127 protein-coding genes and 1 tRNA gene (2 of these 128 only partly in view) are annotated in these 230,686 nt (G+C 54.3%); 72 read left to right on the top strand and 56 right to left on the bottom strand.

The annotated features are described in order from the left end of the window. Both SH573x_RS22635 and SH573x_RS22630 read right to left on the bottom strand, forming a co-directional pair. Positions 1–4,315, bottom strand: the 5' portion of a protein-coding gene (locus tag SH573x_RS22635) for a peptidoglycan DD-metalloendopeptidase family protein (RefSeq protein WP_479350082.1). 656 nt of this gene lie to the left of the window's left edge; the window shows 4,315 of its 4,971 coding nt (coding positions 1–4,315); the start codon lies at positions 4,313–4,315; its stop codon lies beyond the left edge, outside the window. Positions 4,316–4,360: 45 nt separating this feature from the next. Continuing rightward, positions 4,361–5,698: a methyltransferase domain-containing protein gene (locus SH573x_RS22630; RefSeq protein ID WP_479350081.1), complete on the bottom strand. Its 1,338-nt coding sequence runs from the start codon at positions 5,696–5,698 to the stop codon at positions 4,361–4,363. Positions 5,699–6,019: 321 nt separating this feature from the next. Between SH573x_RS22630 and SH573x_RS22625 the strand changes: the two genes are divergently transcribed. Further along, positions 6,020–7,369 (top strand): alpha/beta hydrolase, encoded by a 1,350-nt coding sequence (locus tag SH573x_RS22625; protein WP_479350080.1) that lies wholly within the window; start codon positions 6,020–6,022, stop codon positions 7,367–7,369. 236 nt (positions 7,370–7,605) lie between these two features. On the opposite strand, the gene SH573x_RS22620 is transcribed toward SH573x_RS22625, so the two are convergent. From SH573x_RS22620 to SH573x_RS22610, 3 genes are all read right to left on the bottom strand, one after another. After that, complete coding sequence (locus SH573x_RS22620) at positions 7,606–10,746, bottom strand: efflux RND transporter permease subunit (RefSeq protein ID WP_479350079.1); 3,141 nt, start codon at positions 10,744–10,746, stop codon at positions 7,606–7,608. A gap of 50 nt (positions 10,747–10,796) precedes the next feature. Further along, positions 10,797–11,873, bottom strand: a complete 1,077-nt coding sequence (locus SH573x_RS22615) for an efflux RND transporter periplasmic adaptor subunit (protein WP_479350078.1) — start codon at positions 11,871–11,873, stop codon at positions 10,797–10,799. Positions 11,874–11,966: 93 nt separating this feature from the next. After that, positions 11,967–13,736, bottom strand: coding sequence for an MlaD family protein (locus SH573x_RS22610; RefSeq protein ID WP_479350077.1), 1,770 nt, complete (start codon positions 13,734–13,736; stop codon positions 11,967–11,969). 149 nt (positions 13,737–13,885) lie between these two features. On the opposite strand from SH573x_RS22610, the gene SH573x_RS22605 reads away from it, so the two are divergent. After that, a complete protein-coding gene (locus SH573x_RS22605; protein ID WP_479350076.1) occupies positions 13,886–14,404 on the top strand; it encodes an ion channel in 519 nt (172 codons plus the stop codon). 88 nt (positions 14,405–14,492) lie between these two features. On the opposite strand, the gene carA is transcribed toward SH573x_RS22605, so the two are convergent. Further along, positions 14,493–15,620: a glutamine-hydrolyzing carbamoyl-phosphate synthase small subunit gene (gene carA, locus SH573x_RS22600; protein WP_479350075.1), complete on the bottom strand. Its 1,128-nt coding sequence runs from the start codon at positions 15,618–15,620 to the stop codon at positions 14,493–14,495. Positions 15,621–15,895: 275 nt separating this feature from the next. Beyond that, positions 15,896–16,138, bottom strand: coding sequence for a hypothetical protein (locus SH573x_RS22595; RefSeq protein ID WP_479350074.1), 243 nt, complete (start codon positions 16,136–16,138; stop codon positions 15,896–15,898). 442 nt (positions 16,139–16,580) lie between these two features. On the opposite strand from SH573x_RS22595, the gene SH573x_RS22590 reads away from it, so the two are divergent. Then, a complete protein-coding gene (locus SH573x_RS22590) occupies positions 16,581–18,188 on the top strand; it encodes a GumC family protein (RefSeq protein ID WP_479350073.1) in 1,608 nt (535 codons plus the stop codon). 138 nt (positions 18,189–18,326) lie between these two features. Here the strand turns inward: SH573x_RS22590 and SH573x_RS22585 are convergent, their stop codons facing one another. The 5 genes from SH573x_RS22585 to groL (SH573x_RS22565) form a co-directional block, all read right to left on the bottom strand. Next, complete coding sequence (locus SH573x_RS22585; RefSeq protein WP_479350072.1) at positions 18,327–18,902, bottom strand: nucleotide exchange factor GrpE; 576 nt, start codon at positions 18,900–18,902, stop codon at positions 18,327–18,329. A gap of 11 nt (positions 18,903–18,913) precedes the next feature. Further along, the gene (dnaJ, locus tag SH573x_RS22580; protein WP_479350071.1) at positions 18,914–20,065 is read right to left on the bottom strand and encodes a molecular chaperone DnaJ; all 1,152 of its coding nucleotides are present in this window, start codon (positions 20,063–20,065) and stop codon (positions 18,914–18,916) included. Positions 20,066–20,222: 157 nt separating this feature from the next. Next, entirely contained in the window at positions 20,223–21,842 is a 1,620-nt protein-coding gene (gene groL / locus SH573x_RS22575; protein WP_479350070.1) for a chaperonin GroEL, read from the bottom strand. A 161-nt stretch (positions 21,843–22,003) separates the two neighbouring features. After that, positions 22,004–22,303 carry a co-chaperone GroES gene (locus SH573x_RS22570; RefSeq protein WP_479350069.1) on the bottom strand — a complete coding sequence of 100 codons (300 nt, stop codon included), beginning with the start codon at positions 22,301–22,303 and terminating at the stop codon, positions 22,004–22,006. 128 nt (positions 22,304–22,431) lie between these two features. Further along, positions 22,432–24,138: a chaperonin GroEL gene (gene groL, locus SH573x_RS22565; protein ID WP_479350068.1), complete on the bottom strand. Its 1,707-nt coding sequence runs from the start codon at positions 24,136–24,138 to the stop codon at positions 22,432–22,434. 282 nt (positions 24,139–24,420) lie between these two features. Here groL (SH573x_RS22565) and SH573x_RS22560 point away from each other — a divergent pair, with 282 nt between their 5' ends. After that, positions 24,421–24,576, top strand: a complete 156-nt coding sequence (locus SH573x_RS22560) for a hypothetical protein (RefSeq protein WP_479350067.1) — start codon at positions 24,421–24,423, stop codon at positions 24,574–24,576. An 85-nt stretch (positions 24,577–24,661) separates the two neighbouring features. Here the strand turns inward: SH573x_RS22560 and SH573x_RS22555 are convergent, their stop codons facing one another. The 4 genes from SH573x_RS22555 to SH573x_RS22540 form a co-directional block, all read right to left on the bottom strand. Further along, entirely contained in the window at positions 24,662–25,765 is a 1,104-nt protein-coding gene (locus SH573x_RS22555) for a TIGR03009 domain-containing protein (protein ID WP_479350066.1), read from the bottom strand. Between the two features lie 1,414 nt (positions 25,766–27,179). Then, positions 27,180–28,025 (bottom strand): hypothetical protein, encoded by an 846-nt coding sequence (locus SH573x_RS22550; RefSeq protein WP_479350065.1) that lies wholly within the window; start codon positions 28,023–28,025, stop codon positions 27,180–27,182. Positions 28,026–29,001: 976 nt separating this feature from the next. Beyond that, positions 29,002–32,616, bottom strand: coding sequence for a chromosome segregation protein SMC (smc, locus tag SH573x_RS22545; RefSeq protein ID WP_479356794.1), 3,615 nt, complete (start codon positions 32,614–32,616; stop codon positions 29,002–29,004). Between the two features lie 123 nt (positions 32,617–32,739). Further along, complete coding sequence (locus tag SH573x_RS22540; RefSeq protein ID WP_479350064.1) at positions 32,740–34,551, bottom strand: HEAT repeat domain-containing protein; 1,812 nt, start codon at positions 34,549–34,551, stop codon at positions 32,740–32,742. Between the two features lie 543 nt (positions 34,552–35,094). On the opposite strand from SH573x_RS22540, the gene SH573x_RS22535 reads away from it, so the two are divergent. Together SH573x_RS22535 and SH573x_RS22530 are read left to right on the top strand one after the other, a co-directional pair. Next, entirely contained in the window at positions 35,095–44,718 is a 9,624-nt protein-coding gene (locus SH573x_RS22535; protein WP_479350063.1) for an Ig-like domain-containing protein, read from the top strand. Positions 44,719–44,910: 192 nt separating this feature from the next. Further along, positions 44,911–46,302 carry a DUF1501 domain-containing protein gene (locus SH573x_RS22530; protein ID WP_479350062.1) on the top strand — a complete coding sequence of 464 codons (1,392 nt, stop codon included), beginning with the start codon at positions 44,911–44,913 and terminating at the stop codon, positions 46,300–46,302. Between the two features lie 221 nt (positions 46,303–46,523). Here SH573x_RS22530 and SH573x_RS22525 read toward each other — a convergent pair whose 3' ends face one another. Beyond that, on the bottom strand, positions 46,524–48,662 hold the full coding sequence (locus SH573x_RS22525; protein WP_479350061.1) for a S9 family peptidase: 2,139 nt from the start codon (positions 48,660–48,662) through the stop codon (positions 46,524–46,526). A gap of 340 nt (positions 48,663–49,002) precedes the next feature. On the opposite strand from SH573x_RS22525, the gene SH573x_RS22520 reads away from it, so the two are divergent. From SH573x_RS22520 to SH573x_RS22510, 3 genes are all read left to right on the top strand, one after another. Next, positions 49,003–51,270, top strand: a complete 2,268-nt coding sequence (locus tag SH573x_RS22520; protein ID WP_479350060.1) for an efflux RND transporter permease subunit — start codon at positions 49,003–49,005, stop codon at positions 51,268–51,270. 105 nt (positions 51,271–51,375) lie between these two features. Next, complete coding sequence (locus SH573x_RS22515; RefSeq protein WP_479350058.1) at positions 51,376–52,689, top strand: glycosyltransferase family 4 protein; 1,314 nt, start codon at positions 51,376–51,378, stop codon at positions 52,687–52,689. A gap of 139 nt (positions 52,690–52,828) precedes the next feature. Continuing rightward, positions 52,829–55,360 carry a COG1361 family protein gene (locus SH573x_RS22510; RefSeq protein ID WP_479350057.1) on the top strand — a complete coding sequence of 844 codons (2,532 nt, stop codon included), beginning with the start codon at positions 52,829–52,831 and terminating at the stop codon, positions 55,358–55,360. A 113-nt stretch (positions 55,361–55,473) separates the two neighbouring features. Here SH573x_RS22510 and SH573x_RS22505 read toward each other — a convergent pair whose 3' ends face one another. Together SH573x_RS22505 and SH573x_RS22500 are read right to left on the bottom strand one after the other, a co-directional pair. Then, positions 55,474–59,103, bottom strand: a complete 3,630-nt coding sequence (locus SH573x_RS22505) for a protein kinase domain-containing protein (protein ID WP_479350056.1) — start codon at positions 59,101–59,103, stop codon at positions 55,474–55,476. After that, positions 59,100–59,702: an RNA polymerase sigma factor gene (locus SH573x_RS22500; protein ID WP_479356792.1), complete on the bottom strand. Its 603-nt coding sequence runs from the start codon at positions 59,700–59,702 to the stop codon at positions 59,100–59,102. The genes SH573x_RS22505 and SH573x_RS22500 overlap by 4 nt, the downstream gene beginning before the upstream one ends. A gap of 1,087 nt (positions 59,703–60,789) precedes the next feature. Between SH573x_RS22500 and SH573x_RS22495 the strand changes: the two genes are divergently transcribed. Together SH573x_RS22495 and SH573x_RS22490 are read left to right on the top strand one after the other, a co-directional pair. After that, a complete protein-coding gene (locus SH573x_RS22495) occupies positions 60,790–92,808 on the top strand; it encodes a pre-peptidase C-terminal domain-containing protein (protein ID WP_479350055.1) in 32,019 nt (10,672 codons plus the stop codon). A gap of 57 nt (positions 92,809–92,865) precedes the next feature. Further along, positions 92,866–93,492: a hypothetical protein gene (locus SH573x_RS22490; RefSeq protein ID WP_479350054.1), complete on the top strand. Its 627-nt coding sequence runs from the start codon at positions 92,866–92,868 to the stop codon at positions 93,490–93,492. A 257-nt stretch (positions 93,493–93,749) separates the two neighbouring features. Here SH573x_RS22490 and SH573x_RS22485 read toward each other — a convergent pair whose 3' ends face one another. Further along, positions 93,750–94,286, bottom strand: a complete 537-nt coding sequence (locus SH573x_RS22485; RefSeq protein WP_479350053.1) for a hypothetical protein — start codon at positions 94,284–94,286, stop codon at positions 93,750–93,752. Between the two features lie 28 nt (positions 94,287–94,314). After that, on the bottom strand, positions 94,315–95,553 hold the full coding sequence (locus SH573x_RS22480; protein WP_479350052.1) for a lipase family protein: 1,239 nt from the start codon (positions 95,551–95,553) through the stop codon (positions 94,315–94,317). A 258-nt stretch (positions 95,554–95,811) separates the two neighbouring features. On the opposite strand from SH573x_RS22480, the gene SH573x_RS22475 reads away from it, so the two are divergent. From SH573x_RS22475 to SH573x_RS22465, 3 genes are read left to right on the top strand one after another with little or no spacing between them, the layout of a single operon-like run. Next, positions 95,812–96,501, top strand: a complete 690-nt coding sequence (locus SH573x_RS22475; protein ID WP_479350051.1) for a GntR family transcriptional regulator — start codon at positions 95,812–95,814, stop codon at positions 96,499–96,501. Next, entirely contained in the window at positions 96,498–99,500 is a 3,003-nt protein-coding gene (locus tag SH573x_RS22470; protein ID WP_479350050.1) for a PSD1 and planctomycete cytochrome C domain-containing protein, read from the top strand. Before SH573x_RS22475 ends, SH573x_RS22470 begins: the two co-directional genes overlap by 4 nt. After that, the gene (locus SH573x_RS22465; RefSeq protein ID WP_479350048.1) at positions 99,490–100,995 is read left to right on the top strand and encodes a DUF1501 domain-containing protein; all 1,506 of its coding nucleotides are present in this window, start codon (positions 99,490–99,492) and stop codon (positions 100,993–100,995) included. The genes SH573x_RS22470 and SH573x_RS22465 overlap by 11 nt, the downstream gene beginning before the upstream one ends. A gap of 97 nt (positions 100,996–101,092) precedes the next feature. Here SH573x_RS22465 and aroB read toward each other — a convergent pair whose 3' ends face one another. Continuing rightward, on the bottom strand, positions 101,093–102,190 hold the full coding sequence (gene aroB, locus SH573x_RS22460; protein WP_479350047.1) for a 3-dehydroquinate synthase: 1,098 nt from the start codon (positions 102,188–102,190) through the stop codon (positions 101,093–101,095). A 290-nt stretch (positions 102,191–102,480) separates the two neighbouring features. Between aroB and rpsU the strand changes: the two genes are divergently transcribed. Both rpsU and SH573x_RS22450 read left to right on the top strand, forming a co-directional pair. Next, positions 102,481–102,678 (top strand): 30S ribosomal protein S21, encoded by a 198-nt coding sequence (gene rpsU / locus SH573x_RS22455; protein ID WP_479350046.1) that lies wholly within the window; start codon positions 102,481–102,483, stop codon positions 102,676–102,678. 158 nt (positions 102,679–102,836) lie between these two features. Continuing rightward, positions 102,837–102,910 (top strand) — tRNA-Val (locus SH573x_RS22450). Here SH573x_RS22450 and SH573x_RS22445 read toward each other — a convergent pair. The 10 genes from SH573x_RS22445 to SH573x_RS22400 all read right to left on the bottom strand — a co-directional run bounded on the left by SH573x_RS22445 (position 102,870) and on the right by SH573x_RS22400 (position 113,422). Beyond that, positions 102,870–103,577: a site-specific integrase gene (locus SH573x_RS22445; protein WP_479356790.1), complete on the bottom strand. Its 708-nt coding sequence runs from the start codon at positions 103,575–103,577 to the stop codon at positions 102,870–102,872. The two genes, SH573x_RS22450 and SH573x_RS22445, sit on opposite strands and share 41 nt — an antisense overlap. 834 nt (positions 103,578–104,411) lie before the next feature. After that, positions 104,412–104,801, bottom strand: coding sequence for a hypothetical protein (locus tag SH573x_RS22440; RefSeq protein WP_479350045.1), 390 nt, complete (start codon positions 104,799–104,801; stop codon positions 104,412–104,414). After that, positions 104,798–104,974: a helix-turn-helix domain-containing protein gene (locus tag SH573x_RS22435; protein ID WP_479356788.1), complete on the bottom strand. Its 177-nt coding sequence runs from the start codon at positions 104,972–104,974 to the stop codon at positions 104,798–104,800. Before SH573x_RS22435 ends, SH573x_RS22440 begins: the two co-directional genes overlap by 4 nt. A gap of 138 nt (positions 104,975–105,112) precedes the next feature. Continuing rightward, on the bottom strand, positions 105,113–105,799 hold the full coding sequence (locus tag SH573x_RS22430) for a recombinase family protein (RefSeq protein WP_479350044.1): 687 nt from the start codon (positions 105,797–105,799) through the stop codon (positions 105,113–105,115). Between the two features lie 107 nt (positions 105,800–105,906). Beyond that, entirely contained in the window at positions 105,907–106,176 is a 270-nt protein-coding gene (locus SH573x_RS22425) for a hypothetical protein (RefSeq protein ID WP_479350043.1), read from the bottom strand. 85 nt (positions 106,177–106,261) lie between these two features. Continuing rightward, on the bottom strand, positions 106,262–106,783 hold the full coding sequence (locus SH573x_RS22420) for a hypothetical protein (RefSeq protein WP_479350042.1): 522 nt from the start codon (positions 106,781–106,783) through the stop codon (positions 106,262–106,264). Between the two features lie 364 nt (positions 106,784–107,147). Then, on the bottom strand, positions 107,148–109,430 hold the full coding sequence (locus tag SH573x_RS22415) for a phage/plasmid primase, P4 family (protein ID WP_479350041.1): 2,283 nt from the start codon (positions 109,428–109,430) through the stop codon (positions 107,148–107,150). 77 nt (positions 109,431–109,507) lie between these two features. After that, positions 109,508–109,726: an excisionase family DNA-binding protein gene (locus SH573x_RS22410; protein WP_479350039.1), complete on the bottom strand. Its 219-nt coding sequence runs from the start codon at positions 109,724–109,726 to the stop codon at positions 109,508–109,510. Positions 109,727–110,995: 1,269 nt separating this feature from the next. Next, the gene (locus SH573x_RS22405; RefSeq protein WP_479350038.1) at positions 110,996–112,705 is read right to left on the bottom strand and encodes an AIPR family protein; all 1,710 of its coding nucleotides are present in this window, start codon (positions 112,703–112,705) and stop codon (positions 110,996–110,998) included. A 429-nt stretch (positions 112,706–113,134) separates the two neighbouring features. Beyond that, positions 113,135–113,422 carry a hypothetical protein gene (locus tag SH573x_RS22400; protein ID WP_479350037.1) on the bottom strand — a complete coding sequence of 96 codons (288 nt, stop codon included), beginning with the start codon at positions 113,420–113,422 and terminating at the stop codon, positions 113,135–113,137. Positions 113,423–114,236: 814 nt separating this feature from the next. Here SH573x_RS22400 and SH573x_RS22395 point away from each other — a divergent pair. Further along, on the top strand, positions 114,237–114,515 hold the full coding sequence (locus tag SH573x_RS22395; protein WP_479350036.1) for a hypothetical protein: 279 nt from the start codon (positions 114,237–114,239) through the stop codon (positions 114,513–114,515). Positions 114,516–114,567: 52 nt separating this feature from the next. Here SH573x_RS22395 and SH573x_RS22390 read toward each other — a convergent pair whose 3' ends face one another. Continuing rightward, positions 114,568–115,767, bottom strand: coding sequence for a hypothetical protein (locus SH573x_RS22390; protein ID WP_479350035.1), 1,200 nt, complete (start codon positions 115,765–115,767; stop codon positions 114,568–114,570). 346 nt (positions 115,768–116,113) lie between these two features. On the opposite strand from SH573x_RS22390, the gene SH573x_RS22385 reads away from it, so the two are divergent. From SH573x_RS22385 to SH573x_RS22360, 6 genes are all read left to right on the top strand, one after another. Beyond that, a complete protein-coding gene (locus SH573x_RS22385; protein WP_479350034.1) occupies positions 116,114–117,664 on the top strand; it encodes a tetratricopeptide repeat protein in 1,551 nt (516 codons plus the stop codon). Between the two features lie 8 nt (positions 117,665–117,672). Continuing rightward, complete coding sequence (locus tag SH573x_RS22380) at positions 117,673–119,451, top strand: CRTAC1 family protein (protein WP_479350033.1); 1,779 nt, start codon at positions 117,673–117,675, stop codon at positions 119,449–119,451. Between the two features lie 125 nt (positions 119,452–119,576). Next, positions 119,577–122,609 carry a CRTAC1 family protein gene (locus tag SH573x_RS22375; RefSeq protein ID WP_479350032.1) on the top strand — a complete coding sequence of 1,011 codons (3,033 nt, stop codon included), beginning with the start codon at positions 119,577–119,579 and terminating at the stop codon, positions 122,607–122,609. Positions 122,610–122,710: 101 nt separating this feature from the next. Beyond that, positions 122,711–123,859, top strand: a complete 1,149-nt coding sequence (locus SH573x_RS22370) for a tetratricopeptide repeat protein (protein ID WP_479350031.1) — start codon at positions 122,711–122,713, stop codon at positions 123,857–123,859. 241 nt (positions 123,860–124,100) lie between these two features. After that, entirely contained in the window at positions 124,101–125,195 is a 1,095-nt protein-coding gene (locus SH573x_RS22365) for a DUF1559 family PulG-like putative transporter (RefSeq protein WP_479350030.1), read from the top strand. A gap of 121 nt (positions 125,196–125,316) precedes the next feature. Continuing rightward, positions 125,317–125,853 carry a transthyretin-like family protein gene (locus tag SH573x_RS22360; RefSeq protein ID WP_479350029.1) on the top strand — a complete coding sequence of 179 codons (537 nt, stop codon included), beginning with the start codon at positions 125,317–125,319 and terminating at the stop codon, positions 125,851–125,853. A gap of 113 nt (positions 125,854–125,966) precedes the next feature. On the opposite strand, the gene SH573x_RS22355 is transcribed toward SH573x_RS22360, so the two are convergent. Further along, a complete protein-coding gene (locus SH573x_RS22355; protein ID WP_479350028.1) occupies positions 125,967–127,772 on the bottom strand; it encodes a CRTAC1 family protein in 1,806 nt (601 codons plus the stop codon). An 873-nt stretch (positions 127,773–128,645) separates the two neighbouring features. Between SH573x_RS22355 and SH573x_RS22350 the strand changes: the two genes are divergently transcribed. From SH573x_RS22350 to SH573x_RS22330, 5 genes are all read left to right on the top strand, one after another. Next, positions 128,646–129,263, top strand: a complete 618-nt coding sequence (locus SH573x_RS22350) for a DotU family type IV/VI secretion system protein (RefSeq protein WP_479350027.1) — start codon at positions 128,646–128,648, stop codon at positions 129,261–129,263. A 181-nt stretch (positions 129,264–129,444) separates the two neighbouring features. After that, positions 129,445–132,321, top strand: coding sequence for a hypothetical protein (locus tag SH573x_RS22345; RefSeq protein ID WP_479350025.1), 2,877 nt, complete (start codon positions 129,445–129,447; stop codon positions 132,319–132,321). Continuing rightward, the gene (locus tag SH573x_RS22340; protein WP_479350023.1) at positions 132,318–133,787 is read left to right on the top strand and encodes a hypothetical protein; all 1,470 of its coding nucleotides are present in this window, start codon (positions 132,318–132,320) and stop codon (positions 133,785–133,787) included. The genes SH573x_RS22345 and SH573x_RS22340 overlap by 4 nt, the downstream gene beginning before the upstream one ends. 4 nt (positions 133,788–133,791) lie before the next feature. Next, positions 133,792–135,090 (top strand): hypothetical protein, encoded by a 1,299-nt coding sequence (locus SH573x_RS22335; protein ID WP_479350022.1) that lies wholly within the window; start codon positions 133,792–133,794, stop codon positions 135,088–135,090. Further along, positions 135,087–135,587: a hypothetical protein gene (locus tag SH573x_RS22330; RefSeq protein WP_479350021.1), complete on the top strand. Its 501-nt coding sequence runs from the start codon at positions 135,087–135,089 to the stop codon at positions 135,585–135,587. The genes SH573x_RS22335 and SH573x_RS22330 overlap by 4 nt, the downstream gene beginning before the upstream one ends. Positions 135,588–136,134: 547 nt before the next feature. Here the strand turns inward: SH573x_RS22330 and SH573x_RS22325 are convergent. Further along, positions 136,135–136,281 (bottom strand): hypothetical protein, encoded by a 147-nt coding sequence (locus SH573x_RS22325; protein WP_479350020.1) that lies wholly within the window; start codon positions 136,279–136,281, stop codon positions 136,135–136,137. Positions 136,282–136,556: 275 nt separating this feature from the next. Between SH573x_RS22325 and SH573x_RS22320 the strand changes: the two genes are divergently transcribed. Continuing rightward, entirely contained in the window at positions 136,557–138,626 is a 2,070-nt protein-coding gene (locus SH573x_RS22320; protein ID WP_479350019.1) for a dockerin type I domain-containing protein, read from the top strand. Positions 138,627–138,808: 182 nt separating this feature from the next. On the opposite strand, the gene SH573x_RS22315 is transcribed toward SH573x_RS22320, so the two are convergent. From SH573x_RS22315 to SH573x_RS22305, 3 genes are all read right to left on the bottom strand, one after another. Next, positions 138,809–140,143, bottom strand: coding sequence for a hypothetical protein (locus tag SH573x_RS22315; protein WP_479350017.1), 1,335 nt, complete (start codon positions 140,141–140,143; stop codon positions 138,809–138,811). A gap of 213 nt (positions 140,144–140,356) precedes the next feature. Further along, entirely contained in the window at positions 140,357–141,067 is a 711-nt protein-coding gene (locus SH573x_RS22310; protein WP_479350016.1) for a PEP-CTERM sorting domain-containing protein, read from the bottom strand. Positions 141,068–141,750: 683 nt separating this feature from the next. Beyond that, positions 141,751–142,542, bottom strand: a complete 792-nt coding sequence (locus tag SH573x_RS22305; RefSeq protein ID WP_479350015.1) for a PEP-CTERM sorting domain-containing protein — start codon at positions 142,540–142,542, stop codon at positions 141,751–141,753. Positions 142,543–142,760: 218 nt separating this feature from the next. Here SH573x_RS22305 and SH573x_RS22300 point away from each other — a divergent pair, with 218 nt between their 5' ends. The 7 genes from SH573x_RS22300 (at position 142,761) to SH573x_RS22270 (ending at position 151,176) form a co-directional block, all read left to right on the top strand. Next, positions 142,761–143,426: an RNA polymerase sigma factor gene (locus SH573x_RS22300; protein WP_479350014.1), complete on the top strand. Its 666-nt coding sequence runs from the start codon at positions 142,761–142,763 to the stop codon at positions 143,424–143,426. After that, a complete protein-coding gene (locus SH573x_RS22295; RefSeq protein WP_479350013.1) occupies positions 143,423–146,101 on the top strand; it encodes a serine/threonine-protein kinase in 2,679 nt (892 codons plus the stop codon). Before SH573x_RS22300 ends, SH573x_RS22295 begins: the two co-directional genes overlap by 4 nt. Positions 146,102–146,708: 607 nt before the next feature. After that, the gene (locus SH573x_RS22290) at positions 146,709–147,134 is read left to right on the top strand and encodes a hypothetical protein (RefSeq protein WP_479350011.1); all 426 of its coding nucleotides are present in this window, start codon (positions 146,709–146,711) and stop codon (positions 147,132–147,134) included. 196 nt (positions 147,135–147,330) lie between these two features. Continuing rightward, complete coding sequence (locus SH573x_RS22285) at positions 147,331–148,257, top strand: DUF1559 family PulG-like putative transporter (protein WP_479350009.1); 927 nt, start codon at positions 147,331–147,333, stop codon at positions 148,255–148,257. After that, positions 148,250–148,612 carry a hypothetical protein gene (locus SH573x_RS22280; protein ID WP_479350008.1) on the top strand — a complete coding sequence of 121 codons (363 nt, stop codon included), beginning with the start codon at positions 148,250–148,252 and terminating at the stop codon, positions 148,610–148,612. Before SH573x_RS22285 ends, SH573x_RS22280 begins: the two co-directional genes overlap by 8 nt. A 17-nt stretch (positions 148,613–148,629) precedes the next feature. Beyond that, positions 148,630–149,721 (top strand): deiodinase family protein, encoded by a 1,092-nt coding sequence (locus SH573x_RS22275; RefSeq protein ID WP_479350007.1) that lies wholly within the window; start codon positions 148,630–148,632, stop codon positions 149,719–149,721. A 99-nt stretch (positions 149,722–149,820) separates the two neighbouring features. Then, the gene (locus SH573x_RS22270) at positions 149,821–151,176 is read left to right on the top strand and encodes a hypothetical protein (RefSeq protein ID WP_479350006.1); all 1,356 of its coding nucleotides are present in this window, start codon (positions 149,821–149,823) and stop codon (positions 151,174–151,176) included. A gap of 116 nt (positions 151,177–151,292) precedes the next feature. Here the strand turns inward: SH573x_RS22270 and SH573x_RS22265 are convergent, their stop codons facing one another. Next, positions 151,293–151,463, bottom strand: a complete 171-nt coding sequence (locus tag SH573x_RS22265; RefSeq protein ID WP_479350005.1) for a hypothetical protein — start codon at positions 151,461–151,463, stop codon at positions 151,293–151,295. Between the two features lie 806 nt (positions 151,464–152,269). Here SH573x_RS22265 and SH573x_RS22260 point away from each other — a divergent pair. The 5 genes from SH573x_RS22260 (at position 152,270) to SH573x_RS22240 (ending at position 165,544) form a co-directional block, all read left to right on the top strand. Next, the gene (locus tag SH573x_RS22260; RefSeq protein WP_479350004.1) at positions 152,270–152,779 is read left to right on the top strand and encodes a GNAT family N-acetyltransferase; all 510 of its coding nucleotides are present in this window, start codon (positions 152,270–152,272) and stop codon (positions 152,777–152,779) included. A 299-nt stretch (positions 152,780–153,078) separates the two neighbouring features. Next, positions 153,079–163,335: a calcium-binding protein gene (locus SH573x_RS22255; protein WP_479350003.1), complete on the top strand. Its 10,257-nt coding sequence runs from the start codon at positions 153,079–153,081 to the stop codon at positions 163,333–163,335. 146 nt (positions 163,336–163,481) lie between these two features. Continuing rightward, on the top strand, positions 163,482–163,697 hold the full coding sequence (locus SH573x_RS22250; RefSeq protein ID WP_479350001.1) for a hypothetical protein: 216 nt from the start codon (positions 163,482–163,484) through the stop codon (positions 163,695–163,697). Positions 163,698–164,818: 1,121 nt separating this feature from the next. Further along, positions 164,819–165,205, top strand: coding sequence for a hypothetical protein (locus SH573x_RS22245; RefSeq protein WP_479349999.1), 387 nt, complete (start codon positions 164,819–164,821; stop codon positions 165,203–165,205). Between the two features lie 168 nt (positions 165,206–165,373). After that, positions 165,374–165,544, top strand: coding sequence for a hypothetical protein (locus tag SH573x_RS22240; protein ID WP_479349998.1), 171 nt, complete (start codon positions 165,374–165,376; stop codon positions 165,542–165,544). Here the strand turns inward: SH573x_RS22240 and SH573x_RS22235 are convergent. Further along, complete coding sequence (locus SH573x_RS22235; protein ID WP_479349997.1) at positions 165,525–166,028, bottom strand: hypothetical protein; 504 nt, start codon at positions 166,026–166,028, stop codon at positions 165,525–165,527. The genes SH573x_RS22240 and SH573x_RS22235 overlap by 20 nt on opposite strands. Positions 166,029–166,385: 357 nt before the next feature. Between SH573x_RS22235 and SH573x_RS22230 the strand changes: the two genes are divergently transcribed. From SH573x_RS22230 to SH573x_RS22220, 3 genes are read left to right on the top strand one after another with little or no spacing between them, the layout of a single operon-like run. Beyond that, entirely contained in the window at positions 166,386–168,914 is a 2,529-nt protein-coding gene (locus SH573x_RS22230) for a DUF1592 domain-containing protein (RefSeq protein ID WP_479349996.1), read from the top strand. A gap of 11 nt (positions 168,915–168,925) precedes the next feature. Further along, positions 168,926–170,275: a DUF1552 domain-containing protein gene (locus SH573x_RS22225; RefSeq protein ID WP_479349995.1), complete on the top strand. Its 1,350-nt coding sequence runs from the start codon at positions 168,926–168,928 to the stop codon at positions 170,273–170,275. A gap of 57 nt (positions 170,276–170,332) precedes the next feature. Then, a complete protein-coding gene (locus tag SH573x_RS22220) occupies positions 170,333–171,211 on the top strand; it encodes a leucine-rich repeat domain-containing protein (RefSeq protein ID WP_479349994.1) in 879 nt (292 codons plus the stop codon). Positions 171,212–171,248: 37 nt separating this feature from the next. On the opposite strand, the gene SH573x_RS22215 is transcribed toward SH573x_RS22220, so the two are convergent. Next, complete coding sequence (locus tag SH573x_RS22215) at positions 171,249–171,821, bottom strand: chalcone isomerase family protein (RefSeq protein WP_479349993.1); 573 nt, start codon at positions 171,819–171,821, stop codon at positions 171,249–171,251. Between the two features lie 214 nt (positions 171,822–172,035). Between SH573x_RS22215 and SH573x_RS22210 the strand changes: the two genes are divergently transcribed. The 5 genes from SH573x_RS22210 (at position 172,036) to SH573x_RS22190 (ending at position 175,633) form a co-directional block, all read left to right on the top strand. Next, positions 172,036–172,233, top strand: a complete 198-nt coding sequence (locus SH573x_RS22210) for a hypothetical protein (protein WP_479349992.1) — start codon at positions 172,036–172,038, stop codon at positions 172,231–172,233. 33 nt (positions 172,234–172,266) lie between these two features. After that, entirely contained in the window at positions 172,267–173,577 is a 1,311-nt protein-coding gene (locus tag SH573x_RS22205) for a PQQ-dependent sugar dehydrogenase (RefSeq protein WP_479349991.1), read from the top strand. Beyond that, a complete protein-coding gene (locus SH573x_RS22200) occupies positions 173,561–174,565 on the top strand; it encodes a DUF1559 family PulG-like putative transporter (protein WP_479349990.1) in 1,005 nt (334 codons plus the stop codon). The genes SH573x_RS22205 and SH573x_RS22200 overlap by 17 nt, the downstream gene beginning before the upstream one ends. Positions 174,566–174,674: 109 nt before the next feature. Continuing rightward, positions 174,675–174,887: an NAD(P)-dependent oxidoreductase gene (locus SH573x_RS22195; protein ID WP_479349989.1), complete on the top strand. Its 213-nt coding sequence runs from the start codon at positions 174,675–174,677 to the stop codon at positions 174,885–174,887. A gap of 17 nt (positions 174,888–174,904) precedes the next feature. Further along, positions 174,905–175,633 carry an epimerase gene (locus SH573x_RS22190; RefSeq protein ID WP_479349987.1) on the top strand — a complete coding sequence of 243 codons (729 nt, stop codon included), beginning with the start codon at positions 174,905–174,907 and terminating at the stop codon, positions 175,631–175,633. Here SH573x_RS22190 and SH573x_RS22185 read toward each other — a convergent pair. After that, positions 175,619–175,918: a hypothetical protein gene (locus SH573x_RS22185; protein WP_479349986.1), complete on the bottom strand. Its 300-nt coding sequence runs from the start codon at positions 175,916–175,918 to the stop codon at positions 175,619–175,621. The two genes, SH573x_RS22190 and SH573x_RS22185, sit on opposite strands and share 15 nt — an antisense overlap. 413 nt (positions 175,919–176,331) lie before the next feature. Here SH573x_RS22185 and SH573x_RS22180 point away from each other — a divergent pair, with 413 nt between their 5' ends. The 5 genes from SH573x_RS22180 to SH573x_RS22160 all read left to right on the top strand — a co-directional run bounded on the left by SH573x_RS22180 (position 176,332) and on the right by SH573x_RS22160 (position 182,208). Further along, positions 176,332–176,784, top strand: coding sequence for a YybH family protein (locus tag SH573x_RS22180; protein WP_479349985.1), 453 nt, complete (start codon positions 176,332–176,334; stop codon positions 176,782–176,784). 544 nt (positions 176,785–177,328) lie between these two features. After that, positions 177,329–179,134, top strand: a complete 1,806-nt coding sequence (locus tag SH573x_RS22175) for a S8 family serine peptidase (protein ID WP_479349983.1) — start codon at positions 177,329–177,331, stop codon at positions 179,132–179,134. 1 nt (position 179,135) lies between these two features. After that, on the top strand, positions 179,136–181,133 hold the full coding sequence (locus tag SH573x_RS22170) for a RiPP maturation radical SAM C-methyltransferase (RefSeq protein WP_479349982.1): 1,998 nt from the start codon (positions 179,136–179,138) through the stop codon (positions 181,131–181,133). 13 nt (positions 181,134–181,146) lie between these two features. Further along, positions 181,147–181,539 (top strand): hypothetical protein, encoded by a 393-nt coding sequence (locus SH573x_RS22165; RefSeq protein WP_479349981.1) that lies wholly within the window; start codon positions 181,147–181,149, stop codon positions 181,537–181,539. A gap of 6 nt (positions 181,540–181,545) precedes the next feature. Next, positions 181,546–182,208 carry a hypothetical protein gene (locus SH573x_RS22160; protein WP_479349980.1) on the top strand — a complete coding sequence of 221 codons (663 nt, stop codon included), beginning with the start codon at positions 181,546–181,548 and terminating at the stop codon, positions 182,206–182,208. On the opposite strand, the gene SH573x_RS22155 is transcribed toward SH573x_RS22160, so the two are convergent. Together SH573x_RS22155 and SH573x_RS22150 are read right to left on the bottom strand one after the other, a co-directional pair. After that, complete coding sequence (locus SH573x_RS22155) at positions 182,137–185,391, bottom strand: serine/threonine-protein kinase (RefSeq protein ID WP_479349979.1); 3,255 nt, start codon at positions 185,389–185,391, stop codon at positions 182,137–182,139. The genes SH573x_RS22160 and SH573x_RS22155 overlap by 72 nt on opposite strands. A 19-nt stretch (positions 185,392–185,410) precedes the next feature. After that, entirely contained in the window at positions 185,411–186,031 is a 621-nt protein-coding gene (locus SH573x_RS22150; protein WP_479349978.1) for a sigma-70 family RNA polymerase sigma factor, read from the bottom strand. 772 nt (positions 186,032–186,803) lie between these two features. Between SH573x_RS22150 and SH573x_RS22145 the strand changes: the two genes are divergently transcribed. The 7 genes from SH573x_RS22145 to SH573x_RS22115 all read left to right on the top strand — a co-directional run bounded on the left by SH573x_RS22145 (position 186,804) and on the right by SH573x_RS22115 (position 195,047). Further along, positions 186,804–187,061, top strand: a complete 258-nt coding sequence (locus tag SH573x_RS22145) for a hypothetical protein (RefSeq protein ID WP_479349977.1) — start codon at positions 186,804–186,806, stop codon at positions 187,059–187,061. Then, the gene (locus tag SH573x_RS22140) at positions 187,021–187,305 is read left to right on the top strand and encodes a hypothetical protein (protein WP_479349976.1); all 285 of its coding nucleotides are present in this window, start codon (positions 187,021–187,023) and stop codon (positions 187,303–187,305) included. The genes SH573x_RS22145 and SH573x_RS22140 overlap by 41 nt, the downstream gene beginning before the upstream one ends. A gap of 3 nt (positions 187,306–187,308) precedes the next feature. After that, positions 187,309–187,521 carry a hypothetical protein gene (locus tag SH573x_RS22135; protein ID WP_479349975.1) on the top strand — a complete coding sequence of 71 codons (213 nt, stop codon included), beginning with the start codon at positions 187,309–187,311 and terminating at the stop codon, positions 187,519–187,521. Between the two features lie 735 nt (positions 187,522–188,256). Continuing rightward, positions 188,257–188,856: a ferritin-like domain-containing protein gene (locus SH573x_RS22130; protein ID WP_479349974.1), complete on the top strand. Its 600-nt coding sequence runs from the start codon at positions 188,257–188,259 to the stop codon at positions 188,854–188,856. A gap of 75 nt (positions 188,857–188,931) precedes the next feature. Then, positions 188,932–189,849, top strand: coding sequence for a DUF4394 domain-containing protein (locus tag SH573x_RS22125; protein ID WP_479349973.1), 918 nt, complete (start codon positions 188,932–188,934; stop codon positions 189,847–189,849). Between the two features lie 38 nt (positions 189,850–189,887). Further along, positions 189,888–191,405, top strand: a complete 1,518-nt coding sequence (locus SH573x_RS22120) for a tetratricopeptide repeat protein (RefSeq protein WP_479349972.1) — start codon at positions 189,888–189,890, stop codon at positions 191,403–191,405. 444 nt (positions 191,406–191,849) lie between these two features. After that, a complete protein-coding gene (locus SH573x_RS22115) occupies positions 191,850–195,047 on the top strand; it encodes a bifunctional serine/threonine-protein kinase/formylglycine-generating enzyme family protein (RefSeq protein ID WP_479349971.1) in 3,198 nt (1,065 codons plus the stop codon). 63 nt (positions 195,048–195,110) lie between these two features. On the opposite strand, the gene SH573x_RS22110 is transcribed toward SH573x_RS22115, so the two are convergent. From SH573x_RS22110 to secA, 5 genes are all read right to left on the bottom strand, one after another. Beyond that, entirely contained in the window at positions 195,111–196,313 is a 1,203-nt protein-coding gene (locus tag SH573x_RS22110) for a DUF790 family protein (RefSeq protein WP_479349969.1), read from the bottom strand. Then, on the bottom strand, positions 196,279–197,676 hold the full coding sequence (locus tag SH573x_RS22105; protein ID WP_479349968.1) for a DEAD/DEAH box helicase family protein: 1,398 nt from the start codon (positions 197,674–197,676) through the stop codon (positions 196,279–196,281). The genes SH573x_RS22110 and SH573x_RS22105 overlap by 35 nt, the downstream gene beginning before the upstream one ends. Positions 197,677–198,397: 721 nt before the next feature. Further along, entirely contained in the window at positions 198,398–199,204 is an 807-nt protein-coding gene (gene proC, locus SH573x_RS22100) for a pyrroline-5-carboxylate reductase (RefSeq protein WP_479349967.1), read from the bottom strand. Positions 199,205–199,229: 25 nt separating this feature from the next. Then, positions 199,230–200,513, bottom strand: coding sequence for a 3-deoxy-D-manno-octulosonic acid transferase (locus tag SH573x_RS22095; RefSeq protein WP_479349966.1), 1,284 nt, complete (start codon positions 200,511–200,513; stop codon positions 199,230–199,232). Positions 200,514–200,655: 142 nt separating this feature from the next. After that, positions 200,656–204,378, bottom strand: a complete 3,723-nt coding sequence (gene secA, locus SH573x_RS22090; protein WP_479349965.1) for a preprotein translocase subunit SecA — start codon at positions 204,376–204,378, stop codon at positions 200,656–200,658. Positions 204,379–204,784: 406 nt separating this feature from the next. Here secA and SH573x_RS22085 point away from each other — a divergent pair, with 406 nt between their 5' ends. The 3 genes from SH573x_RS22085 (at position 204,785) to SH573x_RS22075 (ending at position 207,638) form a co-directional block, all read left to right on the top strand. Continuing rightward, positions 204,785–205,825: a WD40 repeat domain-containing protein gene (locus SH573x_RS22085; protein WP_479349964.1), complete on the top strand. Its 1,041-nt coding sequence runs from the start codon at positions 204,785–204,787 to the stop codon at positions 205,823–205,825. Positions 205,826–205,982: 157 nt separating this feature from the next. Next, complete coding sequence (gene pdxA / locus SH573x_RS22080) at positions 205,983–206,990, top strand: 4-hydroxythreonine-4-phosphate dehydrogenase PdxA (RefSeq protein WP_479349963.1); 1,008 nt, start codon at positions 205,983–205,985, stop codon at positions 206,988–206,990. A gap of 141 nt (positions 206,991–207,131) precedes the next feature. After that, on the top strand, positions 207,132–207,638 hold the full coding sequence (locus SH573x_RS22075) for a tRNA (cytidine(34)-2'-O)-methyltransferase (protein WP_479349962.1): 507 nt from the start codon (positions 207,132–207,134) through the stop codon (positions 207,636–207,638). A gap of 101 nt (positions 207,639–207,739) precedes the next feature. Here the strand turns inward: SH573x_RS22075 and SH573x_RS22070 are convergent, their stop codons facing one another. The 3 genes from SH573x_RS22070 to SH573x_RS22060 form a co-directional block, all read right to left on the bottom strand. Continuing rightward, entirely contained in the window at positions 207,740–208,996 is a 1,257-nt protein-coding gene (locus tag SH573x_RS22070; RefSeq protein ID WP_479349961.1) for a polysaccharide pyruvyl transferase family protein, read from the bottom strand. An 80-nt stretch (positions 208,997–209,076) separates the two neighbouring features. Beyond that, complete coding sequence (locus tag SH573x_RS22065; protein WP_479349960.1) at positions 209,077–210,129, bottom strand: tetratricopeptide repeat protein; 1,053 nt, start codon at positions 210,127–210,129, stop codon at positions 209,077–209,079. 11 nt (positions 210,130–210,140) lie between these two features. Further along, a complete protein-coding gene (locus SH573x_RS22060; protein WP_479349959.1) occupies positions 210,141–213,194 on the bottom strand; it encodes a hypothetical protein in 3,054 nt (1,017 codons plus the stop codon). 336 nt (positions 213,195–213,530) lie between these two features. Here SH573x_RS22060 and SH573x_RS22055 point away from each other — a divergent pair, with 336 nt between their 5' ends. The 3 genes from SH573x_RS22055 (at position 213,531) to SH573x_RS22045 (ending at position 216,744) form a co-directional block, all read left to right on the top strand. Then, complete coding sequence (locus tag SH573x_RS22055; protein ID WP_479349958.1) at positions 213,531–214,796, top strand: O-antigen ligase family protein; 1,266 nt, start codon at positions 213,531–213,533, stop codon at positions 214,794–214,796. A 184-nt stretch (positions 214,797–214,980) separates the two neighbouring features. After that, a complete protein-coding gene (locus tag SH573x_RS22050; protein ID WP_479349957.1) occupies positions 214,981–216,273 on the top strand; it encodes a GDSL-type esterase/lipase family protein in 1,293 nt (430 codons plus the stop codon). A 213-nt stretch (positions 216,274–216,486) separates the two neighbouring features. Then, on the top strand, positions 216,487–216,744 hold the full coding sequence (locus SH573x_RS22045; RefSeq protein ID WP_479349956.1) for a Trm112 family protein: 258 nt from the start codon (positions 216,487–216,489) through the stop codon (positions 216,742–216,744). Here SH573x_RS22045 and SH573x_RS22040 read toward each other — a convergent pair. After that, positions 216,732–217,661: a methyltransferase domain-containing protein gene (locus tag SH573x_RS22040; protein ID WP_479349955.1), complete on the bottom strand. Its 930-nt coding sequence runs from the start codon at positions 217,659–217,661 to the stop codon at positions 216,732–216,734. The genes SH573x_RS22045 and SH573x_RS22040 overlap by 13 nt on opposite strands. Positions 217,662–217,723: 62 nt before the next feature. Then, a complete protein-coding gene (locus SH573x_RS22035; RefSeq protein ID WP_479349953.1) occupies positions 217,724–218,179 on the bottom strand; it encodes a GNAT family N-acetyltransferase in 456 nt (151 codons plus the stop codon). Between the two features lie 224 nt (positions 218,180–218,403). Between SH573x_RS22035 and SH573x_RS22030 the strand changes: the two genes are divergently transcribed. Next, complete coding sequence (locus tag SH573x_RS22030) at positions 218,404–218,928, top strand: hypothetical protein (RefSeq protein ID WP_479349952.1); 525 nt, start codon at positions 218,404–218,406, stop codon at positions 218,926–218,928. A 47-nt stretch (positions 218,929–218,975) separates the two neighbouring features. Here SH573x_RS22030 and SH573x_RS22025 read toward each other — a convergent pair whose 3' ends face one another. Together SH573x_RS22025 and SH573x_RS22020 are read right to left on the bottom strand one after the other, a co-directional pair. Further along, complete coding sequence (locus SH573x_RS22025; protein ID WP_479349951.1) at positions 218,976–219,497, bottom strand: hypothetical protein; 522 nt, start codon at positions 219,495–219,497, stop codon at positions 218,976–218,978. After that, positions 219,451–219,852, bottom strand: coding sequence for a VOC family protein (locus tag SH573x_RS22020; protein WP_479349950.1), 402 nt, complete (start codon positions 219,850–219,852; stop codon positions 219,451–219,453). Before SH573x_RS22020 ends, SH573x_RS22025 begins: the two co-directional genes overlap by 47 nt. A 468-nt stretch (positions 219,853–220,320) precedes the next feature. Here SH573x_RS22020 and SH573x_RS22015 point away from each other — a divergent pair, with 468 nt between their 5' ends. The 4 genes from SH573x_RS22015 to SH573x_RS22000 all read left to right on the top strand — a co-directional run. Further along, positions 220,321–224,286, top strand: a complete 3,966-nt coding sequence (locus SH573x_RS22015) for an outer membrane protein assembly factor BamB family protein (protein ID WP_479349949.1) — start codon at positions 220,321–220,323, stop codon at positions 224,284–224,286. Between the two features lie 115 nt (positions 224,287–224,401). Continuing rightward, positions 224,402–225,412 (top strand): hypothetical protein, encoded by a 1,011-nt coding sequence (locus SH573x_RS22010; RefSeq protein WP_479349948.1) that lies wholly within the window; start codon positions 224,402–224,404, stop codon positions 225,410–225,412. A 1,078-nt stretch (positions 225,413–226,490) separates the two neighbouring features. Next, positions 226,491–230,651, top strand: coding sequence for a serine/threonine protein kinase (locus SH573x_RS22005; protein ID WP_479349947.1), 4,161 nt, complete (start codon positions 226,491–226,493; stop codon positions 230,649–230,651). Positions 230,652–230,656: 5 nt separating this feature from the next. After that, a protein-coding gene (locus tag SH573x_RS22000) for an ECF-type sigma factor (protein WP_479349946.1) crosses the window boundary here: on the top strand, positions 230,657–230,686 show its start. Its footprint extends 513 nt past the window's final position; only the first 30 of its 543 coding nucleotides appear in the window; it begins with the start codon at positions 230,657–230,659; its stop codon lies beyond the right edge, outside the window.

Here is a 230,686-nt window from a genome sequence, read left to right as displayed (position 1 = left end):
CAGTAACAAACACTAATTGCGATCCATCCAGCAAATCATCATCGACGGCTGTGACATCGAACACAACCGACTCCTGCCCAGCCGGAATGGTCACACTGGTGGGCACGCTGGCTGCCGATGGATCGCTGCTGATGATAGACACCGTCAAGGGCAGATCGATATCGGTGTTGTTGCGCATCACGGTGGCCTTGGCCAGGCCATCTTGCTCGGATATCTCAACTAAATCGATGGCGACCGACAGAGTTTCGTAGTCGGTTACCTGAATCGATTTGGCAGAATCAGGATAGCCGGCCGCTTGGGCTGTCAGCGTCACCGATTGCACTCCATCCAACAGTGAATCGTCGATGGCGCTCAGCTGAAAGTCGAAAGCCGATTGTAGCGCTGGGATCGTGACAGTGGCAGGATACGTCACTTCAGAGTCATCATCGATGATCAGAGTCACTACCAGCGCCTGATCGGTATCGACATTCCCTCGGCTGACCCGCGCCGTGGCCACTCCACCATTCTCTGATATCGATCCGTCAACAATCGACAGGGTCAGTTCTTCTGCATCGGTGACTTGGATCGATGTTGAAGTGGATTGGTATCCGCTGCCGCTGACCGCTATGGAAACCTCTTGTGAACCGTCCAGCAGCGCGTCATCAACAGCGAAGATCGGAAAGGTGGCTGAGGATTGTCCGGCTGCAATGGTCACGCTAACAGGCACATTCGCTTCGGATGTGTCGCCGCTTACTAAATTTAGCACCACCGACTGCGCTAAATCGGTGTTGTTGCGGCGAATGGTGCCCGTCGCAGTGCCGCTTTTTTCGCTCATATTCGCTCGGTCGATCGACAAGCTGAGCGTTTCGACGTCCGTAACCGAGATGGCAGCAGTGGCGGTTGAATAACCTGTGGATTGCGTAGTAATCACGACCGATTGCGTGCCATCGAGTAGGTTGTCATCGACGGCTTCTACTTGAAACTCGACGCTGGGCTGGCCGGCTGGAATAGTGACCTCGGCAGGCACAGTGAGCTCCGACAGATCGCCACTGGTCAGTTGCACAACCAGCGGTAGATCCAAATCGGTATTCAGACGTCGAAGCGTGACTGTGGTGATGCCGTCAAGCTCTGGGATACTGGATAGGGCCATATCCAACTGCAGCTCTTCCGCATCAGCCACGCTCACATTGGCTAAACCATCGGCATATCCGGCAGCCGACGCAGTTAAAGCCACAGTTTGCAATCCATCCAGGATCGCATCATCAACGGCCATGACTTGGAAACTGACTGAGGCCTGATTGGCAGGTATGGTCACTGATTCAGGTACGGTAGCTTCGCTGATGTCCGCGCTTTGAAGACTTACGACTAATGGCTGTGTGTTATTGAAATTGCTGCGTGAAAGTGTGGCCGTAGCGACACCGTTGCGTTCGCTGATCGTCGGGGTATTCAAGATAATACTTAGAGATTCCGCATCGAGCACAGTGATAGTCTGTTGAGCGCTAACATAACCACTGGCGCTGGCGGTGATGCGTACGACTTGGGGATTCTCGAGCAAAAAGTCATCAACTGCCGTGACCGTAAAATTAGCAGAGGATTGGCCCGCAGGAATAGTGACACTCGCTGGCACGGTAGCTTCGGTCAGGTCGTCGCTGAGGAGGTTGACCGTTAAGGCTTGTGTAAGGTTGGTGTTGTTACGCCTGACCGTGGCCGTGGTGGATCCACCTTGCTCGCTTATTTCGCTGACTTGAAAACTCAGGGCGAGTGTTTCGTAGTCGCTGACCAGCAGGCTAGTAGTATTGCTGGCGTAACCAGTCGCCGAAGCAGAGAGCAAAACCGTTTGAGTACCGTCGAGCAGATTATCATCCACGGCCGTGACGCTCGCGGTAGCCACGGCAACTCCGGCCGGAATGACGATACTTGCGGGCACCGTCGCTTCCGTGGTGTCGCTACTGGATAGATTGACCACCAGCGGCTCGTTGATATTGGAATTTGTCCGACGAACAGTGAGCGTAGTTGTGCCGCCGTTTTCGCTGATCGATATGTCTGTCAGTTGCAATTCAAAGCTGCCTGCATCCACAATGTTCAACTCGGCGGTTCCAGTTTTATAGCCTGAAACATTGGCCGATACCGTTACCACAGTGGTTCCTTCCAGGACGGAATCGGGAATGGCTGTGGCCGTGAAGCTGGCAGACATCTGGCCGGCTGGAATAACGATCGAGCTCGGCAAATCTAGCGCGGTCGCATCGGAGCCAGACATGGTCACCGTTAGTGGTAACCAGGTCTCGGTGAAACTACGCGTAACGGTAACAGTCGTCGATCCACCCGCTTCATCGATGGTGTTGGGCGCGAATGATACGGCCAAGGCCGGGGCGTCTTCCACGTCGATCGTGTTAATCGCAGCATCGAAACCTGCCGCTGTTGCCCGCAGAGTTACGATTTGAGTTGGATCCATCAAACCATCATCAATGGTATTGATGAAGAAATTCGTCCAGTCCGATCCAGCGGGAATCGTCACGCTCTGCGGTGTAGTCAGTTCGGTGAGATCGCTGCTGGAGAGATTGACCGTGAGTGCCGACGTCGTGGGCCCAGTGCGACGCACATTGGCGATAACTTGCCGACCCTCGACTGCGTGCCGCAGGCCAATGCCCAGCGACAAATTAGGAGCCGTTGATTGAACGAATCCGTCGACTGAAAAATTGTATTCCGCTTCGTCTACATCGTTGGAGTAGATGCGCACCTGTCCAGCGTGGTAGCCAGCTGTGGTGGTCGTCATACCAACTGTGAATAGTTCGCCGACGCCTGGGGCCAGCGTACTGGATACTCCGCTGACCAGCGTAAAGCCTTCGGGCACCTCTATGCGGTTGACGAGTAAGGGTGCGGTGCCATGGTTGACCAGGCGAAAGGTCTGAGTCGGGACAACTGCGTTGACAGTGACTTTGCCAAAATCGTAGGGCGTTGAGCGCTGGTCCAGCACAATACGTTGCGGGTCCATCTCTTCCACCCGCGCTTCTGGACCTCCCGTAGCACTGACCACAAAGCTAACCGTCTTGAGGACCCGAGTGCCGATACGAAAATCGACGGACCAAGTACCCAGAGCTGCGTTGGCTGGCAGGTTGGTAAAGTAATACCAATAAGAACTGGAGTAGTCAGCCGGAACGGTGAGGTTGATAGTTGAGAAGGTCGAACCATCGGGCCGTTTGTAGTGTGCTTGAATAACATCGTTTCGCCGAGCGCCGGACATAACAATCCACGCATACACACGCTCGCCTGGGCTAAACTCGCCGACGTCCGATGAACGTTCGCCCAAGTGATTCAGGAGGTCATAATTGGTAACGCCCGCATCGGTGATACCCTGCAGGTCCAGCACGTGGGGCAGTGGATCGATCCAATATGCATTGGGATCCAGAAAGGTCTCTACAGCCAGCCCTTGATAATAAACGGCGAAGTGCAAGTGTGTGCCCGTAGAGTTGCCCGAACTGCCTTCCATGCCAATGACTTGACCTCGCTGCACCTGCTGTCCAACTTTTACATGCACTGAGTCTCGACGCATGTGGTAGTAGTAGGTGATCAGTCCGCCGCCGTGATCGACAGCGACAAAGTTGGCTGGTCCACCTGGGACAATGTTGCCGAGCGTACCCCGATTGCGATCAAAGTTGCCATCGACCGCTTGGATGATCGTCCCCGAGGCGGCGGCCACGATCTCGATGCCTTCGTCCATCGCAGCGTTGTTGGAGCCGCCCGTATCAATCGCATCGTGTCCATTGTAGCTGTGAGGTCCGCCGCTGACGTCGCGAACACCGGCCGTGGGATCCAAGTCGTTATAGTTGGTCAAAGTTAAGTCTTCGCCAACCCTTCCGTTTTCAGGCCACACAAACTTTTCCGCCAAGACAATGGATACCGGTGTAAATGTAAATGAGAACGTGTTGTCTGTTTCGTTGGTCTCATTGACGCTGCTCCCCGAATCTACTTGCACTTCGACGGTATGCAGCCCGCCATTTTCGGCATACCAGCCGACATGAATTGCGAACCAAGAACCGAAGGCTAACCCCTGGCCCCAAGTTATGTCGGTATGGGACAGCTCGACACCCTGAACTTTAAACGACAGCGTATAGTTGGCATTACCTGCCAGGGCTTCAGTGTTGAAGTCCATGCGGACGCTAATCTTCTGTCCAATGACAGGCTGGGCAATCGGGTTTCGATTGCCATCGACCAAAGATGCACTGGTGATTTGCAGATTGGCGAGCAGCCGCCGATCTTCGAGCCCTTCCAGGGTAAGCCGTCGCCGATGGTTGCTAAGACGTTTTGGATTACGCCGCCAATTGAGAGGGGATCGCATGACATTACCTTAAAGACTCATCTTTGGCGCGACACCCATTGTGAGTTACTCGCCACGCCGACAATAAATTAACAAACCAATCACGGGCCGATCGGCTTCTTGCCGCAATACTTCTGGCTGGATTTGAATCTCTTTAAATCCAGCCGCGGACAACCAGCTGATAACTTGCTCACTACTGTGGGCATAGCGCCCACTGGGACAAAGCCGATACGGAGTGCTTGTCCGTTTGTCACTGTCTTCTTCCAGCGTGAAGACGAATTGTCCACCAGGCTTGAGGGCTTGCCATATACAACCAAAGACGGGCGACAAGTCACCAAAGTAGTTTAAAGTATCAGCCGAAACAACCCAGTCGAACTGCCTAGAACAAGTTGTGAGGTAATTGGTGAGTTCCATATGAACTAGTTTGTCATACACATTTAACAGTTTGGCTCGTTCGAGCATTCCTGCGGAAAGATCCACGCCTACTAAACATTTAGATATGGCGCGCAAGGCAGGGCCACATAAACCGGTTCCACAACCGGCATCGAGCACCTGGAGGTTGTTTCTGGTTTCATGCCAAACGACCTGGGCAATTAGCTGCGGCGCACGATACTCCAAGCGGGCCAGGTCTTCATCGAATTGCTGGGCAAACTGATCGAAAACTTGGGCAACATATTGATCGCTCGCGCGGCCGGGAGCCGTCTCTTGACCTAGCGCCGCCGCGATATGTTGGGCAGTTGGGTTATCCGGCTGTGCCAGTAACCAGGCGCGGGCCGCCTCGGCTGCCTCGCCCAGGCGACCAGTACGACGGAGAATGGCGACACGTTGGCGATGCAGTTGGGGGGCGCACTGAGTACGGGCCAGTCCGCGCTCTAAAACGGTGAGGGCCTGTGCACTGCGTTCAAGTTTCTGATAACTGCGAGCCAACGCGGCGTACAGTCGACTATCGTCTGGGTCGATGTCGATCGCTTGCTGAAAACAGACGACCGAAATTTCGTAACGTTCCATGGCCTGTAGCACGGTGCCCAGCAGTCCGAAAACTGAACTGTCAGTGGGCTGCAGCGCCCGGTAAGTGCGCAACGCGGTCTCGGATTCACTGAGCCGCTGGGCATTGAAGCATAAGCTGCCCAAGTCTTTCCATGCGGCCGCATAATTCACGTTGAGCTGAGTGCATTGTTGCAGGCGAGTGATCGCCTCATCGATCCGTTTCTGCTTCGACGCCGCCACCGCCGCCAAGTGCAAGGCCTCGACCCGCTTGGGCTGCGCCGAGAACAATTCCAACGCGATCGTTTCAGCTGTGTGAAAGTCGTAGGACACGAGATGCTGCACAGCCTGGGCCCAGAGCGACTCGGCGGAGTCAGGTGGATTGGGGCGCTGCCTGCGCCGACGAGGAGGACCTGGCATGATCGAGTTTCTATTTGAAAAAGGGAACCTAAAGTTTACCCTTGGCCTGAGAGGTTACACTATAGGCTGTTTGACTCGGCCGAGCACGTAGACGCACCCGCGTGCTTAGAGAGATCGTACAGCTTTTTAACCCGTTGCAGCGAAACTATTTGTGTGGTGCATTCTGCTGCAGACACTTCCACTTCGGTAACGAGCCCCCCTCCCGGAGCCTAGCTTAAAGCTGGCTCCGACCTCCCCCAAGCAAAGCTTGGGAGAGGTGACATAAAGCCCTCCGTACAACTGACTTAAAAGCTGTACGATCTCTAGACAAATGAGGTAACCATGAACCCACTCCGTTTTTGCTCAACCTGGATGCTCTTGGCAGGCTGGTGTTGCATAGCAACCGCGCAAGATCCGCAGCGCGTCACCAAACTTTCCGAGCAGGCCAGCTCCATTACCCAAGCCCTGGACCAAGCCAAGTGGGATGAGGTCCTCGAGCACTTCGATAAGACCATGAAGTCGGCGCTGCCGAAAGATGCCCTCGTTAAGACTTGGGGCGGGATTAACAAACAGTTCGGTTCGCTCAAATCGATTGCCGGTACGCGGCATGCGAAAGCCGACAAGTATGACGTGGTTTTGGTGACGTGTGAATTCGAACGTGGCCGAATGGATCTGAAACTGGTGTTCGATGCCGACGATCATGTGGCCGGGTTGTTCTTGTTACCTGCAGGCAAATACACGCCTCCGGCGTACGCCAAGACCAAAGAAGTCTCCACGCGCGAAGTATCGATCGGTCGCGGACTACTAAACTTACCTGGCACAGTCATGTTGCCCGCGGGCGCCAGTAGCGAACAACCAGTAGCGGCGGTCGTGCTGGTGCATGGCTCGGGTCCGCAGGATCGAGACGAAACGATTGGACCCAACAAACCGTTTCTCGACTTGGCGTATGGCCTGGCTTCACAGGGTGTCGCCGTGTTGCGTTACGAAAAACGCACCAAACAATTCGCCACCGTGATGGCCATGCAAGCCAAGAAGTTGACTGTCAAGGAAGAGACGATCGATGATGCGGTGGCCGCGTTTGAACTATTGAGACAGCAGAAAGCGATTGATCCCAAGCGAGTCTATATTTTGGGTCACAGTCTGGGCGGTAACTTACTGCCGCGCATCGCTGCCCTCACTCCACAGGCAGCCGGTTACATCGGTCTGGCCGCATCGGCTCGCCCGCTTGAAGACCTGGTCTTGCAACAAACTGAAGAAATTCTGGCTAGCAGTCAACCCAGCGCGGAAGAGCAAGCGGAACTGGAGAAGCTGAGGGCTCAAGTGGCTAAAGTCAAATCCAACGAGTTAACCGCCGACACTCCTGCCAGTGAATTGCCACTTGGTATCCCAGCCGCCTACTGGCTCGACCTACGCGATTACCAGCCGGCAGAACAAGCCAAGCAGATGACCGCTCCACTCTTTTTGGCGCAAGGTGGTCGCGACTATCAAGTCACCGACGACGATTGGAAACTTTGGCAAGCCGCGCTCAAAGACAAATCCAATTGCACTTTGAAGTTGTATGAAAACTTGAACCACCTCTTCATGCCCGGCCAAGGCCGCAGCCAGCCGTCTGAGTACACCCGCGAAGGCCACGTCGATGAACAGCTAATCAAGGACCTGGCAGCCTGGATCGTTAATCCCTCCAAGGCTTAGCACTTTGGAGTGCGGTACTTTAGAGTGCGGTGCCAACTGGCGGTACGGTTGGGTTATCACATCAAAGCTACGGCTACGCCGCAGCACTCCAAAGCGCAGTCCAATGGTTTGCAGATACTTGATTAAAGGGTGCTGAGCGGCTGGGGACAGCCGCTCTACACCAAGGCTGCCGCCTTTGGAGTGCGGTGCCATCTGGCACCGCTTTGATGTAAGTAGAGTCTCCCGCGCGAAGCTGGCTACGCGCGATTCGAACTCTCCAAGGCGAACTCTTGAATAGGTGATGTGTCCATCTCTTCACTGCTCAACCCATCAATTGGCAGGTCGAGATCTGCCTCTTCATGATCAGCCAAGGTGGCTCGATGCTGCGCAGCTAAGATCAAGTACAGAGCTGGTACTACAAACAGCGTAAAGATAGTTCCGATCGCCATTCCGGCCACTAGCACAATGCCGATACTATTGCGAGCTTCGGCACCCGGACCAGTGACCAACACCAGCGGGTAGTGACCACAGACAGTTGCAACCGAAGTCATCAGAACCGGTCGCAAGCGCGTTTGTGAGGCTTCGCGGATCGCTGCCAGTTTGTTGTAACCGGATTCCTGAAGGTGATTGGCAAACTCAACGATCAGGATACCGTTCTTGGCAACCAGACCGACCAACGTGATTAGTCCTACTTGCGAATAGATATTGATCGTGGTCAAGCCCAAGAACGTCAATACTAAGGCACCGGAAATTGCTAATGGCACCGAACCCAAGAGCACAATCAAGGGATCGCGGAACGAATGAAACTGGGCTGCCAGGACCAGATAGATCATGACCAGTGCAAACCCAAGAGTCACAGTCAGGGCTGAGCTTTCTTGGCGAATCTGACGCGACTCCCCGCCATAGTCCAACGTGGCTGAAGGACCAAGCACGTCGCGGGCAATCTCCTCCATCGCGTCGATGCCTTTTTCTTTGGTCACACCCGGGAGCACACCGGCAAAGACACGCAGCGAACTCTGCTGCTGAAACTTGGTCAACGTACGCGGAGCCGTCACGGGCTCAATCGTGGCAAAGTTGGAGACAGGAATCAGTTCACCGGCAGGCGTCCGAATCTTTAGATCCATCAACGAGCCGGCCGACTGTCGATCGACTTCAGCCAGTTGCGGTATCACCTGGTATGAACGATTGAAGTAGTTGAAGCGATTGACATAACCACCGCCCAGCAACACGCCCAACTCCTGGGCTACTGCGGCCAGGTCCATATTCAAATCGGCCACACGCTCGCGATCGACCGTCACGCGGGCTTGAGGTAAGTCCAACTTCAAATCGGTATCGGAGAACATAAACAGGCCAGTCGTTCTGGCTCTGGCAGTGATCTCCGCGGCCAGGTCAGCCAATTGCTCTGGAGGCTGATCACTCTTGACGATTAGCTCGACGTCGTACTGACCTGCTCCAGGCAGTGGGGGAATCAGGATCGGAAAGGGTTCAATGCCTGGAACTTTGGAAACGATACCGAACACTTCGGGAAACATTTCGGTAGTGCTACGCGTACGTTCACGAAAATCTTTGGTGATGATGCCGCCAAAACCTGAGTTGGCACTTACCAGTGCCCACATGTATTTCGATTCAGGCAACTCGGTCAAGCGCCCCGAGACATCTTGAGCCCACTTGGTAGTTGATTTGAGCGTAGCATCCGGTGCTGCCGACATGAATACAGCGATCGCACTTTGATCTTCGACCGGGGCCAATTCTTTGCCACTGAACATATACAGCGGAGCAGCAGCCAAGGTGATCAACAAAGTGGCCACAACTATGGCCCAGCGAAGCTCGAGGGCTATGCCCAGACAATACGTGTAGAGGCGACGAACCGTTTCAAATCTTGCATTGACGAAACGCGTCAACCAACTTTCTTTGCCCGAAGGATGGACCATTTTGGCACTCATCACCGGCGACAAAGTTACGGCCACCACGCCGGAGACGACGACTGCGGCTGCCAATGTAAAGGCAAACTCACGGAAGAGCATGCCGGTCAGTCCACCTTGGAATCCAATCGGCGCATAGACCACTGCCAGCGTGACTGTCATGGCAATGATCGGACCGACCAGTTCACGAGCCCCCACCAGCGCAGCTCTGGTGCGTGTCATACCCGATTGCACGTGACGCTGAATGTTTTCGACGACGACGATGGCATCGTCGACAACCAAACCCACGGCCAACACAATCGCCAATATTGTTAACAGGTTCAAGGAGAATCCCATCAACATCATCAGTACGGTTGCGCCGATAAGCGAAACGGGCATGGCAATCAGTGGCACCAGGGCAGTTCGCAACGATCCCATAAACAAAAAGACCACCAGCCCCACGATACCGATCGTTTCAGCCAGGGTGTGCGAGATCTCGGTCAGCGCGTCTTCCATGAATTTGGTGGCATCAAAGGCCAACTGCATATCGATATGCGCGGGCAGAGTGGGCCGTAATTTCTCCAGCTCCAATCGCAGTTTGTGGGCCACGTCGATTTCGTTGCTGCCGGGCAGTGGCCATACCGAAACATAGACCGCTTCCTTGCCACCATACATGGCCGTGGCCATCGGCTCTTCCGAACCCAGTTCGATACTGGCCACATCGCGCAGGCGAGTGATCGCGCCGTCGCGCTGCGAGACGATCAGGTCCTTGAACTCGTCGACTGTTTTCAAGTCGGTGTTGGTCAGCAGATCAATTTGCACAGCATCATTACGCACGCGACCGATGGCGGCCAGGTAGTTGTTACGCTGCAGTGCCGTGTAAACATCGCCAGGCGTGAGATTCAGTTCGCTCAGCCGATAGGGTGAAATCCAGATGCGCATCGCAGGGGCCTGGCCCGCTTCAATGCCCACGCGTTGCACGCCCGGCAAGATAGACAACTGCGGTTGAATGTTGCGGTTGAGCCAATCGGTTAGGGCGGAGATATTCAGTTTGTCGGAGGTGAAACTGATATAGAACGAAGCGTACGGTCGGTCGGCACGCTGCAGTTCGATCTGCGGCGGTTCAGCTTCGGTCGGTAACTGGCGCCGCACTTGTTGCAAACGCGCGTTGACTTCGGCCAGCGCTTGCGTGCTGTCATGATTGAGTTTCAAGCGGACCGTGATGACGCTAGCGCCGGCGGTCGAGGCAGACTCGATGTAATCGATGCCCGCAATCGACGACACCGCTTGCTCGATAGGCGTCGTCAAGAAACCACGTACTGCTTCGGCGCTGGCACCGATGTAATACGTGGTGATCAGGATCGAAGTGCTCTCCAGCTTGGGATACTGCTGGATCGGCAACATGAACATGGCCCGAAAACCAATCAGCACGATGGCTAGATTGACCACGATGGCCAGAACGGGCCGACGGATGAATATATCGGTAATGCTTCGCACGCAGCGTTTTCCTGAGATAGATGTATAGTTCGATCAGCAGCAGCCGCGCACTACGGAGCGAACTCCACCAATGCACCTTCGCGCAACTTAAACGAGCCTTCGGCCACGACCTGGTCGTCGGGCTGCAGGCCATCGAGGATACTTACTCGCTGGCCTACACTCTGGCCTACGTTAACAGTTCGAGCTTGAGCTCGTGGTTTATTCTCTTGGTCGTTTTCGGCCACGTACACAAAGGTGTTCATCGGTGCGCGACGAATGGCTTCGGCAGGCACCGACATCGTCTTTAGTTCGGGTCCATAGTCAACAACGACGCGCACCGAGTCGCCCGGCCGCAGTTGAGGTGGAATCGGTTTGAGCAGAGCGCGGCCCATGAGATTGCGCGACAGTCGATCCGCCCGGGCGTCCAAGGCAATGATCGTCGCCGGGTAGTCTGCAGCTTCATCGACCAACTTGACTTGATGACCAACACGCACAGTATCTGCGACGTGCTGGGGAATCATAAAATCGATGTGCACAAAGTCATCGGCGCTTTGCAGGGTGGCGATCTGAAAACCACTGGGCAAAAATTGACCTAGATGCGTATTGCTCAGGCCAACGCGACTTTTGAAAGGTGCCGTGAGCGTCTTGCGGGCAATGACCGCTTTCAGCTGTTCGACTTGGGCATTGGCTTGATCATAAAGCGCTTGAGCTTCTTCAACCTCGGCGGCAGTCACCGCATCAGACGAAGCGGCTTTCAGCATGCGACTCAAGGTCGACTTGGTCAGCCGCACGCGTGCCTCCGATGCCAGCAGCTCGGCCTGTTCAACGCTGGTGTCCAATTCAACCAACACTTGACCTGCTTCGACCATTTCGCCTGATTCAAAACCCAAGCGACGCACCGTGCCCGCCACTTCGTTGCTCAGCGTAATCGATTGCGGCGCTAGCACTGTACCGATGACAGTCGTTTGCAAGCGATAAGCCACCTCGGTGATGTCCGCCCTACGGACGACGATGGAAGGTTCCGGCGGTGGTGGTAGCGCAGCGGCCGCTTGATTCATTGCGTATTTGGTATAGGCAATCGCGGCCCCCACTCCAATAACGGCGGCTACCAAGACAATTGAGCCTACTATTTGATCGCGAGTTCTCATGGAACTTGGAAAGCCTTTGGCTGATTATGGAGATACTGGACAATCGTCCATCTATGGTAACTGCCTGGGTAGAAAGTCTCTAGATGAAAGTGCTTACTTGCCGCCGGCCACAATCCAACGATTGTTAAGACTGATTAATAAACCCAGAAGTTCACCTGAAGCTGTATCAATCACTGCCGAACCTTCAAGCGACTTGTGTAAAGGCATCGCTTCATTAATCTCAATCACACCTGCGGAAGAAACCGCAGCTCTGGATGCGTTTAAGGGCAAGGGCTCGCTCATCTCAGGATTGACCACCAGGAGCGGGCTCTTGCCACTCCAACTTTGCTTGGCAATTCTTTGGCGCGGCCATAGCGGCAAACTCAAACCAGCGGGAATGGCCACGGTGGCAATCGGACCTTGAGGGTTACTTTCAGGCGGCGTAAACGGTTCGGAACGACCACCGATCTCTAGATTGAAAGGCACCTTGGCATCTGCTGCCGATTTCAGAAAGCTAGCGGGCACCCAAGCTTGATTGCCTTCCAGCGGCAGGCACCAGCTCTGTACACTTCTGCGTCGACTGAATCCCAAAAACGAAGCTTGCCAACTGGCTGCCATCCGCACGACGCGCGGCAGTGGCTGCCGGTCCGATTGTGCTGACCAGGGCCCCGTGGCAATGTGCGGTTCCCATGACAACCAATCCGCATCTGCTTTATCGGCTAGTCCAAAGCGATAACCAGTGACCACTTTATCGCCCGGTGGATCGGGTGTCGCGAACGATACGCCACCACGCAGCCAAGAGGTAAACGAATCGACCGATAAGTTTACGCCCGCCAAGTTAGCATCGACCTTGATTCCACCGGTCGACCACCACACGCTGTTGTTGCGTACCAGGTCGGCATACTCGGGCTCGATAATGATCTGCACACTCACGCTCGCGCCATCAGAGGCTAAAGAAACATCGGCCACGCGTCCGACTTCCAGACCGCGATATGTAATTGGGGCTCCTCGAACCAGACCATGGCGCTGCCGCGCCTCCAGTTCCAACTCCAACGAACCTTCGCGGCGTGTCAGCGGTGGTGCTTCGGCCAGTCCTACAAACTCAGTGGCCGCTTCGGACTTACCCAGGGGTGGTTCGATAGCGATGTACCTGCCAGCGATGAGTGTATCGAGTCCGCGAACTTCGCTGATGTCCAGTCGCGGCCGTTCGATCCAGAACTGAGAACCACTGCGGGCCAGTTCTTGAGCGGTTCCGACCAGGCGGATACCAACCCACACCGACTCGAGTTGTTCCGATAAATCCACAAAGGTGACTTCGCCTACATCGATCCCCAAGTAACGCACAGGATCGCCGGCCGACAGACCTTCGCCGGCTGGGAAACGCACGCGGACATCGACCGAGTCGCGCTCCGACATGCCCAGTGGATTTTCTTGACCTTCAAACTCCGATTGGTGCTTGCCCTGAGGATCACCGGGAATGGCGCCCACATATTTCGCACCAATGACTGTATCGAGTCCCGTGACCTGGCCAAGTCTCAAACGCGGACGTTCGATCCAGAATCGACTGCCTTCAACTGCGATGCGCCGATGTTCAGGCATCAACTCAATTTGCACATCGATGCCTTGCATGTTCTCGGTCAGATGGACAGCTTTCACAGCCCCCACGTCGATGCCGCGATACCGCAAGGTATCCCCCGGTTTGATTCCATGACCTTCGCGAAAGTGCACCACAATCTTCTCGCCCGGTGCACGAAGAGCACTGAGCGATACACCGAGGGCCAGCAGCGCACATAACCCGGTCAGCCACCAAAGTCGCGTCCGCCAACGTCTGGCGGCAACTTGCCCGCTAGGCCGCACTGCGGCTTGAGGTATATCGATTGTCATAATATCCGTTTCGGGCGTATTGAGTGCTGAAGAATAATTTGCGATAAGTTGGCACGGCGATGTATTATTGTCTCCTTTCGCTCCGCGAAAGGCAAAGCGGTACAGCGGGGAAGCCAAAGCTTGCCTTTCGCGGAGCGAAAGGAGACTATATGCATATTCGCGAACCGCTGGAAATTCTTTTTATTGTGGGGGCCGCCGTCGCGATTCAGTGGGCTCACAATTACTTGGGCTCTAGCCACGCCTGGTGGCTGATTTGGGCTGTCGTGGCCGTGGCCGCTTTCAAGACCGGCTACTATTTCGCCGAAACCTTGTGGCATTTGGTGCAAGCCACTGCCAGCGATTTGCCCTATCATCGCTTTTTGTTGCTCATGGCCTACAACATGGCCGAAGTTACGCTTTCGTTCTCGGTCGACTTCTATTGCCTCAAGCAACTCGATGCGGAGAGTTTCTCGGGGATGGCAAAGGGCTTAGACGGAGCCGAACTGCTGTTCGAGTGCTTCTATTTCAGCGTGCTGAATTTTTCGTTCTTTGGCTACGGCGATATAATTCCGGCCCATATTCCGGCCAAGCTGGTCATGCTGATGGAAGTCATCACCGCGTTTTCGACCGTGATCTTCTTGCTGTCGGACTTTGTCAGCATGAAAGAATCCATGCGCAAGTCCAAGTAGCGGAATGCGTCAAGCATTTCGAACGCTCCGCATCGCGGCGTGAACAGATCAAGACGAAAGCCTTGACGGCTTCCGCTACGGACGGTGATTAATTGAGCTGCGATTGAAACTGATCGAAGAGATACTGGCTGTCGTGCGGACCAGCAGAGGCTTCGGGGTGATACTGGACGCTGAAGGCTTTCAGTTCCTTGTGGGTTACGCCGGCAATTGTGTTGTCATTCAAGTTGCGATGGGTGATACGCAACGTTGAGGGCAGCGAAGCTTCATCGACAGCAAAGCCGTGATTCTGCGAAGTGATTTCGACTTTGCCACTATCGACGTTCAGCACCGGTTGGTTGCTACCGCGATGGCCGAACTTGAGTTTGAAAGTCTTGGCTCCGCATGCCAGGCTGAGCAGTTGATGACCCAAGCAAATACCGAAGACGGGTTTCTTGCCTAGCAGCTCTCGAATGGTTCCGATCGCATACTCCAGCGGCTCTGGGTCGCCAGGGCCGTTGGACAAAAAGATTCCATCCGGATTCAGCTTGAGTACGTCCGCCGCGGTAGCTGTGCCAGGCAGAATGGTGACCTTATTACCACGCTCTGCCAGATGACGCGCGATATTCCACTTCATGCCATAGTCGAGGCACACGATATGTGGATGCTGACCAGTGGAAGCAGTCGGTGGTGTGATGGCTTCTAACTGAAAGAGCCCTTGATCCCAACTGCGTACGCGCTCGGGGATCACTTCACGCACCAAGTCGCGGCCGACCAGGCTGGGGCTTTCGACCGCTTTTTCAATCAGCGAAGCATCATCCAAATCGATCGACGAGATCACGCCTTTGAGCGCACCCTTGCTGCGAATATGACGCACCAAGGCGCGAGTATCGATACCCGCTAGTCCGACGATATTGTTTTGTTTCAGGTAATCTTGCAAGCCGCACTGCGAGCGAAAATTGCTGTGAATGCGACAGCCTTCGCGGACAATAAAACCCGCCACCTGCGGTTTGCCACTCTCAACGTCTACAGGGTTGGTACCGTAGTTCCCAATTTCGGTATACGTCATGGTCACGATCTGACCACGATAGCTGGGATCGGTGAGAATTTCTTGATAGCCGGTCATCGAAGTATTGAAAACAACTTCACCCGACGTTTCGCCTCGAGCTCCGAAAGCTATGCCTTCAAAAATCGTCCCATCTTCCAAAGCCAACTTGGCAACTTCACCGAATTGTGGCAACGTTCAAGACCTCCCAGCCCGTCTGCAAGCGTGTCGTAGATAAACTTGCAAGATTATAGAGGCAGAGGAAGTTTTGCGGAAGGAGCATCGCTCCTCCGTAGCCGAAGTCGCCAGACTTTGGACCCTGTAGCCGAAGTCGCCAGACTTTGGACTCGTAGCGCTAGCGATCAAAGATCCAATCTCTGGCGAGATCGGCTACGAAAATTTGATCCAATCTCTGGCGAGATCGGCTACGAAGACTTGTTCCAATCTCTGGCGAGATCGGCTACGAAAACTTACTTAAATGCGTTTTCGTCGAATTCGGCGAACTCGGCAGGCTGGCCGAAGCCGTCATCGAATCCACCTGCGTCAGCGGGCGCCATTTCTGCGCCCACGCCAGCCATGGCTTGCTGGCTAGCCAACGCTTCTTTGGCAGCTTTCTTGCGAGCCTTGCTTTCTTTCATGGCCACGACGCCAAATGCGACCCACAGGCCAACCATAAACAGAATCCACATCACGGGCCAAAGGATCGCTGGCATGGGTCGTCTATTAAAAAGAAGGTAATTGGGACGTGGAGGTTACTGCTGACAAAGGCACAGGCTGAAAGCCGGAGGCAAAAGCATACCGATCCCTAGCCGTAGCCGAAGTCGCCAGACTTTGGAATCGACAAGCGTGATTCAACCAATCTCTGGCGAGATCGGCTACAAAGTTACACAGGCTGGAAGCCTATGCCACATGCCGCAGCCTTTACACTAGTCGCCTGGGGGCTGTTTCGTCAAGTTTTGTAGCCAAAAGTCGCTGAAACGTTACAATGTGACCGACTTTTCAGATTTCCGACGCCCGAGGTGAGTGCTGCTGAGACTTGACCCTGTGCCCTGATTAAGCTGGACAGAGGTTAGCCGGTAGTGCCAGAAACCACCTCACCACCCCTGAAGAGACTGGTTTCGGCTGCATTCATTACGTCAGTGCACAGGTGAATCCGTGGTTCAAGACAATAACGTGGAATGGTTCGCTTCGCTGAGTATTGGCGAACTGCTGCGTGCAATCTGGCAGCAACGAACGAGCGTAGTTGCCGTAACTCTCGCCATGGCTTTACTATTGGCAGTTGTCGTGTGGCTCTTGCCGGTCAAATACGATTCCGACGCGCAGTTGCTCGTTCGCTTGGGACGCAACACACTTTCCAGCGATCCAACCAGCAGCATCACTCCAACCGTCTCAGTCCAAGAAACCCGCGTTTCTCAAGTCAACTCCGTTAAGGAAATGTTGCAGAGCCGCGCTCTGGCCGAACAAATCGTCGACCAGATTGGGGCGGAAAGAATTCTCGAACCCCATGGCATCGTCGAAACGGCCATGCAAGGTTTGCTGGGGCTGATTCCTTCCGGCGGCGGTGGCGGCAGCGATGATGTCGAAGGTGAATTGACCGGCGAAGAAACCGAAGCTCATCTGCAAAAAGAAGAAGCGATCGCCAAGCTGCAGGACAACATCGAATTCACCACCGCTAAAAACGCGTATACAATCCATGTCCGCGTCCGTTCCGGCTCGCCTTACTTGTCGCAGGATCTTCTGAGCGCTCTGATCGAACAGTACCAGATCTATCACGTTAACGCGTATCGCAACGGCGGCGCGCTGGGCTTCTTTGAAACGCAAACCGACAAAGCGTATACCGAAGCTGTAGCGGCCAAGGAAATGGTGCGCCAAGCCAAAGACGATATGGGCTTGATCGAAATCGAATCTGCTCGAGCCGCCTTGCGGGAACAATTGTCTCAAGCCCAACGGGAGCTCGATCAAGTCGAAGTCGATCTGGCAGCCACCTCTTCTGAAGTCAATCGCTATCAGGTCGAGATGAAGGCCACGCCTGAACGCATTAAACTGGAAACGATCACCGGTATCACGGCCAACACCGGCGATGGCATGCGGCAACAACTCTACGCGCTGGAGGTTCAAGCCAAAGAACTGTCAGCTCGCCTGCGCGAAGATCATCCTCAGCTCCGCGCCGTCCGCGAGCAGCTAGAAGCGGTCACTGCGATCGCCAGCAGCGAACGCAAAGAACAGCCGCAGAATCGCGAAGCCATCAATCCAGTGTATCAGCAACTGGAAATTGCCTACCGGTCAGCTTTAGTACGCAAAGATGGACTGGAAGCTCGTCGCGGTTCCCTCAAGCAACACCTGGTCAACTTGGATGAGAAGATCTTCAAGCTGAACAAGAACGAATTGGATCTGACGAAACTCACCTGGCAAGCCACGTTGGCCGAGAACGTTTATTTACAGAATGCTCAAAGCCGCGACAAAGCTAAGCTGCTCGAGAGTCTCGATAGCGAAGGTCTCAGCGAAATAGCCGTGGTCCAACCCGCCTCGCTGCAACTAAAGAAGGCTAGTCCCAAGCGGTTGATTCTCTTAGTCGCTTCGCTGGTGCTAGCCGGAGGCATGGGCATTATGCAAGCGCTAGTGCGAACACTCATGATCCGCCTGCCTCAACCGCCAGCAGGCCCGATGCATGACGATATTGACCTAACGCCACGCCTGGTTGCTGAATCCACCGGCGAAGAAGTTTCGAACTTCAAATTTCAGATTTCCAACTCTCAAGTCTAAATAGCTACACGTAGCAGCGTCTCTCCGAGACGCTGATTGGTTCACGTAGCAGCGTCTCTCCGAGACGCTGATTTGCCAGTCTCGGAGAGGCTGGCCTACGTGACGAGACGCTGATTTGCCAGCCTCGGAGAGACTGGCCTACGTGAGTTGCGGACCGGTGCTGACGATCACCGAGGCAGGCCGCACGACGCGATCGTGTAACGTGTAGCCAACGGCCACTTCCTGCAATACATGCCCGGCTGGTACATCGGCACTAGGCATTTGCGAAATGGCTTCGTGGAAGTTGGGGTCAAACGGTTGACCGGTCGATTCGATCGGCTTGCAAGCAAACTTGGCCAGCGTGCCAGTCAACTGCTGAACGACCAACTGCACGCCTCCCAGCAACGCGCCGCTGGCGGCTTCGGAGCCCGCTGACTCGGTGGCCCGCTTGAGATTGTCGACGACGTCTAACAAGTCGCGTACCAGCGGCATGTTGGCATATCGCAATTGCTGCTCGGCATCGCGTTGCAGCCGCTTGCGAAAATTCTCCGCCTCAGCATGACTCTTCAGAACCTCGTTCTCGGCTGCTCTCAGTCTGGCAGCCATGTCGATTAAGCGTTCATCGTTGCTGAAGAACTCGTCGACTCCCGAGCCGCTGTCGCCAGCTTCATCGGGTGCTCCACTAGCGGCAGCATTTTCGTCGATGGGATGTTCGGTGGGTTCGGGACGGCTCATGCCTGGCACTCCTACGAAGTCTTAGTCTTGTCCGGGGTATCAGTGGAGGGACGGAAGTGGTTCCACATCCGCTCCAGAAAAGTTTGGCGATGCGGCGTAACGTGTTCGTGTTCGATTTCGGCGAGCTCGCGGAGCAGTTCGGCCTGTCGCGGGTTGAGCTTCTTCGGTACTTCAATAAAGGTCTGGATCAACAGATCGCCTTTGGCACCGGAGTGCGGATCGGGCATACCCAGCCCGCGCATCTGAAACACAGCGCCGCTTTCCGTGCCCGCGGGAATCTCCAAGTTCTTGCGACCATCGAGCGTGGGTATTTCAAATTGTGTGCCAAGCGCCGCCTGGCTATAGCTGAGCGGGACCTGCAAAATCAAGTCGCTGCCATCGCGGCGAAAGATCTTGTGCTGCCTGACGTGGATGAAGCAATATGCATCGCCCGATGGACCGCCATCTGGACTGGGTTGGCCTTCGCCGGGAATACGCACGCGCATGCCATCATCGACACCCGGTGGTATCGCTACTTCCAGCAAGACTTCGCGTGGTTGTAGCCCCGAGCCATCACACTTCTTACAAGGCTTGGAAATGATCCGCTTGCTCCCACGGCATTGTGGGCAAGTCGTTTGCACGCGCAAGATACCGGTAGCCTGGACAACCTGGCCTTGACCGCGACAACGAGGACAGATCTGTGGTTCCGAACCAGCCTCAGCTCCACTGCCACTGCAGGTTTGACATTTGTCGTAACGTGTCAACGACACTTGCTTGCGGGCGCCCTTGGCGGCCTCTTCTAGATCGAGCGTTACGTCGCAACGAATATCGGCCCCGCGGCGCACGCGCGAGCCGCGCGACGAGCCTCCGAAGAAACCTTCAAAGATCGTGCCACTGAACACGTCGCCAAAGGCTTCGAAGATATCGCCCACGTCTTGAAAACCACCGCGGCCATCGACACCGGCATGACCATATTGATCGTAGCGTGCCCGTTTCTCTTGATCGCTCAAGACCTCGTACGCTTCGGCAGCTTCTTTAAACTTGCCAATTGCATCGGCGTCATCGCGATTGGAATCGGGATGGTACTTTAGCGCCAACTTGCGATACGCTTTGGCCAATTCATCCGGCGAAGCCGAACGGCTGACTCCCAATACCTCGTAATAGTCTCGTTTGGTTGCAGCCATATCCTTCGTCCATCGAATCGGTTGATGCAGTCGACATCAACACCAGTGTTTTGCCTATTTGAAAAAAGCCACTTCCGTGAAGAAGTGGCCTTTCGGTAGATCTCAACTAAGCAGATATGAGTAGATCAACTGGGGCACGTTGGACAACGTGCGCACATTAGTTGATCGCGCCTTCTGCACGTCGCTTCTTCTTGTCATCCTTGTCAAAAGTCGTGACCAGGGCTTCGGTGGTCAGTAGCAGACCAGCGATACTGCTGGCGTTGGCCAGAGCCGTGCGTACAACTTTGACTGGGTCGATGATGCCGCTCTTGAGCATGTCAACATACTCGCCCTTGTTGGCATCGTAACCATGGGTCACCGGCTTTTGGCTGACTTCGTCAGCAACTACCGAGCCATCGATACCAGCGTTATCGGCGATTTGACGCAGCGGAGCCGACAGCGATTGCAGAATGATCTGGCAACCGATCTTCTCATCACCCTTGGCGTCGGACAGTGCCTTCTCGACTGCTTCTCGGCAACGCAGCAGAGCTACACCACCACCAGGCAAAATGCCTTCTTCCATCGCAGCGCGAGTTGCATGCAAAGCGTCTTCAACGCGAGCCTTCTTCTGCTTCATGTCGGCTTCGGTTTCAGCACCGACGCTGATCACAGCCACGCCACCGGCCAACTTGGCCAGGCGTTCTTGCAGTTTCTCGCGATCGTATTCGCTATCGGTTTGCTCGATTTGCGTACGGATCTGAGCCACGCGTGAATCGATCGTCTTGCGATCGCCAGCGCCTTCGACGATCGTCGTGTTATTCTTGTCAATCACGACCTTCTTGGCGCGGCCCAGGTGTTCCAGCGTGATCTTCTCTAGCTGAATACCCAGGTCATCGCTGATGAACGTGCCACCGGTCAAAGTGGCGATGTCAGCCATCATCGCTTTGCGACGATCGCCAAAGCCAGGAGCTTTAACCGCACAGACGTTCAACGTGCCACGCAGTTTGTTAACCACGAGCAATGTCAGCGCTTCTGCATCGACATCTTCAGCGATGATCAGCAGAGCACGACCGCTTTGGCTGGTCTTTTCCAGAATTGGAACCAGGTCGCGAATGTTGCTGACCTTCTTTTCATATAGCAAGATCAGCGCGTTATCAAACGTGCAGCTCATATCGGCTGGCGTGTTGATGAAGTACGGCGAGACGAAGCCTTTGTCGAACTGCATACCGTCGACATATTCAACGGTCGTGTCGGCTGTTTTGCCTTCTTCGACAGTGATGACGCCGTCTTTGCCGACCTTTTCGAGGGCTTCGGCCAGCAGCTTGCCAATCTTCATGTCGTTATTGGCGCTGATTGCGCCGACATGAGCCACTTGCTGTGCGTCGCTAACTGGCTTGCCCATGGCATGCAGTTGTTCAACCGCTGCGGCCACAGCCTTGTCGATACCACGGCGAATCGCAGTGGGATTGCTGCCGGCGACAATGTTGCGCAGACCCTCTTTGAAAATCGCACGCGCCAAAACGGTAGCGGTGGTGGTACCGTCACCGGCCAGGTCGCTGGTCTTCTGAGCGACTTCGACCACGAGCTTAGCGCCCATGTTTTCGAAGCGATCTTCTAGTTCGATTTCTTTGGCGACGGTTACACCGTCTTTGGTCACTGTCGGACCGCCAAAGCTCTTATCGATGATCACGTTGCGGCCGGTCGGACCCATGGTCACAGCCACGGCATCAGCCAGCTTCTCCACGCCTTGCAGCATGCGGGCGCGGGCGTGATCCTCAAACATCAATTGCTTTGCCACGCTTGTATTCCTTAACTGTTGTTTGTTGTGCTTGATTGTCTGGTGGTGCAGGCGGGCGACGCTTGTGGGTCACACGCCTGCGGCGTACGGGTAAATAATGGCTGGGCAACACAGGCTGGAAGCCTATGCCACATGCAGGCTGGAAGCCTATGCCACAGCGCTTAGGCTAGGACTTTGGCCAAGACGTCGCTTTCGCGGAGGATCTTGACATCTTGACCGTCGACTTCGACTTCGCTTCCGCCGTACTTGCCGTAGATCACTACGTCACCGACCGCGACGCTCAGCGTGCCGCGATTGCCGTTATCCAGCAGCTTGCCAGGACCGACAGCCAGGACGGTACCACGTTGTGGCTTTTCGCGAGCCGAATCGGGCAGCACGATACCGCCAGCGGTGGTCGATTCAGCATCAACAGGTTGAACAACAATACGATCATCGAGCGGACGAATCTTGATCTTAGCCATTGGTGTGAGTTCCTTATTAACTTTTTTGATTTGTTTTGTTTTGAACTGAATTGTGTATTTACGATTTCAAAATTGCGATTCCTAATTCGCGACTTGAAGATCGCGGTTTCAGAATCGCAACTTGCGAGTTACATCATGCCGCCCATGCCACCCATGCCGCCCATTCCTCCCATGCCGCCCATGTCCATGCCACCCATACCGCCACCGCCCATGCCGTGGTCGTGATGGTCATGTCCGCCGCCTTCTTCCTCTTCTTTAGGAATGTCGGCGATTAGCGATTCGGTGGTCAGCAGCAGGGAAGCCACGCTGGCTGCGTTTTGCAGAGCCGTGCGAACTACCTTGGCTGGGTCGATAATGCCGGCCTTGACCAGGTCGGTGTACTTGTCCGTGTTGGCATCGTAGCCTTCGGTCTTGACCTTTTGCTGACGAACGCGATTGACGACCACGGCGCCGTCGACGCCGGCGTTATTGGCAATGGCCCGCAGCGGATAATCCAGCACGTTGCGAATGATGTTGATGCCCATTTGCTCGTCGCCTTCCGACTTGAGCTTCTTGAGGGCATCTTCGCAGCGGAGCAGCGCTACACCACCACCGGGCACGATACCTTCTTGCAAGGCGGCTTGCGTTGCAGCCTTGGCATCGTCCAGCAGAGCTTTACGCTCTTTCATTTCGGTTTCAGTCGCAGCGCCGACGCTGATTTGAGCTACGCCACCGGCCAGTTTGGCCAGGCGTTCTTGCAGCTTTTCACGATCGTAATCGCTATCGGTGTTATCGATTTCGCGGCGAATCTGTTCGGCTCGACCAGCGATTGCATCTTTTTTACCAGCGCCACCGACAATGATCGTCTCTTCGCTGGTGATGCTGATCTTCTTGGCGCGACCCAGGTCGCTCAGCTTGACGCTTTCCAGATCGATGCCGAGATCCTTGAAGATCGCTTGACCGCCGGTCAGCGTAGCGATGTCACCCATGATGGCTTTGCGGCGATCGCCGTAGCCCGGTGCCTTCACCGCGGCCACGCTCAGAATGCCGCGCATCTTGTTGACCACCAACGTGGCCAGAGCTTCACCTTCGATATCTTCAGCTATTACCAGCAGAGGCTTCTTGGACTTGCTGATGGCTTCCAACAGCGGAATCATCTTCTTGTTGGTGCTGATCTTTTCTTCGTACAGCAGAATGTAGCAATCTTCCAGCTCAACCGACACGTTATCGGCATTGGTGACGAAGTGGGGCGAGAGGAAGCCGCGATCGAACTGCATGCCTTCTACCACATCGACCGTGGTTTCGCTGCTGCGACCTTCTTCGATCGTGATCACGCCGTCTTTGCCAACTTCCAAAAAGGCATTGGCCAGCACTTCACCGATTTCGGGATCGTTGTTGCCGGCGATCGTGGCAACTTGCTTGATTTCCTTCTTGTTCTTTTCGTCGATCTTGATCGACATTTTGACGATCTCTTGACCGACGGTATCCACGGCTTTGGCGATACCACGCGAGAGGGCCATCGGATCGGCACCGGCGGCGATCATTTTCAGACCTTCGCGGAAGATGGCTTCGGCCAAGACGGTTGCGGTTGTGGTGCCGTCGCCGGCGACGTCATTGGTCTTGCTGGCCGCTTCCTTGACGAGTTGAGCGCCAAGATTTTCGAACGGATCGTCCAGTTCGATGTCTTCAGCGACTGTTACGCCGTCCTTGGTGACTTTGGGCGAACCCCAGCCTTTATCCAGGACTGCATTGCGACCGCGGGGACCGAGCGTGCTGCGAACTGCACGCGCCAGCTTCGAGACGCCAGCCAACAACGGTTGGCGTGCCTCGTCATCAAACACCATTTGCTTTGCCACGTTTGAAGCTCCTCCAAGTTTCCCTTGTTTTCAGGTATCACTGTGCTTGATTAACACTGCGTTTGATCAACACTGTGCGGCGCCAGGGGTGGCACCGTGGGGAAACAACCAACCGCGGGAGACGGACTGGTTGTTTCCAAATGAATCACTAATGTGCGAACGGTTGGTTGGTGTAGGGTAGGTTCACAGGCCAAGCGGCCCGTGCCACACACAGGCCCAAAAGCCTATGCCACTTGTGCAACGCGCCCTTTATGGCAGGACGACTGCGGTGGCGGGCACGCTATGCAAGAGTTGTGCCATCATGTGGTCCGAACGACGCAAATGGAGACGCAAGTCTTTCGCAGCATTGAACTTGCGACGTTGAGAAATATGAGCACGCGCGTTGTGGTTCGCGTTATGACCGCAGGTGCCAAATTGGCGGAGACGCCGGCCAGCTGACCGGCCGCTGCGATGGGACTGGGCTAAAACGCAGAGAGCAGAGGTGTACCCCTGTGCTCTCCGTGCTGGCGATTTTGGAGTGGATCTACTTCAACACCGGTTGAGCCGCCGGAGGTGCTGCCACGCGTGGCTGTTTTGGATCAGGCTCGCCGTCAGCTTGATAAGGTTCGATGATGACTTTCCAGTCCTTCGGTGGATCGGCGGGGATAAACTCCTTCTGGAACAGGGCCGGCAGGATGTTCTTGGCATTTACCACGCGATTGGTGAAGTAATACACTTCGCGATGATCTGCCTCCGGTCGCCAATTCGGCAAGAAGACGAACATGGCCGCCGGCAGCCAGTCTCGCAGATCGATGACCACTTGGACCCGCTGATAGTTGGATGCGTCATCGGCTCGACGTGGATAAACCTCCAAGCGAATGAAGTTTGGCTCATTAGGTTGCGACGCCAAGGGCTTGATCCAATAGCGGGCCTCCATCTCGGCTTTCTTAACGCCGAAGACGAACGGTAGCGGGCTGAGGTGAATCGCGTTGCCGCGCATGTGAGGTGGCAACTGTTGCTTGGTGCACTTCTTTTCGTTTTGGTCCAGGATGTGAATGTACTGACCGTCGCAGATCCAGTATTCGCCAAACTGCTTCTGGGGGTTGGCGCCGTACTGCGGGTTTCCTTTGTCGTCGGCACCCTTGTAGTGCACGAGCTCCGTAACTTTGAAGAGGCCCTTATCGGGCTTCATGTATTTCAGCTCGCCTTTGGCTTGCGAGTTGGCGTGTTTAGCAACCAAAGCCGGTTCGAATTGGTGGCGAATGAAGTTGCATTGGAATTTCTCGATCTTGGCACTTTCGACTTCCCACCGGGTGAGCACTTCATTGATCCAGGCTTGCCACTGTGGATCCAGCGGTGGGAAAGGAGCGACCGGATTAACTCCGCCTCCGCCAAGGGCTTGCTGCTGCTGAGCCGCTTGTAGATTGGCCGCTTGCTCTGGCGTCAGCTGAACTTGTTGTGGCGCAGCGGCTTGAGCTCCACCCTGAGGTGCCGCAGTTTGTTGGGTTGCAGCTGGGTTTTGCCCTTGGCCGACTTGTGGTCGTTGAAGCTGAACCTGTTGAGCGCTGGCGATTTGCGCGACTGAAACGAGAGCCAGTGTGGCGCCGGCCCAGCGCAAAGGCTGGCAGTTGCGAACTGTTGATAGCATTGTGCATCTTCCTTGACGCGAAGTCGTGTCCGATCGACGGACCGAAAGTGTAGCAAGGGCGAGCAAATTACTGTAGGTCGATTTCTGGGAAATCACACTGAACCGCGTCCGAGGCTCTGGTTCCTACTCGTAGGAGTAGGAGTAGGAGTAGGAGTAGGAGAGTACGGTGTGTGTCCCCGGTTATGGATCCTCAACGTAATGCTAGCAACCACCCAGCCGTCGATTGGGGACAGACCATCGGTGATTGAACGTCGGTAATGATAGCTTTGGTCTCACCCTGGATCCGACGTGTGTCCCGTGTGTCCCCCCGGCCGCACCTGGGGACAGAGCACGGACGTTGGGTTCGTACTTCTGACAATTTCGAGTAGGAGTAGGAGTACGAGTAGGAGTACGAGAAGGAGTACGAGAAGGAGTACGAGAAGGAGTACGAGAAGGAGTACGAGAAGGAGTACGAGAAGGAGTACGAGAAGGAGTACGAGTAGGAGAGTACGAGAACTGGCGGTGTCTGTCCCCGGTTATGGATCCTCAACGTAATGCTAGCAACCACCCAGCCGTCGATTGGGGACAGACCATCGGTGATTGAACGTCGGTAATGATGGCTTTGGTCTCACCCTGGATCCGACGTGTGTCCCGTGTGTCCCCCCGGCCGCGCCTGGGGACAGAGCACGGACGGTGGGTTGGTACTCGTACTCGTGACACTTTCGAGTACGAGTAGGAGTACGAGTAGGAGTACGAGTACGAGCTTGCTGAGCGGCTGCGACAGTCTCGCTACTGTTGGCGCGGTGTCTGTCCCCGGCCATGACTACTTGTCCAATGCCGGCAACACGCCCAGCCGGCCAATTGGGGGACAGACCACCGGTATGTTCCTGGCAATCGTCTCCACCCCAGATCCGAGGTGTGTCCCCCGACAGCGCCCGGGGACAGAGCACGGGTAGGAGTGCGAGTAGGAGTACGAGTAGGAGTACGAGTACGAGCTTGCTGAGCGGCCGCGACATTCTCGCCACCGCTGCGCGGTGTGTGTCCCCGGCCATCACTCCTTGTCCAATGCCACCAACGCCAGCCGGCCAATTGGGGACAGACCACCGGTATGTTTCTGGTGATCGTCACCACCCGGATCCGATGTGTGTCCCCCGTCCGCACCTGGGGACAGAGCACGTGTAAGCCATCATCACTGCCCCCGAACCTACGTCCGTACTGCAAAACGGTGTTCGGCTCAGCAGGAGCATTCGCCCTCCTGAAGGCGAGCCCCCCGGGCAGGTGACAAACGAAGAAACAAAAAAAGGCGCCCTCTCGAAGTGAGAAGACGCCCGTGGTGGGGAGTCGCAGAATAACAATTGCGGTGAAGAAAAATCGCTCCTGACAAACCCCCGCCAAAAATCTCCAGTTGAACGCTCGTGAACTACTCGACGGCCACTTACTTGACCACTGCAGGGGCACTGGGTGCACCCGCGGTCGCCGTGGGCTCGGCTGCCACTGGGGCAGGAGCAGGCGGAGCTGGCGGAACCGGAGTCGCCGAGGCATCTCCGGAGGGCACAGTCGCCGCAGGGGCGTCTTGAGCTACCGGAGCGGCTTTGGGCAAACCAGTCGTATCGCCAGGCATCAACATGCCTTCGTAGTCCAAACACACTAGGAACCAGCGGGCTCGTGCATACTGCTGAGCCGTCACGGTATCAATGTTCTGCTTGAGTAGTCGTCGAGTATTCTCGACCATCTGATGCAGTTCGCGTTGCCAAGGGCTACCATCACCACTGTTCTCAGGTGTGCGGTTTGCCATCAGCTGGTCTATTCGCTTGCGAAACGGGGCATACGCTTCATCGCGAAGAATATGCGGCCACACTAGCTTGCCGGTAACCGGGTCGTATTCGTCAGCGCTTAATCGATCGGGCATGGCTGCCTTGTTGACGCGCTCAATCTGTTCTTTGGTTGGTGGATGGTCACCGTATCGCTCGAGGTACTGGCGAACCATTTCTTTGCGTTCCAGGAACACTTGCACATACAAGCGGCTGTTTTCCAACTGTCGACGGTAAGCTTCTTGAAAGTTCACCGCAGCCAACGAGTTGGTGTAGTTCATCTGCCCTTCCGCTTGAATGATGCTGGCAGCACCTCGCAGATAACCTTCTTCCAACGTGCTCGACTGGTGCTGATAACTCCAGTTGCTAATCGGCGCTACTGCCACACCATTCTGTTGAGCGGAACTGGTCTGGGCCGCAGCACTCACGGCCAGTGCGGCAATGGCTAAAGCTCTGTACCTCATCATCATGTCACTCCCCACATCCACTACGGCCAAGAACCCCAAGTCACTCGGCGGCTGCGTCGTTTCTCTTGTTGATGATGCCTTCCATATTCATCTTCTGTGCCAAAGCCGCCAGGAGCTGGATAAAATTTTGAAAACACTCATTTCTTGAGAGAAACTGAGCGCTTTCCCATTTCCTTTAAACACTTATTCGACAGAATCCGACCGAAATTGTTCGCTCAATTGAGACGAAGTGTCTCAATATTAGACGCGATCGTGTGCCAGATTTCTCTGTTTGGTCAGCCGGGCTAGGTTTTCGTTTAACCCGTAGCCGCCAGGCGAGGCGAACGAAGGCGTGCAGCTGATGGTGGCAAGTGATCGAATTAAGCACGCAGAAGTTCGACGCTAGCAGGATTGGGTTAGAGGGTGCTCCTCGCCTGACGACAAATCGTTTAACCCGTAGCCGCCAGGCGAGGTGAACGAAGGCGTGCAGCTGATGGTGGCAAGTGAGCGCTTTAAGCGCGCAGAAGTTCGACGCTAGCAGGCTTGGGTTAGAGGGTGCTCCTCACCTGACGACAAATCGTTTAACCCGTAGCCGCCAGGCAAGGCGAACGAAGGCGTGCAGCTGATGGTGGCAAGTGATCGCTTTAAGCACGCAGAAGTTCGACGCTAGCAGGATTGGGTTAGAGGGTGCTCCTCGCCTGACGACAAATCGTTTAACCCGTAGCCGCCAGGCGAGGCGAACGAAGGCGTGCAACTGATGGTGGCAAGTGATCGCTTTAAGCACGCAGAAGTTCGACGCTAGCAGGATTGGGTTAGAGGGTGCTCCTCGCCTGACGACAAATCGTTTAACACGTAGCCGCCAGGCGAGGTGAACCGGCTAACCAAACTCTCCATCCGAGCCGAACGGTTTAAGGTCGGTAGCGGAAGTGGTTAGAGGGTGCTCCTCGCCTGCGGCTACGGGTTAAACGAGGTCGCCAGGCAGCGGACTAAAAAACCCGTTTTAGGCGGCGCGGCGGGTTTCGGTGGAGAGAATCTTGCCGTCGTCGCTGACGTCTTCGAAACGCACTGAAACTTGTTTACTCACGCCCGATTCTTGCATGGTGACTCCGTACAGAGTGTCACCTGCGGTCATGGTCTTCTTGGAATGCGTCACCACGATGAACTTGGTAAAGTCCAAAAATTCGCTCAGTACGTTCACAAAGCGACCGATGTTGGCTTCATCAAACGGAGCATCCACTTCGTCCAGCACGCAGAATGGACTGGGACGAAATTCGAAGATCGCCAGCAGCAACGCAACGGCGGTCAGTGCCTTTTCACCACCGCTCAATAGCGAGTTGCTCAGTGCAGTCTTTCCGGGAGGCGTGGCGATAATGTCGACGCCGCACTCGAGCACATCTTCACCGGCCTCCAGCACGATATCGGCGCTACCTCCGCCGAACGATTTGCGATATAGCTTTTGAAAATTCGTGCGAATGACTTCTAGCGTTTCCAGGAACAAGCGACGACTATCGGCGTTGATCTTGTGAATGATGCGCTGCAACGATTCTTTGGCCGAGTTCAAATCTTCGTACTGGCCGTGCAAATGATCGTAGCGCGTTTGTAGTTCATCCAACTCAGCCAGGGCGGTCAAGTTCACTGCGCCCACCGAAGCGATGTCCTGTCGCAGTTGAGTCAACTCGGCGGCTAACTCTTTACGCTGCGCAGCGTCTTCGATCGTGCTGGCTGTTTGCAGTTCTTCCAAGCCGACCTGATAATCTTCCTGCAATCGCTTGAGCAAAGTAGCGATGGCTTCGGTGTTGCGCGTGAGCTCGGATTCGACATTTTGAAACTTGCCGATCAGTTTATCCAGCCCACGCTGTTCCGACTCGAACTGCTTGTGCAGGCTGGTCCGTTGGCTGCGCAAACTGGCCGCTTCCAAAGCTAACTGATCCAGGCTCGCTTGTTGCGACTCGCTAGCCAGGTAAGCCTCGGCTAGCTTACTGGTGATAGTCAGGATCTCCAGTTCGAACTGAACACGTCGTTGATGTAGTCGCTCGATTTCGCGACGAGCTTCTTCGACTGCTTGTTGTCGTTCTTGCTGATTGCGACGCAATTGATCCAAGGCAGCGCGACTGGCGTCATAACGCTGTTCAACGCGGGCCAGTTGAATGCGTCCGCTGGTCAGTTCTTCGGACAATGCTTGTAGACGAGCTTGTTCTTGACCATGGGTCCCGCGATCGCTCAGCAGCGTCGACTCGACCGAGGCGATTCTGGCTCCCAGCTGCGCCACTTCGGCTTGCCAGCGCAGCAGTTCAGGCTCGATCTCACCGCGGCGCTGAAGAGCCGCTTGCAGTTCTTGCGTGTGCCGACCGGTTTGCTGTTCCAGTTCATCCAACCGTCCGACTGCTTGTTGAGCTCGCACTTGTTGACGAGCAAAATCCTTGGTTAGTTCACGAACTTTCATTTCCAGTTCTTGAACCGCCGGCGCTAGCTGGCTAACTCGCAACTGCAGGCGCTGCACTTCCGCATGAGCCTGCGTGTGTTGATAAGTGTAGGTTTCAATCTCTTGTCGCGCGGCCACCATCTCACTGCGCCGCGAAACCACACCCGGCAAAGTTTGTGTGGCACCCAACGTCAATGAGATGTCGCCTTCGATCAGCTGGCAATCAGCTGTCACAAAACGCAAGCCGGCTCCGCGAAAGTGACCGAGTTCCAAGGCTGTACCCAAACTATCGACCAGCCACGTGGTTGCCAGCAAGTATCGATAGAGGCCACCCAGTTCATCTGAGAATTTGATCAAACGATCGGCGCGCCCGATGATGCCAGCCACACCATCCAACTGAATTCGTTCACCAAAGCGACGCTGAGGTAAGCGATCCAAACGCATGAGCGTAACGCGACCATCGATCTTCAGCACGTCGTCGCGAATCGCATCGACGATGGCGCCGTCGCTTAAGACGATAGCCTGTCCGGTTGGACCCAGCGCGGCATCGATCAAAGGGGCTAGATGCACGTCACACTCGAGCAACTCACCTACCAGGCCGCGCACCGAGTTCCACATGGGAGCGCCGGAATTGTCTTTGGCCAGTTGCAATAATTGCCGAGCTCCCGCATCGATACCTTCTTGATGTGCAACCAACGCTTCCAGGACCGAGAGGCGTTCGCGTGCACCTTCCAGACGTCCATTCAGCAAGGCTGCATCCTCTTGCCGTTTGGCCAGCAGGCTGCGGTTTTCTTCCAACTGCAATTGCTGAGCAGTTAACGATTCGGTGGCGGAGTTGGTATCGAGATGAATTTGCTTGAGCTGTGTGGCGGCTTGTTCGGCATGTCGCCGCGCTTGTTGTTCTGACCTGGACAGCGTCTGCAACTGGCTTTCATGTTCGGCGATACTCTTGGCCAATTCAGCCAATTGGTTTTCGACATGCGACTTCGAACTGCTGGCCTGGCTGACCTGTCGCAAGAGCACAATGTGCTCTTTGCGTAAGCGTTCGAGATTCTCTTCGCGATCGCGAACCGTGTCGCTTAGCGTTTGATGTTCGGCTAGAACTTTAGCAACTTGGGTCTTGGCAGCTTCGACGACGCTGGCGGAGGCAGCCACTTCGCTTTCCACCGACTCCAGTTCGTCCACTAGCGATTCGACTCGATTGCGCAGCGCAGCCAAACGCGAAGTCGCCCGCGTGACTTCGGCTTCGGTCTCGCTTAAGCGATCGCTCAGGTTGGCTTGATTGGATTGCATCACCGCGATTTCTTGCAGGATGCTCTGCAACTTTTCGTCGACGTCCTGACATTGTTGAGCTACGCGGTGCAATTGCACGTCCGCCGCTTGGGCTGACTGTTTGGCAGTTTCGACCGCTTGTTCTTTTTGCTCGCGCTGGCTGGTCAGCTGCGCTAGCTCCGTGGCCGCATCGTCTTTGCGTTGGATCAGTTCGCAGTACTCGGTCCAGCCCAACTGCAGACGCAATTGATGCACGCGTTCGGTCATCTCGCGATATGCCTGGGCCTTGCTGGCTTGACGCTTGAGCGATTCCAAACGTCCTTTGACTTCATCCACAATATCGCGCAAGCGTAACAGGTTCTGTTCGACGCGTTGGAGTCGGCGGAGAGCTTCAGTCTTTTTAACTTTGAAGCGACTGATACCGGCGGCTTCTTCGAAGATGATGCGCCGATCTTTGGGTGAGGCTTGCAGCATGCGATCGACTTTGCCTTGTTCGATCAAACTGTAAGCGTCGACCCCCACCCCGGTGCCGCGAAATAAATCTTTAATGTCTTTCAAGCGGCAGGGTTGGCCGTTGATCAGGTATTCACCTTCGCCACTACGATAGACGCGCCGCGTAACTTGCACTTCATCGGCGTCGCTGGGCAGTTTGCGAGTTTTATTGTCGAAGACCAACGTAGCTTCGGCCGAATTGGCCGGCTTGCGCCCGGTCGAAGCGGAGCCCTTGAAGATGACGTCGATCATGTCTTTGCCGCGCAGCGCCTTGGCGCTCTGGGCACCCAGTACCCATTTAATTGCGTCAACGACGTTCGACTTGCCAGAACCGTTAGGCCCGACCACGACGGTGATGCCGTCTGGGAAGTCGAATCGAGTTTTATCAGCAAAGCTTTTGAAGCCCTGCAGTTCAAGCGCTACAAGCATCGCGGGATTGGGGAGTTCAATAAAGTAGAGTTCGTAGCCGATCTCGCCAGAGATTGGATGATTTACGCTAACCGCAGCCGATCTCGCTAGAGATTGGATGAACAAACAATTTTTTACGGTTCCTTACTTGCTGCTAAACCAGGTCAGGGGGTTGACCCAACTGCGTTCGTTTTGAGCTTTCATCATTTCAGGTGGTGGAGAAATTTCGTTGGTTTGACTCAGTTTGTCGGTCTCTTCCAGATTCTGAGCATTCATATCGATGCCATCGCGATTGAATTTTCGGCCCGAAGTTGGGATCGGGTTCATAGCCACTTCGGCAGCCATGCATTTCTCAGCCCCGCACAAGCGAACGAAGTTCACCCAATCGCCGTAGGCCCCGCCAACTTGAGCGATGGCCTGCAAGAGGCTTCGCAAATCTGAGGGGCATTCGACGATACGATCCTCTTGATCGGGAGCCATATGGCTAACGGAAACCATGTTGGGACCGATCGATCGAAGCATGAGTCGGGGATTGATGTACAAATAAGCATCGATCTTGACTGGTGGGTTAGGGCCCAGGATCACGATCTCAGGAGAATTGTTTAGACCGACGACCACTGCGTTGGTACCGGTAGTGGGAATCTCGAGAATCGATCCCACTTTATCGACTTGCTCGCCTTGCAGAATCGGCAGTTGACGATCGTATTGACGCAGTGCCAATAGAGCTCCATAGCGAGTTTCCAAATCGGGTGCGTTTAGCAATTCTTGCAGCGCATCGCCCGAATGAAAACTCTCGATAATGGTCAAGGCATTCAAGCACATCGCTCGGAACGCAGGTTCGATCGAGGCTAAGTCTTTCAAGACCGGAATCGCCCTGGGATCGTTCAGGTAGCCCAGCGCGTGGGCAGCATAGAAGCGAACTTCTTTGTCTGGATGATTCAGTCCAGCGGCCAGCAGCGGGATCGCTTCTTTGCCGACGGCCTCCAGTTGATAAGCGGCGCGCCGGGCAGTGGTTGGCTCCAACAATTCCAGGCGGCATTGTTCCAACCTGGCTGTTCGTTCTTCGGCCGATTCGGCCACGCCGATATGCTGCACTACGTTGGCAAAGTGATCTGGATCTTGTCGATAGCGTGGCGGGACGGTCAGCTCGATATGAGTTTTAACGCGAGGTTTGGCCACTCCAACTTGACCGGTGCCATCAAAGACGGTGAAGCGTTTATTGATGGGTGGCAAGACGGTGGCCATCGTCACAGCGTGCGCAAACTTTTCGTCGATCGCCAATTCGATGGTGCGCGAGATGATCAGTTCCGCTCCACCAACCACCATGGCGCGCGTTTGGGCTTCGACGGTTTCTTCGCCAGTGATTTGTTGTTGAGTAACCAATGGTCCTTGGGCCATAGCCACGCCAAAGCTTTCGCGAATAGCCCCACCCAGCGGACTCATCTCGACCAGTTCGGTGGCCATCAGCCAACCGCTTTGCAGATTAGTGGCCTCGGCATGTTTGGAGAGTGTAACCAGCACGTTCAGCCGATCGCGTGTGCGACCAGCTGGCGGAACTACAACTTGAGCCACGACCATGGCTGTGCCCGGATCATCCATGATCTGGTTGGGATTGGGTACCCCTTTGCGGCGCATCAAGTCTAACAGTCGATCGCGTTGACCACTGTTTTCAGCCGTTCCACCAGTCCCTGGCAGCCCGGTGACCAAAGCCACGTTTTCCACTCTCAGCAAAGTGATGATTTTACGCGAGATTTCCTGCAACGTGCGCGGACGTTCGGCGCTATTCCAGAGCTTCTTGATATCGTCGCGTTCTTTTTGGTACTGCGGATCGAGGTCCTGGTCCTCTTCGTTGCGAAACGAAGCGCAGCCTCCAATGGAGATTGCCAACATTGCGGCTAGCAGGCGGCGCATATGGGCGCGCCGGCTCAAGTTCGTGTATTTGTCGCCCGTTGCCATCCCAGCATCCTTGCTTGTCAGCAGCCAAAGCCTACGAAGTTCCGTGGAGGACAGTAGCGTTTCCACCGTCCGCGGGTCAATAGCGACCGTCAGCTCCCTCAAGGTTGTAGAGCGGCTGTCCCCAGCCGCTCAGCACCCTCTAACTGAATTCTCTACCGACCACGTGCCCCCGGGAGGGCGAACGCCCTCCCTGCCAAACACCGCCCTGAGGTACGGACAAAGTCCCGGGGACCCAAGCGCCCGGCACCATCCAACGTTGATTCTTCCATCACCACCTCCCCCGGATCTATGTCCGTCCTGCATGGCGGTGTTTGGCTCAGCAGGAGCCTTCGCCCTCCCTACACCGCCCTGATGTACGGACAAAGTCCCGGGGACCCACTCGGCGGGCGCAATCGCTATCACGGAAATGCGGTGAGCAGCTGCGGACAGCTGCTCTACAACGCGAAGGCTTGAGAGAGGTGACTTGCCGCAACTCGCTCCGTGGGCTGGCGCATGGTAAACTTGCTGCCCACTTGATTGCTGGCACTTCTTGGAGAGACTTCTGTGACGTCATTTCGCTTGCCTCGGCGGCGCCGCCGGTCCAAATTCAGCCGTCGCCTTTTAGTCGAGCAACTTGACTGCCGCCGCATGCTGGATGGCAATTCATTGACGGCCGAAGCTTCGCCGACCAACTTTTTCGAAAACGCTGGCAGGCAAGCTGCTGTGGTGTGGATCAATTGGGAATCCAACCCGGGTCGAATCTTCTTTGAGTCCAGTGATCCCACGGAACTAGAGGTTCAGGATTTTGTATTTGCCAATCCAGGCGAGCATCGCGCCGGGATTTATGTGGGCGCCGTTGACGATGCGCTCATCGATGGGTCGCAAACTGTGGTCCTAACCATCACAGCCGAAGGATTTGTAGGGACCTCAGTAACCTTTCGCGTAGATGATGATGAATCGCCACCCTCAGAATTATTGCGATGGCACAATCCTCTCTCGGAACTGGATGTCAACGACGATTTATTTACTACGCCACTCGATGCATTACTCATCATTAATTCGATCAATCGGGATGGTTCACGCAAACTTGACACGCCTTACGACAACAATGCCGCAACTGCTACCTACTTCGATACCAACGACGATGAGTCGATTTCTCCCATCGATGCGCTGCTGGTTATCAATCGCTTGAACACACCGCAGCCTGAACCGCTATTGGATGTGCGATTGGCTAACGACACTGGGGCTAGCTCTACCGACCGATTGACCAATGAGCCGGGGTTGAGCTTCAACACGATTGCCGATGCTGATCGTGTTCGCGTGCGATTCAATCGTGGTCCGGTCGCGACGCTGACTCCCAACGAGCAAGGCACCTACTTTGTATCCCCTTCATCAACGTTGGGGTTGTCGGACGGCCCAGTGCGCGGTGCAGTCGCTGTCACCGCCTTGGATGGGCGTACGGTGGTACGACAAGTGTTGTTTACGCTTGATCGTACAGCTCCTGAGATTACCTTGGATCTGGCGCAATCATCCGATACGGGTGCGTCGGGTGACTACGCGACTTCCTATGGTACGGTCACATTGGTCGGCCAGACCGAAGGTCTGGCAAACGTAAGCGTATTCGATCAAGCGATCGAGCATCTGGCTTCTCAGGTCGGATTGGTCCATATACCCAGTGTCAAATTGAGTGTCGGTGGCAATTCGCTGCCGGTGACGGTGACCGACAGGGCGGGAAATCGCCGCTCTACGACACTGGATGTCACTCGACTGACGACGGCGACGGAAGTAAATCCAGCACTCTATTGGAATGCTCAGACGTTGGAAGCAATTCGCAAGGATGCGACACCTGCTCCCGTGGCATCCAGTATCCTAGCGCTCACTCACCTGGCGATGGTCGATGTTGTCAATGCTCTAGAAGGGATCTCGACCTGGCAGGTGCCTCGGCAGACTCTTGAGACACCGCTGCCAAGCGCTGCCCTGCCCACAGTGGCCGTAGCCGCTGCAGTGCATCGAGTGTTGAGCACGCTTCTGCCGGCACAAGCTAGTTGGCTGGATGTTCGTCTGAATGAAGTGCTCGCCGCATTCGACGATAGCGCCGTCAAAACACAGAATATTCAATATGGTCGGGGGGTGGCCAGTAGCATCGTCGCGCTCGCCGATATTGATGCCTGGAACGCCATGACCGTTTATGAATCTGGCGCTAGCGTCGGGCAATGGCAAGCCACTGCGCCAACTTTCGAGGTCGCGGTTTTGCCGGATTGGGGCAATCAAACAACTTTCAGTGGCATTGAGCTGGAGACTGATGCGCTGGCGCCGGTACCACCGGCGCTTGATAGCGCAGCGTATGCGGCGGCCTATAACGAGGTGAAGTCATTGGGCAGTGGCACTAGCACTGCCCGCACCGCAGACCAGACTCAAATTGCGAGATTCTGGGCCGACGGTGCGGGATCGTCGACCCCCGCCGGACATTGGAATGAAATCGCGGCTTCGATTGCTGAAGTGCAAGAGTTGAGCCTAACTGAAGCAGCGCGATTGTTCGCAACGCTGAACGTCACGCTGGCGGATATTGCGGTGGCCACTTGGAAGGTTAAGTATGCCTACGATACCTGGCGTCCGATCACGGCGATCGCCAATGCCAGCGACGACAACAACTCAGCGACGACGGCCGAAAGCAATTGGACGCCGCTGCTGATAACACCAGCCCATCCGGAATACGTTTCAGGGCACAGCGCTTACAGTGGTGGGGCTGCCAATGTCCTGGCCGATTACTTTGGCGATTCGACTTCGTTTACCACCACGAGCGAAGGTTTGCCAGGAGTCCAGAGATCTTATACATCGTTCAGCCAGGCGGCCCAGGAAGCTGGGCAAAGTCGTATCTTTGGTGGCATCCATTTCCAGTTCTCTAATGAGCAGGGACGGCAATTGGGGCAGTCCACTGCAGATTTGATCGGTGCGCAGCTAAGTTCTAATGTCGATGTGCGCGGGCCTCGAATATTCTTACCAGAACGCGGAAAGGTGTTTGCCAGTACGGATAAAGTTCTAAGTGGATGGGTTCTGGATGATTTGGTGGGCGTGGCGAGTCTGGCAGCCACGCTTGACGGCGGCGATCCGCAACCCATTTCGATGGACGCAAATGGTGCTTTTAATTTTACGCTCCATTCGTTAGCCAGCGATTCGGGAATAATTCTGTCCGACGGCGCACATGCCATTGAGTTAACAGCCAAGGATTATTTGGGGCAATCTTCTGCGTCGACGGTTTTCCGTTGGCTTCTGGATAGCGTAGCGCCAACACTGACACTGGTATCACCCGTGCCCGATGCGGCAATTACCACTGGCGATTTGCTTAGTGGCTATGTTGATGCTACGGGAACGTCGATTGTTAGTTTGGAATACAGTTGGGGAAATGCTCCTGGACAATCTTTGCCGATCAATCGCGACTCAGGTCGCTTTGAATTGGAGCTTGATCTTTCGAATTTACCCTCAGGCCCACAAGTGTTGACGGTTCGGACAACGGATCAGTCAGGTCGTACCACTGCGTTGACCCGTAACGTGGTGATCGGAAACCAAACGCTAAAGCTGGCGGCTCACAGCCCGCTTGACGGTGACACCGACGTAGGCATTACCTTTCGTCCACAAGTAGTTTTTTCTCGTCCGGTGCGGCCTGAGTCGATAAGCAGTGCTAATTTTTATGCATTGGATGCCAGTGGCACCGTGATTCCAGCAACGGTAGTGGCGGCTCCTGAAGGTCGTATGGCTTGGCTGTTCTTCTCTGAGCCACTTCCCAGTGGTTCGATCATCACGATCGTTGTCAAAGGAGACACGATTCTGGCTGCGGACGGCCTGCAACTGGATGTCGACAACGATGGGCAAATGGGAGGGAGTTATAGGTTTAGCTTCTCAACTGTCAGTGCGGACGCTGTGCCCGGTACTTCGATTCGCGGACGTGTCTTTGATCCAGGTGCGGATCTAAGGCCGATGACCTACGATGATTTTCGCGCTGGACCTGACGGGATCGTTTTTACTCCCGACGATTTGTTTCAGCTTCCGATAGCTGGGGTGAAGGTCTTCGTTTTGGGCATGGAGCATCAATCGGTCACCACGGATGCGGCGGGCAACTTTTATCTGCCTGAAGTTCCGTCCGGCAATGTCAAGTTGGCTATCGATGGCCGCACAGCCACAACTGCGCCCGCAGGTGTGTACTTCCCTGAAATGGTCATGGACTTAGATATATTGCCCGGCCAAGAGAATACGGTTATGGGCAGCATGTCCGAACGCGCGCAGCGCGAAGTCTACCAGGCACGCACCGAGGTTTACCTGCCGCGCGTGGCAACCAGTATCCTCAAACCAGTGAGCGATTCGGTCGCCACTAAGATTACAGCGGATGCCAGCAGTGCACCGAATCTGACTCCTAATCAACGTGATACCGTTCAATTAAATGTGCCGGCTGGTAGCGCGATAGGTGAAGATGGCAGACCACTGTCAAACGCGCAAGTCGGGCTCAGTACGGTGCCAGCCGAGCTGGTTCGCGATATGCTTCCCCCCGGCGTTTTACAGCATACATTGGACGTGACGATTCAATCTCCCGGCACGGCTGTGTTCGCCCGTCCATTGCAGTTGACTTTACCTAATGTGTTCAATGCGGCACCAGGTACAAAACTCAACTTCTTGAGCTTTGATCATACGACAGGCCGCTTAGTGATCGAAGGAACTGCGACGGTCTCCGCCGATGGGCGCTCGGTCACCACGGATAACGGTACAGGTATTACGAAGCCCGGCTGGCATGGTATGACTAGTGCGGGCAGTCCCGGTGGTGGACGGATAGGTAAACCGTGCGATCAGGCCGACGGCATACCGCAATCGAAGAAGATTTTGGACGCAGCGGCCGACGCGACCTTCGCATCCTTTGGTGTCGCCAACACGATAAAAGACGCTATTGTAGACTTTGGAGAGTTTGTTGGTGCGAACCTGGATGATGTCACTACCGGCGGTTTCCTCGGTAAGCTGGGTAGCGCGTTTGGTACGATCTTCGATATTGTCGGCATCTATGACATCGTCAGTAACGTCAAAAAAGCCTTTGACCCAAGTAAGCCGAAAGACCAAGCCAAAGCAATTGTATCACTGGCAACCGACCTGATACCTTTCAAGCGCATCGCCATGCTGGGCAAAGTACTCTTGGCGATCAGTGACTTCAACGAAGGTCGCGAGGACCTCGAAAAAGCCAGAGATGCGCTGCGTGCAGCTCGCGAGTCCAAGCCGTGCCGGCCGAACTATCCACCTGACATCACTGGCTTGTTCGATCGAGCCGCCGATAGTATCGACAATCTTGTCAACGAAACCTCACGCATCGAAAGCCCACTGCGGCAATTGCTGCGAGACTTTGAACGTTTGGCTGGGCCTCAAAGCAAACTCGATCCCGATGCGCCGAATTTTGGTTTGACGCCCGAGGAAAAAGCAGAGCTGATCGACGCGGCCGATGACATGAATCAGTCGGCCACCGAAATTACGCAGACACCCTCTAACGATACCGGTTTTGATGGTGTGGCCGATGACATCAACGACGTAGTCGAAGCCGTGACACAGCCTTCGCCACCAATGGGTCGTGCACCCGATGAAGGCTCAAATGATCCAGATGGATCTGATCCCAATTCACCTGCGACCTGTCCACTGTACTGGGCGGCCGAGATAGGTGGAACGGTGCTGCGTGGCCGCGTGGCTCGATCGGACACGATCGAAATATTCTCGGCGGCGCGAAGCTTTATTCGGGTGTTCGTCTACGATCCAGTTACGAACCAGGTTGGACAAAAGACCGCGCTCTCATCTGCTGCCGGCGCACGCACGGACATTGGCGTCATACCCCTCAGGTCCGTCGAAGGTCTGTTTGATGGCGATGGTGATCGATTGGTCGATGTGGCGGAATTCGCAGTGGGCACTTCTGCGCGCTTGACCGATACAGACAAGGATGGCCTGAGCGACTTTACAGAACTGAGCCTCTGTCAAGATCCGCTCAGCGGTATCGTCGCCACCACTGGTATTGTGGCTCGCGCGTCGATGTCAGGTACCGCGGAAGCAATTGAACTCGGTACGTTGGGTAATCGCACATTGGCGGCAGTTGCGACGGGCTCGTATGGTCTGGCGTTGCTGGATGTTTCCGATCCTCTGCGTCCCATTACTTTGAGCCAATTGAATCTGAATGGAAATGCCGTCGACATTGCTCTGGATAGCCCCACGAGTACCGTTCTAGTTGCAACCGAGGCCGGTGGGCTGCAGTGGGTCGACGTTAGTTCCCCAACCAAGCCTAAACTCATTCGAACTATAGCAGGGGCAGCGTCTGAGGTCGAAGTCGGCGCGGGCATCGTTTACGCAGCCTTCGGCAACCAACTTCGCAGCTATGAACTGCGCACTGGAGAGTTGATCGACAGTCTCGCTATGACGACCGACATCGCCGGTTTGGGGCGCGTCGATGACCTCGTGGTAACAACGACTACTTCGCAGCTCTTGCAGGTAACCAAGTCGGACTATGGCTCGTTGAGCACAACGGGATCGCTAAACCTTCCTGCTTATGGCAGTTTGTTTGTGGCCGATGATCTGGTCTATGTCGCGACTGAGGGAAGTCAGCCAGGCGGCTTTATGACTGTCAATATCTCAAGTCCCAATGCACCAACGTTGGTAAGTGGTATCGATGCCAACAGCCTGGCCGGCAGGCAATTGGTTCTGGCAAGTTCGCGCTTGGCTGTGTCTGTGGGCAGCCCCGCTGACCTAGGTAATATGCTGCAGACCATCAATGTTGCGGACCCAACCGATACGTCAAAGTTTGTTTCTCAAGTCAACTTGCCTGCGGACCCACGTGGGGTAGCCATTGGTAATGGTTTGGCCTTCGTGGCCGATGGCGTGCGAGGACTGGTGACAGTCAATTTCGCTGCACGCGATCTCGGAGTAACTGCCCCCACCATTCTTATGACCGATGCCATTACGGATTTGCTTCCCAGCGTAAATGGAATTCAGATCGCGGCTGGTCAACCCTTGCACGTTCGACCCAGCGTACGTGACGATGTGCAGGTTCGTCGCGTGGAACTGATCGTCGATGGTCAATCACTACATACGAGCCTCGCGTATCCCTTTGAGTTGAGTGCCAGTTTGCCTGTCACTACGACTTCAGCCAACGTGCAGGTTCGCGCCACGGACATGTCTGGAAATCAGAGCATTACTCCGGTGACAAGTGTGAGTGTCGTCGCCGACAATCAAGCACCAATAATTACTCGAATTACTCCTTCCTCCGCCTCGATACTGTACGCAGTTTCTGGAGTAACGACTGTTCGAGTCGAGTTTTCCGAACCGATGGCTGAGTCCTCCTGGCAATCCGGCTTTTTCGGACTGGTCAATCAAAGTGGTGGACAGATCTTGAGGCCAACGTCAGTGACGCCGAAAGAACTTCAACGTACAGTCGAGCTGACCTTTGCGACACCTCCTGCCGGTCAGTACAACGTGACGATCGATGGCGCTGGGGTAACGGATTCTGCGGGCGTTGCCTTAGCGGGAACCAATCCTCGGACCAGCCTGACCTTCGGCACTTCGCGTGATCCTGGTAGTACCTATGCCACCGCGCTACCGCTGGGAAGATTGGATGGCAGTTATGTTTGGAGCGATTCATTGACATCGTCGACGGACGTTACCGATGTACTGAGCTTCAGTTTGGATTCACCTCGATTATTGACTGCTGCCGTTTCTGGATTGACGCGGGGCGTGACCTACGAATTGATTCGAGACTTGAATGGCAACGGTCAACGAGACAACAACGAAGTCTATTTCGCCCGGTTTACAGGGAGTGGAGGTTCCGATTCGGAAGAGTTGTTGCCCGGCAGTTACTTCCTGGTACTCACGCTCGATGGCAACGGAGTAAGCACTAACTATAAACTGGAGCTCAGCGTGGGCGACGTGCTTCCTAGCAACGTTTCAGACCCTGGTCCATCGCTGGCCACCGCCCATGCCTTCGGCAATTTGAACGTTTCGAAGACCGCTTCGGATATCGTCATGGCCGGTGTTGATGAAATCGATACTTATTCCTTTACGCTTGAAGCGACACGCGACGTAGCGTTCAGTCTATCGGGGCTGACAGCATTCACTTCTTATGAAGTCATCCGCGATCTCGATGGCGACGGGCAGCGTGATGGCAATGAAGTCTACAGTGGTCGAGGCGGAGGTGGCACGCTAACTTCGTCGAAAAAGCTGACACCTGGCACCTACTTCGTTATCGTCAATCTCTCCGATGCTGGTGACAGCAGCCCGTACACGCTGTCGATTACCCCCGGCGCTTTAGTCCCGCTATTGAGCACAGATCCCGGTAACACGTTGGCCACCGCAACGAGTCTAGGCGCTTTGACGCAAACACGCACGGCGACCGACTTCCTGATGGCGGGTATTGATAACGTCGATACGTTTTCCTTTACGCTGGGTGAAACACGCGAAGTAACCTTTAGTCTATCGGGACTGGAGACATTCACGAACTATGAAGTGATTCGTGATCTGGATAATGATGGGCAGCGTGACGGTAACGAAGTCTACAGTGGTCGCGGAGGAGGTGGCACGCTGACCAGTGTCAAGAAGCTAACGCCGGGTACCTACTTTGTGAAGATCGACTTCTCAGACTCGGGTGTGAGCACACCTTATACACTGTCGATTACCCCGGGCACTTTGGTTCCGCTATTGAGCACCGATCCCGGTAGCACGTTGGCCACCGCGACGAGTCTGGGGGCTTTGACGCAACCACGCACAGCCGCCGACTTCCTGATGGCGGGCATTGATAACGTAGATACATTTTCATTTACGCTGGGTGAGACGCGCGAAGTGACTTTTAGTCTATCGGGACTGGAGACGTTCACGAACTATGAAGTGATTCGTGATCTGGATAATGATGGGCAGCGTGACGGTAACGAAGTCTACAGTGGTCGCGGAGGAGGTGGCACGCTGACCAGTGTCAAGAAGCTAACGCCGGGTACCTACTTTGTGAAGATCGACTTCTCAGACTCGGGTGTGAGCACACCTTATACACTGTCGATTACCCCGGGCACTTTGGTTCCGCTATTGAGCACAGATCCCGGTAGCACGTTGGCCACCGCGACTAGTTTGGGCGGCCTGACACAGACACGCACGGCGACCGACTTCCTGATGGCGGGTATTGATAACGTCGATACATTTTCATTTACGCTGGGCGAGACGCGCGAAGTGACCTTTAGTCTATCGGGACTGGAGACATTCACGAACTATGAAGTGATTCGCGATCTAGATAATGATGGGCAGCGCGACGGTAACGAAGTCTACAGTGGTCGCGGGGGAGGTGGCACGCTGACCAGTGTCAAGAAGCTAACTCCCGGTACCTACTTTGTAAAAATCGACTTCTCAGACTCGGGTGTGAGCACACCTTATACGCTGTCGATTACCCCGGGCGCTCTAGTCCCGCTATTGAGCACAGATCCTGGTAACACTTTGGCCACTGCAACGAGTCTGGGCGCTTTGACGCAAACACGCACAGCCGCCGACTTTCTGATGGCGGGCATTGATAACATAGATACATTTTCCTTTACACTGGGTGAGACTCGCGAAGTAACCTTTAGTCTATCGGGACTGGAGACGTTCACTGCTTTTGAGGTCATTCGCGATATCGACGGCGATGGGGTGCGGGACGGAGACGAAGTTTACGCTAGTCGTGGAGGAGGCGGTACGCAGACGACGTCCAAAGCACTTTTGCCAGGCACCTATTTCGTCATAGTCAACTTTTCCGATCAGGGAGTTAGCACGTCTTATGAACTGAGCGTGGTGCCTGGAACCTTGATTGAAGTTCAAAGCCCAGATCCTGGAAGTACCATGTCAACAGCGAGAAGTCTTGGCGTTTTGACTACGCCAAGTATATCTTCTGATATTTTGATGAGCCGATTGGATCAAACAGATGTCTATAGTTTCCAGCTGCAGACACAGCGAACTGTCAATGTGAAGGTTGACGGATTGAGCGCTGGTGTGTCAGTCGAGCTGATCCACGACGCCAACGGCAATGGAATAAAGGATGCAGGCGAAGTCGTGCACAATGTCTTTGGTGGGCTTATTGAGTTTAGTCGAGAACTGGCCAACGGCGTGTATTTCGTCTTCATAACGCTCGACGGCAATGGTAACTCGACTCCGTATCGCCTAACACTTTAGCCCCCAATTGTCGACCGGTTAGCGGTTTCATTTTCACAACGCGGAGACCCTCACGGCTGGCACGATCGCCATCACGGACATGCGGTCGGAAGAAACTCTGGTTAGAGGGTGCTGAGCAGCTGAGGACAGCTGCTCGACAGGTCGGGAGGGCGAAGGCCCATCCTGCAGAACAACCGGCTATACTATCGAATTATGACCCACGACCACACCCATCTTCCGCGTCGGGAAGCGTTGCGCGTTGGCGGCTTGTCCGCTTTCGGATTGTCGCTTCCTCAATTGTTGCAAGCCGCTGAGCGAAACGCGGCGTCGGGCGCTGAGCGTCCAGCTTCGTTTGGCAAAGCAAAAGCGTGTATCGTGCTCTTTATGCTGGGCGGTCCACCTCAACATGAGACCTGGGATCCCAAACCTCAAGCACCTGCGGAAATTCGTGGAGACTTAGGCAGCTTGCCGACAGCGACTCCTGGTTTGCACGTGGGCGAGTTGATGCCACTTACAGCTCGACTGACCAATCACATTGCCGTGCTGCGAGCCATGGCGACCGACGACAACGCGCACTCCTCCAGTGGTTACTGGATGTTGACTGGCTATCCACATGCGCCCAAAAACACCGAGAACGCGACACCTGGCGCTCCTAATGATTGGCCCTGTGTGGCTGCAGTCACTCGCAAACTGCGCGGCGATCACGGCAGTCTGCCGGGCGCGATCCGTTTGCCCGAAGAAATTTTCAATACCGGCCGCATTGTTTGGCCCGGTCAAGATGCAGGTTGGCTGGGCGACACGGCCGATCCATGGCTGTTAACCTGCGATCCCAATCAGTCAAACTTTCAAGTCCCTGATATCGCGCTGCCTGGTGATGTATCACTGGAACGCCTGGCTCAGCGCCGCCAATTGTTAGCTACGTTCAACGTCGATCTGCGACAGCGCTTGGCTACGGCTGGTGCCACCGATCGTTGGTCGCGTTATCAAGACAAAGCCATCGAGCTGCTGCAGACTGAGAAGGCTCGTCATGCTTTTGCTCTCGATCAAGAATCATCCGCCACGCGTGAGCGATATGGTCGTCATCGTTTTGGTCAAAGTGTGCTGTTGGCACGACGCCTGGTCGAAGCCGGTGTTTTGCTAGTGCAAGTCAACTGGACGCGCGGTGAGAATGACCCGACCGAAGCCCCGGCTTGGGACACGCACACGCACAACTCGCAGCGACTGAAGCAAAACCTGATGCCACCGATGGACCAAGCCTACTCCGCTTTGTTAGAAGATTTGCGCCAGCGCGGCATGCTGGAAGATACGTTGGTTGTGTGGATGGGCGAGTTCGGCCGTTCACCTCGCCTCAATCCCAGCGCCGGCAGAGATCATTGGGGCCACGTCTTCTCAGCCGCCCTGGCCGGTGGTGGCATTCAAGGCGGCGCAATCTACGGTCAGTCCGATCGCCAAGGTGGATACCCGATCGAAGGTCGAGTTGAACCGCAGGATCTAACAGCCACCATCTTTCACTGCCTGGGCTATGCCCCTGAAACCACCTTGCGCGATCGTTTCGATCGACCACTGGCCATCAGCACCGGAAAACCCATCGAAGCGATCCTCTAGTTGATCGATCGTAGAGCGGCTGTCCCCAGCCGCTCAGCACCCGGCAAGTCGCTCACCTGAGCCCAACACCGCATCGGACCACGGGCAACGTCCCGGGGACCCACACCGCTGGCACGATCCAATGCGAATCATTCCACCTCCACCTTCCCCCGAATCTATGTCCGTTGTTCGTAACGGTGTTGGGCTCAGGAGCATTCGCCCTCCCTTGCGTCGCTGCTCTACTACTTGCAGTACTTATCCAACCATTCAAAGAACACGCGATTCCACAAGACGGCGTTCTGAGGCGAACTGACCCAGTGACCTTCGCCGGGGAAGTACAGGAATCGACTGGGTACTCCCTGCAACTGGGCGGCAGTAAACGCTTCCATGCCTTGCGTTATAGGTACGCGGAAATCTTTCTCGCCGTGAATGACCAGCAGCGGAGTCTTCCAGTTGCCCACGAATTGATGCGGCGAGAACTTCTTGTACAGTTCGGCCGCTTGTTCGCTGCTCCAGTACGCTCCACCCAGGTCCCAGTTCACAAAGAACAATTCTTCAGTCGAACCATACATCGATTCCAAATTGAACACGCCGCAGTGGGCGACCATGGTGCAGAATCGGTCCGCGTGATTACCCATCAACCAATACACTGTGTAACCACCAAAGCTGGCGCCAACGGCGGCCACGCGTTTGCGATCGATGTGTGCATCGGCCATCAAGGCATCGGTGGACGCCAGGATATCCTGCATGGCCTGGCCGCCCCAATCGCCACTGATTTTGTCGTTCCATTCTTGACCAAAGCCTGGCATGCCGCGACGATTGACTGCCAAGACTACATAGCCTTGCGAAGCCATTAGATGAAAATTCCAGCGATAGGAAAACCACTGTCCGATTTGACCTTGAGGACCACCTTGGCAGTAAGTCAACATGGGCCATTGCTTGGTTGACTCGGGATCGAAGTCAGGCGGATAGATCACCCAATTGTGAATATCGGCGCCGTCGGTTGCCTTAACAATTCGCTCTTCGATCTTGGGCAACTCCAACTCTGCATAGATCTTGCGGTTGACGTCCGTGACCGTAGTGACTTCATGCGTTTCGATATCGATCAGTGCGATTTCCACTGGTCGCAACATCGACTGCTGCGTGACCAGCAAGTAAGGTTGCTCGCCGACTGAGTCCAAGAGTGCAAAGTCGAAACGACCTTCAGAAAGTTGACTAACTTGTTTGGTATCCAAATCAATCTTGAAGACTTGATTGGTACCGCGAGTTTCGCTGTCAAAGTAGACGGCGCTCGAATCGCTCTTCCAAGTGAAGTGATGGGCCGTTTGATCGAGTCCTTGGCTAAGCTCCTCGACTTCGCCGCTGGCGCGATCGTACAGCATGATGCGATCTCGATCCGCTTCAAAGCCCGGTCGTTCCATCGAGCCGAAAGCAATATAGCGACCATCGGGCGAATAGTTGGCTTCCCAGTCGTAACCGGGCATGCCAGGTGTTACGTTCTTGAGCGGGCCGCCGGTCGTACTGACCAAAAAGATCGAGCTATCGGTACTGACGGCTGGGTTATTGACCAGCTTGATCGTCAGCGCCATTTCATGACCATCGGGCGAGAACGTGAAATGCTCGGTGCCGCCAAAGGGAGGCAGTGGGCAATCGGCCCGCAAGCCCTTCATCAAATCCAGTCCCTCATCGGCCATGCCATCTGGTTTCAGGCTGGCCACGCACACATGGCTATAAGCATAGTCATGCCAGGCATTCCAATGGCGGTACATCAACGAGTCGATTATCCGCGCGTCGGCTTTGGGCAAATCCTTGTAGATCTCGTTAGCCGTTTCATCCAGCTTGACATCAATAGTGTAGGCAATCTTGTCGCCGGCGGGTGAGACTTTCAGATTGCTGATTCCATCAGGCACGTGGGTGATCTGGACGGGGTCACCGGCATTGGGATCGATCAACCAGGCTTGCGACGTGGGCTGTTCGTCTTTAGTCGGCGCGATGAATGCCAGTTTCCAACCTTCGGGGCGTTTGATCCACTGAATAGAGTTGAGCCCTTTGATGCCGGCTTGCAGAACTTTGGGTTTATTCAGTTTAGCCAGCGGTGTTTCAAAAGCAGTTACTTCTTCGGTTGCTTCATCACATGCATCACCCAACCACTCAGGTAATTCTTGCAAAACCAAATCAGTCTTGCCCCCGTTCTCTGCCAGGTCGTAATGGGTAACGGTCATGGCCAGGAATCGACCATCGGGAGATAGCTGCGTCTCGCCAATGCGGCCCAGCTTCCACAACATTTCCGGTGTCATGCGATTCTGAGCATGTACTACCTGGTTAGAGATCAACAACGCGCAAACGACAAGCGTAAGTCGGCCAACAAGCTGCATAGTCATAGCTGTCAATAAACCAAAGAAAGTGAAACGATACTGCGGCCTTCGATTATAACAAGCAGCCTTGGCCCCGGGGGTCAACGGGAGGGCGAATGCTCCTGCTGAGCCCAACACCGCTATGAACAACGGACAACGTACCGGGGAGAAACGTAGAGCGGCTGTCCTCAGCCGCTCAGCACCGCTCTAAATGCCTGCATGGTGGAACGGGAGGGCCTTCGCCCTCCCGGACCAATGGTCGGTCGAAGATTGGATTAGAGGGTGCTGAGCGGCTGAGGACAGCCGCTCTACGTTTTTGGCGCTTGCCGCTATAATCAGCGGTTTGGCGATCGACTAAGGAGCGGGAATGCGCGGTAGGAACCTGGCATTGTTAGTGGCGGCGGTGTTGTTCGCGGTGAGCTTTCCGATCGCCCAGCGATTTACGCTCGATTGGCAGCTGGATCGCATGTTTCCGCCGGGTGACCAACTGGTGGCGTCGTACCATCGCTTGCAAGATCGCTTTGGCGGCAATGAAATCGTACTGGCCGTTTACCAAGATCCCCAACTCTGGACAGCTGACGGTAGCGGACTGGAACGTTTGACCTCGGTCAGTGAACGCTTGGCAAAAGTACAAGGGGTCCAAGGCGTTCTCAGCCTTTCAGAACTGCATCGCATTTTGGAGACCCTGCAATCTCCGATGGAGCTGTTGAAACCCAAGAGCACCACCCCGCTGCTGTTGGATAAAGAGAATCAACTCGCTCAGGCCTTTGCGAACGTCTTTGAAGGCTACACACATCTGCCCGGTGAACCAACTGTCGCCATCGCATGTATGCTCGAGCCATTGGGCGGCCAGCAGTCTACGCATCGCGATACCATCCTGGCTTTACGCAGCGTCATGAATGATCTGCCTGCCCCAGCCTTCGATGGCCTCATAACCGGTGAACCGGTGATGGTGACCGACGGCTTTGAAATGGTTGAGCAAGATGGTTGGCGGCTGGGGATTGTGTCCACCATTTTATTGGCAGTCGTATTGTTGATTGTGTTTCGCTCGCTGCGCTGGGCGCTTATTCCACTAGCGGTGGTGCATTGGTCGATTGTGGTGACGCAAGCCATCTTGGCACTAGCCAATCTCGAACTGACGATGGTCAGTTCGATGTTGACGGCGATCATCACCGTGATTGGCGTGGCCACGACCATGCATTTATTGCTGGGCTATCAGCAGGCGCGCACCCTAGGGCTGCCCGGTCCCGAGGCGATGCAAAAAACGATGACGGAGTTGCGGGCGCCGATCGTTTGGGCGTGTGTTACCGATGCAGTGGGCTTTATTTCTTTAACTGCCGCCGAGGTCGGACCGGTGCGTGACTTTGGCATCATGATGGCCATCGGTTCCCTGGTCGTGCTGCTGTCGATCATGCTGATGGTGCCTGGACTGGCATTGCTGGGACCGTGGGATCGCGATCCCCATGTTCCTCCGTTTGATTTCTACCTGCGTGTGCTGCTGCGCAAGTTGCTATTCGAAGTGTTGGAACGCCGCCGAGCGGGTTTGATCGTGCTCGTGGTCGTGGCTGTGCTGGGCATCTGGGGCAGTCTGAGAATGAAAGTCGAAACCGACTTTACCAAAAACTTCCGCCGCTCAAGCGAATTGGTGAAAGGCTATCAAGTGGTCGAGAGTCGACTGGGCGGGGCTGGCGTATGGGATGTGATGTTACCGGCCCCCAAGACTATCACCGATGCTTACCTGGCCACTGTCTTAAAGCTGGAGGACGAACTGCGGGGCCTGCAAACATCGGACGGACCATCGGAATTGCGCTTGACCAAAGTGCTCAGCATCGCCGACGCTGATGCTGCAGCTCGCACCGGCCCTTGGTTGGCCAAGCTGCCGGTCCTGGCGCGACTGGAAGGTATGCGTCAAGCTATGCCGGTATTCACCGCAGCGCTATTGACCAGCGGCTCAACTGATCAACCCACGCGATGGCTGCGCATCATGCTCCGCAGTCGTGAACAGTCCAGCGCACATGACAAAAGCAAGCTGATCGAATTGGTCAAAGAACGCGTGGCCAGTTTTTCAGCGTCCGAACAATGGACACAACATTTTCAACAGCCGCCGCCGCCAGCCGAGGTCACTGGGTACTACGTCATGCTCGGTCGACTGGTCAGCAATGTGCTCAGCGATCAATGGCTGTGCTTCCTGATGGCCACACTGGGCATTCTGTGCATCATGCTGTTCGTGACGCGCTCATTTTCGTGGGCGTTGGCTGCGGTGGTTCCTAACGCACTCCCAGTATTTATGGTGCTGGGCGCTATGGGCTGGTTGGGTATGAGTGTTAATATGGGCGCTGCCATGATTTCAGCCGTATCGATGGGTCTGTCGATCGACAGTTCGATTCACTATCTAATGCACATCCAGCGACAAACCTCGGGTGGTCGCCCGCTGGTCAAAGCCATGCGTTCGGCGCAAGAAAATGTGGGGCTGGCTTTAGTTCTGGCGACGCTAGCACTGATGGCAGGCTTCTTGAGTTTGTGCGTTAGCCAGTTTGTGCCCACGATTGTCTTCGGATTGCTAGTAACTTTGACCATGTTAGGCGGACTGATTGGCAACCTGGTGGTGCTGCCACTGTTAATTGCCAAGAAGTGAACTGTTTCTGGATGCCTTAAATCGCTCTTGACCCATTGGCCGGACAGTTAATAAAAACCCCATCAGTGGAAATTTTCTGGGCGCTCGAATGCCACAGGGGTTGTGATGATGCGGATCGGCATTTGGTGCGATTATGGCTTTACGCTTGGGCCGAGCGAAGGAATTGGCGTTTTCGTTGACAATTTAGCCCGCGGTCTGGTGCGCGCCGATGCGCATTGCCACGTGTTGTTAAAAGCGCATCAAGGTCAGGCTCGCATTTTGGATTCAACGGTCGCCGGGGGGCTTGGTCGTATTGAAGTGACCACTGGTCCCTACATGTCGCGCATGCGTCGACGAGTCCTGAGAAGCTGTAAGAAGATTCGACGCACACTCAATCGACCATCCGCCAGTCGTCCTGTGGCGCAGCGGATCGATGCGTTGGCTGAGCGAGTTATCGCGAAACTGGATCGGCCGATTGCGGCTGGTCTGCGAGAGCACATTGCCCGCTGCGATGTCTGGCTGCTGCCCTATGTAGGACTGGATCAAGATATCGACGGTCCCACCGTGGTGGCCATTCACGACTTGGTGAGTTACCACTTCCCGGAAATGATGGCCCCTTGCAAACTCGATGCGCTCAAGCGCTTGGTCGAGCGAGTATCGAATCGGTCAACGTTGGCTGTGTGTATGTCGAACTTTATTTGTCAACACGATTTGCTCGATACGCTGCACTTGCCACCCAGTCGCGTGCGCGTGCTCAAATCGGCGGTTCCCGATGATTTGGGAATTGTGGCAAGCGATGATAGTGCCAATGACCACGCCTGGTCGCTGTTGCCTTTTGCCCGCGGTACTCCATACCTGTTTTATCCGGCTGCTTTTCGCACCTATAAGAATCACCAGTATTTGGTCGAAGCCTTGCACCTGTTCAAGCAGCAGAGCCGTCAAGCGATGAAGCTGGTCTTCACCGGGATCCATCGCTGCCCCAAGCCCATCGAACAGCGAATCAATGAACTCGGACTACAAGATGACGTAGTCGTACTCAAAAAGGTCTCGCGAGAGATCCTGCAGCAGCTCTACGCTAGTGCTTTCGCGACCGTTGTTCCGTCGCTGTACGAGCAAGGTTCGTTTCCTTTGATGGAAGCGCTGCATTGTGGTTGTCCCGTGGCATCGGCGGATATTCCATCGCTGCGCGAGCAGTTTGCTGGCATGGGCGATAGTTTGTTTTACTTCGATCCGCATCAACCTGCCCAGTTAGTTCCCATCCTGCAGCAGATTCAAGATAATCGCGCGCAAATCATTGCCGCACAAAGTCGCGGCTTCGAAACGATGCGCAGAGCCACTTGGGCCGAGGCTGCACAAGGTTGGCTGCAGGTCTTCCGCGAAGCCGTCGCGCTGAACAGCAGCATCGAACAAGCTCGGCAGGCCACGCGCGCGGCTGCCTGAGATTTCCAGTTTTCGGATGTGCATTCCGAAACTCCTCTTCCGACGACCTGATCATTTTGCTACGACTGTTCCGGGTGTTCATATCGTTCAGCCGGACTTTCCGGCCGGTGCACTCGTGCGACATGGATGTCGAGCAATCATGAAGAAGACAACTGTGCGGTTCGTTGCCGTGGGTGCCGTGTTATTGCTGGGTGCCTTGGCTATTGTCTTGGCTCAGCATGATGCACGTCAGCGGACTCGTGAGACGGCCGTTGTTAGCAAGCCGCCTGCGCAGGCTCCGCAACCAATCCCTATGGACGAAAGTCCCTTGTGGAGCAACGGTGGCATCAGCGGTTCACTGCCCTCGGTCGTGCGCGCGAACGATGATCGCTCGATCGAAGCTCCACCCGCTCTCGATTTCAATCCATCGGCCATACCCAGCAGTATGGACGAACCACTCGGCCTCCAGGCGAGCCAAGTCGGTCCAGCCGAGCTACCGCCTTCGCTGAGCAATCCGCTACGTGCCCAAGCTATGCCGGAAGATAATGACGGTAACTCTGGCGCTGCGGACGGGAACCAGCTCAATGCGGCCGATGACGATATCGCAGCCAGGCTGGGCGAAGTGTTAGATAATTCGCGTGTTCAGCCAGCCGGCGGTGAAGGACCTCCAGCGCTGCCCTCTGCGATGGCAGCAGCACCCCAAGGTTTGCTCGCGCCACCAATACCATCAACTGGTCTACCGGTACCACAACTACCGGCCACTCCGCCTGGACAAGAGGCGGTGATCAAGAGCCCACCACCGGGTTGGTTGCAGACGGCACCATCATTGCCACCCTCGACGACACCTGGTTCAACTCCTGCTGGCCTGCCCCCGGCAATCAAACCGTCAACGCAATCGTTATCGGATACGCAGCGACCAGCCATGGCCGCCACTAACTTGAGCAACCCCGGCATAGGTGGTACTCAACCAGGTCCGCTCGCTCCGCCAGCGCTCTCATTGCCACGCGGCGGGGATCCAAATTGGATTCAAGCGCCAATTGCAGGTACACCAGACGCCACGAGCACTGGACCAGGATCGCTTGGTCCTCCCCCAGCCATGCCCTCGGCCACTTTGGGAACTCCGCGACCAACTGCTGCTAATGACCGGAGTGGTTCGGTCACTGGTTCCATGGCCAGTGGTTCAGCCGCATTGCCGCGCGCCACAACTAGTTCGCTCAATACAACGTCAAGTTCACTGGGCGATTCAAGCGGTGGAGCACCATTTGCAGGTACGCTGCTAGGTCGACTGATCAGCAATCAACCGGGCAATCGCCACTTAGATGGTTCGCAGAACCCCATCATGCTGATTCAAAAACGTATGGCTGGTGAATGCCAAGTTGGCAAACGCACCACGGTGGTCATCACCGTTCGCAATGCCGGTAACTCTGCGGCTCAAGATGTCGAAGTCATTGATAGCGTGCCCAATGGGGCGACCTTTGCCGAGTCTATTCCTGCAATTACTCCGACTGCCGAAGGAGTCTTAGTGTGGAAACTAGGCGAAATGGGACCCGGTGATGAACGTACAATCAATCTGCAAATCACTCCCGAACGTCAAGGCGAATTGGGCAGCACAGCCGTCGTGCGTTTCGCAGCCCAAGCTTCCGTGCGTACCTTGGCTACTCTGCCGAAGCTCGAACTGTCCTACAATGCTCAGCCGGAAGTCTTGATCGGTAGCGTGCATGCGATCGATGTTACGGTTAAGAACACAGGCACCGGCGTAGCTCGGGCCGTAAAGTTAGAAGCCGACTTGCCGACTCATTTGCGACATGATTCGGGCGACGCGATTTTGGAAGCGGTCTTCGGCGATATAGCGCCTGGTGAAAACAAACATATTCGCCTCGACGCCATCGCAGCGGAACCGGGAGCTGCCATTATTGCACTGCGAGCCTTGACCGAAGATGGCGTGCAAGAGGAGCAGAAGGTTGACTTGCGAGTTTTGGCACCCACACTGGAAGCGGTCATCACTGGCCCCAGTCGGCGTTACTTGGATCGTCAAGCAACCTTTTCGATCATGCTGAAGAATCCGGGTACGGCCGCGGCTACCAATTGTGAATTTGTGTTGCGATTGCCATCGGGTTTGAACTTCAATACGGCCAACAAAGAGGGTCGCTATGATTCAGCCCAACATGCCGTTTTGTGGAGTGTGCCCGAGTTTCCGGCTGGTCATGCTGAACCAATTGAATTCACTGTATTGCCAGTTGAGATTGGCGCTCAACAAATGACCTTCCAAGGATTCGCGGACTTAGGGGTTAAGACCGAAACGCGTGGAAGCGTGACCGTAGAAGAGCAGGGTGAGCTGAGCTTCAGCATTAACCAGGATGCCGATCCAATCGAACTCTCCGCCTCGACCACCTACACAGTCGAAGTACGTAACATCGGTCGCCCGGACCGCGAGGTGGAACTGAGTCTACAACTGCCCGCAGGCAGTGAAGTCCTGAAAGTCGATGCGCCGGTTCAAGCCCGAGTGGATGGAGACGTACTGCGATTCGCAGCCGTACCTCAGATGGATGGGCGAACTTCCATGAAGTTCCGCATCGAAGTTCGCCACGGCAAAGTTGGTACGCAGATCGTAAGAGCGCAACTGAAGAGCCAGAATCGGCCTACCCTGGTCATCAAAGAAGAGGCAACCGAGGTCTATAACGATCACGAGTAAACCATAGGCGTTAGCCTCGGTTGAATCACAAACTAAACCGCGGGCATTAGCCCCGGTTCCTTTGTCAACTGATCGTGAACGTTTAATAACCGAGGCTAACGCCTACGGTTTAGTTAGGGTTGGCAATTGAAAACGACGAGGCGGTATTCAGATCCGCGTTTGCGTCGGCAGACCAGTTGTGTATCCGAGGTGAATTCCAGCTGATCGAGGCTGTCTTGAGTTTGCAGGATCGGAAACAGTTCTTGACCGCTGCGTACATCCCAGAGAAACAAGCCCTCACCATTTACCCAGGCGGCCAAAGTTAATCCGTCGGGCGATAAGGCCAGGCGTTGGACGCCGCGGCGCAGACGAAAATGATTGCTGTCGGTCGTGTTGGTCGCGAAATCATAGATGTGGATACCGTCAATATCAGCCAGGTAGAGTTTGGAGTAGTTGGGATCCGCTACGATGGATCTGGCAATGTGGTCAACTCCTACTGCCTTGGTCCGCTGTCCATCGCGAACGCTGACAATTTCATAGTCATTGGGGAACTCGTCCGGGAACTTTCTGACCAGCAGGAACTTGCCGTCAGGCGATACTACATGAGTGACCGCTGTATAGTTTCGATCAGCTCGACTTTGGACCAGAATCGACGCTTGTCGGACATCGTATAATGCCCAATCTTCGATCGGACTGCTGACATACAATCGCTCGCCATCAGCAGATAGTTCCATCTGAGCAATATTGAATTCGGGCTTAGGTAGCGTTGCAGTCAGCCTCGCGGTTTGCAGATCCCAAACTTCGATCTTGTCGGCCAGCTCGCGCGCCAGAATGTTTGCCTGAGAATTCAGGTCAGCGCAGAGGCTGGCGCCAGGCAGTTCCAACTGCGGCTCAGGTCTCTGCCCGCGGAAGACATTTGTAGTTTCGCTGCCGGTGATGTAAACAATATCCCCAGCGCTGGCAGCCCATGTGAGCGGTTGGCTCGGCGGCACTAACTCACTATAGCCAAGTGCAGGCGGAACGTCCCATAGTGCCAGGGCGTTTGAGTCGCCGTTGGCCGACACAAGTCTACGGCCATTCTTCGAGAGCTTCGCGATGCGCGCAGATGTGCGTTCCAAAGTAGCTTCTTCTTTAAGCAATTCACTGGACCAGATGCGCGGCCCACCGAGCGATACGGCCGCAACTATATGACGACCGTCTGCTGACCAGTCCACGTCGCGAATATGACCATTGGACTCGACAGACGTGACATGGTCTAAGTTTTTCAGATCGACGAAAATCAGCTTCTGAGAGAAACCAGCTGCTACCAAATTGGCGGAATCAGGTGAGATCGCTACACCGTATAAGTCTTGATCGCTTTCCGTCACTTCCTTGAGAAATTCCCAATTCTCAGCATTCCAGATCGCGATGTGGCGACCCGAAACAGCGGCGATCGTTTTACCGTCTGCCGACCAGGTGACAGCACGCACCGTGTCTGCAACCGGTGCCAAGCGAGTTACACGGCTGGCCGTGGCGATATCCCAGACACTCACGCGCGTTTGACGACTGCCACACACGATACGCGTGCTGTCAGGACTCCATGCTACGCCAGTTATCGTGCCATGAAATTCATTCAAGACACAGACTTGTTCCCAGGTTGATACTCGCCACACATGGATCTGCGAACCTTGACCGGCGGTCGCCAGTAGCTGACCATCAGGAGAAAATTTGACGGCACAAATCTCTTTGGTTGAGTAGTTAAGCGACTTGACCAGCTCACCTTGCATCGTCCAAATGCGAATGGCGCCCGATCGATCTCCGCCGACCACCCATTTACCATCGGGCGAAAGATCCGCACACAATGCTTCGGCTGGTAGATCCACAAAGCTCTGCGGTCGGCAATTGGCTCGATGGTTCAAATAGTGCCATGAAAAACTACGCATGTCCTCACTCTCCAGCCCAGCACTCGCGGCACTGAGATGTTGGAGTGTCTCTGAGGGCTTGCCTAGCCTTAATCCATCGAGACCTTTACGCAAATAGAATGCATACTGCACATCTTGTGCAGATCGATCGCGCGAAGTTGAAGACCCGCTCGCTGCAGTCATGTCGGCTTGGGTAATGTGCCCGCGTGAATACAGCACACTTATGGTCACAGCCAATAGTCCCAGCATCAGAGCCAAGGTGGGCATCACCGCGCGATAAAACAGTTTGCTTGGTCTTGGTGGAGTTAGCGTTAATGATCGACGAAAAGCCATCGCGTGCCACGCGACTGCGCAGCTCAGGGTGTGTACGAACCAGAACGCAGTGACAATGGCGATGGCCCAGCGAATGCCCCCATCCTCCAGTAGACTCGATGATTCAAGGCTTGTTTCCTGCACCAGCCAGGCCGAGCTTGAGCTTGCCACTACAATACCGCTCAGCCAACCTGCAATGGCTGCCCAGCGCCGGCGGCGGGCTACCGCACCTCCCATCGCCAGTAGCGGCAAATTCACCAGCAGAGCGACTCCGACACAAACCGGCATCGACCAACCTGGTAACTGGATGCTCGGACTCATGCGCACATAAGCTGCCACTACGAACATCATGGCGGCCATGACGAAATTTGCAGCCATGATTAGACTGCCTGCTGCAATTACGCTCTGAGTGCGGGCCAAGGATCGTTCGAGCTGCTGCAAAGCTGATAGTCGGCGCGCACGAATTGCCCCGCCGCTTTGAAACGCTCGCAAGTCATTCAAGAGCTGGGATGCGTCTGGATATCGATCTGGTACCTGTTTGGCCAAGCACTTCAGACAAATAGTTTCCAGGTCAATTGGGACTGTTCTATTCAGCTCGCGCGGTTGTAGCGGCGATTGCGTTCGAATCTGGTCCAGAACTTCGGCCACTGTTCCATTAAACGGAGGACGAGCCGTGAGTAACTCATACAGAATCGCGCCCAGTCCATAAACATCCGTCGCTGGACCAACTCGATCGAACTGCGAACTCACTTGTTCAGGTGACATGTATAAGGGCGTTCCCAGCATCGCGCTATTGGCTGTTTCCGAAAGCGTTGACTCGAGAACTTTTGCCAATCCGAAGTCATTGATCCTCGGCAAGAAATTCAACGTTCCAAAGGGCACTGGAAACAACAGCACGTTGGCCGGTTTGAGATCGCGATGCAACACACCACTTGCGTGGCAATACGCCATCGCGTCACAGATGCCGATCATCAGTTCGACGATCTGGGCATGGCTCAATTCGCCTGGATGTTCCGTCAGCCACTGGGCCAAGTTTGTACCAGGACAATATAAAGAGACGATATAGATCCCGTCACCGGTCTGTCCCACTTCGAAGACGGGCACGATGTGGAAATGGTCCAGCCTGGCTGCAATCTCGGCTTCTTTAGCAAAACGTTGCTGTAACGTCTTCGACGCCAGCGTTTCGATACGTGGGATCTTGAGAGCCACTTGGCGATTGAGCAGCGGGTCATGGGCCAGGTAAACGACACCAAAGCCACCGCGGCCGAGCTCGCGAATAATCTTGAATCGGCCCAGCGTGATTGGCTGGCTCAATAGATGCTTGAAAGAGATATCGGCAGGCGTGTCGGTAGTGCTCTCAGAGAGTCGCCGAGTCAAAAAAGAATCGAGTTGCTTCAAGGCTGTGTGAGCATTCTGAACACGCAGTTTCAACTCGGGAGCGCATGGATGGGTCGACCAAAAGTTCGCAGCCATGTTGGCCCGATGCGCCCAGTCGTATTCATCGAGCAACTGGGCGAACCGGTCGTCGTCGCTGGGAAGGGACTGGTTCATGCATCGAGCCTATCGATCTCGGCCTTGAGAGCTTCGATAGCGCGCGCCCAGAGTTTCCGCGCGGCATCTTCCGAGCGTCCCATGAGCTGACCAATCTCTTGAAAGGTCAACTTGCGCTCATTTCGATAGGCAATTACCTGCTGGTAATCGCTGCTTAGCCCGGCCAGGGCGGTCGACACATCGGCCAGGAATTCTTCCTGGCATATTTCGTCGCTGCGCGACGGGTCCGAATGCGCGAAAGTATCCAAGCGCAAGATGGTAGAACTCTCACCGCCTTGCATACGAACCTCACGATCCAGGTTGCGTTTCTTCGTGCGAAAATGCCGCCGTTGATTGGCGATATTGTTCAGCAGAATACGACGCAGCCACGTCAAAAAGGCATCGGAGGAGCCTTCGAACGTGGCCAGGGATTGGCCCGCTTCCATCAGAGTTTGTTGGACCAGGTCCGAGCCACTGGTCTTCTGGCGCAGTTTTGGATCAAGCTCCTCGTTGGCCAGTTGCAGCAAGAACGGAGTCAGTCGCTGAAACGCAATGCCCAGCGCTTCACGATCGCCCTCTTTGGCGCGCTGCAGTAGTGATTGTAGTTCCTCGCCCGCCATCGACACTTGCCCGCCATACTCAACGTTGTCGGTTAGTACCTCATGGTACCTTCCCGTAGCCGAAGTCGCCAGACTTTGGACGCGTCACTCCACCCAGACCCCTCCCGAATCTCGCAGAGCCTCGATTCGACCTCCCCATGCTGCGCATGGAGAGGTGACTGTCACCTCCCCCGGCGCAGCTGGGGGAGGTCGCAGACGAGGCGTTCAGCCTTCGTCTGCGGGAGGGGGCAATGCGCTACGTAAGACTCTTGCGGTACTAACCACCTCCACTGCCAAGACCCCTCCCGAATCTCGCAGAGCCTCGATTCGACCTCCCCATGCTGCGCATGGAGAGGTGACTGTCACCTCCCCCGGCGCAGAGGCAATGCCTTGGAGAGGTGACTGAAATCTCGACACTTCTTTCGTTTTGTCGCGTCCGCTTTTACAGAAATGCGTGATGGTCGAATGCCTTTAGTTTCTGCCACAAAAAAGTTTGGAAAACTCCAAATAGTTTGTCCGGTCGCAACATCTTTCGTGCCTATGAGACTGACGGGATCGTTCCAGAGCAGCGGCGATATAAATTCTTTCGTTAAAATCCGCAAAGCTCTGCGCAGGTCCGGTTGCATCTTCGTCTTGAAGATAGTTGGTTTGGTTTTTTGAGAAGCGTCAGCACGAGGCTGGCACTGTGAAATTCAACTCTGCCGCATGGATGCATTTGGCCAGCACCTAAATAAACGGCGTCATTAGTATGTCATCCCCTCATGCCATCAGGCCAGTTGGTCAATTCGACCGACCCTCACACACTCTATCTCTATCGCTTGCTTCGAGGGTGCATCGGCTGCATGTTGCAGCCTAACCAATAGCGGCTCCAATCGATGGTTACTGCCAAGCGCAGCCAGTTGCTGTGGCTAGCAGTCAATCGCCGAAGGTCGAGCTGCTGAACTTCACCCGTTTGAACTCCCCTCGTTCAGCTTACTGCTGCCAATGAATCTGAGTTACTTGCCACCAATAGGTGATCAAGCAGGTACCAGGCCAATTCTTGGACGTCGATTTATTCCGCGAGGGGGATACCTACCTGAATGCATTTCCTCCCTGACGGATCAACACCATGCGTGATAGCTCGGTTATTTTCTCTGGCAAGTCTTGGACCAGCACCTCGTGGCGCCTGACTAACAAGCGTCGTAAGTCCCGGGAGTTTCGCCGGGCTCTACTGGAAGACTTGGAAGTACGCCGCTTGCTCGCATCTGATATGCGCAGCGTCGAGTCGGTCTCGAGTTTGATTGCGCCGTATAGCACGCAGATCCAGGGCGTCACGGTCATCACGCACGGGTTCCAGTTAGGGGACGAAGATGGCGACAGCTTGATGCCCTTGGCCAACGCAATTCGCAGTCGGGCTGATGCATTCAACGGCAGTCAGCATACTGCGTGGCTGCTGGATTACGATCTGCTGCAAGAAGGTGGCACTGGGCAGTTCGACTTTGATACCAAGTTTAGTGGCACCACCGTTCTGAATGGTTCGTATGCCACGGGCAGTCCCAGCGAAATTGTATTGATGTTCGATTGGTCACCCGAATCTCAGGAAATCTCAACCGGCTGGGCCGAAGGTGCAGGCGATGCGCTCTACAACACGCTTACAGGTCTGGGCCTGATCAATCCCAACTCGCCTCACACCAATCCGCAACTCCATTTTATCGGTCACAGCTTCGGCGCGGCGGTTACCAGTGAAACGGTCGAACGCCTGGCCTTCTACGACGTCCCAGTCGACCAGGTGACGTATCTCGATCCCCATGACTTTGATCAAGGACTAGGCGTCGATGGCGCACAAAGCTTGTCGTCGTTGGGTAAGCCAACTGGCTACGGGGCAGTTGCCTGGCAGAATGTCAATTTCACGGATGTTTACTATCAGACTCGCGGCATCAATGGCAGTTTCGCCCCTAACGCGGCCGTACCCAATGGCCGGCCGATACCAGGTGCTTACAACGTTCAACTGCGTGACGGAGTTGAATTGCCCAAGTCAGACTTTAGCCTTTACGACCTGTTCGATTTCGCCGGCGATCATTCGTATGTCTGGAACACATCCTATCTAGGGTCAGTGCTGGGGACGCACCCTGCTGGCATGCCGCAACCGCAAGTTTCAAGCTCAGTCAATTATGTTGTCAACGGTTACAATTACAGTCGCATTGCCGGTGGCGTCGATGGTCGTCCCGCAGCCGACAACTTCTACTCAGTTGATCAAGATCATCAATACACTCCGATCGCGCTTCAGCCACAGACAAAAACACCTACGGAAAAGCTCTCGATCGCTTCAGCCAAACAAGCGCCGTTGTGGAACAGTTCCAGTGTGCTGTTCAATGGAGACTTTCAACATCCTGGCGATGAATTTGACATACTCTCTTCGGTGGCTGGCGACAACTTAGTTCCCGGTTGGTCGCACCATGGCGGCGGTGGCGCTGGTCGCATTCAAGAGCAGTCGGGCAACTACTATCTCGAACTGAACGCCAGTGGGCCGGATCGTACTCACAACTCGTTTTACTTGCCGCAGCAGGCTGCGATTCTGACCTTCAGCGCTTTTCAAACGGCCGCCGCAATTGGAGACGATCTAAAGATCTTCATTGGTGATGAACTGATTCACCAAATCGAAGCTACAGACTTGTCTACCTCTGCCAAGAACTATTCCATTGCGATTCCCACCGAGTTGCGTGGGCAAAATCAAACGCTGCGTTTTCGGCTGAGTGCACCGCAAGGTGCGGCGATCGAATCGACCCTGCGCATTGATAACATTTCCCTCGGTGCCGGTGGACGGACCGGAGATATCATCTCGGTTGAACTCGCCGCTACCGCGCCCACGCTCAGCAACTTCGACATCGTGGGTTGGGACATCATCAGCAGTTTGGGCAGCAGTATACCTCTGGAAGTCGAGCGTCATGCTGTACGAGCCGATTACGCGCTGAACTACAATGGCAACCCGATTGCATTTGCGATTCTGAGCGACCGTGTCAACTCAGTCAGTTTCGCCAGCACCGGTCAATTGTACCTGGCGCCACCAACTGCCGATCTAGGTGTATTGGATTCTGGTAGCCAATACGGTTTTCAAGGTGGAATGAAACTATGGTATCGTTCGGGCATTGAGTTGGCAGTGGTCACCAACACGACCGGACTGGCCAGTTACCTCAATGGCTCGGCCACTGACAAGATTCAGTACCTGCAAGCGCGGCTGATCGATACGCTCAACGGTAGCCAGGTGCCAACTTTGCCTTCTTCGGCAACCGTGCAGGCTCGCTCTATCCAGCTGGCCGAACCACAAGTGATCGAGCAGTGGTTGATCCGCGATGCAGCCTCCGGCAAAGCCTGGGTACTGGTTGACAGTGGCGATAGTTACTCACTTTTCCAAGCGGCTGAATATCAACTAACCGTGGTGCCTGGCGCTGGCACGATTAACGACTACGCTGAAAAAGTGCCCAGTCAGGGTACCAGCATTTTAGAAGTCGCGCAGATGCAACAGCGTCTGCGTTATTGGAATTACCCAGACGAAAATGGCAACCTGCTGATCGTCGACGGTATTGTCGGACCACATACGCGCCACGCGGCTGGACTGTTCCAAGCCAGCGTGAATAACACCAGCTTCAGCGAGGCCAGTTATGTCACTGGCAATTCCTTCAACTACATCAACGCCTTTAATGGTCCGCGTTGGACTTATCTGGATGATTTACCCGGCGATTATATTGAAACCGAAGTTGGTCCGTATCCTGAAAACGCGCCACCACTGCGCTTTGCGACCGACTGGGTCATCGGCACGATACTCGCGACCGCAGCAACGCTCAAGACCAGCAGCAATCCGCTGCAACTGCCCATCGTGGTGGGCTCGTTGAGCGCCCAGAGTGGCCCTAGCACGATCAATCATGCTGGCCATGACGCAGGTATGGCTGTCGATTTTGTCTTGGCACCCAGCACCGGCGTGCCCGATACAGGCAATGGTACGCTTTCGGCAGCCGAGGCCGAAGTAGTGCGGCTGGTCAATGGCCTCGAAGAATATTCACCGGCTGGGGTCACACTTAAAGAAGTCATCTCGTCCAATTCCGATATCGTCACTGCATTGAATGCTGGCCGCATTAGTCCGATCGCAATTTTGGATCCCGCCTTTGCCGGTGGCATTCATGTGGCTTTCAATCCACCCGAAGTTTCGTTCTTTCCGCCGCTGGCCGATCCGGTTATCAGCGATGATGTGAACAGCGGCCTGCAAGATGTCTTGGATTGGTTGGACAAGCTGATCAATACCGAACTGGACAAGCAACTGCCTGCCTTGGTCGAGGTGACCGACGAAACAGAAGAGAGTGAAGAAGCCGAACCAGCGACTATCTCCGATTCTCTGGGGCTGACCTATGTCTTAACCGGCGACGGTTCGATTCTGGATGAAATCAAGAGTCAAGTTGGACTGGGGCCATCGCCTGCGGTGCTCGCTGAACAACTCAGCCAGACCCGCACCTCGCTGTTCTTGAATTTGCCTAAGCTGACTGCACCGACTTTGGGCGGTCCGTTTTCGCCGACCAATCCAGCCAGTTACAGTTTCTCGCATGCGCTGACGGTATTCGACTCGGTCGGCCAGGCACATGATGCGACGATGTATTTCATTAAATCGGCTGTGGCCAATACGTGGCAAGCGATGATGACGGTGGACAACGTGCTGCAGCCCAAGGTGCACACGCTAGAGTTCTCGAGCGCCAACGAAAAGATTTTGCCGAGCTCGGCCAAGTTCGTTATCAGTGATTACACGCCCGGCGGTTCAATCGAACCGGTTAACCTGGTCATCGACTTGTCGCAAGCCACGCAGCGCAATGATCAGTTCAAGTTCGGTTGGTCGACGTGGTCGGTGGCCGTGCAAGCTCAGTATGAAAAGAGCACGGGCAAGTCGGCCATGCACTTCTCGCTCAACGGTCGCGCCTCGACCGGTGATCGACAATTTGATTTTGCAGAGGCGCTAGCCAACATCGGTGTCTCGTTAGCTGGCGACATCAGCGCGCAGGCTCAAGTCAACGGACGCCTGGACTTCACCATTACATGGGATAACAAAACTTCCAAGCCCAAGTCGGAGACGTTGGCTATTCAGTTGCACGACTTTTCGGCCGATGTCAACATTTTGGTCGATACGATTCTGGTCGATGCCAAGGCCGGCTTGCTGGGCGGCAGCATCATTGATTCGGGCACGCAGGCCAATCCCGGCCCGACCAACAGCTTTATCACTGCGTCCGCGGCCTTTGATGCCACGCTCAACGGCGGCGAGTCGATCTTGATCGCTCAACTCGACACGTTAGAAGTGGGCGAAGATTACTCCATCGATATGTCGTGCGACTTTGGTGGCGTGTTGTACTTTACTTCGACGCTAGCCGGCGCGCCGATCCCTGGCGAGCTGAAGGTCCTGCTAGGTCTGACCGGCAGTGGCGCGCCTACCGCCACTCCCGCCGGTGATCTCGCATCGATTATCAACCAACTGAATAATCTCAGCCCCAAATCCCTCGCCGACACGGCTACGCAATTAGCCGACTGGTTCTCGGGCATGGGCAACTTTGGGCAATTCAAAAACAAGCTGCCGCTAGGTGGTGGTTCGTTTGGACAGGTGAGCGACCTGGGTGAAGAGCTCAGCCAAGCCCTCTTCAGCAAGTTTCAAGAAGTGCGGCTGGTTGCCGAGTCCGCTCCGCAGAGCACGGGCAAGTTCAGCAACGATACAAGTTTTGAAGTCACGGTTAGCGATAACCTGACCAAGACCGTAGTCATCAATGCCAACATCACTCAGAACAATACGACGATTGCTGACTTAGCTTCGGACCTGTCCAGTGCTTTGGCTGCCGCCTTTGAAGGCACGGACTTTGCGGGCATGCTGCAGGCAACCGCGGTCGATGGCAAACTGGCTATCTACTCCACCGATAGCAGTGTCAGCGGAATCCGCGTAGCCAATACCGATGGTCAAACGGTGCCTGGCGTCGAGCGACTTGGGTTTGGGAACAACCAGGCTGTCGATCAATTGCGTTTCCAAACGTTGCAAGATTTGGAGCAGCTGATTCGCGAAGCTCTCGATTTGACGCCGCAGGAATTTGGTTTGGTTTACGACCGCAATCTCGGTACTGTGACTGGCAACATCAATTTCCTCAGCGAGTCCATACTTGAATCATCCAAGTTATCGATGGGCGATTCATGGGGCGGCTTGGCAGGCATTCAGACCAATAGTTCTGTCGATCTGTGGCGTCGAGCTGAAGGCAGCTTTACGTTTGGCATAGATCTGTCAGACATTGGGACCGGGTTTACAATCACCAATTCCACGCCACTGTCCACGTTGCCAACGTGGGGTACCGGAATCGAAAGCGGTATCCGTTCTTCGCTGGGCGCAACTTCCGCATTTTCATTCAGCAAAGATCTACGCTTCGCGCTGACCATTGATGGTACGGATTTCGATGTCCATATTCCGGCGGCGGCCACCAGCGGCAATGCATCGCTGGCCGACCTGACCTCTGATGTTAACGCAGCCATTCAATCTGCCATCGCCACCAGTCCCTTCGCTGGTGGTGTCAGTGCGGTGGTCGACTCCAGTTCGGGCACGGCGGTCATGATGATTCGCATTCAAGGCTCGACGATCGGCTCGATATGGCTATCCGACAGCGAATTGGCCGGCGACTACTACGGACTGCGTCGACTCGGGATCCAAACCGGCGCTCGGTATGGCCAGCATCTAAAGATCACGCTCTCGGATGACACCAGTTTTACGGTCAGTTTGCGTGGTGTAACAACCATTGGAGATGTGATCAACCGCATTGAAGTGGCCTCGCGCACCGTCCCCACCGATGCTAACACGCGGCGTGTATCAGTGAGTATTGATCCACTGGATCCCGATCACTTGAACATCCGAGATTTGAATCATGTCATCGACGGCGATTCGAGCGCTGGGCGATTTTCCATCGAATCTGCCGATGGTTCGCTGGCTGGGCTGATCCTGGGCCTGCGCGGCACGGACAACGATGACGATGGCAAAGCCAACAATGGTGTAGACGATGTTGATGATGGCGTAATCAATGGTCGAGCGCTCAACGGGCAGTCGTTAGCCAATCGATTTTATCTGAACAACTTCGATGTTGACTTGTCTGTGCAGGCGACAGCCAACGACATTGACGCTATCGCCAGCTTTGGTCCGGCCAGCGTCGGCATTGTCAACGGTAAAGGCGAAGCCAGTGCCAAGCTGTCGCTAAGCCTGACGGATCCCAATAGCGATGGTCGACTGTACCTGAGCGAGATGATCGAAGCAGGGGTCGTCAGTATCATTGGCGATCCGGTATTGGAATGCGATTTGAATCTTGAATTGCCAGTGGTTTTAGCGGGTTCGATCCCGGGCCTTTCTTTGCCGGGCAATGCCGCGGTTATCGTCTCGTGGACCGACATCCACGAAGGCACAGAACCGACCATTCATTTGCGCGGCTTGGATAACCTGAAAGGCTTTGAAAACTTTTCAGCCTTCGGCTTAAGTGGTGACCTGTCCATTGAGCGAGTTCTGGACGGTGCTCTGGACCTGCGGGCTAACTTGCCGGAGTTCCGAGTTCAGTTGCGAGGTGAAGCTGCCCCCATCAATCTTGACCTAAGCTTTATCGATCCGACAGCCACGGGACCGGCTCTGAAACCGATCGCGACTTTCCAAGACCTGATCGATGCCATCCGCATTCAAACCGGTGGCAAGTTGACGTTGAACTTTACGCGCGATGGCCGGGGACTGGAGTTGTACGACAACACGACGGGCAATATGCCCTTCTCGCTTGTGTCGCTGAACACTTCAAACCTATTGAGTCAACTTGGCTTGTCAGGCATCCCTGCTATCGACAACGTCATTTCTGGCGAACCGATTTACCAGCCCAGCATCTTGGATGCGCTGCGCCAAGTCGTGGAATTGCTGCGGTCGTTTGAAGAGCTCGATGCGCTCAACGAAAAACTCCCGGGAACAGATGTCTCCATCAACGATATCCTGGATTTTGCAGACAAGCTGGATGCCACGCTGAATGATTTGCAGAACCGACCCAAAGCCGCGCTGCATGAGTTAGAAGTCGCGCTTGAGCAAGGTTTGGATATACCTGGTTCGAATCTGGCTTTGAAGCTGGATGGCCAGGCGTTGAAGGTAGTAGTCCGAATCGCCGATTCGGCCGCGCGCTCGCTGCCACTGAACTTCAACATGCTCGATGGCAATCAGGATCTGGGCAAGTTTGTGAGCCTGAAGGGCGATGGACGGGTCAGCGCCAGCATCGGCGCGGACTTCGTGCTGGCCATGGGCATCGACCTGGCCGATCCAGATGACTTACGTCCCTTCTTGTACGCCGTGACTCCACAAAATGAAAACGCCACGACCCTGATTGATATGGGCACAAGTCTGGGTGTAACTGCCAAACTCAGTACGCCCACACCGATCAATTTGAAGGCATCCGTTGGCCCGCTGAGTGCGAGTATCGTCAATGGATTTGTGCGGTTGGACGATGGCTCGGCGCAAGCCAATCCTGCCCGTTTCACGGCCAAGTTACGTAACGTCAATGCTTCCGGGCGTCGTTACCTGGATGGATTGTCGCTCAGCTCGCTGCAAACCGAAATCGTGGGCCAGATGCAGGCCGTGTTACCGGTGCACGTTACGCCGTCCGGATTCATCGGCAACATTGGTCTGTCGGCCAATATGCAGAATCCGATAGACAGCTTCGACGTTACCCTGCCCGACTTTTCCCAGCTAATAGACGATCTGGATTTCACGACAGATATGTCCGTCTTTTTGGACGGATGGGATTCGTTACTGGGTTTGTTCGAAGAGAAGCTACTGGACAAACTGGATGGTATCAAGCTGCCGGTTATTGGCAATCAATTGGGCGATCTGTCCCGCTTTATTCTGGATCTGCGCAGCGAAGTCGGTGACATCGACCCTGGTAGTTTGGTGGGCAACGGTGCCATTGAAATTTTGCGCAGCCAGTTGTTTCAGAAGCTGACGGGCATCAATGTTCTCAAAGATAAAGACGGTCAATCTGGAATCACTCAGAGCGACATTGTGGTTACTCAGACGGCATCGGCAGTGGAGTTTGAAGTGTCGATGGGCGGCACCATTGTCGCTAATGACCTCAAGTTCGACTTGAATCTGCCGGGCTTGGGATTGAAGACCGGCGATATGTCGTTGAGTCTCACGGGCAACTGGCAGATCGATGTCGGGATTGGAATTGATAAGAATACCGGGGTCTACCTGAAGCTAGCCCGCAATAACCCTGATGGCAGCCGCAAACTCGACGACCTGCATATTGACTTCAAGGCCGAACTGATCGGTCCACCGCCAAACACCAAGTTCAAGCTGGGATTCTTGGATTTGGAAGTGGCCAACAATCGGACCGAAGCTGCGGCAGAGTTCGATATTGATCTTGATCCAGGTCTCGATGGTCGGATTGGTTTGGGCGAGATCTTCTCGGTACCGTTGTCTACATCCTTTACTGGCAACGTTCTTGAAAACGGCGTCGACAATAACAAAGCGGCCATTGTCGATTGGACGCTGACTGCAGCCATCAACGGTGTAGCAGGGTTACCTCAATTGCGCACCGGGTTCGATTTGAACTGGACCGTCAATTCATTTGCTGAATTGGCATCAGCGCCGCAGATCGAGTTCGGTGATGTGCAGATGAACCTGGGTTCGTTCTTGAGTGACTTCTTGGGACCGATCGTCAAGAACGTCAACGATGCACTGGAGCCAGTGCGTCCGATCCTGGATGTGCTGACGGCTCCGATTCCGGTAATTAGCGATTTAGCCGGTCCGACGACGCTGTTGGATTTGGCAGATTTCTTTGGCTATGGCGACTACAACGACTTCATCTATGCAGTACAAGATATCTCGGACCTGGCCGAGAAACTGGAAGGCGCTATCGGGGCCGAGAACTGGATCAACCTGGGCAGCTTTAGTGTCGATGGTTCGCTGGCCTCGCTGGCCAGAGGTCGCGGCAATCTCGCACCGCGAACCAATCCCCTGAACAACGTCGACTTCGACAGCATCAAGAATCAGATCGATACCAGCGGCGGTCAACAAGCCGATGCTTTCTCGAGTTCCACGTCGGCCACAGGCGGTGGTTTCCGCTTCCCCATTCTCGAAAACCCTGCTTCGGCATTTGGATTGTTGCTCGGACAAGATGTGACCTTGTTCGGTTACGACATGCCGCGTTTGGAAGCTCAGTTCGAGTACAGCCAGTTCTATCCGATCTGGGGACCAGTCGGTGCACGCATTACCGGTACCGTGGGCGCGGTGGCGGATTTTGCGTTTGGATTCGATACGTATGGCGCAAGGCAATTTGTGGCCAGTGGCTACAGCGATGCCTCCAAGATCTTCGACGGCTTCTTCATCAGCGACACCGCCAGCGTCGATGGTACAGGCCCCGACGTTCCCGAATTGACATTGTCGGGTGCCTTGAAAGTTGCGGCCGAAGTAAACGTGGTGGTGGCGCGCGTCGGTGCAGGCGGCGGTATTTACTTGGATGTCTTCTTTGACCTGCACGATAATAACAATGATGGCAAGATCCGCTTTCAAGAACTAAAAGACAACTTCGAGCTGGGCCCCATCCATGTGTTCGATGTTACCGGTCAGCTGGCAGCCAAAGCGTTTGCCTATTATGAAATTGGCTTCCGCGCCTTCGGCAAATGGGTCAAGATTGCTGGAGACGAATACGAACTGGCCGAAGTCGTGCTGTTGGACTTCTCGTTGCCGCGACCGGACGATGCTGTCGAGACATTTTCGTATATCGAAGGCGGTGTATTGAAGTTCCATGCAACGGAAGGCAACGATCAATTCACCCTTAGCGCGGGCACCGGCGACGACGCAGGCAAGGTAATCGTGACCTCGCCACTCCTGCGCGATCCCGAGAAACATCCCCTGGCTGAATTTACCCAAATTCAGTTTGACGGTCTGGGCGGCGATGATCGCTTTACGGTGCTCGAAGGTCTCTCCAAACCTGTGACGGTGTATGGTCGCAGCGGTAACGACATCATTCGCACCGGTGATGGCGCAGCGACTGTTTATGGCGATGGCCCCACGGAGTTGAGCAGCGATGGCCGCGACAAGATCTTCCTGGGTAGTGGTGGAGGCACGGTCCATGGGGGTGGAGGTGATGATGAGATCACCGGTTCGGCTGCAGCTGATGTGTTGCACGGTGGATCCGGGCGCGACTTGATCAAGGGTCTCGATGGCGACGATGAGATTCACGGTGATGCAGGTGCCGATCGCATTGAAGGTGGTGCGGGCAACGATGACATCTACGGTGGAGCCGACGGTGACGTTATCGACGCCGGCCGCGGCGATGACTATGTCGAAGGTCAAGGTGGTGATGACAACATCTTGGGCGGTTTCGACAATGACATCCTGATCGGTGGACTAGGCAACGATCAGATCAATGGCGATCGCGGCGACGACTTGATTATCGGGGACAATGCCACCGTGAATCGTTCCGGCGCATTCCCGTTTAGCGTTAGCGGCTTCTCTGGCGCCGGCGCCGATACGCTGGTTGGCGATCGCGGTGCGGATTACATCTACGGTGGTGGCGGCAATGACAAGATCGATGCCGGCACGGGAACTGACTATGTGTGGGGGCATGAAGGCGACGACTCGATCAATCTCGGCCCCGGAGCGGATTGGGCAGATGGTGGAGCAAATGATGATGAAATCATCGGCGGTACTGGCAGTGATCATCTGATCGGCAATACAGGACGCGACAAAATCTATGGTGGTACCAACGCACAAGGTGGTGGTTCGACCGATGATGAGAACACCATCTATGGCGATACCGAAACAACGGGAGTCGGCAACAATGATGAAACGCAAGCCGATACCATCTACGGTGATGTTGGCCGCGATGTGATCTACGCCGGCAGTGGCTCCGACACGGTTCATGCCCTGGGAGGTGACAATGAAACATCGCTCGGTATGGGCAACAATGTTTATCGATCGGGTGACGGCCATGACCTGGTGACCGCTGAGTCGGGCAATGATGATATTCGCGCTGGCAACGGCAACAACACGGTGCATGCTGGCGAAGGCAACAATACTGTAGTTACCGGCAGCGGCTACGATACGGTCACCGCTGGCAGCGGCCACGATACGATCGAAGCTGGTTCAGGTGGAACAGTCGTTAATCCACAAGTTATTCTGGGCGGTGCAGGTGATAACCGCATCATCACCGGAGATGGTGTGGAACAGATCACCACCCTAGGCGGCCGCGATTCGATCACCTCTGGCCACGGCGCAAAAACAATCAATGCTGGTGAAGGTTGGAACGTAGTCACTGCCGGTAACGTGGGCAGTGGCACCACCACAGTCACCGTCGGTAGTGGTGCTGACCAGGTTACTGTCGGCGATGGTACCAAAGTCATTCACGGTGGTGCTGGCAAGAACGTCATTAACTTGGGCAATGGTAAAGCCGATGTCGATACGCTGGATGATGATGACACCATCACCATCGGCACTGGCGATAAAGTAGTTTTGGCCGGTGGCGGCAACAACACGATTCAACTGGGTAATGGTCCCTCCACTGTAGTGACTCTAACGGGTAACGACTCGATCACGACCGGTGACGGCCAAGACATCATTATCAGCACCGGTGGCAATAACACGATTGAAGCTGGCGGCGGTCGCGACTTTGTGCAGACCGGAAGTGGCACCGATACGATTCGCGGTGGGGCTGGCAATGATCTTATCTTGGGTGGTGCAGGTGATGATCAACTCAGTGGCGGCGCTGATCATGATTTGATCATCGGTGATGCAGGCGATGACAACTTGTCTGGTGAGCAAGGTCGTGATTTGCTCTGGGGCGGTTTGCCCGACCAGATTCAAGCTATTTGGGGCATGGGGACATTCACAGTGTCGATGCCTCCAACGTGGTCGGAGATCGATAACCAGCAAACTGGCCTGGGTTGGTTCGCATCCAAGTTTGACTTGACGGCAGCGACCGTCACCGGATCGGCCCAGTTTGCAGTGCCAACCGAGTTAGCTGCGGCTAGTGCAGAGTCGCAGGCGAATCGTGCCCTGAGCTATTCGACCACGCTGCAGAAGATCGTGCCGATTGATGTATTGAACTTCAGCGTCGCCGGTACGATGGCGTCCAACTTGGGAGCCGGCAATGGCGATGGCCTGGATACACTCAACGGCGGCGATGATACCGACTGGATTTTTGGTGGTGGCGACACGGACTTCATCGACGGTGGCGCAGGCGGCGACTATATCGACGGTGGCGCCGGCAATGATCGCTTACTAGGTGGAATCGGCGAGGCCTTGGGCGATGGCGGTCACGATGTCATACGCGGCGGTTTGAACAACGACATCCTCCGCGGTGGCGACGGCTTGGACCTGCTCTTTGGCGACGAAGGCGATGACTTGGTCTTTGGCGATACCGGCTCTCCTGATGGAAACGGCATCGGTCAACTGGGGCAGGTTCTGTTTGGTGGTCCAGGCAAAGATACGTTGTATGCCTTCGCCGGCTATGACGCGGCGATCGAGGCTACGCAAATCGGCGATCATTTGATCGGCGGATCGGGTGAAGATTTGTTATACGGCAACTTGCGCCAAGATCTGCTTTCTGGTCAGCAAGAGGCCGACTTCTTGCACGGCGATTACTTGGACGGACCGATGTACGCGCGCAACGTCCGCGCCGCCACCGTTGGTGGAAGCGACATCCTGCTGGGTGGCTTCGGTCAAGATCAACTCTTTGGTGGCGGTGGCAATGACATCCTGCGCGGCAACGAAGATGGCGACTGGCTGGAAGGCAATGACGGCAACGATGCATTGATCGGCGGCATGGGCATCGACATTCTGACGCTCGATGTGGCTAACACTTACACAGTCACCGGTGGTGACAAGTTGTTTGGTCATGAAGTAAACGGATCGACCTACGCAACTTTCGTCGACAACGCCGCTACGGACGCCTGGGCTGACATCGTACTGTTGCAGGGTGATGCCCAGTCGGATGCCAATGGCAATCCACTCTTCCATGATGACATTTTCTTGTCCGGCGATTTCTCCACCGGCAACTTGAATGTGACCTATCGGTCTGGCAGTTCACGCAATGCGATTACCGGCCAACTGATCAATCCCATCAGCAATCCGCGTCCGATCTTGGCGGGCATTATGCCCAGCGTCGAGCAGATTCAGATTGCGGGCCTGATGGGTGATGACGTGCTCTCGGTTCAAGGCTTGACAGGTACACAAGCTGCGGTGGGTGAAAGTAGCGTGTCCTATACAGCCATGGTCGGCGGTGGTCCAGGTAATGACATTTTGCTCGGTTCACCTGGCGACGATCGCTTGGACGGCGGTCCAGGCAGTGATCGTATTTATGGCTTTGCCGGTAACGATCGACTGTGGGGTGACTACTTCAACGGCAATGCATCCTTTGACTCGGATCAGTTGTACGCAGGTGGTGGCTACGACGACCTGGTTGGTGGACGTGGGGATAACGTTCTCAGCGCTTGGTCGTTTAATCCAACCTTGAATTATGCCTTTAGCGGCAACTACACCGATGTCCAACTGCGCGAGGCACTGATGCGCAGCGATACCGCGCCCAAGGCAAACTTGTCAGCTGCAAACTTTGGGGTCTACCGCAACGCAGAAGGCAAACCCGTATCTAGTCCAGCCACTGGCAATCGCGAAGATACTGGATTGAACCGCATGTTGGGTAACAATTCAGCTAATTCCGAGCAGTTGTATGGTGGAACGGGTCTAGACTTCTTGTATGGCAACGGTGGCGGCGGCGCTAACGGGGACACGTTGTATACCTATAGCGGTGAGGTTTTCGGCGCTGGTGATATGCCTTGGGAAAATGATGATGCGTGGAAAGAGTACGCCAAGCAAACCGATGCGGTGTGGTACGTGGGGGCTGGTACCGGATTAAGTGATACCGACGATACGGTACAGATCGACTACGTGACGGATCCAACCAGCCCGATGTATGGCCGACATATTGTGACCATTCGTCAGTCAGGGTCCTTCAATCTCAAGTTGTCGTATCAAATCGGTCAGTCGCTATTTGCACCGGTCACTGACAACAACAACGTCAATGATCCTTCGGCCAATGCCAATGGCAATCAAGAGCAGTTCTTTGATGTCGAGAACGCAGGTTATCGTTGGGATCCAGTGACCGGTCGCCTGTTCCGGCTATCACCCGAAGAGCGTCGAGACAATGGCTTAGACGCACTGGGCGAGACCGATCTTGGAGTAACGGTGCTGCCACCGGAAGGTGACTTCCTGGCAATCCTGGTCGATACCTTGGGTGGTAATGACACGGTCCTAGTTGGGGAAACTGTACAGAAATCCGTGTGGGTAGATGCGGGCAGCGGCAACGACTTGGTTCGTATGGAACCTCGCTTGGCATATCTGCCTGACCAGACCGATAAATTTGGCGTGCGCAACGATATTCCCGCGAAGGCCAAAGACCTGGGATCGCTGGATGCAGTCGCCGGTGGCGTGCGATCTGACCAAGAGTTTACGGGTCTCACGATTGACAGCGCTACCGATGTCAATCTACATGAGAGCTCTGAAGTCGACTGGTATTCGTTCTCACTGGACTCAGCGCCGTTAGCGGGCGACGTACTGCAGTTGATCGCCGGCGGAGTGGGAGCCGAGCAGGCTTCCAACTCACAAACGGCGTATGCCGCCAAACCACAGCAGCTGCAGATCGACATCTATGCTGGCATCGCCCCAGCGTGGAGTACGTTGACCGACTATACAGGTGTAAATAATGTTGCGTTCTCGCTGACCATTCCGCAAGAAGTGGGACCGGACTTTAAGACCGCCGCCGATGTTATCCTGACCAAGGGACGAACCTATAACTTGGTCTATGCGGCGGATCGATTGGCAGCGGACTCGGCCGTTCGCCCGACTGTCGCTGAAGTTGCCTTGATGAACCTGGTCGGTGGCCCAATCGAAGAAGTTTCATCCGGTTATCGCTTGGCTACCGCGCTGACCCAGAACCAAATCGCAGCCATCGATCTGTCGACATTGGTTGCTGGCGTAAAGTATTACGTTCGTATTCAGGATATCGATGGCGTCACAGGCGAATACGCGCTCAACTACGCCAGCGCGGCCACTCCAGATATCTACGAAAGCTCGACCACTCCCAATACCAGTGCCAGCAATGCGTACCTGTTGGGCTCGCCAGCTTCTATTGAGCAAATCGCGAACTTGACCTTGCCGAGTCTGCAACGAGCACAAGTGGAAGGTGATTGGTTTAAGTTGGCACTTGGTGGAGCGACAGGCACTATCACCGCTAGTTCGCACGTAGCTGCTCGTACCGTTACGCTTGAATTGATCGATGCCGACACGCTGGTCAGCGTGGCCAGCAGCAGCAACTCGCCACTTGTCTTGCCAGCCAATTTAGCTGGTGATTACCTCTTGAAGGTAACGGCCGATGGCCCCGTGCGCTACGACCTGGAGTTTGATGTTGCACAAGCGCTTGAGGGCAGTGGCTCCAAAACTGCCCCCTATCAGATCAACGATATCGATCGATTGGTTTCGGACATCTACACCATCAGTCCGGGCGCAGGACCAACCGGGACTGATGCCGATGGGGCTGCAATCTTCTACGAATTCAGTTTGGCTGAAACTGGTGAGTTGGGTGACGCATTCGGTCTGCGTGTATTGAACGAATACGTGGCGGGCAAGTTTGTGGCTTCGCCCACGAATCGCTTGCGACTGCAATTGCTCAGCAGTACCGGTGCGGTGCTTCAAGAAGTTGCGTCGACCGACGCTGATCCTCAAGCCACGTTGGACCTGGCTGGTCTGACACGTGGTACCTATCGCGTGCGCGTCGACTCGGCCTGGCGTCGCGATGGAAACACCGATGTGCCGCTGGCCCTAGCCAATACCAAGTTCGAGTTCTATTCGTCGACAGGCGTGCGCACTGCCAGCAACCGCGCTGCGTTGCAAGCTCGCAACTCAGTAGAGACCAAGTTTGATGCGCCGCAAACCCTTCGTCGCGATGTGATTCTGGGTGGCTCGGGAAATGACCACTTGTTAGGTGGCAGCGGCGAAGATTGGATCTTTGGCGGCCAAGGCGATGACTACCTATCCGGTGGTTACGACCAGCAAGCCGAAGACTTGATCGTTGGTGGAACAGGCAACAACTACTTTATTCTGGTACCCGACGACTTGGCCACTCGCAACGGATTGTCATTCGACAACGGCAACAGCGACTTGTTTATCGGCAGTGAAGATCCTAATGACGTTGATCAGGTGTACTACGTCGGTGGCGGAGTTGGTATTCGCGATTTCGTAACCTTGGGTTTCGATCGTTTCTTGGGCCGCCACAAGGTATCAACGCTGGTGTGGGATACCACCAATTTTGGATTTGCTGCGGCCGATGGTGAATACTTGCAGCGATATGCATTCTTCCGCGCTATCGACATTGAGCGAACGGTGATCGATGGTGGTGATGATATCGACGTGATTCACGCTGACCCCGGTTATCTACTGGGAGGTGAGAGTTGGGGTATTAGTGGCGGTGATTTAGCTGCGGGCGCAACTGCCTTTAATCGACTCGTGTTGATGGGCGGCCTGGGTCCCGACCTGGTACTGGGCGGCGCAGGCTCGGAGTCGATTGTGGGTGGTCGGTTCGACGCCAGCGATTCGGATAGGAACTTCCTCAGCGGCGGCCTGGGCGACGATTTCCTACTCGGTGGCATCGCTCGCGATGTTATCTACGGCGGACGCTTCCCGTTTGAAGATGGGACTCTGCTAGCCGAAATGGATGACTTGAACATTCGGTTCGGCACGCCCGATAGCGGTCAGATCCCCGTCAACACGCCTCCTGCTGTCACACCATACGACGCAGCCGGTGATGCGTTTGATCGGGATGCTGATGATCGACTGACTTTCATTAACTTGCTCTCTTACCTGAACAACACGGCCGGTGTCAGCATTCCGAAGCCGGATCAACCTGTCAACATGGCCGATGCCTTCGCGTTTGAAGGTGTATCGGCAGGCGACGCCCTCTCCACCATCGCCAGTATCGGTGACTTTAACGGTGATGGCCTGGAGGACTTTATCGTCGCCGGTAATTCGCAGAGCGCGCAGAGCTATGTACTGTTTGGACCAGTGACCTCGAGCACCTTGTCGAGAATTAACACCACGCAGCCGGGCAACAAAGTCGCCATTCGCGGTGAGGACTGGGTCGTCAATCGCAATATATCTTCCAACGCCGATTTGACCGCTTCGTCTCCGTACCTGCGCGCAGAGGGCCGCGCCGACGAAGTCGTCGGGGATCGAATTAACTCGGTCTATCTGGGTAAGTATGTCGCATCCGGTGACCTGTTGGGCAATTCGTTGCAGGATCTGGTATACGCCGAAATCGTCGGCACCAACTTGATCGTGCGCATCTTGGCCGGTAACTCGTCGGCGGAACGCCGTTTGGCAACCGCGCAGAAGACGATTACGATTCCAACCGCCGGCTTTTCGAATGCACTGGATGATTTCAGTTTTGCAGTGCTGAACTGGAATGGTCAAGGACAAGATGAACTGGTGGTCATGGGCAAACCGCTGGCCGGGGCTACCGCTGATGCAGTTCGTCCCGCCGGATACTTGTTTGAAGGTGCTCTGCGCAATGCTAATGCCAACATCAATGCGACCAATGATGCAGCCTTCACATTCCAGACCGATGCGACCAGTCGCAATGATCTCCTGGCGGTTGGTCCATGGACAGCCGTGGCTACGGCCAGTCAGCTGACCGCGGTGGCTGTGGGTGACATTAATCAAGATGGCTACGAGGATTTGTTGATTGGCGATGCACAGTACGCCGCTTATGGTGCAGGTACTGCCAGCGAGAGCATTGGCCGCACTTACTTGGTCTTGGGACGTGGACAACTGCCAGCGGGTAACGTGCCAATTTTGGCAGGCTCGAGCGGTGCCTATAGCGGTCTGGCTCACTACGTCTGGCAAGGGCGAGGCTTGGGCAAATCGGTATTGGCAACTAGCGATACCAATCGTGACGGCGCTGCCGACTTCGGTTTTACTCGCAACTACGAGTCCGCCAGCCCAGTGGTGACGACGGCTGGAAGCCCGCTCAACGAAACTGGCTCACTCTTCATTTTGGGAGGCACACCGAACTACAAAGCCAGTTTTGCGCAGTTGAATGCAACTGGACCGTTCAATCCCAACCAGGGCGCTGACTCCGCTCAGCGAAACAGAGTGTTGGGAACTATGACCCACACCGCTAGCGTCGATGGTGAAGCCATTCCCCGCCAATCCGTGGTCACAGGTGATTTTGATGGCGATGGCCGCAACGACGTGATCGTATCGTCTGACAATTCTAACCAATCGCGTGTGTTCTACAGCTTTGCTGCCGATCCTCTATTGGCCTCACCGTCTGCTTTCCGCGCATTCAGCAGTCACAATGCGGTGCTAGGTGGCGAAACTGCCAACGGCGCTGATCAGTTCGGTCAGTTATCTCCGTCACCTTACTTGGACTTGGATAGTAACGGAATTTCGGATGTTATCATCGGCGCGCCTTGGGCAGATGTGAATACCGCCAAACCAGTGAATTTGCCAAACGATCTGGATGCTGGTCGGGTGTACGTGATCTTTGGTAGTGGACGCAGCACAAATCTTCCACCAAACCGACTGGAAACTACTCTCGCCAATCGCGAGATACCGCGAGCTGGGCTGTACCTGGTAGAACGTTCCGATGGTCAGCCATTCCGATACTACAATGCCCAAGATACGATTGTCGACGCCGAAGTTGCGGTGGAGATCGGCAATGTGCGTGCTGGTATCGCCCTGCATGCGGCTGCGACCGGCAGTGGCTACATCCTGCATAGCGTCGAAAGCGTTCATACACGCTTCCAAAATGAAGACGATGAAAACGATCAACTCCCACAAGACAGCAGCGATCACTTCTTGATCGTGCGTTTCAACGGAACTGGTTGGGAATACAGCAATGGAACCGACTGGCGACCGTTCAGCTACGAACTTTCGGATTCGCTGGTAGCTTCCGTCGCCTTTGATACTCATGCGGTCACAGCGTTGACTTATGGCCCGCGAGTCAATGGCATTGCGCAGGGTGTGGTTGATAGCGACCTGGTCTTCTATGCCGATAACGACTCCATCAATCCTCAGTGGGGACGATATTCAGTCGGCGGCCAATCTATGGCGTTACCAGGTATCGAGCGCTGGTATACCTTCTCGTTCCAGGGCGACGGTCAGATCGGTGATTCGATTAAACTGCGCGTTGTCAATGAGAACAATCAACCGATCAGCCGCCCGGCTCCCGCTCGGAGCTTCTCCAATCAAAGCTTCGAGGAGTCTAGCGCGCAAACAGCGGCTCATGCTTCGAGCGGCCCCATCTCGTATCGTGCACCCGATGCAACATTCCCAGATGGACTTTCAGGAACTCATCCGGGCGGAACAAATATCGTCGGGGTGGGTGGCAGTGGCGGAGTATCCGATCCAGAAAGTGCTCGCCGACAGTACAGCTATGTAATGTTCTTCCAGCTACCGGAGCCAGGTGATTCGCAGACGCTGACCGCTGCACAACTGGAGGTCCAAATCGGTGACAAGGTTGAAAGCCCCGTGTTTGGTTTCGACCTGGACCTTTACGGATTGGGCTTTGTTCAGACTCCTGAACTATCCACAGCCTGGCAGTATGCGGGCGCCAACGACACTCGTACCGGCTCCGACCTTGGAACTGGCATCGGCAACAGCGCGGTAACCAAACTGGCTGATCCACTTGTCAGCGAATCCACAGAACTGACCAGGCTGTCCTATCGCGGCAGTGCCCTGGTTCAATTCCTGCAGTCCCTGTATGCAGCTGGCGCTCAAGGTGGTGATTACGCGGTGTTCCGGATCAACATGAGCGCAGATGTGCCACCGGAAGTTAATGGGACTCCCTATTGGTTCTTGGGTAACGATAACGAACACAGTCTGCGAACCGTGTTCCGTCATGACGACCAGTCCGCAGGTGATCAACAAACCGCAGTGGAACTTGAACAAATCATCGACCCATTGCAGAGTGTTCTGCCGCTGAAGGTCGCCTCCGTTCTCCAATCAACCAATACGCTGCAGACAGCTCCCGACAACCAAGGTGTCTGGTCGGTGGGTGGTACGGATCCATCGACAATTCTACTGGATTTGGATCTATCGAAGATCTTTGACTTAGTCGAATCGCCGGAAGACTTGATCAGTGCAGCGTCATTCGGCTTTGACTACAGCCATCTTGGATCCGAACTGAATGGTTCGATCAAGATTGAAGTGCTTGACGAAGAGAGCTTTGGTGGTCTTAACACTGCGGACACCGCCGCCCCAGCGACACGATTCCGTAACGCTGCAGGCGAAAGCAATCTCATTACAAACGCATCATTCCCAAGCGTTGGTGGATCCGCCACATTCAATTTGCGTCAAGAGATTGTGGATGCAGTTGCAGCCGGCAAGACTCGACTGAAGCTGCGAATGACGTCGGACTTGGCCACTCCGCTCCGCGTTTATGCCAGCTCGATGCGTTTCGATTTGCAAACCAACCGACGCTTAGGCGTGGTAGGCGATCTATATGATTCGCAGGGACGCCGGATCGCCGGTGGTTTTGCGGCTTCATCGATTATCGACTTACGTTCGGTTCCGGCAGGTATATATCACCTGCGCGTCTACGATCCCTTTGCGGCGGCCCCGACAACCAATGATGAAGGCCATCGCCTGTTCGATCCGACCTACGATCCAGTGGCCAATCGCGGCAACCTATCGATTGGTTTAGAAATTGAAGCACCGAAAGTTGGCGATGCAGACGCACGCACCGACCGCGATGAACTGCGCGGCAGTAGCGGCACCGACTACTTGGAAGGCGGAGCCTATTACGATCGCATCTTTGGTGAATCCGACTTGGATACTTACAAGGCTGAGCCACTGGAGATTCGTGATCGCGGCTTAGGAGGTACGGAAACCCGCAATGACGTCGCCCCGGGTGAGTTGGGCTACCTGGTGGCTACACCTGATGACTTCGCCATCGTGACCTTCGTTGATCCGGTGCTACAACTGGCAGTTGCCAAGGAACTCGGCCTGGCAGTGCCCAGTGCCGCGGGTGGTCTGAGGTTGAGTCGACCATTGCAAGCCACGGACGTGACATCGCTGGTCCAGGTGAACCTGGATCCAGCCTCACTGGGTAGACTTTCGCCGCGGTACACAGTAAATAGCTCCACCGCAGGTCAGTTCGTCGACAGCAGCTTGATTGCTTCCAGTTCAATGGCAGTGGGCAAACGCTTGACGATTTACCCAGCCAACTCCAATAACGGCGTGCCTGTCGTGGTGACCAGCTTTAACTCGAGCAATGGCACAGTCGGCTATCGGATCGAAAACGGCAGCTTTACACCCGGCTCACAGGATACCTACCAGTACGCCGAGTACACGCTGACCAACCTCAAGGGCTTGGAATACGCAGTCAATCTCGAATATGTCGGCTTGTCCAATCAACGTGTTTCATCTTTGTCGGCAGTTGAGCCCGGCATTCGTTTGAATCGCGAAGAGCAAGGCGAATTGGGTTGGCGCAGTTTGAGGTTTGTTGATCTGGATGGAAATCCTCTGCAAGCCGACATGAACGAAGCTTATCCCCCGACGCCGATCGGACCGCTGCATGTGCTTAGTCGCTTGAGCCGGCTGGAGTATGTCAGTATCGATTCGCTCTCCGGTGGCGTAATCGAAAGCCTCAACGATGCAGATACTCTGCTCAGCAACGATCAGAATACATACTACGATTTGTCGTTTGCTGATCAGCTTGATCAGCTGCGTTGGCTCAGTGGACGTTACAACCAAATTGCGACTCATCAAGATGTGTTCCTCGCCTCGAGCTACGCCAGTGGTCAGACACCATTTGGTTGGTATCCGCTGGATGAGATCAGTGGGGAATATGCCAACAACCAGCGAACCTCGGGAGCGCCTTCGGCTGTTGTCTTTGGTGGAGTGTCGCAATCGGTCGTTGCGTCACCAGCACCCGGCGTCGAGAACAGCAATGTCGGCTCGTACTTGTTCGATGGCGTCGATGGCCACGTTGCCATTCCGATGCGCGTTGGTACCAACTTGTGGAAGAACTCCAGCGATAGTTTTGCCGTCTCGTTCTGGTTCAAGACCGACGATCAAAGCAGCGGCCTGTTTGCGCTAACTTCCGAAGCAGCCGTGCCCACTGCGTTTGGGGGTAGCCAAGCACTGCGAGTCTACCTGGAAAATGGTAAGGTCAATGCGAAGTTTGCCAATGAAGCAACGGCCGTTCTGAGCACCACTTATAACTCGCTGACATCCACTACAGATTTTGGGGACAACGATTGGCATCATGTCCTGTTGTCCTTTACCCGTACGACTGCAACTGCAGGTAATTTGCGGATGTATGTCGATGGCCTGGTGATGAATGCCAATGGTGCGCCATCTAACACCAGTCCGGCGGTCAGCGGACTGCCAACCAATCTGCAGTTCGCTCAACTTGGCTGGTCCAACGGTGATTTCTTGAATGGCCAGATCGACGAAGTCCGCATTTATCGCGGGCCCGCCAGCAATCTGCCTGATGATCAAATCGCCATTCTGGCCTCGGGCAATGAACGTTCATCGCAGAGTTGGAAGACCCATCAAAGCGGCCTGGCGACGCTGGCTGACAAGCGATTCTTGCAGGTGGTGGACCTCTCGCACAACCAGATCTCGGATGTGACACCGCTGACGACAACCAGTTATGCATACGACGACGACGGAGAGGTCGTAGCTTCCAATCCTTTGCGTTGGCTCGACCTGTCGCACAACTCGATCGCCTCGATCGATGCGCTGGCGGGCCAGTGGATCATCGACAATGGCGACGTTGGCTACAGCGAGACCGGACCTGCGTGGACTGGCGCCAGCGCCAATGGTGCGTTTGCCAGCGACTATCGCATGGTGCCAGCCGCTGGCGGTGAAGTTGCCGCAGTCTATACCTTTACCGACTTGCCAACGGTTGATGCTTATGGTCAACCGATCGATTACGAATTAAGCGTCACGTGGCCAGCCCATGTCAGTCGCACTTCGGCAGCCCAGTGGCAAGTGTCTGGAATTCTAAATCGCTATACGCAGCCGGCGTTAGAACAGTCTGTCATTACGCAACTAAACAATGAAACGTTGCCAGCTGCACTGCGGACGCAACTGAGCAGTCTGGGTTTAGTCTTTGATACGTTCGAGGAAGATGTTGTAGAGGTTGAAGCTGGCAAAGTATGGACGATTAGTGATGGGCTGAAGACCGTTGAATTGCGATCGAGCGAAGTTCAGCTGGTCATTACGCAGACGTCGGGAGTTCAGGTTCGGAATCAACAGACCAGCCCGCTAGACAGTATGTTTGCCGGTCGGCCCTGGGAATCGCTGGGGTACGTGGCCCCTAATGCTGCCGGATCATTGATTATTCGCTTGACCGATCAAGACGGGAACTTGATCCAAGGCAACCTGGCTGCCGACGCAGTCCGACTGTCGCGCCGAGCGTTGCCCAACCTGCGGGTCGCCAACTTGAATGCCAATCCGCTGGATGAGTCCGCGCAGACTCTCATCGCCAGTGGGTTGACCACGACTTACTCAGACGCCGAGGGCACCGGTCTGGTCGAAGGATTCAACTATGTGTCTGATTCTAATGGACCAGCTGTAGGACCGATTGACCTGCTAAGCTTCAATTCCAGCGTGTTCCTCAATAGCAAGGTCAATGCGACCTCCGTTGGATTTGACATCCTACGACCCTATAGCCAACCCACAGCGTCGACTCCATTAGCTGGTGGCCGCACCATCAATGTCTATCCTTTTGCGGATCGAATTGAAATCACCGCCGCCTATCCTTACACCAATGGCGGCGCTGATATTGGAGACAGCCTTTCAGCTGCGTTCTCGACAGGATTCAACGCGTCAAGCAGTGTCTTTGCACGCTCGTATGCTCTCGGTGATGGCACTTATTCGGCAAATGACGTTGATATCTTCTCGTTCACTGTGGCTGCTGGCCAAACGGTGACAATTGAAACGGCGCCTGTCAATTGGGTGAACGTCGATACGATCCTGAGACTGTTTGACTCCAGCGGTCAGCAGTTGGCGGTTAGCGACGATGAGGGATGGAACAATCTATCCAAGATAACCTATACGTTCTCGGCTGCTGGCACCTATTACGCCGGTGTCTCTGGTTATTCGAATGATGGCTACGACCCCAGCGTCCCCAATAGCGGTACGGGTGGTGCGGTTGGCTCGTATGTCATGACGATTGCCAATGGCTTGAGCGCGAGCGTCAATTGGTCGACCGGTGGCGGAGTTTTCTACGACCAACCGTTCCGCTTCGCCAACGTCGGTGGCGTGGCGACCATGTATGTTGAAGGCAACGTGCGCATCGGCGCGGATACCATTCGCATCTATGGCAACGTACCGTTGTCGATCGTCGTTGGCGGTGACACCTACTTAGACCCAAACACTGTAATTAACGCGTCGGCAGAAGCATCACAAGGCTTTGCTGGTGGTGGCAGTGGTGGGGGCGGTGGAAGTGGCGGCATTGTAACTGGGGTTACAGGGAGTTTAGGTGCCGGGGGACTTTATCAAAACAATGGTCGAACCGGGGGAGGTGGCGGCTTTTGGCAGGGAAATCGCGGAATTGATTACGCCCTATACATAGCAAATTCGAGTATTGATAGCGCGCATGACATCGGATCGACATTTAATACCATTAATTCTCAAGGTACCAGAAGTCAGTTCGGACTTTCGCATACTGGAACATACTTTGGCTATCAACAGTACGCATTTGTGCAGATAGACACCCCCGGCACGTACACCTTCTACACAACTTCGGACGATGGATCAAACTTGTGGATCTACAACAATCAGTGGACTCAGGTGGTTAATAACGATGGGAACCACGGAGCAAGAGAACGCTTTGGAACGATGAACTTCTCCAGCGCGGGCTACTATGCAATTTGGGTGTACTACTACGAATACGAAAGCGATGAAACTCTATCCGTATCGTACTCGGGACCTGGTGTATCAAAGCAACAGATTCCTCAAAGCAAGCTCTACCGTAGTGAATATGATTTTGCCACAGGGTATTCTGCACGATCTGGAGATTCGGGAAATTCTGGTAGCAGCGGATTTGGAGGCAATTCTGGCGTTAGTGGACCAAACGGCATCGCGGGATCCCCTGGCAATACTGGCTTTAATAACAGTGGTGTCGGAGGCGGAGGAGATCGCGGAACTGGGGGCACCAGACTCACAGGCGAGACGTTTGGCAATGGAGGCACCGTAGGCGGTGGTGGAACGTTTGGAGCAGGTGGCTTTACCTACACCAACGGTACACGAGTTGGAGACTACAGTGTCGCTCGCAATGGCGACAACGGATTGCCAGGTGGCCCTGGGCGCGACGGTAAAGGAGGCAACAATGGCCTGCATGGTTTGGGTGCAAACAATCTAGTCTCTGGACTGAGCCTCTCTGGAGGAGCAGGCGGTGGCGGAGGTGGTGGTGCCGGAGGCGGCCAAGGCGGTGGAGGTGGTGGTGCCGGAGGCGGTGGCGGTGGCGGTGGCCAGGGTGGCGGTAATCCAGGGTTGTGGGGATGGAGCGGCGGCGCAGGAGGAAAAGGAGGCTTTGGCGGCCATGGTGGAATTGGTGGCAGTGGCGGTAATGGAAAAGCTGGCGGCGGCGGCGGCGGCGCATTTGAGATCATTTCCCTAGGCTATTCATCGATTCAAGGAAATCTCCGGGCACGCGGTGGAAATGCAGATCTCACTCGAGACACGGGCGATGGGCAAACCAACCCATATGTTTACGACGACAAAAACGGGAACGGACAACAAGATGCTGATGAACCCAATTTAGGGCGCGGAGGGGGTGGGGGACGTCCAGGCACTCCAGGAGCAAGCGGCACTGGCTTCAACAGCGGCGGTAATGGTGGGAACGGTGGATCCGGAGGCACGGGTGGCCTTGGTGGTACTGGCGGGGACGGTGGTTTGGGAGGCGGGGGCTCCGGTGGCACGGTTAAACTGGCGGCAAGCGTCTTGAATTCATCGACAGTAACCGTCGACTCTTCTGGTGGCACTGGCAGCAACTCCGGAGGTGTTGGCAGGTATGTATATGCTTCCAATGTGTCGATAGGCACTCCTGGGAATCGAGCAAACACACGTTTTGAGGACTACCTAGGAAGTGTCGCGGCTGACCGTTTAGAGTTGTCAAGCGAAGAGATTTACGGCTCTAACCCATATGTAGCTCAATACACTCCTAACATCGCCGGCTTGGCTGGTGGTGGTGAAGCCTTTGGACTGCTGCCAGATTCCATCAGCAAAGTCTTCAATGATCAAGCCATATTTGGTTCAGCCCCTGATAACGCAGCTTTCGCAGCCATTCGTTTAGAAGGCGCTTGGGGATTGGAAGGCGCCTTGGCTAGCCAAGGTTATGCCGGCTATGACATGGTACTGCTGGCCAACTTGTCCGATGTGGGCTGGAACAATACCAGCCTGGGTGTCGGCAACCGCACAGTACGACCACTGCTGGTCGGCGGTTGGCAGACGGATCCACGCTTTGGCTACACCGGCGATAACATTGTTAGCGCTGACACACGCGTCCTAGGCAGCTTCGCCTCCGGCGCCATCTACGCAGTATTAGTTCCCGAAGCCGAAACGACTCTTACCGTCGGCGCTAATATCGTTAACGGTTCCTACAAACAAACTACGTTCTCGATCGCAGACAACGACGTTGTCTACATCACCAACTCACTCGTCGTGCCCTTCACGGCCAGTGATGCTGATAACGATAGCCTGGTATTTACGGCTGATGCTTCAGAAGCCAGCGTGCATATCGCTATTGCTGGTAATCAGATGACTATTACGCCGGAACCCGGTTACCAAGGCATCTTCGAAGTTGAGTTGACGGCCAACGACCGTTCGGCTGCAGGACAAGTCGATTCAGGCCGGTCGTATACCGAACGCTTTGAAGTCACCGTGGGTAAAGCTGTCGTCCAGGCTACTCAGTACGAAGATCTAGACGGTAGCCTGAGCTTTGATACGGGCGAAGAAATCGAAGGTGCAGTGCTGCATGCCGATATCAATGGCAATGGCATCATCGAACCTGGCGAAGTTTTCGTCACCAACAATCAAGGGGTAGTGTCAGCCGTTAATCTACCTGCCTTTATCAATGACGTGCCGATCTCGAACACGCTTAGCTCCGATGCAGGGGATACGCTGTCAACGGCTTACGCCTCCGGCTTCACCTCCAACTCGTCGGAACATCGTTTCAGCGCACAACTAGGCGACGGCGCGTTCACTACCAGAGACGTCGACCTCTATGCATTTACCGTTACGGCAGGCGCAAGCGTGGTCTTTGAGACCAGTCGTACCTCCGCAGCCGGCTCTATGGATACCATGCTGCGGCTGTTTAATGCCAGCGGCCAAGCCTTGCAACTGGATGACGACAGCGGTGAAGGCTACTTCTCTAAAATAACCTACACGTTCGCGACTGCTGGTACTTACTTCATCGGCGTATCCGGTTACCCGAATTACAGCTACAACCCAAACAGCGGCGGTAGCGGCGCGCCCGGGGCGGCTGGTAGCTATACATTGTCCATGAAGCGGCTGGGCATCGGCACTGGTTTGAATATGCAATGGGTCAACACCAGCTCTGGTGATCCACCCGCAATACCAAACATCTCTGCCGCGGTCGGTCAGATCATCAACATTGGACCAGCGAGTATCTTGCGCTGGGTCAAGCTGGATGAGCCATCAACGGGCAACGAAGGCAATAGCTTCACCGTCGGTGGAATTATTAGCCGTCCCGAAGGAGCGAACCTGCTGGAATACCGCTGGGTACTGCTTAACTCAAGCGGACAAGAAATCACACCCGCTGGCCAGGCAGACTGGCGACAAGTGGACGCGAGCATCGACACGCTAGCACCACAGTTGGAGTTCTTCGCAGCCAACCAAGGCGTCTTCAAGGTCCAACTCGAGATTCGTGGTCGACGTGCAGGCAACGCCGAGTTTAACTTCGCTGACAGCACAACGGTCACGGTTGTGTCGTCCAGTCCAGTCATCGACCTAGGCGCGGACTTCACGATCGAAGAAGGGCGCGAGCAAGCCTGGCCCGGTTTGCTCGATAATCTTTCCAGCGACGTGTGGCGCGTGCAAATCGATGCCGATGGCGATGGCGTTTTCGAACAGTCCTTCGATACAGCCAGCGCGCTGCGTGACTTCAATTACTCCTGGAGTCGATCCTCGGCCGGACTTGCAGTGCCCCTGCGCGTTCGCGTTACCGATCTAGACGAGAACGTCGTGGCCGAAGACGAAGTCTTGGTAACCGTTAGCGATGCACCACCCGTGCTCGCTGGCTCGACGGTTTTCAATATCCCCGAAGGTCAGTCGCTCGCAGACCTGTTGCAATTCCGTGACGGTGACGATCAATGGACCGTCAACGTTGTCTATTCCGACGGCGCTGCCGAAAACGGTTTGATTGCTGCCGATCCGGATAACGAATCCATTAAACGGGTTACTCTGTCGCGTGTCTTTGGCAACGAGCAAACATTGACCGCCAGTGTGACCATCAACGATTTGTCTGATGGTACCCAGGCATCCTTCGAAATTACGATCAACGTCTCAAACTCCGCGCCGGAACTATTCGGAGGTATTCAAGCATCAGGTTCGTCGTTATTGCCGGACCAAGTTGTCTTTGATGAGGCATTGACGCAAGACCCAGGTTGGTCAATGACCGGACCTTGGGAATTTGGTGTGCCTGTTGGCAATGGCGGAACCAAGTCCGGAAGCCCCGACCCAACGACGGGAGCAACTGGTGACTTTGTACTAGGCGTCGCGCTGGCGGGCGATTATGTGACGCTACCGGACGGTCCTCAATACCTGACCTCTGAACCCATTAACCTCATTGGCGTGTCCAATCCCCAGTTGCACTTCCAACGCTGGTTGAATATTGACTTTCAACCTTTTGCTAAAGCCACGATCGACGTCTCTGCGGATGGTGGGGTCACTTGGCATACGATTTTCGAGAATCCTTTCGCGACAGCGATTACTGACAATGCCTGGCAGCCAGTCTCCTATGATCTCAGTGACTTTAGCGGTACGTCAGCGCTGATTATTCGCTGGGGCCATGAGGTATTCAGTGGCGCCTTCGAATACTCTGGCTGGAATATCGATGACATCAGTATTCGTGGTGACCTGACACTTGTTGACGAACTAGCCGATGTCCAGTTTTCGATCGGAGTAACCGATGTTCCGGCCGATACGCTCACCTACGAGTGGGACTTTGATTACGATGGCACGACCTTTACCGTTGATTCAACTGTAGCCAGTCCGACTCACCAGTTCCCAGGTGATGGTCGTTACCTGGTAGCGGTGCGCGTCAGTGATGGAACCAGTTCCACGGAGATTGAAACCCGCGGCTACCAAGTTCGCAACGTCGCGCCGGCCATCGCCTCCGATCAGGTGCCAACGGTCTGGTTCGAAGGGGACACGATTCTGGTTGATGGTACGTCGCTAGTTCGCGATGTGGCGACGGATACCGTCTCGTATGAATGGGCCTTGTTCCTTCAAGGCGAATCAGTCCCGCTGTTTGTTTCAACAGACGCACTGTTTAGCTACACCCCGACTAATGAAGCGGACTATCGTTTGGAACTGGTCGCCAGCGATGGCACCGCGTCATCCAACGCTGCTTGGGACCTGAGCGTATCCAATGTGGCTCCGCGATTCGAACTCGCCGTGACTGGTTCACCCATCGAAGGACAACTGCAAACGATCAGCCTGGTCGACTTCGTCGATCCTGGTACCAGCGAGACCTTTACCTACACTTGGACTCTCATTGCACCCACGGGCGCTGCCACAACTTTGTCGGGGACGACTTCTACACAATTCGTACCCTCGGATGAAGGCACCTACTGGGTAACACTGCAAGTTGACGACGGCACCGATGTGTTTGTGCAAACGCTGCCAGTTGTCATCACCAATAGTGATCCAGTCTTGACGAACCTGTCCGGTGGTTCGGGTACCGCCACTGGCGAACCGCTACTGCTCAGTGGATCTGTGGCCGATGCGGGCAGTTTGGATCAGTTGACTGCCATTGCCAGAATCCGGCTGCAGAACAACGCCGCCCGCGGTGATGACCAGCCGATTGTTCTGCCGCTGGAACTCAGCGCCAGTGGGTTTGTGCTGAACCACAAGTTTGCTGTTAGTGGTCAGTATGAGATCGAAGTGGAAGTGCGCGATCTCGATGGGGGCGTGACGACGCAGACGCTGATTCACAATGTCGATGTCGATGCGGCTCAGGTTTCCACTAATTCGCTCGTTACCGCGGATACCAATCCGCCTCTGTCGGGCGCGGTGGATGATCCAACCGCGACGCTCATGGTCTCCATCGGTGGCTTCGAAATTCCAGCTATCAACGATGGCAATGGCAACTGGTCCTTGCCCGACAACAGTTTGCCTGAAACGCTCAGCTCCGGACGCCACCTGGTGCGCGTCTTGGCGACCGATACCGCGGGCAATCAATCGACGGCTACCGGCAATGTAGTGATCGTGCTGCATAGCCCGACTGCGGTCAGTTTGAATCAACAGACGATTGTGGAATCGGCAGACACCGCTGCCGCAGATTTGCTGTTCGGGAACTTGAGCGCGATTGACCAGGACGATGCAGACGTGCATGCCTTTGCACTGGTCGCTGGTGCTGGTGACGTGGATAACGCCCGGTTCGTTATTAGCGAAGATCGCATTCTGCTTCGCCAAGGCGAAGTGCTGGACTACGAAACGCGTCCAACCTACTCGGTGCGTGTTCGAGCCACTGACTTGATTGGCAACGCGGTCGAGACCGTACTGACTTTGAATGTCCAAGACGTCGAAGAGAGCGTCAACCTTTCAGCCAACAATGCGAGCGTTCAGGGGAACGTGCTGTCCAGTATTACCAATTCGGGAACCTGGTCGGGTGAAAACCCAGCCAGCATTACACTTTCCGCGTCGCTAGGAGCAGTGGTGAAGAACGCTGATGGCACGTGGTCTTGGAGCTACACGCCTTCGCAGATGTTGAGCGACCAAGTCGTGACGATTACTGCCAACGATGGCTCAAATAGCGTTACAACCAACTTTACTCTCAGTGCGTTAGTGGCGATCACCAATCGCAAACTCTTCTACAACAACAGTAGCTTTGAATCGGTTGGAGGCATCAATGGTGCCTTGGATACGAACAAAGTACTGCTGCGATCAGGAGCAACAACTCAGCTTACCAGCTTTGCTAATGTTTCCAGTTACACGCGCGGCATTAACGGAGTTGTGTTGGACATCGCAGGTCTGGTGGCTGGGTCGCTAACGGCTAGTGACTTCATCTTCCGCGTTGCTCCTCCAGGTGCTTCCGGAGTTGTTAATCCGAGCACCTGGGCCAATGCACCGGCGCCTAATGCGATCGTAGTCACTGCTGGAAATGCGACGACTCCGGCCCGCGTCAGAATTGAATGGCCCGATAACGCGATTCAATACACTTGGTTGCAGATCGTGCTACGGTCGAATGCCAACACCGGTTTAGCTACCCCGGCTGTGTTCTATCTGGGCAGTGCGCCGGGTGAAATCAACGGTGCAGCGCCTTACCGCATCACCGGCGCGGACCTCTCACTGGTTCAAGCTTCTATCTCCAACGCGTTGGTAGCCGTCACCGAGGCGCGCGACGTGAACAAAGATCGTCGCGTTACAGGTGCGGACCTGTCTTACGTTCAAGCTCGCATCTCCAATACGGTTCGACTGAACAATATCACGATTCCGGCAGCCGGCTCAGCGGCCGAAGGCGCCGGTGGCTCGGGACTACGGCCTCAAGACGCTTCCTCAATCGACAAACTATCGGCTGACGTCACGCCCAGAATATCCTTGGCAGCGGTGCCCGGAATGATGGCCGAAGGCGAAGCAGCTCCGCTGGTCAACCGTCGCGATTGGGAGTTGCCACATGCTTCTCAACAAGCAGTTCCTGAAGCTCTACAGCCAGTGAATGCCTGCCTGCCGTATGCCGCTAACACATCGGAAGCGGCCCTCAGTGAACCGCAGGTTCATGCAACCGAGTATCCATCAACTTCGTCAGAGCATAGTGGCGATGTCGATGCGTTCTTTAACGACATGCAGAATCTGAATCAGCGATGGTTCGATCTCTAATACAAATTTTTGAAGTGGTATTGAGTTAGTCAATAGCAATAAACGGGGAGTATTAACTTGAGAAATCTTGTCCTATTCACAATAGTATGGGCCTTGCATGCCTCGCTCGCGCAGGCTGGCATTATATTCACTGTGGTACAAGCCACTCCTGCTCCCATTCCTGAAGGCGCCGTTAATCCGACTGAGTTTCGAGTCTATGTTCACTCCGACGTTGCCCTGGGTGAACAAATCGATAGCTTGGATCTGAATCTAAACGCTGGCGTCGGCGATGGGACCGAGGGGTTGTTTCTATCCGGAGATACAACTCTGCTGGGCAGCGTGCCTTTTGATGTGGCGAGCGTACCAGGCCAGGCGTTCTCAACCAACTTTCAAAATGGAGGTACGCTCATTCCGTTTGCCACAGGTGTGGGCAACGATATTGGGGTGCTATATGGATTGCTGCAGTTGGACACATCAACTGTCGCGCGTGGGACCTATGCTCTGACACTGGACCAGTTGAATGCCAATCCGTTTTTCAACGGCGTCGGCGTGCCCCCTCCACCTGTTGCGACGTTTGCCGTCAACACCAGTTACATTGTCGGCGTGCCAGAGCCAAGTTCGTTGCTTCTGGGCTTATGCAGCTTCGGCTTTGTCGCCGCCCGAAAAATTCGTGTTCGCAAAGTTAAGAAATCGCCAACACCGTAGCCCGTTCCCCGTAGCTGAAGTCGCCAGACTTTGGCCCCCATTCCCCGTAGCTGAAGTCGCCAGACTGTGGCTCCGTTCCCCGTAGCTGAAGTCGCCAGACTTTGGCCCCGATTCAAGACACCTCAAAACGCGTCCAAAGTCTGGCGACTTCGGCTACGAAATTGGATGATCTAACGGTAACGCGTCCAAAGTCTGGCGACTTCGGCTACGAAATTGGATGATCTAACGGTAACGCGTCCAAAGTCTGGCGACTTCGGCTACGGCTGGTCGCTGATGTAGTCGCTGGCGTCGACTTCTTGATCGCCGATGGTCAGCGTAACTTTTACTTTGGGCACGGTGACTTCGACGGTCTTGTTTTGATATTGTGTCATCGGTACGTTGACCGTGTACGTCCGACCGGCGGCGTCGACTCGAGTTTCTGTAGCGTAGGTGATCACAGGCTGACTCACCTCTTTCATTTCGGTAACTATGTAAGGCTCGAATTTGATTTCTGCCTTAGCACCACTGGCTGCTCGGCGATAGTCGACCCAGCCGATCACGCTGTCGATATTTTGGCGGTCCTGAGTCATGCTGCGCACGACGGTTTTGTATTTGCCCGTTGCTTCCAAATTCACTACGCGATTCTTGCCAGCAGCAATCTTTAATCCCGGCGTTAAAAACTGCTTCGCCTGCTCGGGGCGAAAGAATACTTCATAGTCAGCTTCTGTCGGATTGGCAATCTGAATCTTCGGCGGTTGCGCTTGTAGGTTGGCTAAGCCGCTCAGTGTCAAGCAGATGAGAAGTAAGAGTCGCATCACGAGCCCTCCCAAATTGCGCTAGGGTTCACTGCCGAACCTCGGCAACTAAACCGGTGTTGTCACATCGTACGATTAATGTTGTGTATTTGGAGTTGCGTAAGTTCACCGGCGCAAGCCAAACGGGCTTCTCAAAATCAGGATGAAAAGCCATCAAGAGGAACCAGCCGTTGCCCGACGGCACTTGCGTAAGCTGGCTCGACTTGCCGCTTGGAAACGATAAGGTTACCCAAGGTGTACCACCCTGCTTATAAAACCTCGAGTAGTCGAACAGCAGCAGCCACATATCAATCTCGGTTTGATTGGCATAGTCGAGCGCCACAGGCTGAGTTGGAAAGCGGGGCTCGGTCGATTTAACTTGATGTTCGTCCGGTCCGCGTGGATCGTTTAGCGGTGGGTCCAGATTAAAGTCGGCTGGGATATCGAAATCGATGGCCGCCCAAGTGCGATTGCAGAAGGTAGACGACAACTCAATGGGCCATCCCCAAACCTTGCTGGTTCCATACAGCGCAAGCGCGCCAGCCCATAACCACCAGAAATACACCGCGAGCCACAAGAGCAAAACTAAGAAACGAAATGCGACGCGGGCACCAGGTACCGACAATAACACTCGCTCCAACAATTTCGGTTTTCGATCTAGCGCGTTGCTCTCGCCCGGCGCACGGTCGGTCAAGAATGGCAACCAGTATTCTTCGACGTGGTCACGATCAAAGAACAACCCATGCCCACCTTCGTAGAAGCGATCCTCCAAGCGATAAGGTGATTCGAATCCGTAAGCGCCCGACGCGCCATAGCGACCACTGATCGCTTCGGCCATGTTCGGCCAGGGATCTTCGCTGCCACATTCGTTCAGGATCACTGCACTGCTTGAACTGGATCCATCCAGTTGATCGCGATAGTCACGCCATGGGAACTGCCGCGACAGGACTCCTCCACACAATATGATGCGATGCACTCGTACCGAGGGATTGTTGCTCAACAATCGACCTACGAGGTGCGTGCCGAAGCTGTGTGCCACAATCGAAATCTTAGCGTCGGGATAATCACGTCGCGTTTCGTGAAAGCGTTTATGAAATCGGCGGTACGGACCACCGGCTCGATCGATGGGCGAAATAAATGCAAATGGTCCAAACCATCCATAGCGGACCTTAACACACTTCAGCCCGGGTACCGCACTTTCGAGCGTCCGCCGCACCGACTCCTGCCACCCCGCCATATCGCGGATGCCATGTAACAGAATCACCACGTGGGAGACGGTCTCGGTCATCGAAGCCATCCAGTTTCAAGAAGTGCACCAGAAACCTTTATTCTAGGGGTAGGCCGGACCCATGTAATTGAGGGTGTTACCCATTGGTTCCATTATTAAGCCAAGTTCGTCTCCCCCGCTTAGGCAGGAGAGCCATCCTGCGCGGATCAGCCTCACATGTCAGTCGGAAACTCACCGCCAACTTGACTCAAGATTGTATCCAAAATACAATCGGGCGTTTGCCAGGGGATAGTGGGCAGTTAAGCAAGGGACAGAGTCATGGCGGCTTCAAGCGTGCTGGTGCGGACGATTTCAGATCAGATCACCGATCAGCTGCGTCAAGCGATCCTGGCTGGTGAGTTTCCGCCGGGCACTCCGCTACGCGAAGGGGAACTGGCCGAGCGATATCGAGTCAGCCGCCATCCGATTCGCAAAGTCTTACAACAATTAACTCTCGAAGGCCTGTTAGTCAGCAAACCTAACTGTGGCGTTACTGTCGCCGGAGAATCGTCACAGCATGTCGGCGAACTGCTCACGCCCATGCGCGTCCAACTCGAACTCTATGCGCTCCAGCAAGCTCAGGCCCATCAACTGAGCGAGCATCGCGCTGATTGGGAAAAGATCATCCGGCTGATGAGTGCAGCCGCCCAAGAAAAAGATGAACAAGCCGTCTTGAGCCTGGATGCCGAGTTTCATCAACGACTGCTGATCGCTGCCCAGATGGACGACTTTATCCCGCTTTGGCTGGCCATCTACGGCCGTATGCGCGGGCATCATCGACAGAGCAATCGAAAACTAGACGATCTGTCGTCTATCGCGTTCGTGCATGAAAGGTTGCTGCACAGCTTTCTGAAAAAAGACAACCAACAGGCCGCGCGCGACCTGCAATCGCACCTCGAAAATACCGCCTTCAACCGTAACGCACATGCACTCTGGTTAAAGCAAAATCGCAAAGAGGCCCAGCGATGAATCAATGCTCGTTTGCGCTGTGGATGCTCTTGAACCTGTTGAGCTACAGTCTGGCGCTCGGCCAAGATCGTGCCAGGTTGGATCACTTCGAACAGTCGATCCGACCGCTGCTGATCGCGCGATGCATCGAGTGCCATGGCCCAGATCGACAAGAATCTAGTTTGCGCTTGGACTATCGCACTGGTTGGATGACCGGTGGTGATCGAGGTCCGGCAATTGTACCTGGAAATCCTAACGACTCGCTCTTGCTATTGGCCGTGAAACATGGCGACCCCGATTTGCAAATGCCACCTGACAAGCTCAGCGAGGCAGAAGTGTCGGCGCTGGAGAAGTGGATTCGCGATGGCGCCATCGATCCTCGCGACACGGCTGAGTTGCCGGCCAAGCATGTTGTCTCGGATCCTCAAACATTCTGGTCGTTTCAACCTGTCCGCGCGCTCGAGCCTCCGTCGGTCAGTGACTCCAGCTGGATACGCACGCCCGTCGATGCTTTCATTCTCGCTCAACTAGATGCCAGAGGCCTGAAGCCCACGCCGCGAGCTGATGCGCGCACTCTCATTCGCCGCGCCACCTTCGATCTGCTCGGTTTGCCACCGACTCCAGAGCAGGTGGCTGCGTTTGTGCGAGATCCATCGCAGGCCGCTTGGACACGGCTCGTCGATCAATTGCTGGACTCTCCGCAATATGGTGAACGTTGGGGCCGGCACTGGTTGGATGTGGCGCGTTATGCCGATAGCGGAGGATTTGAGACCGACGTCTATTATCGCAATGCCTGGCGTTACCGCGACTATGTGGTCAAGTCATTCAATGACGACAAACCCTACAACATCTTTGTGCAAGAGCAGATCGCCGGCGATGAACTGTGGCCCGACGATCTCACGCTGAGCGGCAACTACACGCTCACGCCTGACAAAGTGAAACACTTGGAAGCCCTGACTGCGACCGGGCTGTACACGCTGGGGCCACAAATCCATGAATCCAACATGGACGCGCAAAAGATCCGCTATGAAACCTATTCTGATTGGGTAGATACTACCGGGGCGGCTTTTATGGGGCTGACCTTCGGATGCGCCCGCTGCCATGATCATAAGTTTGATCCGATTTCGCAGCATGATTATTACGCGATGCAGGCCATCTTCGCAGCCAGCAAAGAAGTTGAATACCCCATCATTGATGCCATGGGCATCGCTGATTTCAAACAGCACTATCCGCGCATCTTGGCCATCGAAGAGTCGCGACGCGGGCTGCGCATGTTTGATGCCCGCACCGCCGGCAGGCAATTATCTCAAGCAGAGCAAAACGAGCGGCAAGCACTGATTAATACCATCGCCAACAACGTCCTCGCGCTACCTGAGAATACAGCCAACGGTGCACCACTGGTGGGCTTGATGGAGATTCCCACAATCAGCGTTCTGGGGCATGAACGCCCAGAACTTATGGCGCCTATACAACTGCTTAATCGCGGTGAACTGTCTCGTCCACGTGAGGTAGTCTCACCGGAACTACCTGCCACCTTGCGACAGCTAAGTAGTTGGGATGCGCCGATGCCGGGGCCGTTAGGCAATCGCGCGGCCTTGGCGCAGTGGTTGACCAGTCCTCAGCATCCACTGACAGCCCGAGTCATGGTCAATCGCATATGGAACGGGCACTTCGGGCGCGGCCTTGTCGGCAGTCTCAACGACTTTGGACAAATGGGCGAGCGTCCTTCGCATCCAGAATTGCTTGACTGGCTGGCTCACCACTTCATCGAGCAAGCGTGGAGCATCAAAGCCATGCACCGTGTGATGATGCTCTCGTCGACTTATCAAATGGACAGTCGGGCTGGCTCATCGGCCAATGCGGAGATCGATCCGCAGAATCGTAATCTGTGGAGAATGAATCGTCGACGACTTGAGGCCGAAGCGATTTGGGATGCAATTCATTCGGTGGCGGGTACTTTGAATTTGAAGATGGGTGGCCGGCCGGTTGTACCGCCGTTAGGTCCAGAAGAAGGCGCTCCCGCTTATTGGTTTGTCTCCGCCGATCCCTCGGAACATACACGCCGCGGGCTCTACATTCTGCAGCGTCGCAATTTTCGCTTTCCGATGTTCGATGTATTTGATTTGCCCATCAATGCTGTTAGCGCACCAGCCCGCGATGTAACCACGGTCGCACCGCAAGCACTCTGGATGCTGAACAATGCCACGGCTGTGCGCCAGTCTCAGGCGTTCGCGGCACGCCTGGCGGCGGAACGCACGGCGGGTTGGAACGTGCCTGATTTTGGTCCAGGACAATCCGGTTGGCTGGGCAACAAGTCAGGCACCCACGCTGGCTGGGCACTGCGTCAGGACAATGGCCATCCCACCGAATCGATCGATGCCCCAATCGGAACAGTCTTAACTCATGGTATGACCAGCGTTGCCTGGCGAGTTCCCGCGGATGCATCTGGGTCGATCGAAATACAGGGTGGATTATGGAATGTGCGCCGACTTGGGCGCAGCGGCCCTTGGAAGCTCTGGCACAATGATCAATTGCTCAGCGCAGGCGTATTGGATGACAACTGCGGAACCTCCGCTTCACCGCTGCAGTTGTTGCACGGATCAGGCGGAGCAGCAGCACTCCAGCCTACGGTCGCTGGCGGAGATGTTATTCGCCTTGAAATACTCGAAGGCGATTTTGTGGCCGTGCAATTGAGTATCACTACTGCGTTAGGCAAACGCGACTTGGCCGCCGACTTCACGCTCGAGTCAAATCCCACGCCTCACGGCTGGCAGTATGGTGAATCTCTGGCCAATGGCGGATTGCCACTAACAAACGCAGTTCATTGCCATGCATCTCAAGAAGGCCCATGGCCGATCGAGCGCGCCTGGCAACTTGCATTGGGCCGAGCACCTACGCTCGACGAGCGTGCTGAGGCGTCAGCCCTCCTGCAATCGCTCTCCGAGATCGACCCGCAGACATCCCTGTCTCTACTCTGTCTGGCACTATTCAACACGCAGGAGTTTGTGTATGTCGACTAAGCGACTAAGTGCGACTGAGTTGATGACGGCTCCCGATGTAAATCGACATCATTGTCGACGATTCATAGAAGTGGCTGATCGACGAGATTTTCTGCGTACAACGGCTTTTGGATTTGGCGCTTCGGTGCTGGGGTCGTTAATCGCGCGCGAAGCTGGCGCCGAGAGTCCGCTACTGCCCAGTCCATTGCAGCCCATTTCACAACAGCCCAGTCCATTGGCTGCAAAGACACCGCACTTTCCCGCTCAGGCCGAGCGTGTGATATTCATTTTTTGCGCCGGCGGTCCTAGCCAGTTAGAAACCTTTGATCCCAAACCGGACCTTATAAAATATGACGGTCAACCCATCCCCGATAGTTTCCGAACAGAAGGACTGGCGCTGCAGTTCATGAAGGCCAGCGATGGCAAACTGATGGCTTCGAAGTTTGCATTCCAGCGTCATGGCCAGTCGGGCTTGGAGGTCTCATCGCTCTTTCCGAAGTTGTCGCAACATGCTGACGACCTGGCCGTGATTCGATCCTGTCATCACGAATCATTCATCCATGGACCGGCATCAGCGATCGTCAATACCGGTTCCACGCTGCTGGGGCATCCCAGCATGGGCGCTTGGGTAACGTATGGACTGGGCTGCTTGACAGATAACTTGCCAGCTTACATCACTATGACCGACGGTGGTTTTCGACCAGGACCAGCCGTCAGTTACGGTAGCGGATTCTTGCCAGCCATTTATCAAGGAACCGTGGTGCGTACTGAAGGTACACCCATATCGAATTTGGTGGCGGCCGGAGCGCCGGGCCAACAGCGCCTGATGTTGTCTGCTTTGAATCGCTGGAACGAACGCTTTGCTAATGCACGCGCCGAAGATTCGCGGCTGGCCGCTCAACTGGCCAACTATGAACTCGCTTTTCGCATGCAAACCGCTGCTCCGGATTTGATGGCCATCAATAATGAGACCGCTGCGACTTTGGAGCTGTATGGTGTCGACCAAGAGCCAACTGCCAAGTTTGGTCGCATGTGCCTGGTCGCCAGGCGGATGGCTGAGCGCGGTGTGCGCTTCATTCAACTATTCAACAACGACTGGGACGGCCACGGTGAGTGTGCAGACAACCATCAAGCCAATGCTCAGCGAACCGACCAGCCGATTGCCGCCTTGCTAACCGACTTGAAGCAGCGTGGCATGCTCGATAGTACGCTGGTTGTTTGGGCCGGCGAGTTTGGGCGAACACCAGTCATGCAAGGTTCCAACGGTCGCGATCACAGTCCATATGGATTCAGCGTATGGCTAGCCGGTGGCGGAGTCAAAGGCGGACAAATCATCGGCGCCACGGACGAACTCGGATTTCGCGCCGTCGAGCGTAAAGTCCACGTGCACGATTTACATGCCACGATGTTAGCCCTGCTGGGATTCGACCACGAACAACTGACCTACCACTTCGAAGGTCGCAACCGCCGCCTGACCGACGTATTCGGTAATGTCGTAAAAGAAGTCCTGGCCTAACTAAGCCGACGGCGTTAGCTAACGCCGTCGGCTTAGTTGGCATCCTGTGCGCGTAAAGGCTAACCCCGAGAACGCCGTGACAACTTTAAAGCCGGTGCTATCCAGCCGCTTGCTTCAGCACTTCGATCACGGTGGCCTTCTCAACACCGCTGACCAGTTCAACATGGCCCAAGCGATCGGGCAGTACGAAGCGCAGGGTACCGTGGTGGACTTTCTTGTCGTGTTGCATGAGTTTCCACAACTGCTGGGGATCGTGCCCGGTAAAACTCACGGGCAGGCCGAGTCGCACTAGCAAAGCTCGTTGGCGATCGACCAAGTCTTGATCGATGCGATCTAGAGCGCAGGCGGTCATGGCGGCCAGGTGCATTCCGATGGCGACGGCTTCACCGTGCAGGTACTTGCCGTAGCCACTGTCGCCGTCGGCTTCGAGGGCGTGGCCGAAGGTGTGACCGTAGTTGAGGATCGCGCGGAGGCCGGTTGTTTCGCGTTCATCTTGCGAGACCACCTCGGCTTTAGCGTGGCACGACTGGGCGATGATATGCGTGATGGCGCCAGCGTCGCGGGCCAAGATCGCTTCGACATGCTCTTCGATGTACGCAAATAACTCTGGTTTCAAGATGACGCCGTACTTCACAACTTCGGCCATACCGGCGACTAGTTCGCGTGTGGGCAGAGTGGTGAGCGTTTCGGTATCGATGATCACCAGCGACGGCTGCCAAAAAGCGCCGACCATATTTTTGGCTGTAGGCAAGTTGATGCCTGTTTTGCCGCCAACGCTCGAGTCGACCTGGCTGAGCAGGGTTGTGGGGACTTGGATCAGCGGCAGACCGCGGACGAAGGTGGCGGCGACGAAGCCGGCCAGGTCACCGATCACGCCTCCACCAAGAGCGATGATGGCCGAGCCACGATCGGTCTTCTCATCCAGCAGAGCTTGCCAGAGTTGAGCGGCCATGAGCGGCGACTTGCTCGACTCACCCGACGGCACGCTCAGGGCGGAAGTCCGATAGCCGGCTGAAGCGAGCTTGGCTGTGATATGTTCGGCCAGCGGCAATTGCAGGCGTTGGTCGTAGATCACGACGGCGTGTTGGCAGCGGCCGATGGCTTGCGGTAGCCACTCCGGCAGTGCCTCGAGCAGATTTTGTCCGATATGGATGGCATAGCTTCGTTCGCCCAACGGTACATCAATGCTAATCACGACCGGCAACCCCTAGTGTGGCATAGGCTTCCAGCCTGTGTATTATGTGGCATAGGCTTCCAGCCTGTGGTTTGGCAGCAAGTTTACCACCAAATCCAGAAGTGTTTTCTGCGGCGAGAAATTTGGGGTGGCTGGTGGGAAAAACAGTGTTTTCGCAGGTGCTATCTGGGCTAGACGCTTCTTTGGTCGATAGTTAAACTACGGGACTCTCATCAAGGGATGAGTTGGGCTCGAATTGGAGCCACTAATGGTGTCTTAAACGTACGATAGAGAACCTTTTGGAGGGCTAGATGGTCAAACTGATTGTCCGTGACCGGGAAACGATACAAGAAGCCGTACGTCGTTTCCGCAAATTAGTGGAACGCAGCGGCATCAAGAAGGAAATGCGTCGTCGCGAATATTATGAGAAGCCGAGCGAAGTCCGTCGCCGCAGCCGTCTGCGAGCCGAACGTCGAGCTCGCCGGACCCGTCAATTGGCCCACGGCTAACGCCACGTAGGCGGAGTCCACGTAGGCGAGTCTCTCCGAGACTCGCACCACGCCGCAGCCAATTCACGCAGAAGTGTCTCCCTGGGACTCGCACCCCACGTAGCCGAGTCTCTCCGAGACTCGCACCCAAAAAAAACGAGTCGCACAAAAAAAATATCGGGCGAGTAGCTCAGTTGGTTAGAGCGCTACTCTTACAAAGTAGATGTCGGGGGTTCGAGTCCCTCCTCGCCCACTGAATACGCCACCGATTCCCCAACAAATATAGGAATTAGTGGCGTTTTTCGTTGGTTTGCAGCGGCAACGGACCCTTGGTTTATGCCGCTTTCTGCCCTCAATTGCCGATGTTCTGGTCCACCGACTGGCCCACCAATCGGCAGCCCCGCCGCTCTCCTGAACGAGTCTTGCCGCTGCATGGCGTAATGCTTCATAGCAACAGCTTGCGTGTTGCCCAACCATGAACAAACGTCCTTGATTGGGTGGACGTCGATCAACTCGGTTTCGCGACTTGCTCGCATGTTCTGAAAGAGTTTCGGCCAAGGCTCAATACCGGCTCGCTTGAGAATCCGAAGCAATCCGGTCCGTAGTACCGACTCGCTGCCTCTGTGGTTCGCAACAACGTAGTCTGAGGGCTTCGCGTCCCTGCTCTTGGCTAGTTCCGCTAATTGCTCAAGGTAAGGGCGTAGAGAGGGGAATAGAGGGCAAAGCCGAATCCCGCCGTTGCTGTGGTGCTCAGTCTTGCTCGCGTGAATGCGAATATGCCCATTGCCGAAATCGATATCCTGCCACTTAAGCCGCATTACCTCGCTTGGGCATCGCATACCAGCAAGACGGCTCAACGCTAGGATTGCTTCCCACTCAGCACCGGGCGCGTGCTCAATGACGTGGTTGAACGTCTCCATGTCAACGAAAAACTGCCGAGCCTCGTTGCCGTGAACCGTTGTTTTCAGTCCGACGAACGGATTGTCCGTTAACAGCTTTGCCTTGAGTGCGTACGCAAAGAACTGCTTAGCAATTCCGGTTCTACGCCGCACCGTGTTATCGGATAGGCTGACACGCCCGCGAACTGTCTTGCCGTCTTTGTTCTTCCGTTCTTTCCCTTCGCGGATATTACCTTCGCGTGCAATCTTGTCTCGCCAGGTTTCCGCGTCGGCAGCGTTGATCGATTCGATAGACCGGTCGTCGCCGAAGTGTTTAACGAGTGCGTCGCGGACTTGCTCCCACTTCGTCTGCGTCGCGTCTTTCACATTTCGGCAGTCGATGTAGTGATTTATGAACGCCTTGAGGGTCAACGGTATTTCGCTTTTCGTCGCTACCTTTTTGGGCGTCGTCGGTAGTGCCGCAACCAAGCCGACTCTGACTAGTTTCTCGCGTTCGCTATTCGGTAGTGCGTTGAGCCACTTGGTTGACTGAGCACTTGGGGCCGACTGGTCAATTACGGACTGTGCTAAATGCTCAACATGCCCCCGCCAAGTCTCTGCGGTCGCTCGGTCTCTATTGCCAAGCCAAATAGCTCGACGTTTACCGGTCGCATCGTAAAATTTGATTCGATATCCTTCCCGCCCCTTCGATGATTCGTAGCGGCAGGTAACTTGCTTACGTGGCATTCAATTCAATCCGTGAAAACGGGGCCGCCAATAAGTGGCAATCCCCGTTGAAAATAGAAACGACTAACTACGCAATTGCCGAAACTCGGCAGACACCCTTAACTAGTTGAGCCAGCAATCGGGGACGACTTACTTCGCCAACCAACGCAGAATCGAAACGCTCGATATCACCGTCGATGATTCGGCAATCTGGCTCAGCGCGCGGGCTAGCGTTCCAATATGCTCAGTGTGACCGCTTCGAAGTTCATCGTGTCCCGCGAGATCGTTTGCGTTCGCTAGAAGCGTCAGCATAGGACCAGCCGACGCCTCGCACCCTTTCATTAAAGTCTGAAGCAACTCGGCATGGTCGACGCTTCCATACGTCGCATTGGTGAATCGCTCTCGGTCTCCGTCGAGGTCTTCGGCCATGATCATTAGCCCACGAGCAACTAGCCCGCAGTGTTCGGCGTTGCCCTCGCGGAGTCTACGATTGGCAATCAATCGAATTGCGTTGATCGTCAGCCGTCGTAACTTGTTCATTCGCTTTCTTCCTTATCTACTAAACTAAGTCCTAACACTTCACACAAACGACCCGCTGTTTCGAGGTTCAACGAGCGTTCAGCCCTATCAAATCTCGAAAGTTGACTGGGAGTAATTCCCGCTTCATGGGCAATATCCAATAGGCTACGCCCGTTTGTCCTTACCTCCTGCATCTTCCACCGAATCACCCCCTCTAGGTCTGTCGGCTTCGGCCTTTTCTTCGGCATCGATAAACTCTCTCAAGGTTTGTTTGTTGGCTGCCTGCGGCTGGCGGTCGGCAGCCCGAAGGATGTTTAGCAGTTCGTCGTTCGTTAGCTCGCGCGGGTCAATATCTTCTGAATCACCGTGTTGTCCCACTTATCGCCCCCGTTCTTCGTCTTGTGGTTCGCTTGTTCCAGTTCGGCAGCAATCTTGCGGTAGCTGAGCCCTCTTGCCCGTAGCTCTCCCATTGCTGATATCGTTCGCTGTTCGGTCTCGTTGACAATCAGCGATACGCCATCGTCTGCGAGATCGAAACCATAAGGAACGCCACCGGTTCGCTCGCCCTTGGATTTCTTGTGAGCAAGTGCCATTTTGGTACGTTCCGAAATTTGGTCTTTCTCAAATTCCGCCATGACTGCGAGCATCCGGAAAAACATCTTACCGGCTGCCGACGTCGTGTCGATCTTTTCCGACAGGCTGACGAGGTCAGCACCCGCCTTATCAAGTTGTTCGCCAATGGCGATTGTGTCTTTGGTTGATCGGGCGAGCCGACTTAGCGAGTAGACCACTAGTGCTGACTTGGTTTTACATGCCTGCTCGATTGCAGTCTGCAAACCGGGACGGTTGTCAGCACGTCCACCACTCAAACCCGCGTCAGTATGGATAGCGACCAATTCATAATCGTTCACCATGCACCACGCCGTTAGCTTCGCTTGCTGGGCTTCCAGGCTCACGCCTTCGTCGGCCTGTCCATCGGTCGAAACTCGAACGTATGCTACTGCGGTTTGCTTGGTCATGTTCGTTTCCTTGTGTTGTCAGTTGACACACTGAGTATATCGGCAATCGCCATTGTGTCAACTGACAAATTTAGAAACATTGGGGCCGGTCGTTCGGCTAGCCTCTACTACTTCAAACACTCTCGCCGAAGTGCGGCTAAATCTTGGAGCAATTCGATATCGTCATAGTCTTTAAGTGATAAGCCAGTGCCGCCGATGTTCGACAGTGCGTATTTCGACGGTGCGCGGAGTTCCAAGTAGCACCGAGCAAGTTCCGCGTACGTTGCCAGTAAACGCTCCTTGAGTTTCGGCGTCAATTGATCGTTCGCCGGGTCGCAAGTGAATAGGACTTCGTCGACGTTCGATAAGGCATCGTGCATAGATTCGGTTAGGGTCATAATTCCATCCGTGGTGAAAGTTAGGGTCCAATGGTGGTTGGCTTGGAGTCGTTCAAGTCTTGTAGCAGTTCAATCGTACGTTTCATTAGCTCGCGTCCCCGATGTTGAACCATTCGACGACGTCGGCAGACTGGATGCATGGCGAGGGGGCGTTGGGCACCTCGACCACCGGACCCACTACGCCTTGCCTAGAGCGACCCCAGCCGACAACGTTGTGCTCTTTGACCGTAAGCCCCCAGGCTAGCTTGTTGGGCTGGCGGCGATGAGCAAAGTCAAGCAATCGGGTTTTGCCCTCTTTGATCTTTCCAACGCCGACCAGCTTAGCCCCGGCTAGTTGCTGCGCGGATGTAAAGAAATCGTGGCTGAATTGTTCGTTGATAGGTAGGTGAGCGCCTCTGGAGTCGCGACTTACAATGAGAATCCATACGCCAAGGTTCGGAGCGCCGAAACCGCTTAGACCCTTCCCATTCACCCATTCCATGGTGGTCTCGCCCATATGACGAAAGAGGATTGCAAGTGGGTGGTCGGGGTTTCGAAACTCCCGAAATTGAAGCGGTTCAATTGTTCGAGGCATTTTTGGCGAAGGTCGCATTTGGGTTACGTCCATGTTTGTTTCCGCATCCGTCTAAGGTGAAAGGGTTCGTGCCTACGGTCAAAGCGACGATAGGTCACTTATGTTTTCGGTCGGTGCAACTGAGAATTTTTCTGACATGAGCAGACCCGAGACACCAGGGCAGGACGCGACGCCACTTTGAGCAAAGACGCTCTGCGTAGTACGTCCATTCCGTCCACCCAAGTGCCTAGGCCCATCCTATATATATTTACTCTTATTTATTTATCTATCTAAGTAGAAGTAGAGTAGACGTAGTGGACGTAGTAACGATTTCATTGGTGAAACGACGGTTTGACAGTGGACGTTATGCCGGACGTTGACGGCTCGACAGTGGACGTGATGGACGTAAGGCGGTTGACTATGCACCGAAGTCGAGCGGTTGACTATCTTCGTGGTTCGATTCTGTATCACTTCGCAAGCTAATGCCGACGTACTGGTAGGCGCGATCGGTCGTTCCCGTCCGGGCAGTTTTGATTTGCTCGAATGCTGACGATAGGTCTCGACCAAACACGGAAGCATTCGTCGGGCGATACCCGTTGCTCCCACACCAGTGCTGATAGTTTGCATAGAGACGCGACTTGAGAACTGCCCCCGATAATTCGCACCGGTCGGCGACAAACGCTTTGACAGGGCTTGATAGCTCGATTAACTGCGTCGCCCGTTCGCGTGTGCTCTTGGACTCTGCAAAGCGTCCAGTCGCCTGGAGTTTTCGCCACCCCTCAATTGCCCATAGCAAAACGCCGCTGCGTTCCTTCAATAATTCGCGGCCAAGGTTTACGTTCTCCCGACCCAAGAACGAGGTACGTGTTTCGAGCAGTAGCATACGATTGGCAAGCGCGCCGCTAGAGTCGCTCAACTCGGGTAACTCGTTGCTCAGTAGCATCAAGCGAACCGGAAGTCTTACAGTCGTATGGGACAACTGTTTGCGGTTGACTGAAAGGGAGTCCTCGCCGGTAATGCTCAACAAGCGTTCGACGACCGTGTTAGCTTTGCTCCTGTTCTCCATTCGAGCGTCCGCGATGATCGCTACGAGCTTGTGTAGGAGAGGCTGTAAACCGAAATCCTCCGCGAGACCCGAGAGCGTAGGACCTGCGACGCTTCGAGGACCTAGTAGGTTCTCAAGCATCCGAGCCGTTTCGCCTTTGCCAGAACGTGGCGGGCCGACCATGCATAGCATCTTTTGTTTCGAGGTATCTGGGGTGAGGCAGTACCCAAACCAGCATTGCAATAAGTCGATTTGCTCTGCGTCACCCTTGAAAATGCTATCGAGGAAGTTTAGCCAGCGTTGTGGCTTGGGTGCGTTCGCGTCGAAATCATAGTTTGCCGCGTTGGTAGCTACGAAGGCAGGCGACGCGGGGACAGAATACGACGCCTTGCCCGCGACGAACGAAGGCAGGTGTACAACTGCATCGCGTGTTGCAAAGCATTCGCGTGTCTGCCAAGGCGTATCGTCGAGCCACTTCGGCAAGTCCTCAGTCGAAGGCACTGAGTACATGGCGGAATAGTGCATGGCAACTGCGGCAACGTGCGACGGCTGGACGTGTGATAACCGGCGGTCCATCGCATTCGCTAGGGTGCTCTGGTATTCCGATTTCAAAAGCGGTTGATAACACCCGGACTTCGCCGACCAAAGCAATGCTTCGTCGCGGTGCGTCCGTAACGTTGTTACGCCGTCGATCGCTAGATAGCGTGCGACGTGTTTTGCTTCGTCGCGAGGTTCAACCTTTGACGCTTTCAGTTTCTCAAGTGGTGGGATATCGTAACCGCTGAGCTTGGCGTAGTGGAGTAGCGTACCGGCTGTGATCTTGCCAGCTTTACCAGGGAACGATTGCCACTTAGCGGAGCACTCTTCAGTACCGGGGTAGTTATCGCCGGTAGCTGACCACTCGTCCCAAACGGCAAACAACTCTGTGCCAATGCTCTTTACTGACATGCCGATAGCAACCCAAGTTTCATAGTCGCAGTTGGCATCGCAATGCAAAATTGCCTCTCGGGCTAGTTCGGCCAGTCGGCTAGGGTCGGCATCGTCATACTCTTTCGTGTTTGCGGGCGGCTCGCTTCGCTTCAAGTGCTCATTGGCGAAGTTCCAAAATGCATCGCCTGCAATTGCTAACTCCCGATTGTCACCGACGATGTGCCCGGTCACAGTGAAGTAGCGGCCTGTCCAATAGACTTCAACATCTAGTCCATCAATCGCGACCTTCGATCGAAAGCCGTCGAGCAAACCACCGTTTAAAACCATCCACATTTTCACTCCCGTACCGCTTGGGCTTATCTCGGTATAGGTCGCGAATCTGTCTATCAGTGCTTGGGCCTTGGGATCGATTTCACCAGTGATCGGATTTCGGCAATTGTCGATATCGATGCCGACGAGCCCACAACCATCGTTGCCCATCGCAAAGCCGACCCCGCCATTGTCGGGAATCGTCGACATTGCCGCGTCGAGCGTTCGCCATGACTTTGGGTCTGTCGACGTTCCGCCCTTCGGTGGTTTCTGCCATTTCTTGCCGACTGCAACCCACTGCCAGTTGATCCAATTGGGGCGGGCCTTGAGTGAAGCGGGAATGTTCAGAACTTGTACCGGCATCGGTGCCGGGGGCTGGGATAAATCCAGCTTTGGATTGTCTGCCTTGACTGTCATTTCAAACCGAAAACAAAAGAGGAAAATTGAAAGTTGCGATTGAGCCGACCTAGCACGTCGGCGTTATCCATTTGGGGCTAGCGTGATTGAATGCGTGCGTCGGCAGGGATTAGCACCCGCCGCCCAACGCGTTCCGATGCAAGCCGACCATCGGCGATTGCTCGGAAAATGGTTCGCTCGCTGATAGTTGTTTGCTGGCTGTACTCCTTGATCGAAATGAACTTCCGTTCGGCTCGTGCTGCCAGTCTCTCGATAACGCGGTCCGCTACCGCATTTGCCAATTGCTCAATGTCCATTGCTGATCGTCCGTAGAGTGGAAAGTAAAAAACTATGCCCACCTACGGTTTCGGACCGTTTTTCAAGACATGCGACGCATTGGCTGCCGCAAGTTGCCATCTCGCAATGGTTTGTGACTATTTTTGAGAAAAATAATATCAGGCGAAGGGTCGGTCTTATGGATGGGCAAAGTCACCGGAAACTCTTGCGAAGGACTCGGTTTGAACGTCGGCAATGTCTTGGAGTTTTTTCGACCCCAGGGGGGTGGTTCGTCCCGTCGGTCTACGCCGTCAACATGAAGTCTATCCGACATTACTTGACGCTGAGAGGCGTGTACGTACAATGTGCATACCGTTAAACGTGTGCACGATGTACGCTGCTAGCATGGGGTACAACAGCCGGTTGTTGCCATGCGAGTCCGGGATTGCAACTAAGTGAATATAGCGAGACGCTCGATGACTGTCGGTTTGATCCCGCTTCGGAGGGTGGTGCGACGGTTGTTTCCTTATCTCCCTATGTGACGACGTTGCGAAGTGCCCTAGGTTCCTTTGAACGTCGTGTTCAGGGAGGGTTTTACGTTCGTTCCATCTTTGTAATGATTTGCCTTCGAGTTGGCGTCTTCGAGCTGAGGGACCGGCCTGCTCACGACCGAACGCGAAAAGTCTCGATATTGGCAAGTCAGCACAACGGTTTGGAACGCGGATTGGGAGGCATATTGCATGTTTGCAACTGAGCCTTTGATCTCGCGTTCTTCGCTGTGCTCCCATCCAAATTGTATTTTGCAATGGGGGCAGAGTGTTGAGCGAAGACAAAAAAGAGGTTTCAGTACCCGCCTATGAAGATTGGGCCAAGGTCATTCAAGACGTCAAGACATTGCCGTCAACTCGGTTCTACTTCGTAGTTACGCAGGGGGTATTGGGTTGCGTAGCGGTTGCGTCGGCGTACCGCAACGCTTGGTGGTCGTGTCTGTTGATTTGTTGTTTGATTGCCGCCCTAGGGTTTGCCGTCTCGGTAGTGCATTGGCGGAACAACCAAAGTGAGTAGATCGCAACGACTTAACTTGCGAATTAGTGAGGACGAAGAATCACGTTTGAAAATGCTTGTAGAAATGTCCAAGGCTGGCAACGCAACCGAAGTAATTCGGCGAGCGCTAGCCGTTTATGAACATCTATGGCAGGCAAAATTGGATTCAAAGCGCGTGATTATCAGAGAAAGTAACGGGGACGAAAAGGACTTGTACTTGCTCTAACACTGACGGGGACCGTAGCGTCCCCGCTTTTAGCGACAAATCAATGTAATCTGTTTGAGAATTCTTTCTCGCCCACAATTGCTAATAGTTTGTCGCGGAATCCTTGTGTTTTAGTAGCATCTGGCGACACGGGCTTATGCGATTCAGCCCGAAGTGCAATTTCACAGAAAATGTCGGCAGATGAATCTACATCTGCCAAGAGATCTATCAGCCGCTTACAGTATGCGTCAATTTTTGGCGAGTAGAGTCCTTCTGGCTCCCCCGCGACTCCATGACGAAAGAGTAGTAGTAGATACCATCTCAAAATCTTCAGTTCTGGCTTAATCGTCCGGCTTCTAAAAAGAGAATCCAAGCGATACAGAGCATAAGCACTCGCGAAATAGGGCGCAAACTTATGATCTTTACTGAAAATTTGGTTGCCCATTCGGCTACGAACGGTCCCGTAGTACCCCGAAACGCGATGTGGGTTGTTCAGAAACATCGAAGCAAACGCTTTAATTTGCGTCCGGATCGTAACAATGCGAGTCTTTTCAGATTGTGTAGCCGTCCACTGTTTTGATCGTCGCTCATAGAAGAGTGATTTAGAGCCTTCGTAGGTGGCATAGTACTGTTCGAGTTTCTTCTGGAAATCAGTGATTGCCTCCAGGTCTTCAGGCTTAACGGCATTCTGCCAATTAGTTGCCCGCACAATATCACTTACTAAATCCTCGTGCTTTGACCCAATAAGTTTTAGAGTTACCAGAACTCGTTCAGGATCAAAGTTGGTCCGGCATTTGAAAAGAACGTTGCTAGTTTGGCAACCGTTCACTATCTGATAGCCTCTCAATGTACACTTATTGCCAGTTTGCAAAAGCTCTCGACAAACTACAGTTATCCCATTGTTGAGCACTGGGAATTGATTCGCTGTTTGTCCCTTAAGCGTCGCTTCAATCGAATTATTTACGGTTGTATCGCCTTGAAAATCTCTAATGTTGTCTTCGAAAACGGAGCGGCGAATGTTTCCGGTGGAATCAGTAATCAGTTTAAACAACGTGGAGACAGGCACAACTCCAACAAAGGCCTGGTCGACGTTGTCAATGTCGGGAAGTGTAACTTTATTTGTAAATTCGATCTCTGCGGTAGAAATGTCATTACACTGCCGATAGAGACTTTGAATTTCGCTTGCGCCTAACGCAAACCCTTTAATCTCCGAGAATAAGTTCGTCGATTGGAGATCTTCCTCACCTTGCTGCAAGCGTGCGACAAGGTTGCCGTCATTCTTCCAAGTACCGGTTGTTACAAAATAAAAGTAACACTTAGGATTAGTCCGCATTCTTTGGGTGTTTTCAAAAATACGATCGGAAATTTTGCTCTTCGCGTCTAGAATTGCAGTTCTCACCAACCTGGGTGTTTGACGAAAGAAATCGCGGACCGATTCGACAAATGATCCAATGTCTGAACCTTCAAACTTAGAGCTAGTCTTTGCCTGCGTAAACAGAAACGTGACTTCAAGATAGTTATTTAGTGCAATCAAGTCATCCACTTCATCGGGGTCGGTCACGATTGATCCATTAACAATGATTGCTAGACCGTCTATCCCCTGTGTTGCATCGACACCAACGTGCACATCTTCTGGAGTGAACGTTTCTTCACACTCCGATGAAATTACTGAATAATTTACGAAATGCTCGAACTGATCGGTGGATGATTCCTCCATCAAGCTGAAGTCCCTTGAAAACTGCGACACGAGATTCTCAGTAATGCGATCCATAAGCCCTAGCTCCACCGTTCCAGCTCGAAAGCAACAGTAGTAATTCCCACGTCGATTCGAACAATCATAGCAAATTGCAAGGTCGGGCAGAATGAGCCTCGATGGAACCACGTCGAGCATAGCAAAAGTTTCAGGCCAACGTTGACACAAAGCCACGACACCCGTATCGTCGAGCGTTCAGTCCATTTGCTTTTACGTGGGGGATGCTATGAGTTCAGACTTTGCCAAAGTTCGGCAAGCCGTTGAAAATATTCGCTCGCATATTACTAGTCAGGTGGGGAGCGACGCGGTTTCTCATGCGATGAGGCTACTTGACGAAACTGAATTGAAGTTTTGCCCCCCGACACCCAGAACTGACGAAGTGGCCAAAAGAGTGCCGCTTGATCGACCTCCAAACTCGTTCGGAAAGACAGCGGGGCATGACTGATTCTACCGCTTTATCTGCCTTACGCGGTAATCTAATCGTCCCTTGAGAACCTCGTAATCTTGCTCGGCAGCCTCATACTCAACTTTGGCTTTGGCGGCCTGCTCTATGGCGACTGCCTCTTTTATTTTGTCACCTTTGAATCCGTAGACGATCGAAAGCCTGTTCTCCAGGTTGTAAGCGTCCCGGCTCGCTTGGGCCTTTGCCTCAATGCGATCGAGCCTAGCTGACATTTCGGTAATTGACTCTTGGCAACCGGCAAGGAGTACAAGGGATAGGGCTAGCTTTCGCATTGGTCTTTTCATCGGTCAAGGGATACGGCCCGCAATTGCCGAAGTAGCTTACCACGTTTCGCAGAATTGAGCGTCGCGGCTGACGCGAGTAACTCTATCCATTCCGGTTCAAAGTGTCCCACCAACTGACCCACGCGTGGCAGTACCGCATTTCCACCATGCAATTCGTTGGGTTGTTCTGCTCCCTCCTCGCCCATTTACCTCTGTCTGCCCTGTTCTGCTAGGGCACGCCACGAGACGCCAATCCGGCAAGAATCCAAGGTTTCTTACGGGTTCCTCGGCTTCTGAGTGCGTTTGTTCTTCGACTCCTCCGGACTCTGCTCGCCATCCTTACCGGTTGACTTTGGCCCAACATTGTGCCCAACGGGATGGCTTAGCTTTTGAAGTCGCTCCATCGCATCTTCCAGGTCGGACTCTGTAACGTGTCAATAGAACTCAAGTCGTCGACAACCTGAACGTTGGCAATAACGCCAACGGAGCACCGCCAGGATGGCGATTTCCAATATGTGGTCATACCGTTGAGGTTGCTCGTGTTTGACGATGCAAATCGGACCGGCTACCTTCATAGGTTCCGACGGTTGAGGCCCGTCCTTCAAAGGATATACCGCATGACAAAAGTACCCGAAAAAAGATAGGAGCGAAGCTTCGCGACCGACTGCTGGTAGAAGTTGGGCATCGTTGTTGCCGCTGCCTGGGGAAACCTGATGACCACCCAACGCTCTCGACGATTCTCGGAGCCCCTGTCCCTCTAACGCTTTCCGATGGCCGATGATTTAAGTGTAAGACGCTCAGCCACAGTGTGCTGAGCCAAGCGATGGAGCGAATGATCGAGCAGCGTATTGCATGCCTGGGACTACCCAGCATGACCGAAATGCTCAAGGAAACACGCGGCCACGATGTTAAGGCGATCGAGACGACGCTCAAGACTCTGGGCGAGATGAGGGCTAACGCGAGCGAGGCCACTCTTGACGATGTGCTGGGCTGGATGATCGGTAACGTCGGCAACATGGTCTATTCGATCCGCGAATCGGTCATTGAGACTGACAAGCCGAGCGATGATGAAGCCTTCGCCGCACTCATGCGAGACGTGTAGGGAGGCAACGCGTTCATCGATCGTTGGATGAAGATGTCTTTCGGCCAAAACCCTACCTTGCCGCGTCAGTGCGTGTGCCAGCTGCGTAAGGCTGTACCAACCACTCGACGAAATTGTGCTCTACGAGAAGCATCTGGGTGTAAAGGAACTTCTTGTCATCCTCGACCAAATCGACTTCGCTAACAACGTATTTAAGCCAGTCTAACTCATCCAGAAGTCGTTCGTACTCGCCCTCGTGAAGCGGAGTGATGTCGACTGCGAAAGAGCTAGTTTGAATATAGTGGATACCGTCGCTGTCAAGCTTTACATCGTCGGTTCGGGAGATGTCGTTTTCAGAGACATCAACCTTTTCAAGTGTCAGCCCAGGTGGATACTGCGTTGGCGGCTCGGTAAACTGGTTCGCGTGCTTTTGGTAGAGATTGAGTGTTACATTTGCATATGCCTTCTTGCCGTTGACTTGCATTTTGGCAATTTTTCGTCGCATGAAATACTCATCGAGGATGTTATCGATCTTCGGTTGAATATGGAACTTCATGAAGTCGTTCAGCATTTGGTTATAAACGCCACTGACGTACTGCCCCCAAAAGTAAGCGAAGATTGCTGCAATGCCAGCCGCTCCCGCGCCGCCTGCAATGCGTATCGCTGTAACGCGAATGCGAGGACCGGATTTAGGTGTGCCCTTTGTGTCAGGTGGTGCCTGTGAGGGGACCGGCCGAGCTGGCGTGTTGTGAACGTCCACAGTTGCAACGCTGCCGGTCGACGGTGTGATTGTGCCATCGCGATTGATCTTGAGCGGAGGTAATTTTAGAAGGCCTCTAGCGAGATTGTGATTGGGACGAATGGGGCGTCGGCGAACATCTAGCGCAAGGACTCTTATCCCGTTGGTCTCAGGAGTAGTCTGTCCACCCAGTTCCCTGTAGTATCTGTTGAAATTTCCATCCACAGTCATCAGTTCAGCTTTCAACGCATGCGCCGCTGCAGCTGTTGGCAAGTCTTTTCGCTGGATGTGGTTTCCGACCGAATTCGCTTCGATCATTGGCATCCGTTCGCTCTGCGTCGTTTTCTTTATCTTAATTTTCAGGTCAGTGACCATGCGTCGTTCGGCTTCATGGTGTAGCTCGTTGTAAACTTGGTCGCTTATGTAGAATGTCGCTCCCGACTGATGGATTTTCATGAACCGGTGCACCAGGGTAACGTTGCCGCGCTTGAACTGGTCAAAGATATTGGCGTCAAGCACGATTGTACGAGTCATGGTGAATTAGACTTTCGAGTCGAGATGCTGATCGCTATAGGTTCATACTCCTCCGTTTTCGTACGCACATTTGAGGAGTTGCGACAATCTTGCAGGTATTCTGGCGGAATACCCAAATTGAACAATTCGCTCCAGTGTTGATCGAGGCAAAATTTTGGCGTGTGAGAAATGCTGAAGACAGCTATCCCGGTTATCGCAACTTGCACGTCTTGGTCGCGGATAATTCGTATTTTTTGCATCGGCTTGGTTGCCCTTAGGGCCCCCGCTCGTCCAGCAGCCCCAGGCTTGACCGCCGCCTGGGTGTGGACTAGCTTGATCCTCCAGCCAACTGGAACTCTCATCTCTTATGGCTGGTCACGCTATGCGTTGGTGGCAACTCTCAACTTTGCAGTTGTTTCTTGGCTGGACGTTCGTCTGTTTGCCTGCCTGTAGCCACGTTTCAACTCCAACTACGACCACTCCTGCTAAGACCACTCCTGCTAAGACCACTCCTGCAAAGACCACTCCTGCTACGACCACTCCTGCTACGACCACTCCTGCTACGACCACTCCTGCTACCGATCCTCAGCAGTCTACAACGTCCACAGATCCTGGTGATGCATCACCCCAAGAAGTGATTGCTCAAGCGGCTGCTAGTAACCCTCCAAATGCTGAGCCACTAGCGCAGGATGTGTCGCTGAAGCAACCTACCAGGCCCAGCGACGGCCAGCAGTTGCGCGCGGAAGCTCAGCATGTTTTTGACGAACTGGTTGAGCGGGTTCCTCATAACCCTGATGCTCTGGAAGTTCGAGCCCGGTTTCTGTTCTTGATCGGTAGGACCAAGGAGGCTCGTCAGTGCTGGGAAGAGGCTTTAAAGCTGGCCCCTAACTACCTCTATGCCGAGCATGGTTTAGGTAAAGTCTCCATGCTCGAAGGGGAGTTAGATGCAGCGATCGCGCACTTTGAAAAGGCACTGAAGGGCATCCCCAATAGTACCGACCTGGTCAACGATCTCTCCGAAGCCTACACACGCCAAGGCGAGATATCCAAAGCAATTGACTTGCTCAAACAAGCCATTGATCAACAGCCGGAGGCGGCCGCAACGTACGTAGCCCTTGGTCAAGCTTACCTGGCCAGTGAGCAGTTCGACCAGGCACGAACGGCCTTTGACGCAGCCTTGAAACTTGTACCCGAGCTACCGCGAGCACAACAAGGCTTGGCAACAGCGCTGGTGCGCTTGGGCGACCGACAAGCGGCTCAAGCTCTCTTTGAAAAACAGAAGTCGAAACGCACATCGAATCAAAACCGGTCAACCGAGGAGACGTTTCTGGATGAAGTAACTGAAGTCGCCTTGCGATACCAGATTGCCGCTCGTGTTTATCAGAGTGCTGGCGACCTCAAGCGGGCCGAATACTTGTTGCGTCGCGCTGTTATTTTGAAACCGCGGAGCGAAGCAGCCTGGGAACCGCTGCTCAGTTTCTATCGAGGTCAAGGTCGGCAATCCGAAGCCTTAGCCACAGCTAAGGAAATGTGTGAAGCACTACCTAACCAAGCCAGCTATCGCTTTACGTTCGGACGATTGCTCGAGGATTCGCAGCGCATCGACGAAGCCATCAGCGAGTATAAGAAAGTCACGGAGCTGGCCCCTCGCAGCCCTGAGGGCTACGCGGCTGTGGCGCGGATTTTGTTACAATCCAATCGCGGGCTCCCGGACACCATTGAGCATGCCAGGCAAGCTGTCAAGCTGCGTGGCTCCGGCTCTGACTGGGAACTACTTGCCCAAGCATATGCCGTGCAACAGCACTATGCTGATGCTTATGAAGCCTTGCGACGAGCCATTGAGCTGGAGCCCGACAATCAACAATACAAAGTGGCCATGCAACACCTGCAGCGCGTCTATACACCTTCTAAGCCATAGTCCCGATCATGACCTCGCCCGATCGTTTGCGAACTTGGATTCCATGGCGCGGTGGCCTGATGGGGCTAACGTGTTTCAGTTGCATATTGTGGCTGGCCACGTACCAGATAGGCTTGGCGCAAACGACTGAAACTGCCGCGCCCGCTACCATCCCGACTCAGGCAATTCGTTTGGACGATGTGACCGCCACCTCGGGGATTGAGTTTCGCCACTTCAGTGGTGGTACCGGCAAGCATTACATTGTTGAGACTGTCGCCTCGGGCGTGGCTACCTTGGACTACGACGGCGATGGCTGGATCGACATCTACTTGTTGAGTGGTTGTGAGTTGACACCCTCGGCCACTGAAAACCCAAACGAGCCGACGGTCTCTGGGCCAGCAGCTTCGCGGTACTCATCGCGACTGTACCGAAATGTCGGCGGAATGCGTTTCGAGGATGTCTCGATCTCAGCCCACGCTGATGAGCCAGGTTTTGCGTTGGGGGTGGCCGCAGGAGATTACGATAACGATGGCGATACCGATATCTTTCTCAGCAAGTACGGTCCGAGTGTATGCCTGGTCAATAAGGGTGATGGCACATTTGAGCGGTGGCATTTCGAAGCTGCCTCGGAAACTCGCCGCGTGGGGGCAGGACTCTCACTACTGGACATCGATCGTGATGGCGTACTGGATCTCTACCTGGCTCGTTATATCAAGTTTTCGTTTGAGTATGGGGTCAATCGCACCATCTTCGGCGTACCTGCTGCGCCAGGTCCTAAAGACTATAAACCCGAAACTCATTCTCTATGGCAAGGTGACGGGCAAGGTGGGCTGCGAGAGGTGAGTGCGCAGTGGGGTATCGAGGCAGTGGCAGGACCAGGGATGGGCACACTGGCCGCTGATTTTGATGCTGATGGAGACACCGATATCTTCGTATGCAATGACTCGGCCGCCAACTTTTTGTGGCTTCATCAAGGAGCCCAGCGGTTTGAAGAGACAGCCATGTTGGCGGGAGTAGCGTATGACGTCACCGGAGCCCAACAAGCCAGCATGGGAGTTGACCTGGCCGATTACAATGGAGACGGTTGGCTGGATATGGCCAAGACCTGCTTTATGGATGAAGTGCCTACGCTCTACAAAAACTCGGGGCAAGGTTACTTCGATGATGTGGCGGCTAGTGCAGGTTTGGGCAGTGCCGCCCGTAACGTGACTTGGGGCATCGGTTTTAGCGACTTCGATAACGATACCTGGCCAGATTTGTTTATTGCGTCGGGCCACTTGATACCAGGCTCAGCCAGCCTGAACGATACGGAACGCTTTGCAGTTCCCAACCTGGTCTATCGGAATCTTCAGGGTCGCAAGTTTGCCAACATTAGCACCCAGAGCGGATCTGCAGCTACCGTGCGCCAAGTCAGTCGTGGTGTTGCACTGGATGATCTGGATAACGATGGACGGACCGATGCAATCGTATTGAATTTGAATGACCGAGCTCAACTGATTCATAACCTGAGCCATGTTGGCAATTACATCGATTGTCAGTTGGTCGGTTCACGAACCAACCGCGATGGCCTGGGTTCCAGAGTGATTGTACACATAGGGACGCGACGCATCGTGCAAGAGTTGATCGCTGGTAGGGGGTATCAAAGTCACTTCGGACAGCGGTTGCATTTTGGCGTGGGTAGCGCCCAGCAAATTGACCAACTGGAGGTAATCTGGCCAGACGGCCAGCGGCAAGCCTTTGGTACGTTGCCCGTCAACGGACGCTGGCTGCTGTTACAAGGAAACTCGCAAGCGCAACAGCTACCATGAAACGTCGCACTTCCAAATCAACTTTAAAGCGCCCCGCACGAGACTGCTCAGTAGGATCTTCAAAGAGTTCGTCAACGGAACCCTCAAGAGCTTCACGCGGCGGCCATGCCGGGCTGATAAAGAAGTTGATCGTCGGCATATTGTTGATCGGCTTGGGGGTTCTGGCTGGCCTGTATTGGCAGAGCACCTTGGTTGCCAGACCGCGCGCGACTCGACAAATGGCTCAGCAGGCGCTCGAGTCGCGAGATTTTCCCATCGCCCTGCAACTTGCCGAAGACCTTTTGAGAGATTCACCACAAGCTCCTGATTTGCGTATGATTGCAGGCGAAGCAGCCAGCGGTCTACATCAGTATGCAGCAGCACTCGAACACTATAATGCAGTTGATGATCGTACTCCGCTTTCTCCCATGGCGCGCTGGGCTGCGGCGGAGATTCAATACGAGTTGGGAAATTGGCGCAAGAGCCTGGAATTGCTGGAGCAATCGCTCCGGCTGAATCCCAACTTGCTCGTGGCACATCTTCGCCAGGCCGAGATCTTGACGACGCTGGGGCGACGCTGGGAATCACTCCCCGCGCTCCTGCGATTGATTCAGTCTGATGATGGGACAGTCGATCACCTCCTGAAAATCGGTAACCTGGCCAAAGAGATCACGGCTCACCAAGAACTGGAGCGTTTAAGAAAACTCCAGCCGCAGGATCGGGCTGTCGATTTACCGCTGGCGATTCATTTGCGTGAGCAAGGGAAATATACAGAGAGTCAGAGTTTGCTCGAATCGCTGGTTGCACAACAGCCCGATTTGCTGGAAGCTCGCGTACAATTGGGCTGGACCTTGTTAAAGATTGCACCCGATGCCTGCCAGGCGTGTCTTAGGCAATTGCCCCAGAGCGCATGGCAGCATCCAGACGTTTGGGTGATCCAAGGGCAGCTCTTGATGGCCACGCAATTGCCCGAAGCGATTGCGTGTCATTTGACGGCGATCTCCATCGATGCACAGCATCTGATCGCCCACCATCAACTTGCCCAATTGCTGCAACGCCAGGGGCAGAGCCAGAGGGCCAAACAGTTTGCCGAGCGTGCCTTGTTGTTGCAACGACTAAACCTGGCCCTGGAACAAATTTATACGTCGCGACAGCACCTGCCTCCGGTACAGGAAGCGGCGGAGCTAGCCGCGCAGCTTGGCCGTCCTTGGGAATGCTTGGGCTGGTGCGCCTATGCGCTGTCGATCAATCCACAATTGAGCTGGCCCCAACAACTGATTCATCAAGTTCGCTCACATGTCCGTCCGGGACTTCCACGTACTTTGCCTGAATACAACCTGGTCACGCAAGCCACCTGGCGTAGCGAGTACCCATTGCCTACGCGGGACAAGGCTCCAGCATTGAGCAGCGACGTAACCCAGCGTGAAACGGTTCCCGAGGTCGTTGACCAATCGATAACCCAGACCGAAATGCGTTGGAGCGAGGTAGCAGCGAAACTGGGTATTGATTTTCACCTGGCGCAACCGCCGCGCTCACCGGATGCTGGCCGGCGCATGTTTGAAATCACAGGCGCTGGTACAGGTGCCATCGATTACGACAACGATGGGAGCGTGGATTTGTTGGTAGTCCAGGCGAACACTTCTGTGCCGTCGCTTGAAAAATCAGCGCCCAGTTCAGCGCCCAGTTCAGCGATGCAGGCGACCGGCGGCAATGAGGCAGAGCATGACTGTTTGTATCGCAGCCAGGGCGCAGCTGCCAATGGGTTGCCCCGCTTCCTCGAGTCATCCAAACCGGCCCGCATCGACGAATCGGCTTATGGTCAAGGACCTGCGATCGGAGATTTAGACAATGACGGTTTTGATGACATCTATGTAGCCAATTTTGGCAACAACCAACTTTGGCTGAACATGGGTGATGGCACTTTCATCAGCGGAAATGATCGATTCAGCGAAGACTTGCCGGCCCAGTGGACTGTCAGCGCGGCCATGGTCGATGTCAACGGCGATGGCTTGACCGATGTTTATGATGTGAACTATGTCAGCGGCCCAGAGATCACCACCAGGCTATGTCCCGTCGCCGGCATGCCTCGAGCTTGCACACCGCTGGTCTTTCCAACGGCACCGCACGTCTTGTGGTTGGGACAAAGCGACGGATCATTGAAGCCCTATCGTGGTCCAGGCGCCGAGCTACTAGCCGGTTACGGACTGGGGATCGCAGTGGCCAGGCTGGCCGATAACTTGCGACCACACATATTTATTGCCATCGACCAACAAGCCAATTTATTGCTCAACCTACAAGCAGCCGATGCAGGCCAAACATCCGAACAGTTGATAGATGAAGCAGTTGTCCGTGGAGTGGCCTTTGATTCAGCCGGTCGATCGCAAGCTTGCATGGGCATTGCAGCTAACGATGTGACTGGCGATGGGCAGGTCGATTTTTATGTCACCAATTTCTACAACGAACCCAATACACTTTACGTTCAAGATGCAGGCTTCTTTACAGACCAATCTGCCACGCTGGGACTATCCGGCCCCAGTCTACCCATGCTGGGTTTTGGTACGCAAGCCATAGATGAGCAAAACGATGGGCAGATGGAATTGGTTGTTCTAAATGGGCACATCGACGATCAAACCCATATCAATATTCCACTGCGAATGCGACCACAAGTATTTGCGCGTTCGCGTTCCAAGAGTGGTTTAAACAGGCCTGGCCAATTTGTGGACCAAAGTGCGCAGCTCAGTGGCGATCCTTTCTTCAGCCAGCAACGTCTAGGCCGTAGTTTAACTAAGTGGGACTTCGACGCTGATGGCTTGGAAGATTTGGTCGTGAGCGATTTGGAGTTGCCTTTGGCAATCTTACATAATCGCTCTCAGGCAGTGGGTAACACGATTGCGGTGCGCCTGGTCGGTACCGTTTCTCAGCGCGACGCGTATTGCACGATTGGCACACTGCGAGATACTGGTGATTGGTCACAGACCGTGCAGTTGGTGGGAGGCTGCGGGTACATGGCTTGCAACCAGCGCGTTTTACGTTTTACGCTGCCCAAGAAGTTGAGTCAGGTGGATCCGGCGGAAGAGACTGAGCTGACGCTAGATTTACAGTGGCCATCTGGCATTGAGCAACACATTCCTAAGTTGCGTCCAGGTGGACAGTATGTGATAGTGGAGAGTGACAACTGAATCCAGAGCGTTCAAAAAATCGCCTCGCCACTGTACGTGGGGAAAGTTCAACTGCCGGTACCAGGTTATGGCGCAGTGCCTGGCTACGATTGGCGTTGGTTGTGATTATGCTCTTGAGCGCTGGCATATGGTATCAACAGAATGTCGTTTGGCAAGCCAAAGAAAAGTTAGTGCGGGATTGCCAGGCAGCGCGCTCAGCTGGTGATTGGCCTTTGGTTGAAGAGCTGGCTCGGCAGTGGGCGGCCTACGATCCTACAGCTCACGCTCCGTGGTTAATGGCGGCCGAGGCGGCCCAAGCCATGGGGCAGTATCCAGTGGCCGCGGACTACCTCGCACAGTTATCGGAACCTCCGCCGCTGTCAGCTTTGCTAGGGCTGAGTCAACTGCAGATGGAGCAACTCAATGAACCTCGGTTAGCTTATCAGACATGTTTGCGCACGAAGGAGTTTTATCCACGCGATAGCGAGAACCACCATCGGTTGTTGTTCTACTACTCGATGACTTGTCAGCACCAGCAGACGGTCGCCGAAGCCCGACGTGCGATCGAAAGTAGTTGCGATACGCCAGTAACGTATGCTTACCTCGTAGCTGCCCCATCGCTAACTTACAAAAACGGGTTTGATATGAATTCGTTGTGGTTGCGGCGAGAACCGGAGAGCGAACTGTATTATGCGGCTTCGATCGTGCATCTGATCAGCAATCAAGAGTTGGGAGAATTGGCGGCACAAGAAGCCGTCGATGCTTCGAAACCCCAGTTGGCCCAAGAGTTCTTTGAAGACAAGTTACGAGAAGCTCGGCAGCGATACCCGGGCAACATTAATTTGATGGCTACCGAATTGGGGCGGTTCTGCCAGGCGGGTGATGTTACAGCTGTTGCCGTCGCACTCAACAGTGCCCCACCAGAGACCATATCGGACCATCGCTTCTGGCGATTCAAAGGTTGGTATCACGCGGCCCAGGAGCAATGGCGAGAAGCACGTAGTGCTTATGAGCAAGCACTTCAGCTCCAGCCTCTTGATTGGTTGTCGGCACATGAGCTGGCCGGTGTGTTGCGTCGCACTGAACAGTTGGAATCAGCCCAAGTGACCCAACAGCGAGCCAACTTAGGTAAGCAGTTGATGCGTCAAATTACGCTCGCCCCGCGGATCGATGCCCTGCCTGATGAAGCGTTAGAGCAGATGGCCAACTATCTGGAAGTGTGCGACCAGGTTCAACTGGCGAGAAAGCTTCGAAATCTGCACAAAAAATAATCGTCGCCCATATTTCTCGGCCTGCCGGTGGGCGAATCTATCCAGTTGGGTTGTTTTGTGCTTTCCTAGGAAAATCCATCTCTTTGATATTTTGCGGGTTAACGGCAGCGGATCTGTCTTTAGGCGGCTCTAGTGTTTGCCTCAGCCACCTAGGTTTGACTGGGGTCGAGATTCTTGCTATTTTGTAAGCTGCTGAGATCTGTGTTTCTTTTCTGTTAATCTTTCTTTGGAGGCGAGTATCGTGGTCATTCGACACAGGCCAAGCGGCTTCACGCTCGTTGAACTGCTGGTGGTTATTGCCATTATCGGCATCTTGGTAGGGTTGCTATTGCCAGCGGTTCAGGCTGCCCGTGAGGCAGCCCGCCGCATGCAGTGCTCTAACAACTTAAAACAGTTGGCACTGGCATCTCACAATTACGAGAGCGCGTACAAGAAGTTCCATTATCGACAAGGTGGAACGACCACCGGGGCGCTCAACAATCAGAATCGTCGTAGCGGCTGGCTTTCGCTGCTGCCGTTTATCGAGGGCGGCGCGCAGTTCAATATGATTCAAGCCGGTGATCCAGCCAATGGTATTCCTCCAGGCGGTCCCGAAGGTTGGACGGGTTGGGCTGCTTGGAATCAGTCGCCATCGTACATGCGTTGTCCTTCGGATCCCGGTGCAAACACGCCTGGTCGTCTGAACAGTTATTCCATGTGCCTGGGCGGCAACGGTTCATCCATTGGTCGTTGGCAATGGGACATGAACACCAGCAATAATCTCAGCGGAATGTTTTCGCTGGCAGGTCATGCTTCGCATGGAAGTATTACCGATGGTACTAGCAACACGATCATGTACAGTGAGCGCTTGGTAGCCCAGACCGGTTATCCAAGTGATCAAGGCAATCCTGCGGTTGTCGCGGGAGAGAGTGTGCGACATCGAACAACCATTGCGATGTTGCCCAACGTTCACGAAAATCCCTTGACCTGTCGTTCCGTATCGAACGGTAGATTTTTGGTGGTTGGCACGCGGCATCAAGGCAATGGTGGCAAGTTCTGGCACGACGGCCATCCGTGTTATGTAGCCTTCAATACAATTCTGCCGCCCAACTCGCCCTCGTGCATTCATACGATCGCATGGGGCGATGGTGACCCGGCGATTCTTCCGCCGACCAGTGAGCATACCGGTGGGGTCAACGTAGCCATGGCCGATGGTTCCGTCCGATTCGTCGGTGACTCGATTGATACCGGTAATTTGACGGTTAGAGCCGCAGATGCGATGGGGCCAAGTCCTTACGGCGTTTGGGGTGCGCTGGGAACGCGCAATGGTGGTGAAGTGGCGAACGTGCCCGATTAACGGTCTCAACTGGTGCTTGGTGTAAACCCGCGTTTCAGCGGGCAGTGAGCGAGACCATGTCTCGCTCACTTCATTCAAGTTTCAAAATAAGCGATCCATTCGTATCGATAGGAGATGATCCATGAAGACGATTTGCAGAATAGCCACCGGGTTGGCGATCTGCGGTATGTTCAGCGGCTGTGGTGGACCGAGTTATCCTAAGACGATTGCGGTCAGTGGAACGGTCACGTTTGACGGCAAGCCAGTTGAAGGTGCGACTGTCACCTTCGTCCCGCAAGAAGGCAAGATTCAGCCGGCCACAGGTCGCACTGATGCGCAAGGTAAATTCGCGTTGACCTCCTTTCGTTCGGGTGATGGGGCCCAGCCAGGAGCCTATCAAGTGACGGTGACCAAGTACTTCTCTGAAGCCGGGGACAGTCCTTACAGCTCACCGCCGGTTGAAGCTCCAGCCGAGAACGCCCCGAAGACACTTGAAGAGGAATATGCCGCCTACGAAAAGGCTTATAAGGATGCCCCTAAAGGGCCAGGCCGGCAAGGGAAGAAACCCCCCAGCAATGGCAACGAACTGCCCAAGCGCTATGCCAACCAGTCAACCTCTGGTTTGGCATTCACCGTTTCTGACTCGAGCAAGAGTTTCGAGCTTACCTTGACAAAGTAGTGGGACCAAGCACGTCGACACTGCGTTGCTTAGGAAACCGAAGTGATCGAGGCGCCTGATCGAGGTGCCTTGATTACTTCGATTGTGTTGGCAGTTGGAAATGGCACACGTGCTTAGGGTTCCCAGACTTCTACCAATTGGTCACGGGGCGGGTTGTTCAGGTGCTGGATCTGGCCGCTGGGCCAACGCAGTTCGATGGATATGGTTTGCGATAGATCGAGCTGACCTAGAGGAAATCGCAATAATGGTTGCATGCTGGATGCGTAGCTGGTGCCACCGCACAACTGTCTCGTTCGACTGACATCGCCACACCGCAGTGTGGCCAATGCGCCAATACCGCGGCGATTGGACTGTTGGCCATGCAAGAGCAAGTTTATGCAAGCCTGGCAGTTCGAATCGTTGCGCAGTATCGATAGCCGATCGTTCTGGTTGAGTACGGCCATATCCAAGTCCCCATCACGATCGTAATCGGCGGTGGCGATGCCTCTTCCAAATCTTGCCAGTCGAAATGGCGAGCCGACTTCTTTACTAATCTCGCGCCAACCATGGCTACCTCGCGTAAACAATTGTGGAGTCATCGCCTGTACGGGGTTGGATGGGGCGTTATTGACGTGGCCATTGGCAACCATCAATTCCATCTGGCCGTTATGATCAAAGTCCTCCATGATGGTGCCAAAGCCCAGAAACGGCAACGTGGGTTGATGTAGTCGCTCGATGGCGGTCGTATCCTGAAAACCGGCGGGCCCAAAGTTGGCATACAGAGTATTGGATTCCTCATAGTAATTGGTCACGTACACATCCAACCAGCCGTTGTAATCGTAGTCCCCAACTGCCACGCCCATACTGGCTTGCAAACCACCTTCACGATCGACGGCGCAGCCCAACAGGGCGGCACGCTCTTCGAAGCGTGCATTACCCAAGTTGATGAACAGAAAGTTTTCGGTGGTATCGTTGGCTACGTAAACATCGGGCAAGCTATCGCCGCTGAAATCCGCGATCGCTACGCCCAAGGATCGATCGTTCTTTCCTGTTAAACCTCGCTGAACGGACTGTTCCAGAAACTGTCCATTGCCTTGATTGAAGAAACATGCATCGGGCCACGCATCCAGAGTCCCGGGATTGCACATCGCCGGTCGACCCTGCGGATCCAGGCAGACCTTGGGGGCTAGTGGGTCGTAAACGCAGTAGTTGCAGACATAGAGATCCAAGTCGCCATCGGAGTCCAGATCAGCCCACGCGGCCGAGGCACTCCAGCGCGCGTCATCAACGCCCGCTGAATTTCCCACTTCCACCAACGTGCCGTCGCCCAAGTTATGCCACAATGTGTTGCTTGTTAGGTTGGAGATGTAAATATCATCGAAACCGTCATTGTCAAAGTCGCCCACAGCAACTGCCTGGCTGTAATACGGATCGTGAAATCGAGCTGCCAGGGTGATGTTGCGGAAGCCATGACTGGACGTATTCTGATACAACTGGTCGACCGTCTGTTCAGCCCAGTTAGTGTTGGTTGCCTGACCGCCTTGATTGGCGACCAGGTCCCAATGTCCATCATTGTCAAAGTCCAACCATCCAGCCCCACCACCTAAAGTTTCCACAATCATTACTCGGCCAGCCGCCCCATTGTGATACTGGTGATCGATTCCCAAGCTTTCCGCGGCATCGACAAATTGAATCGAGTGTTGGCTCTGTGCAGGCGTAACAGTTTGGGCGTCCGGGATCGCCACAGCAAACGGCGAAGGCACAGCCGCCTCATCGGTAGTTAGCGGCACATTATTGTTCGTAGCGATAGAGGAATTGCTGGATGAATTTGAGGCTTTTGACGACGACCCGCAGCCCAAGATTCCGAACAGCGGAGCTGCCATACTAGATAAGACGAACAACGATAATGCCAAGCGATTGATAAAAATCGGACGGTGCATTGGATTCTCCCGCAACCGGTACCCATTGCGTGATCTGGCGATTATACACGCGGCAATTCCCCAAAGGCTTGGGTGGAACCTAAATCTGTCATATTGTGGTAGCGCCCATGCTGTCGGATTGCAGATCGGTGATACCGGTTGGGCGTGCGACAGACGCTTAGTCCCAAATCGGACGTGTCGAAGTGCTTAGAAGTGCCAATAGAGCGTCCCCAAACGTTGACCTACAACATTGCACTTCGCTCTAAGCTCGCAGCTCTACGCGCATCAAGCAGTCCAGAACTGCCATCGCTATCCCGTGCTTAACCGACGCTGCAAAACCCATGTTCAACGTTCGAGTTGCGTGCGGCGAGACAAGCCATTAGGCGAACTAGCTTTGCTTACATGACCAACCTGTGGCATCAACCAACGCGAACCGTACCAATTGCAGCAGTTTGAAGGTTGCCACTCTGGTCGCATAGGGCGGTCGGTCCAGGCCGTGGCGCAGCTCAACGCAGTGAATTTTGCGGAGTTAGATTTTGCACGAATTGTTGCCGCGTTGGTAACAACCAGGATGCATAGGCGCGTGGAAGGGATTATTAACAACCCACCCCATTTGGGTGGCTCTGCAAGTCCGGCCGTCTTTTTGAACGCCAAACCGTGCTGTTCATTTCCCCTGGCATCCAACCAGATACCTTCTGCGTCTGAGTTTTGACAGGGCCTTTCATCCACTGTTGCCTGAGTTGAAACTTTCACCGGTATGGCGGGTAGCTTTGGTTGTTGGCATGCTGAATAACTACGGGCCGTGAGTGAGTCGCCGACAGTGTTGTTACAATGCTGGTCGGTGCGTCCGAAGATCGCAGCGATATACCTTGTAAAGTGCCCTGAGAGACTCAAATGAACCCTGGTGAGATTGCGATTATCTACAACATCTTTCGAACGACCCAGCAATTTAGACTCAAGAGCCAAGAGGCGGTTGACAGGAATATGGACTGGCGCAAAACGCATTGGCAGAGGCTGACAGAAGCACTCCATGAAGATCTTGATTCGCTCTTGCTTGCACAATCCAAGCGCGATCATAAAGCGAATCTGGCATTCTGGGGCGCAGCGTTTCCTGTAGTCTGTTGGATCGACCAAGCGATACTCAGTTTGGCCAACGAACCCGCTGCACACTGGAAGAGCCTCGAAGCGGCCCACTACGGTACGACAGAGGCTGGCATTAACTTCTGGCGACAGGCGAACTTGGCAAAAAACCAGTACCCGGAAACGGTGGAGGTTTTTTGGTTGTGCATCCTCTTTGGTTTCCCGTTTCGTGAAGAACTTCACAGCCTATTACCGGAAGACTGGGCAGCAGCTCCAAGGGAAGCCATCTTCAATTCGATCAGGCAGAGTTTTGTTGGATGGACGCTCAGCACCAGGAAACGCATACTCGAAAGCGATATGATGAAGTCGAGCGGTGCAAGAACCTCTATCGATCTTCCACTAAATACAGTCCGTCGAAGTTCGCGAGTCTGACCCAAGAATCATTTCTTTACTAACGGCCGGAATCACGATGGAATTCTATAGTAAAAGACCTACTGTGAGCCTGTCATCCACGTTGGTCTACGTTCCTGAGGCAATTGACGAGCAACTGTCGCGGCTTAAGTTTCACTTGGTGACACAAAGCCACTCGAAGCTATTCTCGAACAACTCTTCAGTGTCCATGCGGATTGTTCGGCGTGAAAACGCCGATGTAGGAAGCGTCGTCTTCGTTGAGTATGGTAATAGCTTTAAGGCCGTTGACGCCGAGAAGTTTATCAAGCAGTCGAAATTCGCGCCGAATTTAAATCTGGTGTTCTTCGTGGAGGCCGAACTGGCAAACGTCCAGTCGGTGGCTCTCAGCAATCAATTGGCCAGCTTGATCAAGCTCATCCCCCGAGGCAAAGCGATCGCGCGAGTGCAGTTTTTTCTGGTGAACAGCGAGGCGCAATCGTTGGCGCCCTCATCGCCCCAAACAAACTGGCATGAGCAACCGTTGGGATTTTGCACCACCCTCGATTTCTCCGGACAAGAAAAAGTTAAATTACTGCCAGTCGCTCAAAAACAGCTTCAAGAGGCGATAACCATATTCTGCCAGGAGCAGTTGCGCCCTACGCTGACTGCTTTACAAAGCCCTCTTGGATGGGACAGCGGGTTTAAGCAACTCTATGACGTTGAGGGAATTTGCAATAACCTGGTTAGCCATGCGGAATCTATCTCTGCTTGCTGCATGTCGGTCTTGAGCAATTCTGTTCGCAGTGAGTTAGAGGTTGCTTACCACTACATCCAACTGGGCAATGTGCCGGACGAAGATAGTGTGCAAAAAAGGCAACAGTGGTTATTCGCAGCTGAGCAATTTCAGAAGATTGTCAAAGTCGATCGCCCACCACCACCTCTCCCGCCCGTAGAGGTTGAATGGACCGTCGTTGCCTGGATCGCAACTATTGCATCAATTGTTATCGGGTTCCTAGCATGGTATTTCTGGTTGCAAATAGACCAAGCCAGGGACAAAAAAGAACTTCCCTTTGCACCGGCAATCGCCATCAAAGCTGATGGTGAACAATTGTGGCAAAACTTGAAAGGTGAGATTGTGATCCCGCTGAGTGCGGGGGCCAAACACACAATGACGATAGCGGGCGAGCAAGACTCACCGCATTTTCAAATTGCAGTAGATCAGTCGGGCAAACCGCTGGTGTTTCCGAAAGACAATGTGCACCAGATTTGTCTGCGAGTCCCCAAATTTCGGGGCGATTACTTGCTCAACCCAGATGCGGAATTAAAGCTGAAAGCTGGGCAGCGACTTGTACTGGGACGCTGGGAGTATCCAAGTTTGCCTACCGAAGCGGAGCTGATCTACATTCCTATTCCCTATCCTTTTCCTGATGAAAACCAACTCGATATCTCACATCGAGTCGTTCCTGAGAAATCCTATCCTGAAAGCCAGGCAGAGCTAGACAGCAATTTTAAGGAACTCATCAACGAAGATCTTAAGAAGGTAGATTCTTCCACGCTGATGCAATTTTTGCAGCGAATGCGGATCGCGTTGCCCAAAAAGTCTTACACCAGTGATGAACTCCTAGCAGAGCTGGACAACTTCGACGTTCGAGTCATTCAACCAGAAACAAAACCTGCCCCCACCCTATCCACTGTCACTTGGCAGCTTACCAGCTGGCAGACACCAAAGTATGCATTCGATCGAACCGAAAAGATTTCGATCCGTGCGACCATGTCTACACCACCACTTGGTATCCCACTCAAATTGGTCTCGAAACTTGGCAATGATGCCGTGGAGCCCAGTCGATTTGGTGACGACTATGGCAAAGCCTTGAAAGATCATGCGAGGTCCACTGGAGCGAAAGTCGTCCTCGACTTGATAAAAGATAGGTCGATGGCAGCCACCTTCAATTTGTACTCCGAGTTACTGCCTAAGCTGGTCTTGAATACTGGCGAAAAGACAGACATCGCGATTCTCGACGAGATCATTGCAGGGGTCGACCCCACTTTGCTCGACGCTACGGAAAATCGCTTACGATTGGCTTCGCTCCCAACAGGTTCAAATTACCAGAACACGTATGCCTATTGTTACTTAGGCCTAGATTGCCTGGCCTTGCTCGATCTGATTCAGATACGCGAGCAATTGTCGTTAGAAATTGCCGACGCCGCCATATCAAACGAATTCGCAGGGAAAATCAGTACGTTTCGCACGGCTCTGATGAGGACCATGTTTCGGGTACGTCGTTATCTGGCTGACGCAGCCAAAGATGGGCAAGTGCGCTATTTGAATGTAAGTCCAAATGATTCATCAATCGTCGGCGATTCGTCAGTAAATATGCTCGTCATGTATACTCTTTGGAAATTGTCATACGAGAACGCGGGTTCCGCGCGGCCAGCTTCGATGGATCATTACTTGTCGCTTGGCGACGACGAAGCCAGCAAAGAAGACAAGAAGAGATTTGACGAGCAAATATTGCAGGAAATCGTGTTCTGCGACAGAAACGACGTGACCAACGCGATCAAGGCACTGACGAATAGCATCGACCGGTCAACAAACCTAACAAATCTCGTTGTTTATTACCAACCGAACATCGAACCGTACGCAGGCGGCACTCTCTTCGGAGGACACTTGATGAGTAAATCGTGGACCTACTATCGAGGCCGGGAACGCAACGCAGCTGCCCTATCGACGACTCTATGGCCCGATGCCGACACTTTCAAGAGCAAGTTTGCTTACGACACCGAACGCATCAAAACAACCTATCACACATGGCTTCACTATTATAATCTGGCATATTTCTCACGTACACTCGAGGTACTTTCACGAACCACTGCCGTTGATGCTTGGATCGCGGATTCCCGTAACGTCGATAGCCTATTGCGGCCGCTGTTGGAAGTGTTGGTATCGACCTACGACAATCAGATTCCGGCTGGTGGAGAGTCGTACGCTGCGGCATATCATAGGATTGGCCTGTACACAATGTTGCTGGTCAAAGAAGGTCTGCCAGCTAACCTCCCTACAAGCAAGCCTCCAGCCGACCATATGACGCCGAATCAATGAATAATCCAACGCAACAGACAAGTGGCCTTCGATGGGTCGCGGTAACGTTTCCACTGATGGCGATCTTTGGGTTCGTCTATTCCAAACTTCCACCATATAAAGATGCGCGAGATAACCGCGATTTCAACTTTATCGTCTTCTCAATTATTTTAACGATTATCGCCATGTCGATGGCAGTTTTCTGGCGGTCGCGGGAACATCTGTCGGAGACGAAGGCTAATAATTTTCTGACTTTGGGCATTACGATTTGCACGCTGCTCGCGCTGTGGTTTTTATGGAATCGGTACCCCAATGTTGCGTCGTACTTGGAACTGGATGCCAACTTTCCTATTGGGGTGCTGGTGACAAGTTGCTTGATGTTAATCTCCACGATCTTTTATTGGGAAGGAGCCAACTGGCGTTACTGGGCATGTTGTGTCTTCATCTGCGGGCTGTTTTTGATCAAGTATCTTTTGGTGATGACCATTCACTGGTGCACCAACCCTTTCAACGTGGTCGATGTAGAGAACACGTCGGCAGGTCCAATCTCGCGAAACGCTTCGAAGTTCGAGCAACTCGACGAGCTAGCGGTAACATCGTACGGTAGCAATGCAAGCGCGCCCTCGACGCTAGTGCGTCTGAGAATGCAGAACGTGTACGTCGCATTTGATGGTAAGCCACCCGAAGCGGACTTGGGGCCTCTGCTGGACGCGGCCTTGTATGCGACGCTGGATCGATCGACCATCAACACCATGACTTTTAACGATCGAGTGCCGTTACCAGATCAAACCACTTACGTAATGTTCGCCACCATCTGGTACGAATGCGTCAAGGATTCGCCAGGGCCGCAAGAACGGACAGACAGCGAGCTGAAGAGGTGGGCAGAGAAATTGGTAACTCGAATAAAATCGCCAGGGTATGACCCGTTCCATTCGGAAATGGAGTTGCGAGTGGAAGACAAACGATTGTTACTGTCCTACTTGAAAGCCAACAAATCGCTGTTTGAGGGCGTCTCGCGTTACGCGGGACAGGAACTCCGCTCGATGCGTTGGTATCTATCGTTACTGAACTTGTTTCTGGGAACGGGTTACGGCATTCAGGTTGTCACCTACACCTTGGGCCTCTACATCTTGTTGATCTTGCGTCCGCTGCCGAGAGATGAACAGCCGGCAGCTTTGAATCTACTGGTCGATGAAGGGCGACTCGAAAGAGCTAAAATCTTGCGGACGGTCTTGGCCAAGCTGGGCTTCATCGGCACGCTATTGGGTTTGAGCTTTGCAATTGGTTCGCTGGGTGAGCAGGACGTAGTGCAGTACATTTTGGAAAGACCCGGCATATCGCAGCAGTTGGCTTCCGATTTGGGACTGGCCTTTAATACTACCTTCGTAGCCCTGGTCGTTTCCATCTTGATTCAGTTCGTCCTCGTGCGCGAAGTTCGCGATTCCGAATACTACCGAAGCTTGTCAACGGAACTTGGGCCGGAGTAAAACCATGAAATGGTCATTTCTGGACATGGCGACATGCGTAGCGATCGTCGGGATCATCCTATTCAAGTTGTATGCCACGGCATTCGGACAATCTGAGGATCGCGGCATGTCGCTGTTCGCTATCATTGAAATGCACAATAGTCAGGCCCAATCAGGTGAAACAAAGTTTCTGGTCACTGTGGTCTACCCTTCGGGCAAATCGCGGAGCGTCAGCTTTACCTCGAGCGAGGATGACTTTCTGGCCTGGAAAAGGCTGGACGAATCAGTCCAAATCCGCGTGAACAAGCTGGACAGGGAGAAAGCCGCCAAGCGACTGACGATGGAAATAAGCGGTGGCTTACCGACGGGCTCTCGACTGTATTTGGAAATCGAGCAACCGTCATCGCCCAAATTGCTCGACATCGTGGATCAGATCGATACTGTCGCCATTCCACAAATGCTCACCGAGCTCAAGCGACTTGACGGTGTCAAGCGGGCAAACAAGACACTTTTGGAGCAGTTGATTGAGCAGGAGAATGGTACGAGACTGGACATTCGCAGCGAGTTGCTCAATTGCTTGAACACAATTCGAGCTTCCGAGCAATCAATCAGCTTTTCGGACCTGACTTCGCGCACTCCAGAAGAGTTGTTGAGCATTGAGTTGGAGGCGTGCAAACGATTGGCCAAAATTGATAGTCGCAACGCGGCGATGGATGAGCTGGTTCTGAATGCAGCCCTGACCAAGTACTTAGTCCGACGTACTGCGTTCGACTTGGCCGATGCCAATAACCTACTTAAGGGTGCATCGATCAATCGTAACTTGAAGGTAGAAGACTATATGATTCATGTGGCCGAGTACCTCTGTAGTGTTAACAACAATGCAATGTTGCCTGAGATGTGGTGGAAGAATGTCATTGACATCGAGCTCAAAAGCGACACCAGGTGGCGGACGGGCAAGCCGAACACCATTGAGTACCGCATGGACTTTGGCACGCAGACGGTAACTGCACCGGCCGCGACGGATACTCGGCCGATTGCACCTCCGATCGCCGAGTTAGCGGGAATGGCCAACACGATTCCATTATTTATTGAAGACGTCGAAGCCAGCCGCCGCGCGGGGTCGTTTGTTTCTCGCGGTTCGTCGACAATGGAGACGATGTTGCACGGCCGATTGTTTTACGAGACAGTGCGCAATCGGATTTCGCGACAGGATATGCGCATGCAAGTATTCGCTGGTTCACGAAAGTACACAGTATCGGGCGATGTGAAGAATATTTCGGACAAGGCAGCCAAAGGTATTTTGGAGCATAAGATCGGCCAATGAATCGCGTGCTAGTATTCTTTCAAGACATCATGTTGTTTGTGGCTGGGTTGATGGTCATTCTTTTGACGCTGATTCTCGGAAACCACGGTCGTGAGAAGTTCAAGGAAGACAACTTCTATTTCGTTATCCGCGTTCAGCTGGAGGCGCAAGGTTGGCGAGGGGTGCCATCGGACTTTTTTACATCCAGCGACACTGTGACACTCAACGCTGCCCGAAACACGGATCACCGCAATGAGTTCACGGCCATTGCCTACGGATCGCGGCAAATGCTCACGGGTGTCAGCAGGAGTGGGGCAAGTTTGCCTCAGGAAGTCGTCATTGATGTCAACGTAACTCGCTATCCTGATTTACAGTTAGCTGACGCGATGATTGTAGGGGAGTCAGACACAGGTCGAGCCAGTCTGGGAGGCGGTCACGCACTAAGTGAATTACCAGACTACCTGCAAAAAAACGCTGACGTCACCAAGGGTTTTGTCTTGAAATTCCAGGAAAAATAGTCGTTGAGTGCCGGCGCACTTCGTCGACCGCCAACGTTCGATCGGCCTCTACGCCTGACCAAGCTCCCTCCAAATAACCGCCGCAAACTTCTTACCCCCATGCCACTGGCGACATGCCGGAAGTCTATCCCCTAGCTAGCGTCACAAGCATTCGTACGCCTGTCAGTATGCCTCGCAAATCTGTTCGGCGACAATTGGTTTTATTTTGCACCTGACATGTCCTCTGACGAATGATAAACTTGGTTGAGCAAGGACAATTTGGCCGCAGCTTTCAATCGGTAATCGCATATGGCACGACAGAACTGCAGATCTCACACGGTAGTTGATTATCGAACGTGTGATCCATCCATTGCCGCAATGCATTCTGAACTGCAAGCAGACGTTCGACAGGTGCTTCGGGTTGGGTTTAGCCCGCAGGCTAAAAATGTACTTCGACTACGTTTTGGTACTGGCGAACAGGACGAACTCACATATTCCCAGACCGAGACTGCAAAAATTCTCCGATGCACAGTTAGCCGTGTCGTTGCCGTTGAACAAAGCAGTCTCGCTAAGCTCCGCAATCGACCTGGACTGCTGAAGCACCTTGATCGGTCATGACATTGGCGATAGCCAGCGGGCTGTAGCCCACGCTCATCGTAGCCAACACCAAATTTCCACTGGCGAACTTCTGTGAAGTAGATCTGACGAGCTTCACGCAAAGAGCTTCGTAGTGACGCGACGACACCGCTGGCTGTCAAACGGCTCTCGATCGCAGGTATTGCGAGGCAAGTCGAACGGCATTTGGCTGACAACGAGCCTCTATCATTAGCTATGTAAATTGCGCCATGGGCGAGGTCCCCATAACGATAGCAAACTGGTTGGTTTACAATGGGCCTGGCCGTATTCCCTCGTACTCCATGGCAGTTGAAAATGCGTGATAAAGTTAAGCCTCGCGGTCTCTCATTTGAGAAGTTTGAGAAGCGGTTAGCCATGACTGTTTTTGGATTCGACTCGCGAATTCAAATTCCAGCCAGCCAACTCAGGAACCCCGTTAATACGCTGGGAGCACTGGCAGCTATGCCCGCAGTGGGTATGGCGATCAACGATAGCGATGGAAATGGGCAACTCGGCGGTACGCTAAGCGAAGGCTATGGCACAGCCTTTCTTATTAGTTCCAATCTGGCACTAACATCAGCGCACGTTGTCTTTGGACGGGACATGAGTGGACGGGTTACTATCAACGTCGATCCCAAAAAGATGATCGTGAAGTTCGGCTGGGATGGGCAAACGGCACACACGGGTGTCGTGGGAGTAAAGCAATGGTTCATCCCCGACGAATGGCGGAATATGAGGGGCACTGCAATCCCGACTTCGAATGGTCACTCAGCGGTTTATGAATCCCTACAATATGACTATGCGTTGTTAGTCCTCGATCAAAACATAGCCAGTCGGGCACAATCGGTTTTTGTGCCAACCATTGACACGATGGGAGGCTACACACCCAATTCGAACGACCAGTATTACAACACTGCTTTGGTATCTGGGTACCCAAGTGACTCGGTATGGGCGTCAAAGAACTATCCTCAGGTGATAACGGGCGGCCCTGTAGAGTATGTGAGCAGTGGAGCAACCAGCATCTCCACAGCTCCCCGAGACTACGCTCGCTATAACCCCACGCACACGTTTATTGATAGGCTTAACGGAGAGACACTAAACCAATACAACCAGCGCGTAGCAGCCTGGCAAAACACCTCGGGCATTGACACTTATGCGGGAATGAGTGGCGGACCGCTGTGGATGTTTGAAGGAAGTATCGGTGAAGGCAAATACAACTTCACTGGCATCGTCTCACGCGGCGGATCGGACGGGAACGATTTCACTCGCGTAACCCAGGCCATGAAGGACAACCTAAACCGGTGGACCGGCACAACTGGCAGCGGAACGCACTTCGCTTTGAACCCGGTTTCGGGTGAATCGCCTCAAGCGATAATTTCTGAGTACTACAGCGTGATCGGCAGACGAGACGATGTGGTTTACGACCAAGAGCCTCGTGCCAATACGGGCATAGTCCAAGATACTCCAGGACAAACAGAACAGTTGGGATTTCGCATGCGTCTCTACAATCGCGGGCTTGCGGACAGCGGACCAGCTCGCGTAAAGTTTTTCCTAAGTGACGACGATACCCTCGACCCTGCGACTGATAGCGTGTTTGCTACCTGGGAAGGTGCCCCGATCGCTGCACAAGATGACTTGGAAGTTGAAGGGTCAGTCGCACTTCCAGACGGTCTACTACCGCATCGCGAGTACTACATTGGTTGGATGGTTGATAGCACCCCAGACGAATTCGCCAGGGGCATATTTCCGGGGTCAATTAGAGTTAACTCGGCGCCCACTGTATCCATTGACCCTCAATGGCTGGCAAATCCACCGACGATCTTTGCCGGAGTTCGCAGTCCGCGTATTCCTATTCTCGTTAGCGATGCAGAAGATGACCTTGGTGAATTGCGATTAGAAGCAGCTTCGCTTTGGAACGAGTTCGGAACGTTTGGGTATTATCCACTGAACTATGTTCGTTTTGAAGGAACTGGCAGTACACGGTTCATGATAATCGACGCGCCGCCAAATGCCTTGCAAGTCACGTTCAATCCTTACGTGTATGACTCGCTCGAAACTTATGCGGTCGATCCGAATTTTATCTTTATTGAACCGACGCCCACCACCTACTTCGCTTGGAACAACCTCTACGATGCCGAAGACGTGAGCAATGATGGCGTGGTTACAGCTATTGACGCACTTCTAGTTATCAACTTGATCAACCAAGGCCGGAGTGGATTGCTGCAGGGTGCGCCTCAAAGTTTCGAAGCCCTCATAGACGTTAATTCAGACGGAAATCTAAGCGCTATCGATGCGTTGCTTGTAATCAATCGACTCAACCAGGGCGAAGGCGAGTCCTCTTTGGTCCCAATTGGCAATGAGGCCGCGTTCGCCGAATGGTCAGATGAAGATTTCGAATCCAGGCAATGGGAGATCAATCGCAAGCGACGCGTGGGACAACGCTAAGCTCTACACCATGAAATCGATGCGTGAACCCGCCATCAGAGAAATTCTGTTTCGAAAGAGGTTCATAGCGTCAAATCAAGTGGAAAGGCTGTTTCGATACACCGACGATACCCAGCGATCATTCGTCAGGTCATGCGCGACGCCGGCGGCTAATTACGTTATGCCGATCCCAATAGTAATCGTTACGAGCATTTAGAACGAAGTGTCCGCCGTTTGGAACTAATTGTTCTTGCCGCGCCGATAAGCACTAATACAAGTCCTCCAGTTAATGGTTCCGGCACTGCGGCAACATTGCCCAGGAAGATTCCTGCGCGGTCGGCAATTCCATCTGCATTATCATCGAGCATCGAATAGAAAACGAAATTGCCTGCATTATTCAGCATCCCACGGCGTGTGAAGATGGCGGTTATGACGCCACCATCCAAGGTATCGCCAACTCCAATGATGCGATCGAGAATTGGATCGCCTCCGTTGAATAGCGCGAAGTTACCGCCTACTGAAGCGCCAAACAGGACCATTCCGGAGTCGTTGATGGCAGGTCCGCTCTCGCTAATCAAATCAAAGTCGCTATGGTCCGCGATTAAAGTCAAGGTTTGACCAACTCCACCCACGTAGACATTTCTTGTTCCCACGGGTGCACTACTTGGGCGTGCAACAAAAGCAACTTGCGCACTGTTGTTGATGTCGGCTATGTTCCCGAATATCTCGAAGCCCTGTCCTGAGCTTGCAATTGTCTGAATGCCAGCGGCTGTGTGCACATAGATGCCGTCCTGAAACGTAGATCGGAGCAATCCCCGGAGCACTACCTCGTTGTTGTTATTGATGTCTGGCGCAGGATCGCCGCCGGAAAGGTAAGAGGCAAACTCACCACCACTATTTGAATTCGAGGCGTGAATGATATTGTTGCCACTGGCGGTACGAGATTGTACGAGAGTCGGATTTGTACCAGTCGGCGTTACCACACGATCGCTGCCGTTAATTGCAACCACACTCAACGTATCATTATCGTTGTAGAGCAATTGATAGCCCGATCCGTTCCAAAACAAAACTGCACCACCACCAGTGGAATAGGAAGTTCGAAAACTAACATTTCCAGTATCGGAAATTGCCGATCGCGAAAAGAACTCCATCGTGCTTAGACCGGGCCCAACGGATCCTTTGCCGGCAACCGTTGTGAGCGATCCATTGTCCCAAACGGAGACGCGTGTATCGTTGATTAGGCCTCCATTGATGCCGTTGTTTGACGAGTACATCGAAAACACAACTTGGTTATTGTTGTTGAGCTGTGGTGAAGAGTCCACGTTGTTAAACGAGCCCGGCAACGAGTTGGAATCAATCACCTTGGTGTAGTAGAAACCTGCTCGCGAAGGCGCCTCGATCAACAACGCCAGCACCACCGAGACTAAGATCGGTATCAGCCTTCGTTGGAAGGTGACCTCGGTCGAGAATGAGCAGCGACTTGCTGAGTTGCCGCGAACTGTTGCGAGACCATTGGAGAGATTGGTGCTATCTGACATAGGCGGAGATGCCGTCGTAATGGGGGGAACACTAGGCGCGTGCACTGCGGGCGAATACCCGACAACATATTAGTTGCTCCTGGAATTGCCTGCAACGAACTGTCTCGATGGCAAGGAAGGCTACTTGGCTAACCCGCCAGTACGCCAATTTCGCAGATCTTTCAGTCGAGAATTTCACGCCTGCATGTCTATGGAGTCGCCGTCACGAAACTCTCAAAATGCCCGATTTTTATTGAGTATTATCGTCCGCGATAGAGGGTGCCGACGGAAGTAGAGCCCAAGTCCTCCAAGGGATAGTAATGCAATTACTGAAGGCTCGGGAATCGACCTAATCATTACCGTAAAGCTGCCACCATTTGGTCCGGGTAAGACATTGTAGTCTCCCTCGTTCCAAAAGTTGTCAAAAGTCAATCCGCCAGGTAGTGTGAAGTGGGTGGTACCGGAAAAGCTTACGACATCCCCGGCTCGGCTGATTGGCAGAACACTCGAAGCTGTAGTAAGAGCGAAACGATCAGGGTCAGAATCCAGTGTCCTTAGCCCCGTATGTTGGCGAAAATATGATACGCTGCCAGAAATGGTCAAGTCATTTGAACCGGACGTCGCAATCAGGTCAAAAAGCGTCGGTGTGCCGACCAAAACGTCACCAAAGTTTGACTCGAAAGGATTGACCCACCCGGTATTCCTGGGTACCCGGAGAAATGCGGTTTCCCGTCCAGGAACGGTAGAGGTATTCACATGGGAGCCGGACGTCGTGATGCTAAAGTTGGCGGTACCGGGAACGCCCTGAATGAGTATTATGAAGTCTGCAGACGCGGTGATAGGCGGAATAAACAGAAGCGCCAACATCGCAGCAAGCGTCCTCAACGTCGCCTGGAGTTGGCTGAATATTTGGAGTAGTTTCATGACGGAAATGACTTCTTTCATCGCAGATTCTCTCTAGTTGATTGCCGTTGCAGTGCATAAGAGTACGTAGTCAACTCGAGTTTCTTCCACAAAAATGAGCGGACTTTCAGTAGGGAATCTAGCGCCAACGCTCTCGTATGTGGTTTTCTCGGGTATAGGCTTCGTCTGCTGTACAGGTGTGGTGTCGGTACAGGGGGCGGGAATTCCGTTCGAATCAAGTGCGCCTGTGGTGGGGTAGGTATGGGGCAGCGTGTCCATGTTCGGGTACATGATCGGGTCAAGGACTGGGACGATGAGGCCTTCGAACAAATGGTTCGCAAGGTGCAAGTTCAACTGATGAGTAGGAATCTAGAGCGAGCGCAAGGCCTGGTGGCTGAGATTGCTCGAATGATGGAGCCAATAAACGTCCAGCGCTCGAATTAGGTGATTCGGTGGCTCTGCTACTGGATCCGGAGTCGGCCGGCCTTCTGCAACGGGCTGGCTATGACACGATATCGACGATCAAGTTCCGAATTAGTTTATGCATAAAGTTATGCGGCCCCACCGAGCTCGTCTCGGTGGACCGATGACTGAATGGCTAGGTTGCTCGACCCTAGCCCACTACCGATGCAAAGCGTGGTGGAGAGTAGGCGGCGAATAGTTTATGTGTAAAGTATGCGGTCGATCGGAACGCCGGGGATCACGAAGTCGCCGGGTTTGACTTTTCAGTTGCCATTGCACGCGTTTGGCGACCTGCGTGTCTTGCTCCGTCGACGCCACCACCATAGGCTGCTGGAAGCCGCGACCAGTACCAAGGCTGATGGTTCGGGCACAGTCGACACCTGAAGTTCGGTAAGTGCGAAGTTGCCGTTTAGGGGAGAAAGGCCAGGGCCATTGCCACCAGGGAGCGAAGGGTCTTCTAGGGCTTCCAAACGGAAACCGGTTACATCGACCAGCGGCGTCGAGTAACTAACTGTGTAAATACCGGCATTGGGGACTGGGCCGCCCGCTAAAATGCTGTTGTCTCCAAGTGTTGTGAATGTCATTCCAACGGGTCCCGTTACGATCGCATTCGACAGTTCGATCCAGTTGGCGGTGACGTCGCCACTGGTCTGTAACCCATCAGCAAACAGACTGCGATCGTCACTTGTCCAGGAGAATCGAAAACGACCAAGAAGGGCTCTGGGAGCTCCGATGCCCGACAAGAAATGCATCGTGAACGTGACTTGGTTCGCACTGAAGTTAGCAGCGGTCTCATAGACGGCGGTTTGACTGGCCGCGCCATTGAACCCACTTGAAGTTCCAACCGCCCAGCCGTTCAAGTCCGCAAAATTCCCGTCAATCGACTCACTGACCGGTTGCCCACCAAAGATGGTTTGTGAGAAAGTAGCGGTTGCGTTTTGCAACAGGATGATATCGGCATGGCATTGATTGGGACCGCCGACATCGATCGCGATACACAAAAAAACTACACCTACAAGCGATGATAAGAATGGTCGGTATGTCGTTGTTGTCATTGGTTTACCCAGTGCTATCGCGAGAAGCCATATGTCTGAAAAAAGTTCACTTCCGGGGATCTGACAACTGGCTACCGCTAGGCAGATCAAGAACAACTACTACGCATTCCTGGCGATCTCTCACTTACTAAGTCAGAATTTCTGTGAAATTGGCTGGTACCTGCAAAAAATGGCCAATTTCACTGCACTTGCTTGAAGTCCGAGCGTGTCGAGCGAGAATGAAACTTAGACATTCTTTAAATCACAAACCACTGTTGCTTATGCCTGAACAAGTCGCCACATCTCCAAGTTTGCTGCTGCGGATTCGCAATTCAAACGACCACGACGCCTGGTCGCTGTTTCAGGAAATCTACTTGCCGCTGATTCGTTCGTTTTGCGTCCATTGGGGATTACAAGACACCGATGCAGATGATGTGGTGCAGGAGGTGCTGGTCGCCGTGTCTCGATCAATACACTCTTTTGACTATCAACCGGGGCGCGGTCGATTCCGGTCTTGGTTGGGGACGGTAACCGCCAACGAGATCAAGAGTTGGCTAAGCAATGCCAGATCGCGCAGGCTGAACGAATCAACGGCGATCGCCGACCTCATGGCACGGCACTATTCCGCGGCGGACTGGGCAGTCATGTTTTCCGAACATGTATTTCAGACAGCCTGCCAACGCGTTCGATCGAATTGCGAACCAGAGACCTGGCAATGTTTTCAGGCAACCTGGTTCGAGCGCAAGGCTGCTGCTGATGTCGCGACTGAGATGGCGATTCCCGTCCACTCGGTGTATGTCAACAAGTCTCGCGTTTTGCAGCGATTGGAAAAAGAAGTCCGTTTGCTGGCTGACGATTTGCCATGGAATTTTGCTTCATCCAACTCGCAATTCGAACTGGAATGAGCCACATGTCTTCGCAGCGGCCAGCGGACTGCCCCTCCCTGGAGGAATTGGCCCAGGCTATCCGTTCGGCAAATGTGCCTTCGGATTTGGCAGCCCACATAGAGACTTGTGGCGCATGTCAATTGGATTTGGATCAATTGACGAGCGCCTCCAAGTTGATCGACTTTAGCGAATCGTGGGACGCAGCGGCATGGGAATCGTATGCGACAAAAAAATCGAACGAAGCCTCTCACGATTTAGGTAGAATCGATGACTTGACCATTCAGGGGCTTATCGCCCGAGGCGGAATGGGCGAAGTCTATCGTGGTCGCGAAGACTCGCTCAAGCGAAACGTCGCGGTGAAGGTCATGCGCTCTGGCCTTTCAACTCGATCGGTCGAACGGTTTCAACGGGAGTCTCGAGCCGCAGCCAAATTGCAGCACGACAACATAGTCCCAATTTATCGAACCGGGACTACGTCCAAAGGACGCCCGTTTATCGTGTTCCCTTTGATTCAGGGAGGGTCACTACGAGAACGGCTTTCTGAAAAGCCTATTTCAACGAACGAGTCGGCGCAGATTGTCTTTCAAATCGCTAGTGCCCTGGCTGCTGCTCACGCTGTCGGAATGGTACATCGCGATGTTAAGCCCGCCAATATTCTGCTGGACGTTCAGGACGGACGCCCGAAATTGACGGATTTTGGACTGGTCTATGCCGAAAACGAGGAGACGTTGACGCAGGCCGAGACTATCTGCGGCACGCCGGAATACATGAGTCCCGAACAAGCAGGGCGGGACCAAGAACTCGACGGTCGTAGTGATGTATATAGCTTGGGCGTGACCCTGTACGAATGTTTGACTGGCAGAGTCCCGTTTCATGGTCATCCGCTGGATGTCTTGGAGCAACATCGGTCGGCAGATCCAGTTCTTCCCTCCAAGCTCAATCGCGAAATACCTCGGGACCTGGAAACGATCTGCCTGCGCGCGATGGCCTGTCAGCGCGATCGACGATACGCGTCGGCAGCAAATTTTCGCGATGACTTGGGCCGATATCTGGCTGGACAACCGATACTGGCTCGACCCGTTGGGGGGCTGGAACGCGGGTGGATGTGGTGCCGTCGCAACCGGAGTCTGGCGGCTGCTCTCAGTTTACTGTTTTTCTCGCTGGCAGCGGGAGCAATTCTGACTTCGGCGCTGTGGATTCGCAGTGCTACTAACGAACGTGCGGCCAGGCTGTTGGCCAGCGACCTCCAGGCAAGTCGCGAACGTATGCGTGAATCGGTTCAGCGGTTCCAGCACCAGATTTTTTCCAGCGAATCGTTACACTTGCAGATGAGCAGCACGTTCCGCGCGAAGATGTTCGATGAACTAATCGAGTTCCTCGATGAGTTTGCAAGCCAGGAACCTGCAGGAGCGATTTCGGGCGCAGGGAGTCCAGAGACTGTCGAAACCGCAGTAGAGTTGACCGAATCTTACCTGGAGATTGCCGAGTCTGGCAGTGAAGCAGGGCAATGGCGAGAAGCGGAAATCGCTGCCCAGCAGGCACTAAAACGATCTCGCATTCGCGCTGGGGGATTGAATCCGTCGATTTCCGATTGGACCCGACTTTCCCGCGCAGCCAGACTTGCGGCAGAGGTTCAGATCGCGAAATCCAGAAAGCCTGTTGTAAGCGCGGTCAACGAATTATTCAGAGAATCCATCGATGCGGCTGACAGAGCATTTGCGTTGGCCCCAAACAGCTTTGACGGCTGGCTGCTGGTGATGGGGACCAGGCTGGCAGCGGTCAGGGGAGAAAGCCTCCATGGACAAGCAGTTAGATTGGTCACGCATGTTCAATCGATGTTTGATGAACTTTACTCCAAGCCACTCGACGTAGAGAAGTATGTGCGGGCTACCGAACATGGACGGTTGCGAGCGGGCGCAGGATTGATGTTGATAGCCCAGCAGCCGAAAGAAAAACTGACTGAGATTGTCGAGTTGATTGATCAAGCCGCACTGAAGTATCGCGAAGGATTGCGGTCGCAAGGTAAGCCTTTGGTCGCCTCTGATTGGTTGCGAGGTGAAATTCGACTCGCCGAATCGCAGCGCTGGAAGGAATTGGGAGATTCAGATGCGGCCTTGAGCGCGATTGATGCTGCCACTGAGAATATGACGGAGGCGATCTCACGCTTTCCACAGAATCGCCAGTGGCGGATGTCGTTGGCTACAGTTTATTCGCTGGCCGCCGATTGGTTATTGGAGAAGTCGGATCTGGTGGCGGCTCGTTCCCGGACCAACGAAGCCATCAAATGTCTTGTTCACATTCTGGAGACGGATGCAGCAGATTATCGTTGTCGGTTGCAGGTGATAGAACAATTGATTCGGTACGGTGAGTTTAGCGCAAAATTGAATGACGCGGATGGTGCGTGGCGCGGCTACCATACCGCAGCGCAGGATTGCAGGATGTTCGAGAGCTCGGACGGCTCTTTGCGATCTTGGAGAGCAGAGATGCGTGTGTGGGCACTTGCAACAGGCCGGCCATGGATGAAAAAATCCAGTTACAACGATCCATCCCTCAGCGATGAAGACTGGTTAAAAAAAGAGTTGGCGGTTTTCGAATCACCAAATTTCGCGTTCAACATTGATAAGGAGAGATATCGGCGCATCCTGGCAGGCGAACTGCGAATCGATCGCCCATCGCCGCCCGATATCGACTGAGCGTCTCTAGCTTGCAGTCGACGTCTTCGCGTCTTTGCGTGAGTATTCGATGGTACAGGTTGCGTCGTGCCCTGAAATGCGTGGGACCCGGTCACGATGCCGGAGTTGAGCCATCGAAGAGCTAACCACAGAGGCACAGAGGCACAGAGAAAGAGCATTTGAGGCGATAGAGCACCTCAGGGGTCGGAGCCGGCCAACGAAATTCGCCGCTCGACCGCGAAAGCGACTAAATCCAACCCGACCATCCTAACTAACTGCTCGTAAACGTTAGCGGAGATTAGCGCCTATTAGTGTTCCAAATGGTGGCATCGTGTCGAGGTCTCACGCTAAGGCGCCAAGGCGCAAAGCTTCGTACTTTCATCTTTGCGCCTTCGCGCCTTTGCGTGAGAGTTGGTTGGTAGAGGTTGCGTCCTGGCCTGAAATGCGCGGGACCTGGTCGCGATGCCGGAATTGAGCAATCGTTAGCGAACCACAGAGGCACAGAGAAAGAACTCTGGGGTAATCGCCCATGGGACAGCGTTTGTGGTTCCGTTTTGAGTTGTTGTTTACTCCAAAGAATTGACACTAACTAAACCATCTCGTAGTATCAGGGTCTTGGAGCAAAAACGTGTTTCCTTTACTGAACCCATCGCAAATTCGATGCGCAACCAAGCTGATGGCTTTGGTTGCAATCATCTTCTGCGCCAACACTGCGCATGGGGCCGGCTGTCAACACGGTAACAAATACGGTGGCCACGGTCATGGGACCAAGACCGTGGGCTTGTATGTTTCTGGCAATGCCCAATGTTGGTACTCGATCCTGTCGATTCACTTACCGACCAAAGAGTGCAAGGGTCCCAATTGCTCCGAGCGACCGCACCACCAGGCTAGTCCGCAATTGATCATTGCTTCGACGCAGCCAACTTCGGTTCTGGTTTACTCGGAACCATCTGCCTGGCATGTGGTGGGGCTCAGCTCCAAACACGCTCTTATCACCGATCTGTACACGTACAGTCCGTGCACAGATATCTTAAAGCCCCCGCGATTGAGCTAGTTGCATTTTCTCGTTCGATCAACCTGCGCTGCCCAATATTCAGAGGCAGTTCGGAATGTTGTCGTATTCGCAACTAATGCTCCCAAGTCTCTGATTGCAGATCTAGTAGTTGAAGAGGGGTACCAACCCTTTTCGGCTAGCTCACGCTTCTCATTTTACAGATCTAATCGAATCACTTTTTCAACGCAGGATCATCATGCGCGCATTTAGTCGCCGTGGTTTCACGTTAGTAGAGTTGTTGGTCGTCATAGCGATCATTGGAATTCTTGTTGGCTTGCTTCTGCCAGCCGTGCAGGCTGCGCGCGAAGCGGCGCGTCGCATGCAATGCAGCAACAACTTGAAACAGATTGGGTTGGCATTGCATAACTACCATGATACACACAAGCGTTTACCTCCAAGTCGCTGGGGTGGCACCGGCGGTAAAGTATGGGGCCCACATTCACTAATCTTGCCGTTTATTGAACAACGCAATGTGTACAACAGGATCGATTTTGGATCCCTGTGGAGTTCGGCCAGCAACGCCGAAGTGCGAGCCATCGTCATTCCGACTTATCTATGCCCGTCGGATCCGCAAGCTGAGACTCCGGCTGGCTGGGCGGGAACCAACTATCATGGCAACGAAGGCAACAATCCCATTCAGGCCAATGGGAGTTTTTGTCATGCGGGTAGCGTGCCGATTATGAAGTTGGCGGACATGATCGATGGTCTGAGCAATACCGCAGCGTTTTGCGAGCGATTCAAAGGAGATTGGAGTAACGCGATTATCACAGAGCGTTCCGACGTCTTCGCCCCTGGCGGAGTTCCCCAAACCGCTGATGATGCATTAGCCGCTTGTCGAGCGTTCACGCCAACGATCAGCAATCAATTCCAATCCAACAGTGGCGCGCCCTGGTTGGCAGGTACTGCGGATAACTTCACCGGCTATCTCCACATTGCTCCTCCGGGAGAACGCTCCTGCCACTTTCCCCCTGGTTCACAAATGCGTACTGCCAACAGCGCACACACTGGCGGTGTGAATCTCGTGCGGTGTGACGGCTCGGTGGGGTTCGTTGCTAAGACGATCGACATTCCAACCTGGCGAGCGCTTGGATCGCGCAACGGTGGTGAGGTGTTGAGTGAATAAGTTGCTGCTATGTTTTGCTGCCTTACTGGCAACTGGTTGCCAACCAACCCTGCCGCCAGTGGCTGACGCGAAAGTGGCCGCTGATTCGTTGACCAAGGCGCTCGACGCTTGGAAAGCAGGTGCCAAGCCAGATTCATTGCAGAGTTTGACTCCGCCTATTCACTTTAACGATCAGTTCTGGTCGAGCGGCTCAGAGCTGATCGATTACACAGTTTCGCCCGGCAATCCAAATGGACAAGGGTGGAGCAGTGAAGTGGTCCTGCAATTGCGCAGACCTGACGGTCAAGTCGGCGAGCGCCGAGTTTCCTACCAGATAGACACTCATCCCCATATAGTCATTGTGCAACAACCCTAAACCCAAGTTGAAATATCATGTTATTAAGAAATCTGTTCTACAGCTTCATAGTTTGCTTATCACTGGCGATTCAGGCGTTTGGTCAAGCGCCGGTTGACTTGTCAGCTAATGACAAAGAGGCACAACCAGCCGATTGGATACGTACTGGCAAATCAAGGTACGATTGGTCGTGGCTGGCCAAGAGTTACGACTCCAATCAGGACGGTCGAATCGTATCGTCGGAAATACCTCTGCGCCCCGAGATCTTCGAACGAGTCGATCGAGATTGGAATGGGGTGCTCACGGCCAGTGACTTTGAGTGGTCCAAGGATGGCCTGCTGGGCAAGCAGAAGGAAACTGCATTTGCACTTTTTAAAATAGCCGATGCGGATAGTAACGGGCGATTGAGCAGCAGCGAGTGGCAAAGCTTGTTCGAGCAGTTTGCGGCAGACTCTGAGTACTTGGGTGAGGAACAACTGGAAGCATTGATGTTTCAGGCGCGAGTGAAGAAGTCCGCGCGAGAGGAAAGTTTGAAAAACAGTCGATCCGAGTATTCACCTGGACGCCTGGCCTCAATGCCTGTTCCTGAACCTGGACAACCGGCACCTGAGTTCGCACTGACTTCGCCGGATTCGAAAACCGTTGTCAAGCTGTCAGAGTTTCGCGGCGTGAAGCCTGTTGTACTTGTCTTTGGGTGTTACACCTGTGGCAACTACCGTACGTATTCTGAATCACTCGAGCAAATGTATCGCACATGGGGCAACGAGGCTGAGTTCTTGCGTGTCTATGTTCGCGAAGCTCATCCCACGGATAAACAACAAGCGGCCACTGCCACGAACAAACGAGCCGGAATCGTGTTGGAGCAACCGGATACCATGCAGGAACGTTGCCGGGTTGCAGAGAAATTCGCGACAACCCTTCATATCACCACTCCGATGGTCGTCGATGGAATGGATAACAAAGTTGGCCAAGCCTATGGTGCCTGGCCCGACCGACTGTATATCGTCGATCGAGATGGCAAGATTGCTTACGCGGGTGGGCCTGGGCCATTCGGTTTCAATCCACGCGAGATGGAGCAGTCATTGGCGATGTTGACACTCGACCAGGCATCATCAGCAGATCGCAAATAGACTATCTCAGCCTCAATTGGGCTAAGCATACTTCGTGAGAGTGACAACATTATCGATCACTCCGCTCCATGAAAACGATTACGACAGATACCATCCAGTATGAGTGGCGATGCTATGAAACCGATTGGCTTTTTTGTGGCGACTTGGCTACTGATAGCAAGCAGTTCCAGCGCTTTCGGGCAGCAGCGACTACAAGAGCGCGAGCAAGAATTCTTGCAATCGCCGCCGCTGTTAGATTCTCCTTTACCCGATGTCAGTGTTTACTCTGCTGACGGTACGCCGTTTGATACCTCTAAACTTCGGGGCCACTATACAGTACTGACCTTTGGTTGTTTGACCTGTCCGCCTTCGATATGGAACATCGCCGGGCTGGAAGCCGTGCATCGCGATTACCATCCCAAGGGAGTCGAGTTCTACTTTATTTATAAGGCGCTGGCACATCCTGAACTGGCAGGTGGCTACGTACAACCCTTTACGCTCGAAGAACGCTTGACTCAGGCCAGGCTAGCGACCAAGCAGTTCGGTACGCAGATTCCATGGATCGTAGACGCGATGGACAATCGACTGAAGCATGCGCTGGGTGATCGGCCCAATGCGCAGTTTCTTGTCAATCCCGAGGGAGTTATCGTTCGCAAACGCGCATGGGCAAATCCGCTCGAAGTGCGAAAAGATTTGGAAGAATTGGTGGGTCCTGTCGATCGAATTACCCGCGAAGAGGAGTTGAATCTCAAGTTTATCCCTCCCCGCGAATCGGTGGCAACACAAGGTGTTGTCAAAAGAATAGCCCGGCCGAACATGTTGCCGATTGTTATGCGCCCGAACATCGAATCGAAAGAAACGCCATTTTATGCCAAACTGAGAGCCGAGGCAGACTCTCAGTTGCTCAGCGAGGGTAGTGGCACTCTGTATCTTGGCTTTCATCTCGATCCGCTTCACGAAGCCCACTGGAACAATCTCTCCAAGCCGCTGTCGTTCGAAATCCAGTCGGTCGAAGGCGTACAACTTGATCGTTGGGCAGGGACGGCAGAACCGGTCGATGTGGTCAATGATGCAGACCCACGAGAGTTCCTGGTGGCAGTGAAAAGCTGGCCGGCCGACAAGGCACTGAAGTTAACGGTGACCTACTATGCATGTTTGGGTGCAGAGCGTTGCGAGGCAGTACAACAAAGCTATGTCTTAGAACGTAAGCGAGATCTCGATGGTGGCGGAGCGCGAAGCGAGGGGGGTGGTCTCTGGAATCCGGCAGACTTTGCGAGAACTTTGCTTCGAGGCGATGCAAACAAAGATCGCAAACTTTCAAGAACCGAGTCTGTGGGAATTGTACAGCCTCATTTCGATAAACTCGATGTGGATCGCGACGGTCTCCTCGACGCCGAGGAACTCAAAGCCGTCGGCAATTGGCTGAACTACCATCACCAACCCGGTACCCCGGAAGGCAAAGCACCAGCACGTTAGCACCGTCATTTCTCCGATCAAGTCTGACGAAGCTCGTCAGAAATTGAGTACCTGACACGTCACGATGCCAGAATTGAGCAAACGAAGAGTTAACCACAGAGACTTCTGAGTTTTCGTCAAGCGGTTTGAAGTGATTTGGTGTACAGCGGCGCATCCTTGATCGACTTAATGAGAGGCTCACGCTTCTCGGCTTTCTTGTAACCGAACTGTTCAAAGATCGTCTTGAGTGTCTTGGGATGCTGAGGCTTGAAGTCCCGAGGATTCAGCCAAAAGTGCTTCGACCGCATCAGTGGAATGCTCAATGACCCTGAGGCCCTCCAGTTTGCCTTGATCACTAACGACAGCAATGTCGTGCTTTTTGTCTGCCCAATCGATACCCACAAAAAAAGCGAAGTTAGACATCTCAAACCCTTTGCGTTACAGTAAAAGAGCTAAAAGGTCGAGCCCTCAGGTCAAGCGGAAACCTTATAGAGAGCCTGCTAAGCAACTTCTGAGTGATCCGTCACAGACCTGAGGAACCGGGGCGTTCGAAACTCTCTGCGGAGTCGTCAAACGACGGGCGCAGTAATTCGTAACGCCCCGGGTCGACTCGACTAACATAATCAAGAAAACGCGCGCCGGCTTTCTTTTCGCAGTTCCCCTTCGTCGATGCCTATGAGAGGCTCTCCTCGGTTAACTGCTGAAAGCCGGGTCGTATTGTTGAAGCTATAAAGGCACAGTGGAAAACAATAGGAGTGTTCCCCCTGATGGCTTGAGCACTTCGTTTCGGTGCTGCGCAAAGTTTGAAGTACCCCAGGCTGACATCATGAAGAGGTCTCACGCCAAGGCGCCATGCTTCGTACTGACATCTTTGCGCCTTGGCGTGAGAGTGTGTTGCTGGTTCTTGCCGGATATGCTTGTCCGCAGCCGGGTTTTTTCTCTGTGTCTCAGTGCCTCTGTGGTTAGCTCTTCGATGGTTCGATTCTTCGTATAGTCGACTCGGTTTGGAAAACTTGCGACAATACATAGTTAGTAGTAACAATGAAAACCCCTTGGCGACGAGAAAGCCAAATCAGGTGATCACGGCCGACCAGGCGGAAGAGGTTAAGACGAAATGTTGCTGAGAGCTGACAGAATCGAACTGATTTTACAATCGCCTGACGAGGTACTGGCTTGGGTTGATACATTGCCTCCCGAGGTTCGTCTGGAAATTTCGCCCGATTGGTTGGAGCGATTGAAGAAAGCCACGGGGCCAGATCCATGGACGTGTATGTTTCGAATTCGGCTAAATGACGAAGGACTGCAAATTGGATCATGCGGTTTCAAAGGGGCCCCAGACGAAAACGGCATGGTTGAAATCGCCTACGGAATTGACGAGCCGTACCGCAACCGTGGCTTCGCCACGGAATCCGTGCGTGCGCTAATAGTGTACGCCTGGAAGGTAGCAGAGGTGAGCAAGGTGCGAGCAAATACGAAAGCAGAAAACGCTGCCTCGGAACGGACGCTCGTTAAATGTGGGTTCAGCTTAATTGGTGAGTTTGAAGATCCCGAAGATGGCTGGGTCAACCGCTGGGAGATCACGACAGCCCGTGAAATCAAACTCGGATGTGCTCTCCATACTTAAATTGGAGATGCTCATCAGATTATTCGACCAGATGGTGCTAAGGTATACCCTGAAGGCATGGGTGATCTGGAATGCTTGACGCAGTTACTCGCCCAGTGCTACCATGGCCCGCGAGTCAGGCTTATCTCTTGAAGTGAACCATTTAGCAATGGACTTTGTCTGCGATGCGAAACTCTCCGCTTCGTCTGCTCCGCAAGTTAAGTGCAAATCGACAGACAACACAACGCACGCAATCCAAGCGTCAGCGTGTTGTACGAAGTTTGTCGCTTGGTTGCTGGGAACATTTAGAACAGCGTCGCATGCTGGCAAAAGATCTCGCCGTCGTCGATTTGCCTTTCGGATCCTACACTGCTGAAGATCTAGATCGACGGCAAAGTGTCGTGCCCCAATCGGCCAAGAGCAGCATAACACCGCCGTATTCTGGCCCTGCTATTCAGGACACCAGCGACCTTCTAACTTTTGTTTTGGATTTTAAGTCGATCCCGCAAGCCAACACGACAGATGTCTTTGGGAATGTAGTTTCTCAATTTGATGTGACCAGTTACGGTTTCGCGGTCGAGGACTTTACGCGTATCACCGAGGAGATTCTTTCTGAGGTCAAGCAAGACTATTACAGCGAGGTTGCTAGTCGTATTCCTACGGGCCAGCAACTCAAGGTCAATTTCATGATCGGGGATATTGGGGTAGCGCCAGTTGGTTTTTCGAACTTCTATTTCGTTCAAATCGGTACTGGAGTGGCAGGACCGCATGCATCGGATGGATCGCTGGGAGTTGCAGCAGGCTCTTCTGTAAGAGACCAAAATGGCATTGGACCTCACGGCGTTTCCGTGGGTAATGTGATAGCCTCAGTATTTACAGACGAAATTGTGACGTTGTCTGATCTGACACCTGCTGATGCGCTTACATCTGGGAATCTAACCTACGTGCGCCATGCAATTTCGAGTACTCTATCGCACGAGATTGCTCATACGCTGTCTCTGTCCCATATCAGCAAAGCTCAGTCGATCCAGCCGACAGCATCCTCTGCGCCATTGATGGGCAGTGGAGCACTCGACCTGCCAAATCAAGATCGAATTCGAGATCGAGAATTTTCCATATCTGGTTTTGATGGCGAAGAGAATGGTCAGCCTCGTCACCACATTGCCCAACTAGCTTCTGCTCTGCGGACTGATGCTTACAGTTGGAGTGGCAGTATTGAGCAGATCTTCCGTGAGCTCATTTCGGGCTTCACCGAAACGAAAAACGATGGTCAGCTAGATGCGGCCGCGGATTCTGCCTTTGGCGCAAAACTGCCCGTTGTTGAGCAAACCATACTGGACGTGACCGATGCGGATCAGTTATTGACAAGCCCGTTTGACGATGGACTAACGCCAGTCAATAGCAGTGCGGAGCTTTCGGATCAGCTGACTAGCCTTGGATTCAATGTTCAATACCTCGATGTAGTTCCCAACTCCGATGGTGAATTGTTGCGAGCGCAGTTCATCAAGAGTTGGAGTATCCCCGCCAAACCGCTATCGTTCGATTTACGGACAGGTTTTGACTATTTCGACGCGGGAGTTTCTGGCAATTTAGACGGCAACCTTGGAGTGACACTCTCACCGGTGACCCTTTCTTTGACTCTCGGCGTCGACTTAGTAGGAGGACTGCCAGTTTTTTTTGTCAGTGAAGATAGTTCGCTGACTGTCGGAGGATTCGAAATTTCTGGAGCAGTCGCCGCCAACATGGCTTTGCGAAATCTGTTGGATGTGGACATCGCAGGTCCAATCATCGGCAATGTATCCGGTGGACTCACCTTTGAGGATGCTGATCCTGATAACAAATTGCGGGCAGGACAGTTTTCCAGCATTACGAGCATGGTTCGCAGCACGTTGAGTGGTGGCCTAACGTTCTCACCAACTCTCACTGCCAACTTGCCGATCATTGGCCAGCTATCGTGGGATGGCCAGTGGACTGCCAGCATCGCCAATGGAGTTGTCGACATCGAAGCGCCTCGCTTAACTGCTCCCTCATTGGCATCTGTCGAAAGTCTACTGACTGCCGGATATCAGGCCCTGGCTGGAGCGTTTGATTTATTTGGAGGGATCGATATCGGGATGGAATTGCCAGTTGTGGATACCGGCTTAGGTGAGGTTTTGGGGCTACCATCTTTTTTGACAGGTGGTGGCCTGGGCGACTCGGGCTTCTCAGTCAACGTGACACCTCAATCGGTGCTGGATCTGATCAACGGGAAAGCTGTCGACTTGATCCATTTCAGCAGTTCTGGAGGTGATCGATATTCCACAAGTTTCAGTGTCCCGATTGCTGCAGCCGCAATACCACTGGGACCTGTGCCGCTAACTCTTTCGCTGTCGTTTGAAACTGAATTGGAAGCTGGCTGGAGTTATCAATTAGGAATGGGGATCGATACAGTCGGGTTCTATATCGATCCCAAGACGTCCATTACCGCATCGGGTTCCATCCAGTCGGGCCTGGTGGCCAACGTTAGTATCGCTGCCTTAGCGGGTATGGAAGTAACTGCTGGAGTCGGTGCGGGCATAAATATGTCGATAAGCCTCTCTGATCCGGACCCACGCGACGGGCGCATTTACCTGGATGAGTTACTAACGAGTGGCGACGCTACACTCGGCAGCGCGCTTCTGGACACGATGAATGCGACCATCGGAGGTGAAGCATTTGGTTTTGCCAAGGGAGTAGTCTATTTTCTGTTCTTCGATTGGGAAGTCTTTAACGAGCGCTTTACGATCGCCAGCTTCGGTGACGAACTCAATTCCGACAATCGTTCCGCCGTCAAGAATCCACAGAGTGCTCGAACTACGACCGGCCGAGCCCCGCTGGGTACAGGAACGTTACCCAGCGAGTTACTTCAAAACGGTGTATTAACCATCGATACGACGACGGCCGCCAATGTTGGCCAAAGCAACACTGTATCGATGACGGACAATGGCAACGGGCAGATCGAAGTAACGTGGCGAGGAGTCGGTCAGCGGGCCTATGACATGTCTGAGGTGCAGAACATTGTTTATGTCGGTAATGATATGGATGACCGACTATACCTCGGCCCAAATGTCCGTACACCCATTGTTGTTTATGCCAATGGAGGCGCTGACGTAATCAAGATCGAAGATGCACCGGCGTATATCTACGGCGGTGCTGGCGATGACATGTTGCAAGGCGGGTCAGCCAGCGACCACATCTGGGGCGGTCTGGGAGAGGATCAGATTTCTGGAGGCCAGGGGGACGACAGGCTCTACGGAGATGACGGAGATGATCGCTTGGAGGGAGGCGATGGTGGAGATTGGTTGGAAGGAAACATCGGTCGTGATGTGCTGCTGGGTGGTAATGGAAACGACCTGCTGCATGGTGGCAGCGATGACGACATGCTTTATGGCGGCCAGAACAATGACTGGCTCAGCGGCGAGCAAGGAAGAGACAAGCTCTATGGTGACCAAGGGGATGACTACCTCGATGGCGGCGATGACGCCGACACTCTTCTAGGTGGTGCTGGTAGTGATTCGATGTTCGGCGGCAATGCAAACGATGTGTTGTTCGGCGACCGGGGCTACGCCGAACCTACCATCGGTCAGGCAGACGGTAACGATGAGCTCTTCGGACAAGACGGTGACGACAGTCTCTTCGGTGAAGGTGGCAATGACTTGCTGGAAGGAGATGATGCGAACCAAATCGGAAATGACCTACTCGTCGGTGATGCCGGTACTGACTTGTTGCGAGGTAAGGGTGGGGATGATCAGATTTCAGGAGGCGCTGACGATGACATAATCTATGGTGGTGAAGGAGACGATGTTCTCAATGGCAACGGTGGCTTAGATCAACTCTATGGCGAAGCCGGTCAGGACACCCTGCAAATTGACTTCGCATCCAATGATAGTACTTCGATCGACCAAATGCATGGTGGACTAGATCGTGATCAGTTGGCGATCGTCGGATCGGTCCAGCAGGTTGTCACGGAGGGCAATACCTTCCTTTCCTCAGAGATTGACGACTGGATTGTTTTGGAACAACTCAGCAGCGATACGTTTCAAGCCATCAGTCGGGATCCTGCAACTCAAGTCACGCTGGATGTCGTTCAATTTTCACTCGATACCAGCTTGAACAGTGACATCGAGCAGTTAGGCATGCAAGGTCTGGGGGGCAACGATCGACTGGAGGTAGTGACAGGTCCCTTAGCCGGCAAGAATATTGTCTTGGATGGTGGACCTGGGAACGATGTCCTAATTGGCGGGCAAGGCCGCGACACTTTGCGTGGTGGAAGTGGTGATGATCGACTGTTCGGGAACGATAACGCTGACGCGCTGTACGGCGACGAGGGCCGTGATATCCTCGACGGCGGAGCGGGAGTCGATTTTTTGGACGCTGGTGCCGGTGGCGATACGGTTTTGGGTGGTTACGGTCGCGAAGTCATTCAAGGGGGATCTGGCGATGATTTCCTAGTCGCTGGTTCCGGTTTCTATGGCAGCATCATTAACGGCGGAGCCGACAACGATACGATCATCGGCAGTTCGGGCATTGATGATCTCAATGGCGAAGCCGGCCATGACGTTATCATTGGGGGCGACTTTGGAGATCGTATTTCAGGCGGTCCCGGAAATGACGTGCTGGTCGGCGAATTGGGACGCGACAGCATCTCCGGTGACGACGATGACGATGTAATCCATTCTCATCTTTGGAATGAACAACGAGCCCGGCTGGGATTAAGTCCGATGGCCGCACTCAGTTCGGAAGAACGCGCCAGTCGCGTCACACAATTGAACTTGGAAGAACAAAGATTGGTGACATTACAGCAGTCGCCTCCCATACAAGCTATCTACAACACTCCGGTCGCTCAGCGCACCCTTGAGCAACAGCAGTTGCTTGAAAATCTGGAGGATGCGCTGACGATTGTTCGCTTGGCAATCATTGATCTCTCTGAGTATCAGTCTATTTACGTCGATACCGTTCAAGGGGGCAGTGGTCGCGATACGATCTACGGCAGTCCGAACTTTGATCTCATCGACGGTGGGGCCGACAATGACGTCATCTATGCTTCAGGCGGCTATATTGCGGCGACCAACCGCGGAGACGAGATCAAAGGCGGCGATGGTGATGATACTCTGGTATTTGAAGGGACGAGTGGGGATGACGTAGTAAACATCTACACCCAGTTGGATGCCGTAACTGGTAATCGTCACGTTCTGATCGACCTGGACGGTGACGGTCAGCCAGATGGATTTCAAAAAGAACTAACGATCGAGAACATAGGCGTTCTAACCTACGCAGGTGACGATCAGGTCACGGTTGACTTTGGCAATCTCGCGCTGGCCGGCGTGTGGATAGATGCAGGTTTAGGCGACGACTTGATAAACGCTGCTACACTGCAGTCGCGAGCTTCACTGATTGGCGGCCCAGGCAATGATACGCTAAACGGCGGTCTGAACATCGATCAACTCCAGGGAGATAGCGGTCACGATATTCTCAATGGTGGTCCCGGTGCCGATGTGCTGGACGGTGGTCCCGGTAACGACGCCATCAACGGCGGGGACGGTGGTGATCAATTGTTTGGACAGGGTGGCGATGACATTCTGACAGGCGGAGCCGACGGCATGGCCGATCAAATGTGGGGAGGCGATGGTAACGACCACATCATCGGCGGAGTGGGATTGGACCAAATTGATGGCGGCTTCGGCGACGACAAAATCAATGGAGGAATTGGGCCGGATAATATTGTTGCCTCACAAGGCAATGATGAAATCTTCGACACCGATTACAGCCTGTCCGACTTGAGAACTCCTCAAGGCTCGGAAAATCGGGTCAATGCTTTTGTGGCCAATCAGCAAGACTTTTCAGCAGTCGGTATGGCTGGAGACGGCAGTTACGTCATCGTATGGTCGTCACACCTTCAGGATGGCAATTCTTATGAAGTTTATGGCAAACGCTATAGCCCCAAGGGAGAACCATTGGGCCCGGAATTCCGCGTCAATACCTACATAGCTTCATGGCAATTTATTCCTGCTATCTCCGTTGCTCCTGATGGCAGCTTTGTCGTAACTTGGACTAGCGATGGACAAGATGGAAGCGCCAATGGAGTTTTCGGGCAGAAATTCGGACCTGACGGCCAGCGCGTGGGCGGTGAGTTCCGCGCGAATACATTCACCGCGTTGGACCAGGGTTCATCTGCCGTTTCTATGTCGCTAGATGGACAGTTCACGGTGGTGTGGTCCAGCGGAAGCGGTGGGCAAGATGGCGACGGCTACGGAATTTTTGGCCAACGCTTTAATAGCCAGGCCCAAGCGATTGGCTCGGAGTTTCAGGTCAATACCTTTACCAGGTTCGATCAATTATCACCCAAGATTTCTCGGAGTTCGGACGGTAGTTTTGTCGTAGTTTGGTATAGCATTAATGGGCAAGATGGAAGTTTTGAGGGTGTGTATGGCCAGCGATACAATCCCGCGGGGCAGCGTGTCGGCGGGGAGTTCCTTGTCAATACAACTACTCTCAATGGCCAGTCTGGTGGCTTGGTGGCCATCGCGCCGGATGGTCGTTTTGTGATTACCTGGACCAGTTCTGGTCAAGATGGTAGTGGAACTGGTGTCTATGGCCAGCGATATAATTCTAGTGGCAACCGCGTTGGCTCTGAGTTTCGAGTGAACACGCATACCGCGGGTAGTCAGTTTAACACCGGTCTGGCCATAACCTCTGACGGTGGTTTTGTCTCAACTTGGACCAGTCAACAACAAGACGGAGATGGGAACGGGGTATATGCCCAAAGGTTCAATTCCAAGGGCGAACGCGTTGGAACGGAGTTTCGAGTCAATTCCTACACAATAGGCTCACAGACCAACTCCCGAATTGCTACTTCGCTGGATGGCCAGAGTTTCGTTGTAGCGTGGACCAGTAGCGGCCAGGTGAGCAGTACGGACATTTTTCATCAGCTGTACAATGTTGCGCCACCGGTAGTCTTAGGCTCGGTTCAAGTGAATCAATCAACCGTCCGACTTGTCGAGTTTTCTGAGCCGATGAGCACTAGTGGTGCTTCGTCTATCGCGAATCTTGCTAACTGGCAACTGAGTTGTCATCAGGTTGACTGTAGTCAATACATTGCATCCGTTACGGCAACCAATAATCCGCTGACCGGTCGGCCAGTTGCCAAATTGGAATTCGGTGCTCCCCTGCCTAACGGCGATTACGTGTTAACGGCAAAAGGAGTTATCACTGACAGCGTTGGTAGACCACTTGATGGAAATGGCGACGGAATTGCCGGAGATGATTATTTGGAACGCTTTACCGTCGTGTCGTACCCGTTGGAGGTAACGCCCAGTCAGCGCGTCGTCGACCAGGCCGTTGATCAGATTTTGAATCCAGCCGTTGCCATAAACCCACTTGATCATAGCTATGTGGTTGTCTGGCAAGCGTTCACAACTGAGGCAACGGATTTTGATATTTTTGCGAGGCGCTTTGACTTGAACGGACTTCCACTCGGCGACGTCTTTCGAGTTAACCTGGCGACGTCGACCGACCAAACCTCACCTGCCGTAGCTATGGATGGAATAGGTAATTTCATAGTTGTATGGGATAGCCCTGGACCATTTCCCGGTGGACATACGCCATATTTTCGACGCTATGCAGCCAATGGAACTGCGTTAGACTTGGCTGAGATTGCGGTCGATCTCGGTTCGGACGCTTCGGTCTCTACTAGGCCTAGTTTGTCCACCGCTGCCGACGGGACGTTCGTCGTAGCGTGGCAACGCCTCTTTGGTACTGACGGCTATGAAATACTTGCCCAACGCTTCACGGCGGACGGAGTGGCAGACAGCCCAATTCAACACATCAACCAGCAGTCGCCCGGTGATCAAGTACAAGCGGACGTGGTTATGGACGCCACAGGTGATTATCTAGTCGTATGGAGTCATCAAAATAGCAGCTCGAACCTTACAAGCGGTGAGGTCATGGGTCGGTGGATGCTGGCCAACGGTGACCATGGCAACGAGTTTCGCGTTAGCTCGACGATTGGAGTTCACACTAATCCTCGTGTCGCTTTAAACTCCGTTGGGGATTCGATCGTGACTTGGAGTTCCCGTGTGGGTGAAGCCTCGCGTGTAATGGCGCAGCGCTACGCTCCGAATCGTCGGCCTCAGGGCGCTGAATTCCGCCTCGATGATCAAGCGGATGGCCAACAGGTCTTGCCGGATACTTCGATCGATCGTGCTGGAAACTTCATCGTCACGTGGAACACTCTGGATTCATCAACTGGAGATGCTGTCTCGGCGCGGTGGTTCGATAACGCTGGTAGCTTGTTGTCCAATACGATCAGAATTCCCCAACAGCAACTATTGGCAACTGATTTTGCTCGCGTTAGTTCGGCCCCCGATGGAGAGATTGTTATCAGTTGGTTAGCAAGCCACAACAACGTATCGACGATCCGGACTCAACATTTGACGCTACGGCAACCGCTGATTGTGGATGTGCAGGCTGGAAGCGATAGTCGCAGTGTCTTGGTAGCATTTTCTCAACAAATGTCGACTGCGGGAGCAGGCAGTGTACTCGAACCCTCTAATTGGTCGTTGCGATTGCCTAGCGGTCGCTACATAGTCCACAACTCATTGCCCAATTTCGCGATTAACCCTCTGGCCACGGAAGAGCAGATTACGTCAATAGAACTAGAGTTCAACTCTGTGCGTGGACTTTGGCAAGCCAGACTCAACTTCAACTTTGATCTAGTCGGCGAATATGAGATCACCGGCCGGTCGACTTTGCAAGATGCAGCCGGCAGAGAACTCGATGCGGATGGTATCCGCACATTTTTGGTCGACAGACAATCACCTGTCCTGACAATTGTCAACTCCGAACTTCATGGCACTGAAGGAGTGATGCTCTCCAATACTGGTACATGGACTGACAACCAGGCAGATGGCGTCGAGCTAACTGCAAGTGTTGGAACTGTGACTAAGCACAGTGACGGAACTTGGGTCTGGAATTATTCGCCACCGGACCAATCCGCTGGAACCTTGGTTACTATCTTCGTGAGCGACGTTGCCGGAAACACGAATTCGGTTGACTTCACCATCACGGCGATAAATGCGCCACCGGTCGTAACCGTTGACACGACAAGTCTCACAGCCGTGGAGGGCACCATGATTTTGAATTCAGGTGCGTTCTTTGACGTTGCTCAGGATAACGTCGTGGTAACCGCTTCCATTGGAACCATTACATTCCACGAGAGTGTTTGGGTATGGTCCCTGGCGGCCGATGACGATATCGGGCCCACTCAGGTTGTCATTACAGCCACTGATAAAGATGGTGCAACGTCGTTCGGATTATTCAGTTACGGGGTGACCAATGCGCCGCCGACCGTCACAGTTGATACGACCTTGGTTACGGGAAACGTTCTGTCGACCATAAATAACTCAGGCACTTTTGGTGACGTTGCCAGCGATTCTGTTACGCTGAGTTCCTCGATTGGAACAATTGTCACGAACATGGATGGCACTTGGACTTGGTCCATTTTTGCAAGTCAAACGATCGCCAGCCAAATGGTGACAATTACTGCGACAGATGATGACGGAGGAGTATCCACTGTCGAATTCCAATATCAGGCGGTACCGGTAGCGCTAGCTGGACAAGTCTTCTACAAAGGTTCAGCCTTTCAAAATATTGGTGGAATTGAGGCTGCTGTCGATGGGAGCAAGTCTCTATTGTCTTCTGGCACAACCGCCAGGACGACGAACTTCGGCAATGTAATTAGCTATCCCAGAGGCATTAACGGAGTAACTATAGAAATTGCTGGCTTGGCCAATAGTGATTTGAGCGCCAGCGACTTTGTGTTGCGGGTTGCTCCTGGATTGGTCTCTGGTACAGTCACTCCGCGAAACTGGCCCGCAGCACCATCCCCGACAAGCGTCGTTGTAGTGCCTGGTGATACGACAAAGCCAGCGAAAGTCCGCTTAGAATGGGCTGACAACAGTATTCAGAATACCTGGCTTCAAATCATCGTCAAAGCCAATTCCCAAACGGGCCTGCTTCGTCCAGCCACCTATTACATTGGCCATGCTTTGGCAGAGGTAAATGGAGCTGGACCCTATCGTGTTACGGGAGCAGATCTTTCGTTGGTTCAGGCCGCGATCAGCAATTCCCTGGTTAGTTCCAACAATCCATTGGACATAAATAAAGACAGAAGGGTTACAGGAGCCGATCTGTCCTTAGTACAGCAGCGAATATCTAACACCGTTTTGCTGAATAATATTCTGATTCCCGTAGCCAATTCGGTGGATGAGGGCAGCTTGGAGCAGCCAATCGTTATTCCTCACGTCTCTCAATCTGCTGCCCCAATCATTATCATGACCCAGGCCGAAATGTCTCGTTCCAAGATGGAGTCTTCGCAGGCTCCAACTCCTTTTGTAGCTGCGGAGACACCTCGGACTACGTTTTCCAAGAATCAGTCTAACTTAAATTTCCCTATGAGCACCAGCCGCCCATCGACAGCGCTCAAAGAACAACAAAGGTACGAGTGGAACCTGAATCCAAATAGCATCGACACCTACTTCGATGATACGACTGTAGAATAGTTTGTTTAGCGTACCGCTTGCTGGGTTTCTTCCCGACACAGCGACTGATTGCGAACGAGCGTGACCCCAATCTAGCTCGTATCGCCAACATCAAACCACGCGACTGCCGATACGCCTCAGCCGTCGTCGACATGAGAGACTCACCTATGTGGATCAAGTTTAACGCCGACTATATCGCTGGCCTCGTGAGTGGTGCGGGATTGCTGTTTTTTCTACTTGCACTGGCGGCGGATGCCGGGATGGTCTCTGCCGATGGGCTCACAGGCGCGGGAGCGAAATTTGCGGGCCTCGCGATGATCCTGGCCGGCGGCGGAATGAAATGGCGCGCACAACACAATCGCGACACCGCACGCGACAACTAATAACACAATGCGAGTTGCCGTAATACTTTACGCATAAAGTAATTGGGCGACGCTCCGTACTTCTTTCTTGACGCTGGTTGAATCGAGTCTCGGAGAGACTCGGCTACGTGAGGAATGCTTTGTAATTCGAATCGCCACGGGCTATCATTAGCACAGATTGGTCGAAAAAATGGGGTCAGGTCACTTTTTCTGCGATCCAACTTTGGAGATGAGACCTGACCCTAGACCGCCCAAACAAAAATCGCAAACTTTGAGTACCTGACTCGTCACGATGCCCGAATTGAGCAAGCGAAGAGGTAACCACAGAGACACAGAGGCACAGAGGGAAATAATATGGCAGTAGAGGCATTGTGAAGAGGTCTCACGCGAAGGGCCAAAGGCGCAAAGCTTCGTACTTCCACCTTTGCGCCTTGGCGCCTTTGCGTGAGAGTATGTTGCGGTTTCCTGCCGGATATACTCTGCCGCCACAGGGTTTTTCTCTGTGTCTCAGTGCCTCTGTGGTTAGCTCTGGAATCCGGCAGACTTTGCGCGAACTTTGCTTCGAAGCGATGCAAACAAAGATCGCAAACTTTGAGTACCTGACTCGTCACGATGCCAGAATTGAGCAAGCGAAGAGTTAACCACAGAGACACAGAGGAAAACAATATGGCAGTAGAGGCATTGTGAAGAGGTCTCACGCGAAGGGCCAAAGGCGTAAAGCTTCGTACTTCCACCTTTGCGCCTTGGCGCCATTGCGTGAGAGTATGTTGCGGTTTCCTGCCGGATATACTCTGCCGCCACAGGATTTTTCTCTGTGTCTCAGTGCCTCTGTGGTTAGCTCTGGAATCCGGCAGACTTTGCGCGAACTTTGCTTCGAGGCGATGCAAACGAAGATCGCAAACTTTGAGTACCTGACTCGTCACGATGCCAGAATTGAGCAATCGAAGAGTTAACCACAGAGACACAGAGACAAGACGGCTGGGTCAACCGCTGGGAGATAGCAACTGCCCGGTGAAGTCAAGCCCTGGGTGTGATCTCCATATTTACAGTGGAGATGCTTGTGAACCGATCGAATGTCTGTAGGATATTCGCAACTACACCGAGTACGGTCAATCCTTATGGATAGAACTTGAAGTGTCTGCATGCTTACTTACAATCCCGAACAAACACCCAAGCCCAACATCTGGTTGGTCGCCGACGAGCACGAGCGAATTGAGGCGGTGGTGCGCTGGCATCGCCGAGCTAAAATCAAACTAGACAACGAGCAATTGCACGCCGTCATGCACGTCATCATCGAAAACCAACTAGCCGAAGACGTTCAGAGTGTCGTCCGCGCGATTCCTAGGCTCATGCAGCAAGGCTTGTCGCGCCATGATGCCGTCCACGCCGTAGCGTCAGTCCTGGTTAACCATATACACCTGCTGATGACTGATCCGGAAGCACCGATTGATCGGGCCGCCAATCAAGCTCACTATGATGCCGAACTCGATCGATTGACCGCGGCTGACTGGAGAGCACTGGGTGAGTGAGGCAAGACGCTGAGTATTTAACTAGTTGTCCAGCACATCGGCGTAGCTGAACGATTCATCGCTGAGCTGCTTGGAGTTAGGGTTTTGGGTGGCACTGGCAATGCGCAGCATAGCCAGTGCTCAAAACGAAGCGGTTGATATTCGGCTGCAGTTGACTAGTTAAGCACCATGTTTGTCAACAGCCAGCATCCAGGCGAGCCGGCAGATGATCTGAGTGATCCGAGCATGCCACTAAAAGTTAGCAATTGGCCAGACGGTCCCAACGGAAATCGACCACGTTCAGCGACGATTGTCATTCGCAAACAAGATGGCGAAACAATTAAGGCTTGGCTCGAATAGTGGTGGGACCGAGATCGATTTTGTTGCTTGACTTGAATCCGGGCTGGACCAGATAAAGAGCAAACCACTGATAACAGTATGGGTTAATCACAGAATGACGAGGGTGGATGCCTAGTGGAAGCGTGCCTTCAGGCTTGATTCCTCCTGGGTGGCTATCAGCCCGAAAGCCATTAAAGTGATGAATCATTTCATGGATGAGCATGGCGCTGCGGTAGATATCTTCTTTGCTGAGGTATTCTGGCGAAATGCGCACTAGCAACTCCTTCTTGCTCGTCGTTACCGCCTCAGCAATATGACTTGCATCCATCTGCGAAGTGTCTGCTACGTACTGGAAGGTTGCCTTGTTGAGTACCTTCCAACAGCGGACAAATCTCCGCTGAATCTCGTGGATCACCGCGCGGTCGTTAATTGTGACTCCAAAGGTGTCTCGTAGCAGCCGATCCAACTTGGTTGCATCTAGTGGACTGCCTATGAGCTTGTTCATGCACTTTTGACTTAGCTCAGTGGCGGCCTGCACGTCGCCGAGCATTTTTTTGAGATCTTCTAGCTTCGCCGGTCGAAGTGACGGTCACCTCTCCATGCGCAGCATGGGGAGGTCGAATCGAGCCATAGCGAGATTCGGGAGGGGTCTTGGAAGTGCCGGTTATTCGTACCGCAAGTGTCTGGCCTAGCGCCCTGCCCCCTCCCGCAGACATCGGCTGAACGCCTCGTCTGCGACCTCCCCCAGCTTCGCTGGTGGAGGTGACAATGTTACCGCTCGCCATCACGTGCCCTCTAGCGCCAGAGCACCGGGCGAACTATGATATGAGGCACCTCAACAAATGCACAGCGAGCAAGAACTATGGTTGTCAACCGTTGGAACTGGGTGGCATGGTCGACACGAGTGATGTCGGCTGTGGTTGTGTCAGTATTGGTAAATGTGGGAGCGCGGGGACTGGCTCAAGAACCAGTCTTAACTGATCCTGAGCATCAGCACGCGCAGAGTTTTCTCACGCGCTATTGCGTCGATTGTCACAACGCGGAGACCTCCGAGGGCAATCTGCGGTTGGATGAGTTTGACAATGTCGATGAGTGGTTGGGCAACAAGCAGCAATGGTGGCGCGTGCTCAAGAATGTGCGCGCCCAGTTGATGCCGCCAGCTGAGTCCGACAAACCCAGCGAGGCAGAACGAAAAGCGCTGGCCGCCTGGATCCAACGCGACGTCTTCGAAATCGATCCACAGAATCCACCGGCAGGACCACGCTCACTTCGTCGACTTAATCGAACCGAGTATCGGCAAACGATCCGCGAGCTGATGGGCATTGAGTTCAATGCTGAAATCGTCTTCCCGCCGGATGATACCGGCTTTGGATTCGATAATGTAGGTGATGCATTGTCCATCTCGCCAATGTTGCTGGAAAAATATCTACAAGCAGCCACATCGATCGTCGCAGAGGCCGTGCCGACGGTAACCTGGATTAAGCCTACGCGCCGCATCACGGGCCACGAGTTCAAATCCGAAGCGGGTGTTAGCGGCGATCGCATTCGTCATAATCAACCTGCGACGGTCAGCCATGTTTTCAAAGCAGAACACGCTGGCAAGTACCAGATCAAGATTCGTGAACGCTTGCACGGTTCGTTTGATTTTCATCCCGGCCGGTACCGCATCGAGTTTCGCATCGATGATCAGCTTGTCCATGACAGTCCCTATAAATGGGAAGAACACAAAGAAGTCACGCATGACTTAGAGGTCGATTGGCAACCGGGTGACCATCCACTGGTTGTGACCTTGACCACGCTGGACGATAAAGAAAAAACGGAAGACAAAGAACCTGCCCCAGGTCCCGATGACCGTTTTGTGTCGTATCAGTTAGTCGATGTAACCATCGTCGGTCCCCTCGATTCCGACTTGCGCGAACACCCAGCCGGTTACCAGCGCTTCTTCACGCGTGATGAACCGCCTTTGGCCAGCGGTACTGATCTCACGCAAGCCGCAGAGCTGATGCAATATGCTCGTGAGGTCCTGGAGCGTTTCGCAACGCGGGCCTTTCGTCAGCCGGTGGCTCCGGAAGTCATCGAGCGCTTGGCCACGATCGCTCTCAATCATCAACGCGACACCGCAGACACATTCGAAGCCGGCATCGCCAAAGCCATGACGGCCGTACTGGCCAGTCCCAAGTTCTTGTTCAAATTAGAGATGCCGCAAGAGCCGAGCTCGCTGGCCAACTCTACCCACAGCCTCCTAGTCAATGAACAAACCTTGGCTTCGCGGTTGTCTTATTTCTTGTGGTCCAGCATGCCTGACGAACAACTGTTCGAGCTATCGAAAGCTGGCCAGCTGCGTGCCAATCTCGATCAGCAACTAGAGCGGATGCTGACAGACGAGCGCGGTCGCGCCTTTGCCAAGAACTTTGTCGGTCAATGGCTGCGCGCACGCGATGTCGAACACACCTCGGTGGATGCTTTGGCCGCGATGGGTTATGCCAAAGAATTTGATGAGTTGCGTTCCAAGATGCAAGGTCGTTTCGGACGCCGGCGCGGTGGGCCACCACCGGATCCGGAAACGGCCAAGGCATTGGCACGCTTTCGTGAATTGGCCGGTATGCGTGACAAGTTGACTTCGGAAGTTCGATCGTCCATGCGGCGCGAGACGGAAATGGCATTTGAATATATCGTTGAAGAAGACCGTAGCTTGCTCGAACTGCTGGACGCAGACTATGTCTTCGTCAACAGCGAGTTGGCCGGGCTGTACGGCATCCCAGATGTTCGCGGCAAAGACATGCGTCGCGTGCAATTGCCCGAAGGCAGTCCGCGCGGTGGCGTGCTGACGCAAGGTACCATGCTGCTAGTGACCAGCAATCCCACGCGAACTTCACCGGTGAAACGTGGCTTGTTTATCTTAGACAATCTATTGGGGACGCCTGCCCCGCCGGCACCACCCAACGTACCGGCCCTGGAAGATGCTCAGGATCGTTTTGGTGGTCGCCAACCAACCTTGCGCGAGCTGTTGGCCGTACACCGCGAAGCAGCCCTGTGCGCATCGTGCCACGCGCGCATGGATCCGCTGGGATTGGCGCTGGAGAACTTCAACGCCTTCGGTGGCTTCCGAGAAACCGACGCGGGCCAACCGATCGATGCCGCGGGGCAATTGATCACGGGCGAGAAATTCAGCAACGTGACAGAGCTGAAACGAATTCTCGTTACCACACGTCGGCAGGATTTCTATCGCTGCGTGACCGAAAAGATGTTAATCTTTGCACTAGGCCGTGGTCTTGAAATGCAAGACGAATGGACGGTCGACCAAATTGTCGACCAACTGGACGCTGGTCAAGGACGGTTCAGTGTCCTGCTCAAGGGTATTGTCAACTCGGCTCAGTTTCAGCGAATGTAAAGGCGATCAACATGCAGTCAGTCAATCGACGTCGATTTCTACGTGGCTCGTGTGTGGCCTTGGCATTGCCGGCCTTTGCGTCGCTGAAACCACTAGCTGCTGGGGCGGCTGAGGCCACGGGGATGACGACCTCAAGTGGCGCTCCCTTGCGGATGGCGTTTATGTCGATACCCAACGGTGTGCAGCAAGACAGTTGGTTCCCAACTGGAGCAGGTAAAGACTACAAACTCAATCGCACGATGGAACCACTGGAGTCCTTGCGCGACCAGATCCAGGTCATCGGCGGATTGGATCATGAAAATGCCACGGCCGGTAACGATGGCGCGGGTGATCACGCGCGAGCAAGCGCTACTTTCTTGACCGGCGCGCGAGCTCGAAAGACGGCCGGAAAAGATATCTATGTGGGCGTTTCCATCGATCAACTGGCGGCTCAGAAGTTTGGTCATCAGACACGTTATCCATCGTTGGAATTGTCATGTGATGCCATTCGCAATTCCGGCGGTTGCGATTCAGGCTATGCGTGCGCGTATCAATACAATCTCGCCTGGAGTTCACCCACGACGCCCGTCACGCCCGAGCCTAATCCGCGGTTGGTCTTTGAACGACTGTACGGTAGCGGCGAACCTGGTCAGCGCCAGCGCAATCTTCAGTTGCGTCAGCAGTCCAATCGATCCGTATTGGATTTTGTGATGGAAGATGCGGGTGATCTCAAGCGTCAGTTGGGCCAAGGCGATGCACGTAAACTGGAGCAGTACATCGAGGGCGTGCGCACGCTTGAGAAGAGTATCCAGACGGCGGAGAAGTTTGGGACAACACCGGATCCGGCCTTGGCCACACCTGCCGGCATACCGCCCGAGTTTGAACAACATATCGACTTGATGTTTGATCTCTTGTACCTATCGTTCCAAACGGACACCACGCGTATCGGTACGCTGCTGATTGCTTACGACGGCAGCAATCGGACCTTTCCTAATCTGGGGATTGGCGAAGGGCATCACTACTTAACGCACAATCAGCGTGAAGCGGACTTGGCGGAGAAGGTTGCCAAGATCGATCAATTCTACGTCGCGCGACTGGCGCGCTTTCTACAGAAGCTGGCCGAGACCAAAGATATCGACGATCACTCGATCCTGCACAACAGCCTGATCGTTTATGGTGGTGCGATTGCCGACGGCAACCGACATACTCATGCCAACTTGCCGGTCATTCTGGCTGGCAGCGGCGGTGGCGCGGTGACGACCGGCCAATACCGCGATGCCGGTTCTGTGCCCATGTCGAATCTCTTTGTCGAGATGCTGAATATCGCCGGCATGAGTACAGACCGCTTCGGCGACTCAACGGGACGATTGAGCCTGGGATAGAACAGTTCGGTCTTCTCAAAACATAGTGGCGATGAACGAGCAGACGAGCAGCCAGCCATGAAACATCACTTTGCAGACTTGCTCGAGCGCGAGGGCAACTACTGGTCGATGGTACCCAATCGCGAGCGGTATGCTCACCGCGTAGATGGTCTGCCGACGGGTAGCTCGTCGGTTACCGTAGCCACGATCACTTCGGAAGACGTTAACTGGAGAAACATTCTTACGTTTCCCAAACTAGAAGAGCTCACCCTCCATAGCGCCACTTCGGAACAGTATGAAGTTCTCGCGCAGCTGACCAAATTGAAACGCCTGCGAATTACCCATGCAAGCTTGAAGGAACTCTCGGCTATCAGTCGCCTTTCGAAGTTGCAAGAGCTCGTGCTGGAGTATGTCTCGGGGGTTTCGGATCTATCACCCTTGCGCGAGCTTAGCCAACTGAAGTCGTTGCACTTGGAGAATTTGCGCCGAGTATCTGACTTTACCGGCCTGGCGGGGTTGGCGAGTTTGCGTTACTTGCGCATTGATGGGACGCTGGATTGGAAGCAACCCATTAATGATTTTGAGTTTCTGCGTGGACTGTCGCATTTAGAAATTCTGTCGTTTGGACAAGTGATCACCAAAGCGCCCTATCCGGCGCTCCTTCCGGCGCTGTCACTCAAGCAGATCAAACAACTTGGAATAGCCCACAACCTGCTCAGCGCTGAAGAGTATGCACTGCTGGAGGTCGGCTTGCCTGGCGTTGAGTATGTGGACTGGGGGCCCTACAAACGCTTCGACAAAACGAATGGAGCGTGGTTCGAATTCACTGGCAAGGGAGCGGGCAGAGCCAAGTGTGGCAGTCCGCAGTCCGAAGCGAAGTGTGCTCAATATGCTGAAAAATACGAACGGATGAAAGCGTCCGCCAGTGACATGGTTGCCAAACTGCGCTCGCCGTAAATGCGTGTTTCTAAGGAACCTGCATTCAAGCCACAGTTCAGCGCAGCGTGGGTGCTGTTAACAACGCTTGCTTAAGCGCATTGTCGGCGGGTTTGTCTGACAACCAGATGCCGAAGAGTGCGCGTTTGAATTTGGCGCCCGGAACAACGCCCACGTATTTGTTGTTCTTGTTAACGATAACTCCGTGCGGCGGCAGGTAGACCATATCAAACACATCGCCCTTGGTGATGGCATCCTTGAAGCATGCTCGAAATTGGTCGATCTCTTTGCGAATTTCCCGCGTATCGCCACCGGTGGCGTTTTGGAAACCATCCTCGAGTGAATCGACCAGGCTGCTCTGGCTCACGAAACTTGAGGTTATCTTGATGCGCAGGGCCATGGGCTGGTCGGCTGCTATGACGGCGGCAGAGTCTTTGTTGGGTTTGGTCAGGTACAAGCCCGCCGTATAAAGCTCGATAAAGGTTTTGGTCCGCACACCTGTCCCGTTTAGAATCAGCCGTTGCTCACCAACTTGCAAATGCCCAGGTAATTTCTCGGCGGCTCTCGCATCGCGCTCAGGCAAGCTCGAGCACAGAAGGATCAAGGCTACGAGCAGTACGTTTCTCGACATCGTTGGTTCCTTCCAAGATTGACTATCAAGGCAATTAGATGAGGGGCGTGCGCGGACTATAGCAATTCTCCAGAGTGCCGAAAACACGAATTGTTCAAATAGCTCGCAATGGAGTCATTGGTCGCCCTCAGGGGAGATCGCTGGTGGCGCATCGCGCCTCTCAGATAACGCGTAGTGGGTCGGCGCGGGACTTGCATTCCGCTGCTCGCTTCATATGGGCAAAAGCAGCATTCGCGAAATTGAATTGAATCCCTACCAGCCGCCACCGGCCGCTCACCGGCGATCATCGACCGACGACGGTGTGGCGGTTAAGCGACTGGTGATTGCCCTGTTTGCCTTTTTCATTGCATTTTGGGCAGGCGCGATCGCCATTTTCGTGTGCGTGGTTCTTCATGAGCAGGGCCTGTTGTAGACGCTCGCTACCGAAAACCGCTAGAGGATAACGATGAGAACATGCTGGATGGGTTGGCTGGTGTTCATGTCTTCGGCCTGGCTGGTCGCCATTGGTGATGAACCATTGCCACGCGGTGAAACTCTAACGGGCAAAGAAGCTTTGGGCGATTGGACGACCGACGGCCCCGGTGTACGACGAAAGATCACGCTCGACGATCTGGCGACGCCGTATGCTACAACCTCTGCCAAAAACCATCCGCGCATTGTGAAACGCCCCGAGGGAGCCTGGCCCAAGGTGCCGGCGGGTTTCAAGGTTACCGAGTTTGCTACAGGTTTCGAGCAACCGCGAGTTATCGTCGCCGCACCTAATGGTGACCTGTTTCTGGCCGAGAGCCGCGCAAATCGCATTCGCCTTCTGCGCGACGCCGATGGCGACGGGACGCCGGAAGTGAACGAAATCTTCGCTGCGGATCTTAACAAACCTTTTGGTATTGCGTTTTATCCATTGGGTCCCCAGCCTCAATATATTTACATCGGTAACACCGATGCAGTTGTGCGATTCCCTTACCATTCTGGCCAGACCAAAGCCTCGGCGCCTCCAGAGACGGTCATCGGTAATATCCCTAGCGGTAGCGAAAGCGTGGGCGGCGGCGGGCACTGGACACGCGATGTGCAATTTTCAGCCGATGGTAAAACGTTATTTGTGGCGGTCGGCTCGCGTTCCAATGTCAGCGACGATGAAAGCGAGAATCGTCGCGCGATGATCTTGGCTTTCGATCCCGACGGTCAAAACGAACGAGTATACGCTCATGGCCTGCGCAATCCTGTGGGCTTGGCGATTCATCCAGAGACCGGCCAGTTGTGGACATCGGTCAACGAGCGTGACGAATTGGGCGATAACCTGGTGCCCGACTACATCACGCATGTGGTTGAAGGCGGCTTCTATGGCTGGCCATGGTATTACCTGGGGCCTCATCAAGACCCACGCCACCCAGGCAAACATCCGGAACTGAAAGGCGAAGTTATCGTTCCCGATGTGCTCTTGCAATCACACATGGCATCGCTCGATTTGACGTTTTATGATGGCGATCACTTTCCCAGTGAGTATCATCTCGATGCCTTTGCTGCGGAACACGGCTCATGGAATCGTGAACGGCGCGTGGGTTATAAAGTCATCCGCGTGCCGTTGAAGGCCGGCAAGGCAACGGGTGAATATGAAGATTTCTTGACAGGCTTTGTATCCGAAGATGGCAATGTCTGGGGACGACCAGTTGGCGTAGCGGTAGCCCGAGACGGCGCACTGCTGGTTACCGATGATGCAGCCGGAACAGTGTGGCGAGTTGCTTATGAAAGCCAGCCGTGATTCGCTGTCAATGTCTGGGCTGTCGACTCGCAGAGCTGGCCTGACATTGGTAGAACTGCTGGTGGCCGTCGCGATTGTCCTGGTCGTGATGGCGCTTCTCGTGCCGGCGATTGCCCAAGCGAGAGCCGCAGCCCATCGTGCAACCTGCCTGAACAATCTCAAGCAATTGGGCGTAGCTGCGCATGCCCATCATGACAGTCGAAGATGGTTGCCAGCCGGTCGCGGCGTGCCGGCGCCCAGGATTTTCTCGCCTCAAGCTGCTCTGCTTGGGTTTATAGAACAAACCGCGCTGCACGGGCTGATCGACTTTAACTCACCACCGGCCGACTATACGGCCGGCCCCGTGGCATATGATGGCTCGCTCAATCTGCTGGCTGCAACATCTATCGTGCCCGTATTGCATTGCCCGGCTGATGGTGGTCCACGACGGGTGGATGGTTCAGCCTACGGCGGCACGAACTATGTGGCATGCACAGGCAGCGGGATAAACGCAGGTGCATTGAACGCTGCTGATGGCGTTTTCTTCTTAGGCTCGGCGGTGAGAATGGGAGACATTCTGGATGGCACAAGTCACACCGCGGAATTCAGTGAACGAATGCTCGGTCAGGGCGCGCGCCTCAGTTCGACTGACGGCGGCGCCTGGCAACTGAGCATGCGTGAAATACCCGCCGCGACCGAGCCGGTCGACATCCACTGCGCGGAAGATCGTCCCGGGAGCTGGAATCACGAGCGCGGGGCTAAGTGGATTGTGGGCAACTACGGCAACACGCTTTACAATCACATGCTTGAGCCGAACTCCGATGAGTTCGATTGCCTGAATATGACTCAACAAAAAGCGCGGATGACAGCCCGCAGCCAACATCCCGGTGGCGTTAACGTCCTCTTTTGCGATGGCCATGTTCAGTTTGTTTCGAACGCGATTGCCCTGTCCGTCTGGCAAGCTATAGCTACACGGGCCCAAGCGGAGGCTTTGTCGGAGCTACCATGATTTGGGGCTATGGTGAAACACGCCTGCCTTTTGCGGTTACACAAATATCGTCCGTACATCGATGGCCCACGCTTAAGTGCGGTGAGGCGATATTTGGAAGCTGAAATCTATGGCAAATCTTGCGAACAAGCGCATCGTGATCGCTGGCGGTAGTGGATTTCTAGGGTTGTCGATGGCCGAGCATTTTAGTGAGACTGGAGCCAAGGTCACGATTCTGTCCAGGTCCCGGCCTCAATCCGCAGGGCGCTGGACACATTGTTGTTGGGACGGTCGAACAATCGGCGATTGGGCGATGGCCCTTGATGGCGCCGAGCTGTTTTGAACCTGGCGGGCAGGTCTGTGAACTGCATCAAAACGCCAGATCATCAAGACGAAATCTTGCGATCGCGAGTTGAGTCGACCCGAGCACTGGGCAGAGCCATGCGTACAGTGAAGTCACCGCCGCCGGTCTGGGTTCAAATGAGTACAGCTCATATCTATGGCGACCCGCCCGGCATGATCTGCGATGAGGAAAGCGCGGAGGGCATCGGTTTTGCCCCTACCATCGCACGCCGTTGGGAAGCTGCTTTTGCCGAGAGTAAGTTGCCAGATCAACGTGGCGTCATCATGCGTACGAGCTTTGTTATCGGTCGAAATCGTGGTGCCGGCAGCGGAGCGCTTGAGACACTTGGGCTGATCGCCAGGCTGGGCCTCGGCGGTAGAGTCGGGAAAGGCACACAGGGTATGTCGTGGATTCACGAGCGTGACTTGAACAACCTATTTCTCACAGCCATTGCGGACCCTGCAATGTCAGGCATCTACATTGCCTCGGGGCCGAACCCAGTGTCGCAAGTTAAGTTCATGCGAACACTGCGCAAAGTCATGAAGGTGGTGATCGGCTTGCCCGCATTTGAATGGATGATCCGCATCGGAGCTCCGCTGATCTTTCGCACCGACCCAGAGTTAGCGGTATATGGACGATACGTGGTCTCAAAGCGACTGGCCGAGGCAGGTTTCGCGTTTCAATTTCCTGAACTGGAAACCGCGCTAAAGGATCTGTACCAGCCCCAGCCTTTACAGGCTCATTAGGGCAACATACGCTGCTAAAGCTGCTAAGGCGATGGCCCCAAGAACAATTGGCAAATAGATGCGCGGAGAAATGTTAGCAGGATCGTCGTCGTCGGTAATCGAACCGAGACTGAAAGCCACCATCCAGCCTGGCAGGCGACCGAGCGAGGCATAAAGAACACCTAAGAGTGCGCCCACGCCCAGGATGATTTTCGTCTTCAGGTCTGCAATACCAGCCAAGATCATCCACGCCAATAATGCTAACAGCAGCAGCGATAAAATACCGGCGACAATTCGGTTACGCATGATGGGATTTACAATTTGACTGGCGTCTATTGCCGCTGCTGAGGGTTGAGTTCGACCAAATAGTTGATATGTAAAGTAAATGGAAAGAATTCGATGACATGGGCGATAGTGTGGCAGAGAATTTGTACGCAATCAACTGTCTCAAACTAAGCCGACGGCGTTAGCCGCGGTTCCTAAGCCTTGGGCGTTAGCCGCGGTTGTCCAACTAAACCGACGGCGTTAGCCGCGGTTTTACAACCTGGCTAATCAAACGCAACGCCGCTCAGGCCAGCGCAGTCGTAGCCTTGAACGTTTGGTAGTTACATCAAAGCTGTGGCTGGCGCCACAGCACTCCAAAGCAACCGGGTCTAACGCCCGCGGCTTAGGGCGTGTAAGTTGGTGATACAATTTCTCGTACTAATAAGGATCAGCAAGTGAATATAACTCATCGGCCTACTCTGAACCGCTTCGACGGGTCAGAAGCAGTTACTTCTTTTGTCAACCAATTGCAGCTGGCGATTGACACGGGCGACGCGGATCGTTTCAACAGCCAATTCGCGCAGGACGTTTTGTGGGGAAGTCCTTTCGGAGCCGTGGCGGTTGGCTATGAACAAATACACGCTATCCATTCGCGTATGTTCGGCTCGGTAGTACCGGTCGCAGGCTCGGTACGATTCACAGTAGAACACTCAAGCTTCCCAACCGATGACGTCGCAATTGCCTACGTGCGCCGTACATCCTCGCAATCATCGGAGACTCACACTCCGGAGAATCCGGGTGCGTTTGACGAATTGGCGCTGGTGGTCCTCGTCAAACGGGACGACCAGTGGTGGCTGGCTGCCGCCCAACATGTTCCAGACAGACGCGACGTCTACGCAAAATCGTAACATTCCCCGTAGCCGATCTGGCCAGAGACTGGAAAGTTCCCCGTAGCCGATCTCGCCAGAGATTGGAACAATGGTTCGTCGCTTGATAACTCAGCCAGACCTTCGCTCTCCCGTTTCACAATGCAAACGTTCAGAGTGGGTGCTGAGCGTAGAGCAGCTGTCCTCAGCTGCTCGGAACCCTCTAACCAAAGTACCGTCCGGCCGAGCGACCGACGTTTAAGCCGAGCGACTTGCCGGGTGCTGTGCGGCTGAGGACAGCCGCTCTACAACGAGCGTAGAGCAGCTGTCCTCAGCTGCTCGGGACCCTCTAACCAAAGTACCGTCCGACCGAGCGACCGATTTTTAAGCCGAGCGACTTGCCGGGTGCTGAGCGGCTGAAGACATTCGCTCTACGGTCGTGATCATTTTCCCCATGGTCACTGACGAAAAACTATATAAATAATTAATTTTCTCGGAGAATTCATTTTCATATCGCTGTAGATTCGGCGTCTAATAGGTAGTCGCGTAAACATTTGAACATTCGCTTCAACCATGCGGTACTACCATGAAAAAAGCTGCTAAGAAATCGCCTCCTGCCAAACGCATCGCCAAGAAGAACGAATCGGTGATGCCCAAGATCATCTATGCCAACGCCTCTCCACTATCGGTGGGTGGCGTGTCGATGTTTGATGCCGGCAACCAGATCTCCGCGCAGACGGTCGCCAATTTTCAGTCGGATGCAGAAGTGATAACGCGTGCAGTTAATCGACTGCGCGACGCTGGGTTTCAAGTGCTGCAGGTTACTTCGACCACTATCAACATTGCCGGCTCGCAAGAGACATACGAACGGGCTTTCCATACGAAGCTGATTGCTGAAGAACGCCCGGTCATCAAGCCCGGCGCACAACATTCCATGGGAACGTTTATCGATTGTCCTGATACGGAAATGTCAGGTTTGATCGCCACGGCTGGATCGACGATGGCTGATTTGATCGAGGGGGTGGCCATTGAAGTACCGCGTTATCCCATGGGACCATCCATGTTTGCGCCACACAAGAAGTATTGGCATCTGGATGTGCCCGCGGGGGTTTCGCTGGGATGTAATGCCGATCGCGCACATCGCTCGGGGATTACGGGCAAAGGTATCAAGGTGGCCATGGTCGATAGCGGCTGGTACAAACATCCGTTTTTTGTCAATCGAGGTTATCGAGCTGCGCCGGTAGTGCTGGGGCCGGGAGCCTCCAATCCGTTGGCTGATGAAAGTGGACACGGCACCGGCGAATCGGCCAACATCTTTTCCTGTGCCCCTGATGCCGAACTGCTGCCAGTTAAGATCAATTTTGCGAACTCACTGGGCGCGTTTAATGCCGCAGTCGCTCTGAACCCACATATTATTACGTGTAGTTGGGGTAGTGATACGGGCACATCGAGTTCTTTAAGTGCAGCGGATCAAGCGCTGGCGACCGCCATCGCTACGGCCGTCGCCGCTGGTATTGTCGTGGTCTTTGCGGCAGGCAATGGGCATGTTGGTTTTCCAGGGCAACATCCCGATGTCATCTCTGCAGGTGGGGTCTTTATGGATGTTGATGAAAGTCTGCGGGCCTCTAACTACGCTAGTGGTTTTAATAGCAAGATTTATCCCGGTCGACGCTGTCCAGACTTGTCGGGTTTGGTGGGCATGCAACCAGATGCCATCTACATCATGTTGCCGCTGGAGCCTGGTGATGGTATCGATGTGGGCAACTCGGGCGGCACTTTCCCTGGCGGTGATGAAACTCTAAACAACGACGGTTGGGCGGCGTTCAGCGGTACCTCAGCCGCGGCTCCGCAGTTGGCGGGAGTAGCCGCGCTGATTAAACAAGCTTGCCCTGCGCTTTCGCCAGCGACCGTTAAGTCGATCATGATGAAGACCGCGCGCGATGTAACCACCGGCAAATGCAATGCGACAGCGCTCAGCCCAGGCGGAATCGACTCGGTGGTGGGACCTGATGCTTCAACCGGCAATGGATTGGTCGATGCGCACAAGGCCGTCCTATCGGCGAAGATCCAGTGCTTGGGCCCCATTTCGCCACCCATCGGTATTCAACCACCGATCACCATTGCGCCGCCCATTCAACCACCGATCACCATTGGACCACCCATTCAACCACCGATCACCATTGGACCGCCCATTCAACCACCAATCACCATTGGGCCCCCGATCGTGCCTCCAATTCAACCACCGATTCAGCCGAGACAGCCAATCTCACCAATCATTCTACCTCCGCCAGGTCCGGCCTCCGATTCGACACGTAGCCCGGCTACCAGTTCGACGTTGTCCGAGGAAGATGTCGCTGCCTTACAAGACATGATCGCCGATTCGGATTTGTAACATGGCCAAGATTCGCAATCGTCAAAACGGTCCGCGTGCCACCAAGGCACGCGACCAAAACGCGGGAAAAGTCCTGCTGCTCAGCATGCCCATGGGCAGTATGGACCGACCCAGCCTCGGTTTGAGCTACCTCAAAGCCCAGTTGCAGCGCAGGGGCACAACTTGTGATGTGCTTTACCCGTCCTTTACCTTCGCTGACATGGTTGGTGCTGACGAGTATCGGTGGGTCTCGTCGGAAATACCGTATATCGCCTTTGCGGGCGATTGGTGCTTCACCGAATGTTTATACGGCTCCAATCCTTCCTCTGATGCGGAGTATGTGCGCGATGTACTGCAGGGCTTGTGGCATTTCGATAGTCAGTCGGTTTCGCGATTGCTCAGGATCCGTCAAACAGCCCGTCAATTGATCGATCACTGCCTGGCTAGTATTCCTTGGCAGGAGTATTCCATCGTAGGCTTCACTTCGACCTTCGAGCAGAATATTGCTTCGCTGGCTTTGGCCAAGCAAGTCAAAGCCCACTATCCCGATAAAGCCATCGTGTTTGGTGGAGCAAATTGGGAAGGTGAGATGGGGGAAGAGTTGCATCGACAGTTTGCGTTTGTCGATTATGTCTGTTCTGGCGAGGCGGACGACAGTTTTCCCGCACTAGTGGCTCAGATTCAATCGGGCCAACTGGCGCCGGACAAGCTACCGAATGGCGTCGTGTACCGCAATGCGGGACAGACTCGCACAACCGGGCGATCCGAGCCGATTCGCGATATGGATGGATTGCCGATCCCAGACTTTGCAGACTATTTTCAACAGTGGAACTTGAGCAGCGCGTCGGTGTCCAGCTTGCCGACGGTGTTGGTTGAGACATCGCGCGGATGTTGGTGGGGTGACAAGTCGCACTGTACCTTCTGCGGTTTGAACGGCGCTTCGATGTCGTTTCGTAGCAAAAGCGGTCCGCGGGCTCTAAGTGAAATCAAGTATCTGGCTGACGCCTGGCAGACCGAACACTTGGAAGTGGTCGATAACATTCTGGATATGAAATATTTTTCGGACTTGATACCGGCCCTGGCCCAGGAAAATCGGGAATGGCAGATCTTCTATGAAGTGAAAGCCAACCTGACGCGCAAACACGTCGCTGCCCTACACGCCGCTGGGGTGACGCGCATCCAGCCTGGCATCGAGAGTTTAAGCGATCATGTGCTGACGCTCATGGGCAAAGGCACTACTGGTTTGAGAAACATTCAGCTCTTGAAATGGTGTAGAGAGTATGGCATTCGCGTAGAATGGAACTTGCTTTACGGTTTTCCCGGTGAAACCCCAGCCGACTATGACGACATGCTGAGCATGGTGGATGGGATTGCATTTCTCCAACCACCGGGTGCGTGTGGTCAAATTCGCATGGATCGATTCAGTCCTTATTTCGAAAGGGCGGCGGCATATGGACTGACGAACGTTCGGCCCATGCAGCCTTACGCGTTTCTGTATCGGGTTTCACCACAGTCCTTGATGAAAATCGCGTATCACTTTGATTTCGACTACCAAGATGGTCGGCAGCCCAGGCAATACGCTCAGCCATTGATACAGGCCATGGACAAGTGGCGCTTAGCAGGGCCACAAGGCAACTTGCAAGCGTCGCACCAATCGGATGGCAGCCTGTTAGTAATCGATTCGCGCTGGCAATCTACGCGGAGCTTTCGTTTGCAGTCGGTGGAGGCGGCGGTGTACGATTACTGTGATGAAGTTCACACGGTCGCTGCGATTCATCGTATGCTCTGCGATAAATTCCCCGACGTGATTATCAGCCAGCGTGAGCTTGAAGGCTTTTTGAATCGCTTGTCGTCAGAAAAGCTGATGCTCAACGGCGGTGCGAACTGGCTCAGCCTGGCCGTGACAGTTCCCAAGCTGCAATTGGCAAAGCAGTTGGCGAATCCAACCTCGGCCAAGACGATCTCGTTGGTGACCACCGCGTCGCCGCGTGAACAGCAGGACATGGCACAAGTCCTCTAACTTGGAACGCGCAATGAAAAAAGATCGCGACACGTCAGCTCAAGTTATCCTGATTGCCGCCAGCGGCAAACGCTTTGATGCTCACACGCAGATCACGTCACAAAATGTTCACGAGTATGAACCATCCAGCCAGGCGGTGACGGAGACGAGCCGGGTCCTACAAGACAAAGGTTTCAAAACTGGGCCATGTATTGGCAATAGCTTTTCTATTGAGGGACCAGTCAGTCTGTTTGAATCCGTTTTCAAGTGCCAGATCGAAGAGAAAGATGGCGGTCCGAAATTTTGCGGCAGCGGTCTCCAGCTGCCCAAAGACAAAATTCCGGCCACGATTCGATCGCAAGTGATCAGCATTACTTTTTCGCCCCCACCTGATTTTGGACCCACCAGAATATCTTCCTTTGAGTGAACAACTGTGACAGCTTTGGCAAGTTTAACGAGTTCGTTGTCCAGGGTGCCCGAGACCGTTCGGCACTCCGCGCTCATGCGGGCCGGCGGCTGCATCATTCACTCGTCCTTGGTCAGCCCTGAGCGCTGCGGGCGGTTGCTCAGCGAAGCTCGACAATGTCTGGTGGGTGCCGTGGAAAGCAACGTAAGCACGCATGATGTGGAAGAAGTTCGCGGGGGTAGTCCAGCGAGACGATTTGTCAGCGCCCCGGGTGGCGATGAACAGACTGATTTTTTTCAGTGTGCTTGTACCAGTCGATTGCTGACCGAGCTGTGTGGTGTGGCGGTGCAGCCGACCGGCAAAGTCGGTACTTTCACCTACTACCGTCCCGGAGATTTTCTCTCGGTGCATCGCGACGTCGAGATGTGCGACGTGTCTGTGATTACCTGTTTGCTGGATCGATATGCACCCAACAGTTCCGGAGGCACGACGCGGCTCTACCCCAATCGCCAACACGAATTGCTTTCCACAGTACGAGCGACGCCCAGCCAGGGCGCAGCCCGAGTGCGACTGCCCGTCGGTAGTACGATGATCTTCTTCGGCGGCCTCATACCCCACTTAATTGAGCCGCTCGGCCCGCAAGATTTTCGCATCGTCTCGGTGCTGTGTTTTGAAATGCACTCGGCTTAGGTTTTCCCAGGTTAGACCTTGGCGTTTGAGGTCGGCGTCGATGACGCGGTAGAGGTACTCGGCGTAGGCGGATTGGTCCCAGGGATACTGAATGATATCGGTTGGTTCACTCTCAGGCAGCGGCCTGAGCAGGTCTGAGCCAATCATGTCGCGCAGCGGGCGGCTGTTCTTTAGTGGTATGCGGTCGATGAGGCTATTGACGGTTTCGAGATAGAGTTGCACGCAGCGCTGGGGGTCCCCTTTCTGCAGCCAGCAAACACTGGAAAACAGTTGAGCATGGTATCGGCGGCGCGCGTGGGGATGGGGTTGGCTGAACAACTCGAGTGCTTCATCGGGACGCTTGAGCATCCATAGGATTCGCGCGCGGTAGTGATTGGCTTCGGCCTGGTCGTACTCGCTGGTCGTTACAGCTTGCCAGCGATCGTTCATGGCGAGCAACGCTTGAGCCTGCACAGGAGTGCAGGGACCGCGCGTGCCGGCGTGCATGAGTTCGTACAGGATCTCGGGAGCTGTCTCGTCGACGCCGGCGCGCACCACGCGTTCAATGACTTCAGGAAAGCGATCCACCTGGTGCCAAAGAGTCAAATAAGCCATCAGGGACAATGCGCGTGGCAGCTCGATACCCACGATCTCTTTGGGCAGCAGCGCCAGTTCATCAGCTGCGTCGCGCATGGTGTCAAATGACTGTTCAATGTATCCTCGCACGCAATAGCATTCCGCCAGCCGCGTCTTGACCATCGCGGGCAGAATGTTGGGTTTGGATAGATCGCACTGCTGGTAGATCTCCAGAGCTTTTTGAAACGCTTGGATCGCTTCATCGTATTTGTCTTGCGAGCGCAAGCAGATGGCCAGAGTGTCCCAGCTGGTACCAAGGTAGGGTTGTTTAGAACTGGTGCGGCTGTTTTCTTCGATGACCTGGCGATAAATGGCTTCGGCTTCGGCCTGCTTGCCGCTGCGTTCCAACGCACCGGCAGTTTCGCTGCGTGCAAACACAGCCAGTGGATGATGAGGTCCCAACACTTCGCTGAGGAGTCGCTCGGCCTGCATGAAGCGCTCGGTCGCCACGCTCGTTAACTTCATCGACTGGAGCGCGGTGCCTTGTGCATACAGTGAAAATACTTGCATCAAGCGGCGATCGCTTTTGGTAAGGATGAGAATCCGCTCGGCCTCCTGAACTTGCTCCATGGCCTGATCGACGACCAAACCGCGCGCATAGATAGATGCCAGCGCCAGTCGGCAATATGCGACCTCCTCGTGATCTTTACCCAGCAAGGCAACGCGGCTCTCGAGGCTCTGCTGCAGCAATTGCTCAGCTCGTGGACTGCGATGGCGCATCAAGTATGCCCAGGCAAAACCTAAGATCGCTTGAGACCGCGAGACTTCCAGCCGGGCAGTCTTCAATTCTTCTTCGGCGGCCGCTGGATTTTGCGATTGGAGTTCGGCGAGATACTTTTGGCGTGTATCCAAAGCCCGCTGGTAATACTCGACCGATTGTTGAATATCACTGGCGAAATAACAGTAGCTGCCTAAGTGCTGCAGACTGATTGCAATATCTGGATGGTATGGGGGAAGATGTTCAGTACGTAGCTTGAGTGCTTTCGTCAGCAACGGTCGAGCTTCGTCCAAGTACATTTGGCCTGTTAAAGCGATACCGAGCGTATCCTTTAGTTGAGCCTCGACCAGTGGTGAGTTCTGCAAGTTCGCGCGGTCGATCTGTTCCGCGGAACGTCGCACCCACTCAAAGGCGGTCGTGTTTTTGTCAATGGCGTGGGAAAGCGGCTTGAAGCCAGTGAAGGCCGTAGCGGGATCCGCCCCTTGGATCATGGAAGTGAAGTAGTCGGCGACCTGCCGGGCTGAGTCGGCGTTGCGCTGAGCCTCGTCGGCCAGTTCCTGCGCACGCTGGGCACTCACCTCGGCTTCGCTCTTCCTGCCGATGGCTTCGCGTCGCGCTTCGATCGCTTCGATGCTTAGCTTGCGAAAGCTCTCAGCCACAAATAGTGAGACTACTGCGGCCAGCAATAGCACACAGTTGAGCGTTAACACCGTGGCGGCCAAAGTCGGATTGCGTTTGCTCCACATCCACAAGCGTTCTATCGATGAGACCGGACGAGCTGTGATCGGCAGGCAATCACGAAAGTTCTCCAAGTCGCGGGCGAGGTCTTCCGCAGATGAATAACGGGCCGATGGCGAACTGGCTAAAGTCTTGTCGATGATCGTCGCCAAATCACGCGGTACGCTCGGAGCCACCGCGCTCAAGCTGATCAGACGACGATCTTTGGAGAGCAATTCGGTGCGGCTCAAGGACTTGAAGGCTGGCTCTAAGGTGATGTATTCGTACAACGTCAAACCCAACGAATACAAGTCGGATTGGGCGACACACTCGCCATGCAATCGCTCGGGCGCCAGGTATCGCAGCGTACCGACCAGGTCTTCGGATTGCGTCAACTGGCCATCGCTGATCGAGGCCAGGCCAAAGTCGCTCAGCCAAGCCACATTCTGGGCATCAATTAAAATATTCGAGGGCTTGATATCGCGATGCAGGATCTGTTGCTGATGCGCGTATTGCAAGGCGCGAGCGATGCTGATCCCTAATTGTACTACAGAGCGCAAGTGGCGACTGAGATCGACGTCGCCTTGAGAAGTGCTCTCGAGGCGCACTTGCTCGATGCGCTTGGCCAGGTCCTCGCCGTCGATGAGCTGCATCGAGATGAACCAGCGCCCTTGATGCTGGCCTGATTCGTACACCGAGACAATGTTGGTATGGTGCAAACGCGCTGAAGCTTGTGCTTCGCGCTGGAATCGCAAGCAGGCTTTCGAACTGGAAACCAGGTGCGGCGAGAGGAGCTTCAGGGCAACTGGACGGCCGAGCACCTTATGATAGGCACGATAGACGACACCCATCCCGCCTCTACCCAATTCACACTCAATATCGTAGTTCGGAATGGACGGTAGATTGTAGCGATCCAAGCTGGGCTCGAGCGAGGCCACGGCGGGTAGCAGTTCACGCAGTTGTTCGGCGACTTCGGGATGGGCGGCGATGAATTCATCCATCGAGGCGACTGTACCTGCCCGCCTGCCCTGCACGTACTGCTCGATTAGCGCATCAATATGTTCGATGGTATCTTCTGATACATCGTCATTCATACAGGTTGTCCCAAAATACAGCTTTGCATTCGCTGGCATACGCGACGGTTCCTGACACTTACGATTGCCAGCTTCCCATACGTTCACGGATTCGCGTCAAAGCCCGCGTATAACGTTTGGCCGCTGCCGCTACCGATATATTCAACAGTAGTGCAGTTTCACTGCGCGTCAGTTGTTCGACATGTCGCAGCATGATGATCTCGCGATCGATCGGTTCCAACTCTTCCAGGATCGTTTTCAGCTCATGTGATAGTTCTTCGCCAACCATCGCACTGAGCGGCTCGATATCGGAGCCGATCAACAAGCGGGCCAGGTCGACGCTACTGGTGGTGAACATATCGCCGATTTGAATTTCGCGACGTGGATCGCGCTGCTTTACACCCAAGTGTTTTCTCTGGAGATCGCCTAGCGTCCACAGCGTGATGCGTCGTAACCATAAAAAGGGTGGTAGCGCTGCTAGTGTCGCGTCCTCTTCGGCTGAATGTGGTTCTTTGGATGCATCCAAACGGATAAAGACTTCTTGCACGACATCGCTATCATCGACTCGTTGCCAAACGCGTCGATCGAGCCGCATCGCAGTCAGGCGCTTCAGCCGCGGACGATATAGCTCGATGAGTTGGGCGAGCGATTGTCGATCGCCAGACCGAGCCTGGGCGAAAAGTTGAAGTTCGTCTTCCATGGTAAACATTGTATCGCGGCCTGAACAAGTTGCAGCCAAGAAATTGAGAGACAATTGGAGTATGGATGTGGCCTGCCTCCAGACTAGCTTTAAACAATTATTTTTTGAATTTTGCGATTTTGGGTGTCCCGAATGGGCAGTGTTTCGAAGGATTTAACGTAAGGGGGTCCGCGCATGCAATCTGGAAGGCTGCCGTCGAAGCCCACCGTACCGTTTTTCCCATGGTCGCTTGATGACCAATGGCTTGTCTGACTGTCTATCTATTCGGCCTGACGGATGCCGACCGAAAACCGAGTCTAAGGCCGGCGACGAAGAAGGAACCGAGGCTCACCCCTACTGCGAAAGAGATCGTACAGCTTTTAACTATCGAAATACAAAGGCCTTAGGGTGGCACTGGCTATGCGCAGCATTGCCAGTGTTTGGAACGAAGTGGTGCGGTTAGCGAGCGTGCTTGAGCAGCCAATGTAAGCGAAGTTGTGCTCGCACCTTTTGGGGAGACATTACTGTGACCGGTTTGGTCTTTCGAGAATGAACCACCGCGCATGTCCGAACTGGCAAGCTCTATGCGTCAGCTAGTGGGTCCAGTTCTGCTGCCATCACCTTCTCCGCTACCGGTAGTCAGACCGTATACGGTCGCGTCTTTGATAAAGACGGCGCCCAGTTGACTCTTCAAATTCCGGTGACGGTCGCGCAGTCGGTGAGTGTTACGATCGCGGGCCCGGGTCAAGCGGCTGTTGGGCAGTCGGTGAATTTCCAATTCGCTGGAGTAGGCATGCCCGCCAATGCGCAACTGATGTTCGATTGGGGAGAAGGCAGTTCGACGACTCGACCTATTGGATCGGGCACTGTGTTAGTGACCAATAGTTACTTGACAGTCAGTTCACCTGCAGGCTACTTGATTCGCGCTATCGCACGTTCGACTGAGGGTGTGACGCTGGCCGAGTCTACGCACATGACCTTGGTTAGCTCGCTGTTGGTGGTAAACGAGAATGGTGACCATGTTTTATGGTGGTGCCACAGCCGGCGCTGATGCCATATCGGTTCGCCGCCTCAGCGCAAACAGTATTGGAGTCAAACTTTCGGCGACGGGCAGTGAGAGCGTCTACCAGGTGGGAGACGCCAGCGACGCAGTTGATCGAGTGGTGCTCTATGGACTGGCCGGTAACGACACGCTCGAGGTGGCAGCGTTCCTGGTCGGTCGGCCGCCGTTTAAAGGAGCGACCGCTTGGGAGGTGATCGAACAGGTTCGCACGGCGAAACCGGTTCGTTCCTAGGAGATGACGCATCGTTTTGCAGCTGCCTATGCTGATGCGTTAGGCAATCAACAATTGACTATCGAGCACATGCGCTTGTCCATTGCAAACTTGAAAACGCTGGTCGAGATGCACCCAGGTGGAATTCGGTATCAAAAGCCGCTGACGCTAATGTACGAAGTCTTGGGTGACTACTTGGTGAAGTTCATTATGCCCGATGAGGCACGCACGCTATAGCGACCTGAACCTTGTGACTACTGATTTCTACTTTGGCCCCCTGCGGGCCCTCTCTGGTTTCGAAGAAGTCATCCAGCCACTGCGCACCTAATAACGCGTGACCGGGGGGCGAACGTCACCTCCCCCGTCGCGCGCAGAGCTGGGGGAGGTCGCAGACGAGGCGTTCAGCCTTCGTCTGCGGTAGGGGGCACTGCGCTAGGCAAGCCCCCCTGCGGTGCAAATCACCTCTACTTCTAAGACCCCTCCCGAATCTCGCAAAGCCTCGATTCGACCTCATGCTGCGCATGGAGAGGTGACCGTCACTCCCCTGGCGCGCGTGTTCGCCCTCCCGCCCGTAGTGACGGTCGGTATGCAACCACCTGGAATGACTGACAACCGCTCAGAATGACTATGGCACAAGATGATTGCACATCGCGCACGCAGACCGGGCTTTTATGTAACTAATATTTAATCACTTTGCAAAATTAGCATCCAGATTGATCGAGAAAAATACATATCGCAACTAAAGCCAAAGATTTACAGACTGCGCAAACTAACAGGCCTGTCGATTGCTTTTGGGCTCAGCCGTGTTCGGGTATTTCGTGCTCTTTATGCTGAGACAACGTTATGGAAGTCCATGGTGCATCGAATCGAGTGGCGGTCGAGGGTGTTGAGGATGTTGACGCTAATGCTGCAGAGGGGACAAGGCAGGCGAGTTTATCACTGGGTCGACGTGACTTTTTGAGTCGAGGCGCAATGCTGACTGGCGCAGTGGCTGGTGCGGCATGGGTCTTGGGCAGTGACGAAGGTGTGGCTCAAGCGCCTGGACCCGTGACGGTGCGAGCTCAGATTCAATTATTGCGGGATCACGAAAACGATCACGTTGCAGCGCTGGTGGCGGCGCTGGGCGCCAATGCGCGACCCAAGCCGAATTTTCAGAACCTGCAACAACCGAATCTCTTTCAGTTCTTGACCGTTTCGCGCGCTCTGGAGAACACGGGCGTCGGTGCCTATCTGGGGGCAACTCCAGCTGTATTCGATGGTGGCATTTTGGCCGCGGCAGCCTCGATTGCTTTGGTCGAAGCTCGACATGCTGGCTTTCTAAATTCTTTGCAGTCACGTCCGATGACCGAAAATGTTTTTGGACAGGAACTGTCGTTTGAACGTGCGCTGACGATTGACGAAGTTGTGCAGCAAGCCGGTCCGTTCATCGCTGACTTAAATGGTGGTCCACCGCTTACGTTCAGCTCCACCCCGTCGGCGGCTAATGATATTGATATTCTGAATTTTGCTCTGGCACTGGAGTACTTGGAAGCAGAGTACTACAACATCAACGTGCCGCTCTTCTATGCATAACTGCCTCTGGCAAGTTTTTAACCGCAGGTGTCAAAGCCTGCGGATCTTTTTGGTCCTCTCATTTAAGGTAAGCTCATGCGGCTCAAGGTATGTTCACTGCTAGTGTTTTTGACAACACTAGGGAGCGTTGCCAATTTGGCACGCGCGGAATTGTTGCTGGCGTTAACGCAAGGCAACCAGATCGTGTCGTTCGATTCAGCAAATGCCGGAACGACAAGTAGTGTGGCGATCACCGGACTGCTGGCCGGCGATGTTCTCAGCGGGATTGATGCTCGCCCGTTTAATAACAACCTGGTGGGTTTTGCAGTCAACGGCACAACCGGTCGACTGTACAACATCGATCGGGTCTCGGGTAACGCTACGCTGAGTTCAACATTGGACCAGGCAGTCAATGGCAGCTTCTTCGGTGTCGACTTCAATCCAACTGTGGATCGTTTGCGCATTGTCAGCGACGCTGGCCAGAACCTGCGCGTGAATGTCGATACAGGGGCGACATTGGTGGATGGAAATCTTCAGTTTGCGGCTGGTGATCCTAACGTTGGTACACCACCACAAGTTGTGGCGGCTGCGTATACCAACAACATCCAAGGTGCGGTTGGGACCACGCTGTATACGCTGGATCTGTCGACGCAGAGCCTGCTGACACAGCTGCCTCCCAATGCAGGCACGCTGAACACGGTGGCTTCGTTGTCGAACATTCTTTTCCCGGAAGCATCGTTTGATATTTCGGGAGTTACTGGGGTGGCGTACGCAATTTTAAATGGATTTGAGTTGGCCTCGATCGACCTGGCAACCGGGGTGGCAACTAGCTTGGGGGCGATCAACGCTCCCGGCAACATCATTGGTCTCTCGGCTCCCGTAGGCATCACTGCGGTGCCAGAGCCCACCAGTATGTTGCTAACGGTTTTGGGGTCTGTTGCACTACTGGGTGCGAGAGCTCGGAGGCGTTCCTCATGTGCTGATGAGAAGACAAGCAACTCGCTTGTGTCGTAATGCTGTGCATGAACCCCGACAGATGTAAGTGAGTAAATATGGGACGCAAATTTCGCACCTGGGGCCAGCGCTTGCGGGCATATGGCCAGAGACTTTTGCCTGGATATCATTCCACCGAGTCTCTCAGAGCTGGAGCTGGAAAAAGTAGATATGAACAGCCAGTTCGGCTGGGCACGAAATTGCTCATCGGGACGGGAGTGATCGCCATTGTAACCTTGATGGTTGTATGGTGGTTTGCTCCCGGCACGGACTTACAACAATATCACCGCGAACAGCTGACAGTGGCCTTGGCAAAGGCAGATTATGTCCTTGCCAAGGACTCACTGGATGCATTGCTCCAGCATGCGCCCAAGCATGTCGATTACCGCTGGTGTTATGCGTCGATCGAAGAGCAGCTTGGCCAGACCAAGCAGGCTACCGATATGCGCGAGGCCTTGGCAGCCGAGGGATATGGGCCGGCAATTTTGTGGCTGGCAGATCGCGATTATCGCTTGAACGAAAGTGAAACTTGGTCCGACGAGCAACATGAGCGGTTTGTTAGCTTGCTGAGCACCAATGAAAAATGTTCTGCCGAAACCAAAGTTGAACTCAACAAACGACTGGCATCGTACTGGACTCGCCGCGGCCAGCCTGGCAAAGCGATTGAGTCGCTTGAACAGATTTCGCAATGGCACCCCACTGCTTATGTGAATATGGCGACGCTCCATTTACAGATGGGCAACCTAGATCAAGCACAGAGCAGTGCTGGGTTGGCGCGCGCGGCACTGCAGGTTCGTCTTGATAAACAACCACAAGATGTGGATGCTCGCTTGCAGCAAGTTCGAGCGCTAATGCTCATGGATCGCGAAAGCGAAGCACTGGTCAGCCTGGCAGACGGCTTTGAGCTTACGCGCCAACCCGTCATGCAGCAAGCTGCTGGAGAAGTACTAGTGCACTGGGCTCGGCGGTTGGAGCGCGTCGAGGGGCGCGACAAAACTTTTTGGCCGAGATTGCAACTGATCCATCGAGCCAGTCAATGCGCTCCCCAAGATTCAGCGGTGTTGTACACGACCTTGGAATTGATTGCCGAGTGCCAAGCGCAAGAAGAGCAACGCTTGGGCGAACTACGCGAAGCAACCTCGCGCGGCATTGAGCGGACTGCGGCCCATTCGATGCTGGGTTGGTTGCATGCTACGGCCCTCCGAAAACCGGATGCATTACAACATCTGAAGTTGGCCATGGCGGATTCACCAGAGCTGCCGACGTTCTTGAACAACCTAGCGCTCTCGATACTGAATCGCGCGGATTTCACAGCCCACCAGGCACTGGCGGTAGTTGAGTTGGCTAGCGAACTACTGCCCGGGCAGCCACAATTTGCCGAAACTCGCGGCCGAGCGCTGATCGCCCTACAGCGTTGGCCCGAAGCGATCATTGAACTGAAGTCAGGCTTGGCTGCTGAAAAACTGCGGCCTCAAATCTATCGCCAGCTTATCTTGGCCTATCAACAGTCCGGCGATGAAAAGTCCGCGGCCCGAATCAAAGAACTGCAGCAAGCGGTGTCTGTAGAGTCAGAGTAGTTCGCACTTTGGAGTGCGGTGCCATGTGGCACCGCTTTGATGTAAGCGAAGCCTCCAGCCGCAGCCTGAGTCATTCTGAACGTTTGTGTGTGGCATAGGCTTCTAGCCTGTGTGACGAGCAGCTTCTGGCCTATGTGCAAAGGATTAGTAATTTGTAGGTAGGTTAGCAGAGAGCTTTACAGGAAGGACGGACACAGGCTAGAAGCCTATGCCACACAGGCTAGAAGCCTATGCCACACAGGCAGCACTCCAAGGAGCACTCCCGGGCGGTAAAGTGTCGCTAAAACCGCTTACTTCTGCTGCATTTGCGAGAGTTAGATGAACTCGGGGTACGGGAGGCTTGCCAGAGCCCGGCGACAATAGCAGAATCTAACTTGCGTAATGAGTAGCATTAGGAACAGTGGTATTTTGCGTTTTGGAATGTACTCGGGCAACGAGGGCCGAATGACTGCCTGCAAGACTAACGAGACTCTTGAGGCCTACGCGCGCGACCAGCTATCGGCTGAGGACGTACTATCGGTCGAAAAACATCTTCAGCAATGCGACCATTGCTGCATCGAATTAAGTCGATTGGTTCAGGTAATTGAAACCAGTGCAGACCAAGCGACGACTGAGCCAGCGTCGGCTGCGGAAATACAGCTGGATGTCGACGCTTCCAGCTCGGGTAGTCCGGCGTACCAGTGGTGGAAAGGGGCGGGGCAACACACTGCGGATCTTGTCGATCAGTCAATTCCAGAAAGGATTGGCCGTTATCGCGTCCTAAATCTGCTGGGTTCGGGCGGCTTTGGGCGTGTCTTTCTGGCACTAGATGAAAAGCTAGATCGCAAGGTGGCCATCAAAGTCCCACACACTCACGCGGCCGACTCGCAAACCCAATTAGAATTGATTCTGGCCGAAGCCAAAACAGTCGCCAATTTGGATCATCCACATATCGTGCCGATCTACGATGTGGCTAGCTGCGACGAGTTTCCGTTATACCTCGTAACTAAACTGATTGAAGGTCCCAATCTCGCGCGACGCATGCTCGATGGTGTCAGCCAAGCTGAGGCAGTGCGCTGGACAATGCAGATCGCCGACGCGTTGGCCTACGCACATGACCAGGGACTAATTCACCGCGACGTCAAGCCGCACAATATTTTGGTTGAGAAGTGCGGCAATGTTTGCCTGTCGGATTTTGGCCTGGCGTGGCGACACTCCGCTCATAGCGCAGATTACCATCGCGCGGGTACGCCGGCCTATATGAGTCCGGAACACATGGACGATGCTCAACCCGTCGATCATCGCGCCGACATTTTTTCTCTCGGTAAAGTACTAATCGAACTACTCCATCACGACTCTGAAAAACGCAATTTTGATAGTCAGGATAACCAGCAGGTAGCGAATTATGCTGGCCTCCCTAAACAGCCCTCGCGCACCATTGAGTTGCCTCCATCGCTTCCGACTGAATTGGCAGCCATCTGCAAAAAGGCGACCGCCCCAGAACCGAATGACAGGTATCAATCGGCAGCTGAGTTGATGCAAGTTCTACACGACTATGCGCTCGCATCAGGGTGGCAAACAGCATCTCGTATGCACAGTGGTTCACGCGTTCCACAGATACCATCCATGTTGTTAGCCCGCCGAACCTGGGTAGCGCTGGGTATTTTGGTGTTGCTGAGTCTCTGGGGATGGAACTACGGAAGTACGCTAACCAGGCAACGCCATGAAGCGCAATTGATCGGAGATTTTCTGGTCGCGCCGGCGGGTGAGTTGAACTTGCGCCTGGTGGAACTCAAAAAACTCAGCCCAACTGCTGAGCGAGCGCTGGCTACGGCGTGTGGTTCCACAGATTTCAACCAACGGACGCGCGCCAGTATAGCACTCCTCAAACGGAAGCCGGCATTAGCGATGGCCCTGGCTGCCGACTTACTTGATGCAGATATAGAATTGGCAAGCGTGATTGCTAAAGAACTCTTGCCACATAAGGAGCTGGTACGGGAGCAACTCTGGAGTGCATTGGCGGATGAGAAACAAGCCGTTTGCACGCGGCTCAATGCGACTGTCTTCTTAGTTCAAGCCTTCAGCGACGACCCGTTCTGGACCGCTGGGGCTGCTCGGACGGTTATTCGCTTGCTCGTTTCGGATCAAACGAGTGACGTTACCGCTTATGCACATGCATTCAAACCCATCCGATCGCTGCTGATCCCGATACTTCGAGGCATGCTGGACCCAAACGAAGTCCAACCGGACCCGGCAACGATGCGAATTTTTCACGTCTGGGACTCGCTGGTTTACGACGATATCGAAGGTAGTATCGAACTGCTGATGGAAAGTCCAGTCGACCTGGCCGATCAGATACTCAAGCGGACCACAGACAGTGCTCATTTGATCGAAAAGCTACGTGCAAAAGTTCGAGAGTTACCCGCCCAGCCGGCGGATCCGCAGGCCGCTCGCTTGCAACGCCAACGCTTCCTGGCTGCCCATGCGCTGTTGAAGCTGGGTAGGCCGGATGACTTCTGGAACCTGTGGACGCACAGCGCGGAGCCTGATCTGGCGACTGTGGCGATTTACCTGGCACACGATTCACCAGCGACCTATGCACTGGTGCTTGAGCGTTTGCTCGAGTCAAACCTGCTCCAACCTCGACACGAGGTTCCAGAGAAGCTGGAAGAGCGATTATTCTCGCCCGAGTTATCGCAACGCAGAAACTTGCTGTTGGCCATTTATCGTTCAGACCGCTGGCACAAGTTGAAATCGGTGCAAAAAGATGCCTTCCTGGCCAAGGTTCAACAGCTAATAATTCACGATGCAGATTCGGGAATGCAGGCGGTCGCTTTTTGGATGTTGAAAGGCAATACACACGTCAACACCTGGCTGGCGGAGACCTGGTTTCCCAAGGATGAAATTGCGCCTCAGCCAAACTCCAACACCTGGTCGGTCAACAGTCTTGGTCAAATCATGGTGCATATCAGCCATGCGCCCGGTATTGCCCATAGCTTTAGCCTGGCTCAACGCGAATTGGAGACACGACACTATTTGCAGTTTCTCAAGGAGACCGGCCGCAAAATCCCCACTCCGTCGAGTATGGATAATCCGAACCCGCACTTGGTGCAACGACCTGCCGCTAATACAACTTGGTACGAGTGCGCAGCGTACTGCAATTGGCTCAGTCGACGTGAAGGCTTGCAAGAGTGTTACCAGCCAAACGAACTCGGCGAATATGCTGAAGGTATGAGTATCAAAGCTAACGTGTTGAGCCTGAACGGCTATCGCTTACCCCTAAACAGCGAATGGGAAATCGGCTGTCGCGCTGGCGCCAAAACGACTTACAACAGTGGTCATTTGGAGCGTTATCAAGCAGCCTTCAGCTGGAACAAAATGACTACGAAACAGGTCTCTCCGGTCGGCTACTTGCCACCCAACGCGCTAGGCCTATTCGATATGCATGGCAACGTCAGCGAATGGACGCTGGATGATCCCACTGCTCAAAGTTTTCAATTTCGTATCCATGACCAATCCATGCGGGCCACTCGCGGTGGCCACTATGATTCGGTACCCATCGATACCGCCTGCCACCGTTTCGAAATTCACGCAGTTACCCAACGCAGCCAAACAATCGGTTTTCGCTTGGCGCGAACAATTACAAGTCAAACGACACCGTAGCCACCGTCGCCAGACGGTGGACTCGCCCGGCCGCGCAATCCACCGCTTGGCAGCGGTGGCTACCTAAAATGTCAAAGTGCGCAGCCACTCCAACACGCTTTCCACTTTGATCGCGGTCTTGTAGACGATCAGGTTGGGGGACTGCTCGAACGCTTCTTCGGCTTGACGCGAGACGACGAGCAAGATTCGATGGTCGGGGAACTTGGCAAGCGTGGCTTGTTTATGTCTGAGATACTCAGGGGTCCAGAAACCGATGATCTCGAGCATGACGCGCCGGCCGGACTGGTGATGTAACACAAAGTCGGGCATGAATACCGACTGTCCTTGATGATAGATCTCGCTTTCGCGCGAGAGCGTCCAACCTTCTCGTGGCTCGGCACCCCAGCGCTCGGCGAACTTTTCTTCGACTTGGCTATCAAATTCTTGGGCGGCCGGTACCTGGCTGGAAAGTCCGCAGCGATCATTCAAATCCAGTTGAATCAATCCGTGCCAGCGCGGTGGTCGCAACTGGGCCATCATGCGCCAGCCGCGACACGACAACAGCCCCGGTAGAAACTTGGCCATCGCCACGCCGTAACGTTGTGTATGAACAAACAGCGAAGCCGGTCCGCTCAAGTCAAAGCGATAGCCATCGGCTGTGCGCTGAATCATGTGCATCAATCGGGCTAACTTGGCGTAACGCAGGATCTGTTTGAAATCGGTGGTCGCAAAAATGGTTAGTCGAATGGCGTCGAAGAGGGCCACTTGAGTTTGTGCTACGTTGTATCGCGCCAACAAATGCCGAGGCTCGTCATAACCCTGAAAACTCTCCAGGCGATGGAACTCGATGATATCGGAGAACATTTTGGCTTCGATCTCATTCCACGACATGCCTAACTGCGCCGCGATTTGCGTCTTGGCATGTTGCTCGCCGTGCTCGAACCACTGGTCAGCGTCGCTGACCAATGGATGCAGCGCGGCGGCAGCTTGATATACTTTCTGCCTCAATTTGGCGACCGCGGACGAATCGTCATGTTGATAGACGCTGACTTCGTCCAGCAGTTTGCAGAAGGCATCCATTCGCCGCGGAGGACAATCCACTTCGTGCGCAAAGATGCGATGTACCGCGCGATGGATTTCGCGCCGAGTCAGTCCGAGACTTTGCTGGTACAGGTCGCCCATGCGCTGAGCGTAAGCCAAATAGTGCGCGTGCTTTTTGGCCGTTAACTTATCAGGGTACGCATGCGTTCCCCTATACTCGACGATGGCGAGTTCCCGCGTAAGCATCGGTGGATCGGCGTTTCCGTGATCTGACTGTTTCGTTGGTATCCTGGCAAACAACTTCGTATAGGATAGCCGAATGCGAACCGGATTTCCTTAGAATACGCCCCAACCGTTGTTGCGCCTGCTTGGTCGAAGCCATGCCACCGATCACCACCGCCAACTTGACGGCCGGGATGTCAACGCCCTCGTCGAGGACCTGGTTGGCCACGATGGCTGGATACACGCCATCGCGCAGGCCTTCGAGGTAATCCAACCGCTCACGCTTGCCGCAATGACTGAGCAAACAAGGAATCAGAAAGCGCATCGATACGGCTCGGGCCATGGCATTACTGCCAGCAAAGATCAGCATGGGTGAGCCCAGATGCAAACGAAAGAGATCTTCGAGGATGCGCAACTTTTCCTCTGCACGATCTTCGATAGCTTGCTTGGCTCGATAGGCTTCCAAGGCTTTGCGACAAGCCAAGTCGGACGCGGAATTGGCGCAAAGCTTCTCCCAGGTGAAGTTCGGATCTTTTTCCAACTGGTCGAGCATAAAGCTCTGCACTTCTCGTCCAAGAGATTCGTAACGCGCCTGCTCCGCTTCACTCAAATGCACCGGAATGCGAACAACCGTGTAGTCAGCTAACGAACGCCCACGAACTTCATCGATTTTTAGTCGATACAATTCCGGTCCAATCAATTCATCGAACAGCGAATGCCGTCCGTCGGACCGTTCGGGGGTTGCCGACAGTCCTAATCGCCAAGGTGCGATCGACATCCGCGCGGCATCGCTGCGCATCATGCCCGGTAAGTGATGGCACTCATCAAAGATTATAAACTTGAAACGATTGCCTAACTTAGGCATGTGGATGCAAGCACTATCATAGGTCGTGCAGGAGACTGCTTTGACATTGAATGTACTGTCACCGATGATGCCGGCATCGTAGTCGAGAGCTCGCAGGATGCGGGCGTGCCATTGGTACATCAAGTCACGAACCGGCGCGACGACTAGCGTACTGCATCGCGACTCGGCCATCAGCCTCAGCGCCACCTCCGTTTTGCCGGTACCGGTGGGCATGACAATTAATCCGCGTCGCCCGCCCAACCAACTTTCGACCGCGGTCTGTTGCTCGGCGCGCAACTGGGGCAGATTGACATGCGCGTAATTGACTGTCTGCCACTGCGGGACGTTATCGATCGTTCCGATAGTCTTGTCAGCCAGCGCTTGCGAGATAGTGGGATAGTGCATCGCGGAGGCTCGCCACGACTGACTCCGCGCGTCCCAACTCCACATGGAGCCTGCAAAGACCTTGTCCAGGGCAGCTTTGTTCCAGCCGCTGAGCGTCAACGTGCCTTGATCAAAATTGAGTTCAGGTTCATTCGGCATATAGCCGCATTATAGTTGCACAACCAAGCCGCGGGCGTTAGCCCCGGTTTCCACGAGTAGTCGCCAGGGGACAGACCCCGGCTTCGTAGAGCGGCTGTCCCCAGCCGCTCAGCACCTGGCAAGCAAGTATCTTCCGACCGCAGGTCTTTCCCCGATCTCCGCGTGCAGTCGTCTGTCCTCGATCAACCGTCCCCGATCTCCGCGTGCAGCGCGTCTGTCACCGATCAACCGGGGGACAGAGCAGAGCAGCCTGGGGGCAGTCCCCGAAAGCGCTAGTGCTGTCGCGAGGGGACAGACCGTACCGACCACCAGTCGACCCACGTCTGTCCCCACATGCGCCAATGCTGGCAATTGATTTTCGCTATGGGCTGATGACGAGGGACAGACCACCAATCGCTGTGCGTCTGTCCCCAGGCCAGCGTGCATTGCTAGCACGAGTATTCGCGCGGGGACAGACCCCCGACAATGCAGACGCCTCCACTTCGGTAACGAGCCCCCTCCCGGAGCCAAGCTTAACGCTGGCTCCGACCTCCCCCAAGCAAAGCTTGGGAGAGGTGACAGAATGCCCTCCGTACAGCTTTTGACTATCGAAATACAAATGCCTTAGGGTGGCACTGGCAATGCTGCGCATAGCCAGTGCCACCCAGAACCCTTAAAGCTGTGTAATTGAACAACTTAAAAGCTGTACGATCTCAGTACATTGGGGGAGAACCGGGAGAGGTTACTGGCCTAGTTCTTTTGAACGGGCGGCGGCAGCGGCGATCGCTTCAATGAAGCCGCTGCGCACGGCGGCTTTTTCCAGTACGCGCAGGCCCGCGATGGTTGTACCGCCTGGACTGGTGACTTGATCGCGCAGCGCGGCTGGATGTAGACCGGTTTCCAAAACCATTTGGGCTGCGCCCAAGACGGTCTGCGCTGCCAGTTTAAGTGCCAGGTCACGCGGCAAACCTTGTACTACTCCGCCATCGCTGAGCGCATCGATCATCAAGTACACGTAAGCCGGTCCAGATCCACTCAGTCCCGTAACAGCATGCATCAAGTTATCGGGCACGCGCACCGACAAGCCGACTGAGCCCATCAACTGTTCAACGAAGCCGATATCGTCTTCCGTCGCACCTGCGGATGTCGAAATGCCCGCGGCTCCTTGACCAATTTGAGCGGGAGTATTGGGCATCACACGAATGATGCGCTGGCTATCGAGCAAGGTTTCAAGCTGTACTAGAGAGAAGCCGGCAGCGATCGAAATCAACAAATGTTCGCGACAACCTGCTTTCCGCAGTTCACCACAGACGGCTGCTAGAACTTGAGGCTTGACCGACAGCACAGCCCGCTGGGATAGCTTTAAGGTCTCCGTGGCGCTGACCACGAGGCGGGCCGAGGGAAAACGCTCTTTCAATTTGTTGCGTTGAGCTTCGAAGGGCTCGGCAAAGATCAAATCGGATTCGGCCAGCAAACCAGACTTGATGGCTCCGGCTGCCAGGGCTGTGGCCATTTGCCCACCACCGATAAACGCTAATGCTTTACTCATAAAGTATTTCTATTGCAGGTGCGTGTTAAACGAGCAGATAGTCTAGCAATTGGCAGGTGCGCGCAGTGGCGCCTTGGTGAGATCGTATTAACTCGATGGCGCTTTCAGCATTAGCGCGGCCCAGTTCTGGGTCGGCCAGGTGTTGATCCAGCCAGCCTTCGATCGAGTCCAAATTTGGTAGTTGCCAGGCCGCTTGACGCAACAATAATTGCTTAACGATCTCTCGAAAATTTGAGGTATTCGGGCCAAATGCGACCTTGGCACCATACGCAGAAGGTTCCAACATGTTCTGTCCGCCGCGCGCTCCGAAACTGCCACCCACAATAGCCAGTTCCGCCAGTCCCCACCACCACTTCAGTTCCCCCACGCTATCGGCCAACAAGACTTGCCAGTCGCAACTGGCTACGCTGCCGGTGAGTTGACTGCGCCGCAAAACTCTGAGGCTGCTAGAGCTGAGCAGCTGATGGACTTCGTCAAAACGTTCAGGATGCCGCGGCACGACGATCATTTTCAAGTTGGGATACCGCGGCAGCAGTTGTTCCACAGCGCGCATCGCGCCCGCTTCCTCAGGGTCCTGCGTGCTGCCTACAACGACCACCCGCTCGTGCCCGGTCAGTCCCACCAGCTGCGCGCGACGTTGCACTTCGACATGCTGGCGGTCGGCATTCACGTTATCAAACTTCAGTGATCCGGAAACATGGACTCGGTCAGCTGGTACACCGAGTTGGCAGAAACGATCCGCAGTTGCTTGATCTTGTGCAGCCACCAGGCTCAACTGGCTAAACGTCCCACCAACCCACAAACGAAAGCGCTGGTAGCCTCGAAAACTACGATCGCTCAGCCGTCCATTAACGACCGCCACCGGAATATTCTGTTGACGGGCCAGGCCCACCAAGTGCGGCCAAACTTCAAGCTCACCGAGCACGATCAGTTCCGGTCGCGTGCGTTTAAGAGCTTGATGGATGGCCCATGAAAAATCGAGTGGGCAGTAGAAGCACGTGGTTTGCGGCAGAGACTTGCGGGCCACTTGCATACCCGTAAGCGTTGAAGTCGATAACAACACTTGCCGATGATTGGCCGCTTGGGTGCGAGCAAAGTACTCGACCAACGGCCGCAGGAGTTGCACTTCACCCAGCGATACACCGTGAAGCCAAATGCTGGTTTGACTGGGATCGAGTTGCGGTACGCGGCCAAGCAATCGCTGTTGCCAGCCTTCGCGATAGCGACCAGTGCGCGCGGCCCGCAAAGCCAAAAATGGCGCTGCCGCCGTTAGCAGCGAAGCATAGCCGACATCCAATGCCAGGCCCATTTGTTGTCCCCTCCCTGTGAAGCCTGGTTTTACCTTGGTGGCATAGGCTTCTAGCCTGTGTCTAACATGTAGCATAGGTCTGAACACACAGGCTGGAAGCCTATGCCACAGTTAACACAGGCTGGAAGCCTATGCCACACAGTTAGTCTTGGCCCATGTGGCAGTTCTTGTATTTCTTGCCGCTGCCGCAGGGGCAGGGATCGTTGCGACCGACTTTGGTGCCGAGGTTGCGAATCGGTTCGGCTTTCTCTTCGGCTCGGCCGGCGCGATCGGCGGCGGCCAGATCGCGTTCTTGGTCGCGAGTGGCGGAGGCCGGTGTCGGGGCAGCCAGGGCGGCTGCTGGCGGTGGCGAATCGTGTCGCGCTTGAGTCTCGCGCATCGAACTGCGGACATCTTGTTCGTCCAAGTGCTCCATGCGGAAGATCAGGTCGGTCATGCGCTCGCCGATGGCGAACCACATCTGACCATACATCTTCATGCCTTCCCGCTTGTACTCGACCTTGGGATCCATCTGTGCATAGCCCTTGAGGCTGATGGCACTTCGCAGATGGTCCATGGCTAGCAAGTGATCTTTCCAGGATGAGTCGACGATGCTCAGCAGCAGTTGTCGCTCCATCTTGCGCATCTCTGGGAAATAACGATCATCGATCGCTTGTTCCACCTGGCGTCCCAATTGCTCTTTGTTCAGTTTGGCTAGTTCGTTTTTGTCGATCTTGACTGCCAAGTTTTGATCGAGCCAGTCGCCCAGCGAATTCATGGCACCATTACCACCAGAGACTTCGCGAACCGTTGCCTGATCGCGGTCACCGAAAAACTCATTCAGCTTGGCATGCGCCGTAGCGGCTTGCTTGGTACCAACTTCGTAGTTGGTGACGCTGAAATTCATGAGGGCTTCTTGCAGATCGCCCAACGAGGTCATATTTAACTGTTCGGGCGAAATCGACGTACCGAAACGTTCAGACGCCCAACGCGCCAGGCCCTCACCGTCCAGTCGCACTTGATTGGCGCTGACCATTTGCCCGAAGTGCGTCATGCCGACGATGACCGGATATTCCGATTCTTTACGACGGTAGGCATCTTCGGCCATGGCTACCAGACGCTGCTTGATCTGCTCGGCTTCGAGCGATCGAACTTGATCCAGTTGGACATCGATACCGAACTTGTGTTTCATCCACGCGATGAGCATGTTAATACCGTAGTGCTCATCCAGCAGCGTAGCGCCTTCGGACAAGTCCACCGCATGAACTACTTGGAATGCCCGTTCGATCAGCACTTCATCGATACTCTCGCGCGGCGTCTTTTTGAGATCGCTGACGCGATAGTTAGTGCCGTAGCGTGTGTTCATCCATTTGCACAGCGCTTCCCAGTTCCAATCCGTCTCGTCTTCGCTCTCAGGCAGATTTTCTTCGATCGCATCCATCACTTGCGTTTCCGCTGAGCGTTCGGCCAAGTCGATGGCGAAGGCGGCGGCGGTTTGCGGATCGAGATTGCGGAACTCGCGAGCCTCCAGCTGGCAAGAGAGCTTGCCACCGGCGTACTTGGCGTAGGCTTCTGCACCGAACAGTGGATCGGTGTAAGTTTTGACGAAGTGATCGATCTGCTGCTGGATCTGCTCCAGCACCAAATGGCGGCAGCTGACGCCTTCGAGAATCTGTTGACGATAGCTATAGATGCGTTTGCGCTGCTGGTCCATGACTTCGTCATATTCCAGCAGGTTCTTGCGGATGTCGAAGTTGCGTTCTTCTACTTTCTTTTGAGCGCCGGTGATGCGGCGGCTTATGAACGCATTCTCAATCGCTTCGCCATTGCCCATCCCGCCGAAGCGTTCCATCCAGTTGCGGACCCACTCACCAGCGAAGATCCGCATCAGGTCGTCTTCGAGCGACAGGTAGAATCGGCTGCTGCCGGGGTCACCTTGACGACCGCAACGACCACGAAGCTGCAAGTCGATGCGGCGCGACTCGTGGCGTTCGGTACCAATTACATACAGGCCGCCGATCTCGCGAACGATCTGGCCCTGCTGTTTCATGTGTTCGCGCTGTTCGATTTCATTGACCAGCGTTTCCCATTCTTCGCGCGGCACATCTAAACGCGTCGTATATTTATCCTGCAACAATGCCCAAGCCATCGTCTCAGGGTTACCACCCAAGATAATGTCGGTACCACGACCCGCCATGTTGGTGGCGATCGTGACGCCGCCCATGCGTCCAGCCTGAGCAATGATCTCGGCTTCGCGACGATGGTGCTTGGCATTGAGAACCTGGTGCGGAATTCCGCGCAGTTCGAGCAAGTGCGATAGTTGTTCGCTCTTTTCAATCGATACAGTACCGACCAACACTGGTCGGCCGCGGCGCGAAACGCGAGTCACCGCCGACTTGGCAACGGTTTCCGACTCGCGCGTCTCTTTGTTCTTAATGGTGTATTCTTGATCGTTTTCCTTGGTGATTTCGCCAACGATCTCGGTACCATCTTTTTGGACCAGGATATCCCACTTACTGTTGCGTTCGATGTCGTCGGCAACGGCCTGGTACTTTTCCTTCTCGGTCAAGAAGATCGTATCGGCGTATTCGATACGCTGCATGCGCCGGTTGGTTGGAATAGCCACCACATCCAAGTGATAGATCTTCCAGAACTCGGCCGCTTCGGTCATGGCCGTTCCGGTCATGCCTGAAAGTTTGTTATACAGTTTGAAGAAGTTCTGCAACGTGATCGTCGCCAGGGTTTGCGTCTCTTCTTTGATCTTGACGCCTTCTTTGGCTTCGACAGCTTGATGCAGCCCGTCGCTCCATTGCCGGCCTTCCATCAAGCGGCCTGTGAAGTCGTCGACGATGATAATCGAATCGTCTTTCACCACGTACCGCACATCGCGCTGATACAGATAATGGGCCTTCAGCGCATTATCCAGCAAGTGCGGCCACTCCATATTGCCAGCGGTGTAAAAGCTCTCCACGCCGGCTAACTTCTCGGCAAAACGGACACCGTCATCGGTCAGATTGACTGTGTTATCTTTCTCGCTGACGATGAAGTGTTCTTCTTTCTTCAGCTGTCGCGCAATGCGATCGGCTTCCGCGTACTTGCCCACATCTTGGTGAGCAGGACCCGAAATGATCAGCGGCGTACGCGCTTCGTCGATCAAAATGTTGTCGACTTCGTCGATGATTGCGTAGTGCAGTGGCCCTTGGACTTGCTGCATATACGATGGAAAACGATCGTCGCCGCGCGCCGCCAGACGCATGTTGTCGCGCAGGTAGTCGAAGCCTAGTTCGTTGTTGGTGGCGTAGGTGATATCGCAGGCGTACGCCTTCTGGCGCTCGTCGTTCTCCAGTCCGCTTTGAATCGCCCCGACGGTCAGGCCCAAGCCCATATACAATGGGGCCATCCATTCCATATCGCGCCGCGCCAGATAGTCGTTGACGGTGACGACATGGCAGCCTTTGCCGGCCAGTGCATTCAAATAAGCGGGCAAGGTCGCGACTAGCGTCTTACCTTCACCGGTTACCATTTCCGCAATTAGACCGCTATGCAAGACGATGCCCCCAATCAACTGGACATCGTAGTGACGCATATGCAGAAAGCGTCGACCACCTTCGCGACAAGTCGCAAAGGCTTCGATCAGAATATCATCAAGCGTTTCGCCGTCAGCCAGACGCTTGCGGAACTTGACCGTCTGTTCCCGCAATTGCTCATCCGTCAACGTCTTCATCTTGTCTTCAAGCGCGTTGATCTGTTGCACTTTGTATTCAAAGCGCTTGATCTGTCGCGCATTCGACGAGCCAAAAACGCCAGTCAGACCGCGTTCGAAACCTTGCAGTATGCTGGAAAAGAACGTCCCAGTCCCTTCCCAAATTCTTTCCAGAACTTCCATGGCCACCCGGAGCTTTACATGAGCGTAAGCGCGTTAACGTAAGTTTCGTAGAGCAACTAATTTACCGTTTCTAAAGGTAGTGGTTTTTCCGCTATCGGTCAACCGCGATGTGACCGGGCTATTTTTCGTCTCTTCGTAGCCGAAGTCGCTAGACTTTGAAGGCTTCTCGTAGCCGAAGTCGCCGGACTTTGGAAGCGACGCCAATTGATTTCCAATCTCTGGCGAGATCGGCTACATACCCAGACCCCTCCCGAATCTCGCAAAGGCTCGATTCGACCTCCCCAGGGCGAAGCCCTGGAGAGGTGACAGGCTGGCAGCCTATGCCACACGCCGAGGCTAAAATTGAACTATAATGAAGCTCGCTCGAATTCCCACCTTTTTGACCCACTTCCGAGTCCAACCACTCATGACACACTTGCTATCCATCCGTGTGCTTGTCCAAGTTTTGTCTGTTCCCGCAATGATTGTTGGTTTGAGCATCGCAGCCCGGGCCGAAGATCAAGCCAAAGCTGATGCGGCGGTGGCCAGTGGTCCATGGATCACGGCCGTACGCTGGGTCGACGACAATCAATTAGTTGCCGCCGAGTCCCAAGGATTGTTGCTGCGAGCAGGTAAGGTACACAAAGTGGCTGCAGCCGAACCAGCCAAATTGGAGACTCTGGGCGAAGAAGAAACTTCAATCTGGGCAGTTTTGCCATTGCCCGAGGGCAAGGTGCTGGCCAGCAACTACAAAGGCGAAGTCTTCTTGCACGGCGCTGGTGAAGCACAAAAGTTCGAACTCAGCGCACGTTGGATTCGCACTTTGGAAAAGGCTCCCGGCGATGGCCAAGCACTGGCGGGCACCGAAGACGGTAAACTGGTCGTGCTATCTTTGGGCGAGCGCAAAGAGACCAAACGCGTCGATGCACATGCCGCGGCTATCTTCGATATCGCAGTCAATCCAGCTGGCGATAAAATTGCTACCGTTGCCGGCGATGGCTCGGTTAAGGTCTGGAGCTGGCCCGCACTGGAACCAGCCGGTTCGATGGCCGCAGGTAAAGATGCAGTGTGGGCTGTACAGTTTTCCGCCGATGGTACCAAGCTGATTACCGGTGGAGCCGAACGCCGCGTACGCCTGTGGGACCTGGCCAAAGCGAAACTGATCATGAGCATCGCTGTGACTCCTGACTGGGTAACATCGCTGTCGCTAGTTCCCAATTCAACTCTGGCTGTTGCCGGATGTATGAATGGCAAGGTAGTCGTAGTCGATTACGCCGCCATGTTGCCCGTCGCGCAACTGGACGGGCCTGGTAGCGCCATCTGGTCGGTGGCCGTTTCACCCTCGGGGCAAAAGGTCGCGCTTAGCACGCGCAAGCACGGCTTGGCCATGCTGGAAGCCAGCCAGTGGCAAGAGGCAGCCAAAGCCGTCGCTGATCGCGTCGCCAGCGAAGTGCCCCCCGCCCCGTAAGGATTTACACTCCTACTCCTACTCCTACTCCTACTCCTACTCGTACTCGTACTCGTACTCGTACTCGTACTCGTACTCAGAACCATTTCGAGTAGGAGTAGGAGTAGGAGTAGGAGTAGGAGTAGGAAAACTGACGCTATCCCGGTGCCTTCACTCTATGCAACATCGCAAACGGATTGGAATAACGATGGGCGACCCGGCAGGAGTCGGGCCCGAGATTGTGCTGAAGATGTTGCAGGATGAGTCGGTCGCGCAGACCTGCCAGCTAATGATTTTTGGCGATGCAGGTGTGCTCGAGCACTGTGCAACCGTCACCAATCAAGTATTTCAGTGCGATCGACAATTGCTAACTGAGTATGTGAACAGCCAACCGACCGCCACTGGACACTTAGTCGTCGACTGCCAGGCGATTGAGCGTGATGCGTTTGTACCAGGCCAGATCTCTGCAGTCACAGGCGAGGCCAGTTATCAATACATTCAGCGGGCGATCGACGCTGCTCTGGCTGGCCGAATCGATGCGGTCACGACAGCGCCGATCAGCAAAGAAGCTCTGCATTCGGCTGGGCACAAGTATCCTGGTCATACTGAGATGTTTGCCGAGCGGGCTGGTTCGCTGCGGACTTGCATGATGCAGTATTCGCCTGAAATCACTTGCACCTTCGTCACGGTCCACTGCGGATATGCCGAAGTCCCGCAACTACTGACCACCGCGCGTGTGCTAGAAGTTATTGAACTGACGCATGACGCGCTGTTTCGGCTCCGCGGCCACCATCCCAAAATCGTCGTCTGCGGTCTGAATCCGCATGCCGGTGAACATGGACTCTTTGGCAATCGCGAAGAAGAACGCATCATTCAGCCGGCGATTGAGGCCGCTCGAGCGCGTGGCTTGGATGTCGAAGGTCCGCTCCCACCAGACACCGCCTTCTTGCCGTGGAAGCGTGAGACCACGGACGCCTTTGTGTGCATGTATCACGACCAAGGGCATATTCCTGTAAAAGCTCTGGCGTTTGATTCCGCCGTCAATACGACTTTGGGCATTTCGATCATCCGTACCAGCGTCGATCACGGCACCGCATGCGATATCGCCTGGCAAGGTAAAGCTCGGCCGCACAGCCTGCGAGCCGCCATCGAAGTTGCCCGTAAATTAGCCCAGTCCAAATCATGAGTAGCGGAAGCCGTCAAGGCTTTCGATCCTGTCTCGACTTCGAAATGCTTAACGCATTCCGCTACGACGAAATGCTTGACGCATTCCGCTACGACGAGATGCTTGACGCATTCCGCTACCGGGTGAGGTATCTATCGTTTCATGTTTAATGTCGTGCTTTTTCAACCCGAGATTCCGCCCAATACGGGCAACGTTGTGCGGCTGACAGCCAATGCGGGCTGTCGTTTGCATTTGGTTCGCCCGTTGGGATTCGAACTGTCGACCAAACAACTGCGCCGCGCAGGCATGGATTACGCCGAAGTTGCAGAGGTATGCATTCATGATGATTGGTTAAGTTGTCGCCGCGCACTGATTCAGCAACGTTGGTTCGCATTCAGCGCGCGAGCCACACAGTCGTTTTCGGAGATAGCTTACCAACCCGGCGACGTGTTTTTGTTTGGCCCAGAATCGACCGGACTGCCGGCAGAGATACAAAATGAATTTGCCCCGGCGCAGCGTTTGTGTTTGCCAATGATCCCGGGTTGCCGCAGCATCAATCTGTCGAACACCGTGGCCATCGTCGTTTACGAAGCCTGGCGACAACTGAGATATGCTGGCTCGCAGCTCTCCACCGACCTCGCGTCGGTGGAAGCACGACTGCTGGGCTAGGGTCCAGCGACCTAGCCCATCAGTCATCGGTCCACCGAGACGAGCTCGGTGGGGCCGAGTCAGTCATCGGTCCACCGAGGCAAGCTCTGTGGGGCCGTTGCTCACAGGATCACATGCGATAGGACATGCATCGTTTCAGCTTGTCGCCTGTTGACAAACTGCTGCGCTTGTTCGACTTTGCTGGCAGTGGCTGTTCGGTTCGTTAACATGTCCAGCACGGCTGCCGGGTAACGCTCCATGTCGCTGGGCTGGTCGAAATCGAAGAGCCACTCGCTCAGCCCAATGTCGCGCCACATGAAGCCTTTGCTCGTCTGTTCCGCAAAGCGGCCGACGATAGCTGGGATACCGTTGCCGATGCACATGATTGGACTATGCATCTCCAGTCCGAAGAGGCCAGCCGAGCGCAGGTAGGTGCTCAGGGCCTCATCTGTTAACCAAAATGTATCCCGCCACACGACGCGTTTTTTTATATCGTCGGGCAATTTGTCAAACAGCCACGTGCGACCAATGTCGACCTGCGTCTTGTCCTCTGGGCAGATGAGCACTTTCAAATCTGTCTCGCGGACGATTTTGATGATTGCATTCCGCAAGGGTGCATGATCGTGGTCGAACATCTGCTGATTGCGCGCATCTTTGACTGGATCCAACTTGGTATTCTCGCGGACCAACCAATAGGGCGTATTGCGAGCTCGTGGAATACAGCATGCGAATTTTCCTGGCTGGAGATCATGTTGGCGCAGCCAGCTTTCTGCGGCTGCATCGTTGCGCAGGTCGCAGGCAAAGGCGCCATCGGGTGCAAACTCGAGCCGCGGGCAGGCGATCTTTTCTGCTTGGGCTTTCTCTAGCGAAATTGAATCGCGAAAAAACACGAACTCGGCTTGCCCCAGCAGCGTGGCTGCTTCCTCGTTTCCGCCGGCATAGGTGATACCATAAACTCCGAAGGGCTTTTTAACATGAGTCACAAACGCAGCCACGTCACGCATGGCAACTAGTGATGGTCCCGAGCCATGCAACAGAAAATCGCACCACTGCAAAGCTGCGCGCAAGGGCTCGTTGTTGGCCCGACCTTCCGCGTCGATGACGCCTTTGACGATTTCCAGTTTAGGAAAACGTCGGTGTTCCATCGCCGCCACTTCGGGTGATAAATCATGCGAAGCCCACAACCGAACTTCGGTCTCAGGCAAGTACTTTTCGATTAGTGCCAACACTCCCGGCGTATGCGCAATATCGCCAATATTGACAACTTGCCACGAAGACCGCAACAAGATCCGCTTTGGCGCAGGCGCATAGGCAAGCGCTCGCCCCGATGCCAATCCGGCAGCAGATAGGGCAAGCAGAAATTCGCGGCGACCAGGCATGAATCTCAAATCTCAAATCTCAAAACTTCAAACTTCAAACTTCAAACTTCAAACTTCAAACTTCAAACTTCAAACTTCATCTACTTTTTGTTGGCCCAAGCGCTGGCGGGATATTTGGAAGTCAAGCGTGTGCGGGACTTCATGCCGTTGGGCGGATCGCCGATTTTGGGGAAGAGTTGACTCAACTGATAGAGAGCTTCGGCGTGTAGTTCGGGTGAACTTGGGAAGAGCAAATCCGTGCGCAGATAGGCTAGCGCGGCTTCGCGATCTTTGCCTAGCGCCTGGTAGCACAGTCCCATGGCGTTGTAGATTCGAGCAAACAATAATTGGTCGGTGGAGTCGTTCTTTTTTACCAGGTCTTTCAACTTGGTCAGGGCTTCCTCGGACTTGCCTTCTTTGGCGTCGCACACTGCCAGCCCCACTTCGGACAAGTTCCTTAGTGGTGCAATGGCTTTGGCCGCTTCGGGATCGGCGATCTTGGCGGCGACGATTTGCTCGAAAGACTTGCGTGCGTCAGGCAACTTGCCCATGGACAAGGCCACGTCACCCAGTTTGTATGCGGCAGTGGCTTTGACTTCAGCCGCTTTGGCCGTAGTTAGTTCCTTGTAAAAATTGCTGGCCGCATCGGGCAGGTTCATGGCCATCGCCAAATCGCCCAGCGTCTCGGCTGCCTTGTAAGCATTGTGTGAATCGGGATTGCCGCGGTGTGCAGCCATCAGCGTTCCAGCGGCCGCCTTCGGATCACCCATGCCTGAGAGCGCCATCTTGGCGGCTACATAACCTTTGTAGAACGCGACCTCTTTGGCAATGCGTTCATCCTTTTGAGCCGCGACTTTCTTGAGTTCTGACTCGGCTTGATTGAATTGTCGATTGGTAATCAGCGTACGAGCGTTATCCAGCGCATTGGGTTCATCATCAAAGACAACCTTCGAGATTTCATTGGTGTTGTATGTCTGCGTCTTGCCTTTGACCGCGATCTTGACTTCATCGCGCGTGATCGATTCGATTTTGCCGATGGCAGTCACGCCTTTGAACAAGAAAACCTTGTCTTTATCTTGTGCGCTAGCTATTTGGGCAGCGGCAGTGCAGACCAGCAGTGTAAACGCGACGGCTAATTTGGAGTGTATATGCATAAACATGTTTCCTACTTCAGACCAACTGTTTCTTTGCCGAGTTCTTTTTGAATACTCTTCAGGAGCGCGTCAAATTTTGAATACCACGCCGGTCCACCTAGATCTTTCTTGAGGTAGCGCGTCGAACCGATTTCGCGAGCGGACAATTCGAGCAGCTCTGTTTTGCGATTTGCATCTGAGGCGGCATAGCGCACGAGAGTCTGCGATAACTTGTAGCGAGCATTTAAGAACGGTTCCGCTTTGGTAGGATCTGCGATTGAGCGTTGCAGACGCGACGAAATACCTTTCCAGCCCCAGATCTTGTTGGCATTATCGCCATTGATGGCCATGTCGAACTTGTCCTTGGCGCCGGATTCGGCCCAGGAAGTGAATGTCTCGGCGGCCGCTACTTGGAAATCGAGCACCGCTTCCTTTTGAGCCAAGACTTGCGCGAGTTGCTCGATCGCTTGTTGATATTGACCTGAGTTGCGCAGGCCTTGGGCCAGCGTTACGCGCACGGCCAACTCTCCGTTGGGAGCTGGTATCCAGCCTGGCGTTTTGGCTCCTTTGGTCAGGATACCTTCGAGCAAGTTGGCTGATTCACGTTGGAGAGCTTGTTTGGTCTTGCTAGCCGAAGCGTCCAGTTTGCCTGCGACATTGCTGAGCGTGCTGCCGGCCCAGAACTTGGTGCTGTACTCTTCCGAGTTATCAGCTACTTGTTTGCAGAGCAGGATCATGCCTTCGGCCAGTTTCTGCTTGACGTCATTGCTCTTGGCCCCGGTTACCAGGTCTTCCAGATCGCGAGCCAGGCTGACAAAGATGCCGGTCAGCAGTTTGCCGCCTTCTGCATCATCGCCGGCAGCCGTTTTCATCTCGTCGATCAAGGCTTCAATTTCTTTGATAACGTTTTCATTCTTGTCGCCACTGGCTAGTTGACTGACCGTGAACTGCAGTGCGGTGCGATAGCTGTTCAGTTTGGCAATGCGATCGTCGACCAAGGCGGGGTTGGCCCGCAGCAGTGCGACAGGTGCGAGTTCTGGGTTGGTCATGAACTTGGCAGCGTCTTCAACTTTACCCGACGCTAGCTGCAAGCGGACGAGCAAGTTGATGGCCTCCATCGCGCGGACATCAATTTCATCTTTGGGGATATCTTTCAATCCCTCGCTCAATAGTTCTGCCGCTGCATCGCGCCTGGCAAGGTGTTCAGGTGAAGGTGGGGATGATTCGTCTTGTTTCACATCATTCTGAAAATACTCGTAGGCCAGGCGAATGCCGATGTCGCGTCGCAAAGCAGCGGAACTACCAGAATCGGCCGGCAGTGTGGCCAGGTAGGTGCGGGCCAGTTCCATGTTCCCAGCATTCATCGCCAATTGCACCAATGTGGCCGTCGCCGCTTGTGTTTCTTTGGCATCGGGCCAGGTGGCCACCATGAATTCGGCAAATGGTTGCAACTGGACGCCGACCTGCATGCGCGATGCCTCATCCGATGCATTGATCAATTCGCGATAACCGGCCAGCGAAATCGTTGCAGCCTGCAGTCCAGTAGGCGTACCGGCTAGTTGCTCGGCCAGGAATTCACCAATAGAAATGGCAGCCCAAGGATTGCCACGCTGCAATTCGATATAAGCCAAACGGTAACGCGTCTGATTCAGATCATTGATATCGCCGCCCTTGGTGAACATGCGGATGGCGGTCATATACAATTCGGAAGTTTGTTCTTCCAAACGCGCCACCGTCGTGTTGCTCGACTCGAGCTGAGTCTTCAAGCTGCCCTTTTGAGCCTCGTCGGTTTCCTTGTCGAGAGCTTCTTGCAAAGTCTGCTGGGTAACGAGCTCCGTTTGTAATGCATCAAAGCGACTCTCAGCTTCTTTGATCGCTTGCTCGTAACTGGTTACCTTGGGCAGTTCGACCGGTGCCTCGCTCTTGTCACGTCCCATCCCCAACTGCGTCATCAACTCGCGAGCCGAGGTTTGGTGTGGCCCATTGATGGCAGCGATGCGTTTGAGTTCGTCGCGCACATCCTTGCGCAAGCGGGCAATATTGCGATCGTCTTTGTCTTTGCTTTGCAGAGCGGCTGCATACCCCAACTTGGCTTTGGCAGCCGAAAGCTGAAAGTCGATAACGTCCTGCGAACCGCGTTCATCGGGCCGAATTAGTTTTTCCCAGCGTTCGATCAGTTCGACCGTGGCCGCAAATTTGTCTTGATCTTTGGCCGTCCACAGTTGGATCAGTTCGGTAAGCGATTTGAACTGCAGAGCTCTGAGTTCATCGATGCCATCGATACCCAAGATGCGCATATAGCCATCAGCAGCGTCATCGATTTTGCCAAAGTCACGTTGGATGCCCGAGCGATAGAACAGGGCGATATTGCGAGCTTCCTGTCGGTCCTTCTCGTGCGTATAGAATTCCGTGTAAGCCTTCTGTGCCTCGTCGAGATCTTTCTTCCAATCGGCACTGTCTTTGGCAAAGCTGCGACCGCGCTGTTCGGTTGCGAACGCGGCGAGTAGTTCCGCGCGGCGATAGTCACCGCGTAGTTTATCGCGCAACTCCTTCTTGGCCTCGTCTGCCGGATCGATGCGGGCGCCTTGCATTTCCTGCAGGATCCCTTTCAACTCCTCTTGCGTCGATGCGAACACCTTTTGAGCGTCGCCATAAAACTTGGCGGCTTCGGGGTTGGCTGCGTTCGGCTCGGTCGCACTTTTAAGTTCTTCGGCGCGGGCCAATAGCAGATTGCCCAGCCCGAGTCGAGCTTCGCCACGCCGCGGGTGAGTTTGATATTGTTGCAGAAAGTTCTCGAAAGCCTTTTCCGCTTCATCCAGCCGTTTAGCTCGGTTGGGACTGCGCTGCATAGCTGCCGCGGATTCTTGCAGCAGATTGGCGCGCTCGAGCGGAATTTCACGCACGAATTCCGGATCGATTTGCGGGTTCTTTTCGAGATCATCCAGATAGTACAAAGCCAGATCGAAAAGGCCTTCACCCTTCAGACGCTCCAGAAACTGGCGATAGGGTTCATCAGCCTGGACGTTCCCTGCCCACATTGCGAGAACGCAAACCCACAACCAGGTGGTCGCCCAGTTCCGCCGCATCAGTCAGCTCCTGCCTTTTACTTGAACGAGATGAGTGTTCCTCTAGTATAGACGATCGGTGCTGCTTGGTGCACAGTCAACTCTTGATGCCTGAGAGAATGGGGAGGGCCGGGTGGGGGCCTACTCCTACTCCTACTCGTAATCGTACTCCTACTCCTACTCGTACTCGTACTCGATTCGCAACCCTTCGAGTAGGAGTAGGAGTAGGAGTAGGAGTACGAGTCGGGGTACGAAAACTCACAACCTCTCGGAGGCGGCAGGCTATTGTGACTGTGCTGGGGCTCGATTAGCCTAGAGTTACTACCCCTTTCAGATGACAATGAGGCATTATTGAGCGTGAGCACAGTTGGAGAGATATCGCGGCACCGCGCGGTGGACACTTGGAATGTCTGGCACTGGCAGTTAATGCCGGTACTGGCCAGGCTGACGTTATTCATGTCGGTGCTGGGCAATGGTATCGATATCGCTCGCGTGACCGATCGAGCCGAAGGGGTCACGCTCAGTTTCCAAGTTGTCTTGCGATTGTTGACCACCGCCCTGGCGACTGCCTGTGGTGCTTGGGGCTGGTGGCGTTTGCCTGCAGTGCGTGAAGCGTTGTCGTCGCGACGCGGTTATATTGCGATCGCGCTGGTTGGGCTGGCCTTTTGTGCAGCGGTTACGTCGCACGATCCAAAAGTCGCTTTCTTTGTGGCTTGGGCTCTGGGAGCTTACCTGGTAACCACACTCACCTGCTTGTCGCTGTTTGGTATTCAGCGAACTTTACTGGATGCCTTACTGGGGTTATGGGCTTTTGTCTTGATCAGTTGGTGGCTGAAGTTGTTCGTCCCCGAACTGGCTGTTTTTCACGAGTTCTTGTCGGCCGAAGAGACGCTGCCGCGCTTCGGTGGGCTGGGCCATCCCAATGTGCTCTCGGCGATTCAGTGCCTGGGCTTGCTGTTGTTGCTGGTATGCGTGCGCGAAAAACAGGTCAATCCTTTATGGCTAGTTCCGGGAGTTTTGTTGCTGATCGTGACGCTATTGGCGACCAAGTCGCGTACTCCAGTCGTAGCCTTTGTGGCGGCCTTGGGAGCCTTCTCGCTGCCGATGCTTCGTTATCGAGCAACCTACTTATTACCCGCCGCAGGTGTTTTCGCGATTCTGATCGCGGTATACACAATCGAAGCCACCAAGGGTATGGATCGACTGGTCGATGAAGTCTCACTGAAGCTCACCAAGACCGGATCGGTGGAAGAGTTGACATCGGCTACAGGCCGCACGGAGATCTGGAGCCAAGCAATCGTGCTGATTAGTAAATCACCATTGACAGGCTACGGCGGCGGGTCGAGTAGTCAGGTCATGATCGAGCATTCTGGACATGCACACAATCTGTTTCTGGAAACGGCGCTACTATTCGGTGTACCCGCTGCGCTGATGTTCGCCAGTTTAGTTTGCATCAACGTGTACGACAGCTGCGACCGACGCTGGCTGTTCGTGCGTGAATTTACCGTGTTCCTGCTCGTGCTCGGTTTAGTGGAAAGTCCCCTCTTCGGACTTGTTCCCGACCCGTCGATGTGCATCTGGATGAGCTGCCTGTTTGGGCCTGTAGTTTGTAAACGCGTTTAATATGCGCGCTCGGCTAAGGCACTTGGTGTTCAGGGTTTTGGGTAGGGCGGGTCTCCAGGCCCGCCCGATTCTCGTGACGACCAAAGTTCCCCAGCACACTGCGCCTGAGTTCGCTACACTAAGGCACTCCCGACTTATGCATTTGAGTGTTGAGCTCATCTTTTTGGTCAATAGGCGAAACAACATGATCTTTCGAAGCTGTTTGCTCGGCGTGCTCATCTTGGCAGGTCTGCCAGTGATCAACCGCTTGGATGCCCAGGACAAATCCAGCAGTTCGCTCGCAATTCCCGCTAGTGACGATGGTATTCCAGGTGCCGGGCCCATTCGTCGCGCCGATTGGTTCCAAAACCACTGGCTCAAACGCCGCGAGCATTTCGTGCAGGATGCTGCCGAGAAGAACGGGGCTGTGGTCTTCTTTGGTGATTCGATCACCGAAGGCTGGGGCGAGCGCCTGAGCAAATACTTTCCGGATGTAAAGAGCGCCAATCGTGGAATCAGTGGTGACACGACGCGCGGCATGTTGCACCGCTTGAACGACGATGTGCTCAGCCTCAAGCCTACGGCTGTCGTCATGCTGATGGGCACCAATGATCTGGAAGAACAAGCTGAGCCAGCCACGATCGCCGGCAACGTCAAACTGATTGTGGATCAACTCAAAGCCCACAATGCCCAGATGCCAATCGTGATCTGCAACGTTATGCCTAGTTCCGCCAAGATGCGTCGCCCAGCCGACAAGATTCAAGAGATCAATAAACTGGTCTTCGAAGCGGTCAAAGGTGACGCTCAGGTAACCGTGGTGGATACTTGGACGCTGTTTGCTGACGCCGAAGGCGATGCCAAAGCCGAAGAGTTCCCTGACTTGCTGCATCCCAACGATGCGGGCTACGACAAGTGGTCAGCAGCGCTGCGGCCGATCTTGGCTACGTTAGGGTTCGTCGAAACGGCGGCCGATGATTTCAAGTTGGAGCCAGGCTTTGAGAGTTTGTTCAACGGCCGAGATCTGACGGGCTGGGGCTTCCGTCCCGATGCTAAAGGCAATGGTCGCATGGTCAATTTCGATGGTCAAGTCAAGAGCGACGATGGCCGTTACGTGGCGATCAACGGCCGCCTGGTCGTCACCACGCCGCCCGAGGGCCGACGCATCCAGCAACTGTGGACCACTCGCCAGTTCGGCAAGGACTTTACACTCAAGCTAGAGTTTCGGGCGACGCCCAATGCCGATAGCGGTATCTTCATTCGCGCTCCACAATTGCAATGCCGCGATTATCCTTTGGCTGGACCGTACAAGGACTTGAAGCACTACAAGGCTCAAGATTGGAACGAAGTGGTGATCGAAGTCAAAGGTGAGGTTGCGCATTGCACTTGCAATGGTGAAGTGCTGGAAGCGCAATTCAAGCTGCCCGCATCAGGCCCCATCGGCCTGGAAGGCGATCGCGGTCAAATGGAATACCGTCGCATCCGCATCCAACAACCCTAGCGTCTCCTTTCGCTCCGCGAAAGGCTACCCTCGTTGGCGTAGCCAACAGAAACCCACTTACATCTAAGCACCTAGGTCTTGGATCTGGTTTGTGCCAACCACTGTCCTCGATTACTGTTTGTGCCCTAATCCCGAATTGCGTGTATCCACGTGCTTAAAATTTATAAGGACAGAACCCCCTTGCCTTTCGCGGAGCGAAAGGAGACAAAAATTATGCAGACTTGGCTACTAGAAATCATTCGTTGCCCAATCACTGGCCAGCCACTCCAGCTGGCTTCAGCGGAACTGATTGCGCAGATGCATGGGCAGCAGCAGGCTGGCAAACTTTTCAGCCATAAGGGTATCGCTATCGAAGGCGACTTCGATTCTGGCTTGACCAACCACAGCCAAACCTACTTCTATCGCATCAGCGATAATATCCCTTCGCTGTTGCCTGACGAGGCGGTGAAGATAGAGACTCAGTCGCGTTGAAACACGTAGCAGATGTAAGACGCATCTGGCACTAGTTGATCGACGCGATGTTCAGCTAACACGCGAAATCCCGTGCGCTCAGCCAATTTGCGCACGCTATCGGCGCAGTAGAAATATAGATGGAAGGCCGTAAAGTCATAAACATATTCAAAGCATGGCGAGGCATGCGCCATTTTTCCGCCCGGTTCTAGCAGGCTGTAGCATTCATTGAAGAACGCCACCGGGTTCTGCACGTGCTCGATATAGTTGTTGGAAAGCAAGCCTGTGTATGGACGCTGGCGCAGTGTCGCTTCGTCCTGAATGATGCCTTCAGCACCGATGGCTTGAAACGGTTCGTAGCCCCAAACTTGCCAACCGATCGATCGCAGTCGAGCAACTCCCACTGCCCAGTCGCCGCATGCGTAATTGACATAGTTGCCGACACTGGACGGGTTCATCAAATAAAACGACTTCTCTTGCGCCCGCTGGGTGGCTCCCTCACGATAGAAACTGTATAGCGTGGTATAGAGCTGGCCCAGTTCCGCTGGGTCACAGGCGATCAGTTGGACCGGACCAAGGATGGCTTGGCACCCATTGCAGCGAAACCGATGCAGTTCGAGATTGGTGAAGATGCATCGTGAATTCAAGGCCTCGGCTCGCGCGAGATCCAAGGTCGTTCCACAGCATCCACAGGCGATGGTTTGAGGCCCAGGCCGCTCGAGAATCGCCTGCATTTGACAAGTCAGCGTCTCCTTGGCCAACTGATCGCGCTGATCTTGAGTTGGCTCATCGGCCGCCAGGGCTACCGCCGGTCCTGTGGTTTCGGGCGCGGGGCTGGCGGGCAGAGGCGTAGGGCTGCGCCGTCGCAGCACTTTGTTCAGCAAACCAGCCATCAGCGATTCCTTGTCGTGATATCCATAGAGAACGTACTCCTCCACGGTATCCTTCTGACAAATTTGCTCACCTTCGTCAAGACAGATGCTGCGCGATTGTCTAGGTTTCAATTGCGTTTGGCCGGCAGGGTAAAGGTATAAATCACAGCCCGGGATTCCTGGCTGTCGGGCGTGTTGGCGTACAGCGACCTGGCAGGCAAGTTGTCTTCCTCGGTTGCCACCCAAGCTTCTTGGCAACCCAACGTTTGGGCATGCTGCAGGAGAAGTTGGAGCAAATCTCGGCCAAGTCCACGTCGCTGGTAGCTAGGCGAGACACCCACTTCATCGATAAAGAACTGGGGAGCTTTGTCTGGCTGTGTGTAGTGAATGCCAACAGCCATGCCCACGATGATATTGTTCGCTATAGCAATCGCCAGATGATGTCGCGGATCGGCTAGATTCTCACGCAATCTCATTGGAAGAATGGCATTGTCAAATACATCCGGTGCAACGCGATCAAACAGCGGTTCATCCGCCAGCGTTGCCAGTCGCAGAGTTACTTCCCGATCAAGCTCTCGTTCCATGTCGAAACCCCGTAGCTGAAGTCGCCAGACTTTGACAATGATTCTACCGCTTCTCTAAGCTTTGGTACCAAAGCCTACAGGGAACACCGTATCTTTCCATTTAGAGCACTTCTACAACTTTCCACGATATATTTTGAGGACTTAGGATCGCACGGCTTTTCAACTACAATCATGCGGATCCATTTTTCGATTTTTTGATCCAGAGTTTCTGCGGAAGGTAACCCATGCAGTTCGTAACCAGATTGGCACTTTTATCTTTAGTCTGCATCACAACCAGCGACATAGCATTCGCGCAGGGCGGGGGCTGGTTACAAAAGTGGCGCAGCCGCGCTCATGGTTGTCATCATGTTCAGGGACAGCGAACTTGCAGTCCAACACCTACTTCGACATGCAGTCCCGCCCCGGCGTACACACGAGTCATTCACCTAGAAATCACGAACAATAGCGTTTCTGGAGCAGGCACGGTGCATGGTGTTTTGGTGAGCGGCGACACAAGCAGCGGCAACTATAGCTACGTAATTCAGCCGAATTCGATGCCAAACGGACTGACATCCCATCTACAGATCTTAGGCGGTGGAGATATTCGCTCGATGTACTTCAGGCTCAACGGGTTGGCACCAAGTGCTTCTGACAACTGGCGACCAACACATATTCGAGTTTCTGAAATTGATGATGGCACGACTATTCTCTATGACAATGATTGGACCGCCGAGTTCAACAACGACAATCGATTGCATCGCATCTTTTGAATCGTCGTCGATTTACAAGTTGAATCAATGATCCGCGCAGCGCAAATTTAAGCCTTGTCGACTCGAATCTCAGGCCAGTGCTCAACCACAAACGTTTCCAACTGCGTTAGGCGCCCGTCTGTCCACTGGATGCCTGCGATCCCCTGTGCCAGTTTGCTCGATTTGGTGCCGATACTCACTACCACGCTGCGTTCCAGCAGAACTTGCGTGATCTCATGGCGTGGGATCCATCGGATGGTGTTCGGCTGCTGGGTGTTCCATATCTTGATGCCTTCGTGACCAAATTCTACAGAGTATTCGAAGGGTCGAGCCAAATTGGACAAAGCTCGAAACCAACCCACAACTGAAAGCAATATCAGTAGACTCAACACCCAAGCCCACCAGCCCAGACCGCGGGCCACGCCGATGGTACCCAAGCCCCCAAGACCCACCAGCAATATCGCCGAGACGAACATCTGCACGCCAACGTCGCGATGGTTTGGATCGGAAAAGCTAAGCGTGTTGGGCAAGTGGTGACTCGGTCTACTGCTTGGGCCACTGGGACTGTTGGATGACAACCCGGTAGCCATCGTGATCCTCAAAGGTGCACCCGAGTTGCTGCCAGTAAGGATTAAACGGTTCCACTTCGCGAAAGCCTGCTTCGCGCATCGCCTGGCATCGACTTTCCCATAGCTCCTTCGCGGGAATATAGAAAACCAGCAAATCTTCCGGCGTTGGAGTGGGCGTTACAGCATGAGCCCGGCAGTACGTGAACTCCAAGTGGTAACTGGCTCCTGGCATACCAAGCATGACTCCATCAAAGTCAGCGTGGCCACGAAAACTGCCGAGTTCCTGAAGTCCCAGCCCAGCCATATATAGAGCCGCAGAGCGATCAAGATCGGACACCGGCCGAGCCACTCTCATCGTGATCCGGTTTGCGTGCATATTCCATCTCCCGTAGCCGAAGTCGCCAGACTTTGGACCCCCGTAGCCGAAGTCGCCAGACTTTGGACTTATGCCAGTCGGCCCTCTGCAATCTGTTTCGCTTCAAGAGTATAACGCGGTCAATTCTCCTACATAGAAGCGGGCAGCCGACGCGTCCACGTGCGCAAGGGGTTTCTCTGCGGCCTCTGCGAACTCTGCGTTTCAATCAACGGCCAGTTCAGACCCACGAAGTAAGATTGTAGATTCAATTTCACAAAATCTTCATAGCGTTCTCGAGAGCGTTTCTGGTGAATCGCGATGGACGCGATGGTGAAAGATCAGCCCAAAACCGCGTTCTCTGAGGCAGGGCTCCTAAAACGGGTAAATCATGGGCGCAGGCGTGCGATGGCGTGATCGATCATCAAATGGTTTATACTACTCGCTTTCCGAACCCTCGCTTCCACGAGCCCACTGATTGGAGATCGTGAAATGAATTCGCGTGCATGTTCGCGAGCACTTTGCCGGTTGGTTTGTGTTGTGGTCCCCTGCCTGCTCAGTCCATCTCTGCAGGCAGGAGACTGGACGAGTTACCTCAATGGCAATGAACGGGCTGGGGTTTCCAGTGCTCAACTTTCTCCAACGCTTAAATTAGCCTGGACCTACCAGTCGGCGGCCAAGCCAGAGAAAGCCTGGTCAGGCTCGCGCACCGCTCCTATCGAAGGGCACATCATGTTGCCCCGCGTGACCTTCGACGCGTCGCCGCAAATGATCTTGGCTGAAGGGAAGGTTTACTTCGGTAGCACCGTCGATCATCGCATGCACTGCGTCGATGCGACCACAGGCAAATCCGTGTGGAGCTTCTACACCGATGGCCCCATTCGATTGGCGCCTACTTATGCACACGGCAACGTATATTTCGGATCAGACGATGGCAAGGTCTATTGCTGCAGCGCTGCTGATGGACAAGTACGTTGGCAGATGCGCGTTGGACCGAAAGATGATCGCTTGCTGTCGCGCGGCGAGATGATCTCGCGCTGGCCAGTACGAACAGGCGTTTTGATCGACGACCAGACGGCCTACTTTGGCGCCGGCGTATTTCCGCATGAGACTGTCTACCTGGTAGCCGCCAACGCTCTGACCGGTGACATCATTTGGTACAACGATCGCATCAGCCAGGCCGACGCCGGCCGAAACGATCTGTCGCCTCAGGGTTATTTGTTGTGCGGTGATGAGAACCTGTATGTACCGTCAGGTCGCAGTTTACCGGTAGCCGTTTCGAAAAAGACCGGCGACATTGTGTTCCAACGCAAATACTCTTGGCGCACCGATGCGGGCGGAGTGGTGGGAGGCACCAAAGCCGTCCTGGGCGACGGTCAGGTTTATGCCGGTGGACCTCACCACTTTCTGGCTATGGATCAGAAGACTGGTGACATAGGCGCTGCATTCATCGGTGGTCGTTTGATGGCCTTAGGCGGTGAAAGCGCTTATCTGTTGGATGGTACCAAGGTGTTCTGCGTCGATCGAAAAGAGCACGCCCGGGCAAGTCAAGAAAAGCAAGAGTGGTTTCTGCAAGCACGCAACCTGCGCAAGGAGCCCGAAAAGCTGGCCGAGGCAGAAAACAAAATCAAAGAGTACGCGGGCGTTGGGATCATTTGGGAATTTCCCAGCGAAGCCGATGGCGCTATGATCGCCACCGATGGTCTGGTAATCGTCGGAGGCAAAGACAAAGTATTTGCACTGGATCGCCAAAGCGGCAAGCAAGTTTGGGAGCAAGTAGTCAAAGGCAACGCCATGGGCCTGGCCGCCAACGATTCGACCTTGATGGTCAGCACGGATGAAGGTTGGATCTATGCCTTCAACAGTAGTGCAACTGAAGAGCCTAAGCAGTGGCCCGAACCTTACTCGTCTGCTTTCCCTGAGGACAATGCTTCTGAGTACTTCAAATTAGCTGCCAAAGAAATTCTCGACACGACGGAACAACGTTCCGGATACTGCCTGGTCGCTGGCAGTGAATCAGGGCAACTGGCATATGAACTGGCCAAACAGAGCACATTAATGGTGATTGCCGTCGAGCCGGATGCCGAGAAGGCACAAGCCTCGCGAGCTGCACTCGAGCGAGCCGGCATTCATGCGACTCGAGTCACAATCGTGCAGCATGCGTTGGATGAGATGCCCTTTGCCAACTACTTCGCCAATCTGATCGTCTCTGAAACCCAACTGCTCACAGGCACTATTCCGTGCAAGCCTGAGAGTGTGTCTCGCTTTTTGAAACCCTGCGGCGGTGCGGCTATCGTGGGCCAACCGGCAGGTGCTGTGACGAAGTCGGATGTGCCCCAAACTGACGGTGTACAGTGGCTGACACAAATCTATCGTATTGATGAAGGTGAACTGAACAGTCATCAGACTTGGACGGTGTTTCGCCGTGGCAAGTTGCCTGGAGCCGGTTCGTGGACGCATCAATACGGCAACGCGGCCAACACCTCGTTTACGAATGATCTTCGTGTTCGTGATGGATTGGGCGTGTTATGGTACGGCGATCCAGGTCCTAGCGCCATGATCAACCGCCACGAAGCCGCAGGCGCGCCGCTATCGACCAACGGTCGGATGTTCATTCAAGGCACCGACAGCATCATGGCTTACGATGCATATAACGGCACCTTCCTGTGGGAGTTCAAGAACCCGGGAGCCATCCGGACTGGCGTCTTCAATAATCGTGAAACGCACAACCTGGCAGCTACCGATGACCTACTGTATATGGCCATTGAAAGCAGTTGCCAAGCCGTTGACACTGCTACGGGACAAGTTGTCCGCGAATATGCTACGCCCAAGTCGCCGGATGGAATTGATCGCGCGTGGGCGTACGTGGCTGCCGATCAAGGCCAACTGTTCGGTACCAGTACCGTGCGTAAAGAGTTGGAAGAAAAGATGCGCCGACGTGGACTGACCATCAGCAGTCAGACCGATGCCATCTTTGCTTATGACACGACGACAGGCAATCAGCAGTGGGTCTATCGCGGTGAGAACATTCTTCACACGACGATCTGCCTCAGTCCTGAACACGTGTTTTTCATTGACAGCGCTATCACTCCTGAACAGCGCCAAGAGCTCTATCAGCGCGACAAGGGCGAACTGAAGAACTTGACAGGCGAAGCAGCTTTGAAAGCCGAAGAGGAAATGAAGGCGCTCGACGCACGCCGTGCTGTGGCCCTGGATCGGAAGACTGGTGCCAAGATCTGGGAGAAGCCCGTAAACGTAACAGATACCACCAACGTCAGCGCCGGTGGCGGTAGCCTGACGACCATGTTCGCGGATGGTTACCTGGTTCTATGTGGTGCCAATGCTAACGGTCACTACTGGAAACAATTCCTGGCTGGTGAATTCGACAAACGGAAATTGGTTGTTCTAGATGCGAAGAATGGAGAAGAGGTTTGGTCCAAGAACGCGAATTACATGAATCGTCCGCTGGTGGTCGAAGGCAAAGTTTACGCCGAGCCCTGGGCGTTCGAACTGAAGTCCGGAGAAGTTACTAAACGTCCGCATCCATTAACCGGTGAAGACAGTCAGTGGCGATTCAGTCGACCAGGCCATCATTGCGGTATTGTCACGGCGACACCGAACATGATGTTTTTCCGCTCTGGGTTCATCGGCTATTACGATCTGTATAAAGACAGCGGCACTCAGCATTTTGCCGGCCAACGCCTAGGATGTTGGATCAATGCCATTCCAGGTAACGGTCTGGTGATGATTCCAGAAGCCAGCGCGGGTTGCGTTTGCCAATTCTCGATCGCCTCCACGGTCGTGCTTGAACCCAAATCGGAAAGCAAAGCTTGGGGCATCTTTAGTGCTGTCGGCGAAACAACTCCGGTCAAGCGCATTGGGATCAACTTAGGAGCACCCGGTGACCGTCGTGATGATGGCCGCCAGGATTGGTTTGGTTTCCCGCGCCCGATGACCGTCGAACGTTTAGAGTTTGTGTTCGATATTCAACCTCGCTTCGCTGAAGGTGGCGGCTGGTATAGCCAAAATCCGGATAACTTGAATATGCCTGTCCACGAGAATCCTTGGTTGTTTGCTTCGGGCGCGCGGGGTTTGGAGCATTTCCAGATTCCATTGTTGGGCGCCAAGGATGCGCCGGCAGCGTATAACGTCAAGCTGTTTTTTGCTGATATGACCATGGAGCAGGTCAGCGCGCTGGATATCAAGTTCCAAGGCCGCGATGCAGTTGGTGCGGCTAAGCAACTTAGTTCGACCACCGCAGCGAGCTCTGGCTCGAAGGCACAGTCAGGTCCTATCGCACCCAAGAGTACATCTGTCGTTGTGAAAGAGTTCAGCGATGTATTGGTTGAGCGTGATTTGGCAGTAGATTTCAAGTCGCCAGCTGATGGGCCGTTGAGCAACCTGACGGCCATTGAGGTTATCCGCAATGACTCGATAAAAGCGGCTACACCCCAGTGACGTTTGCGAGCCAGTTAATTGAACCCAGTTAATTGAAGCCGGATCACTGAAACATGTGGGCCGGTTTTGGGGACTAGATTGAGATCAAGGCATTTATAGTGAGCAGCGATTGACTATGAGCGGACGATTCTCGATTGGTAGTGGGTATGTGAAGTTGGCCATCGTGTTGGTATTAGTACTGTCGAGCTCGGCGATTGCTTGTCAGGTTCCGGTGTTTCGATATGCCTTAGAACGTTGGTCTCCGGATCAATATAAACTGATGATCCTGACCGACAAGCCGCTGTCAGAATCGATGTTGCAAACGATTACTCAAAGCGTCCAAGCCAAATTTGCCACTGGTTCGGCAGGTAAGCTTCAGTCCAAAGTGAACTTGGAAGTAATCGACATCGAGCGCACCACGAGCGATCAAGCTAAAAAGCTATGGCGTGCCTACGGTAGCCATGGTCCTGTCGCAATCGCGATCTACCCCGACAAATCCAACTTGCGCGGAGAGGTAGCACATGTCAGCCCTGTGACGGATGCCAGCATCCGGGGCATCGTGGCTTCGCCTGCAAGGGCAGAGATTGCGCAGCGATTGGCCCAAGGTCATTCAGCCGTGTGGGTCTTGTTGGAATGTGGTGATAAAGACAAGGACGAGATGGCTCGAAATACTCTTGAGAAGCAACTCGCGCTGGACAAAGCCTGGTTGAAGTTGCCGACAGCCGAGGAGATGGAAGTAAAGCCGGAGTTACTTGACCAATTGAAGGTCAAGCTGCGCATGGAGTTCTCTGTCTTAACGCTATCGCGGGACGATGCGCGCGAGCAGTTCTTGGTGGATTGCTTGCTCAACAGTGAACCAGATTTGCGCGAAAGGAACGAACCGCTGGCATTCCCAGTGTTTGGACGTGGCATTGTCCTGTACGCCTTGGTCGGCAAGGGCATAGCCCCCGCCACCATTCGCACTGCATCCTCATTTCTGTGTGGCCCCTGTTCATGCCAGGTGAAAGAGCAGAATCCAGGTTTCGATTTGCTGCTCGACCATGACTGGGAAGCAGCCTTGGGGGACACGTTGGTCAGTCAAGCGATACCCGGCACCGGCGCCGCACCCCAACTAGTCCCCATACCGCCAGGCAATAAGAAGCCATAGGCCGACGATCCACTTTCTTTCATCGCCCAACGGGACCGGCTTGTCAAGTCGTGTTGGCGCACACGTTGTTGATCAACGATCGCCGACGTTCGGTGTAGTGGACTCAGCTTGTTGTCGAAGTTGTCGGGGGAAGACTGTCTGTCGTCATGTTTGGTTCAGGTTCAGCGGCGCAACCGTACATTGCGATACGTGCGCACCCTGCGCACATAAACGCTTGCACCACACCGGTAGTCGGGTACTGCCCCGTCCAGAAGCTGACGCGGTCTTCCGGCAGCCGGTAGGTAAGCGGTCCGGCTACCGCGCGTCGGGCCAAACCGGGCGCGAGGTCCATGATGACGATGGGTGACATTGACCCCTGACATTCGACGCACGTTCTCACTTCGGTTGCCATTTGAAACTCCCGATCCCAACTTTAAAGATTCACAATCACAATCGCCGAACGACTTAGCTCAGAGGCGTAGTGCGGCGTTACTCGGCCGCGAACTATGCTCATACTCGATCCTCCGGTAAAGGAACTGCGGAAGCTCTTCCTACGCAGCGGAACGACACCTCTCAAAGTCACGGCGAGGTAATGCGCAAGCGCTGAAATGCACGGTCCGCGACTTACTATGGTCACGCAAGCTTTACGGAGTTGGCCGCATTGGCAGTAAGTAGTCAACTCAGAATGCAGGGCAAGAAAATAAATAAGTGCGGTGTGAGCGGTCGACAGCATACTCCATCCGTGTTGCTGGTGGCAAGTGTTTTCGAGTTGGAAGCTAATGAATTGTCGCGATTGACCCTGCAGCCGATCTACCAGCGAACATATCTTTCCTCGCCTATCAGGACAGGCTCTGGTCCAAGTTACGCCTCTCCCTAAGAGCGGCTGGTGAATAGGTTTCCATTTCACACTGTACCAGTGTCAACTTCGTGGTTGATGAGCAGCACTAAGGCAGGTCGCCCAAAACTATTTACCCCGAATGAAACCAGTGTGCCAAACCGGTGCGAGTTGAGTTCCGTCGGGTATCGATGAGGCGCATCGTCTGTTTATGTCGCTTATCAATTAGGGAGTTTGTAAACTAACTGTTGGAGAAAGCCGAGCATGACCAATATTTCCAAGCGCCTGGAAACACTATTTGCTGCCGCCGCTGAATTATCAGGCGAACCGCGCAGGCGGTTCCTTGAATGGGAGTGTGCGGGTGATGCGGCACTTCGTCAGCAGCTGGATGGACTGCTACAGGCCCACGACCAAGTGAATCATCAACTCGACAATCCCGTGGTCGCCTACGCGGAGCTTGAGGCGACGCGGGCAACGGAAACGCAGGCAGTCGGTACGATGATTGCCAAGAGGTACAAGCTGCTGGAGCAAATAGGTGACGGCGGCATGGGCACTGTTTGGATGGCTGAGCAGAAGGAACCAGTCAAACGACTCGTGGCCGTCAAGCTAATTAAAGCGGGCATGGATTCGAAGGCCGTGCTGGCGCGCTTCGAGGCAGAGCGACAGGCGCTAGCTTTGATGGACCACCCGAACATCGCCAAGGTCCACGACGCAGGCACCGATGAAAGCGGACGACCGTACTTTGCGATGGAGTTGGTCAAGGGCTTGCCGCTAACGGAATACTGCGATGCCCGCAAGTTGTCCGTCAGCGAGCGTCTTGACCTCTTCGTGCAAATCTGCTCGGCCGTCCAGCATGCGCATCAAAAAGCCATCATCCATCGAGACCTCAAGCCCGCCAACGTTTTGGTGACCGAACACGATGGCAAGCCGGTGCCGAAAGTCATCGACTTTGGATTGGCCAAAGCGCTCAACTCGTCGCAACTGCTCACTGAGCGCACGCTGCACACTGCTTACGGCACCGTCGTCGGTACGCCACTTTACATGGCCCCAGAACAAGTGGGCATTAATGCCCTGGATGTCGATACGCGCACCGACATCTACGCGCTGGGAGTGATTCTCTACGAGTTGCTGACCGGTACGACTCCACTGGAGAAGGCGCGGTTCAAGGAGGCCGCTTGGGAGGAAATGAAGCGGCTGATACGTGAAGAAGAGCCGCCGCGGCCAAGCATGCGACTGTCGACAGACAAGTCTTTGCCGATTTTGGCTGCGAGCCGACAAGTCGAGGCGGCAAAGCTGCCCGGACTGGTTCGCGGTGAACTCGATTGGATCGTGATGAAGGCGCTCGAAAAGGATCGCACTCGTCGCTACGACACCGCCAACGGTCTCTCGAAAGATGTCCAGCGCTATCTGAAAGGAGACACCGTCGAGGCTTGTCCGCCGAGCTTTGGATACCGTATGCGAAAGGCCTACCGACGCAACAAGGCAGCGGTGTGGGTATCCACTGCGTTTGTCGGGCTGACCATGGCCGCAGCGATCATGGGCGTTACATTGGCGGTGCAAGCCGAAAAGGCCCGTCGAGGCGAAGCAGCTGAGCGGAAGAAAGCGGAAAGTCGGGAAGCCGAGGCGAACGAACAGCGGGCACTCGCCAGAACAGAACAGCAGCGGGCGGAGCAAGAGAGATTGAGGGCAGAGGAAGAGAAACGGGCATCGGATGCGGTGCGGTCCTTCTTACAGGATGACCTCATTCGGCAGGCAGATTTTCATTCCCAAATCCTCGGCTCACCGCTGACAGGTGGCGCGGTCGACTTGAAAATGAACCCGACGCTTCACGAACTACTCGATCGCGCGGCCGACCAACTGACTCCAGAGCGAATCGAAAAGAAGTTTCCGGGCTTGCCATTCGTCCAAGCCGAAGTGCTGCATGCCTTATCTGCGGGATACTCAGGCATCGGCCAAGACGCGAAGTCACTCGAGCTGATCGATCGAGCCATCCCCCTCTATCTCGTAGCCCGCGGGCCGGACGACCGCGCGACACTCATCGCGAGATACCAACAGGCCATGCAATACTACTACCTCAGTCAGCGCGAGTTGGCTGAGAAATCGCTCCAAGCCGTTGCGGCTGACCTCCACCGAAAGTTTGGCGCGAGCGACCGCACGGCGTTTGACGCTCAGATCTACATCGGCCGGTTGATGGCAGAAGGCGGGAGAGCGGGCGAAGCGGTGAAGTACTTCCGGTCACTGGCTGATGCCGGGCGCAGCGCATTGGGGAGCCATGATCTATTGACCCTCTTGGCGGCTGGCCATGTCGCCTACGCCCTTCGGCTTGATGGCATGCCGAAGGAAGCGCTGATGGAAATTGAAGCCATTCATGAGACGATGAAAGACATGAAAGTTCGGCCAGATCACCCACTGCTCGATACCGCCTTTAGCGAATTGGCCGAGACCTTCAAGGCCATGGGCAAACATGAGGAAGCGTTGAGTGTTTGGCAAGACAACCTCGACGGTTGGGCACAGCGAGGTGATCTTTTTCATCCAAGCACCTGGATCTCGCGACACGAGTTGGCAGTGATGCTGGATAGTCGCGAGGACACCGAGTCCGCGCTCCGACTATTTGAAGAGAACGTTCGAGCGGCTACGGAACCGCAATTCAAATTCCTGTCCAACAACGGTGCCTCGCGGATGGCGGCGAAACTCGGACGTGACGACGATGCCTTGCAGTTCGCACGGAAGGGATTGGCCGCTTTGCTCACTGGGCAGACGTCGAACTTTCGCAGTTGGTGGACCGGAATGGCCCGGCTTACGGTGGGCGAGTTGCTGCTGAAGCGAAAAGAGTATGCCGAAGCCGAAGCGATGTTGACATCGTCGGTCACCGATTTGGTTGAGTTTCACGACAAACAGCCGCTGTTCGATAACGGCAAACAGTCCGCTACAGCTCACAAGGTACTCGCTGAGTTGTACACAGCGACGAACCGTCCGGCTGACGCCACTCGCGCCCGAGCCGCATATGCGGCGCTGATTGCAAGCGGCAAAATCAAGGCAGGAAAGCCGTGGGAAGTATTCAGCGCTGGCGATTACGAATTAGCGGCCAAGATCTTTGAAGCCGAAGCGAAAGCCGCCACAAGTGCGGAGAACAAAAGCAAAGCCTACCATGGACTTTTTCTTTCGGAGAAGAAACTTGGCAAGCTCGACGACGCGCTCAAGCACGCTCAAGCGGCTGTGGATGTAATTGTCGCTGCACGGGGGCCTAAACATCGCAGTTACCAGCTCGGCATGGCCCAGTCCGCCTTGGGAGGACTTCTGTATCAATTGCATGAGCCAAGCGCAGCTGAGCCACACCTGCTCGCCGGCTGCCGGAATGTGGCCGACTATTTCGCCCAAATACCGCCATACGACTACGCTCATCGACACACGGCGTTCCGGCAACTCATCACTATCCTAGAAACGTCGAACCGCTCCGAAGAAGCTAAGCAATGGGCCACAGAATGGCAGATGTTGTTCGACAAGCTTACGCAAAAAACTCTGGTCGATGACAAGTTGACCACAGCGACAGTCCAACTCGTTAGTCAAGTGGTGCTCGCATATGTCGCAAACGGTCGACACGACGAAGCGCTGACACTGTACAGAGAAATGAACACAAACCACAAACCCAATGATAAACCCGCCGCCGATGCCTGGCTAAAGTTGAGCGAGACGGTGTTGTTAAGTTTCGACTATAAACTTCAGCCTGAGCGGATGAAACCGTGGGCAGAACTTCGCATCCCAACACTAGAGCAAAACCTGGAAGTATTGCGCGAATCAAATCCATCGGAGGTTTCATTGCTTCGAGCTACGAATGCCCTCGCGTTTAGCTACCTGTATGCCGGACGAAACGACGATGTGATCAAGCTGGCCGAAGAGGCGATCACTCGTCAGCAAGCAGGTGGCTGGCGGACGGTCAACGATGCCGTCCTCTCGTATGGCAGCCTGGTCAGGGTGGTAGCACTTGCAGGTCGAGCGGACTTGGCCACCGAAATGAGTTCGGCTGTACTCCGAGCCTTGAAGGAGCATAGAAACGCTTCGCCAAAGACGCTCGCCGCAGCGACTTACAATCTTGGTTTCGCTCGCATGCAGGCCAGCGCGTTCGCCGAAGCTGAAACTCACTTCCGAGAAGCGATCAAAGAATCGCATCAGTCGGGCAACAATGACTGGAATACGACCATGTACAAAACGTGGCTCGGATTTGCCATGCATGAACAGAAAAAGTATGCCGAAGCAGAATCTGTCTTGACGGAAGCTTACTCGGAGTGGAATGAGCAATTGGCTGCCGCTCCCCAGTGGGAACAGCACACCCCGTTGCTCATCGTTGGTCGATTGGTCAGCTTATACGAGGCCCTCAACAAGCCCGACGAGGTGGCGAAATGGAAAACGATCAGCCAGCAGAAATGACTCCCATGACCAAACTGCTTGAAGCAGCCAACCGC

It is taken from the genome of Rania fehmarnensis, assembly GCF_056494185.1.
This window is presented reverse-complemented; position numbering and strand designations above follow the sequence as displayed.

What these genes read in the sequence shown, in the direction of transcription:
- SH573x_RS22510 (WP_479350057.1), top strand. Translation starts at nt 52,829, where the DNA reads ATGAAGAAGACAACTGTGCGGTTCGTTGCCGTGGGTGCCGTGTTATTG.
- SH573x_RS22065 (WP_479349960.1), bottom strand. Translation starts at nt 210,129, where the DNA reads ATGCATATACACTCCAAATTAGCCGTCGCGTTTACACTGCTGGTCTGC.
- SH573x_RS22360 (WP_479350029.1), top strand. Translation starts at nt 125,317, where the DNA reads ATGAAGACGATTTGCAGAATAGCCACCGGGTTGGCGATCTGCGGTATG.
- SH573x_RS22605 (WP_479350076.1), top strand. Translation starts at nt 13,886, where the DNA reads ATGCATATTCGCGAACCGCTGGAAATTCTTTTTATTGTGGGGGCCGCC.
- secA (WP_479349965.1), bottom strand. Translation starts at nt 204,378, where the DNA reads ATGGAAGTTCTGGAAAGAATTTGGGAAGGGACTGGGACGTTCTTTTCC.
- SH573x_RS22485 (WP_479350053.1), bottom strand. Translation starts at nt 94,286, where the DNA reads ATGCGACTCTTACTTCTCATCTGCTTGACACTGAGCGGCTTAGCCAAC.
- dnaJ (WP_479350071.1), bottom strand. Translation starts at nt 20,065, where the DNA reads ATGGCTGCAACCAAACGAGACTATTACGAGGTATTGGGAGTCAGCCGT.
- SH573x_RS22275 (WP_479350007.1), top strand. Translation starts at nt 148,630, where the DNA reads ATGTTATTAAGAAATCTGTTCTACAGCTTCATAGTTTGCTTATCACTG.
- SH573x_RS22020 (WP_479349950.1), bottom strand. Translation starts at nt 219,852, where the DNA reads ATGCACGCAAACCGGATCACGATGAGAGTGGCTCGGCCGGTGTCCGAT.
- SH573x_RS22330 (WP_479350021.1), top strand. Translation starts at nt 135,087, where the DNA reads ATGAATCGCGTGCTAGTATTCTTTCAAGACATCATGTTGTTTGTGGCT.
- SH573x_RS22155 (WP_479349979.1), bottom strand. Translation starts at nt 185,391, where the DNA reads ATGCCAGCGAATGCAAAGCTGTATTTTGGGACAACCTGTATGAATGAC.
- SH573x_RS22570 (WP_479350069.1), bottom strand. Translation starts at nt 22,303, where the DNA reads ATGGCTAAGATCAAGATTCGTCCGCTCGATGATCGTATTGTTGTTCAA.
- SH573x_RS22250 (WP_479350001.1), top strand. Translation starts at nt 163,482, where the DNA reads ATGTGGATCAAGTTTAACGCCGACTATATCGCTGGCCTCGTGAGTGGT.
- SH573x_RS22130 (WP_479349974.1), top strand. Translation starts at nt 188,257, where the DNA reads ATGCTGACTGGCGCAGTGGCTGGTGCGGCATGGGTCTTGGGCAGTGAC.
- SH573x_RS22410 (WP_479350039.1), bottom strand. Translation starts at nt 109,726, where the DNA reads ATGGACATTGAGCAATTGGCAAATGCGGTAGCGGACCGCGTTATCGAG.
- SH573x_RS22210 (WP_479349992.1), top strand. Translation starts at nt 172,036, where the DNA reads ATGGGCAAAAGCAGCATTCGCGAAATTGAATTGAATCCCTACCAGCCG.
- SH573x_RS22310 (WP_479350016.1), bottom strand. Translation starts at nt 141,067, where the DNA reads ATGAAAGAAGTCATTTCCGTCATGAAACTACTCCAAATATTCAGCCAA.
- SH573x_RS22285 (WP_479350009.1), top strand. Translation starts at nt 147,331, where the DNA reads ATGCGCGCATTTAGTCGCCGTGGTTTCACGTTAGTAGAGTTGTTGGTC.
- SH573x_RS22540 (WP_479350064.1), bottom strand. Translation starts at nt 34,551, where the DNA reads ATGGCAACGGGCGACAAATACACGAACTTGAGCCGGCGCGCCCATATG.
- SH573x_RS22225 (WP_479349995.1), top strand. Translation starts at nt 168,926, where the DNA reads ATGCAGTCAGTCAATCGACGTCGATTTCTACGTGGCTCGTGTGTGGCC.
- SH573x_RS22550 (WP_479350065.1), bottom strand. Translation starts at nt 28,025, where the DNA reads ATGATGATGAGGTACAGAGCTTTAGCCATTGCCGCACTGGCCGTGAGT.
- SH573x_RS22270 (WP_479350006.1), top strand. Translation starts at nt 149,821, where the DNA reads ATGAGTGGCGATGCTATGAAACCGATTGGCTTTTTTGTGGCGACTTGG.
- SH573x_RS22240 (WP_479349998.1), top strand. Translation starts at nt 165,374, where the DNA reads ATGTTTGTCAACAGCCAGCATCCAGGCGAGCCGGCAGATGATCTGAGT.
- pdxA (WP_479349963.1), top strand. Translation starts at nt 205,983, where the DNA reads ATGCAACATCGCAAACGGATTGGAATAACGATGGGCGACCCGGCAGGA.
- SH573x_RS22120 (WP_479349972.1), top strand. Translation starts at nt 189,888, where the DNA reads ATGGGACGCAAATTTCGCACCTGGGGCCAGCGCTTGCGGGCATATGGC.
- SH573x_RS22265 (WP_479350005.1), bottom strand. Translation starts at nt 151,463, where the DNA reads ATGCGGTCGAAGCACTTTTGGCTGAATCCTCGGGACTTCAAGCCTCAG.
- SH573x_RS22140 (WP_479349976.1), top strand. Translation starts at nt 187,021, where the DNA reads ATGGTGACCATGTTTTATGGTGGTGCCACAGCCGGCGCTGATGCCATA.
- SH573x_RS22440 (WP_479350045.1), bottom strand. Translation starts at nt 104,801, where the DNA reads ATGAACAAGTTACGACGGCTGACGATCAACGCAATTCGATTGATTGCC.
- SH573x_RS22470 (WP_479350050.1), top strand. Translation starts at nt 96,498, where the DNA reads ATGAATCAATGCTCGTTTGCGCTGTGGATGCTCTTGAACCTGTTGAGC.
- SH573x_RS22085 (WP_479349964.1), top strand. Translation starts at nt 204,785, where the DNA reads ATGACACACTTGCTATCCATCCGTGTGCTTGTCCAAGTTTTGTCTGTT.
- SH573x_RS22235 (WP_479349997.1), bottom strand. Translation starts at nt 166,028, where the DNA reads ATGAACAAGCTCATAGGCAGTCCACTAGATGCAACCAAGTTGGATCGG.
- proC (WP_479349967.1), bottom strand. Translation starts at nt 199,204, where the DNA reads ATGAGTAAAGCATTAGCGTTTATCGGTGGTGGGCAAATGGCCACAGCC.
- SH573x_RS22260 (WP_479350004.1), top strand. Translation starts at nt 152,270, where the DNA reads ATGTTGCTGAGAGCTGACAGAATCGAACTGATTTTACAATCGCCTGAC.
- SH573x_RS22295 (WP_479350013.1), top strand. Translation starts at nt 143,423, where the DNA reads ATGAGCCACATGTCTTCGCAGCGGCCAGCGGACTGCCCCTCCCTGGAG.
- rpsU (WP_479350046.1), top strand. Translation starts at nt 102,481, where the DNA reads ATGGTCAAACTGATTGTCCGTGACCGGGAAACGATACAAGAAGCCGTA.
- SH573x_RS22520 (WP_479350060.1), top strand. Translation starts at nt 49,003, where the DNA reads ATGCGCGGTAGGAACCTGGCATTGTTAGTGGCGGCGGTGTTGTTCGCG.
- SH573x_RS22215 (WP_479349993.1), bottom strand. Translation starts at nt 171,821, where the DNA reads ATGTCGAGAAACGTACTGCTCGTAGCCTTGATCCTTCTGTGCTCGAGC.
- SH573x_RS22185 (WP_479349986.1), bottom strand. Translation starts at nt 175,918, where the DNA reads ATGCGTAACCGAATTGTCGCCGGTATTTTATCGCTGCTGCTGTTAGCA.
- SH573x_RS22420 (WP_479350042.1), bottom strand. Translation starts at nt 106,783, where the DNA reads ATGGACGTAACCCAAATGCGACCTTCGCCAAAAATGCCTCGAACAATT.
- SH573x_RS22110 (WP_479349969.1), bottom strand. Translation starts at nt 196,313, where the DNA reads ATGCTTACGCGGGAACTCGCCATCGTCGAGTATAGGGGAACGCATGCG.
- SH573x_RS22425 (WP_479350043.1), bottom strand. Translation starts at nt 106,176, where the DNA reads ATGACCCTAACCGAATCTATGCACGATGCCTTATCGAACGTCGACGAA.
- SH573x_RS22245 (WP_479349999.1), top strand. Translation starts at nt 164,819, where the DNA reads ATGCTTACTTACAATCCCGAACAAACACCCAAGCCCAACATCTGGTTG.
- SH573x_RS22060 (WP_479349959.1), bottom strand. Translation starts at nt 213,194, where the DNA reads ATGCGGCGGAACTGGGCGACCACCTGGTTGTGGGTTTGCGTTCTCGCA.
- SH573x_RS22615 (WP_479350078.1), bottom strand. Translation starts at nt 11,873, where the DNA reads ATGAGAACTCGCGATCAAATAGTAGGCTCAATTGTCTTGGTAGCCGCC.
- SH573x_RS22350 (WP_479350027.1), top strand. Translation starts at nt 128,646, where the DNA reads ATGAACCCTGGTGAGATTGCGATTATCTACAACATCTTTCGAACGACC.
- SH573x_RS22200 (WP_479349990.1), top strand. Translation starts at nt 173,561, where the DNA reads ATGAAAGCCAGCCGTGATTCGCTGTCAATGTCTGGGCTGTCGACTCGC.
- SH573x_RS22115 (WP_479349971.1), top strand. Translation starts at nt 191,850, where the DNA reads ATGACTGCCTGCAAGACTAACGAGACTCTTGAGGCCTACGCGCGCGAC.
- SH573x_RS22495 (WP_479350055.1), top strand. Translation starts at nt 60,790, where the DNA reads ATGCGTGATAGCTCGGTTATTTTCTCTGGCAAGTCTTGGACCAGCACC.
- SH573x_RS22400 (WP_479350037.1), bottom strand. Translation starts at nt 113,422, where the DNA reads ATGCGAAAGCTAGCCCTATCCCTTGTACTCCTTGCCGGTTGCCAAGAG.
- SH573x_RS22195 (WP_479349989.1), top strand. Translation starts at nt 174,675, where the DNA reads ATGGCAAATCTTGCGAACAAGCGCATCGTGATCGCTGGCGGTAGTGGA.
- SH573x_RS22530 (WP_479350062.1), top strand. Translation starts at nt 44,911, where the DNA reads ATGACCCACGACCACACCCATCTTCCGCGTCGGGAAGCGTTGCGCGTT.
- SH573x_RS22015 (WP_479349949.1), top strand. Translation starts at nt 220,321, where the DNA reads ATGAATTCGCGTGCATGTTCGCGAGCACTTTGCCGGTTGGTTTGTGTT.
- SH573x_RS22035 (WP_479349953.1), bottom strand. Translation starts at nt 218,179, where the DNA reads ATGGAACGAGAGCTTGATCGGGAAGTAACTCTGCGACTGGCAACGCTG.
- SH573x_RS22500 (WP_479356792.1), bottom strand. Translation starts at nt 59,702, where the DNA reads ATGGCGGGCGAGGAACTACAATCACTACTGCAGCGCGCCAAAGAGGGC.
- SH573x_RS22045 (WP_479349956.1), top strand. Translation starts at nt 216,487, where the DNA reads ATGCAGACTTGGCTACTAGAAATCATTCGTTGCCCAATCACTGGCCAG.
- SH573x_RS22025 (WP_479349951.1), bottom strand. Translation starts at nt 219,497, where the DNA reads ATGGCTACCGGGTTGTCATCCAACAGTCCCAGTGGCCCAAGCAGTAGA.
- SH573x_RS22030 (WP_479349952.1), top strand. Translation starts at nt 218,404, where the DNA reads ATGCAGTTCGTAACCAGATTGGCACTTTTATCTTTAGTCTGCATCACA.
- SH573x_RS22380 (WP_479350033.1), top strand. Translation starts at nt 117,673, where the DNA reads ATGACCTCGCCCGATCGTTTGCGAACTTGGATTCCATGGCGCGGTGGC.
- SH573x_RS22595 (WP_479350074.1), bottom strand. Translation starts at nt 16,138, where the DNA reads ATGCCAGCGATCCTTTGGCCCGTGATGTGGATTCTGTTTATGGTTGGC.
- SH573x_RS22555 (WP_479350066.1), bottom strand. Translation starts at nt 25,765, where the DNA reads ATGCTATCAACAGTTCGCAACTGCCAGCCTTTGCGCTGGGCCGGCGCC.
- SH573x_RS22505 (WP_479350056.1), bottom strand. Translation starts at nt 59,103, where the DNA reads ATGAACCAGTCCCTTCCCAGCGACGACGACCGGTTCGCCCAGTTGCTC.
- SH573x_RS22415 (WP_479350041.1), bottom strand. Translation starts at nt 109,430, where the DNA reads ATGACAGTCAAGGCAGACAATCCAAAGCTGGATTTATCCCAGCCCCCG.
- SH573x_RS22315 (WP_479350017.1), bottom strand. Translation starts at nt 140,143, where the DNA reads ATGTCAGATAGCACCAATCTCTCCAATGGTCTCGCAACAGTTCGCGGC.
- SH573x_RS22525 (WP_479350061.1), bottom strand. Translation starts at nt 48,662, where the DNA reads ATGACTATGCAGCTTGTTGGCCGACTTACGCTTGTCGTTTGCGCGTTG.
- SH573x_RS22165 (WP_479349981.1), top strand. Translation starts at nt 181,147, where the DNA reads ATGAAAAAAGATCGCGACACGTCAGCTCAAGTTATCCTGATTGCCGCC.
- SH573x_RS22125 (WP_479349973.1), top strand. Translation starts at nt 188,932, where the DNA reads ATGCGGCTCAAGGTATGTTCACTGCTAGTGTTTTTGACAACACTAGGG.
- SH573x_RS22220 (WP_479349994.1), top strand. Translation starts at nt 170,333, where the DNA reads ATGAAACATCACTTTGCAGACTTGCTCGAGCGCGAGGGCAACTACTGG.
- SH573x_RS22255 (WP_479350003.1), top strand. Translation starts at nt 153,079, where the DNA reads ATGCTGGCAAAAGATCTCGCCGTCGTCGATTTGCCTTTCGGATCCTAC.
- SH573x_RS22320 (WP_479350019.1), top strand. Translation starts at nt 136,557, where the DNA reads ATGACTGTTTTTGGATTCGACTCGCGAATTCAAATTCCAGCCAGCCAA.
- SH573x_RS22395 (WP_479350036.1), top strand. Translation starts at nt 114,237, where the DNA reads ATGGAGCGAATGATCGAGCAGCGTATTGCATGCCTGGGACTACCCAGC.
- SH573x_RS22480 (WP_479350052.1), bottom strand. Translation starts at nt 95,553, where the DNA reads ATGACCGAGACCGTCTCCCACGTGGTGATTCTGTTACATGGCATCCGC.
- SH573x_RS22630 (WP_479350081.1), bottom strand. Translation starts at nt 5,698, where the DNA reads ATGCCAGGTCCTCCTCGTCGGCGCAGGCAGCGCCCCAATCCACCTGAC.
- SH573x_RS22445 (WP_479356790.1), bottom strand. Translation starts at nt 103,577, where the DNA reads ATGGAGACGTTCAACCACGTCATTGAGCACGCGCCCGGTGCTGAGTGG.
- SH573x_RS22170 (WP_479349982.1), top strand. Translation starts at nt 179,136, where the DNA reads ATGGCCAAGATTCGCAATCGTCAAAACGGTCCGCGTGCCACCAAGGCA.
- SH573x_RS22335 (WP_479350022.1), top strand. Translation starts at nt 133,792, where the DNA reads ATGAAATGGTCATTTCTGGACATGGCGACATGCGTAGCGATCGTCGGG.
- SH573x_RS22465 (WP_479350048.1), top strand. Translation starts at nt 99,490, where the DNA reads ATGTCGACTAAGCGACTAAGTGCGACTGAGTTGATGACGGCTCCCGAT.
- SH573x_RS22005 (WP_479349947.1), top strand. Translation starts at nt 226,491, where the DNA reads ATGACCAATATTTCCAAGCGCCTGGAAACACTATTTGCTGCCGCCGCT.
- SH573x_RS22070 (WP_479349961.1), bottom strand. Translation starts at nt 208,996, where the DNA reads ATGCCTGGTCGCCGCGAATTTCTGCTTGCCCTATCTGCTGCCGGATTG.
- SH573x_RS22340 (WP_479350023.1), top strand. Translation starts at nt 132,318, where the DNA reads ATGAATAATCCAACGCAACAGACAAGTGGCCTTCGATGGGTCGCGGTA.
- SH573x_RS22475 (WP_479350051.1), top strand. Translation starts at nt 95,812, where the DNA reads ATGGCGGCTTCAAGCGTGCTGGTGCGGACGATTTCAGATCAGATCACC.
- SH573x_RS22050 (WP_479349957.1), top strand. Translation starts at nt 214,981, where the DNA reads ATGATCTTTCGAAGCTGTTTGCTCGGCGTGCTCATCTTGGCAGGTCTG.
- SH573x_RS22075 (WP_479349962.1), top strand. Translation starts at nt 207,132, where the DNA reads ATGTTTAATGTCGTGCTTTTTCAACCCGAGATTCCGCCCAATACGGGC.
- SH573x_RS22135 (WP_479349975.1), top strand. Translation starts at nt 187,309, where the DNA reads ATGACGCATCGTTTTGCAGCTGCCTATGCTGATGCGTTAGGCAATCAA.
- SH573x_RS22105 (WP_479349968.1), bottom strand. Translation starts at nt 197,676, where the DNA reads ATGCCGAATGAACCTGAACTCAATTTTGATCAAGGCACGTTGACGCTC.
- SH573x_RS22585 (WP_479350072.1), bottom strand. Translation starts at nt 18,902, where the DNA reads ATGAGCCGTCCCGAACCCACCGAACATCCCATCGACGAAAATGCTGCC.
- SH573x_RS22405 (WP_479350038.1), bottom strand. Translation starts at nt 112,705, where the DNA reads ATGGATCGCATTACTGAGAATCTCGTGTCGCAGTTTTCAAGGGACTTC.
- SH573x_RS22625 (WP_479350080.1), top strand. Translation starts at nt 6,020, where the DNA reads ATGAACCCACTCCGTTTTTGCTCAACCTGGATGCTCTTGGCAGGCTGG.
- SH573x_RS22300 (WP_479350014.1), top strand. Translation starts at nt 142,761, where the DNA reads ATGAAACTTAGACATTCTTTAAATCACAAACCACTGTTGCTTATGCCT.
- SH573x_RS22610 (WP_479350077.1), bottom strand. Translation starts at nt 13,736, where the DNA reads ATGACAATCGATATACCTCAAGCCGCAGTGCGGCCTAGCGGGCAAGTT.
- SH573x_RS22230 (WP_479349996.1), top strand. Translation starts at nt 166,386, where the DNA reads ATGGTTGTCAACCGTTGGAACTGGGTGGCATGGTCGACACGAGTGATG.
- SH573x_RS22175 (WP_479349983.1), top strand. Translation starts at nt 177,329, where the DNA reads ATGAAAAAAGCTGCTAAGAAATCGCCTCCTGCCAAACGCATCGCCAAG.
- SH573x_RS22390 (WP_479350035.1), bottom strand. Translation starts at nt 115,767, where the DNA reads ATGACTCGTACAATCGTGCTTGACGCCAATATCTTTGACCAGTTCAAG.
- SH573x_RS22560 (WP_479350067.1), top strand. Translation starts at nt 24,421, where the DNA reads ATGCAAGAGTTGTGCCATCATGTGGTCCGAACGACGCAAATGGAGACG.
- SH573x_RS22515 (WP_479350058.1), top strand. Translation starts at nt 51,376, where the DNA reads ATGATGCGGATCGGCATTTGGTGCGATTATGGCTTTACGCTTGGGCCG.
- SH573x_RS22385 (WP_479350034.1), top strand. Translation starts at nt 116,114, where the DNA reads ATGGCTGGTCACGCTATGCGTTGGTGGCAACTCTCAACTTTGCAGTTG.
- SH573x_RS22205 (WP_479349991.1), top strand. Translation starts at nt 172,267, where the DNA reads ATGAGAACATGCTGGATGGGTTGGCTGGTGTTCATGTCTTCGGCCTGG.
- SH573x_RS22435 (WP_479356788.1), bottom strand. Translation starts at nt 104,974, where the DNA reads ATGCAGGAGGTAAGGACAAACGGGCGTAGCCTATTGGATATTGCCCAT.
- SH573x_RS22430 (WP_479350044.1), bottom strand. Translation starts at nt 105,799, where the DNA reads ATGACCAAGCAAACCGCAGTAGCATACGTTCGAGTTTCGACCGATGGA.
- SH573x_RS22355 (WP_479350028.1), bottom strand. Translation starts at nt 127,772, where the DNA reads ATGCACCGTCCGATTTTTATCAATCGCTTGGCATTATCGTTGTTCGTC.
- smc (WP_479356794.1), bottom strand. Translation starts at nt 32,616, where the DNA reads ATGCTTGTAGCGCTTGAACTGCAGGGCTTCAAAAGCTTTGCTGATAAA.
- SH573x_RS22305 (WP_479350015.1), bottom strand. Translation starts at nt 142,542, where the DNA reads ATGACAACAACGACATACCGACCATTCTTATCATCGCTTGTAGGTGTA.
- SH573x_RS22095 (WP_479349966.1), bottom strand. Translation starts at nt 200,513, where the DNA reads ATGGGCCTGGCATTGGATGTCGGCTATGCTTCGCTGCTAACGGCGGCA.
- SH573x_RS22010 (WP_479349948.1), top strand. Translation starts at nt 224,402, where the DNA reads ATGAGCGGACGATTCTCGATTGGTAGTGGGTATGTGAAGTTGGCCATC.
- SH573x_RS22145 (WP_479349977.1), top strand. Translation starts at nt 186,804, where the DNA reads ATGCCCGCCAATGCGCAACTGATGTTCGATTGGGGAGAAGGCAGTTCG.
- SH573x_RS22150 (WP_479349978.1), bottom strand. Translation starts at nt 186,031, where the DNA reads ATGGAAGACGAACTTCAACTTTTCGCCCAGGCTCGGTCTGGCGATCGA.